Annotated in this window: 172 protein-coding genes, 2 pseudogenes and 1 riboswitch (1 of these 175 cut by a window edge); of the genes and pseudogenes, 99 read left to right on the top strand and 75 right to left on the bottom strand. The window is 72.3% G+C overall.

Annotated elements, in window-relative coordinates; genetic code table 11:
• From ACYQ0U_RS07020 to ACYQ0U_RS07005, 4 genes are all read left to right on the top strand, one after another.
• Positions 1-388: DUF6318 family protein (locus ACYQ0U_RS07020; RefSeq protein ID WP_459970947.1), on the top strand; the 388-nt coding region annotated here is incomplete at its 5' end.
• A 23-nt stretch (positions 389-411) separates the two neighbouring features.
• Positions 412-1,209 carry a hypothetical protein gene (locus ACYQ0U_RS07015; protein ID WP_459970944.1) on the top strand — a complete coding sequence of 266 codons (798 nt, stop codon included), beginning with the start codon at positions 412-414 and terminating at the stop codon, positions 1,207-1,209.
• Positions 1,210-1,251: 42 nt separating this feature from the next.
• Positions 1,252-3,018: a proline--tRNA ligase gene (locus tag ACYQ0U_RS07010; protein WP_459970941.1), complete on the top strand. Its 1,767-nt coding sequence runs from the start codon at positions 1,252-1,254 to the stop codon at positions 3,016-3,018.
• On the top strand, positions 3,015-3,713 hold the full coding sequence (locus ACYQ0U_RS07005; RefSeq protein WP_459970939.1) for an HAD family hydrolase: 699 nt from the start codon (positions 3,015-3,017) through the stop codon (positions 3,711-3,713). The genes ACYQ0U_RS07010 and ACYQ0U_RS07005 overlap by 4 nt, the downstream gene beginning before the upstream one ends.
• A 143-nt stretch (positions 3,714-3,856) precedes the next feature.
• On the opposite strand, the gene ACYQ0U_RS07000 is transcribed toward ACYQ0U_RS07005, so the two are convergent.
• Together ACYQ0U_RS07000 and ACYQ0U_RS06995 are read right to left on the bottom strand one after the other, a co-directional pair.
• Positions 3,857-4,291, bottom strand: coding sequence for a DUF4439 domain-containing protein (locus ACYQ0U_RS07000; protein WP_459970937.1), 435 nt, complete (start codon positions 4,289-4,291; stop codon positions 3,857-3,859).
• A complete protein-coding gene (locus ACYQ0U_RS06995) occupies positions 4,288-4,704 on the bottom strand; it encodes a hypothetical protein (protein WP_459970935.1) in 417 nt (138 codons plus the stop codon). Before ACYQ0U_RS06995 ends, ACYQ0U_RS07000 begins: the two co-directional genes overlap by 4 nt.
• An 87-nt stretch (positions 4,705-4,791) precedes the next feature.
• Between ACYQ0U_RS06995 and rimP the strand changes: the two genes are divergently transcribed.
• The 8 genes from rimP (at position 4,792) to ACYQ0U_RS06955 (ending at position 13,063) form a co-directional block, all read left to right on the top strand.
• Positions 4,792-5,280 carry a ribosome maturation factor RimP gene (gene rimP / locus ACYQ0U_RS06990; RefSeq protein ID WP_459970933.1) on the top strand — a complete coding sequence of 163 codons (489 nt, stop codon included), beginning with the start codon at positions 4,792-4,794 and terminating at the stop codon, positions 5,278-5,280.
• Complete coding sequence (nusA, locus tag ACYQ0U_RS06985; protein WP_459970931.1) at positions 5,280-6,257, top strand: transcription termination factor NusA; 978 nt, start codon at positions 5,280-5,282, stop codon at positions 6,255-6,257. The genes rimP and nusA overlap by 1 nt, the downstream gene beginning before the upstream one ends.
• Positions 6,258-6,436: 179 nt before the next feature.
• Positions 6,437-6,730 carry a YlxR family protein gene (locus ACYQ0U_RS06980; protein ID WP_459970928.1) on the top strand — a complete coding sequence of 98 codons (294 nt, stop codon included), beginning with the start codon at positions 6,437-6,439 and terminating at the stop codon, positions 6,728-6,730.
• 132 nt (positions 6,731-6,862) lie between these two features.
• On the top strand, positions 6,863-9,700 hold the full coding sequence (gene infB, locus ACYQ0U_RS06975) for a translation initiation factor IF-2 (RefSeq protein ID WP_459970926.1): 2,838 nt from the start codon (positions 6,863-6,865) through the stop codon (positions 9,698-9,700).
• 111 nt (positions 9,701-9,811) lie between these two features.
• Positions 9,812-10,294, top strand: coding sequence for a 30S ribosome-binding factor RbfA (gene rbfA, locus ACYQ0U_RS06970; RefSeq protein ID WP_459970924.1), 483 nt, complete (start codon positions 9,812-9,814; stop codon positions 10,292-10,294).
• A gap of 35 nt (positions 10,295-10,329) precedes the next feature.
• Positions 10,330-11,151 carry a tRNA pseudouridine(55) synthase TruB gene (gene truB, locus ACYQ0U_RS06965; protein ID WP_459970963.1) on the top strand — a complete coding sequence of 274 codons (822 nt, stop codon included), beginning with the start codon at positions 10,330-10,332 and terminating at the stop codon, positions 11,149-11,151.
• Between the two features lie 20 nt (positions 11,152-11,171).
• Positions 11,172-12,104, top strand: a complete 933-nt coding sequence (locus tag ACYQ0U_RS06960) for a bifunctional riboflavin kinase/FAD synthetase (RefSeq protein WP_459970923.1) — start codon at positions 11,172-11,174, stop codon at positions 12,102-12,104.
• Positions 12,101-13,063 (top strand): hypothetical protein, encoded by a 963-nt coding sequence (locus tag ACYQ0U_RS06955; protein WP_459970921.1) that lies wholly within the window; start codon positions 12,101-12,103, stop codon positions 13,061-13,063. Before ACYQ0U_RS06960 ends, ACYQ0U_RS06955 begins: the two co-directional genes overlap by 4 nt.
• Here the strand turns inward: ACYQ0U_RS06955 and ACYQ0U_RS06950 are convergent.
• On the bottom strand, positions 13,036-13,950 hold the full coding sequence (locus ACYQ0U_RS06950; RefSeq protein ID WP_459970919.1) for a LysR family transcriptional regulator: 915 nt from the start codon (positions 13,948-13,950) through the stop codon (positions 13,036-13,038). The genes ACYQ0U_RS06955 and ACYQ0U_RS06950 overlap by 28 nt on opposite strands.
• Before the next feature lie 80 nt (positions 13,951-14,030).
• Between ACYQ0U_RS06950 and ACYQ0U_RS06945 the strand changes: the two genes are divergently transcribed.
• Positions 14,031-14,762 carry an aspartate/glutamate racemase family protein gene (locus ACYQ0U_RS06945; protein ID WP_459970917.1) on the top strand — a complete coding sequence of 244 codons (732 nt, stop codon included), beginning with the start codon at positions 14,031-14,033 and terminating at the stop codon, positions 14,760-14,762.
• Here ACYQ0U_RS06945 and ACYQ0U_RS06940 read toward each other — a convergent pair.
• From ACYQ0U_RS06940 to ACYQ0U_RS06925, 4 genes are read right to left on the bottom strand one after another with little or no spacing between them, the layout of a single operon-like run.
• A complete protein-coding gene (locus tag ACYQ0U_RS06940) occupies positions 14,697-14,954 on the bottom strand; it encodes an HPr family phosphocarrier protein (RefSeq protein ID WP_459970915.1) in 258 nt (85 codons plus the stop codon). The genes ACYQ0U_RS06945 and ACYQ0U_RS06940 overlap by 66 nt on opposite strands.
• A 9-nt stretch (positions 14,955-14,963) precedes the next feature.
• Complete coding sequence (locus ACYQ0U_RS06935) at positions 14,964-17,018, bottom strand: PTS fructose transporter subunit IIABC (RefSeq protein ID WP_459970912.1); 2,055 nt, start codon at positions 17,016-17,018, stop codon at positions 14,964-14,966.
• 2 nt (positions 17,019-17,020) lie between these two features.
• On the bottom strand, positions 17,021-17,980 hold the full coding sequence (locus tag ACYQ0U_RS06930) for a 1-phosphofructokinase family hexose kinase (protein WP_459970910.1): 960 nt from the start codon (positions 17,978-17,980) through the stop codon (positions 17,021-17,023).
• Positions 17,977-18,750, bottom strand: coding sequence for a DeoR/GlpR family DNA-binding transcription regulator (locus ACYQ0U_RS06925; protein WP_459970907.1), 774 nt, complete (start codon positions 18,748-18,750; stop codon positions 17,977-17,979). Before ACYQ0U_RS06925 ends, ACYQ0U_RS06930 begins: the two co-directional genes overlap by 4 nt.
• An 85-nt stretch (positions 18,751-18,835) precedes the next feature.
• Between ACYQ0U_RS06925 and ptsP the strand changes: the two genes are divergently transcribed.
• A complete protein-coding gene (gene ptsP / locus ACYQ0U_RS06920; protein WP_459970904.1) occupies positions 18,836-20,503 on the top strand; it encodes a phosphoenolpyruvate--protein phosphotransferase in 1,668 nt (555 codons plus the stop codon).
• A 210-nt stretch (positions 20,504-20,713) separates the two neighbouring features.
• Here ptsP and ACYQ0U_RS06915 read toward each other — a convergent pair whose 3' ends face one another.
• From ACYQ0U_RS06915 to ACYQ0U_RS06870, 10 genes are all read right to left on the bottom strand, one after another.
• The gene (locus tag ACYQ0U_RS06915) at positions 20,714-22,315 is read right to left on the bottom strand and encodes an IS1182 family transposase (RefSeq protein ID WP_459970012.1); all 1,602 of its coding nucleotides are present in this window, start codon (positions 22,313-22,315) and stop codon (positions 20,714-20,716) included.
• A gap of 61 nt (positions 22,316-22,376) precedes the next feature.
• Positions 22,377-22,796 (bottom strand): LuxR C-terminal-related transcriptional regulator, encoded by a 420-nt coding sequence (locus ACYQ0U_RS06910; protein ID WP_459970902.1) that lies wholly within the window; start codon positions 22,794-22,796, stop codon positions 22,377-22,379.
• Positions 22,793-24,178 (bottom strand): M20/M25/M40 family metallo-hydrolase, encoded by a 1,386-nt coding sequence (locus ACYQ0U_RS06905; protein WP_459970900.1) that lies wholly within the window; start codon positions 24,176-24,178, stop codon positions 22,793-22,795. The genes ACYQ0U_RS06910 and ACYQ0U_RS06905 overlap by 4 nt, the downstream gene beginning before the upstream one ends.
• Positions 24,179-24,181: 3 nt before the next feature.
• Positions 24,182-25,429, bottom strand: a complete 1,248-nt coding sequence (locus ACYQ0U_RS06900) for a hypothetical protein (RefSeq protein WP_459970898.1) — start codon at positions 25,427-25,429, stop codon at positions 24,182-24,184.
• A gap of 1 nt (position 25,430) precedes the next feature.
• Positions 25,431-27,467: a hypothetical protein gene (locus tag ACYQ0U_RS06895; RefSeq protein ID WP_459970896.1), complete on the bottom strand. Its 2,037-nt coding sequence runs from the start codon at positions 27,465-27,467 to the stop codon at positions 25,431-25,433.
• The gene (locus ACYQ0U_RS06890; RefSeq protein WP_459970894.1) at positions 27,464-28,009 is read right to left on the bottom strand and encodes a hypothetical protein; all 546 of its coding nucleotides are present in this window, start codon (positions 28,007-28,009) and stop codon (positions 27,464-27,466) included. The genes ACYQ0U_RS06895 and ACYQ0U_RS06890 overlap by 4 nt, the downstream gene beginning before the upstream one ends.
• A gap of 2 nt (positions 28,010-28,011) precedes the next feature.
• A complete protein-coding gene (locus tag ACYQ0U_RS06885; RefSeq protein WP_459970891.1) occupies positions 28,012-29,367 on the bottom strand; it encodes a hypothetical protein in 1,356 nt (451 codons plus the stop codon).
• Positions 29,351-30,241 (bottom strand): hypothetical protein, encoded by an 891-nt coding sequence (locus ACYQ0U_RS06880; protein WP_459970889.1) that lies wholly within the window; start codon positions 30,239-30,241, stop codon positions 29,351-29,353. Before ACYQ0U_RS06880 ends, ACYQ0U_RS06885 begins: the two co-directional genes overlap by 17 nt.
• 54 nt (positions 30,242-30,295) lie before the next feature.
• Positions 30,296-31,606, bottom strand: a complete 1,311-nt coding sequence (locus ACYQ0U_RS06875; RefSeq protein ID WP_459970887.1) for a hypothetical protein — start codon at positions 31,604-31,606, stop codon at positions 30,296-30,298.
• 114 nt (positions 31,607-31,720) lie between these two features.
• Complete coding sequence (locus ACYQ0U_RS06870) at positions 31,721-32,464, bottom strand: GAF and ANTAR domain-containing protein (protein WP_459970885.1); 744 nt, start codon at positions 32,462-32,464, stop codon at positions 31,721-31,723.
• A 112-nt stretch (positions 32,465-32,576) separates the two neighbouring features.
• Between ACYQ0U_RS06870 and ACYQ0U_RS06865 the strand changes: the two genes are divergently transcribed.
• Positions 32,577-32,786: a DUF6458 family protein gene (locus tag ACYQ0U_RS06865; protein ID WP_459970883.1), complete on the top strand. Its 210-nt coding sequence runs from the start codon at positions 32,577-32,579 to the stop codon at positions 32,784-32,786.
• Positions 32,787-32,789: 3 nt separating this feature from the next.
• On the opposite strand, the gene ACYQ0U_RS06860 is transcribed toward ACYQ0U_RS06865, so the two are convergent.
• Positions 32,790-33,269, bottom strand: coding sequence for a CinA family protein (locus ACYQ0U_RS06860; protein ID WP_459970961.1), 480 nt, complete (start codon positions 33,267-33,269; stop codon positions 32,790-32,792).
• Between the two features lie 19 nt (positions 33,270-33,288).
• On the bottom strand, positions 33,289-33,978 hold the full coding sequence (locus ACYQ0U_RS06855; RefSeq protein WP_459970881.1) for a L,D-transpeptidase family protein: 690 nt from the start codon (positions 33,976-33,978) through the stop codon (positions 33,289-33,291).
• A 199-nt stretch (positions 33,979-34,177) separates the two neighbouring features.
• Between ACYQ0U_RS06855 and rpsO the strand changes: the two genes are divergently transcribed.
• The 3 genes from rpsO to ACYQ0U_RS06840 all read left to right on the top strand — a co-directional run bounded on the left by rpsO (position 34,178) and on the right by ACYQ0U_RS06840 (position 38,273).
• The gene (rpsO, locus tag ACYQ0U_RS06850; RefSeq protein WP_459970879.1) at positions 34,178-34,453 is read left to right on the top strand and encodes a 30S ribosomal protein S15; all 276 of its coding nucleotides are present in this window, start codon (positions 34,178-34,180) and stop codon (positions 34,451-34,453) included.
• 227 nt (positions 34,454-34,680) lie between these two features.
• Complete coding sequence (locus ACYQ0U_RS06845) at positions 34,681-36,924, top strand: polyribonucleotide nucleotidyltransferase (RefSeq protein ID WP_459970877.1); 2,244 nt, start codon at positions 34,681-34,683, stop codon at positions 36,922-36,924.
• A gap of 194 nt (positions 36,925-37,118) precedes the next feature.
• Positions 37,119-38,273, top strand: coding sequence for a M16 family metallopeptidase (locus ACYQ0U_RS06840; RefSeq protein ID WP_459970875.1), 1,155 nt, complete (start codon positions 37,119-37,121; stop codon positions 38,271-38,273).
• A gap of 6 nt (positions 38,274-38,279) precedes the next feature.
• Here ACYQ0U_RS06840 and ACYQ0U_RS06835 read toward each other — a convergent pair whose 3' ends face one another.
• A complete protein-coding gene (locus ACYQ0U_RS06835) occupies positions 38,280-39,080 on the bottom strand; it encodes a transglutaminase-like domain-containing protein (protein WP_459970873.1) in 801 nt (266 codons plus the stop codon).
• A gap of 176 nt (positions 39,081-39,256) precedes the next feature.
• On the opposite strand from ACYQ0U_RS06835, the gene ACYQ0U_RS06830 reads away from it, so the two are divergent.
• Positions 39,257-39,808, top strand: coding sequence for a hypothetical protein (locus ACYQ0U_RS06830; RefSeq protein ID WP_459970871.1), 552 nt, complete (start codon positions 39,257-39,259; stop codon positions 39,806-39,808).
• Between the two features lie 28 nt (positions 39,809-39,836).
• Here ACYQ0U_RS06830 and ACYQ0U_RS06825 read toward each other — a convergent pair whose 3' ends face one another.
• Complete coding sequence (locus ACYQ0U_RS06825) at positions 39,837-40,931, bottom strand: WD40/YVTN/BNR-like repeat-containing protein (RefSeq protein ID WP_459970868.1); 1,095 nt, start codon at positions 40,929-40,931, stop codon at positions 39,837-39,839.
• A 175-nt stretch (positions 40,932-41,106) separates the two neighbouring features.
• On the opposite strand from ACYQ0U_RS06825, the pseudogene ACYQ0U_RS06820 reads away from it, so the two are divergent.
• The 6 genes and pseudogenes from ACYQ0U_RS06820 to ACYQ0U_RS06795 all read left to right on the top strand — a co-directional run.
• Positions 41,107-42,180, top strand: a pseudogene (locus ACYQ0U_RS06820) (integrase core domain-containing protein); the annotation flags it as partial.
• Positions 42,181-42,467: 287 nt separating this feature from the next.
• Positions 42,468-43,730: an HNH endonuclease gene (locus tag ACYQ0U_RS06815; RefSeq protein WP_459970866.1), complete on the top strand. Its 1,263-nt coding sequence runs from the start codon at positions 42,468-42,470 to the stop codon at positions 43,728-43,730.
• Between the two features lie 127 nt (positions 43,731-43,857).
• Positions 43,858-44,610 (top strand): hypothetical protein, encoded by a 753-nt coding sequence (locus ACYQ0U_RS06810; RefSeq protein WP_459970863.1) that lies wholly within the window; start codon positions 43,858-43,860, stop codon positions 44,608-44,610.
• Positions 44,611-44,792: 182 nt separating this feature from the next.
• Positions 44,793-45,770 (top strand): hypothetical protein, encoded by a 978-nt coding sequence (locus ACYQ0U_RS06805; protein WP_459970860.1) that lies wholly within the window; start codon positions 44,793-44,795, stop codon positions 45,768-45,770.
• 103 nt (positions 45,771-45,873) lie between these two features.
• The gene (locus ACYQ0U_RS06800) at positions 45,874-46,452 is read left to right on the top strand and encodes an RNA polymerase sigma factor (protein ID WP_459970858.1); all 579 of its coding nucleotides are present in this window, start codon (positions 45,874-45,876) and stop codon (positions 46,450-46,452) included.
• Positions 46,452-47,306: a hypothetical protein gene (locus ACYQ0U_RS06795; RefSeq protein WP_459970856.1), complete on the top strand. Its 855-nt coding sequence runs from the start codon at positions 46,452-46,454 to the stop codon at positions 47,304-47,306. Before ACYQ0U_RS06800 ends, ACYQ0U_RS06795 begins: the two co-directional genes overlap by 1 nt.
• Before the next feature lie 50 nt (positions 47,307-47,356).
• On the opposite strand, the gene ACYQ0U_RS06790 is transcribed toward ACYQ0U_RS06795, so the two are convergent.
• Genes ACYQ0U_RS06790 through ACYQ0U_RS06780 form a run of 3 tightly spaced genes read right to left on the bottom strand, consistent with a single transcriptional unit; the run spans position 47,357 to position 49,076 of the window.
• Entirely contained in the window at positions 47,357-47,911 is a 555-nt protein-coding gene (locus ACYQ0U_RS06790) for a hypothetical protein (RefSeq protein ID WP_459970854.1), read from the bottom strand.
• The gene (locus ACYQ0U_RS06785; protein ID WP_459970851.1) at positions 47,908-48,504 is read right to left on the bottom strand and encodes a transposase; all 597 of its coding nucleotides are present in this window, start codon (positions 48,502-48,504) and stop codon (positions 47,908-47,910) included. Before ACYQ0U_RS06785 ends, ACYQ0U_RS06790 begins: the two co-directional genes overlap by 4 nt.
• A gap of 56 nt (positions 48,505-48,560) precedes the next feature.
• Positions 48,561-49,076, bottom strand: coding sequence for a class I SAM-dependent methyltransferase (locus ACYQ0U_RS06780; protein WP_459970847.1), 516 nt, complete (start codon positions 49,074-49,076; stop codon positions 48,561-48,563).
• A gap of 39 nt (positions 49,077-49,115) precedes the next feature.
• Between ACYQ0U_RS06780 and dapB the strand changes: the two genes are divergently transcribed.
• A complete protein-coding gene (gene dapB / locus ACYQ0U_RS06775; RefSeq protein ID WP_459970959.1) occupies positions 49,116-49,859 on the top strand; it encodes a 4-hydroxy-tetrahydrodipicolinate reductase in 744 nt (247 codons plus the stop codon).
• Positions 49,860-49,945: 86 nt separating this feature from the next.
• The gene (locus ACYQ0U_RS06770) at positions 49,946-50,365 is read left to right on the top strand and encodes a M4 family metallopeptidase (protein ID WP_459970845.1); all 420 of its coding nucleotides are present in this window, start codon (positions 49,946-49,948) and stop codon (positions 50,363-50,365) included.
• 70 nt (positions 50,366-50,435) lie between these two features.
• Here ACYQ0U_RS06770 and ACYQ0U_RS06765 read toward each other — a convergent pair whose 3' ends face one another.
• From ACYQ0U_RS06765 to ACYQ0U_RS06750, 4 genes are read right to left on the bottom strand one after another with little or no spacing between them, the layout of a single operon-like run.
• Positions 50,436-50,738, bottom strand: a complete 303-nt coding sequence (locus tag ACYQ0U_RS06765) for an AzlD domain-containing protein (RefSeq protein ID WP_459970843.1) — start codon at positions 50,736-50,738, stop codon at positions 50,436-50,438.
• Between the two features lie 7 nt (positions 50,739-50,745).
• Entirely contained in the window at positions 50,746-51,435 is a 690-nt protein-coding gene (locus ACYQ0U_RS06760) for an AzlC family ABC transporter permease (RefSeq protein ID WP_459970841.1), read from the bottom strand.
• Between the two features lie 10 nt (positions 51,436-51,445).
• On the bottom strand, positions 51,446-51,664 hold the full coding sequence (locus tag ACYQ0U_RS06755; RefSeq protein WP_459970838.1) for a hypothetical protein: 219 nt from the start codon (positions 51,662-51,664) through the stop codon (positions 51,446-51,448).
• A gap of 45 nt (positions 51,665-51,709) precedes the next feature.
• Positions 51,710-52,243, bottom strand: coding sequence for a GNAT family N-acetyltransferase (locus tag ACYQ0U_RS06750; protein ID WP_459970836.1), 534 nt, complete (start codon positions 52,241-52,243; stop codon positions 51,710-51,712).
• Between the two features lie 30 nt (positions 52,244-52,273).
• Between ACYQ0U_RS06750 and ACYQ0U_RS06745 the strand changes: the two genes are divergently transcribed.
• Positions 52,274-53,287: an aldo/keto reductase family protein gene (locus tag ACYQ0U_RS06745; RefSeq protein WP_459970834.1), complete on the top strand. Its 1,014-nt coding sequence runs from the start codon at positions 52,274-52,276 to the stop codon at positions 53,285-53,287.
• On the opposite strand, the gene ACYQ0U_RS06740 is transcribed toward ACYQ0U_RS06745, so the two are convergent.
• Entirely contained in the window at positions 53,284-53,880 is a 597-nt protein-coding gene (locus ACYQ0U_RS06740) for a DUF3043 domain-containing protein (RefSeq protein WP_459970832.1), read from the bottom strand. The genes ACYQ0U_RS06745 and ACYQ0U_RS06740 overlap by 4 nt on opposite strands.
• Before the next feature lie 74 nt (positions 53,881-53,954).
• Here ACYQ0U_RS06740 and ACYQ0U_RS06735 point away from each other — a divergent pair, with 74 nt between their 5' ends.
• Genes ACYQ0U_RS06735 through pspAB form a run of 3 tightly spaced genes read left to right on the top strand, consistent with a single transcriptional unit; the run spans position 53,955 to position 56,288 of the window.
• A complete protein-coding gene (locus tag ACYQ0U_RS06735) occupies positions 53,955-54,758 on the top strand; it encodes a PspA/IM30 family protein (RefSeq protein WP_459970830.1) in 804 nt (267 codons plus the stop codon).
• A 24-nt stretch (positions 54,759-54,782) separates the two neighbouring features.
• Positions 54,783-55,694, top strand: coding sequence for a zinc metalloprotease HtpX (gene htpX / locus ACYQ0U_RS06730; RefSeq protein WP_459970828.1), 912 nt, complete (start codon positions 54,783-54,785; stop codon positions 55,692-55,694).
• A gap of 18 nt (positions 55,695-55,712) precedes the next feature.
• Complete coding sequence (gene pspAB, locus ACYQ0U_RS06725; RefSeq protein ID WP_459970826.1) at positions 55,713-56,288, top strand: PspA-associated protein PspAB; 576 nt, start codon at positions 55,713-55,715, stop codon at positions 56,286-56,288.
• Between the two features lie 23 nt (positions 56,289-56,311).
• Here pspAB and nadA read toward each other — a convergent pair whose 3' ends face one another.
• Together nadA and ACYQ0U_RS06715 are read right to left on the bottom strand one after the other, a co-directional pair.
• Complete coding sequence (gene nadA, locus ACYQ0U_RS06720; RefSeq protein WP_459970824.1) at positions 56,312-57,484, bottom strand: quinolinate synthase NadA; 1,173 nt, start codon at positions 57,482-57,484, stop codon at positions 56,312-56,314.
• Positions 57,485-57,514: 30 nt separating this feature from the next.
• On the bottom strand, positions 57,515-58,387 hold the full coding sequence (locus tag ACYQ0U_RS06715; protein ID WP_459970822.1) for a GNAT family N-acetyltransferase: 873 nt from the start codon (positions 58,385-58,387) through the stop codon (positions 57,515-57,517).
• An 18-nt stretch (positions 58,388-58,405) separates the two neighbouring features.
• Here ACYQ0U_RS06715 and ACYQ0U_RS06710 point away from each other — a divergent pair, with 18 nt between their 5' ends.
• Both ACYQ0U_RS06710 and erpA read left to right on the top strand, forming a co-directional pair.
• A complete protein-coding gene (locus tag ACYQ0U_RS06710; protein WP_459970820.1) occupies positions 58,406-59,479 on the top strand; it encodes a glycerate kinase family protein in 1,074 nt (357 codons plus the stop codon).
• A gap of 61 nt (positions 59,480-59,540) precedes the next feature.
• A complete protein-coding gene (gene erpA, locus ACYQ0U_RS06705; RefSeq protein ID WP_459970818.1) occupies positions 59,541-59,900 on the top strand; it encodes an iron-sulfur cluster insertion protein ErpA in 360 nt (119 codons plus the stop codon).
• Between the two features lie 93 nt (positions 59,901-59,993).
• Here the strand turns inward: erpA and ACYQ0U_RS06700 are convergent, their stop codons facing one another.
• Positions 59,994-60,188 carry a hypothetical protein gene (locus ACYQ0U_RS06700; protein ID WP_459970816.1) on the bottom strand — a complete coding sequence of 65 codons (195 nt, stop codon included), beginning with the start codon at positions 60,186-60,188 and terminating at the stop codon, positions 59,994-59,996.
• A gap of 64 nt (positions 60,189-60,252) precedes the next feature.
• On the opposite strand from ACYQ0U_RS06700, the gene ACYQ0U_RS06695 reads away from it, so the two are divergent.
• A complete protein-coding gene (locus ACYQ0U_RS06695) occupies positions 60,253-61,236 on the top strand; it encodes a carbohydrate kinase family protein (RefSeq protein WP_459970814.1) in 984 nt (327 codons plus the stop codon).
• A 3-nt stretch (positions 61,237-61,239) separates the two neighbouring features.
• Here ACYQ0U_RS06695 and ACYQ0U_RS06690 read toward each other — a convergent pair whose 3' ends face one another.
• Together ACYQ0U_RS06690 and ACYQ0U_RS06685 are read right to left on the bottom strand one after the other, a co-directional pair.
• Positions 61,240-61,476 carry a sulfurtransferase TusA family protein gene (locus ACYQ0U_RS06690; protein WP_459970811.1) on the bottom strand — a complete coding sequence of 79 codons (237 nt, stop codon included), beginning with the start codon at positions 61,474-61,476 and terminating at the stop codon, positions 61,240-61,242.
• The gene (locus tag ACYQ0U_RS06685) at positions 61,473-62,549 is read right to left on the bottom strand and encodes a cysteine desulfurase family protein (protein WP_459970809.1); all 1,077 of its coding nucleotides are present in this window, start codon (positions 62,547-62,549) and stop codon (positions 61,473-61,475) included. The genes ACYQ0U_RS06690 and ACYQ0U_RS06685 overlap by 4 nt, the downstream gene beginning before the upstream one ends.
• A 95-nt stretch (positions 62,550-62,644) precedes the next feature.
• Here ACYQ0U_RS06685 and ctaC point away from each other — a divergent pair, with 95 nt between their 5' ends.
• The 4 genes from ctaC to ACYQ0U_RS06665 all read left to right on the top strand — a co-directional run bounded on the left by ctaC (position 62,645) and on the right by ACYQ0U_RS06665 (position 66,992).
• Entirely contained in the window at positions 62,645-63,547 is a 903-nt protein-coding gene (gene ctaC / locus ACYQ0U_RS06680) for an aa3-type cytochrome oxidase subunit II (protein ID WP_459970807.1), read from the top strand.
• Positions 63,544-65,295, top strand: coding sequence for an aa3-type cytochrome oxidase subunit I (gene ctaD, locus ACYQ0U_RS06675; protein ID WP_459970805.1), 1,752 nt, complete (start codon positions 63,544-63,546; stop codon positions 65,293-65,295). The genes ctaC and ctaD overlap by 4 nt, the downstream gene beginning before the upstream one ends.
• Entirely contained in the window at positions 65,295-65,693 is a 399-nt protein-coding gene (locus ACYQ0U_RS06670; protein WP_459970803.1) for a cytochrome c oxidase subunit 4, read from the top strand. The genes ctaD and ACYQ0U_RS06670 overlap by 1 nt, the downstream gene beginning before the upstream one ends.
• A 105-nt stretch (positions 65,694-65,798) precedes the next feature.
• Positions 65,799-66,992, top strand: coding sequence for a L,D-transpeptidase (locus ACYQ0U_RS06665; RefSeq protein WP_459970800.1), 1,194 nt, complete (start codon positions 65,799-65,801; stop codon positions 66,990-66,992).
• Positions 66,993-67,072: 80 nt separating this feature from the next.
• Here the strand turns inward: ACYQ0U_RS06665 and qcrB are convergent, their stop codons facing one another.
• Genes qcrB through ctaE form a run of 4 tightly spaced genes read right to left on the bottom strand, consistent with a single transcriptional unit; the run spans position 67,073 to position 71,459 of the window.
• Entirely contained in the window at positions 67,073-68,827 is a 1,755-nt protein-coding gene (qcrB, locus tag ACYQ0U_RS06660; RefSeq protein WP_459970799.1) for a cytochrome bc1 complex cytochrome b subunit, read from the bottom strand.
• A gap of 1 nt (position 68,828) precedes the next feature.
• The gene (gene qcrA / locus ACYQ0U_RS06655) at positions 68,829-69,908 is read right to left on the bottom strand and encodes a cytochrome bc1 complex Rieske iron-sulfur subunit (RefSeq protein WP_459970797.1); all 1,080 of its coding nucleotides are present in this window, start codon (positions 69,906-69,908) and stop codon (positions 68,829-68,831) included.
• Positions 69,905-70,774 (bottom strand): cytochrome bc1 complex diheme cytochrome c subunit, encoded by an 870-nt coding sequence (qcrC, locus tag ACYQ0U_RS06650; protein ID WP_459970795.1) that lies wholly within the window; start codon positions 70,772-70,774, stop codon positions 69,905-69,907. Before qcrC ends, qcrA begins: the two co-directional genes overlap by 4 nt.
• A gap of 37 nt (positions 70,775-70,811) precedes the next feature.
• Positions 70,812-71,459, bottom strand: coding sequence for an aa3-type cytochrome oxidase subunit III (gene ctaE, locus ACYQ0U_RS06645; protein WP_459970793.1), 648 nt, complete (start codon positions 71,457-71,459; stop codon positions 70,812-70,814).
• A 65-nt stretch (positions 71,460-71,524) separates the two neighbouring features.
• Here ctaE and ACYQ0U_RS06640 point away from each other — a divergent pair, with 65 nt between their 5' ends.
• Genes ACYQ0U_RS06640 through trpD form a run of 3 tightly spaced genes read left to right on the top strand, consistent with a single transcriptional unit; the run spans position 71,525 to position 73,910 of the window.
• Complete coding sequence (locus ACYQ0U_RS06640; RefSeq protein WP_459970791.1) at positions 71,525-72,439, top strand: cytochrome c oxidase assembly protein; 915 nt, start codon at positions 71,525-71,527, stop codon at positions 72,437-72,439.
• Positions 72,440-72,465: 26 nt separating this feature from the next.
• The gene (locus ACYQ0U_RS06635) at positions 72,466-72,873 is read left to right on the top strand and encodes an Rv3143 family two-component system response regulator (RefSeq protein ID WP_459970789.1); all 408 of its coding nucleotides are present in this window, start codon (positions 72,466-72,468) and stop codon (positions 72,871-72,873) included.
• Positions 72,870-73,910: an anthranilate phosphoribosyltransferase gene (gene trpD / locus ACYQ0U_RS06630; protein ID WP_459970787.1), complete on the top strand. Its 1,041-nt coding sequence runs from the start codon at positions 72,870-72,872 to the stop codon at positions 73,908-73,910. The genes ACYQ0U_RS06635 and trpD overlap by 4 nt, the downstream gene beginning before the upstream one ends.
• Before the next feature lie 6 nt (positions 73,911-73,916).
• Here the strand turns inward: trpD and ACYQ0U_RS06625 are convergent, their stop codons facing one another.
• From ACYQ0U_RS06625 to ACYQ0U_RS06615, 3 genes are all read right to left on the bottom strand, one after another.
• Positions 73,917-74,177, bottom strand: coding sequence for a hypothetical protein (locus tag ACYQ0U_RS06625; RefSeq protein WP_459970785.1), 261 nt, complete (start codon positions 74,175-74,177; stop codon positions 73,917-73,919).
• Positions 74,178-74,459: 282 nt separating this feature from the next.
• The gene (locus ACYQ0U_RS06620; RefSeq protein ID WP_459970783.1) at positions 74,460-74,738 is read right to left on the bottom strand and encodes an Lrp/AsnC family transcriptional regulator; all 279 of its coding nucleotides are present in this window, start codon (positions 74,736-74,738) and stop codon (positions 74,460-74,462) included.
• 23 nt (positions 74,739-74,761) lie between these two features.
• Positions 74,762-76,555, bottom strand: coding sequence for a DEDD exonuclease domain-containing protein (locus ACYQ0U_RS06615; protein WP_459970780.1), 1,794 nt, complete (start codon positions 76,553-76,555; stop codon positions 74,762-74,764).
• A gap of 107 nt (positions 76,556-76,662) precedes the next feature.
• Between ACYQ0U_RS06615 and ACYQ0U_RS06610 the strand changes: the two genes are divergently transcribed.
• The 5 genes from ACYQ0U_RS06610 (at position 76,663) to ACYQ0U_RS06590 (ending at position 81,941) form a co-directional block, all read left to right on the top strand.
• On the top strand, positions 76,663-77,895 hold the full coding sequence (locus tag ACYQ0U_RS06610) for an NYN domain-containing protein (RefSeq protein ID WP_459970778.1): 1,233 nt from the start codon (positions 76,663-76,665) through the stop codon (positions 77,893-77,895).
• A 51-nt stretch (positions 77,896-77,946) separates the two neighbouring features.
• Entirely contained in the window at positions 77,947-78,153 is a 207-nt protein-coding gene (locus tag ACYQ0U_RS06605; protein ID WP_459970776.1) for a hypothetical protein, read from the top strand.
• 177 nt (positions 78,154-78,330) lie between these two features.
• Positions 78,331-78,482, top strand: a riboswitch (cyclic di-AMP (ydaO/yuaA leader).
• An 11-nt stretch (positions 78,483-78,493) separates the two neighbouring features.
• On the top strand, positions 78,494-79,474 hold the full coding sequence (locus tag ACYQ0U_RS06600) for a C40 family peptidase (RefSeq protein ID WP_459970774.1): 981 nt from the start codon (positions 78,494-78,496) through the stop codon (positions 79,472-79,474).
• Positions 79,475-79,476: 2 nt separating this feature from the next.
• Positions 79,477-80,712 carry a gluzincin family metallopeptidase gene (locus tag ACYQ0U_RS06595; protein ID WP_459970772.1) on the top strand — a complete coding sequence of 412 codons (1,236 nt, stop codon included), beginning with the start codon at positions 79,477-79,479 and terminating at the stop codon, positions 80,710-80,712.
• Positions 80,709-81,941 (top strand): M48 family metalloprotease, encoded by a 1,233-nt coding sequence (locus tag ACYQ0U_RS06590; RefSeq protein ID WP_459970770.1) that lies wholly within the window; start codon positions 80,709-80,711, stop codon positions 81,939-81,941. Before ACYQ0U_RS06595 ends, ACYQ0U_RS06590 begins: the two co-directional genes overlap by 4 nt.
• A 60-nt stretch (positions 81,942-82,001) precedes the next feature.
• Here ACYQ0U_RS06590 and ACYQ0U_RS06585 read toward each other — a convergent pair whose 3' ends face one another.
• The 9 genes from ACYQ0U_RS06585 to ACYQ0U_RS06545 all read right to left on the bottom strand — a co-directional run bounded on the left by ACYQ0U_RS06585 (position 82,002) and on the right by ACYQ0U_RS06545 (position 91,717).
• A complete protein-coding gene (locus tag ACYQ0U_RS06585) occupies positions 82,002-82,217 on the bottom strand; it encodes a Flp family type IVb pilin (RefSeq protein ID WP_459970768.1) in 216 nt (71 codons plus the stop codon).
• 194 nt (positions 82,218-82,411) lie between these two features.
• Entirely contained in the window at positions 82,412-83,053 is a 642-nt protein-coding gene (locus tag ACYQ0U_RS06580; RefSeq protein ID WP_459970766.1) for a response regulator transcription factor, read from the bottom strand.
• A complete protein-coding gene (locus tag ACYQ0U_RS06575) occupies positions 83,050-84,606 on the bottom strand; it encodes a sensor histidine kinase (protein ID WP_459970764.1) in 1,557 nt (518 codons plus the stop codon). The genes ACYQ0U_RS06580 and ACYQ0U_RS06575 overlap by 4 nt, the downstream gene beginning before the upstream one ends.
• Positions 84,606-85,520, bottom strand: coding sequence for a type II secretion system F family protein (locus ACYQ0U_RS06570; RefSeq protein ID WP_459970762.1), 915 nt, complete (start codon positions 85,518-85,520; stop codon positions 84,606-84,608). The genes ACYQ0U_RS06575 and ACYQ0U_RS06570 overlap by 1 nt, the downstream gene beginning before the upstream one ends.
• A complete protein-coding gene (locus ACYQ0U_RS06565; protein ID WP_459970759.1) occupies positions 85,520-86,491 on the bottom strand; it encodes a type II secretion system F family protein in 972 nt (323 codons plus the stop codon). Before ACYQ0U_RS06565 ends, ACYQ0U_RS06570 begins: the two co-directional genes overlap by 1 nt.
• The gene (locus tag ACYQ0U_RS06560) at positions 86,488-87,837 is read right to left on the bottom strand and encodes a TadA family conjugal transfer-associated ATPase (protein WP_459970757.1); all 1,350 of its coding nucleotides are present in this window, start codon (positions 87,835-87,837) and stop codon (positions 86,488-86,490) included. Before ACYQ0U_RS06560 ends, ACYQ0U_RS06565 begins: the two co-directional genes overlap by 4 nt.
• Before the next feature lie 4 nt (positions 87,838-87,841).
• Positions 87,842-89,005: a CpaE/TadZ family protein gene (locus tag ACYQ0U_RS06555; protein WP_459970755.1), complete on the bottom strand. Its 1,164-nt coding sequence runs from the start codon at positions 89,003-89,005 to the stop codon at positions 87,842-87,844.
• A 6-nt stretch (positions 89,006-89,011) separates the two neighbouring features.
• Positions 89,012-89,743 (bottom strand): Flp pilus assembly protein CpaB, encoded by a 732-nt coding sequence (gene cpaB, locus ACYQ0U_RS06550; protein WP_459970753.1) that lies wholly within the window; start codon positions 89,741-89,743, stop codon positions 89,012-89,014.
• Between the two features lie 186 nt (positions 89,744-89,929).
• Entirely contained in the window at positions 89,930-91,717 is a 1,788-nt protein-coding gene (locus ACYQ0U_RS06545) for an AMP-dependent synthetase/ligase (protein ID WP_459970751.1), read from the bottom strand.
• A 106-nt stretch (positions 91,718-91,823) separates the two neighbouring features.
• Here ACYQ0U_RS06545 and ACYQ0U_RS06540 point away from each other — a divergent pair, with 106 nt between their 5' ends.
• From ACYQ0U_RS06540 to ACYQ0U_RS06525, 4 genes are read left to right on the top strand one after another with little or no spacing between them, the layout of a single operon-like run.
• Positions 91,824-92,261 (top strand): SRPBCC family protein, encoded by a 438-nt coding sequence (locus ACYQ0U_RS06540; protein WP_459970749.1) that lies wholly within the window; start codon positions 91,824-91,826, stop codon positions 92,259-92,261.
• Positions 92,258-93,451, top strand: a complete 1,194-nt coding sequence (locus ACYQ0U_RS06535) for an ArsA family ATPase (protein ID WP_459970957.1) — start codon at positions 92,258-92,260, stop codon at positions 93,449-93,451. Before ACYQ0U_RS06540 ends, ACYQ0U_RS06535 begins: the two co-directional genes overlap by 4 nt.
• 1 nt (position 93,452) lies before the next feature.
• Positions 93,453-93,812 (top strand): hypothetical protein, encoded by a 360-nt coding sequence (locus ACYQ0U_RS06530; RefSeq protein ID WP_459970747.1) that lies wholly within the window; start codon positions 93,453-93,455, stop codon positions 93,810-93,812.
• Positions 93,809-94,750 carry an ROK family glucokinase gene (locus ACYQ0U_RS06525; RefSeq protein ID WP_459970745.1) on the top strand — a complete coding sequence of 314 codons (942 nt, stop codon included), beginning with the start codon at positions 93,809-93,811 and terminating at the stop codon, positions 94,748-94,750. The genes ACYQ0U_RS06530 and ACYQ0U_RS06525 overlap by 4 nt, the downstream gene beginning before the upstream one ends.
• Before the next feature lie 9 nt (positions 94,751-94,759).
• Here the strand turns inward: ACYQ0U_RS06525 and ACYQ0U_RS06520 are convergent, their stop codons facing one another.
• Both ACYQ0U_RS06520 and ACYQ0U_RS06515 read right to left on the bottom strand, forming a co-directional pair.
• Positions 94,760-95,746, bottom strand: coding sequence for a calcium-binding protein (locus tag ACYQ0U_RS06520; RefSeq protein WP_459970743.1), 987 nt, complete (start codon positions 95,744-95,746; stop codon positions 94,760-94,762).
• Between the two features lie 104 nt (positions 95,747-95,850).
• Positions 95,851-97,095: an HNH endonuclease signature motif containing protein gene (locus ACYQ0U_RS06515; protein WP_459970741.1), complete on the bottom strand. Its 1,245-nt coding sequence runs from the start codon at positions 97,093-97,095 to the stop codon at positions 95,851-95,853.
• 301 nt (positions 97,096-97,396) lie between these two features.
• Here ACYQ0U_RS06515 and ACYQ0U_RS06510 point away from each other — a divergent pair, with 301 nt between their 5' ends.
• Positions 97,397-98,365: an ROK family protein gene (locus ACYQ0U_RS06510; RefSeq protein WP_459970739.1), complete on the top strand. Its 969-nt coding sequence runs from the start codon at positions 97,397-97,399 to the stop codon at positions 98,363-98,365.
• On the opposite strand, the gene ACYQ0U_RS06505 is transcribed toward ACYQ0U_RS06510, so the two are convergent.
• Genes ACYQ0U_RS06505 through ACYQ0U_RS06495 form a run of 3 tightly spaced genes read right to left on the bottom strand, consistent with a single transcriptional unit; the run spans position 98,298 to position 100,819 of the window.
• A complete protein-coding gene (locus ACYQ0U_RS06505) occupies positions 98,298-99,542 on the bottom strand; it encodes an ornithine cyclodeaminase, nickel-pincer nucleotide-dependent (protein ID WP_459970737.1) in 1,245 nt (414 codons plus the stop codon). The two genes, ACYQ0U_RS06510 and ACYQ0U_RS06505, sit on opposite strands and share 68 nt — an antisense overlap.
• Before the next feature lie 31 nt (positions 99,543-99,573).
• Positions 99,574-100,020: an NADH dehydrogenase subunit 6 gene (locus tag ACYQ0U_RS06500; RefSeq protein WP_459970735.1), complete on the bottom strand. Its 447-nt coding sequence runs from the start codon at positions 100,018-100,020 to the stop codon at positions 99,574-99,576.
• A 25-nt stretch (positions 100,021-100,045) separates the two neighbouring features.
• Complete coding sequence (locus tag ACYQ0U_RS06495) at positions 100,046-100,819, bottom strand: alpha/beta hydrolase (RefSeq protein ID WP_459970733.1); 774 nt, start codon at positions 100,817-100,819, stop codon at positions 100,046-100,048.
• A 35-nt stretch (positions 100,820-100,854) separates the two neighbouring features.
• Between ACYQ0U_RS06495 and ACYQ0U_RS06490 the strand changes: the two genes are divergently transcribed.
• Genes ACYQ0U_RS06490 through ACYQ0U_RS06475 form a run of 4 tightly spaced genes read left to right on the top strand, consistent with a single transcriptional unit; the run spans position 100,855 to position 103,743 of the window.
• Complete coding sequence (locus ACYQ0U_RS06490; protein ID WP_459970731.1) at positions 100,855-101,574, top strand: lysophospholipid acyltransferase family protein; 720 nt, start codon at positions 100,855-100,857, stop codon at positions 101,572-101,574.
• Entirely contained in the window at positions 101,571-102,068 is a 498-nt protein-coding gene (locus tag ACYQ0U_RS06485) for a flavin reductase family protein (RefSeq protein WP_459970729.1), read from the top strand. The genes ACYQ0U_RS06490 and ACYQ0U_RS06485 overlap by 4 nt, the downstream gene beginning before the upstream one ends.
• Positions 102,065-102,856 (top strand): arylamine N-acetyltransferase family protein, encoded by a 792-nt coding sequence (locus tag ACYQ0U_RS06480; RefSeq protein WP_459970727.1) that lies wholly within the window; start codon positions 102,065-102,067, stop codon positions 102,854-102,856. The genes ACYQ0U_RS06485 and ACYQ0U_RS06480 overlap by 4 nt, the downstream gene beginning before the upstream one ends.
• Positions 102,853-103,743 (top strand): hypothetical protein, encoded by an 891-nt coding sequence (locus ACYQ0U_RS06475; RefSeq protein WP_459970725.1) that lies wholly within the window; start codon positions 102,853-102,855, stop codon positions 103,741-103,743. The genes ACYQ0U_RS06480 and ACYQ0U_RS06475 overlap by 4 nt, the downstream gene beginning before the upstream one ends.
• A gap of 8 nt (positions 103,744-103,751) precedes the next feature.
• Here the strand turns inward: ACYQ0U_RS06475 and glpK are convergent, their stop codons facing one another.
• Positions 103,752-105,218 (bottom strand): glycerol kinase GlpK, encoded by a 1,467-nt coding sequence (glpK, locus tag ACYQ0U_RS06470; protein WP_459970723.1) that lies wholly within the window; start codon positions 105,216-105,218, stop codon positions 103,752-103,754.
• Positions 105,215-106,057, bottom strand: coding sequence for a DUF1028 domain-containing protein (locus tag ACYQ0U_RS06465; protein ID WP_459970721.1), 843 nt, complete (start codon positions 106,055-106,057; stop codon positions 105,215-105,217). Before ACYQ0U_RS06465 ends, glpK begins: the two co-directional genes overlap by 4 nt.
• Positions 106,058-106,127: 70 nt before the next feature.
• Between ACYQ0U_RS06465 and ACYQ0U_RS06460 the strand changes: the two genes are divergently transcribed.
• From ACYQ0U_RS06460 to ACYQ0U_RS06440, 5 genes are all read left to right on the top strand, one after another.
• Positions 106,128-107,333 carry a pyrophosphate--fructose-6-phosphate 1-phosphotransferase gene (locus ACYQ0U_RS06460; protein ID WP_459970717.1) on the top strand — a complete coding sequence of 402 codons (1,206 nt, stop codon included), beginning with the start codon at positions 106,128-106,130 and terminating at the stop codon, positions 107,331-107,333.
• 33 nt (positions 107,334-107,366) lie between these two features.
• Complete coding sequence (locus ACYQ0U_RS06455; protein ID WP_459970713.1) at positions 107,367-108,395, top strand: 6-phosphofructokinase; 1,029 nt, start codon at positions 107,367-107,369, stop codon at positions 108,393-108,395.
• Between the two features lie 53 nt (positions 108,396-108,448).
• A complete protein-coding gene (locus tag ACYQ0U_RS06450; RefSeq protein WP_459970709.1) occupies positions 108,449-109,897 on the top strand; it encodes an APC family permease in 1,449 nt (482 codons plus the stop codon).
• Between the two features lie 66 nt (positions 109,898-109,963).
• Positions 109,964-111,304, top strand: coding sequence for a class II 3-deoxy-7-phosphoheptulonate synthase (locus tag ACYQ0U_RS06445; protein ID WP_459970705.1), 1,341 nt, complete (start codon positions 109,964-109,966; stop codon positions 111,302-111,304).
• A 31-nt stretch (positions 111,305-111,335) separates the two neighbouring features.
• Entirely contained in the window at positions 111,336-111,896 is a 561-nt protein-coding gene (locus tag ACYQ0U_RS06440; RefSeq protein ID WP_459970702.1) for a plastocyanin/azurin family copper-binding protein, read from the top strand.
• Positions 111,897-111,900: 4 nt separating this feature from the next.
• Here ACYQ0U_RS06440 and ACYQ0U_RS06435 read toward each other — a convergent pair whose 3' ends face one another.
• Positions 111,901-112,185, bottom strand: a complete 285-nt coding sequence (locus ACYQ0U_RS06435; RefSeq protein WP_459970698.1) for a hypothetical protein — start codon at positions 112,183-112,185, stop codon at positions 111,901-111,903.
• 85 nt (positions 112,186-112,270) lie between these two features.
• Positions 112,271-113,374: an HNH endonuclease signature motif containing protein gene (locus ACYQ0U_RS06430; protein ID WP_459970696.1), complete on the bottom strand. Its 1,104-nt coding sequence runs from the start codon at positions 113,372-113,374 to the stop codon at positions 112,271-112,273.
• Between the two features lie 282 nt (positions 113,375-113,656).
• Between ACYQ0U_RS06430 and ACYQ0U_RS06425 the strand changes: the two genes are divergently transcribed.
• A complete protein-coding gene (locus ACYQ0U_RS06425) occupies positions 113,657-114,661 on the top strand; it encodes a threonine aldolase family protein (protein WP_459970693.1) in 1,005 nt (334 codons plus the stop codon).
• Here the strand turns inward: ACYQ0U_RS06425 and ACYQ0U_RS06420 are convergent, their stop codons facing one another.
• The 5 genes from ACYQ0U_RS06420 to pknB all read right to left on the bottom strand — a co-directional run bounded on the left by ACYQ0U_RS06420 (position 114,662) and on the right by pknB (position 121,887).
• Positions 114,662-116,746: an acyltransferase family protein gene (locus ACYQ0U_RS06420; protein WP_459970690.1), complete on the bottom strand. Its 2,085-nt coding sequence runs from the start codon at positions 116,744-116,746 to the stop codon at positions 114,662-114,664.
• Between the two features lie 32 nt (positions 116,747-116,778).
• A complete protein-coding gene (aroF, locus tag ACYQ0U_RS06415) occupies positions 116,779-117,819 on the bottom strand; it encodes a 3-deoxy-7-phosphoheptulonate synthase (RefSeq protein WP_459970686.1) in 1,041 nt (346 codons plus the stop codon).
• A 290-nt stretch (positions 117,820-118,109) separates the two neighbouring features.
• Complete coding sequence (locus ACYQ0U_RS06410; RefSeq protein WP_459970684.1) at positions 118,110-118,988, bottom strand: DMT family transporter; 879 nt, start codon at positions 118,986-118,988, stop codon at positions 118,110-118,112.
• Positions 118,985-119,839 (bottom strand): deoxyribonuclease IV, encoded by an 855-nt coding sequence (locus tag ACYQ0U_RS06405; RefSeq protein ID WP_459970681.1) that lies wholly within the window; start codon positions 119,837-119,839, stop codon positions 118,985-118,987. The genes ACYQ0U_RS06410 and ACYQ0U_RS06405 overlap by 4 nt, the downstream gene beginning before the upstream one ends.
• 26 nt (positions 119,840-119,865) lie before the next feature.
• Positions 119,866-121,887 (bottom strand): Stk1 family PASTA domain-containing Ser/Thr kinase, encoded by a 2,022-nt coding sequence (pknB, locus tag ACYQ0U_RS06400; protein WP_459970679.1) that lies wholly within the window; start codon positions 121,885-121,887, stop codon positions 119,866-119,868.
• Positions 121,888-122,008: 121 nt separating this feature from the next.
• Here pknB and ACYQ0U_RS06395 point away from each other — a divergent pair, with 121 nt between their 5' ends.
• The gene (locus ACYQ0U_RS06395; RefSeq protein ID WP_459970675.1) at positions 122,009-122,380 is read left to right on the top strand and encodes an Rv2175c family DNA-binding protein; all 372 of its coding nucleotides are present in this window, start codon (positions 122,009-122,011) and stop codon (positions 122,378-122,380) included.
• Between the two features lie 10 nt (positions 122,381-122,390).
• On the opposite strand, the gene ACYQ0U_RS06390 is transcribed toward ACYQ0U_RS06395, so the two are convergent.
• A complete protein-coding gene (locus ACYQ0U_RS06390; protein ID WP_459970673.1) occupies positions 122,391-123,476 on the bottom strand; it encodes a polyprenyl synthetase family protein in 1,086 nt (361 codons plus the stop codon).
• 64 nt (positions 123,477-123,540) lie between these two features.
• Here ACYQ0U_RS06390 and metF point away from each other — a divergent pair, with 64 nt between their 5' ends.
• The gene (gene metF / locus ACYQ0U_RS06385; RefSeq protein WP_459970670.1) at positions 123,541-124,431 is read left to right on the top strand and encodes a methylenetetrahydrofolate reductase [NAD(P)H]; all 891 of its coding nucleotides are present in this window, start codon (positions 123,541-123,543) and stop codon (positions 124,429-124,431) included.
• Between the two features lie 13 nt (positions 124,432-124,444).
• Here the strand turns inward: metF and ACYQ0U_RS06380 are convergent, their stop codons facing one another.
• From ACYQ0U_RS06380 to ACYQ0U_RS06365, 4 genes are read right to left on the bottom strand one after another with little or no spacing between them, the layout of a single operon-like run.
• Positions 124,445-125,710 (bottom strand): phytoene desaturase family protein, encoded by a 1,266-nt coding sequence (locus tag ACYQ0U_RS06380; RefSeq protein ID WP_459970667.1) that lies wholly within the window; start codon positions 125,708-125,710, stop codon positions 124,445-124,447.
• Between the two features lie 18 nt (positions 125,711-125,728).
• Positions 125,729-126,874, bottom strand: coding sequence for an ATP-grasp domain-containing protein (locus tag ACYQ0U_RS06375; RefSeq protein WP_459970663.1), 1,146 nt, complete (start codon positions 126,872-126,874; stop codon positions 125,729-125,731).
• On the bottom strand, positions 126,861-127,217 hold the full coding sequence (locus ACYQ0U_RS06370; protein ID WP_459970661.1) for an ArsC/Spx/MgsR family protein: 357 nt from the start codon (positions 127,215-127,217) through the stop codon (positions 126,861-126,863). Before ACYQ0U_RS06370 ends, ACYQ0U_RS06375 begins: the two co-directional genes overlap by 14 nt.
• Positions 127,217-127,690 (bottom strand): YbaK/EbsC family protein, encoded by a 474-nt coding sequence (locus ACYQ0U_RS06365; protein WP_459970658.1) that lies wholly within the window; start codon positions 127,688-127,690, stop codon positions 127,217-127,219. Before ACYQ0U_RS06365 ends, ACYQ0U_RS06370 begins: the two co-directional genes overlap by 1 nt.
• Before the next feature lie 53 nt (positions 127,691-127,743).
• Here ACYQ0U_RS06365 and ACYQ0U_RS06360 point away from each other — a divergent pair, with 53 nt between their 5' ends.
• The 4 genes from ACYQ0U_RS06360 to ACYQ0U_RS06345 all read left to right on the top strand — a co-directional run bounded on the left by ACYQ0U_RS06360 (position 127,744) and on the right by ACYQ0U_RS06345 (position 130,127).
• Complete coding sequence (locus ACYQ0U_RS06360; RefSeq protein WP_459970655.1) at positions 127,744-128,190, top strand: hypothetical protein; 447 nt, start codon at positions 127,744-127,746, stop codon at positions 128,188-128,190.
• A 183-nt stretch (positions 128,191-128,373) separates the two neighbouring features.
• A complete protein-coding gene (locus tag ACYQ0U_RS06355) occupies positions 128,374-128,805 on the top strand; it encodes an SAV_6107 family HEPN domain-containing protein (RefSeq protein ID WP_459970653.1) in 432 nt (143 codons plus the stop codon).
• Between the two features lie 25 nt (positions 128,806-128,830).
• Positions 128,831-129,547: a class I SAM-dependent methyltransferase gene (locus tag ACYQ0U_RS06350; protein WP_459970649.1), complete on the top strand. Its 717-nt coding sequence runs from the start codon at positions 128,831-128,833 to the stop codon at positions 129,545-129,547.
• Positions 129,548-129,692: 145 nt separating this feature from the next.
• A complete protein-coding gene (locus ACYQ0U_RS06345; protein WP_459970645.1) occupies positions 129,693-130,127 on the top strand; it encodes a DUF3040 domain-containing protein in 435 nt (144 codons plus the stop codon).
• 17 nt (positions 130,128-130,144) lie between these two features.
• Here the strand turns inward: ACYQ0U_RS06345 and ACYQ0U_RS06340 are convergent, their stop codons facing one another.
• From ACYQ0U_RS06340 to ACYQ0U_RS06330, 3 genes are read right to left on the bottom strand one after another with little or no spacing between them, the layout of a single operon-like run.
• Complete coding sequence (locus tag ACYQ0U_RS06340; RefSeq protein ID WP_459970642.1) at positions 130,145-132,553, bottom strand: transglutaminase TgpA family protein; 2,409 nt, start codon at positions 132,551-132,553, stop codon at positions 130,145-130,147.
• Positions 132,550-133,821: a DUF58 domain-containing protein gene (locus tag ACYQ0U_RS06335; RefSeq protein ID WP_459970640.1), complete on the bottom strand. Its 1,272-nt coding sequence runs from the start codon at positions 133,819-133,821 to the stop codon at positions 132,550-132,552. Before ACYQ0U_RS06335 ends, ACYQ0U_RS06340 begins: the two co-directional genes overlap by 4 nt.
• A 9-nt stretch (positions 133,822-133,830) precedes the next feature.
• A complete protein-coding gene (locus ACYQ0U_RS06330) occupies positions 133,831-134,832 on the bottom strand; it encodes an AAA family ATPase (RefSeq protein WP_459970953.1) in 1,002 nt (333 codons plus the stop codon).
• Positions 134,833-135,121: 289 nt separating this feature from the next.
• Between ACYQ0U_RS06330 and mraZ the strand changes: the two genes are divergently transcribed.
• From mraZ to ACYQ0U_RS06265, 13 genes are all read left to right on the top strand, one after another.
• Positions 135,122-135,559, top strand: a complete 438-nt coding sequence (mraZ, locus tag ACYQ0U_RS06325; RefSeq protein WP_459970638.1) for a division/cell wall cluster transcriptional repressor MraZ — start codon at positions 135,122-135,124, stop codon at positions 135,557-135,559.
• Between the two features lie 223 nt (positions 135,560-135,782).
• A complete protein-coding gene (locus tag ACYQ0U_RS06320; RefSeq protein WP_459970636.1) occupies positions 135,783-135,941 on the top strand; it encodes a hypothetical protein in 159 nt (52 codons plus the stop codon).
• 1 nt (position 135,942) lies between these two features.
• On the top strand, positions 135,943-136,911 hold the full coding sequence (gene rsmH / locus ACYQ0U_RS06315; protein ID WP_459970634.1) for a 16S rRNA (cytosine(1402)-N(4))-methyltransferase RsmH: 969 nt from the start codon (positions 135,943-135,945) through the stop codon (positions 136,909-136,911).
• The gene (gene ftsL / locus ACYQ0U_RS06310; RefSeq protein ID WP_459970632.1) at positions 136,908-137,492 is read left to right on the top strand and encodes a cell division protein FtsL; all 585 of its coding nucleotides are present in this window, start codon (positions 136,908-136,910) and stop codon (positions 137,490-137,492) included. The genes rsmH and ftsL overlap by 4 nt, the downstream gene beginning before the upstream one ends.
• Positions 137,493-137,534: 42 nt before the next feature.
• Positions 137,535-139,295, top strand: coding sequence for a peptidoglycan D,D-transpeptidase FtsI family protein (locus ACYQ0U_RS06305; RefSeq protein WP_459970630.1), 1,761 nt, complete (start codon positions 137,535-137,537; stop codon positions 139,293-139,295).
• 26 nt (positions 139,296-139,321) lie between these two features.
• The gene (locus tag ACYQ0U_RS06300) at positions 139,322-140,830 is read left to right on the top strand and encodes a UDP-N-acetylmuramoyl-L-alanyl-D-glutamate--2,6-diaminopimelate ligase (protein WP_459970627.1); all 1,509 of its coding nucleotides are present in this window, start codon (positions 139,322-139,324) and stop codon (positions 140,828-140,830) included.
• 5 nt (positions 140,831-140,835) lie between these two features.
• Positions 140,836-142,221 carry a UDP-N-acetylmuramoyl-tripeptide--D-alanyl-D-alanine ligase gene (locus ACYQ0U_RS06295; RefSeq protein WP_459970949.1) on the top strand — a complete coding sequence of 462 codons (1,386 nt, stop codon included), beginning with the start codon at positions 140,836-140,838 and terminating at the stop codon, positions 142,219-142,221.
• Positions 142,218-143,312, top strand: coding sequence for a phospho-N-acetylmuramoyl-pentapeptide-transferase (gene mraY, locus ACYQ0U_RS06290; protein ID WP_459970624.1), 1,095 nt, complete (start codon positions 142,218-142,220; stop codon positions 143,310-143,312). The genes ACYQ0U_RS06295 and mraY overlap by 4 nt, the downstream gene beginning before the upstream one ends.
• A complete protein-coding gene (gene murD, locus ACYQ0U_RS06285; protein WP_459970622.1) occupies positions 143,312-144,775 on the top strand; it encodes a UDP-N-acetylmuramoyl-L-alanine--D-glutamate ligase in 1,464 nt (487 codons plus the stop codon). The genes mraY and murD overlap by 1 nt, the downstream gene beginning before the upstream one ends.
• A 21-nt stretch (positions 144,776-144,796) precedes the next feature.
• A complete protein-coding gene (gene ftsW, locus ACYQ0U_RS06280; RefSeq protein ID WP_459970620.1) occupies positions 144,797-146,053 on the top strand; it encodes a putative lipid II flippase FtsW in 1,257 nt (418 codons plus the stop codon).
• A gap of 11 nt (positions 146,054-146,064) precedes the next feature.
• Positions 146,065-147,138, top strand: coding sequence for an undecaprenyldiphospho-muramoylpentapeptide beta-N-acetylglucosaminyltransferase (murG, locus tag ACYQ0U_RS06275; protein WP_459970618.1), 1,074 nt, complete (start codon positions 146,065-146,067; stop codon positions 147,136-147,138).
• Positions 147,135-148,475: a UDP-N-acetylmuramate--L-alanine ligase gene (gene murC / locus ACYQ0U_RS06270; protein WP_459970616.1), complete on the top strand. Its 1,341-nt coding sequence runs from the start codon at positions 147,135-147,137 to the stop codon at positions 148,473-148,475. Before murG ends, murC begins: the two co-directional genes overlap by 4 nt.
• Entirely contained in the window at positions 148,468-149,202 is a 735-nt protein-coding gene (locus tag ACYQ0U_RS06265; protein WP_459970614.1) for a cell division protein FtsQ/DivIB, read from the top strand. The genes murC and ACYQ0U_RS06265 overlap by 8 nt, the downstream gene beginning before the upstream one ends.
• 199 nt (positions 149,203-149,401) lie before the next feature.
• On the opposite strand, the gene ACYQ0U_RS06260 is transcribed toward ACYQ0U_RS06265, so the two are convergent.
• Positions 149,402-150,343 carry a type IV toxin-antitoxin system AbiEi family antitoxin domain-containing protein gene (locus tag ACYQ0U_RS06260; RefSeq protein ID WP_459970612.1) on the bottom strand — a complete coding sequence of 314 codons (942 nt, stop codon included), beginning with the start codon at positions 150,341-150,343 and terminating at the stop codon, positions 149,402-149,404.
• Between the two features lie 392 nt (positions 150,344-150,735).
• On the opposite strand from ACYQ0U_RS06260, the pseudogene ftsZ reads away from it, so the two are divergent.
• The 12 genes and pseudogenes from ftsZ to ACYQ0U_RS06200 all read left to right on the top strand — a co-directional run.
• A pseudogene (gene ftsZ / locus ACYQ0U_RS06255) lies at positions 150,736-151,683 on the top strand (cell division protein FtsZ); the annotation flags it as partial.
• A 251-nt stretch (positions 151,684-151,934) separates the two neighbouring features.
• Positions 151,935-152,615: a purine nucleoside phosphorylase YfiH/LACC1 family protein gene (locus tag ACYQ0U_RS06250; RefSeq protein WP_459970610.1), complete on the top strand. Its 681-nt coding sequence runs from the start codon at positions 151,935-151,937 to the stop codon at positions 152,613-152,615.
• A complete protein-coding gene (locus ACYQ0U_RS06245) occupies positions 152,612-153,310 on the top strand; it encodes a YggS family pyridoxal phosphate-dependent enzyme (RefSeq protein ID WP_459970608.1) in 699 nt (232 codons plus the stop codon). Before ACYQ0U_RS06250 ends, ACYQ0U_RS06245 begins: the two co-directional genes overlap by 4 nt.
• Before the next feature lie 37 nt (positions 153,311-153,347).
• Positions 153,348-153,836 carry a cell division protein SepF gene (locus ACYQ0U_RS06240; RefSeq protein ID WP_459970606.1) on the top strand — a complete coding sequence of 163 codons (489 nt, stop codon included), beginning with the start codon at positions 153,348-153,350 and terminating at the stop codon, positions 153,834-153,836.
• 8 nt (positions 153,837-153,844) lie between these two features.
• The gene (locus ACYQ0U_RS06235) at positions 153,845-154,141 is read left to right on the top strand and encodes a YggT family protein (RefSeq protein WP_459970604.1); all 297 of its coding nucleotides are present in this window, start codon (positions 153,845-153,847) and stop codon (positions 154,139-154,141) included.
• 84 nt (positions 154,142-154,225) lie between these two features.
• A complete protein-coding gene (locus tag ACYQ0U_RS06230) occupies positions 154,226-154,972 on the top strand; it encodes a DivIVA domain-containing protein (protein ID WP_459970602.1) in 747 nt (248 codons plus the stop codon).
• Positions 154,973-155,150: 178 nt separating this feature from the next.
• On the top strand, positions 155,151-156,119 hold the full coding sequence (locus tag ACYQ0U_RS06225) for a TraR/DksA family transcriptional regulator (protein WP_459970600.1): 969 nt from the start codon (positions 155,151-155,153) through the stop codon (positions 156,117-156,119).
• Positions 156,092-156,691: a signal peptidase II gene (gene lspA, locus ACYQ0U_RS06220; RefSeq protein WP_459970598.1), complete on the top strand. Its 600-nt coding sequence runs from the start codon at positions 156,092-156,094 to the stop codon at positions 156,689-156,691. The genes ACYQ0U_RS06225 and lspA overlap by 28 nt, the downstream gene beginning before the upstream one ends.
• On the top strand, positions 156,688-157,629 hold the full coding sequence (locus ACYQ0U_RS06215) for an RluA family pseudouridine synthase (protein ID WP_459970596.1): 942 nt from the start codon (positions 156,688-156,690) through the stop codon (positions 157,627-157,629). The genes lspA and ACYQ0U_RS06215 overlap by 4 nt, the downstream gene beginning before the upstream one ends.
• Positions 157,619-158,302 (top strand): GNAT family N-acetyltransferase, encoded by a 684-nt coding sequence (locus ACYQ0U_RS06210; protein WP_459970594.1) that lies wholly within the window; start codon positions 157,619-157,621, stop codon positions 158,300-158,302. Before ACYQ0U_RS06215 ends, ACYQ0U_RS06210 begins: the two co-directional genes overlap by 11 nt.
• Before the next feature lie 246 nt (positions 158,303-158,548).
• Complete coding sequence (gene dnaE / locus ACYQ0U_RS06205) at positions 158,549-162,094, top strand: DNA polymerase III subunit alpha (RefSeq protein WP_459970592.1); 3,546 nt, start codon at positions 158,549-158,551, stop codon at positions 162,092-162,094.
• Complete coding sequence (locus ACYQ0U_RS06200) at positions 162,091-162,573, top strand: hypothetical protein (protein ID WP_459970590.1); 483 nt, start codon at positions 162,091-162,093, stop codon at positions 162,571-162,573. Before dnaE ends, ACYQ0U_RS06200 begins: the two co-directional genes overlap by 4 nt.
• Here ACYQ0U_RS06200 and ybaK read toward each other — a convergent pair.
• Positions 162,560-163,072, bottom strand: coding sequence for a Cys-tRNA(Pro) deacylase (gene ybaK / locus ACYQ0U_RS06195; RefSeq protein ID WP_459970588.1), 513 nt, complete (start codon positions 163,070-163,072; stop codon positions 162,560-162,562). The genes ACYQ0U_RS06200 and ybaK overlap by 14 nt on opposite strands.
• Positions 163,057-163,722 carry an LON peptidase substrate-binding domain-containing protein gene (locus ACYQ0U_RS06190; RefSeq protein ID WP_459970586.1) on the bottom strand — a complete coding sequence of 222 codons (666 nt, stop codon included), beginning with the start codon at positions 163,720-163,722 and terminating at the stop codon, positions 163,057-163,059. The genes ybaK and ACYQ0U_RS06190 overlap by 16 nt, the downstream gene beginning before the upstream one ends.
• 68 nt (positions 163,723-163,790) lie before the next feature.
• On the opposite strand from ACYQ0U_RS06190, the gene hisD reads away from it, so the two are divergent.
• The 7 genes in view from hisD to hisF are tightly spaced (at most 22 nt apart) and all read left to right on the top strand, a layout consistent with a single transcriptional unit that may run on beyond the window.
• Entirely contained in the window at positions 163,791-165,092 is a 1,302-nt protein-coding gene (gene hisD, locus ACYQ0U_RS06185; protein WP_459970584.1) for a histidinol dehydrogenase, read from the top strand.
• Entirely contained in the window at positions 165,089-166,189 is a 1,101-nt protein-coding gene (locus ACYQ0U_RS06180; RefSeq protein ID WP_459970582.1) for a histidinol-phosphate transaminase, read from the top strand. The genes hisD and ACYQ0U_RS06180 overlap by 4 nt, the downstream gene beginning before the upstream one ends.
• Positions 166,186-166,785 carry an imidazoleglycerol-phosphate dehydratase HisB gene (gene hisB / locus ACYQ0U_RS06175; protein ID WP_459970581.1) on the top strand — a complete coding sequence of 200 codons (600 nt, stop codon included), beginning with the start codon at positions 166,186-166,188 and terminating at the stop codon, positions 166,783-166,785. Before ACYQ0U_RS06180 ends, hisB begins: the two co-directional genes overlap by 4 nt.
• On the top strand, positions 166,782-167,417 hold the full coding sequence (hisH, locus tag ACYQ0U_RS06170; RefSeq protein ID WP_459970579.1) for an imidazole glycerol phosphate synthase subunit HisH: 636 nt from the start codon (positions 166,782-166,784) through the stop codon (positions 167,415-167,417). The genes hisB and hisH overlap by 4 nt, the downstream gene beginning before the upstream one ends.
• 7 nt (positions 167,418-167,424) lie before the next feature.
• Positions 167,425-167,751: a hypothetical protein gene (locus tag ACYQ0U_RS06165; protein ID WP_459970577.1), complete on the top strand. Its 327-nt coding sequence runs from the start codon at positions 167,425-167,427 to the stop codon at positions 167,749-167,751.
• A 22-nt stretch (positions 167,752-167,773) separates the two neighbouring features.
• Positions 167,774-168,523, top strand: coding sequence for a bifunctional 1-(5-phosphoribosyl)-5-((5-phosphoribosylamino)methylideneamino)imidazole-4-carboxamide isomerase/phosphoribosylanthranilate isomerase PriA (gene priA / locus ACYQ0U_RS06160; protein ID WP_459970574.1), 750 nt, complete (start codon positions 167,774-167,776; stop codon positions 168,521-168,523).
• Positions 168,520-169,269, top strand: the 5' portion of a protein-coding gene (gene hisF, locus ACYQ0U_RS06155; RefSeq protein ID WP_459970572.1) for an imidazole glycerol phosphate synthase subunit HisF. The gene runs 12 nt beyond the window's last position; 750 of the gene's 762 nt are visible here — the first part of the coding sequence; it begins with the start codon at positions 168,520-168,522; the stop codon falls past the right edge of the window. Before priA ends, hisF begins: the two co-directional genes overlap by 4 nt.

Genomic DNA, 169,269 nt, shown 5'->3' with positions numbered 1-169,269 from the left:
CTCGGATGCCGCCGCTGCTGAGGCGTTCGTGAAGTTCTACTGGGAATTGGTCGACTACGCGCAGCAGAGCGGGAACGTCGCTTCTCTGCGGTCTCTCGGGCAGAACTGTGTGACGTGCGAGGCGGGAATCAAGTCGATCACTGAGATCTACAGCGCGGGTGGAGAGATCCGTGGCGGGGAGGGGGCGATCTCGGATCTGCAGGCTCGGTTCTTGGCTGATTCGAGCCAGCGGGTGCTCGTGATCTTCACCCTGACCAACAGCTCCCAGGTCGTTGACTACCCGGGCGAGTCCCGCGACATCCACTACGAGGCCGGGGATCTCGCCTATCAGACCATCCTCAAGCACACGTCATCTGGTTGGCGTGTCCTCTTGGTGGGGGAGCAGTGAGACCGCCGCCGGTTGGGCTGTGTGTGGCGGTCTTGCTCCTATCGCTGCTCTTCGTCGACCGGGCCGCCGCAGTTCCCGGGCCGGGCAAACCGGAACCGCAGGTAGCGGCAGGGAACGAAGCCTTCACGGCGGCAGCTGGATCCGCCTTGTCGGGAAGCGACTCAAGTGTGCAGACGTTGACGTCGACCGACCCCATTGTCGACAGCTTCACAGTGCCTGTCTGCGCCCTGGGCGGCGCTCAGACATGTGGCGTCGTCGACACGTGCGACAGCGGCGACATCATGACGCTGACGACGTACGTGACGGCGAGTGGCGCTCTGACCAACGCCGTTAGGAATTGCCCTGTGGCTGGCGAGCCGCCGCAGCAAGCTGAGGTCAGCCCCGGCATGGTGGCGGCCGCGTTCCGCCGTATCCCGCTGCCGGCGTCGGAGCTGGTGGTGCAGCCGCCGGGTGGGCGGACGTTGGTGAACTTCGAGACGAACTTCTACACCGAGCCCGGCGAGTTCATGCGGACGGTCAGGCTGTTGGGTCGGCGGGTGGAGTTGCGGATCTGGCCGGTGTCGTTCGGGTGGCGGTTCGGGGACGGGGAGACCCGGCGGACGACGGAGCCGGGGGCGAGGTATCCGGACCTGGAGGTCACCCATCGTTATCTGAGCAGGGGGCGGGTGAGTCCGAGTGTGGACACGACGTACGCGGCGGAGTTCCGGGTGGGCGGCGGGCCGTGGCGTGCGGTGAACGGCACGGTGACGATCCCGGGGACACCGGAGGGACTGCGGGTGGTGACGGCGCGGCCGGTGCTGGTCGGGTCAGGTTCTCATTGACCGGTTGGTAAGACCGGCGGGGCACCGCCTAGCCTTCTCCGCATGATCATGCGGATGTCGAGCCTGTTCGTGCGCACCCTCCGGGACGACCCGGCGGACGCCGAGGTGCCGTCGCACAAGCTCCTCGTCCGCGCCGGATACATCCGCCGTGCCGCGCCGGGCATCTACACCTGGCTGCCGCTCGGCCTCAAGGTCCTGCGCCGCATCGAGAACGTCATCCGCGAGGAGATGAACGGCATCGGCGCGCAGGAGCTGAGCTTCCCCGCGCTGCTGCCCCGCGAGCCCTACGAGGCCACCAACCGGTGGACCGAGTACGGCGACAACATCTTCCGGCTCCAGGACCGCAAGGGCGCCGACTACCTGCTCGGCCCCACGCACGAGGAGATGTTCACCCTGGTGGTGAAGGACCTCTACTCGTCGTACAAGGACCTGCCGCTCTCGATCTACCAGATCCAGACGAAGTATCGCGACGAGTCGCGCCCCCGGGCCGGCCTCCTGCGTGGCCGCGAGTTCGTCATGAAGGACTCCTACTCCTTCGACGCCGACGACGCCGGCCTCGAGACCAGCTACCAGAAGCACCGCGACGCCTACATCCGGATCTTCGACCGGCTCGGCTTCGAGTACGTCATCGTGTCGGCGATGTCGGGCGCCATGGGCGGCTCCATGTCGGAGGAGTTCCTCGCCCGCGCCGACAACGGCGAGGACACCTACGTCCGCTGCTCGACCTGCGACTTCGCTGCCAACGTCGAGGCCGTGAGGGTCCCGGCTCCGAGCCCGGTGCCGTACGACGACGCGCCCGCCGCGCACGCCGAGCAGACGCCGGACACGCCCACGATCGAGACGCTGGTCAACCACCTCAACGACGCGTTCCCCCGCGACGACCGCCCGTGGGTGGCCGCCGACACGCTCAAGAACGTCCTGGTGATGCTGCACCACCCCGACGGCACTCGCGAGCCTCTCGCGATCGGCGTGCCCGGGGACCGCGACGTCGACCTCAAGCGCCTCGACGCGCAGGTCTACCCGGCCGAGATCGAGGCCTTCGACGAGGCCGAGTTCAAGAAGCACCCGACCCTGGCCAAGGGCTACATCGGACCCGGGGTGCTGGGGGAGAAGAACGAGTCCGGCATCCGCTACCTGGTCGACCCCCGCGTGGTCGAGGGCACCCGGTGGGTCACCGGGGCCGACACCCCGGGCAGCCACGTGCTCGACCTCGTCGCCGGCCGCGACTTCACCCCCGACGGCATCATCGAGGCCGCGGACGTGCGCGCCGGCGACCCGTGCCCTCACGGGGATGGGGTCCTCGAGACCGCGCGCGGGATCGAGATGGGCCACATCTTCGCGTTGGGGCGCAAGTTCGCCGACGCCCTCGGTCTCCAGGTGCTCGACGAGAACGGCAAGCTGGTCACCGTCACCATGGGCTCCTACGGGATCGGGGCCTCCCGCGCCGTCGCGGCCATCGCGGAGGGCACGCACGACGAGCTCGGCCTTGCCTGGCCGCGCGAGGTCGCGCCCGCCGACGTCCACCTGGTCGCCGCCGGCAAGGACGAGCACGTGTTCGCGGCCGCCGAGCGGATCGCCCACGAGCTCGACAAGGCCGGCATCGAGGTTCTCTACGACGACCGCGCCGGCAAGGTCAGCCCCGGCGTGAAGTTCAAGGACGCCGAGCTGATCGGCGTCCCGACCATCGTCGTCGTGGGCAAGGGCCTGGTCGACGGCACGGTCGAGGTGAAGGACCGCGCCACCGGCACCCGGGAGGACGTGCACGCCGACCACGTGGTCGACCACGTCGTACGCCTCGTGCGCGCATGATCCAGGCGGTCGTCTTCGACTGGGGCGGCACGCTCACGGCCTGGCACGACATCGACTTCCACGCGGAGTCGCTGGCGCTCGCCCAGGCGGTCGTCAACGCCGACCACGACGTCGAGGTCTCCCGCGAGCGGCTGCACGCGGCCGGCAGCACGATCTGGGGCCGCTCCCGCGACCAGCAGCGCAGCGCCACGATCGCCGACCTCTTCACCGAGGCCGGCCTCGAGCACGACCCGGAGCTCCTGCAGGCCTACTACGAGTTCTGGGAGCCGCACACGCTCACCGATCCCGACGTCGCGCCGCTCTTCACGGCGCTGCGCGAGCAGGGCATCAAGGTCGGAGTCCTCTCCAACACGATCTGGCCGCGTGCGTGGCACGAGAGCTTCTTCCGTCGCGACGGCGTGCTCGACCTGATCGACGGCGACGTCTACACGAGCGAGGTCCCGTGGACCAAGCCGTCGCCGCACGCCTTCCACGCCGCCCTGGACGCGGTGGGCGCCACGGACCCGGCTCGCTGCGTCTACGTGGGAGACCGGCTCTTCGACGACGTGTACGGCGCGCAGAACGCCGGGCTGCGGGCGATCCACGTGCCGCACAGCCGGATCCCGGCCGAGCAGGTGGGTCACACCGAAGGCGAGCCGGACGCCGTCGTGGACCGGCTGGCGGACATCGCCGCCGTCGTCCGACAGTGGTCCTGAGCTCTGCACCTTTGTGCAATGCAGAAAGGTGAGGTGTCGTTCCCCTCGCACCCTCTCCCGGTCTGTTGCATGCTTTTGCAAGAGCAGTCACCCCGCCAGTCCCCCCACATCCCGGCGGGGTGCGGCTCACCGGCCTCCAGGCCTCAGCGGTCCGCGTACTCGTTTGCCCCGGGGAACATCTCGGGAGTTCCCCGGAAGACGAGTTCGCGGACCGCTGCTTCATTCAGGGCCGCGATCGCCCGACTCCGGTTCTGCCCGGCGGTGTTCGCCACCAGCCAGGAGTACGTCGCCGCGCAGCTGCGCTCGACCTCCAGGGCAGCCGCGGTGACCTGGTCGGGGGTGTCCAGCGGCCGCGGCGTCTCGTAGGCCGCGTCGGCGGCGACCGGCGTCCCGCCGAGATCGGTGATCTCGCGCGCCAGCTGGTCGCGCCGGGCCCGGTGCGCGGCGTACGCCGCCGACACCGCGCCGAAGAGCGCCGGCGTCACCGAGCGTGAGGTGCGGCCCCCGAGGACGCCGAGGACGAAGACCGCGGCGTGCTCGGCGGCCAAGGTGGTCTGGAGCGGTTCGACCTCGCTCACAGCACCACCAGCCGCTGGGAGACGGCCGCCGACATCGAGGCGAGCAGCCGGGCCAGCTCGCCGCTCTCCGCGGCGAGCGCGGCGGACACCAGCGCGGCCCGGAGCTGCTTCTCGCGCTGCCGCAGGACGGCGGCGTCCACCCGGCGGCGTACGACCGCGGGATCGATCTCGCCTTCCAGCGCTGAGATGTGAGCCTCGTGGACGGCCGCGAGCTCGGGCCGGGACGCCGTCAGGCGCCACACCGCGGTGATCTCCGCGAGCACCTCGTCGACCAGCGTCTCGTCCGCGTCGGGCGTCGGCGAGGGCGGCGGGACGGGTGGTTCGGAGCCGTCGTCACAGCCCGCCACGGCGACCAGCCCGGCCGCGCCGAGGGCCAGCGCGGCGCGGCGGGGAAGGCGAGGACCGGCGGACACGGCGCCGACCCTATCCGCACTTCTGGCGACTCGCCCCGCAGCCGCTAAGGTGGACGATCAACAACAGCACAAGGAGGTCGCGCACCCGTGAGCAGTGCCAACCAGGACACCACCCGGGACCGGATCGAGGCAGAGCTCGACGACCCCCTCCGTGCCCTGGGCCTCGACCTCGAGGCTGTCGAGATCACCCCGGCCGGCAAGCGCCGGATCCTGCGGGTCGCCGTCGACAAGGACGGTGGCGTCACCCTGGACGAGGTCGCCGAGGCGACCCGTGAGGTGAACCGCGTCCTCGACGGCGACGTGATGGGCGAGCAGCCCTACACCCTCGAGGTCACTTCGCGCGGCGTCGACCGCCCGCTGACGCTGCCGCGCCACTGGCGCCGCAACGCGAGCCGGCTGGTGAAGGTCACCTTCGCCGACGGCTCGTCGGCCACGGGCCGGATCCTGGAGTCCGACGACGACGCGGCGACGATCGAGGTCAGCGGTAGGACGCGCACGGTGGCGTACGCCGAGGTGAAGAAGGCCCTGGTGCAGGTGGAGTTCAACCGCCGCACCGAGGAAGAGGAGGAAGCCTGATGGACATCGACATGAGCATCCTGCGGATGCTGGAGCGCGAGAAGGAGATCTCCTTCGACGTGCTCGTCGAGGCGATCGAGCAGGCGCTCCTCACGGCGTACCACAAGACGGCGGGCGCCCAGGACAAGGCGCGGGTCGAGCTGGACCGCAAGTCCGGCCACGTGACCGTGCTGGCCGCGGAGCTGGACGACGAGGGCAACACCGTCGGCGAGTACGACGACACTCCCGAGGGCTTCGGCCGGATCGCGGCGACCACCGCGAAGCAGATCATGCTCCAGCGGCTGCGCGACGCCGAGGACGACATCCGGTTCGGCGAGTTCTCCGGCAAGGAGGGCGACATCATCTCCGGGATCATCCAGCAGGGCCGGAACCCCGACGACGTGATGGTCGACCTCGGCAAGCTCGAGGCGCTGCTGCCGGTCGGCGAGCGGGTGCCGGGGGAGCGCTACGAGCACGGCACGCGCATCAAGTGCCTGGTCGTGTCGGTCCGCAAGGGCATGCGCGGCCCGCAGGTCGCGCTGTCGCGCTCGCACCCCAACCTCGTGAAGAAGCTCTTCGCGCTCGAGGTCCCCGAGATCGCCGACGGCACCGTCGAGATCGCCGCGATCGCCCGTGAGGCCGGCCACCGCACCAAGATCGCGGTGAAGTCGACCGCTCCGGGCGTCAACGCCAAGGGCGCCTGCATCGGCCCGATGGGCCAGCGGGTCCGCAACGTGATGTCGGAGCTGCACGGCGAGAAGATCGACATCGTCGACTGGTCCGAGGACCCCGGTGAGCTGGTCGCGCACGCGCTCTCGCCGGCCCGGGTCACCTCGGTGGAGATCGTCGACGCCGACGCCAAGTCGGCCCGCGTGGTCGTGCCCGACTTCCAGCTGTCGCTGGCGATCGGCAAGGAGGGGCAGAACGCCCGCCTCGCCGCCCGCCTGACCGGCTGGCGGATCGACATCCGCTCCGACGAGGCGCCCTCCGAGGAGTGATGCACCTCGTCGGCGCCGGCCCGACCGGCCGCCGCGAGCGGCTGATCGACCGCTGATCGGCCGCTCATCGGCCGACGGCCAGCTCCGGCGGAATGCGCAGCACCGGCCGGTCGTTGACGAGGTAGGTCGGCACGCCCCGGTTCGAAATAGGTGGCCGGTGCGCGGTAGGGTGATCGCCAGTGGCGAGTGAACACATCTCTTCTGCATGCCCGGGACCCGTCCGGACCTGCGTCGGGTGCCGGACACGAGCCGCCAAGGCTGAGTTGTTGCGGGTGACCGTCGGCTCGGATGCGCACGGCCACCCGGCCGTCGTACCGGACCCGAAGGGCACCACACCCGGCCGCGGGGCGCACCTGCACCCCACGACCGAGTGCTACGACCTCGCGGTGCGCCGGAAGGCGTTCGGGCGGGCCCTCCGGGTCACGACCGGGCTCTCCAGCGCACCGGTGGGGGACTACCTCGCAGCCGACTGACCACACCGTTGACCGACAGAAACTGGAGCAGCAGCTCATGAGCACTCGATGAGTACTTCGCGATGAGCGTGCACACCCACTAACGGTCTCGATCTACCCCCGGAACCCGGGTTCGAGGCCAGAAGGAGAAGCGTGGCTAAGACCCGAGTTCACGAACTCGCCAAGGAGTTCGGCGTCGAGAGCAAGTTCGTTCTCGAGAAGTTCAAGGAGATGGGGGAGTTCGTCAAGTCGGCGAGCTCGACCGTCGAGCTGCCTGCGGAGATGCGTTTCCGCAAGGAGTACGGCGACAAGCTGAAGGCCCAGACGGCCTCCTCCGGTGGCGCCGCCACCGAGGAGAGGCCGGTCGAGGCGGCCCCGGCGAAGAAGGCTCCGGCCAAGAAGGCCGCTGTCCCCGCTCCGGAGGCCGAGGTGCCCGCCGCGGCGCCGGCTGCGCCGGTGGAGGAGGCCGCCGAGGCCCCCGCACCGGCCAGGAAGGCCGCGCCCAAGCCGGGCCCGAAGCCGTCCCCCAAGGCCGACCAGTCCCCGGCCGAGCCCGAGGCGCCCGCCGCTGACGCGGCCCCCGCCGCCCCGGCGTCCCCGGCCGCACCTGCCGCCCCTGCGGCCCCGGGTCCCAAGGCGCCCGCCCCGCGGCCCGTGGGCCGTCCCGGCGCTCCGCGCCCCGGCAACAACCCGTTCGCGTCCAGCCAGGGCATGGGCAGCCGTCCGTCCCAGGGCGAGCGTCCCGCTCCGGCGACCGGTGGCGGCGACAACCGCCCGCCGCGTCCGCCGGCGGCCGGCGCCCGTCCCGGCATGCCGCGCCCGAACCCGGCGATGATGCCGAAGTCCCCGGCCGCGTTCGGCGGTGGCCCCGGTGGCCGCGCCGCCGGTGGCCCCGGTCGTCCGGGTGCTCCCGGCCGGGGCGGTGCCCCGGGCCGCGGTGGCGCTCCGGGTCGTCCCGGCGGCGGTGCCGGCGCCGGTGCCGGCGCTCCGGGTCGTCCCGGTGGCTTCGGCCCCAGCGGCGGTGGCCGTCCCGGCGGTGGCCGTCCCGGCCAGCGCGGCCAGACCCAGGGTGCCTTCGGTCGCCCGGGTGGCCCGTCGCGCCGTGGCCGCAAGTCGAAGCGGGCGCGTCGCCAGGAGTTCGAGGCCATGGAGGCCCCGACGATCGGCGGCGTGCGCGTCCGGAAGGGCAACGGTGAGACCGTCCGGCTGCCCCGCGGCGCGTCCCTGACCGACTTCGCCGAGAAGATCAACGTCGACGCCGCCTCGCTGGTGCAGATGCTGTTCAGCCTCGGCGAGATGGTGACCGCGACCGAGTCCGTCAACGACGAGACCCTCGAGCTGCTCGGCGAGGAGCTCAACTACGTCGTCCAGATCGTGTCCCCGGAGGACGAGGACCGCGAGCTGCTCGAGTCCTTCGACATCGAGTTCGGCGACGACGAGGACACCGACGAGAGCGACCTCGAGATCCGTCCGCCGGTCGTCACCGTCATGGGTCACGTCGACCACGGCAAGACCAAGCTCCTCGACGCGCTCCGCAGCGCGAACGTCGTCGCGGGCGAGGCCGGTGGCATCACCCAGCACATCGGTGCCTACCAGGTGCACACCGACGTCGACGGCGAGGACCGCCGCATCACGTTCATCGACACCCCGGGTCACGAGGCGTTCACCGCCATGCGTGCCCGTGGTTCGCAGTCCTCGGACATCGCGGTCCTCGTGGTCGCGGCGGACGACGGCGTGATGCCGCAGACCGTCGAGGCGCTCAACCACGCCAAGGCGGCCGGCGTACCGATCGTGGTCGCGGTCAACAAGATCGACAAGCCGGAAGCGGACCCGACCAAGGTCCGTGGCCAGCTGACCGAGTACGGCCTGGTGCCCGAGGAGTACGGCGGCGACACGATGTTCGTCGACGTCTCGGCCAAGTCCGAGCTCAACCTCGACAAGCTGCTCGAGGCGATCGTGCTCACCGCCGACGCGTCGCTCGACCTCCGGGCGCACGCGGACCGCGAGGCGCAGGGTCTGGTCATCGAGGCGCACCTGGACCGCGGTCGCGGCCCGGTCGCCACGATCCTGGTCCAGCGCGGCACGCTCCGCGTGGGCGACTCGATCGTCGCCGGCCCGGCCCACGGCCGTGTCCGCGCGATGCTCGACGAGTTCGGCAACGAGCTGAGCGAGGCCGGTCCGTCGCGTCCGGCGATGGTGCTCGGCCTGTCCGCCGTCCCCGGCGCCGGCCAGAACTTCATCGTGGTCGACGACGACCGGATGGCGCGCCAGATCGCCGAGAAGCGGGAGGCCCGCGAGCGGGCCGCCATGCAGGCGAAGCGCCGCGTGCGCCGTACCCTCGAGGACTTCATGGCCTCCATGGAGAAGGGCGAGAGCCAGGAGCTCAACCTCATCCTCAAGGGCGACGTGTCCGGTTCGGTCGAGGCGCTCGAGGACGCGCTGGCCAAGATCGACGTCGGCGACGAGGTCGGCATCCGGGTCATCGACCGTGGTGTCGGAGCGATCACCGAGACCAACGTCGACCTGGCCGCCGCCTCCGATGCGATCATCATCGGCTTCAACGTCCGCCCGCAGGGCAAGGCGACGGAGCTGGCGGACCGTGAGGGCGTGGAGATCCGGTACTACACCGTCATCTACCAGGCCATCGAGGAGATCGAGGCCGCGCTCAAGGGCATGCTCAAGCCGGAGTACGAGGAGTCGACCCTCGGCCAGGCGGAGATCCGCGCGATCTTCCGCTCGTCCAAGGTCGGCAACATCGCGGGCTGCATGGTCACCAGCGGCGTCATCCGCCGCAACGCCAAGGTCCGGGTCATCCGCGACGGCTCCGTCGTGGCGGACAACCTCGACCTCGCGTCGCTCAAGCGCGAGAAGGACGACGCGTCCGAGGTCCGCGAGGGCTTCGAGTGCGGTCTGGTGCTGCGCAACTTCCAGGACATCAAGGAAGGCGACGTCGTCGAGGCGTTCGAGATGCGGGAGATCCCCCGCGGCTGATTCACCGCCGAGTCGGCGCAGTCTCATCCCCCCGGGGCTGAGACTGCGCCGACTCGGCACTTCTACAGGCTGAGACAGCGCCGACTCGGCGTGGAGGAGTAAGAAGGAACCATGAGCAACCCTCGCGTCCGCAAGATCGCCGACCGGATCCAGGTCATCGTCGCGGAGATGCTGGAGCGCCGGATCAAGGACCCGCGGCTGGGCTTCGTCACCATCACCGACGTGCGGGTGACTGGCGACAGCCAGCAGGCCACGATCTTCTACACCGTCCTCGACGCGAGCGCCGACGACGACGACGCGCGGGCGGCGTCGGCGGCCGCGCTCGAGTCGGCCAAGGGGTTGCTGCGCTCCGAGGTCGCCAAGCAGCTCGGGATGCGGCACGCGCCGACGCTGACCTTCATCCACGACGCGCTGCCGGAGAACGCCCGGCACCTCGACGAGGTGCTCGCGCGGGCCAAGGCGCAGGACGAGGCGCTCGCGGCCGGGCGCGGCGCGACGTACGCCGGCGAGGCCGACCCGTACAAGAAGCCGCGCGAGGTCGGGGACGACGCCGACCTCGACACCGACCACGACGACGACCTCGACGACGAGTGACCGACGGTCTGATCGTCGTCGACAAGCCCGGCGGGATGACGTCGCACGACGTCGTCTCCCGGGTCCGCCGGCTGGCCGGCACCCGCAAGGTCGGCCACGCCGGCACGCTGGACCCGATGGCGACTGGCGTGCTGGTGCTGGGCGTCAACCGGGCCACCCGGCTGCTCGGCCACCTGATGCTCACCGAGAAGGCCTACGACGCGACGATCAGGCTGGGTGTCGCGACGACGACCGACGACGCGGAGGGCGAGGTGACGGCCGCGCTCGCCACCGACGGCCTCGACGAGGCCACGATCCGCTCGGCCGCGGCCGAGTTCGTCGGTGACCTCCTCCAGGTGCCCACCGCGGTGTCCGCGATCAAGGTCGACGGCAAGCGGGCCTACCAGCGCGTGCGCGACGGCGAGGAGGTCGAGCTGCAGGCCCGGCCGGTCACCGTGCACGAGCTGACGGTGACCGACGTGCGCGTGTCCGCGCACACCGAGCTCGACGTGTCGGTGCGCTGCTCCAGCGGCACCTACATCCGCGCGATCGCGCGCGACCTCGGCGCCCGGCTCGGGGTCGGGGGCCACCTCACCGCGCTGCGGCGTACGGCGGTCGGGCCCTACGCCCTCGCGGACGCCCACACGCTCGACGCGCTCGCCGACGAGTTCACGCTGCTGCCGATCGCCGAGGCCGCCCGCGCGGCGTTCCCCGCGGTCGACCTCGACGAGCGCCAGGCGGGCGACGTGCGGGTCGGGCGGCCGCTCGACCTCGACCTGGCCGGACTCACCGCGGTCTTCGCCCCGGACGGCTCGTTCCTCGCCCTGTACGAGCCGAGGGACGGACGGGCCCGCCCCGTCGCCGTGTTCACCGGGTGACCCCCGATAGTGTTCTCGCCGTGCAGATCTGGCGATCCCTCGACGAGGTGCCGGACGACCTCGGGTCGACGGTCGTCGTCATCGGCAACTTCGACGGGGTGCACCTCGGCCACCGGCACGTCGTGTCCCGCGCCCGCGAGATCGCCGACGACCGCGGGCTGACCGTCGTGGCGGTCACCTTCGACCCGCACCCGATGGCGGTGCTGCGCCCCGAGCACGCCCCGACCACGCTCACCTCGCTGGAGGTGCGCGCCGAGCTGCTCGGCCAGGCGGGGGCGGACGCGGTGCTCGCGGTGCCGTTCGACCGCGACGTCGCGTCCTGGACCCCCGAGGAGTTCGCCGTCCGCGTGCTCGTCGACGGGCTGCGCGCGAGCGCGGTCGTCGTGGGCGCGAACTTCCGCTTCGGCCACCGCGCGGCCGGCGACGTCGCGTCGCTGCGCGAGGTGGGGGAGCGCCACGGCTTCACCGCCGAGGGCATCCCGCTCGACGGTGGCCCGCAGGTGTGGTCGTCGACCTACGTGCGCATGAGCCTGGCCGCCGGCGACGTCGCCGGCGCCGCGGAGGCCCTCGGCCGGCCCTACTCGGTGCGGGGGACCGTGGTCGAGGGCGACAAGCGTGGTCGCGAGCTCGGCTACCCGACCGCGAACGTCCCGACCGACGCGCTCACCGCCGTACCCCCGGACGGCGTGTACGCCGGGTGGCTGCGCCGGATGGACACCGGCGAGGCGTTCCCGGCCGCGATCAGCGTCGGCACCAACCCGACCTTCGACGGCGTGCGCGACCGCCGCGTGGAGAGCTACGTGCTCGACCGCAGCGACCTCGAGCTGTACGGCGTCGAGGTCGAGGTGAGCTTCGTCGACCGGCTGCGCGGCATGGTCGCGTTCGCCTCGGTCGAGGCGCTCGTCGAGCAGATGAAGGACGACGTCGCCCGCGCCCGCGAGCTGCTCACGTGACCGAGGGCGACCTGCGCGAGGCGGAGGCCTGGTTCCTGAAGCACGGTCTCCCGTACTTCGTGCCGTCCGAGCGGGCGGCCGTCCGCACGGCCCTCCGGCCCGGCCGGACCCTGCCGCTGCTCATCGGCGTCCTCGTGGTCGCGGTGGCGGCCGGCGTGGCGCTGGCGTGGTTCGCCGACGAGATCTCCGCCGGACCGGCGGTGCTGCTGGCGATCGTGCTCGCCGCGGCGCTCTGGTACGCCCTGACGGCGCTGCGGGCCCGGTCGATCGTGGGCTGGGGCCTGAGCCGGACGTTCGGCTCGCTGCGGCGACTGCTCCCGAGCATCACGCGGGCGCTGCCGCTGCTGCTGCTCGCGATCACGTTCCTGTTCATCAACACCGAGATGTGGCAGGTGGGCTCCAACCTCACCGTCGGCGCGCTGTGGCTGGTCGTGCTGCTGTTCTCGGCCCTGGGCGCCGGCTTCCTGCTGGTCCGGCTGCCCGAGGAGGTCGACCGCGCCGACGACGACGTCGACGATGCCCTGCTGCTCCGCGCCTGCGCCGGTACGCCGCTGGAGGGCCCCGCCCGCGCGATGGTGGAGGACCCGGAGGCCGACCCCGCGGCACACGCCGAGGTCACCGGCTTCGAGCGCTGGAACCTGATCCTGGTGCTGGTGGTCGTGCAGTTCGTCCAGGTGCTGCTGCTGGCGGTCGGGGTGTTCGCGTTCCTCATGCTGTTCGGCTCGCTGATCATGACCGACCCGGTGGTGTCGGCGTGGCAGACCGACCCGGAGTTCACCACCTCGCGGGGGCTGGTCCAGGTCTCGGTGTTCCTCGCAGCGTTCTCCGGCCTCTACCTGACCGTGTCGACGGTGACCGACGAGACCTACCGCACCCAGTTCTTCTCCGGAGTCACCCGCGAGCTCGAGCGGGCCGTCGGCATGCGCGCGGTCTACCTCGAGCTGCGCGAGCGCGGGTAGTCGAGGACGCTCGCCGCGCCGGCCTGGAAGCGCTCCATGAGCGCGCGGATCGCCGGCACGTTCTCCGCGCCCGGCCGGTGCACCATGCCGACGTGGCGCTCGCCGAAGCCCGGCGCCGGGCGCACCTCGACCGCGGGGTGCCGGAACGCGGTCAGCGCCAGCCCCGGGAGCACCGTGACCCCGAGACCGTGGGCCACGAGGTTCTGCACGACGACGTAGTCGTCGCTCTCGTGCAGCAGCCGCGGCTCGAAGCCGGCCTCGCGGCAGCTCGCGACGAGGTGCTGGCGGCAGCGCTCGCAGCCGGCGACCCAGCCCTGCTCGGCCAGCCAGCGCGACGTCATCCGCTTCGGCGCGCCCGCGTCCGGCGGCAGCACGAGGTGGGTGGCCTCCACGCCGAGCGGCACCCAGGCCAGCGCGCCGTCCTCGGCGGGCGGTCCGTCGTACCCGAAGACGAGGGCGACGTCGACGTCGCCGGCGAGCACGGCGCTCCACGCCTCCGGGGGCTCGGTCTCGACGAGGGTCACCTCGACGCCGGCATGGTCGTCGTGGAGGCTGCGGACGGCGGGCGGCACGAGGGTCGCGGCCCCGGACGGGAAGGCGGCCAGCCGGACGGTTCCGGCGCGGAGCTCGGAGTACGCCGCGAGCTCCTCGCTCGCGAGGTGGAGCGCGCTGTGCACGGCGTCGGCGCGGGCGAGCAGCGCGGTGCCCGCCTCGGTGAGCGTGGTGCCGCGGGCGGTGCGCACCAGCAGGGGTCCGCCGGCCTCGCGCTCGAGCTGGCTGAGCTGCTGGCTCACCGCGGACTGGGTCGTCCCGAGCTCGCGGGCGGCGGCGCTCAGCGAGCCCGAGCGGGCGACCGCCCGGAAGAGCAGCACACGCCGCGGGTCCATGCAGGTATTAGAAGGGCTGGGGTCGGCTCTCGGCAACATCGGGCTACCTGAGAGATCCGCCGGCCCGCACGATGGTCGGCATGAACACGGTGGGCCTGATCGGCGGCATGAGCTGGCACTCGACCATGACGTACTACCGGATCATCAACGAGATGGTGGCCGCGGCGCGTGGCGGCCACGCGTCCGCGCGGATCGCCCTCCAGTCCCTGGATTTCGCGGAGATCCGCCAGTGCCAGGTCGACGGCGACTGGGACCGCGCTGCCGCGCTGCTCGCGGAGGCCGGCCGCCGGTGCGAGCAGGGCGGGGCGACCACGGTGGCCATCTGCACCAACCTGATGCACAAGGTGGCGCCGCAGGTCGAGGACGCCCTCGGCGTACCGCTCCTGCACATCGCCGACGCCGTCGGCGCCGAGGCCGCGCGCCGCGGCTGGCGGACGCTCGGCATCCTCGGCACCTCGTGGGTCATGGAGGAGTCGTTCTACACCGACCGGCTGGCCCACCACGGCGTCGCCGCGGTCGTGCCGGGCGTCGCTGAGCGGGAGGTCGTCGACCAGATCATCTTCGATGAGCTCACCCAGGGCGTCGTGCGGGCAGCGTCACGCGAGGTCTACCTCGGCGTGATCCGCGGGCTGGCCGACCTCGGTGCGGACGCCGTCGTGCTGGCGTGCACCGAGATCGGCCTGCTGGTCCGCGCCGACGACAGCCCGTTGCCGGTCATCGACAGCGCCGAGGTCCATGCCCGGGCGCTAGGCGTCCAGGTCCTTCTCGACGAGGGCCACGATCGCGTCGAGCGCGGCCTGGTCGTCGGATGAGACCTCGACCTGGTCGCCGGGACCGGCGCCCAGGGTCATGATCAGCAGCGACGAGCTGGCGTCGACCGGCTCGTCACCGGGGAGGCCGATGAGGACCTCCACGTCGAGCTCCTCGACGGCCTCGCTGATGATCTGGGCGGGGCGGGCGTGCAGGCCGACGGAGGAGCCGACGGCGACGGTCTTGCTGGGCATGCGTTCTCCTTAGGCGGTGACGAGCTCGCGCTCGGCGGGCTCGGGGTCCTTGCTGCCGATGGACTTGAGGACGATCACGGCGATCGCGCCGACGACGACGCCGGCGATCAGCGCGATGAAGTAGCCGAGGATGTTGTCGACGGCGAAGAGCACGAAGATGCCACCGTGCGGGGCACGGACTCCCACCTCCATGGCCATCGACAGGCCGCCGGTCACGGCCGAGCCGAGCATGATCGCGGGGATCACGCGCAACGGGTCGGCCGCGGCGAACGGGATCGCGCCCTCGGTGATGAAGGAGGCTCCGAACAGCCAGCCGGCCTTGCCGTTCTCGCGTTCGGGGGCGTTGAACAGGCTCGGGCGTACGACGGTGGCGAGGGCCAGCGCGATCGGGGGCACCATGCCCGCGAGCATGACCGCGGCCATGACCTGCAGCTCGGCCGGGTTGCCCGGGACGCTCGCCACGGCCGTGAGTCCGGTGGTGGCGAAGAGGTAGGCGACCTTGTTCAGCGGCCCGCCCATGTCGAAGGCCATCATCAGACCGAGGATGACGCCGAGCAGGGCAGCCGATCCTCCGGTCATGCTGTTGAGGCCCTCGGTGAGCTGGCCCATGAGCCAGCCGAGCGGCTTCGCCAGCACGGCGACCATGACGAAGCCCCCGATCAGCGTGGCGATCAGCGGGATGACCATGACGGGCATCAGGCCACGCGCGGCGCTGGGGACCCGCCAGCGCCCGATCCACAGGGCCAGCAGGCCCGCCATCACGCCGCCGATGATGCCGCCGAGGAATCCGCTCTGCGCGATGCCGAAGCCGCCGAGGTCCACGGCGAGCGCGCCCATCACGAAGCCCGGCGTGATGCCGGGCCGGTCCGCGATGGCATAGGCGATGTAGCCGGCCAGCGCCGGCACCAGGAACTTGAACGCCGTCGCGCCGAGCACGAGGAGTACGGCGCCGATGTAGGCGAAGAAGCTGCTGTCGAGCAGGGCGTGGGTGAGGCCGAACTCCTGGAGGTCCGGCAGGTTCCAGATCGTGTTGGACGTGACGATCTGGCCGGCCGGGCCGGTGATGTCGTAGCCGCCGAAGAGGAACGAGAGCGCGATCAGGAGGCCGCCCGCGGCGACGAACGGGATCATGTAGGACACACCGGTCATCAGCACGCGGCGGATGCGGCCGCCCCAGCTCTCGCCGGCGCCGGACGCCGCATGGTCGGCCGGGGCGCCGCCGGAGCCCTCGACGCGCGGGGCGCTCGGGTCGTCGGCGTACCGCAGGGCCTCGGCGATCATCTGGTCGGCCTGGTCGAAGGGGCGCTTCACGCCGGAGGAGACCACCGGCTTGCCTGCGAAGCGGTGGCGGTCGCGCACGCCGACGTCGACGGCGAAGATCACCGCGTCGGCCGCGGCGATGGTCTCGGAGCTGAGCGGCTTCGCGCCGGCCGAGCCCTGCGTCTCGACCTGGAGGTCGACACCGGCCCGCTCGGCGGCGGCCTCGAGGGCCTCGGCGGCCATGTAGGTGTGGGCGATGCCGGTCGGGCAGGCGGTGACCGCGACCAGGCGGCGGGCCTGCCTCGGCGCCTCGGCCTGCGCCGGTGCCGCCGGAGCCGGAGCCGGAGCCGGCGCGGCGCCGACGACCTCGGTCACCAGCGCGGCGACCTCGTCGGCGGAGCCGGCGCTGCGGAGCGCGTCGGTGAAGTCCTTGCGCACCAGTGCCCGGGCCAGCTTCGTGAGCAGCTGGAGGTGGGTGTTGTCGCCACCCGCCGGAGCCGCGATGAGGAAGACCAGGTCGGCCGGGCCGTCCTTGGCGCCGAAGTCGACCCTCGGCGCCAGGCGCGCGAACGCGAGGACGGGCTCGGCGACGCCCTCGGTGCGGCAGTGGGGGATGGCGATGCCGCCGGGGAGGCCGGTCGCGGACGTCGCCTCGCGGGCGAACGCGTCCTCGACCAGACGGTCCTTGTCGGTCGCGCGGCCGGCGTCGTCGACGACCTCTGCGAGCGCACGGATCACGTCGTGCTTGTCGGAGCCGAGGTCTGCGTCGAGACGCACCAGCCCTGCGTGGATGAGTTCGGACATCGTCACCCTCCCTGGGTGAGGTCCAGGGCGCGCACCGTGACGAGCTCGGAGCGGACCTGGTGGGGTTGTGGAATCGTCGTGCCGGGCAGGCCGGCTGCCGCGCTGCCGTAGGCGACGGCGAGCGCGAGTCGGTGGGCGGGGTCCTGCTCGCGCAGGTCCCCGAGGAGGTAGCCGAAGAGGCTGGAGTCGCCGGCGCCGACCGTGCTCACCACGGTCGTCGGCGGGGGTGTGGCGTGCCAGGCGCCGTCGCCGTTCACGAGTACGGCGCCGTGCGGCCCCAGCGTCGCCAGCACGGTCTCGACGCCGCGGTCGACGAGCGTGCGGGCGGCGCGCGCGGCGGCCAGCGGGTCGGACTCGAGCAGGTCGGCGTCGCCGCCGGTGAACGACGCGAGCTCCTCGCCGTTGGGCTTCACCAGGTGGGGCGCGGCTGTGTCGAGGCCGTCGACCAGCGCGCGGAGCGGGGCGTCGCTGGTGTCGACCGCGATCCGCCCACCGGCCGCGCGGAGGACGCCGACGACCTCGGCGTACCACCCGGCGGAGGCGCCGGGCGGCAGGGAGCCGGCGAGCACGACCCAGTCGGCGGCGGCCGCGCGCAGGCGCAGCGACGTGGCGAGCGCGTCGAGCACCTCGCGGGTGACCGTGGGGCCGGGGGAGTTGAGCTTGGTGGTGGTGCCGTCGGGCTCGCTGATCGTGATGTTCACCCGCAGCGACCCCGCGGTCTCGACCGGACGGCAGTCGATGCCGGCGGCGAGCAGCTCGTGCACGTAGGGGTCGTCCGGCGGCGCGGGCAGCACCGCGATCGACGGGATGCCGGCGGCGACCGCCGCGCGCGAGATGTTGACGCCCTTGCCGCCCGCCTGGGAGATCACCGACTCGGCGCGGATCACGGCGCCGCGCTCGAGCGTGCCCCCCAGCGCGACCGTGCGGTCGTGGCTGGGGTTGGGGGTGAGGGTGAGGATCACGCGACCACGACCTCGACGCCGGCCTGCTCGAGCGACGCGCGGTCGACGTCGGCGATGCCGGCGTCGGTGACCAGAACGTCGACCTCGGTGATCTCGGCGAAGCGCACCAGGGACTCGGCGCCGATCTTGGCCGAGTCGGCGAGGCAGACCACGAGCCGCGCGGCGGCCACCATGGCCCGCTTGGCCGAGGCCTCCTCGCGGTCGGGGGTGGAGAGGCCGTGGCCGAGGCTGATGCCGTTGGTACCGACGAAGGCGACGTCGACGCGCAGCCGGCTCAGGGCGGTGACGGTGTCGGCGCCGACCGCGGCCTGCGTCGTGGCGCGCACGCGGCCGGGGAGCATGTGGAGATCGATCGTGGCACTGCCGGCCAGCCGGGCGGCCACCGGGACCGCGTGCGTGACGACGCTCAGGCGGAGGTCGCGGGGGAGCGCCCCGGCGAGCCGGTTCGTGGTCGAGCCGGCGTCGATGAGGACGGTGCCGTCCGCCGCCGGCAGGAGGTCGGTCGCCGCGCGGGCGATCGCGTCCTTGGCGTCGGTGTTGGCCAGGTCGCGCTCGCCGAGGCCGGCCTCGATCGCCGCGAGGGCGGTGGCCGGGACGGCGCCGCCGTGGACCCGGCGGACCAGGCCCATCCGCTCCAAGGCGGACAGGTCGCGCCGGACGGTCTCGGTCGTGACGTCGAACTGCTCCGCGATCGCGGCCACCGACACCCGCCCCTCGGCCGTGACGAGCTGCGCCATCGCCTGCTGGCGCTCCTCGGCGTACAAGCTCATCCCATCCTCCCGCCAATCTGTGTATGTGTTGTTTTACGCCCGTATATGTTGACTGTCAAGGGTCTGAGAGGCTTCACTTGTGAGCATGGTCACCAGCGCAGTCCTCAGCGGCACCCCGGTCGTCCCGGGTGTCGCGCACGCTCCCGCACTCGTGGTGCGCAACGAGGTGTCCGCCGAGGCGATCGCCCGCTTCGACAGCGGCCAGTTCGCCGACGCGGACGCCGCCCTCGAGGCGTACGACGCCGCCGCGCAGGCCGTCGCGGACACCTTCCTCCGCACCGCCGGGGCCGCCACCGGCGACGCCGCGAAGGTGCTGACCGCGAGCGCCGGGCTGGCGCGCGACAAGGGGCTGCGCGGCGCCGTCCGCAAGCACCTCCGCTCCGGTGACGACCTGCTGTCGGCCGTGCACGCGGGGGTCGAGCAGTTCGTCACCGTCTTCACCGGCATGGGTGGCCTGATGGCCGAGCGGGTGACCGACCTGCGCGACATCGAGCGACGCGTGACCGCGCACCTGGTCGGCGAGCCGGAGCCGGGCGTCGGACGGCCGGAGGCGCCGTGCGTGCTCGTCGCCGAGGATCTCGCGCCCTCCGACACGGCCGGGCTCGACCCCGCGCTGGTGCTGGCGCTCGTCACCGAGCGGGGCGGCCCGACCAGCCACACCGCGATCATCGCCCGCCAGCTCGCGATCCCGTGCGTGGTCGGCGTCGCCGGCGCGATGGCGCTCGCCGACGGCACGCTGCTGCTCGTCGACGGCGTCGCCGGGACGGTCGAGACCGGCGCCGCCGACGCCGCGGCCCGGGTCGCGGCCGACGTCGAGCGGCGGGCCGCTCTCGCGTCCTGGACCGGTCCGGGTCGGACCGCCGACGGCGTCGCGGTGAAGATCCTCGCCAATGTCGCCGACGGTGCGTCCGCCCGCGCGGCCGCCGAGGCGCCGGTGCAGGGCGTCGGGCTGTTCCGCACCGAGCTCAGCTTCCTCAACCGCAAGGAAGAGCCGTCCGTGGAGGAGCAGGCCGCGATCTACGGGGAGGTGCTGTCCGCCTTCGGCGGTGACGACTACGTCGTGGTCCGCACCCTCGACGCCGGCTCGGACAAGCCGGTCGCCTTCGCCACCCTCGAGGGCGAGGAGAACCCCGCGCTCGGCGTCCGCGGGCTGCGGCTGTCCTTCGACAACCCGGGCCTGATGGACCGCCAGCTCGACGCGGTCGCCCGGGCGGCGCAGGACACCGGCACCGAGGCGTGGGTGATGGCGCCGATGGTCGCGACCGTCGCGGAGGCCGAGGAGTTCGCCGACAAGGTCCATGCTCGCGGGCTCAGGGCCGGCGTGATGGTGGAGGTGCCGAGCGCGGCGCTGCTGGCGCACCGGATCCTGCGGTCCGTCGACTTCCTCTCGATCGGCACCAACGACCTGACGCAGTACACGATGGCCGCCGACCGGATGGCCACCGACCTCGCGCACCTCACCGACCCCTGGCAGCCGGCCGTCCTCCAGCTGGTCGCGATCACCGCCGAGGCCGGCCGCAACGCCCACAAGCCCGTGGGCATCTGCGGCGAGGCCGCGGCCGACCCGCTGCTCGCGTGCGTGCTGGTCGGCATGGGCGTCACCTCGTTGTCGATGGCCGCGACCTCCGTCCGCGCCGTCGGCGCCCGGCTGGCCACCACGCCGTACCAGCTCTGCGAGGAGGCCGCCGAGGCCGCGCTCGCCGCCGACGACCCGACCGCGGCCCGCGAGGCGGTCCGCTCCCTCTTGGGCTGAGCGAGATCCGCATCCGCACCGCCTAGGAGGCTGCTGAACAAGGTGCGTTCAGGAGCGGCAGTGGTGGGCGGCGGGTGGAGCGCCTCAAGGTGGGCCGTCGAGCGGCATTTCTGGTCAGCACTCTGGGTGCGACAACGAGGGTCGTTCCACCCGCCTGCAGCCATGCTGAGCGACTGGCGGTGGACGGCGCAAGGGTCCGCGGGCTCGCGCTCAGGCGAGGACCCAGGTCCCGTTCTGGACGGTGAGGCCCATGGCGAGGAGGCGGCGCAGGTTGAGGGCGGCGACGCGGTGGTGGAGCCAGTTGTTGTTCTTCTCGATCCCGCGGTAGGGCACGCGGCGCGCGCCTCGGGTGAGCCAGGCGATCGAGCGTTCGACCATCGGTCGATGCTGGCGGTAGACGGCTTGGAAGCCGTCGTCGGCGGCTCGCTGCCGGTGTTCGCGTTGCAGGTGGTGGTGCTCGCCGATCACCACGCTGCGGCCAGATGCTGAGGTGGTGCACTGCTCGCGTAGCGGGCAACCTCGGCAGGCGGCGCCGAAGGTGACGGTGCCCTTCGGCGACGGGCTGCGGGTGAGGGCACCGGGACAGGTCAGCGTGTTGGCGATCGCGTCGTAGACGAAGTCGTCGATGGTGAAGCCACCCTCGACGGCCGGCTTGATCGGCCACGGCTTGACCAGAGGCGTCCAGTTCCTCTGGTTGAGTTGATGGAGCATGTCGCCGCTGGCGTAGGCCGAGTCGCCGAGCACCTCGACGGCCTCGCCTGCGCCGATGGTGGTGTCGGCGGTGACCAGGTCCGCGCCGACGTTCGCGTCGGAATTCTCAGCGCCGTTCGTCTTGGTCAACCTCACCGCCGTGGTCAATCCGGTGTCGGGCTCGACCACCACATGCGCCTTGTAGCCGTCCTGGCGCCGTTCCCGGGTCTTGTGCGCGTGCCGGGCGTCGGGATCCACGGTCGAGATCACCCGATCCGGAGCCGTCCGGCGGGCGATGCGCCAGCGGCCGTCGGTGCCATCAGAGTCCTCAGCCGGCTCCACGTCCTGCCCGGCGACCAGCGCCAGCAACGCGACCGCCTCAGCCGGCCGCCCGCCCGCCCTGGTGATCTGCTCGAGTCCGACCTCATCATCGAGGGCCGCGAGCAGCGCCAGCGCGTCGCCCACCAGCGCGGACACCAGCTCGTCGCGGGCAGCCCGGTCGTCCCACGCGATCGGCGGCTTCCCCGTCGAGCTGTAATCCTGCCCGGTCAACGCAACCAGTCGGGTGCAGTGCGCCCCGATGAGGTTCTTGGCGTCGGGGACCTCGCGGCCGACCCGGCGGATCTGGGCGATCAGCTGGGTCACGGTGTCCTGTCGCGCGACCGCGTCATCGAGGACCGTGGAGTCCAGCGCCCGCCGCGTCTTGCCCGCCACCGCCCCGGTCTGGTCGATCACGTCGCGGACCACCTCGAAGATCCGCTGCGGCCGCTCGCTGGCCGCCAGCCGGCGCCGCCAGTAGGTCAACGTCGAGGCATCGAAGCCCTTCGCGTCGATCGCATACCCACACGCCGCCTTCCACCGCAGATCGAAGGTCAACGCGTCGACCGCCTCACGGTCCGAATGGCCGTACAACGCCTGCAACACGATCACCGAGGCGACCACCTCGCCCGGGATCGAGGGCCGCCCACGCCCCGACGGGAACAGATCGGCGAACAACTCGACCGGGAACAACCGGTCACGATGCTCAGCCAGCAACGCGAACACGCCGCCCGGCTCGAGCAGATGCCCCGCCACCGACTCCACGTCCAGCAGTTCACGCTGCCGATCCGACTCACCCTGCATACCCACAGGATTTCACCACCACCGGGCGACCGTGGGAGGCGCGCCTTTGTTCAGCAGTCTCCTAGAGCTCCGGCGCCACCAACGGTGAGTAGTCGTGGTCGGCGAGCAGCCGCGCGACCATCTCCGCGCGGGAGGAGACGGCGAGCTTGGCGAAGATCCGCCGGAGGTGGGTCGAGACCGTCCAGACGCTGATGTCGAGCGAGGTCGCGATCGCCTGGTTGGTGCGCCCGTGCGCCACCATCAGCGCGATCTGCCGCTCGCGCGGCGACAGCGTGACGCGCAGCGCCGGCTCCTGGTGGATGATGAGACAGCGGACGGGCCCGACGGTGACGTCGAGCAGCACGCCCTCGCGCTCGTCGGCCTGGTAGTCGCCGGCCCGGAGCAGCGCGGCGACCTCGTCGAGCAGGGCGTCGAGGCGCTGCGGGTCCGTGGTGCGGGGTGGCGGTGGTGCGATGTCGCCGAGCCTGGTGGGCATGGTCATCTGGGCTCCCGAGTGTCCATGTGCCCGCTTCCCGTGCCCCCGCCCTTGGCGGGCAAGCCGACCGTAGCACCGGCGAACGTCGGCTTTCCGTGGCCCATCTGAGTGGTTCCCGCGGCGGCAAGCCGGTCCAGCAGGACCACGTGGGCGTCGACCTGGACGGGCCATTCGCGGACGTCGAGGTACTCGTCCGGGCCATGCGCGCCGTCGTCCTCCGGACCCAGCCCGAGCAGCACCGGCGTCGTGCCGAACTCGCGGCGGAGCACGCCGACGGCGCGGATCGAGCCGCCCGAGGCCGTCGTCGTCGCGGGCCGCCCGTACGCCGCTCGGCAGGCCGCGTCGACCGCGGCCCGGGCCCGGGGCGAGGGGGCGAGCACCGACCCGGCGGCGCCCGGGCCGGTCCGGACGGTCAGCCGTACGCCGCCCGGCAGCTCGCGCCGCAGCGCCCGCTCGAGACGGGCCAGCGCGACGGCGGGGGAGCAGCCGGGCGGTACCCGCACGTCCACGAGCGCCGTCGCGCGGGTGGGCACGGCGCCGGGGGCGGCGGAGGCGTGCATCCGGTTGACGGTCAGCACGCCGCGTCGGGTGGCGAGCCCGACGACGTCGGACGCGTGGACGGCCCGCCCGCCGGCGGCGGCCCGGACCGCCGCGGCGGAGGGCTGGGCCGGCCAGGGCGGGGGAGGGAGCGGCAGGTCGTCGAGGACCCGGGCGGCGCGGACCAGCAGACCCGCCAGGAGGAGGGTCGGGTCCACGACCGCGCCGCCCAGCCGTCCCGCGTGCACGGGCCGGCCCCCGACATCGACGACCAGGCGCACCGGCACGGCGCCGCGCTGCGACAGCGTCACGGTGGGACGGCGGCGGCCGGCGGACCGGGTGTCGACGACGACCACGCCCGCGACCGGTTCCCCGAGGCCGGCCAGCGCCCGGGAGAGCCCCGGGCTGCCGACCTCCTCGGCCCCGTCGATGATCGTGACGACGTCACCCGGCGGTCCGCCGGCCGCCGCCCACGCCGCCAGCGCCACGAGGTGGGACATCAGCTGCCCCTTGTCGTCGCTGGCGCCCCGCGCCTGCAGCCGGTGCCCGAGCCGGACCGGACGGAACGGCGGTGTCGTCCAGCCCGGCCCGGGCGGCTTCACGTCCAGGTGGCCGTAGACCACGCTGGTGGCGCCGCCGCGCCCGCGGGTGCGGGCGACGACGACGGGGCCCGGCAGCCGCCGTACCTCTGCCCCGTGGTGGCGCAGCCGGGTGGTCACCCAGTCCGCGGCCCGGCCGACCGCGGGCGACCGGCTCACGGACGGGATCCGCAGCCACGCCTCGAGGTCCCCGAGGGCGGCCGGCGCGGACCGCGCAGCGGCGCTGCGGACCGCACCGAGCCGGGCGTCCATGGGTCAGCGGCGGACCCGCTGGCGCGGGACGCCGCCCCGGCTGCCCCGGTAGGTGCCGCGCCCCCCGCGTCTCGGGTACACCGGCGGCGCGACCCGCCGCGGCTGCACGATCGGCGGGACCGTGACCGGGCTCCGCTCGGCGACCGGGACAGCGACGCCGGACTGGCCGAGCTGCTCCCAGGGGAGCACCCGGTCGGAGCCGGTACGCCGGGCGAGCATCATCGCCTGAGCGGAGGTCAACCACTCCTCGGCGGGTTCGGCGATGTCCATGAGCAGCGTCTCGAACTCGCCGCGCGAGGTCTCCAGGATGTGCGGGCCGGCGAGCCAGCGCAGCACCTCCCGGCCGGTGACGGCCATCCGCTGCCGCGGCGAGCTCTGGAGCCGCTCGTCGAAGTAGCGGATCAGGACCTCGTCCACGACGTCCCACGCGTTGTCGGCGCCGAACAGGTCCTTGACGTCCTCGGAGCCCAGGATGCGGAAGCACTCCTCGAGCACCTGCATGACCTCGATGCGCAGCACGTTGAGGTGACCGAACGAGGTGAACTTCAGGTTGTTGCGCAGGTCGAGCCCGGAGCGCCGGACGACCGCGATCGAGCCGAAGCTCGGGTCGAGCGCCCGCTCGCGGATCACGTCCGAGATCCGCTTGTCGCGCCAGAACAGCGTGACCTGGTTGACGAAGTGCCCGAACAGCAGGTGGAAGTCGGTGTTGGGGCGGCTCTGCGCGGACCCGAGGCCCTTGCCGTAGCCGAGCACCCGCCGGTAGGCGTCCCGCCGGTCCCTGCGTGTGTAGCGCAGCACGTCACGACGGTCGAACTGGTAGAGCCGGTACGCGCCGGGTCCGCTCGACAGCCGGACGGCGCCGGACTCGAACAGCTCCTTGAGCTTCTGCACGACCTTGAACACGCCGATCGCCTCGTGCTGGTACAGGTAGTACAGGTCGCCGACGGCGACGATGCGCTCGGAGTTGACGTTGTCGTCGTACGGCACGACGCCGTGCGTCGTCAGCGTCTGGCCGAAGTGCGTGGCCGCCTCCGGGCCGATGCCGACCAGCGACGCGAGCCCGAGGTCCGGTGGCGGGTCGCCCGCCTCGTCGGCGCGGACCGCCGCGTCGACGAGGTGGTCGATCTGGCCGTTGATCTCCTCGGCCAGCGCGGGGTTCGACACCAGGCTCCCCGAGAGCCGGTCGGCCACCTGCTCGCGGAGCGCGTGGATCCGGTCGATCCGCTCCTGGTACTCCTTCTCGGTCAACATGTCACTGGCCTCCCTGCTTGGTGGCCGTGGCCTTCGTGGCGGGGGCCTTCTTGGCGGCGGTCTTGGCGGTCTTGGCGGTCTTCGCGGTGGTCCTGGCGGTCTTGGCGGTCTTCGCGGTGGTCCTGGCGGCGGCCTTCTTGGCCGTGGTCTCCTTCGCCTCCGCGCCGGACGGCATCGTCACCGGCACGAACGGCGACTGGGTCACCCGCGCCCGGCTGCCCCCCGTCTTGCCGTCGAACCGCTCGGCGACCCGCTCCACGAGGTCCGAGACGTCCGAGAGGAGGTCGTCGGAGCCGTCGGGGTCGGCGATCGAGTCGATGACCCGCCCGACCGGGTCGCGGAAGCGGTAGTCGTGGACCTCCGGCGCCCGCCGGTCGTCGACCATCGGGAGCCGGTAGCCGTCGGCGTTCGGCGGGTTGGGGTGGTCGGCGCGGACCAGGCGTGGCCAGGCCTTCGGCCACGGCGCGTGCACGACGCGCGCGGTCTCGGAGTCGATGAGCGCGATCGGCACGTCGGTGGCCGGCAGCACGAGACCGGCCTCGGGAACGTCGTAGATGCCGGCCTCGTCGAAGATCGAGGAGACCTCGGCGTAGTCGAAGACGGCCGACACGCTCTCGCCGTCCCCGGTCGCCGAGAGCTCCAGCGGCCGGATGAGGTCCTCCGTGCCGAGGTTCTCCGCGCGGCACTGCTCCTCGCCCCGCTGGCGGGCCGCCAGCGTGACGAACGCCGGGATGAAGTGGGGCCGGAGGTTGAGCCCGCGGAACTCCACGTTGAGCGCGCCGCGCGGTGGGCGGTTGCTCGCGTCGATGTTGTGCCGCATCCGCGAGACCGCCACGTCGATCACGATCACGCCGGCCCAGCGGCCGATGCTCTGGGCGCGTCCCGCCAGCTCCATGAGCAGCCGGCACAGGCTGGACACCGCGATCGTGACCCGAGCCGAGCGCATCCCCGGCGGCCAGCTGCGGCAGCAGCCGGCCCGCAGGTAGCGGATCGGCACGAGTCCCTCGACCGCGTTGCCCGGCACGATCGGGTCGGCCAGCGCGTGCTTGAAGGTCTCGGCGAGCGCGACCGCGGTCGGCGCCAGCGCGGACACGATGCCGTCGCGGCCCGCGTCCTGGGCCAGGTGCCGGCCCTCCTCGGCGAGGAAGACGTGCAACCAGGTCAGCAGGCCGTCGAGGGTCAGGTTCGACTGCTCGTGCAGCAGGATCGTCTGCCGCTCCGACTGCGGGATCAGCACCGAGTCGAGGACGGCCTCGAGCTCGTCGACCTGGTCCGCGGCGGCCTCCATCAGCCGGCTGATGAGGATCAGCTGGGTGCCGAGGAAGCCGGCACCGGAGCCGCCGGTGAAGTGGTCGCGCTGGCTGTCCCACGCCCGGTTGAGGTCGCGCGTCATGTCGACGAGCGTCCAGTACGCCGTGCGCAGCCCCTCCTCCTCGATCGTGTTGACGTTGTCGTCGATCAGGCCGAACCGGTCGCGCAGCGCGCCGAGCTGGCCGCCGATCCGGTCCGGGTCGCGGTGGGGGTCGGTCCCCAGCAGGCCGGTCAGGTAGGCGTCGACCATCGCGACCCGGGGGCCGCCCGGTGCGCCGAGCTCGTCGACGAGGTTCTGCACGGCGTTCCGCACGATCGTCCGGTAGGCGTCCATGTCCTGCTGGTCCCCGTCGACCCGGAGCGGCACGAGCCCGTCGAGGATCCGGAGGATCTCGGTGCGGGAGAGGGTCGCCCGCCGGTAGAGCGACGCCTGGCCTCCGGTGACGGCGCCGAGGTCGGCCTGGACGGCGTAGCCCCGCGGCACGAACTCCGACGCGGTGTGCCCCTCGACGTGGAAGAGCCGGAAGGCGGCGGTGAGCGCGTCGGTGAACGCCTTGGGGTCCTCCACGCGGCTGCGCACGCCGAGCACGTCCCGGATCGCGGCCCGGACCTGCGGGCCCTGGTCGGCGAGGGCGGTCGACCCCGACCCGGTCGGCGAGCCGACCAGCGTCGGGAAGGCCTGGTCGACGCCGACGACGGGGATGTGGCCGGATGACTTCGAGCTCATGTGCTCCTCCTGGTGTTCTCGGCTGCCGGCAGACCGGCGTCGTGCGTGGGTTCGTGTGCGGGTTCGTGCGTGAGCGGGTGGGCGAGCCAGATCGACACCAGCTCGGCGATCTCCTGCCACACGGCGCGGGTGCCCGTGATCGCCTCCTCGAGCGGCTGCTCGCAGCGCTCCTGGGACTGCTCGATGCTGACCTGCCAGGCCCGCCAGTCCGGCCCGCCGCGGCGGGCCGCCTGGCGCATGGCCGCGGTGGCGTCGTACGAGCGCAGGTCGCGCCAGTAGCGCCGCGCCGCGGCCGCGATCGCGCCGTCGACGAAGGCCATCCGGTCGGCGATCTGGACGGGACCGTCGATCCGCGCCAGCTCGTGGACCGCGAGCACCACCGACGCCTGGAGCTCGGAGACCTGCTCGCCGAACACGTCGACGGCGGCGACCTCGCTGCCCGCGGGCCGGTCCTCGTGAGCGATCATGACCAGCTCGGTGACGGCCTCGGACAGGCGGGAGGTCGACGTGCGCAGGTCCTGGAGCGCGGCGGACATCGTCATGGTCAGCTCCCCGTCAGCGCCTGGTAGAAGTTGCGCATCGCGGTGTCGGGCGCGGTCAGCCCGCGGTCGACGGCGATCCGGACGGCACCGATGAGGAAGCGCTCCGGCACCACGCCGGGGTCGATGCCCTTGGCGAGGCGGCCGGCCGCCTCCTCGATCATGGCCTGCTGCCGCGGCTCGAAGGTGATCACCTGGCGCAGCGACCGGTCGCCGAGCGAGGGGAACCTCGTGTAGCAGATCGAGTCGACGACGATCTGGGTCGCCTCGCGCTGGGTGGCGAGCATCGGGCGGGGGATCGTGGTCCCGGCGGTCGTCGGGTAGAGCCGCTTCCAGATCCGGTCGTACTCGGCGCCGATCTCGGCGAAGCCCATCCGGCGCAGCAGGTGGGTGGAGATGCCCGTGCGCAGGTACGGCGTGGGGTGCACGCCGTGCGGCGAGAACGCCAGCACCTGCTCGGGGCTGCGGCCGATGACGTCCATGAGCGACGCGACGAACGCCTCGCCCCCGAGCATGCAGCCCATCAGGTCGGCGAAGATCTCGCGGTTCCACCGGGCCCACGTCCGGGCGACCGGCCGCGGCATCCCGTCGGCGATCAGCGCGCGGTACATCGTGCGCGGGATCGCGTTCTCCAGCTCGAGCTCGTTCTGGAGGTTGTGGCAGACCTCGTGGAGGATCGCCCCCATCGTCCAGGGGTTGACCATCCGGTGATAGGGGAGCTGCACCAGCGGGAACGGGTTGAGCTGGCGGCCGAGCTTCCGGAGCGGGATGTTGCGCCGGTAGGTCGCCGGGCTGAACCCCGTGCGCATGTAGGCGAACGGCGCCGGGCTCGGGATCGAGCGGGCCTTCCCCAGGTGCATGTGCACGTGCTGATAGCAGTCGAGGGCGATCTTGTCGCAGGCGTAGAGCCAGTCCCCGAAGGCGCCCTGCCGCTGTCCGAACAGCTCGAAGTAGAAGTCCCAGACCCGCTCGGTGGCCCGCACCCAGTCGTGCGCCTTGGACTTGCGCCGCAGCAGCTCGGCCAGGTCCACCGAGCCCGGGTTGCGAGCCGCGGCCCGGCCGGTCCGCTCGACGTCGGCGACCGCCCTCTCCAGCGGCCGGCGCAGCCGGGCCAGCAGCTCGTTGACCGCCTGGATGTGCGCCTCGGACGGCCGCGCGGGCGAGGTCCCGAACTCGGTCCGGCGGAAGTCGCGCAGCGCGTCGAGGTGTCGGCGGACGTTGACGCCCTGGCCGGTGGCGAACGACACCAGTGGGGTCTGCCGGGCGGGGACCGCGGCACGCCCGGGTGCGGGGTCGGCCCTCCGCACCCGAGCGACAGGCACGGGCTGGCGGGAGCCGACCCGCTCAGCGACGGCGGACACGGCGGGCCGCCTGCGGCCGCCGGGTCACCGGGCGACGCACCGGACGCCCGTACGGGCGTCGTACGCCGCGACCGTGGATGCGCTGGTACCGGCCGTGCCTGCGGTTCCAGCGGGCCCGACGCTGCCAGCGGCGGTCCCAGTGGTTGACCGCGCGGATGGCGCGGCGCCGGCGCCGCGGAGCCAGCACGCGCCCGGTCATCCGGCCGAGCGTGCTGACCACGGTCGTGGCGTCGATGTCGCGTCCGTTCGCGGCCTGGTCGGCGAGGCTCTGCGCGGTGCGCTGGAGCACGACCGGCAGGGCGCGCACCATCCGGCGGGTCTGCGGGTTGCGCCGCAGTTGCCGCACGATCCTGCTCGCGCCCTTGACGAGGGTCGGGGCGTTGCGGGCGATCAGCTTCGCGGCCCGCGGGATGATCCTCGAGGCCAGCGGCACCAGCGCCCCGATGAAGGCCTCGGCCTCGGCCTCGCTCTGCGCCCGCTCGGCGCGGACGGCCAGGTGGGCCATCGACTCGGCGTCGCGGTAGATGCGGCGGACCGGGTTCACGAACCCCTCCGCCTCCTCCTCGGCCTCGTCCTCGAACTCGTCCTCCAGCTCGAGCTCGGACTCCATCTCGGCTTCCGCCTCCGCCTCGAACTCGAACTCCAGCTCGCCCTCGCCCTCGTCCTCGAACTCGTCCTCGAACTCGTCCTCCGACTCCAGCTCGTACTCGTCCTCGTACTCCTCCTCGCCGAGGAGGGAGCCGGCGATCTTCCCGATCGCTCCGAGGAACGCCTCGTCCTCGTACTCCTCCTCGAGCTCGTCCTCGTACTCGTCCTCGAACTCGTCCTCGAACTCGCCCTGGATGGCGGGGTAGCGGTGGTTCAGCGTGGTCATGTCGACTCCTGCTCCTCGGTCGTTCTGGGGGTGTCGTTCTGGGGGTGGGGGCGCTCAGCGCCGCTTCTTGGCGGTCACCGGGACGGGGCGCCCGCTGGGCACGGCGCCGCGAGGGACCTTGACGTCGCTGACGACCTTGATCGTGCGAGCGGGGCGGCCGTTCCTGGCCGGGACCCGCACCGGAGTGACGACCCGGACCACGCCGGGACGCGGACGCCCGACCCGGGTGCCGGCACGGACCGTGCGGACGTTCGTGGGACGGCGGCGCACCGTCACCGGGCGGCCGCGACGGGCGACGGCGACCCGGGCGCCGGGGCGTCGGGCGTAGCCGCGGTAGCTCCGGTAGCCGCCCGGGCGCCGGTGGCCGTGGCGGCGGCGACGGTGGACGTGCGCCAGGCCGCGTGCGTGTCGGCGGGCGACCGAGCGCTGCCAGCGCGGGTCGGTCATCACCCGGTTGGCGCTCGCGCCGAGCACGGTGCCGACGTCGGCCGGCGTGAGCCGGCGGCCGGATGACTGGAGCCGGGCCAGGGTGCTGGCCGTCGAGCCGACGATGCCGGGCACCAGGCGCAGTCCCTGCCGGGAGCTGCGGTTGCGGTGCAGGACCTGGGTCAGGACCGAGGCGCCGCGGAGCAGGCTCGGGAGCAGCTGCTCGAGCTCCTGCCGCTCGCGGGGGCTGATCGACAGCGACACCGCCGAGCCGATGAAGCTCTCCGCCTCCGACTCGGACTCGGTCGCGGAGGCGCGAGCGGCGAGGTACTCGGCCTCGGCCTGCGCCGACGACACCGGCGCCGTGGCCATCTCCTCCAGCTCGCCCTCGAGTTCGTCCTCGAACTCGCCCTCGAGCTGCGAGGTCACGGCCTTCGCGAGCATGCCGGCCGCGGGCCCGCCGAAGACGGTCGCGAGCTTCGGCGCCGCGAACTTGATGATCTTGCGGAAGGGCACCTTGCGCAGCGCCCGGCCGATCTTCTTGAAGAAGTACTCCTCCTCGGACTCCGCCTCGAACTCGTACTCCTCCTCGCCGAGCAGTGAGCCGGCGATCTTCGCCAGGCCGCCGAGGAACGCCTCGTCCTCGTACTCCTCCTCGAGCTCGTCCTCGAACTCCGACTCGAGCTCGTACTCGTCCTCGGCCTCGAGCTCCCACTCGTCCTCGGCCTCGTACTCGCCCTCCAGCTCGTCCTCGAACTCCGACTCGAGCTCCATCTCGAACTCGTCCTCGAACTCGCCCTCCAGCTCGTCCTCGAACTCGTACTCCTCCTCGCCGAGCAGCGAGCCGGCGATCTTGGCGATCCCGCCGAGGAACGCCTCGTCCTCGTACTCCTCCTCGAGCTCGTACTCGTCCTCGAACTCGGTCGACGCCTGGGTCATCGCACTGTCCTCTCTGCCCGGAAGCCGTGTGGTGGCGACCAGTGAAGGGCGCGGGGCAGGGGACCCGGCAGTCCCACGAGGAGGTGTCACCGGGGTGAGGTCACCGAACCCGGGTCACCGGCCCCGGGTCGGTCGAACGTGCGACTGGACCCCGACGGTCCTCTCGATGGCGGCGATGTGGCCGGTCTCGACGAGCTCGCGCGCCAGGTCGCGGACCTTGGTGTTGGTGTTGGAGCTGGCCCGCGAGAGCAGCGCGAAGGCGGTGGTCTGGTCGAGGCGGTAGCGCTCCATGAGCATGCCGGTCGCCTGGCCGATGACGGTCCTGCTGTCGATGGCCGCGTTCAGGTCCGCGCGGTTGAGGGACGCCGCCATCGCGATCGCCACGTGCGCGGCGAGCGCCAGGCCGTCGTCGAGGTCGTCGCGGGCGTAGGCGTCCGGCGTGGTCGAGTAGAGGTTGAGCGCGCCGAGGGAGTCGGAGTGGGTGAAGAGCTGGAGGCAGAGGATGCTGTGAACGCCGTGGTCCCGGACCACGCGCGGCGCCCAGGTCGGCCAGCGTCGGTCGCTGCTCAGGTCGCCCGAGTGCACCAGCCGCTCCTCCCACGCGGCGTCGACGCAGGGGCCCTCGCCGAGCTCGTACTGGAGCAGGTCGCCCGCCAGCGCGGTCTCGCTGGTGTACGCCGGGGTCTCCAGCCTCCGGCCCCGCCGCACGATCGAGAACGCGGCGAAGTCGCAGCCGCGCACGTTCTCGACGGCCAGCCGGACGGCCACCTCCATCGTCGTCTGGGTGGTGGCCTCGTCCTGGAGCTGACGCGCGGCTTCCGCCATTCGCTCGGCCAGCGCGCGCCGATCGGCTGGCATGGTTCGAACGTACCCCCTTCCGGGTGAGGGAATGTTGTCGCGACTCAGGAGGGCGACGGCGGCCGTCGCCGCCCGGGCGTTTCGCCCCGCCGACACGGGGGATAACCCGGGCATGGGATACGGAGTGGGAATCTTCATGCTGGCGCTGGGCCTGATCCTCGCGCTGGCCGTGACCGACAACATCGCTGACGTCGACCTCACCATGGTCGGCTGGATCCTGGCCGCCGTGGGCGCGCTGGCGATCGTCCTCACCGCCGCGACGGCCTCGCGCCGCAACAGCTCGACCACCGTGGTCGAGCGGCACGACCCGCCGGCCGTCTGACGTTCAGGAGCCGTCGACGACCTCGGCCAGGAGCGCGAGCGCCACCCCGGTGGCGTCGTCGAGCACCTGGTCGGGGTCGTCGCCACCCTCGAGCACGTGGTGCTCCTCGCGGATGCCGTCCTCCGACGACACCGCGACGTAGATCGTCCCGGGCGGCTGGCCCTCCTCGGGGTCCGGGCCGCCGCACCCGGTGATGCCGACCGCGACGTCGGCGCCGAGCAGGCCGGCCACGCCCATGGCGAGCTGCCGGGCGCACTTCGCGGTGATCACGGGCCCGCGGTCGACCTCGAGCAGCTCGAACTTCACCTCTTCGTCGTAGGCCACGACGCCGCCGGCGAACCACTCGGACGCGCCCGAGCCGGCTCCCAGGCGGGACATCAGACGTCCGCTCGTGAGCGACTCCGCCGCGGCGATCCGCAGCCCACGCTCCTGCACGGCCTCGGCGATGCGGTCGACGACCTCGTACTGCTTGTCCGGGTCCACGGGCGGCAAGTACCCACTCTCAGCGGTTGTGCACGACCCGCGGATGGGCGCCCGGGCGCAGCCACTTCAGGAGCCAGCGCATCTTCTGCGGGTTGCCGACCTGGGTGCAGCCGGCGGTCGGCGCCCACGGGGACCCGGGCTTCGACGTGTGGTAGAAGATCCCGCTGCCCTTGCCCTGCACCGGTGCGGGCCCGGCCCCGGGTCGTAGGCGGACGAAGTTGTAGTCGACGACCCACCCCGAGCGCATCGACGGGCGGTCGCCGCTGGTGACGCCGCGGACCTCCAGCCAGGTGTTGTAGTTCGGCCCGGCCGCGCTGGTGACGACCGACGTGGGCTTGCGCTGCTTCCACGGCATCCGTCCCGGGTTGGCCCGCCCGGTCGTGAAGGTCACCTTGATCTCGTAGACGCCGTTGGGGGAGCGGCCGTCGCCCTCGCGCTGCTTGCCCCACCCGTTGCGGCCGATCGTGGAGCGGAACTCCCGAACCTTCCACCACCGGCCCTCGGCGTCCTTCTCCCACGCCTGGGTGACCGTGCACCAGCGCTGGCGGCAGTGCTGCCGGCTCGACACGGTCCGCACGACCTGCGTGGTCGCGTCCGGCACCAGCCGGGCCCACGACGGGTCGTGGGGGGCTGACTGTGCGGGGGCGGGCAGCGCGGCCAGCACGCTGGTGGCCAGCGCCAGCGCGAGGATGACTCCGAGACGTCGCATCACCCGAGCATGATCACACGGGGCCTTCCCTGGATTGGGTGGGTGGCCCACGCGCGCGCTAGAGTTCTCAGGTTGCCTCCACCCAGGTGGGGGAGGCAGCACGCCGTCAGAACGGCCGCGGACAGAGAGCGCCCCGGGCATCCGGCCCGGAGCACCGCGCAACGGACACTGTGCTCGCAAGAGCCGGGAAGGAGCCCGCATGTCGATCGGTACCGACGCGGAGACCAAGAAGAAGATCATCGCCGAGTACGCCACGACCGAGGGCGACACCGGCTCGCCGGAGGTGCAGATCGCGCTGCTCAGCCACCGCATCAGCCACCTCACCGACCACCTCAAGCAGCACAAGCACGACCACCACAGCCGTCGTGGCCTGCTCCTGCTGGTCGGCCAGCGCCGCCGGCTGCTGAACTACCTGCAGAAGACGGAGATCGACCGCTACCGCTCGATCGTCGAGCGTCTCGGCCTCCGCCGCTGATTGCTCGTGAAGGGCCCGCCTCCGGTGGGCCCTTCACGCTTTATCGCCCGAACACGAGGGCGATAGATTCACCGATGAAGTACATCTGAACACCAGGAGCGACCCGCCGTCCTCGGCTCGGTCCTCGGTAGTGGCTCTCAGAGCGCAGCTCTGCGGGCCTCGATCGAAGACCGGCACTCTGCGCGGGACGCCGCGGATCGCTCCGCGAGCAGAACAGGGACAAACCCTTGACTGAACCCGTCATCCACGCCGTCGAGACCACCCTCGACAACGGCAAGTTCGGCACCCGCACGATCAAGTTCGAGAGTGGCCTCCTGGCCCGGCAGGCCGCCGGCGCCGTGACCGCCTACCTCGACGACGACACGATGCTGCTGTCGGCCACGACCGCCGGCAAGCACCCCAAGGACCACTTCGACTTCTTCCCCCTGACGATCGACGTCGAGGAGCGGATGTACGCCGCGGGCAAGATCCCCGGCTCGTTCTTCCGGTCCGAGGGTCGCCCGGGCGAGGACGCGATCCTCACCTGCCGCCTCATCGACCGCCCGCTGCGCCCGACCTTCAAGAAGGGCCTGCGCAACGAGGTCCAGGTCGTCATCACCGTCATGGCGCTCGACCCCGACCAGCCCTACGACGTCCTCGCGATCAACGCCGCGTCGATGTCCACCCAGCTCTCCGGCCTGCCGTTCTCCGGCCCGGTCGGCGGCGTCCGCGTCGCGCTGATCGACGGCCAGTGGGTCGCGTTCCCGACCCACAGCCAGCTCGAGGACGCCGTCTTCGACATGGTCGTGGCCGGCCGCGTCACCGAGTCCGGCGACGTCGCGATCATGATGGTCGAGGCCGAGGCGACCGAGCGCACGATCGAGCTGGTCCACGGTGGCGCCACCGCGCCGACCGAGGAGGTCGTGGCCGGTGGCCTCGACGCCGCCAAGCCCTTCATCAAGCAACTCGTCGAGGCGCAGCAGGAGCTCGCCAACGTGGCCGCCAAGCCGGTCCAGGAGTTCCCGATCTTCCTCGACTACGAGGACGACGTCTTCGAGGCCGTCGAGGCCGCGGCGAAGTCCGACCTCGCCGCGGCGATGAAGATCGCGGACAAGCAGGAGCGTCAGGACCGCACCGACGAGCTCAAGGACGAGGTCCTCGCGAAGCTCGCCGAGCAGTTCGAGGGCCGCGAGAAGGAGATCGGCGCGGCGTTCCGCTCGCTGAACAAGCAGCTCGTTCGCGAGAGCATCCTGCGCGACAAGGTCCGCATCGACGGCCGCGGCCTGGAGGACATCCGCCCGCTGCACGCCGAGGTCGGCGTGATCCCGCGCGTCCACGGCTCGGCGCTGTTCGAGCGCGGCGAGACCCAGATCCTGGGTGTCACCACGCTGGACATGCTCAAGATGGAGCAGCAGCTCGACACGCTCTCCCCGGAGACGCACCGCCGCTACATGCACAAGTACGTCTTCCCGCCGTTCTCCACCGGTGAGACCGGCCGCGTCGGCTCGCCGAAGCGCCGCGAGGTCGGCCACGGGGCGCTCGCGCGCCGTGCGCTGCTGCCGGTGCTCCCGACGCGCGAGGAGTTCCCGTACGCCATCCGCCAGCTCTCCGAGGCCATGGGCTCCAACGGCTCGACCTCGATGGGCTCGGTCTGCGCCTCGACGCTGTCGCTGCTCCAGGCCGGTGTGCCGCTGAAGGCGCCGGTCGCGGGGATCGCGATGGGCCTCGTGTCCGGCGAGATCGACGGCTCGACCCAGTACGTCGCGCTGACCGACATCCTCGGCGCCGAGGACGCGTTCGGCGACATGGACTTCAAGGTCGCCGGCACCCGCCAGTTCGTGACCGCGCTCCAGCTCGACACCAAGCTCGACGGCATCCCCGCCGAGGTGCTCGCGCAGGCGCTGCAGCAGGCGCGCGACGCCCGCATGACGATCCTCGACGTGATGGCCGAGGCCATCGACGAGCCCGAGGAGATGTCGGTCCACGCCCCGCGGATCATCACGATCAACATCCCGGTCGACAAGATCGGCGAGGTCATCGGCCCCAAGGGCAAGGTCATCAACCAGATCCAGGACGACACCGGCGCCTCGATCTCGATCGAGGACGACGGCACCATCTACATCGGTGCCACCAACGGTGAGGCCGCCGAGGCCGCCCGGTCCGCGATCAACGCCATCGCCAACCCGACGATGCCCGAGGTCGGCGAGCGCTACCTCGGCACCGTCGTGAAGACGACGAACTTCGGTGCGTTCGTCTCGCTGCTCCCGGGCAAGGACGGGCTGCTGCACATCAGCAAGCTCCGCTCGCTCGCCGGTGGCAAGCGCGTCGAGGCCGTCGAGGACGTCCTGTCGGTCGGTCAGAAGGTCCAGGTCCAGATCGCCGAGATCGACGACCGCGGCAAGCTGTCGCTGGTCCCGGTCGTCGACGAGGAGGCGTCCTCCGAGGAGGCCGTCGCCGACTCCGACGACACCGAGGCCACCGAGGAGTCCTGATCCCTCTGGCATCACGACGCAACACGGCGACCGGCCAGCAGGCTCCTGCTGGCCGGTCGGCCGTTTCCCGGACGCTCTTCACCGAGCGGGACACGGACGGGCAGGTCACGGCCCGCGTCCGGCGTACCACCCTGCCCTCGGGGCTGCGCATCATCAGCGAGCAGCAGTCGGGCGTCCGGTCCGCGGCCATCGGCGTGTGGGTCGGCGTCGGCTCGCGCGACGAGTCGCCGGCCCTGCACGGCTGCTCGCACTTCCTCGAGCACCTGCTGTTCAAGGGCACGGGGGAGCGGTCCGCGCTGGACATCTCGATCGCGCTCGACGCGGTCGGCGGTGAGTTCAACGCGTTCACCGCGAAGGAGTACACCTGCTTCCACGCGCGGGTGCTCGACCAGGACCTGCCGCTCGCGGTCGACGTCCTCGGCGACATGATCACCGCGTCGACGCTGGACGCCGAGGACGTCGAGGCCGAGCGCGACGTGATCCTCGACGAGATCGCGATGCACGACGACGACCCCGACGACGTCGTGCACAACCTGTTCGCCGAGCAGGCCTGGGGCGACTCGCCGCTGGGCCGCCCGATCGCCGGCACCCATCGATCCATCCAGGCCCTGTCGCGCGCGCAGATCAAGCGCTTCTACCGGCGCCACTACACGCCCTCGAACGTCGTCATCGCGGCCGCCGGCAACGTCGACCACGCCGCGCTCGTGCGCCAGGTGAAGAAGGCGTTCGGCCGCCACGACTGGCTGGCCGGCACCGCCGCACCGGTCGCCCCGCGGCACGGCGCGCGCAAGAGGGTCACGCCCGGCGTCCTGGCGACCACCCGGCCGTTCGAGCAGGTCAACGTCGTCCTCGGCATGGAGGGCCTGGTCCGCGACGACCCCCGCCGCTTCGCGCTCGGCGTGCTCAACACCGCGCTCGGCGGCGGCACCTCCTCGCGGCTCTTCCAGGAGGTCCGCGAGCACCGCGGCCTGGCGTACTCCGTCTTCTCCTTCGCCTCCCACCACGCCGACTCCGGACTGGTCGGCGTCTCCGTCGGCTGCCTGCCGTCGAAGCTCGACGAGGTGCTGTCCGTCGTTCGCGACGAGCTCGCGAAGGTCGCCGCCTCCGGCCTCACCGCCGAGGAGCTCGCCCGCGGCAAGGGCCAGCTGCGCGGCGGACTCGTCCTCGGGCTCGAGGACTCCGCCTCCCGCATGTCGCGGCTCGGCAAGGCCGAGCTCGTCCACGACGAGCTGCTCAGCATCGACGAGGTCATGGACCGCATCGACGCCGTCACGCTCGAGGACGTCCGCGCGGTCGCCGCGCACGTGTTCACCAAGCCCGAGATCCTCGCGGTGGTGGGACCGGGCTGACCTCGGTCAGCGCAGGCTGACCAGCTTGTCCAGGTCGTCGTCGGGCAGCCCCGCGTCGGCGACGGCGGTGACCCGGGTCGAGTCGAGGTCGGTGCGGCCGGAGTTCGTGGTCATGAACGCCGTGTCGGCGGCGTCGCGCCCGGTCGCGATCCGCACGAGCGAGGAGCGCGGGGCGAGGGCGGTCGCGTCGACGACGTACCAGCCGCCGGAGACGTACGCCTCGACGACCGCGTGGAAGTCCATCGGGTCGCAGCCCGGCGCGTAGACGGCGGTGAGCCGCGCCGGGACGTCGAGCGCCCGGAGCAGCGCGATCACGAGGTGGGCGTAGTCGCGGCACACGCCGGCGCCGGCCAGCAGCGTCTCGGTCGCGCCGTCGGTCGGCCCGCTGCTGCCGGGGACGTACGACAGGCGTGTGCCGACCCACGACGAGACCGCCGTGAGCAGCTCGGCGTCGCGCAGGCCGGCGAACTCGGCCGCCGCGAAGTTGCCCAGCGTGTCCGACTGCACGTAGCGGCTGGGCCGGCGATAGAGCGAGATCTCGGCCAGCGACGGGTCCGGCACCTCGGCGACCCCGCGCACCCGCGCCTCGTAGGACACCTGCGTGGCGCCCTCCGGCAGCGTGACCAGGTGCAGGCGGCCGTCGTGCGGGGTGGCCACCTCGACGGTGGGCAGCTCACGCCCCTCGTGGAGCAGCGTCAGCCGCTCGGTGACCTCCAGGCCCGGCGTACGCGCCACGGCGACCTGGAGCTCCACCTCGGCCTCGCTGTGAGCGGTGACGACGAGCTCGCACCCCACGGTCCTGTCCATGGAGGCATCCTCACAGGCGGCGGCCGCAACTTTCCTGCCCGGGCGCGCATCTCCGCCGACTCCGACTCGAGGGTCGACTACGAACAGGCCTAGTCCACCCGGGCGATGCAACCGCCCTCGCTCCTCGTGCGTATGACCCGCGACGAACCCCTTCACACGAGAGAACGAGACGCACCATGCGCACCCCCATCGCCGCCGCAACCCTGGCGGCCGCCGCCCTCCCCATCGTGCTCGCCGGACCGGCGAACGCCGAGCGGTACGGCATCGACGACCCCGAGGACACCCACCACGGGTCCGACGTGCTGTCGCTGTCGGTCCGCAACGCGGGGGAGAGCATCGACATCACCACCCACCACCACAACCTGCGGCGGGACCCGGACACCGGCTCGGCCGGCGTCGTCTACCTCGACACCGACCGCACCGACCGGGGCCCGGAGTACGTCTTCGTCGGCGGCTTCTACGCCGGCACCGACTACACGCTGATGGACACCGAGGGCTTCGGCCGCCGGCAGTGGGGCCAGCCTCTCCGCCACGCGGACTACCTGATGCGGGTCGACTACCGCCACGACAACGTCCGCATCCGCCTCCACCGCCCCGGCGTCGGCGACCCGGACGCCGTCCGCGTCGCGGTGCGCGTGTCCGGCACCCGTACCGACGGCAGCTCCCGCGGGCTGGTCGACTGGGTGGGCAAGAAGAACGGCTTCACGCCCTGGATCGACCACGACTGATCGGTCCGTGCGCCGGGTGGGGCGCGTGTCAGCGGCTGACCCGCCCCACCCGGCCATCGCCGCCCGCCGCCCAGCAGGACCCGTCCTCGGTGCACTCGAGCGCGTGGTAGCCGGTCTCGCTGATCTGCTTCCAGCTGCGGCCGCCGTCGAGGCTGACGCTCGTGCCCATGACCTCGCCCGACTCCCCGGTCACGACCAGCCGGTGGCGGCGGCCGGGCAGGTAGGCGACGTCCTCGCCGAGGTGCGTCAGGTCACCGGCGTTGCGCCACGTGTTGCCCTGGTGCGTGGTCGCGACGGCGTCCGCTCCGTCTGCCGGGTCCGCGAAGTCGCCGCCGACGGCGACGCCCCTCTCCGGCGTACGGAAGGCGAGGGCGAAGACCCCGGCCGCGTCGCCAGGGGGGATCGTGGAGTCCGCCGCGGTCCAGGTGCGGCCGAAGTCGTCGGACCGGAAGATGCGCGCGGCGCCGCCGCCCGACCCGAAGTACGCCGAGCGGCCGGTCGTCACGAGGCAGTCACCGCTGGCGGCGAATCCGTACTCCGTCGGCGCGTCCGGCATCGCCCCGACCGGGAGCACGGTCCAGGAGCGCCCGAAGTCCTCGGTCGCGAGAATGCGGAACCTGCCGTCGACCGGATCGCTCACGACCAGTCCGCGCCGGCCGCCGGGGTAGAACGCCATGCAGTCGTAGAACGCCGCGGGATCGTCGTTGACGAAGACCGCGTCCCAGGTCGCCCCACCGTCGGTCGTCTTGTAGATCCGCGACGCATCGCCCGGGCCGACGGCCAGGACCACCGCCCTCCGCGCGCTGTTCGCTTCGATGTCGCGGAACAGCAGCCCCTCGGTGCCCTCGGGGCTGACGTCCTCCCAGGTCCGCCCGCCGTCGGTCGTGCGGAACACCTTCCCGGGGCGACCCTCGGTCGCGCTGCCACCCGCCACCCACGCCTTACGCCGGCCGACGGCGTCGAGACCGCGGAAGCTCTGGTCGGCATCGACGACGGTCTCGTGCCAGGAGAGCTTCCCGGCGTGGTGGTCGCCGTGAGGGCCGGAGCCGGCGTGCGCCGGGACGGCGGCGAGAGTGCTCGCGGCGAGCGCGGTGGACAGGAGGAGGGTTCCGAGACGGGTCATTCCAGCACCCTGCTCCCGCGGTCGCGAGGCTGTCCATACCCTGCTTCGGGGTCATACCCCACCCCTTGACCGGTCTTTTGTCATGTCGCAGGACATCGGTGACGAATCTCCATCAGGACATCGGTGACACTTTAAATCGTCTTGGTGGTGACACTTCTGCCCCGAGGCTTCGGCGGTGGCAGCCAGTGAACCCATCGATCCCCGTGTCCGTCTCGCGATCTCCCAGTGGCCCGATGACGCACCGCGCGGGGCGGTCTCGACGTTCTGTGCCGAGCACGGCATCTCCCGCAAGTCGTTCTACGAGCTGCGCAAGCGCGCCAAGACCGAGGGACCGGCCGCGGTGCTCGAGCCCCGCACCCGCCGACCGAAGACGAGCCCCTCGAAGCTGACCGAGGCGGTCAAGGCCCAAGCGGTTCAGGTGCGCGCGGCGCTCGAGGCGTCCGGGCTGGACCACGGGCCGATCAGCGTGCACGACAAGATGCACGCGATGGGCCTGGACGTGGTGCCCTCGGTCGCGTCGCTGGCTCGGATCTTCCGCGAGGCTGGCGTTGCCCGACTCGAGCCGAAGAAACGACCTCGCTCGGCCTGGCGGCGGTTCGTCTACCCGGCCCCGAACGCGTGCTGGCAACTGGATGCCACCGAGTACGTCCTGACCGGTGGCCGCAAGTGTGTGATCTTCCAGCTCATCGACGACCACTCCCGCTACGCCGTGGCGTCCCACGTCGCCTGGGGCGAGACCGTCATGGACGCGATCAAGGTGGTCGACAAGGCCATCGCCGCCCACGGTGTCCCGCAACGGCTGCTGTCCGACAACGGACTCGCGCTCAACCCCTCGCGGCGCGGGTACCTGGGCCAACTCGTCGACCACGTGTCGCGGCTTGGGGTCGAGCCGATCACCGGGAAGCCGTACAAGCCGACCACCCAGGGCAAGAACGAACGCTTCCACCAGACTCTGTTCCGCTACCTCGACAAGCAGCCGCTTGCCGAGTCGCTGGCCGAGCTGCAGGCTCAGGTCGACGCCTTCGACCACATCTACAACACCGAACGTCCGCACCAAGGGCTACCGGGCCGCGTCACACCGTTGGCGGCATGGGAAGCAACACCGAAGGCCAACCCGCCCCGCCCCAGCACTGATCAGAAGCCATGGTTCGAGCGGCCCGTGCCGCAGCGGTACATGCACCCGCAACCACCCCCGCCGGCCGAGCTGCCAGCCGACACCCGCATCCGGAAGGTCAGCACCGGCGGCACCGTTCACGTGGACAAGGTCTTCTACAAGATCGACGTCGACCACGCCTTCAAACAGGTCCTCGTCATCACCGAGGGCACTCAGCCCGGAGACAAGATCACCATCACCGACCTGCAAGGCGAGATCCTCGCCGAACACGTCCGACCCGCCGTCGGGATCAGCTACGTCGGCAACGGCCGACCACCCGGAACACGTCCGAAGAACCCCCAAGTGTCACCGAAGTCCTGACACATCAGGTGTCACCGAAGTCCTGATGCAGAACTGTCACCCATGTCCTGAGACATCACACGATGCTCCGCCAGGTGGGGGCCACCACGGCCCACCTGGCGGGGCTGGACGCCGCCGGGATGTCGGACTCCGAGCGGATCGACCTGCTCCGCGCCCTCGAGGAGCTGAAGTGCGCGGCCGAGGCTGCCCAGGCAGAGGTCACGGCCGGCCTCGACGAGACGGCCCCGTCCGACCACGGCCTCACCGCCCAGGTCGCGCTCGCCCGGCGGGAGTCGCCGCACCGCGGCCGGCAGCACCTGAGCCTCGCCCGCGTGCTGCGCGAGCTGCCGCACACCCGTGCCGCCTTCCGCGCCGGCCGCATCCCGGAGTGGCGGGCGACGCTCATCGCCCGCGAGACGGCCTGCCTGACCCGCGAGGACCGCGCCACCGTCGACCGCGCGATCGCCGGCGACCCCGAGGCGCTGGAGGGCTACTCCGACCGCGTCCTGCTCGGTGAGCTGCGCAAGCTCGCCGCCCGTCTCGACCCTGCTTCCGTGGCCGAGCGCCGCCGCCGGGCCGAGGCCGAGCGCCGCGTGACCGTCCGGCCCGCGCCCGACACGATGGCCTACCTGACCGTGCTGCTCCCCGTGGCGCAGGCCGTGGCGGCGTACGCCGCCCTCGCCGCCGAGGCCGACTCGGCGATCGCGGCGGGGGACCGGCGTGGCCGAGGACAGGTCATGGCCGACGCCTTCGTCTCGCGCGTCACCGGCGCTCCGACCGTCGGCGGCCGACCCGTCGTCCCGGTCGCCCTCGGCCTGGTCATGACCGACCAGGCCCTGTTCGCCGGTGCCCACGACACCGCCCACCTCGCCGGCCACGGACCGGTTCCCGCCGAACTCGCCCGCGAGCTGCTCGCCGACTCCCTCGACGCCGGCTCCCGCGTCTGGCTGCGCCGCCTCTACACCCACCCGGCGACCGGTGAGCTCGTCGCGATGGACTCCCGCCAGCGGCTCTTCCGCGGCCAGCTCCGCGCGTTCCTCGACCTCCGCGACCAGTTCTGCCGCAACCCCTGGTGCAACGCCCCGATCCGTCACCGCGACCACGTCACCGGCATCGCCGCCGGCGGCGCGACCTCGGCCGACGAGGGCCAGGGCCTCTGCCAGGCCTGCAACCACGCCAAGCAGGCCACCGGCTGGCGCGCCCGACCTCGCCCCTCGCCCGGCCACCTCGTCGAGACCACCACCCCCACCGGGCACATCTACCGGTCCGGCGCGCCGCCGCTGCTCGGGTTGCGGGTCGGTGCCTATCAGCAGGTCGACGAAGGTCGATGGGTGCTGGTGGCCTGAGCGCGCACGCATAGAGCGGCGGAATGATGCCGCCCTTCGGCGTGGCCGAGTTCTTCCGGTGATGGCGGCATGCGCTGGCTTAGGGTTGAGCGTCCAGCCACCCGGCGTTAGACCAATTGGAGCTCACGTGTCCCGTCCGATGTACCGATTTCTCGCTGCCTGCGGTGTGTTCGCTGTTCTCGCCGGTGCAGTGGCCGGGTGCGGAGAGGACCGGCCCGACCGGGCGGTGACTGTCGACCCGAAGGGATCCGCCTCGAGCGGCACGGACGCCTCAGGAGAAGAAGAAGCCGCGGTTCCTCAGAGCTCGGCGGGTGACCAGCTGACCGAGGCTCAGATCGATGCCGCGCTCCTGACAGTTGGCGATCTGCCCAGCGGGTGGACAAAGTCGCCGGAAGAAGCGGACGACGACAGCGAGGACACGATCGAGCCGGCCCGGTGCCAAGAGGTCATTGACGCACTCGACGACAGCTCGAGCGATGCGGCCACTGAGGGGGAGGCGAACTTCAACAGGGGAGGGGCGTTCGGCACCATCATGTCGGAGACCATCTCGAGCTACGCGGACGAGGTGGATGCGGACGTCGTCCAGCACATCGCCGACGCCTTCTCTGACTGCCCAACCTTCACCAGCACCGATGCTGACGGTGAGGTGAGCAAGGTGACGGTGTCGCCGATGTCCTTCGCAAACCTCGGTGATCAGACACTCGCGGTCGCGATGTCATTCGAATCCTCGATGTTCACCGTGCAGGTGAATGTGGCCTACGTGGTCATCGGCCACAACGTGCTGGCGCTGATCAACGGCGGCGTCGGTGGTGCGGACGGCGCCGAGTTGGAGAAGTTCGCGAAACTGGCGGTCTCCAAGCTCGAGGACACCACCGCCTGACGCTCAGAATTGATTCGGCGGAGCCCGTACCCCTGCGGGCGCCCGTGGCGATGTAGTGGCTGAGTGAGCGTGGGGCCTCGCTCCTGCATGGGGCGAACCCCGTGCAGACGGCGGAACATCCCTGGGAGGGAAGAATGAACAGTGTTGTGCGCGTGGTCGGGGGGGTGGTCACCCTGTGTCTGATGGTTCTGGGCATGCCGGCGGCCGCAGCCGGGACCCAGCTCGACCGCGTCGGTGACTTCGACGCCGACAAGATGTCGGTTCGCATCGACAAAGCAGGAGGTGCCCGCTGGGTCGAGGTGAACGGCCGCACCCGGGTCGTCCTCGTCGACAAGGCGGGCAAGCGCGTCCGGGGCGACGTCAACGACCTCGTGCGCGGGGCTCGGGTGCTCGGCTCGAAGATCGCGGGCGGCAAGGCGCGTGCCGTCTCGCTCAAGGTGCTGGGCGCCACTGGCGGCACCGACTGCTCCTTCGACTCCTCGGAGAACGACGGTGACGAGGTCGGGGAGGACGACTCGTTCGACTGCTCGCACGACTACGACGACGGTGAGGTCGCGACCGAGAGCGACTGCACCTATGACTCCTCGTTGGACGGCCCGGCGAACGACTGGTCGACGGACACGTCCTGGGACTGTTCCTACTCCGAGTCCGCGGACGACGACCGCGACAGCCTCGAGTGGAGCTGCGGCTACGAGGCGTCTGCGGGTGGCGAGGAGGAGTCTGGTGCGGGCGAGGTTGAGGCCGAGCTGGAGTTCGAGTGCGAGTGGAGCGGCGCCAGCACCGACTCGGTCCTGTGGAACTGCAAGTTCCAGCGTGGTGTCTTGGGCTTCGCGTGCGTCTCGGCGCAGCTGGGCCAGGAGTTCGGCTACACCATCGATCTCGCTGACGCTCGGTTCGACGGCGGCATGGACTTCGCCGAAGACGTCGTGACCGACGAGGGCCCAGCTCCTGGTGGCGTCGGCTGCGAGGGCAGTGCCGCCGCCGGCTACGAGTGCGAGGTCGAGGGCGAGATCGGTGCGGGTGACTGCGAGGTCGAGTGGTCCTTCGACCGCGCCAGGGCCAGCGAGGAGGGCGAGGTCAGCGGCGAGCTGTCGTACTCCTGCTCCTGGGAATCCGATTCTGACTCTGAGTCCGACGGCGAAGACGCTGAGTCCGACTGACCCTCACCCCGAACCGGGTGACCCCGTCGCGCTTCCCCCGGTCGGGCGGGGTCACCCCTGAGAAAGTGTCAAGAGTGCCGGGTGGAAGGCCGATAGAGCAGCCGTGGACCACGTGGACTTCGGTGACGTGCTGGCTGCCGCGCGGTCGGGCGCACCGTGGGCGTGCACCGAGATCTGGAGCCGCTACGCCCCTGGGGTCGCCGCGTTCCTCCGCGCTCGTGGGTCCGCCGAGGCCGACGATCTGACGAGCGAGGTGTTCATCGCCGTGTTCACGACCTTGGAGGGCTTCTCCGGCGACGAGGCGGCCTTCCGCGGGTACGTGTACACGCTTGCCTACCGCCGCTGGGTCGACGAGGTGCGTCGACGGTCCCGACGGCCGGCCGAGACCGAGTGGTCCCCGGGACACGACGGCCGGCAGACCGACAGCGCCGAGCAGGACGCGGCGGAACGAGAAGGCACGGCGTGGGCGCGTCGGATGATCGAGACCCTGTCGCCCGAGCAGCGCGATGTACTGCTGCTCCGGATCTTCGCCGACCTCACTATCGAGCAGGTGGCGCACCTGATGGGGAAGCGGGTCGGAGCGGTGAAGGCGCTCCAACGTCGTGGACTGGCGACGCTCCGCAGGAGAATGGCGGCATCCGAGCCGCTGGGCCTCGATGCGCTGATCGAGGAGACGTCGTGATGAGCCGTCGGAGCAGCACCGACCTCACGACTCGTATGCGAGAGCAGGCAGCCGGTCTAGGAGAGGTCCACGACCCTGCACTGGCGGCGCTCACGCGGATCCGGGATTCCTACTTGGCGGTCCCGGGCCCGCCTCCCTCCGCCGAGGTCGAAGGCTTCCTGGCGGGGGAGCGGCCTCTGGCGGTCGGCCAGCCGGCTGGCCGACCTTTGCGCACGTCGAGATGGCGTCGGGCGGTCGCCTGGCTCGTAGGGGCGGGGCTGGCTTGGCAGGTCGGGTTGGGCTCGACCGCCGCGTTCGCTGTGGTCACGAGCGTGGGCATCGCCGGGTCGCTGCCCGCACCGGCGCAAGAGGTCTTCGACAAGGTGCTCACCACGTTGTCGCCGTTCGACCGCGCACCCAAGCACGACCGCCAGACCCACGAGCCGGACGGGGACGACCCCCGTCGCAAGGCACCGCAGCCGACGGATCTGGAGACACGCGGCCCCGTCGAGGGAGTGGGTTACGCGGGAGAGACCGACGAGGAGCTCCGGCAGCCCGGGTCTAGCCCGGACTCGACCGAGCCCGCCCCGGGCGCCGACGCGCCGGACGACACCGACGTCCGAGTCCCGCACGGCGGGGGACAGCCAGCCACGCCGCCGAGCCCGGGGGGCGGTCCGCACCCTGTCCAGCCGCCGGGCTCCGGCGACGAGGAGGGGCCGGACGAAGGCGAGGACGCCGAGGCGCCGGAGGAGCCCGACGAGGAGGACGAGTCTGAAGACGACGAGTCCGAAGATGACGAGCCTGAGGACGACGGCGAACTCGAGGAGGACGACGAGCCCGAAGAAGACGACGAGCTCGAGGAAGACGACCGGTAGCGGCGACCTTCCGTGTCGAGAGGATCGTCGGGGCGGACAGACCGCCCAGCCTAGCCCACCGGCACCACAACCCCCGCACATCCACACGCCCACAGGACCGACGCGAACGTCCCGATGATGAACCGCTCGGCGGCGCCGGTGTGCACGCCGGCCTCGGCGGCGCGGAGCTCGGGGTAGCGGCCGAGGCCCTTGAGGGCGAGGACGACGGCCAGGCCCTCGGGCCAGCCGGCGACGAGGGTGGCGTAGACGGCGAGGCGCTCGAGGGCGCCGATCCAGGCGCCGCCGCGCAGGACGTGGCCGGCCTGCTGCATGGAGTCGGCGGGGAGCTCGCGGCGGTCCACGAGGTCGAAGACGAGCGAGGTGACCGGTCCGCCGCCGGCGACGGCGAGCAGCCCGCCCAGGGCGAGGATGAGGATCATCTGCCCGTCGCCGATGGCGACCTCCTCGCCGACCGTGGCGGCCATGGCGACTGCGGCGAGGAGCAGGCCCAGGGAGGCGGGGGCCCAGATCCGCCGGGCGAGGGGCGAGGTCCAGGCGACACCGGCGGCGACGACGCCGAACGTCATCAGCGCCATGGCGAGGAACGTGCGGTCCGACGGGCTCATGAGGGGTCCTTCCCGAGCAGGCAGGCGGTGAGGTCGGTGGCGAGCTCACGGGCGCGGCGGGCCTCGATGATCCCGGCGGCCGCGGCCCGCTGGCTGACGGCGGAGGGGGAGATGCCCAGGCGGCGGGCGATCTCGTCGTACTGGAGGCCCTCGGCCGCCAGGTCGGCGACCTCCCACCCCCGAGAGGTACGCCGGGCGAGGACTGCCGCCCAGAGCCAGAGCGTCGTCTCGAGCCGGCGGGCCCACGGGGAGTCGCCGACCACGCGCAGGTGCCAGGGCGAGCTCTTCGCGGCGGTGACCGCCTCGCGGGCGTTCAGGTAGGCCGGACCTCGGCCCGACCGGGCGGAGGCGGGGAGCGGAGTCTCGACGTCGCCGACGCCGATGCCGATGTGCCAGGCGTCCTCGCGCAGCAGCAGCTCGACCGCCGTCGGCAGGGCGAGGGGGGAGTCGAGCACGCCCTGGATCTCGTCGCCCACGGTCTGCTCGAAGGGCCGCAGCACCGGCACGGGCGCGAGCAGCGAGACGACCGACGGCACCCGGTCCGCCGACGTGCGGCTGCCGCGCTGGTCCACGGTGAGCACGAGCACGGCCATGGATCGAGGCTAGTTCAGGGAATAACCTAATTCAAGGTCACTTCAGGAAATCATCTTCAGCGGCGGCCGATGATGCCCACGACCGGCGGGGCCTTCTGGTCCACGACCGAGACCCGGAAGCCGGCCTCCTGGAGCGCGGCCGACGCCTTCTTCACCATGGTCGGCACCAGCTCGGGCCGGGCGGCCTCGTAGAAGAGGTAGACCGCGCCGCCGGGCACCACGCGCTCGTGCAGCAGCGCCATCTCGTCGTGGCAATCGCGGACCCAGAAGAGGTTCACGTTGAACGCGAACACCTTGTTCAGCCGCTTCACCGGCACCCGCAGCGTGGCCAGGTCGATCTGGCGCACGGTCAGCCGCCCGGACTCCACGAACCGCGCGCAGCGGCGCTTGGTCCGGTCGACCCCGGACTCGGAGCGGTCGATCGCGAACAGCTTGCCCGTCTCGAGCCGCTCGCAGATCAGCTCCGCCGCGGCTCCCGGACCACAACCGATCTCGAGCACGTGGTCGTTCGGCTGGACGTCCATGACGTCCACTGCCCAGCGGATCCGCGGCGGGATGGTCTGCAGCGCCATGGCCCTAGCCTGCCAGATAGGTTGATCACCGTGAGTCAGCTGCTGGTGGGTGTGCTCGGTGCACGCGGCAAGGTCGGGTCCGAGGTGTGCCGTGCGGTCGAGGCCGCCGAGGACATGGAGCTGGTCGCCGAGATCGACGCCGGCGACGACATCGAGGCACTGGTCAGCGCGGGCGCCCAGGCGGTCGTCGACTTCACCCACCCCGACGTGGTCATGGACAACCTGGAGTTCTGCATCGACCACGGCATCCACGCCGTCGTCGGTACGACGGGCTTCGACGAGTCCCGCCTGGCGACCCTGCGCGGCTGGCTGGAGGACGCGACCGGCACCGGCGTCCTCATCGCCCCGAACTTCTCCATCGGCGCGATCCTGATGATGCGCTTCGCGGCCGTCGCCGCGCCGTACTACGAGTCCGTGGAGATCATCGAGCTCCACCACCCCACCAAGGCCGACGCCCCCTCCGGCACCGCCCGGCGTACGGCGGAGATCGTGGCCGCGGCCCGGCGCGAGGCCGGCCTCGGCCCGGTGCCGGACGCGACGTCGACCGGCCTGGACGGCGCGCGCGGCGCCGACGTGGACGGCATCCACGTGCACGGTCTGCGGATCCGCGGGATGGTCGCCCACCAGGAGGTCATCCTGGGCGGCGTGGGGGAGACGCTCACGATCCGGCACGACTCGATGGACCGCGCGTCGTTCACGCCGGGCGTCCTGACCGGGCTGCGCGGGATCGCCGAGCACCCCGGCCTCACGGTGGGGCTGGAACACTTCCTCGATCTCGGCTGATCGGCCGCAAGATCTGCAGGTTCGTGCAGTGCACGGATTCGCAGGTGACGGGTGCGTGACGCCGTCGTTGGGCCGGGCGAGGCTCTATGCCTCACCCTCCACACGAAGGATCAGCACATGCGCAGAATCCCGGGCGCCGCATCCCTCGCCGTCCTCGCCCTGGCAGCTCGCCGAACTGCTGGAGCTCGAACACCAAGAACCTCGACGTCCACTACTCCTCGGGCGTGGGCAACCACTTCTTCTACCTGCTCGCCGAGGGCTCGGGCGCCAAGACGATCGGCGGGGTCGCGCACAACAGCACCACGTGCAACGGCTCCACGATCACCGGCATCGGCCGGACCGCCGCCGCGGCGATCTGGTACCGCGCGCTGACGGTCTACATGACGTCGAGCACGAACTACGCAGGTGCCCGCACCGCCACGCTCAACGCGGCGCGCGACCTGTACGGAGCCAGCAGCACGCAGTACTCCACCACTGCCGCTGCCTGGAGCGCGGTCAGCGTCTGACCGCGACGGGGGGCCACAGGGGTCCGCGGCCACGGAAACCCGCGGGCCCCTGTGCACGCCCTCGATGTACCTAGAACAGCAGGCGCGTGACCGCCGCGACGATCGCAGCGCCGAAGACCACCACGAGGAACGGCGCCCGTAGCAGGAGCAGCACCACGGCCACGCCGAGCCCGAGGGCCCGGGCGTCGAGCACGATGGAGTGGCCGTGGGAGAACACCTGCACCGCGACCAGCGCGGACAGCAGCGCGACCGGGATCAGGTCGGCGACCCGCTCGACCAGCGGCCTCTCGAGGAGGTGCGGCGGCACCGACAGCCCGCCCAGCTTGAGCAGGTAGCAGCCGAGCGCGGCGAGCAGCACCGCCGTCCACATCATCGGGGGATCACCGGCCCGGCCCCTTCATCAGCACTCCCGCGATGAGGGCCACGCCGGCCGCCGCGAGCACGGGTACGCCGGCCGGCACGATCGGCACGATGCCCAGCGCGACCGCGGCCGCGGCGAGCGCCACGAGGCGGTTGCTCCGGCGGTGCAGCCGGGGCCAGAGCAGCGCGAGGAACGCGGCACCGACGGCGGCGTCCAGGCCGTAGCGGCGCGGGTCGCCGAGCGCGTTGCCGGCGACCGCGCCGGCGAGCGTGGCGACGTTCCAGAGCACGAAGATCGAGACGCCGGTGGTCAGGAAGCCCAGCCGGGCCGCGGCCCGGGACCGGCGGGTCACCGACATCGCGGTGGACTCGTCGATGAGCACGTGCGCGGCCAGCACCCGCTCGATGCCGCGGAAGGCGAGCAGCGGCGCGAGGCGCAGGCCGTAGAGGGTGTTGCGGGTGCCGAGCAGCAGCGCGGTCGCCGCGCCCGACAGGGGAGCGCCGCCGGCCGCGACCACCCCGACGAGCGCGAACTGGCTCGCGCCGGTGAACATCAGCAGCGACAGCGCGCAGGTCTGCCAGACGGTCAGCCCGGAGGCGACCGAGACCGCCCCGAAGGAGACGCCGTACGCACCGGTGGCGATGCCGACGCCGAGGCTGTCGCGGATGATCGTCCGCCGCTCGGTCTCGGGGAGCAGCGCTTCGGTCACCGGCAGAACACTAGTGGCGACGTACTCTGACCGGCCGCGCGCGGTGGTGGAAGTCGTGCAGCAGCACGTAGTCGAGGACCAGGCCGGCGAGGAGACCCCAGCCGACGCCGGCGGCGATGCCGGCGGTCGTGCTGGTGACGGTCACCAGCCACATCCCGGAGAGCATCCCGACGGCGAGCGCGATGGCGATGACGAGGAGCCGGTGGAGCTTCGGCAGAGGACCGAACACGAGATCCATCCTGAACCTCATCCCGTGGAAATCAATAGCCGCGAGCTAGGAGATCGCTGTGTGCAGCCGGACCTGCTTGACCAGGGTGGTCCCGGTACCGTCGAGGTCGAGCTCGCGGTGGGCCTGGTCGGGGGCCCAGCCGGCGGCGGTGAGGAACCCGCGCAGGGCGTCGTCGGAGGCGATCGCCCACAACACCGCCCGGTTGAAATGGTCGGCCTGGAGGGTGTCGACGGCCGCCTGGAGCAGCCGCGAGCCGTGCCCGAGCCCGCGCTTGTCCGGATCGACGTTGAGCTCGAACAGCTCGCCGTCGGAGACCGGGTCGCAGTCGGGGTCGGACGCGGGGGAGGTGATCGCGAAGCCGACGACGGTGTTGCGCTCGAGCGCGACGAGCACGCGGTTGCGGGCGTCGCGGGGTCGGGAGAGCGACGCGTGCCAGGCCGCGGCGGCCGCCGCCACGTCGTCGGGCAAGGTCTCGGGCGGTACGACGCCGGCGTACGTCTCCCGCCAGGCGCGCAGCTGCACCTCGGCGATGGCGGGCGCGTCGTCGGCCCAGGCGATGCGCACCGACACGTCAGTCATGCCGAACATCCTGTCAGTAGGCTCGCGGGCATGGAGATTCGCAACCTCGGCAGGAGCGGCCTCAAGATCTCGGCGATCGCCTACGGCAACTGGCTCACGCACGGCTCGCAGGTGGAGGAGGAGTCCGCGATGGCCTGCGTGCGGCAGGCGCTCGAGGAGGGCATCACCACCTTCGACACCGCCGACGTCTACGCGAACACCCGCGCCGAGTCCGTGCTCGGCCGCGCGCTGAACGGCGAGCGCCGCGAGGGCCTCGAGATCTTCACCAAGGTCTACTGGCCGACCGGTCCCGGCGCGCACAACGACCACGGCCTGTCGCGCAAGCACATCATGGAGTCGATCAACGGCTCGCTGAAGCGGCTCGGCACCGACTACGTCGACCTCTACCAGGCGCACCGGTACGACGACGAGACGCCGCTCGAGGAGACCATGGAGGCCTTCGCCGACGTGGTCCGGCAGGGCAAGGCGCTCTACATCGGCGTCTCGGAGTGGCGCGCCGATCAGATCCGCGAGGCGCACCGGCTGGCGCGCGAGCTCCGCATCCCGCTGGTGTCGAACCAGCCGCAGTACAACATGCTCTGGCGAGTGATCGAGACCGAGGTCGTCCCGACCTGCGAGGAGCTCGGCATCGGTCAGGTCGTGTTCTCCCCGATCGCGCAGGGAGTCCTCACCGGCAAGTACGTCGCCGGGCAGGCGCCGCCCGAGGGCTCGCGCGCCACCGACGAGAAGGGCGGCGCGACGATGATCGGCCGCTGGATGCGCGACGAGGTCCTCGAGCGGGTCCAGCAGCTCAAGCCGATCGCCGACGAGGCCGGGCTGACCATGGCGCAGCTGGCCGTCGCGTGGACGCTCCAGAACCCGAACGTCTCGGCTGCGATCGTCGGCGCCAGCCGGCCCGAGCAGGTCACGGACAACGCCCGCGCCGCCGGCGTACGCCTCGACGCGGCGACGCTGAAGGCGATAGACGAGGTCGTCGAGCCGCTGGTCGAGCGTGACCCGGACAAGACCCAGACCGCGCGCCGCGCGGACCTGATGAAGCGTTAGCGGTACTGCTCCGGCAGCTGCTGGCCGATCTTGACCTGCGCCTTGGGCAACCGCATGAACTTCATCTGGAGCGCGCGGGTGAGGGCGTAGTAGGTGACGCCCTTGGTGCTGGCCTCGGGGAAGCGGCGCGCGTACTCGCGCCGGACCCGCCAGCGCAGGAGGATCATGTCCATGATCACCAGCAGCACGGTGACCATGAGGATGGTGTTGCCGATCCGGGCCAGGCTCTCGTTGCCGGAGTAGCCCAGGATCATCGTGACCAGCAGCAGCGGGATCACCAGCTCGATGAGCGAGAAGCGGGAGTCCACGAAGTCGCGGAGGAACCGGCGCTCCGGGCCACGGTCGCGCGCGGGGTAGTAGCGCTCGTCGCCCGTCTTCATGGCCTGGCGCACCGTGCGGCTCGACTCCGCGCGGGAGGCGCGCTGCGCGGCCGCCTGCTCCTTGCGGGTCCGCGGCGTCCTCGCGCGCGCCTTGGCGGCTGCCTCCGCCTCCTTGCGGGTCGGCGTGGGCCGGCCCTTGCCGCCGACCTTGGTCGGGGTGGGCTCTGCAGACGACTGGGGGGCGGGGGCTGCTGACTTGCTGCGACCGAACAACGTAGGGGCCTCACGGACGTACGACGGGAACGACTCCAGACTACCGGTGGGGGCGTTCGTCTAGTCTGTGCGGCATGGGACTCTGGCAGCGCTTCACGTTGATCTTCAAGTCGAAGGCGAGCAGGGCGCTCGACCGCGCGGAGGACCCGCGCGAGACGCTCGACTACAGCTACCAGAAGCAGCAGGAGCTGCTCGCGAAGGTGCGCCGCGGCGTCGCTGACGTCGCCACCAGCCGCAAGCGCGTCGAGCTCCAGATCAACCAGCTCGAGCAGCAGGGCGCCAAGCTCCAGGACCAGGCCCAGAGAGCCATCACGATGGAGCGCGAGGACCTGGCCCGCGAGGCGCTGACCCGCAAGTCCGGTCTCAGCACCCAGATCAACGACCTCAAGGCGCAGCACGCCCAGCTCCAGGCCGAGGAGGAGAAGCTCACGCTCGCGCAGCAGCGGCTCCAGGCCAAGGTGGAGGCGTTCCGCACGCGCAAGGAGACGATCAAGGCGACCTACACCGCCGCCGAGGCGCAGACGCGCATCAACGAGGCCATGTCCGGCATCGGCGACGAGCTCGGCGACGTCGGCCAGGCCGTCCAGCGCGCCGAGGACAAGACCGCGCAGATGCAGGCCCGCGCGGGCGCCATCGACGAGCTGATCGCCTCCGGCGCGCTCGACGACGTGACCGCCGCCCCGGGAGACGACATCTCCCGCGAGCTCGACGCGCTCAGCTCCCAGGCCGACGTCGAGGCCGAGCTGGCCGCGCTCAAGGCCGGCAAGCAGCCGCCGCCCCCGCAGGCGATCGAGCCCGCCGAGGACGGCGGCGACATCCTCCGGGCCGAGCCCGACGCCGTCGAGCAGCCGCGCTCCGAGGGCAACCAGGCGCCGTAACCAGGACTCGGCAAGAATCGGATCATGGCTCGATCCCGTTTCGTCGGCGACAGGGGGCTCACCGCGCGGATGACCTCGGTCATCTTCCTGCTCGGTGCGCTCTTCGTCGGCATCATCGCGCTGCTGATCGCGATCCTCCCGGTGGGCTGGGCGCCGTTCATCGCGATCATCGGCCTCGGCGTGGTGTGGTTCCAGTGGTACAACTCCGACACCGTCGCCATGAAGGCGATGCGCGCCCGTGAGGTCAGCCCGGAGCAGGCCCCCGAGCTGCACGAGATGATCAACCGCCTCTGCGCGCTCGCGGACATGCCCAAGCCGCGCGTCGGGATCGCCGACACCGACCTGCCCAACGCCTTCGCCACCGGCCGCTCACCGAACCGCTCGGTCGTGGTCGTGACCACGGGCATCCTGCGCCGGCTCGACGCCGAGGAGCTCGAGGGCGTGCTCGCCCACGAGCTCTCCCACGTCGCCCACCGCGACGTGCTCGTGATGACCGTGGCGTCGTCGGCCGGCATCGTCGCGGCCATGCTCAGCCGCGGCGCGCAGTACGGCGCGATCTTCGGCGGCGGCCGCCGCGACAACAACAACGGCCTGCCGGTCTGGCTGATCGTGCTCGTGGTCAGCCTGATCACCTACGCCGTCAGCTTCCTGCTGCTCAAGCTGCTCTCGCGCTACCGGGAGCTCTCGGCCGACCGGGCCGCGGCCTACCTGACGATGAAGCCGCACGCGCTGGCCTCCGCGCTCCAGAAGATCACCGGCGACATCAACCAGATCCCCGACCGCGACCTGCGCCAGTCGCAGGCGATGAACGCGTTCTTCATCGCCCCGGCCGTCCGCGGAGTCTCGCTGCGTACGCTGACCTCGACCCACCCGACCCTCGAGCAGCGGCTCGAGCAGCTCGCGCGGATCCAGGCCGAGCTCAACCGGCCGGTCTGACGCCGGTCACGAGGACACATGGGTCTCTGGGACGTCATCACCGGCCGGTCGCGCCCGAAGCCGGCCAACCTGGACGCGCTGTTCCAGGTGCCGAGCGCGGCCATCACGCTGCAGACCGAGCTCGGCCTCCAGCCCACCGGCGACGGCTCGGTCTGCTACCGCGCGGCCGCCGGCGGCGCCTTCCAGCAGACCCAGGACGACGTGGTCGCGCTGCTCGACGCCGACCCGGGCGCGCCGCCGGTCGAGGTCAGCCGTGACGAGTTCGGGTTCACCTGGCTGCTGAACCGGCACGACCCGGCCGACATCTCCGGGCTCGTGACCGACCTGCACGCGGTGAACACCTCGCTCGAGGCACAGGGCTTCGGGCCGGGACTGCTGTGCTCGCTGATCCCCTTCGCCGACCCGTCGGGGCGCAAGGTCGGGCTCGTCTACCTCTACAAGCAGGCGTCGTTCTACCCCTTCGCGCCGAAGCCCGACCAGCGGCTGCGCGACAACCTCCTGGAGATCCAGGTCCGCGACGCCCTCCAGGGCGAGCTCCCCGTCGAGCAGGACCTCAGCCGCTGGCTCGCGGTCTGGGGCGCTCCCGGGCTCTGACGCACCGGGACCGGCCTGCCGGACTAGTCCTTGGCGGTCTTGCCGGGCAGGGCCAGCATCCGCTCGAGGGCGACCAGCGCCCATCGCTCGGTCTCGGGGTCGACCTCGATCCGGTTGACGACCGTGCCCTCGACCAGCGCCTCCATCGCCCACACGAAGTGGGGGAGGTCGATGCGGTTCATCGTCGAGCAGTAGCACACGGTCTTGTCGAGGAACGAGATGTGCTTGTCCGGGTGGGCCGCGGCGAGCCGCTTCACGAGGTTCAGCTCGGTGCCGATCGCCCAGCTCGAGCCGGCCGGGGCCGCCTCGATGGTCTTGATGATGAACTCCGTCGACCCGACCAGGTCGGCCTTGAGCACGACCTCGTGCTTGCACTCGGGGTGCACCAGGATGTTGACGCCGGGGATGCTCGCGCGGAGCTCGTCGACGACCTGCTCGGAGAAGCGGCCGTGCACCGAGCAGTGGCCCTTCCAGAGGATCATCTTCGCGTCGCGCAGCTGCTCGGCGGTGAGGCCGCCGTTCGGGCGGTGCGGGTCCCAGACGACGCAGTCCTCGAGGCCGAGGCCCATCTGGAGCACGGCGGTGTTGCGGCCGAGGTGCTGGTCGGGGAGGAAGAGGACCTTCGCATCCGGCTTCTGTGCGAAGGCCCAGCCCAGGGCGACCTCGGCGTTGCTGGACGTGCACACGACGCCGCCGTTGCGGCCGCAGAAGGCCTTGATGTCCGCCGAGGAGTTCATGTAGGTGACGGGGACGACGCTGTCCGCGACGCCCGCGTCGACCATCGCCTGCCAGGCCAGCTCGACCTGCGTCAGCCGCGCCATGTCGGCCATCGAGCAGCCGGCGGCCAGGTCGGGCAGGATCACCTGCTGCTGCGGGCTGGTGAGGATGTCGGCGGACTCGGCCATGAAGTGCACGCCGCAGAAGACGATGTACTCCGCCTCGGGGCGGGCGGCCGCGTCGCGGGCGAGCTTGAAGGAGTCGCCGGTGACGTCGGCGAACTGGATGACCTCATCGCGCTGGTAGTGGTGCCCCAGCACGAAGACCTTCTCGCCGAGCGCCTCCTTGGCGGCCCGTGCCCGCGCCACCAGGTCGGGGTCGGACGCCGCGGGCAGGTCGCCCGGGCACTCGACGCCCCGCTCGCTGTTCAGGTCGACGCCACGGCCGAGCGGCAGCAGCGGGAGGTCCACGGTGGTCATGGCGCCCATCCTATTTGTCGGGTGCTCCGTTCAGAGCAGTGCACCATGGTGAACGTACGGCGCGGGCTGCTTCATCCCGCGCAGCCCGAGATATCCCTCCTGGCGCAGGACCAGCCGAGCGGCGAACCCCACGTCGAGCGCCCACTGGTTCGCCCCCGTCAGGTGGTGGACGTTCGCCTCCTGGGCGCCCTCGGCGAGCGCGGCCCAGAGCAGCCGGGTCGCCGTGCGCCGGTTCGAGGCCGCCAGCAGGGCGAGCCGGCCGCGCTCGTCGAGGTAGGCGTAGCCCGACCCGGTCGTCGCGTCGGAGACCAGCAGCCGCGACGAGCGCAGCATGAGCTCGTGGTCGGCACCGTGCCCGGCGCCCCGCGCCGCCCGGTCCAGGGAGTCCATCAGGTCCACGTCGCCCGCGCTGCCCTCGCGGACCTTCTCCACCACCGGGATCGCGGACCGGTCGACGGTTCCGGTCAGGTACATCTGCGGGTGCAGGTCGAAGCCCGCCTGGCGATAGATCCGGACGGCCCTCGGGTCGCCGGACGCCGAGAGCATCGACCGCGTGCAGCCGCGCCCGTGGCTCATCGCCGCCGCCATCAGCGGCTTGCCGATGCCCTGACCCTGGCGGCCGGGCAGCACGGCGTACGTCGCGAGGCACCAGAGCACCTCGCGACGCAACGACGTGGCGATGCCGACGATCCCGGTCTCGTCCTCGGCCACCCAGCACCCGCCGGGGTCGGTGCGCACCAGGTGCCGGGTGCGCTCGATCCAGACCGCGCGGTGCGGGGGAGTGCGGTGCGCGGGCTCCGGCTCGCCCGGGCGGCGGGAGGCCGAGTCGAGGGTGAAGAAGCTCTCGTCGCTGACCCGCTCGGCGGCCGGCACGTCGTCGGCGGTCATCGGCCGGATCTGCACGTCGGAGAGACTAGGCGCATGCGGATCCTCGTCGCACCCGACAAGTTCGCCGGCACCCTGACCGCGGTGGAGGCGGCCGAGGCGATCGCCGTCGGCTGGAAGCGGCGCTCGCCCGGCGACGAGGTGGACCTCGCGCCGATGGCCGACGGCGGGCCCGGCTTCGTCGACGTGCTGCACACAGCGCTCGGCGGCGACCTGCTCGCGGTGACCGTGCGCGGCCCCCACGGCGAGCCGACGCCGGCCACCGTGCTGCGGGTCGGCGACACGGCGTACGTCGAGGCGGCCCAGGCCTGCGGTCTGCACCTGACCCGGGGGGAGCGGCCCGAGTCCGCGACGACGTACGGCGTGGGCGAGCTGCTGCGCGCGGCCGTCGACTCCGGCGCGACGACGGTGGTCGTCGGCCTGGGCGGCAGCGGTACCAACGACGGTGGCGCCGGGCTGCTCGCGGCGCTCGGCGCGACCGCGGACCGGCCGCTGGACGAGGGCGCCGCCGGGCTGGCCGGCATCACGAGCGTCGAGCTCCCGGCGTTCGACGTCGAGCTGGTCGCCGCCAGCGACGTCGACAACCCGCTGACCGGGCTCTTCGGCGCCGCCAAGGTCTTCGGCCCGCAGAAGGGCGTCACCGAGGAGCGGCTCCCCGTGCTCGACGGCTGGCTCGAGGAGCTCGCCGCGGCCACCGACAAACGCGTCTCGCTGGAGAAGGGCGCCGGTGCCGCGGGCGGCCTCGGGTTCGCCCTGCTCCTGCTCGGCGCCACCCGCGAGCCGGGGATCGACCTGGTCGCCCGCGCGCTGCGGCTCGCCGAGCGGGCCGCGCAGGTGGACCTGGTCATCACCGGCGAGGGCGCGTTCGACTACTCCAGCCGCGGCGGGAAGGTGCCGTACGGCGTCGCGGAGATCGCCAACGCGGCGCTGCGGCCCTGCGTCGTGCTCGCGGGCCAGGTCGACGTCGGCTCGCGGGAGATGCGGGCGCTGGGCGTCGAGTCGGCCTACTCCCTGGTCGACCTGGTGGGGAAGGAGCGGGCGTTCGCCGAGCCGGCCGCCGCGCTGAGCGACCTGGCCGAGCGGATCGCACGCACCTGGTCCCGGGAATAACCGTCCGTGTGCGACCATTGAGGCGTACGAAACCCTTCCTTCTACTTCGGGAGAACCGCCCATGACCGAGCAGGTCGAGACCACCGAGCGCCGTACCGACTCCATCAACCTGAGCCCGGTCGCCGCCGCCAAGGTGAAGAGCCTCCTCGAGCAGGAGGGCCGCGACGACCTGTCGCTGCGCATCTCGGTGCAGCCGGGTGGCTGCTCCGGCCTTCGCTACCAGCTGTTCTTCGACGAGCGCAGCCTCGACGGTGACGTCGTCACCGACTTCGACGGGGTCGCGGTCGTCGTCGACCGGATGAGCGTGCCCTACCTCAACGGCGCGATGATCGACTTCGTGGACTCGATCGAGAAGCAGGGCTTCACGATCGACAACCCCAACGCCACGGGCTCCTGCGCCTGCGGCGACAGCTTCCACTGAGTTGAGTCGATTGAGCTGAGACATGCGAAAGGCCCCGCCTGACGGCGGGGCCTTTCGCATGTCTGGACGTTCCCTGGGCGTTCCTGGGCGTTCCTAGGCGTCGTCGCCGTAGATCGCCCGCGCCAGCCGGGAGGCGGCCTCGGGGATCTCGATCTCGCCGCGCTTGGTGGCCTCGCGCGGGGTGTAGGTGGACGGGACCCAGCCGAGCGCGGTCAGCGTCGCGATGGCGTCGGTGCCCATCTCCGCGGGCGTCGAGAGGTCGTCGTAGGCGAGTCGCGAGGAGGTCATGTCACCGACGGTAGGGGCTACCGATAAGTACCCCCACCGGTACCCGCAGGTAGTCTTCCGTGTCGTGCCTCTGCTGATCGCAGGATCCATCGCCACTGACCACCTCATGGGCTTCGGCGGCAAGTTCGCCGACTCGCTCGTGGTCGAGCAGCTCGACAAGCTCTCGGTGTCGTTCCTCGTCGACGACCTGGAGATCCGCCGGGGCGGCGTGGCCGCCAACATGTGCTTCGGCCTCGGTCAGCTGGGCGTGCGCCCGGTGCTGGTCGGCGCGGCCGGCGAGGACTTCGCCGACTACCGCTCCTGGCTGGAGCGGCATGGCGTCGACTGCTCGCACGTGCGCATCTCCGAGACCCGGCACACCGCGCGGTTCGTCTGCACCACGGACCCGACCGGCGCCCAGATCGCGTCGTTCTACCCCGGCGCGATGAGCGAGGCCCGGCTGATCGAGCTGGCCCCGATCGTCGCGCGCGTCGGCGCCCCGGACTACGTCCTCATCGGCGCGGACGACCCCGACGGGATGTTGCGCCACACCGACGAGTGCCGCCAGCGCGGCTACCCGTTCATCGCCGACCCGAGCCAGCAGCTCGCGTTCAGCGACGGCGAGCTGATCCGGAAGCTGATCGACGGCGCGGCGATCCTGTTCTCCAACGAGTACGAGTCGGCGATGATCGCCCAGAAGACCGGCTGGTCGGCCGAGGAGGTGCTCGACCGGGTCGGCATCCAGGTCACCACGCTCGGCAAGGACGGCGTCCGCATCCTGGCCCGGGGTGAGGACCCCATCGAGCTGCACGCCGCCAAGAACGTCACCGCGGTCGAGCCGACCGGTGTCGGCGACGCGTTCCGCGCGGGCTTCCTCGGCGCGCTGGCCTGGGGGGTCGGCCTCGAGCGGGCCGCGCAGGTCGGCTGCGTGCTGGCGGCGTACGTCGTGGAGACGGTCGGCACGCAGGAGTACTCCTTCACGCCGTCCCAGTTCCTCGCCCGCCTCGAGGAGTCCTACGGCGCGGCCGCGGCGGACGAGGTGGCCGACCACCTCAAGCGGCTCAGCTGACCCCTAGCTGACCCGGCGGACGAGGTAGCGGCCGGCGCCCTCCTCGCCGAGGAACTCCTGCCCGCGCATCCGGCACCACGCCGGGATGTCGGTGCGGGCGGCGACGTCGTCGGCCAGCACCGCGACCACCCCGCCGACCGGGACCTCGGCGTACCGCTTGCCGAGCTCGATCACCGGCAGCGGGCAGAGCATCCCGCGGCAGTCCAGCTCGAGGTCGGCCCTCGTCGGCCGGGCGGTCACAGACCCACCCGCGCGCGCAGGTCACGGACGACCCCCGGCAGCACCGCGACGAAGCCCTCGACGTCCTCCGCGGTGGTGTCGCGGGTCAGCGAGACGCGGACGTTGCCGTGCGTGAGCACGCCCATGGCCTCGAGCACGTGGCTGGGCGCGAGCGTCGATGCGGTGCAGGCCGAGCCGCTCGCCACGCCGTACCCCAGTCGGTCCAGCTCGGTCACGATCGCCTCGCCGTCGACGTAGAGGCAGGAGAACGTGACGAGGTGGGGGAGCCGCTCGTCCGGGTCACCGACGACCTCGACGTCCGGGATCTCCGCCGCCGCGGCGCGGATCCGGTCGACCAGCGCGTGCTGGCGGGGGTTGGTGTCGGGGCGGTCGGCGACGACGGCCTGGAGCGCGGCGGCCGCGGCGAGCGCGGCCGGGACGTTCTCGAAGCCGCTCGCGCGCTCGTCGACCCGGTCGTCGCCGGGGAACGGGTTCACCCAGAGCGTGCCCTTGCGCACGACGAGCACGCCGACGCCCGCCGGGCCGCCCCACTTGTGGGCCGAGCCCGCGAGCGCGTCCCAGCGGACGGGCAGGGGGAGCCGGCCCATCGAGGCGCACGCGTCCACGAAGAGGGGTACGCCGACGTCGAGCCCGTCCAGCGGCTGCACGGTGCCGACCTCGTGGTTGGCGTGCTGCACGGCGGCGACGGCGCCGTCGAAGCCGCTCGCCGCCACGCGGCCCAGGCGGTCCACCGGCACGACGACCGGGTCGACCCCGGTCCAGCGAGCGGCGTGGACCACCGACGAATGCTCGACCGCGGAGAGGGCTACCGGGCCGGAGCGCCGCGGCCCGAGCAGCCCCAGGAGACCGCGGTGGACCGCGTCCGTACCCGAGGAGGTGAAGGTGACCTCGTCGGCCCGAACGCCCAGACACTCTGCGACCACCGCGCGTGCGTTGTCGAGCAGCAGCCGCGCGTCGCGCCCGGGGCCGTGCAGGCGCCGCGGGTCGGCGTACCCCCGCTCCAGCGCGGCCAGCAGGGTGTCCCGGGCGGCCGGGTGCAACGGCTCCGACGACGCGGAGTCGAGATATCTCACACCCGCAACGTACCGGCACCCCCGCGGCGTCTCGGGGCGGGCGATTCGATAGTGTTCGGTGTATCCGTGATCGTGCTGAGAGAGAGGCTCAAACGTTGAGTCTGCAACTCCCCAAGCGTGTGGCCGCACTGGCTGCCGTGGGCGGCAGTCTGCTCGTGCTGGGCGGCTGTTCGTCCGAGACCCGGGGCGAGTGGGAGCGCGCCGCCATGCCGGAGCCCGCGTCCGTCCAGGGCGAGAAGATCCTGGTCCTGTGGCAGGGCGCGTGGATCGCCGCCATGGTGACCGGCATCGTCGTCTGGGCCCTCATCTTCTGGGCGATCTGGCGGTTCCGCCGGCGCAGCGAGGACGAGATCCCGATCCAGACGCGCTACAACCTGCCGCTCGAGATCTTCTACACGGTCGCGCCGATCATCATGGTGATCGTGTTCTTCGCGCACACCGTGGAGACCCAGAACTTCGTCCTCGACGAGGACTCGCAGGGCGGCGTCGACAACACGATCGAGGTCGTGGGCCAGCAGTGGTCGTGGACGTTCAACTACGGCGTCGGTGAGCAGGACCGCTCGGCGGACGAGGAGCTCGACGACGCCGAGTACCCCTACGACTCCTACGTCTACGAGGTCGGCACCGGCTCGCACATCCCGGAGATCTACCTCCCGGTGAACGAGACCACGCGGTTCAACCTGCACTCGCCGGACGTCATCCACAACTTCGGCATCCCCGGCTTCATCATGCGCATGGACGTGATCCCCGGCCGGGTGAACCACTACGCGATCACACCGACCCGCACCGGCACGTTCGCCGGCAAGTGCTACGAGCTCTGCGGCGTCTACCACCAGCGGATGCTCTTCACCGTGCAGGTGGTGACCCGCGAGGAGTACGACGCGTACCTCCAGCGGCTCGCCGACGCCGGTGCGACCGCCGACAAGCCGCTGCTCGGCGGCGAGAACGCCCGCACGCAGCACGGTCTCGATGAGGAACCCGAGGGAGAAGGCAAGTGACTGCGACCGCAGCAACTCCGACCACCACCGCCGCCCCGCGCCGGCCGCTGGGGCAGGAGGTCGCCCGGATCCTCACCACGACCGACCACAAGCTGATCGGCAAGCTGTACCTCGGCACGTCCTTCGCGTGGTTCCTGATCGGCGGCGTCATGGCGATGCTGATCCGGTCCGAGCTGGCCTACCCGGGCATGCAGGTCGTGAACGAGGAGCTGTACAACCAGCTCTTCACCATGCACGGCACGATCATGCTGCTGCTGTTCGCGACCCCGCTGTTCTTCGGCTTCGGCAACGTGATCATGCCCCTGCAGATCGGCTCGCCCGACGTCGCGTTCCCGCGCCTGAACATGTTCAGCTACTGGCTGTTCCTGTTCGGCGGCCTGATCGCCGCGTCCGGCTTCCTCACCCCGCAGGGTGCGGCCGACTTCGGCTGGTTCGCCTACACACCGCTCTCCGACGCCGTCCGCTCGCCGGGCGTCGGTGGTGACCTGTGGATCATGGGCCTGTGGATGGCCGGTCTGGGCACCATCCTCGGTGCGGTCAACTTCATCACCACGATCATCTGCATGCGCGCACCCGGCATGACGATGTTCCGGATGCCGATCTTCGTCTGGAACACGCTCGTCACCAGCCTCCTGGTGCTGATCGCGTTCCCGATCCTCGCCGGCGCGCTGCTCTCGCTCGAGGCCGACCGCCAGCTCGGCGCCCACGTGTTCGACACCGCCCACGGCGGCGCGATCCTGTGGCAGCACCTGTTCTGGTTCTTCGGGCACCCCGAGGTGTACATCATCGCGCTGCCGTTCTTCGGCATCGTCACCGAGATCCTGCCGGTCTTCAGCCGCAAGCCGATCTTCGGCTACGTCGGCCTGGTCGGCGCGACGCTCGGCATCGCGATCCTGTCGGTGGCCGTGTGGGCGCACCACATGTTCGTCACCGGCGCCGTCGACCTGCCGTTCTTCTCCGGCATGACGTTCCTGATCGCCGTACCGACCGGCGTGAAGTTCTTCAACTGGATCGGGACGATGTGGGGCGGGTCCATCTCGTTCGACACCCCGATGCTGTGGTCGATCGGCTTCCTCACGACGTTCCTGTTCGGTGGCCTGACCGGCATCATCCTGGCCAGCCCGCCGCTGGACTTCCACGTGTCCGACTCCTACTTCGTGGTCGCGCACTTCCACTACGTCGTGTTCGGCACCGTCGTGTTCGCGATGTTCGCGGGCTTCTACTTCTGGTGGCCGAAGATGACCGGCCGGATGCTCGACGAGCGGCTGGGCAAGCTGCACTTCTGGCTGCTGTTCATCGGCTTCCACCTGACGTTCCTCGTCCAGCACTGGGTGGGCGTCGAGGGCATGCCGCGCCGCTACGCCGACTATCTGCCCGACGACGGCTTCACCACGCTGAACCAGGTGTCGACGGTCGGTGCGTTCCTGCTGGGTGCCTCGACGCTGCCGTTCCTCTACAACGTGTACGTGTCGCGCAAGGCGCCGCTGGTCAACACCGACGACCCGTGGGGCTGGGGCCGCTCGCTGGAGTGGGCGACCAGCTGCCCGCCGCCGCGCCACAACTTCGTCTCGATCCCGCGCATCCGCTCGGAGTCGCCCGCGTTCGACCTGCACCACCCGGAGGTGGCCGCGATCGAGCTCGAGGAGAACGAAGCCGCACGCGAGGGCGGCCCGGCCGACGCGCCGGACATGGAGGGTCGCGAGCAGCTGCTGCGCGACCGCGGTGAGAACCCGGAGGACAAGGCCTGATGAAGTCCGAGACTTGGATCTTCGCGATCTGCACGATCTTCTTCGTGCTGGTCAGCCCGGCGTACTGGCTCATCACCTATGACTGGACGGGCACGTCCGCCCTGGTGATGACCACGCTCCTCGCCGCCATGGTCACGCTGTACCTGGGCTTCCACGCGAAGAGGATGGATCCCCGGCCCGAGGACCGCAAGGACGGCGAGATCGCCGACGGCGCGGGCGAGCTGGGCTTCTTCCCGCCGTACTCCTGGTGGCCGCTGTGGTGCGCGCTGACCCTCTCGGTCTGCGTGTACGGCGTGGCGATCGGCGCCTGGTGGCTCTTCATCATCGGCGTCGCGCTGGGCACGATGGCGCTGATCGGCTGGATCTTCGAGTACTACCGCGGCGAGCACGCCCACTGATCCACTGCTGACCCGCAGCTGACCCGCTGCTGATTCGGGAGCGCTGAGGCTCCCCGGTTAGTCTGGACGAGACACGTCCAGTCGCTTTCACGGGGAGCCCTCAGCATGTCCGACCGTCGTTCCTGCCTGCGCGCCACCGCCCTGCTGGCTGCCGGTGCGCTCGCCCTGACGGCCTGCCAGTCCAACGATCTCCCGGGTGTCAGCGCGGGCGAGCCGGACGAGTCCGCGTCGTCCACCGTGCCGGCCTTCGAGCTCGCCTCGAGCGTGCACCGCGGCGCACACGGCGTCCCTGTCGACCAGGAGCTCGAGCTGACCGCGCAGGGCGGCACCATCGACTCCGTCGAGGTCTCCTCCGAGGCCGGCCCCGTGCGCGGCGAGCTCGCCGACGACGGCTCCGGCTGGACGGCGGCCGGAGGGTTCGAGCCGGGTACGGCGTACACCGTCACCACGACCGCCTCGCGGGAGGACGGCTCGCAGGTCAGGCGCACGCTCCGCTTCACCACCCAGGACCTCACGCTCGACGAGCAGACCTACCCGTCCGTCGCGCCGCTGGACGACGAGACCGTCGGCGTGGGCATGCCCGTCATCGTCACCTTCGACCTGCCGGTGGAGGACAAGGCGGCGTTCGAGAAGCGCATGACCGTGACCTCGAAGCCGGCGCAGCGCGGGACCTGGCACTGGCTGAGCGACACCGAGGCGCACTGGCGCCCGAAGACCTACTGGAAGCCCGGCACGGACGTCCACGTGGACGTCGACGTCAACAGCGTCGACGCCGGCAACGGCATCTACGGCCAGGAGAGCCGCGAGCTCGACTTCCACGTCGGCGACGCGCACGTCTACCAGGTCAGCGCCGTCACGCACCAGATGAAGGTGTTCAGCAACGGCGAGCTGTTGCGGACGATCCCGATCACGACCGGCGAGCAGCCGGCGTACACCACCCGCTCCGGCGTGAAGGTGATCATCGAGAAGTTCGAGTCCAAGACGATGAACTCCGAGACCGTCGGCATCACCGGCCCGGACGCCTACAACATCGACGACGTCCAGTGGGCGATGCGGCTGACCTACTCCGGCGAGTTCATCCACGCCGCCCCGTGGTCGGTCGGCTCCCAGGGCTACGCCAACGTCTCCCACGGCTGCACCGGCATGAGCACCGAGAACGCCGGCTGGCTCTACGCCATGACCCGCCGCGGCGACGTCGTCGAGTACACCGGCACCGACAAGCCGATGACCCTCGACAACGGCTACGGCGACTGGAACGCCTCCTACGCCGAGTACGCCAAGGGCTCCGCCCTCTCCTGATCCCCGCCGACTCGGCATACACGAAGGCCGCCCGACTCCCGGGGGAGTGGGCGGCCTTCGTGGTGCTGTGCCGGTGCGGCTCAGTGCTTCCCGCGGAGGCTCTCGTCCTCGACCAGGTGGTGGCCGTCGAACTGGTGGCCGTCGGCCGCGTGGCCGTCCATGCCGGACTGGAGCTCGTGCTCGTGGTCGGCGTGGTGGTGGCCCGCCTCGAGCTCCGCGACGGTCGGCTTCTGCACGTTGTCCGCGTAGTAGAGCGTGCGGAGGCGGTTGCGGACGCCGGCCAGGCGGCCGGTGTGCGGAGCGGGTACGCCGTTGGCGTCGACCGGCGGGCGCACCTCGCCGTCCTCGACCGGGTCACGGTCGCGGGCGGCGAGCGTGTAGGCCCGGGCCTGGGGGAGCGGCAGGTGCTTCTCGGAGTAGCCGCCCTCCGGGGACCGCATGATGATGCCGGTCTCGTAGCCGTGCAGGAGCGTCTCGTTGTCCTTGCGCTGGAGGGAGATGCACCAGCGCCGGGTGATGAAGAACGCGATCACCGGACCGATGATCACCGCGGCCCGCAGGAAGTACGTGATCTGGTTGATCGACGCGTGCAGCTTGATCGCGATGATGTCGTTGCCGCCGGCCGCCCAGAAGAGGCCGTACATCGTCATCAGCGCCACCATCAGGGCGGTGCGGGTCGGCGCGTTGCGCGGGCGCTCCAGCAGGTGGTGCTCGCGCTTGTCCCCGGTGATCCAGCTGTCGATGAACGGCAGCAGCATCAGGATCAGGAACATCACGATCGGGAGCACCAGGATCGGCAGCATCACGTTCCAGGAGATCGTGACGCCCCAGATGTGGGTCTCGAGTCCGGGCATGATGCGCAGCGCGCCGTCGGGCCAGCCCATGTACCAGTCGGGCTGGGAGCCCGCGGTCACCTTGGACGGGTCGTAGGGTCCGTACTTCCACACCGGGTTCAGCGTGAACAGGGCGCCGAGCACCGCGATGATGCCGAAGACGATGAAGAAGAAGCCACCGGCCTTGGCGGCGTACACCGGGAGCATCGGGTAGCCCACGACGTTCTTCTCGGTCCGGCCGGGACCAGGCCACTGGGTGTGCTTGTGGTACACGAGCAGCAGCATGTGGGCCGCGATCAGCGCGAGCAGCAGGCCCGGGATCAGCAGGACGTGGATGGTGTAGAGGCGCGGGATGATCGACTCCCCCGGGAACTCGCCGCCGAACAGCAAGAACGACATGTAGGTGCCGATGACCGGGGAGGCCTTGATGAAGCCGTCCGCGGCCCGGACGCCCGTGCCGGAGAGCAGGTCGTCGGGGAGGGAGTAGCCGGTGAAGCCCTCGAGCGTGCCGAGGAGCAGCAGCAGGCAGCCGATGACCCAGTTGAGCTCGCGGGGCTTGCGGAACGCGCCGGTGAAGAACACGCGGAGCAGGTGGACCATCATCGACGCGACGAACAGCATCGCGGCCCAGTGGTGCATCTGCCGCATGAGCAGGCCGCCGCGCACGTCGAAGGAGATGTTCAGCGTCGTGGCCATCGCCTCGGACATGTGGATGCCGCGCAGCTGCTCGTAGCTGCCGTCGTACTGGACCTCGCCCATGCTCGGCGTGAACCAGAGCGTCAGGAACACGCCGGTCAGCAGCAGGACGACGAAGCTCCACAGGGCGATCTCGCCCAGCATGAAGGACCAGTGGTCCGGGAAGACCTTGCGGAGGTTCTTCTTCGCCATGGTGGCGATGCCCAGGCGCTCGTCGGCCCAGGTCGCGACCGCCCCGGCCCGGCTCGGCTTCGAGGGGGTCGCCGGCGTGGTGCCGTTGGTGTTGGCGACCTTGGTGGTGTCCATGTCAGCCACGCTCCCAGTAGCTCGGTCCGACCGGTTCCGTGAAGTCGCTCTGCGCGACGAGGTAGCCCTCGTCGTCGACCATCAGCGGCAGCTGGGGCAGCGGCCGCGCGGCCGGGCCGAAGACGACGCGCGCGGAGTCCGCGAGGTCGAACGTCGACTGGTGGCAGGGGCAGAGGACGTGGTGGGTGGTGCGCTCGTACAGCGAGATCGGGCAGCCGACGTGGGTGCAGATCTTCGAGTAGCAGAGGATGCCGTCGACCGACCAGTTCTCCCGGCCCTCGCCGGGGGTGATGTTCTCCGGCTCCATCTTGACCAGGATGACCGCGCCCTTGGACTTGCCGACCTGGAGGGCCAGGCCCTCGAGCGGCTCGCCGTCCCACGGGCTCTTGAACAGGCCCTCGGGCTCGGCGTTCACGAGGTCGCCGATCTCGAGGTCACCGGGGCGGATCGGGGTGCCGACGACGTCGCGGACGACGCGCATGCCCTCCTCCCAGATGGTGTGCTCGAGGCCCGCGCCCGGGTAGGGCTGGTCCTTGATGACCTTGGCGTTGGTCGGGCCGAGGTCCCACAGCGGCACGATCGCGGTCGCGCCGACGAGGCCGACGGCGCCGAGCAGCGAGTTGCGCACCAGCGGCCGGCGGCCGATGCCGGACTCCTCGAGGCCGGCGCCGAGCGCGGCCAGCGTGGCGGCGCGGTCCTCCTCGGAGGAGGCCGCCGGGTGGCGGTACTCGACGAGCTCGACGTCCGCCATCAGCTTGCGGGCCCACTGGACGATGCCGATGCCGATGAACAGCAGCGCACCGGCCAGGGACAGGCCGAGGGCGAGGTTCTGGGCGCCGTAGCCGCCGACCGAGTCGTCCTTCTCGACGGTGAAGTACGAGACGACGAACAGCACGGTGCAGATCGCGGAGAGGCCGAACAGCGTGGCGACCTGGCGCTCGGCGCGCTTCTCCGCCTTCGGGTCGACGTCGGTCGGCCGCCAGTGGTGCTCGGGGAGCCCCGGGTTGGCGTAGAGATCGTCCCGCTCGGGGAGGTTCTCGTCGTACGGCTCGTCGTGGCCGTCACCGATGGGCGTACTCACGCGTCCACCTTCTTCTTGCTGGAACGGGTCGTGTGGGCGGCGATCCAGACCGCCGCGCCGACGCAGAGGCCGATGCCGCCGAGCCAGGCGACCATGCCCTCGGGCACGGGACCGAGGCCACCGAGACCGAAGCCGCCGTAGCTGGGCATCTCCTCGAGGGAGCCGAGGTAGGCGATCACGTCGCGCTTCTCCTCGGGGGAGAGGTTGCCGTTGCTGAAGTTCGGCATGTTCTGCGGGCCGGTCAGCAGCGCCTCGTAGATGTACTTGGGCTCGACACCGGTGATCTCCGGGGCGTAGCCGCCGCGCGGCATGGCGCCGCCGGAGCCCTCGAAGTTGTGGCAGGCGGTGCAGTTGGTCAGGAAGATCTGGCCACCGCGCACGATCGCCGCCTCGCGCTCCTCGTCGGAGAGGCCCTCGATGCTGTAGTCGCTCTCGTCGGGGACGGCGGGACCGGGGCCGAGCGAGGCGACGTACGCCGCCAGCGCGGCGATCTCCTCGTCGTCATAGGTCTCCGGCTTGCTGGGCACCTGGGCGCCCGGCTGGGCCATCGGCATCCGGCCGGTGCCGACCTGGAAGTCCACCGCCGCGGCGCCGACGCCCACGAGCGACGGGCCGAGCTGGTGGTTCTCACCGGTGCGGACGCCCTCGCCGTTCTGGCCGTGGCAGAAGGCGCAGCCGACGAGGAAGAGCTCGCGGCCCTTGGCGACCTGCTCGGTGTCGCTGGTCGTCTCGCCGGCCTGGGCGGGAGCGAAGGCGGTGTAGAGGCCGCCGGTGAGCAGCAGCCCCAGCAGGAGGACGACGAGGCCCGCGAGGGGGCCGCGGCGGTGCCGGGAGAGGCGACCTGCGGAGCGGTTCAGGAGACGCACATCGGGTCCTTGCGTTCAGTCGTGCGGGTGGTCAGGGCTACTTGACGAGGTAGATGGTCGCGAACAGGCCGATCCACACCACGTCGACGAAGTGCCAGTAGTAGGAGACGACGATCGCGCTCACGGCCTGCTCGTGGGTGAACTTGCGCGCCACGTAGGTGCGGCCGAGGACGAACAGGAAGGCGATCAGACCGCCGGTCACGTGAAGTCCGTGGAAGCCGGTGGTGAGGTAGAACATCGTGCCGTAGGCCGAGTCCTGGATCGTGACGCCGTGCTTGACGAGCTCGGCGTACTCGATCGCCTGACCGGCGATGAAGATCGCGCCCATGACGTACGTGAGGATGAACCACTCGCGCAGGCCCCAGCCCTTGACGTTGAGCACGCCACCGGTGCGGCCGACCTGACCGCGCTCCGCGGCGAACACGCCGAGCTGGCAGGTGAGCGAGGAGAGCACGAGGATCGTGGTGTTCACGGTCGCGAAGGGGACGTTGAGCAGCTCGGTGTTCTGGGACCAGAGCTCCGGGCTGACCGCACGGATCGTGAAGTACGACGCGAACAGCGCCGCGAAGAACATCAGCTCACTGGAGAGCCAGATGATCGTCCCGACGCTGACCATGCTCGGTCGGTCGTGGTGCCCGTGCAGTCGGGAGGCCGGAATCGCGGTTGCAGTCGCCACGTGCGTCATTATGTCGTGGCCCCTGGGAGAGGGCACCCCGACCCCCTGTGTTTGGCCGTCATAAAGTTCACAGCGTGCTCGACCTTCCCCGTTTCACGCTTGGCACCGTCTTCACCGGCTGGTCCTTCGAACCGACCTCCGTCATCGTCACCGTCTGGGCGGCGGGGCTCTACCTGCTCGGAGTGTGGACGCTCCACCGCCGCGGCGACCACTGGCCGGTCGGCCGGACGATCGCGTTCGTCGGGGTCGGGATGGGCGCCTTCTTCTTCGCGACATCCTCGGGGCTGGCGACCTACGACCTGACCCTGCTCAGCGTCCACATGGTCCAGCACATGTTCCTCTCGATGCTGGTGCCGATGGCGCTGGCGCTGGGCGCGCCCGTCACGCTCGCGCTCCGCACGCTCCCGCCCGCGCCGCGGCGCTGGCTCCTCGCCGTGCTGCACTCCTGGCCGGCGAAGGTGCTGTCCTTCCCGCCACTGACCTTCCTGCTCTACGTCGTCTCGCCGTGGGCCCTCTACTTCTCGGGCTGGTACCCGGCGACGCTCGACTCGACGTACCTCCACGAGGTCATGCACCTCCACCTGGTCCTGGTCGGCTCGCTGTTCTTCTGGCCGATCGTGGGCGTGGACCCGGTACCCGGAAAGGTGAGCTACCCCTTCCGGATGCTGCTGGTCGTGCTGACGCTGCCCTTCCACGCCTTCCTGGGCGTCACGATCATGGGCCAGGAGGAGCTGCTGGGCGGCGGCCACTACGAGTCGCTGCACGACGGCCCGATGGGCGCGTGGCTGCCCGCGCCGGCCGACGACCAGCACCTCGCCGGCGGCATCCTCTGGGGCTCGGGCGACATCATCGCGCTGATCCTCTTCGGGGTGCTGTTCGTGCAGTGGGTGCGGCAGTCGATGAAGGAGGCCGAGCGCGAGGACCGACGGCTCGACCTGCTCGAGGCGCGCGACGCCGCGGCATCCCGCACGGCCGAGAACGACGACTAGGGCCGGCGACTAGTAGCATCGCGAGCGTGAGCGACTCGACCACCCTGAAGGTGCTCGTCTACAGCGACGACGTCAACACCCGGCAGCAGGTCATCCTGGCGCTCGGCCGACGGCCGCACCCGGACCTGCCCGAGCTGGAGTACGTCGAGGTGGCGACCGAGCCCGTGGTGATCCAGAACATGGACGCCGGCGGCATCGACCTGGCCATCCTCGACGGCGAGGCGGTCCCGGCCGGCGGCCTGGGCATCGCCAAGCAGCTCAAGGACGAGATCTACGACTGCCCGCCGGTGCTCGTGCTCACGGGCCGGCCGCAGGACGCCTGGCTGGCGACCTGGTCGCGCGCCGAGGCCGCCGTCCCGCACCCGCTGGACCCGATCCGGCTCGCCGAGTCGGTCGTCTCGCTGCTCAAGTCCCGCGTCCCTGCCAGCACGTGACCGGCTCTCCGGGGACTGGCTGGTCCGAGGTCCTGTCCGCGCTGGTCGCGGGCACCGACCTCAGCGCGGAGCAGACCGCGTGGGCGATGGGCGAGATCCTCTCGGGTGAGGCGACTGCGTCGCAGATCGCCGGCTTCGCGGTCGCCCTGCGCGCCAAGGGCGAGACCATCGACGAGGTCAGCGGCCTGGTCGAGTCCATGTACGCCGTGGCGACGCCGCTGTCGGTCCCGGGCCGGCTGCTCGACGTCGTCGGCACCGGCGGTGACCGGTCGATGTCGGTCAACATCTCCACGATGTCGGCGATCGTCGCGGCCGGTGCCGGCGCGCGCGTGGTCAAGCACGGCAACCGGTCGGCGTCCTCGAAGTCCGGCTCCGCCGACGTGCTCGAGAAGCTCGGCATCCGGCTCGACCTGCCACCCGACCGGGTCGCGCAGGTCGCCGAGGAGGCCGGCATCACGTTCTGCTTCGCGGCCGCGTTCCACCCGGCGATGCGGCACGCCGCCGTACCCCGCCGCGAGCTGGGCGTCGGCACCACGTTCAACGTCCTGGGCCCGCTCACCAACCCCGCCCACGCCGCCGCGCAGGCGATCGGCTGCGCGGACGCCCGGATGGCGCCGGTGATGGCCGGCGTGTTCGCCCGCCGGGGCGTCGACGCGTGGGTCTTCCGCGGCGACGACGGCCTCGACGAGCTCACCACCACGACCACCTCGCGGCTGTGGCGGGTCCACGGCGGTGAGGTCACCGAGGCCACGATCGACCCGGCCGCCCACGACATCCCGCGCGGCACCACCGAGGCGCTCCGCGGCGGCGACGCGGCCCACAACGCCGACGTCGTACGCCGCCTCCTGGACGGCGAGCAGGGCGCGGTGCGCGACGCGGTGCTGCTGAACGCGGCCGCCGCGCTGGCCGTGCACGAGTCGCCGGCCGCCGACCCGGACGAGGCGCTGGCCGCCGGACTGGTGCGGGCGCGCGCGGCGATCGACTCCGGCGCGGCGAGGGCGACGCTGGACCGCTGGGTCGCGGCGAGCTCCGGGTAGGACCGGCTAGACCTCGAGCACGTAGCCGGTGTCGCCGGAGCCGCCGCGCCGGAAGCCCACCTTGTCGTAGTAGGCGCTGACCATGTTCGGAGGCGTCAGCACGCGGCGGAAGCCGAGGTCTTCGAGCAGGCCGCTGCGGCGCCAGACGAACTCGCCCGGGGTGAGGTCGCGGTACTTCGGCGTCACGTAGTCCAGCAGGATGCGGGCGGTGTCCCCGTCCTCGCGGACCAGCACGACCACGCCGACGGTCTCGTCGCCCTTGATCACGATGAACGCGCCCTCGTCGGGGCGCGGTTCGGTGAAGTCCGAAGGCGTCGACGTCGTGCCGCTCGCGCAGCAGCCGGACGATGAAGAACACGTTGATGGCCGCCAGCACGATGTTCATCGCGACCATCGGCCACACGCCGATCATCGCGTTGAAGAACACCAGCACCGTGCACGCGATGGTGTTGAGCACCCGGAACCGCAGCACCCGGGCCTGGAGCAGCGAGAAGACCAGCAGCGCGCTGCCGGCCCAGCCGACCGCGTCGAGCCAGGACATCGGGGATATCAGTCGAGGCCGAGGGAGAACGCCGACTCGAGGTCGTGGCGGGAGTAGGTGCGGAACGCGATGTGGGTCTCGGTCGCGTGCACGCCGGGCACCTTGTTGAGCCGGTCGGCCACCACCGCGGCGACGTCGTCGTGGTCGCGGACGCGGACCAGCGCGATCAGGTCGATCTGGCCGGTCACGGAGTAGACCTCGCTCACCCCGTCGAGCGCCGCGATCTGCTCGGCGACCTCGGGGATCTGCGCGACGTCGGCCTTGACGAAGACGATGGCGGTGATCATGCCCGCCAACCTAATGGAAGCGGCTACCGCGTGGGCTGGTGGACCGTGGAGAGCCCGCGACGGTCGGCGAACGGCACCAGCGAGAGCCGGGACTGGTTGACCGCGTCGTGGACGGCGAGGTGGCGGGTCGCGCCGGCGACCGGGCAGGTCCACTCGCCGTCGACGTCGACCAGGCGGATGCCGGGGGACTCCAGCCAGCGCAGCACCTTCTCGGTCTCCTCCGCGGTGGCCGCGGGGGTCGGGCCGGGCGCGGGGGAGACGGTCTCGGCCGAGAGCCGCAGCGTGGCAACGTAGGAGTGCGCGTCGGCGCCCGGCGGGATCACGCCGGCGGCGGCGAGCCGGCCGTAGCGGACCACGTGGACGGCCCACCGGCCGTCGTCCTCCCGTCGCGCCGCGACCACCTCGGGACAGCGGGTCAGCGCGGACAGCCGCTGCGTGCGGGCGGCCGCCCGCACGAACGCCGAGAGCCGGTCGCGGTGGAGACCGGCCTCCTCGAACCGCTCGTCGGCGGCCAGCGCGGCCATCCGCTCGTTGATCGCCTCGACCACCTCGTCGGGGCGGCGCAGCAGCGAGTCGCGCAGCTGGCGCACCACGGCGGCGTACGTCGTGTCGTCGACGCTGCCGTCGCACGGCGAGAGGCACCGGCCCATCTCGGCCAGGACGCAGGGCGTGCGGGACGGCCCCTTCGGCAGCTTGCCGGAGCACTGGCGCACGGGGAACGTGTCGTGGAGGGCGGCCAGGCACTTCTCGGCCGTCTTCTTCGAGGAGAACGGCCCGAGGTAGTCGGCGTCGTCGGCGAGCACCCGGCGCACCAGCGAGAGCCGCGGCCACGGCTCGCGGGTGAGCTTGAGGAAGTGGACCTTCGAGGGGTTGCGGGAGCGGCGGTTGTAGCGCGGCTTGTGCTCGGCGATCAGCCGCAGCTCGCGCACCTCGGCCTCCAGGGCGGTCGCGCACTCGATGCCGTCGACCCGGCTGGCGATGCCGACCATCTCGCCCATCCGGGAGCGGGTCTCGGAGGCGGTGAAGTAGGAGCGGACGCGGGTGCGCAGGTCGCGCGAGGTGCCGATGTAGAGGACGCGGGCGCGCTCGTCGCGGAACAGGTAGACGCCCGGTGCGTGGGGAAGCCCCTCGGCGAGGTGCCGCTTCTTGCGCTGAGCGGTCGAGACCCGCGAGGAGAAGGTCTGGAGCTCCTCGAGGGTCTGCACCCCGAGCCCGCCGAGCCGCTCCATCATCCCGTGGAGCACGTGCACGGTGGCGCGGGCGTCCTCGAGCGCGCGGTGGTTGGGCGTGACGGGGGAGCCGAAGGCCTTGGCCAGCGAGGAGAGCTTGCAGTTGGGCGCGTCGTCGCGGGTGATGACGCGGCGGGCGAGCCTCGCGGTGTCGAGCACCTCGAACCGCGGCCACGGCCGGCCCTGCCGCTCGGCGAAGTGCTTGAGGAAGCCGACGTCGAACGGCGCGTTGTGGGCGACGAGCACGGTGCCGGTCGCGAACTCCAGGAACGCCGGGAGCGCGGACTCGATCGACGGCGCCGTGGAGACCATCGAGTTGGTGATGCCCGTGAGCACGGCGATGAACGCGGGGATCTCGGTGTGCGGGTTGACCAGCGTCTGGAACTCGCCGAGCACCTCGCCGCCGCGGACCTTCACCGCGCCGATCTCGGTGATCATCGCGCCGCCCTCGGCCGATCCGCCGGTGGTCTCGAGGTCGACGACGCAGAAGGTGATGTCGCGCAGGGGCCGGCCCAGCTCGTCGAAAGTGCGTTGCGACTCCCACCGGGAGGTCGCACGCTGGATCGATCGCTGGGTACTGCTGCTCACGTGCTGGACGCTAGATCGAGCCGCCGACATTCCCCGGGACGACGCGCGGGCTACGCTCGGCGCACCCCGGGCAGCGCGCCTCGACCGAGCGGCAGAGAGGAGGCGGCATGGCTCCCTTCATCCCCGGCCTGGCCGAGCTCCCCGAGCCGGTCCGCTCCCGCATCGTCGGCCTCGCGGCCGACGTGCTGCCCGACGTACCCCGGCTGCCGCCCGCCGTACGCCGAGTGGCCGGGTTCGCCCCCTCACGGCGGGCCCGCCTCGGCGCGACCGCCATCGCCGAGGCGCTGTCCGACGAGGAGCTGCGCGAGCGCGTCGGCATCCAGGTCGCGGCCCGTCCCGCGCCCGACACGACCGACCCCGCCGTCGCGGCCGCGTTCGGCTGGCTGACCCGGCCCGAGGACTGGGAGGCGGGCTTCGCCGACGCCGTGCGCCGCGTCGGCGAGCGGGCCGAGCCGGCCGTGGACCGGTCGGACCGCGAGCTGGAGCGGCTGCGGGCGCGCCTGGCCGACGCCGAGCAGTCGGTGCGGGAGCTGCGGGCCGCGCACAAGGCGCAGCTGGACGAGGTCAAGGCCGAGAACGCCCAGTTGCGGCGCAAGCTCGGCGAGACCCGGACCGCCGAGAAGGAGGCCCGGGCCGCCGTCGAGGAGGCCGCGGCCGCCGAGCGCACGGCCGGCGAGCGCACCGCCGCGCTGGAGCGGGAGAACAAGCGCCTGCGCGGCCAGGTCGAGCAGCTCGAGGGTCAGGTCCGCGAGGGCCGCCGCGAGGCCCGCAGCGAGCGCGACGAGGCGACGCTGCGCGCCCGGATCCTGCTGGAGACCGTCATCGACGCCGCCAGCGGCCTGCGCCGCGAGCTCGCGCTGCCGCAGGTGACCGGCGCGCCCGGCGACCGCGTCGAGGCCGACGTGGCCGCGGCCGGGCAGCGGGTGCCGAGCCAGGCGGCGCTGGAGCAGTACCTCGCGATGCCGCGTGCCCGGCTGCTCGTCGACGGCTACAACGTCAGCAAGGCCGCGTGGCCCACCTCGCCGCTGGAGGCCCAGCGCATCCGGCTGATGGGCTCGCTGGCGCCGCTGGTCGCCCGGACCGGCGCCGAGACCACCGTCGTCTTCGACGCCGCCGACACCGACCATCGTCCGCCGGTCAACGCGCCCCGCGGCGTCCGGGTGCTGTTCAGTCCCCGCGGCGTGATCGCCGACGACGTGATCCGCGACCTCGTGGCCGTCGAGCCCGAGGGCCGGGTGGTCGTGGTCGTCACCGCCGACCAGGCGGTCGCCCGCGACGTGACCCGCGACGGGGCCCGCGTGGTGCCGCCCGAGGCCCTCCTGGACCTGCTGACCCGCTGAGCGCGTGGGCCGACCGGCCCAGTGTCGGTGGTCGCTGGCACCGTGGTCGCCATGACGACGAGAATCGACTGTGACACCTGCACGGTGCGGGGTCTCCACTGCCACGACTGCGTGGTGACGGTGCTGCTGGGCCCACCTCCCGAGCTCAGCCTCGACGACGACGGCGCCCGCGCGCTCGACGTCCTCGCCCAGGGCGGGCTGGTGCCGCCGCTGCGGCTGGTCCAGCCCGTCGACGGCCCGCACGTGGAGTCCGCCTGAGGCTGGTTCTCCTGTGACTCATGTGACTCGTGTGACAGCGAACGCACAACCTGCGGAGAAACTCGCCACGACATCGGTTGAAAGTTTGGCGAGGCCCTCCGGCCCCCGTTAACGTGTGGCACTCAGGTGGCCGTGACCGTGGATCACTCGGGTCCACACGGCCACCGCGCTGAGTCCAGGGCCGGCCCGCCGGTCCCGGAGCCGGGGAACCAACCGGTGGCCGCCACGACGGGGTCACCACCGGGGTGAATCCTCCGCAGGTCGGAGGTAGGGCAAATGTCGTGCCCGAACCCGTCAGCTCACCCGGTAGGCGTACGACGTAACGAGGAGAGCGCCACCCGTGCTGAACGGCCGCAAGCGACTCATCACCCTGCTGTCCGTGGGGGCCATGATCGCCACCGTGGGCTTCCTGCCCTCGACCGCCAACGCCGAGCCGGACATCGATGACGTCCAGGCCCGCGTGGACAAGCTCTACCACGAGGCCGAGCAGGCCCAGGAGCGCTACAACGACGCCAAGCTGGAGCTGGTCTCGCTGCAGCGCGACCTCAACCTCCTCGAGGCCGACCAGGGTCGCCAGGGCGAGCGTCTCGACGCCGTCCGCGAGCAGGTCCAGGACGCGGTGGTGCGCCAGTACGAGGGCCAGACCATGGACGCGGTCGGCCAGGTCGTCATCTCCGACGACCCCCAGAGGTTCCTGTCGACGCTGTCGACGATGTCGGCCTTCCACGACATGCAGGACCAGCTCTTCGAGGACTACGCCACCGAGCTGAAGTCCCTCGACATCCGCAGCGACGCCACCGCGAAGCGCGCGGCCCAGGTCGCCGAGATCGAGGAGAAGCTCGCCGCCGAGAAGAAGGTCGTCGACGACAACCTCGCCGAGGCCGAGGCGCTCCTCGACCGGCTCAAGGAGGAGGAGCGCGAGGAGATGCTCTCGCGCGGCACCGTCCGCCTCCCGTCCGACGTCCCGGTCTCCGGGCGGGCCGCCGCTGCGGTCCAGTACGCGCTGGCGCAGGTCGGCGACGCCTACGTCTACGGGGCCGCCGGCCCGGACGCGTTCGACTGCTCCGGCCTCACGATGATGGCCTGGGCCCAGGCCGGCGTCGGCCTCCCGCACTCCTCCAGCGCCCAGTACGGCTCCGGTCCGCACATCGCGATGGGCGACCTCCAGCCGGGCGACCTGGTCTTCTACTACAGCCCGATCAGCCACGTCGGCATCTACATCGGCAACGGCATGATCGTCCACGCCGCGAACCCCGGCACCGGCGTCGCCGTCTCGAGCGTGTCCTCGATGCCGTACTCCGGAGCGGTCCGCCCAGGCTGACCTTGACCGAGACCAGCCGCGCGAAGACCGGTCGCCCCCTCTGGTGGGTGGCCGGTCTTTCGCTGTGCCTGCTCGTGGCGGTCGGGCTGGTCGCGTGGGCGGTCGTCGACGACGACCCGTACGTCGCGCCGGCCCCGCCCGCTCCCACCAGCACCGAGATCCCGCCGTCGCTCGCGGCGGCGGCGCTCCAGGATCTCGAGGAGGCCGTCGCCGACGGCGACGAGGAGGCGGCCCGGGCCCTCGCGCCCGCCGGTGACGACGATGCGGCCGACCGGCTCGCGGGCGTCGTCGCGAACGCCGAGGCCGCCGGGGTCGAGGACTTCACGCTGCGCTTCGTCGACGCCGAGGGCACCGACGGCTTCGCCGACGCCACCTGGCGGTTCGGCGGCTTCGATCCCGCCCCGGCGTACGCCGAGGTGACCGTGGGCCTCGCGGACGAGGACGACCGCGTCGCGATCACGGGCTTCGGCGGGGGCGACCGGGTGTCCCCGCTCTGGCTCTCCGGCCCGCTGGAGGTGCGCCGGTCGGCGGACAGCCTGGTGCTGGTCGACGGCAGCGACGCCGAGGCCGACGCGTACGCCGACCGAGCGGACGCCGCGGTCCCCGTCGTGCGCGCGGTGCTGCCCGCGTGGAAGGACGGCCTGGTCGTGGAGGTGCCGGCCTCGGTCGAGGACCTCGACCGGGTGCTCGACGCGGACGCGGGCACCTACGACCAGATCGCCGCCGTGACGACCTCGGTCGACGGGCAGCTCGGGCCCGACTCGCCCGTGCACGTCTTCGTGAACCCCGACGTGTACCGCGGGCTCGCGGACACCGGGGCGCAGGTCGTGATGAGCCACGAGGCGACCCACGTCGCCACGGACGCCTTCACCAGCAGCGTGCCCCTGTGGCTGCTCGAGGGGTTCGCCGACTACGTCGCCCTGCGGGACGTGGGGCTCCCCCTCGAGCGCTCCGCGTCCCAGATCATCGCCGAGGTGCGCCGCGACGGCCCGCCGGGGGCGCTGCCGGGGGAGGCCGAGTTCGGCACCCGCACGGCCGACCTCGGCGCGACGTACGAGAGCGCCTGGCTCGCGGCCCGGCTGCTCGCAGAGGACGGCGGCGAGGACCGGCTGGTGCGGTTCTACGACGCCGTGAGCGACGGCACCCCGGTGGCCCGGGCGCTGGCGTCGGAGTTCGGGCTGTCGGTCCGGGACCTCACCGAGCAGTGGCGGGACCTCCTGCGAGACTTGGCCGGGTGAGCGCCCCACCTGTCGACCGCCGGGTCGCACTCACGACGATGGCGGTCGGGGGAGTCGCGTTCGTCGTGCTTGCCCTGTGGCTGGTGCCCTGGAGCCCCGTGCCGGGCGGCACGCCGGACCCCGCGCGCGCGTCTTCGGTCTTCACGCCCGCGGAGATCGCCCGGGGCGAGGACTACGCCCGCTTCGCCCGGCTGTGGAGCTGGAGCGCCCTTGCGGTGTCGCTGGTGGTCGCGTGCGTGCTGGGCTTCAGCCGCTGGGGCCGGCGGCTGGTCGGGCGGCTGCCCGGCCGGTGGTGGGTGCGGGCGGTGCTCGCGGTCGCCGCCGTCGAGCTGGTCGGCCGGCTCGCGACGCTGCCGTTCTCGGTGATGCTGCGCCGGCACGCGCTCGAGAACGGGCTGAGCACGCAGGCCTGGGCCGCGTTCGCCGCCGACGTCGCGACGAGCTACGGCGTCACGCTGGTGGCCACCTCGCTGCTGCTCGTCGTCCTCGTCGGCTGCGCGCGGCGCTGGCCCCGGGCCTGGCCCGCGGTCGCGGGCGGCGTGCTCGGCGTGCTCGTGCTGGCCGGGTCGTTCGTCTACCCGGTCGTCGTCGAGCCGCTGTTCAACGACTTCCACTCCCTGCCCGACGGGGAGCTGCGCTCGGCGGTGCTCGAGCTCGCCGACCGGGAGGGCGTCCCGGTCGACGACGTGCTCGTCGCCGACGCGTCGCGCCGCACGACCACGCTGAACGCCTACGTCTCCGGCTTCGGCGGCACCCGGCGGGTCGTGCTCTACGACAACCTCGTCGACGACGTGCCGCAGGACCAGACGCTGTCGGTGGTCGCCCACGAGCTCGCCCACGCCCGGCACGACGACGTGCTGACCGGCTCGCTGCTCGGCGCTGCGGGGGCGGTCTTCGGGGTCGGGCTGCTGGCGCTGCTGGTCGGGCTCTCGCGGAGCACCCGGATGCGCGATCCGGAGGTCGTGCCGCTCGTCCTCGCGCTGGTGGCGATCGGTTCGCTGCTGGCGGCGCCGGTCCAGAACGGCATCAGCCGCCAGATCGAGACCCGCGCCGACGTCGACGCCCTGGAGGTCACGGCCGACCCGGGAGCGTTCGAGGCCGTGCAGCGCCAGCTCGTCATCCGCTCGCTCGCCGACCCCACGCCGCCCGCGCCGTCGCAGCTCTGGTTCGGATCACACCCGAGCAGCCTGACGCGGATCGCGATCGCCCGTCAGCTGGCGAAGGAATGACCCGGAAATGACCAGTGGCCACGGACCCCGGGGGATTCGGGTCCGTGGCCACTGGTGGCCTCAGCAGGTCGAGTTCGCGGTGTCCGTCGCGCTGCCGGCGCTGATCTTCGTGCACGTGTCCTCGAACAGGTTGGTGATGTTGCTTCCCAGCGCGAACACGAGGACCACGATCAGGGCAGCGATGCCGCCGATCAGCAGGCCGTACTCCACGGCCGAGGCACCGGCCTCGTTGCGGTCCCGACGCATCGCGACCAGGTTCTTGAAGAAATCGAGCATGGGGTTCTTCTCTCCCTCCCACCTACATGGGGCCCTCACCCCACGAGGAGATAGTGCCGCCCAGGCGGCCTGACCAAACCGGCCGTACATACCCGTCTCGCTAGTCAGTTATGACTAGGGAGCGATGCTCGATCGGGCACGATGACCGGCACGGCGGTACCACGGGTCCGGGGGGACCCGCGGACGGGGCGGGATCAGGCCTGCGGGCGGACCGAGCTGAGCAGCCCGGTGCGCATCGCGGTGACCAGTGCCTGGGCGCGGTTGGCCGCGCCGAGCTTCTGGTAGATGTGCCCGATGTGGGACTTCGCGGTCGACTCGCTCATGAACAGCTTGTCCGCGATCGCGGCCGTCCCGAGGCCGTCGGCCAGCAGGAGGAGGACGTCGTGCTCGCGGTCGGAGAGCCGCCCCTGGCCGGCACGTGCGCGGCGGACGACGGCCTGGGCTAGCCCGCTGCCGACGAACGACCGTGGGGACACCGCGGCGTGGCGTGCGGTGCGCACGACCTCCTGGGCGGGGGCGTCCTTGCCGACGAAGCCGGAGGCGCCGGCCTCCATCGCGGCCAGGATCTGCTCGTCACCGGAGTGCATCGTCAGCACGACCAGCCCGATCCGGTCGTCGGTGCGTCGGATGCTGCGGACGATGTCGAGACCGGTCCCGTCGGGCAGCTGGAGGTCGGCGATCACGACGTCGGGGCGGAGCTCGTCGACCGCCGCGAGGGCGGTGCCGACGCCGTCGGCGGTGCCGACGACGTCGAGGTCGGGCTCGAGGTCGAGCACGGCCGCGAGGCCGTTGCGGATCAGCTCGTGGTCGTCCACGAGCAGCACGGTGGTGGTCATGCGGTGGCGGTCTCCGGACTGGGCGGTGCCTGGGCGGCAGGGAGCGGATCGAGCCCGACCGTCACGGTGGTGCCGTGCGGCCGCCGCGGCTCGATGTCGAGGCGAGCGCCGATCAGGGCGGCCCGCTCGCGCATGATGTCGAGGCCCTGGCTGTCGGGTCGAGCGGGCCGCAGCCCGCAGCCGTCGTCGCTCACGGTGATCACCGCGTGCGGGGGACGGACCCGGCAGTGGACGTCGATGGTTCCTGCGTCGGCGTGGCACGCGGCGTTGGTCATCGCCTGCTGCGCGATCCGGAACAGCTCCGACTCGACCTCGGGCCGCAGCCGGGTCTCGCGCTCCTCGAGGGCCACGTTGACGAGGACGCCCGAGGTCTCGGTCAACGATCGCGCGACGTCGGCGAGTGCGGCACCGAGGCTCGGGGCCTCGCCGACGCCGGTCCGCAGCGTGACGACCGAGCGGCGTACCTCCGCCACGACCGTGCTGATCCGCCGGCGCACCGCCTCGACCTTCGCCGCCTGGGCGGGGGTGGTCGGGGTGGCGGCGAGCGCGTCGACGAGGTAGCCGATCGAGGCGATGTCCTGGGCCAGCCCGTCGTGCATCTCGCGGGCCAGCCGGCGCCGCTCGACCGTGCTGGCCCGGTGGCGCAGGGTGGCGAAGAGCAGCGCGGTGTCGAGGCGGACGATCTCGGGCCTGAGGCGCTCGGTCAGCTCGCGGACCCGGCGGTGCAGGTCGATGCTGCCTGCGTCGATGCGATCGGAGAGACGGCCGGACACGACCCCGACCACCATGTCGCCCCACAGCAGCGGGAACGCGAACCGGGAGTCCGACACCACCGGCTCGCGGGTCAGCCAGCTCGCGTGGGCCTGCTCGTAGGACGGTCCCGGCCCGACCAGCGGCGTGATGTCGCGTCCGCCCGGGACGTAGAGCGTCAGCGCGGTCACCGGCAGCTCGTCGCGCACGGCGTCGAGCAGGCCGACGCCGAGCGCCGCCGGGTCCAGGCCCGAGGTCAGGTCGTCGGACACGTCGATCAGCTGGCGGATCAGCGCCTGTGCGTCGTGGTAGGGCGCCAGCGGGTCGGGCGTGCGGCGCAGCGCCGAGCGGAGGAAGGTGGCGATGCACCCGAGCCCGAGCCCGGCGACCGAGATGCTCACGATCACGCGCGCCTCGGCGCCGCTGAGGAAGCCGCCGGTCAGCCAGGCCGTCACCAGGGTCGCGCCGAGGCCGACCGAGAACGCTCTCACCGCACCGGGGAGCGCGCGCCGGAGGCCGGCGGTGAACGGACCGACGAGAAGCGCCCCGAGGACCGCGGTCGACGTGTGCAGGGTCACGCCGCACACGACGCCGACCGCGAGCGGCTCGACGACGGTGACGGTCCAGGACGGGAGTCCTTGGAGGTCGGCTCCCTCGCCGAGTGCCCAGACGGCCCCGATCAGCAGCAGAGCGGCCGTGGCGGCACGATCCTGGGTCCAGAGGGCGAGCGGAAGCAGGGCCAGCAGCGCCAGGATCCGGGTGGCGGCCGCGAGCCGGATCGAGTGCCAGTGCCGGCGGGCCATCAGAAGGTGTCCATGATCGTGAGGGCGGCCGGGCCGAGAACCACGACGAACAGGCAGGGCAGGATGCAGAAGATCAGCGGCACGGTCATCTTCACCGGCACCTTCTGGGCCTGCTCCTCGGCCCGCTGCCGGCGCTTGACCCGGATCTCCGAGGACTGGACCCGCAGCACCTGGGCGATCGGGATGCCGAGCTGGTCGGCCTGCACCATGGCGCCGACGAACGCGCGGAGCTCGGGCACGTTCGACCGGTCGGCCAGGCCGCGCAGGGCGCTGCTGCGGCCGGCCCCGAGCTGCATCTCGCGGATCACCCGGCCGAGCTCGTCGGCGAGCGGGCCCTCGGTGTGCTGGGCGACCTGCTGGACGGCGGCGTCGAAGCCCAGCCCGGCCTCGACGCTGATCGTGAGCAGGTCGATGGCGTCGGGGAGGTCGCGGCCGACCTGCTCGGCGCGGTCGTAGGCGCGCTGGTAGAGGACCAGGCCGGGCGCGTAGTAGCCGAGCGCGGTTCCACCGACGGCCAGGAGCAGCAGGACGGGCAGTGACGCACCGAGGAGCAGGCCGACGAGCGCGCCGGCCCCCACCCCCGCGAGGGCGCCCAGGACGGTCCAGGCGAGGACGCGGTCCACCGTCCACCCGGCGGGGTTGCCGGCGAGGTCGAGCCGGTGCCGGATCCGGTCGGGGGCGTCGTGTCCGGCCAGCCGCCGACCGAGCCCGCGACACCACTCCAGGGCGGGATCGAGCACGCGCTCGCGGAACGGCGGTTGCGCCTGCTCCAGGAGCTGCTCGGGCGCCGACGACGAGGCCTCGACGAGCGCGAGCGAACGGGCGACACCGCGCGTGTCCGGCTCCTCGCGCAGCGCGAGCGCCAGCAGGCCGACCGCGACGGCGACGAGGACCGCACCCAGCAGGAGGGCCATCAGACCTCCACCTTGACCAGGCGGCTCATCCAGAACGCGCCGACGGCGAGCCAGAGCGCGCCGCCGACGAGCAGGACGAGCCCGCGCGGCTCCGCGAACAGCGGCATGACGTAGTCGCGGTTCGCGGTGAGCAGGTAGACGAGGAACAGCGGCGGCAGGGCGCCGAGCACCCAGGCGGAGAGCCGTCCCTCGGCCGACAGTGCCGACACCTGGCGGCGGACGTACTCACGCTCGCGCATGGTCGCGGCGACGGTGTCGAGCAGCTCGGAGAGGTTGCCGCCCACCTCGCGCTGGATCCGGATCGCCATCACGGTCCAGTGCAGGTCCTCGCTCTCGAAGCGCTCGGCCACGCCCTCCAGCGCGTCCTCCAGGGGTGCGCCGAGCCGCGTCTCGACCAGCGCTCGCCGGAACTCGCCGGCGACCGGCTCCGAGCCCTCCCGGGTCACCGCCTCCGCCGCCTGGGCGAGCGAGAGGCCCGCGGACAGTGAGCCGGACATCAGCTGGAGCGTGTCGGGGATCGTGGCGGTGAACGCCGTGCGTCGGCGCCCGGCACGGACGCCGAGCCAGGCCCACGGCGCGACCGCTCCGAGGACCGCCGCCACGAGGACGAGCGCGATGCTGCCCCCTCCGAGGAGGAGCCCGACCAGCGCGGCGACCACGAAGATCCCGACGTGCACGAGCAGCCACTCGGCCGGGGTGAAGCGGCTGCCGGCGCCGTCCAGCCGGTGCTGGATCCGGCGCTCGAGCCCCCGGTTGCTGCCGAGCACCTGCTCGGCCGCTCCGGTCGCCTGCGTGACCGCGCCGGGCCGGTGGGTGGCTGTCGCGGCGATGGCGGCCGCGGGGCCGGTGTAGGTCGTGACCCGCTCCGCGGGCGAGAGGTCGCGCGGGCCGGACGCGGTGGCGAGCAGCACCAGCACGGCGAGGACACCGAGGCCGACGGCCGCGGCGCCCACGACGAGGAGCGGGCTCACCAGCGGCTCCCCGTGGCGAACGTCGCCGGGTCGACCTCGACGTCGGCGTACGCGAGCTTCTCCAGCAGCTTCGGGCGGAGCCCCGACGGCACGAGCGTGCCGCCACGCTGGTCGAGCACGAAGACGTCCTGGAGCGTGACGACGTCACCCTCCATCCGCTCGACCTCGGTGATGTGGGTGATCCGGCGCGATCCGTCCTTGAAGCGGGTCTGGTGCACGACCAGGTCGATCGCGGACGCCATCTGCTCGCGGATCGCCCGCACCGGCAGGTCCATCCCGGCCATCAGCACCATCGTCTCGATCCGGGAGAGCGTGTCGCGCGGCCCGTTGGAGTGGACGGTGCAGATCGAGCCGTCGTGGCCGGTGCTCATCGCCTGGAGCATGTCGAGCGCGGAGGCGTCGCGGACCTCCCCGACGACGATCCGGTCGGGGCGCATGCGGAGCGCGTTGCGGACCAGGTCGCGGATCGAGATCTCGCCGCGGCCCTCGATGTTCGGCGGCCGGGACTCCAGCCGCACCACGTGCTCCTGCTTGAGCTGGAGCTCGGCCGCGTCCTCGATGGTCACGATCCGCTCGTCCTCGGGGATGAACGACGAGAGCACGTTGAGCGTCGTGGTCTTCCCGGCGCCGGTGCTGCCCGAGACGATGATGTTCAGCCGGCCGCGGACGCAGGCGTCGAGGAACTCGCGGGCGCCGGGGGAGAGCGTGCCGTTCCTGACCAGGTCGTCGGGCCCGAGGGCGTCCAGCGCGAACTTGCGCACGGTCAGCGCCGAGCCGTCGACGGCCAGGGGAGGCACGACGGCGTTGACCCGGCTGCCGTCCGGCAGCCGGGCGTCGACCATCGGGCTCGACTCGTCGATGCGCCGTCCCACCCGGGACACGATCTTGTCGATGGTGCGGCGCAGGTGTGACTCGTCGATGAACCTCGCGGCCGTCGGCTCCAACCGGCCGTTGCGCTCGAGCCAGATGTGGTGCGAGCCGTTCACCATGACCTCGGAGACGGTGGGGTCGCGCAGGAACGGCTCGATCGGCCCGTAGCCGAGGATGTCGTCGGTGATCTCCTGGGTCACCTGGGCCCGGTCACTGTGGCTGAGCGGCCTCTCCTGGGCCTCGAGGACCTGGGCGAGCACCGCGTGCACGCGCTCGGCGAGCTCATCGTGGTCCATGTCGGCGTCGTAGAGCTTCGGCCCGAGCTCCTGGAGCAGCTCGGCGTGCACCGAGCCCTTGACCTCCTCGATGCGGTCCTGCTTGCCCAGGGTCGACATCCGCTGGGTCAGCGGCGTCGCCTCCACGGACTCCTGTCCGGCGTCCGCCCGCGCGGCCGCCAGCCGGTCGGCGAGGCTCATCGCGTCACCGCCTGATCCGGAAGCGTCGGGCCGGTGCGGCAGCCTGCTCGGACGGGTTCTCCGCCCGCTCACCCGCCAGCTGCGCGGCCAGCGCTCGGATCACCACGCTCGAGGGGTGGTCGGGCCTGCTCGCCACGATGGGCGTACCGGAGTTGGTGGCGGCGGCGATGTCCATCGACGAGGCGACCTGGGCGGCGACCGAGAGGCCGAGGATCGACTCGACCTCCTCCGGTCCGATCCCGACGGCGTCGTCGGCGCGGTTCAGCAGCAGGTGGCGGTGGCCCTCGGCGATGCCGAGCATCGCCAGCGTCTCGAGCGCGACCCGCACGTTCTTCAGCGTGGGTACGTCGAGGGTCGCGACCACCACGCACTCGTCGGTCTCGTCCAGCGCAGCCAGGGTCGGCTCGTCGAAGGCGGGAGCGGTGTCGATGACCACGTGGTCGAAGCTCTCCCGGAGCGTGGTCAGCAGCCGCCCGACCAGCGCCGGCGTGATGCGCTCGCGCACGTCGGGCTGGCTCGGCGCCGCCAGGACCATCAGCGAGTCCTGATGGCGCGTCAGCAGCGTGTCGAGCATGGCGGGGTCGAGCGCGTCCTCCGACCCCACGGCGTACTCGATCGTGTGCGACGGGAACAGCTGGAGCGTGATCGCGACGTCGCCGAAGGCCAGGTCGAGGTCGACCAGGCACACGCGGCGCGCGCCCCGGTCGGCCAGCGCCAGCGCGAGGTTCACGGCCATCGTGGTCTTGCCGACGCCGCCCTTGGGGGAGAAGACCGTGATCACCGTGCCGCGCTGCGCGGAGACCGTCGGGCCCCGGAGCGCGACGTGCAGCTGGTGGGCCCGGTTGGCCGCCGCCGCGACGGCGTCGAGGTCGTAGTGGGGCACCACGTCGCGAGCGCCGGCCTTCATCGCCCGGGCGAGCAGCCCGGCGTCGATGACGCCCCGGGCGAGGACGACGCTGACGGTCGGCCGGCCGGTGCGCAGGCCCTCGCTGACGGCCAGTGCCCTCTCGAGGTCGAGGTTCGGTCCGAGCAGCACGAGGTACTCCTCGGTGTGCTCGCCCAGCCAGGCCGCGAGCCGCTCGGTCGAGTCGACGCCGTGGGCGCCGTCGGGCATGGCGGACAGGAGCTCCGCGACTGCGGTCGGATCGGGATCGACGACGACAGGCATGTCAGCTCACTCGAAGAGGTTGTCGGAGGTCACGCCGGGTTCGGGCGCGATCTCGCTGTTGCCGTTCAGGAGGGCGAAGGCGAGCTCGCCGTTCGAGGACGCGTAGAGCACCTTCTGCGCGTCGCCCTGATCGACCGCGATCGTCAGCAGCGTCGGCGCGAGCTCCTCGGGAGCTGCCTCGCCCTCCTCGCCCTCGGCCTGCGACACCGGCGCCGTCGAGCCGACGCCCAGGACGGTCACGCGGGGGAGCAGCAGCCGGGTGAACGGCTGCTGGGTGTCCTGCGCGGTGCCGTTGAGGAACACCGCGACCTCGCTGCCCGGCTGGAGGAAGCCGGAGACCCGCGCGGCGTCGGTGAGGTTCACCGAGACCGCCATCTTCCCCGGCGGGATCGGGAGCGTCGCCTGCGCGTCACCCGCGGCGCCGAACTTCCGGGCCATGAGCTGCTCGCCCGGGTAGATCGGCACGAGGACCACCTGCTTGCCCAGGTCGTCCACCGTGGTGACCGCGCCGTTGAGCACGCTGTCGCGCGCGACCGTCGCCGTCCTGATCTTGCCGGCCGCCTCGGCCGCCGCCGCGGTCTCGCCGGGAGACAGCCGCTCGGCCGCGACCAGGACCTCCACACCGCCGAACCGCGCGTCCGCGCGCTCGTCGGCGCCGCGTGCGTACACAACAACCAACGCCACCCCGAGCGCAGCGACCAGCGCTGCTCCCAGGATGAGCACCCTCCGTCGCCCCATCCCCGGACACCCTTTCCCGATTTCCGGACCCTCACCCCCGTGTATCCGGAGCATCCTGACTGTAGGGCCGCGCACTTCTCCACGGAACAGTCGAGACGTCATCTGCATCGACCGGAGCAGACCACTACTTGAGAGTTGGAATAAAAACCGGTTCAGCAGGGTAGACGCCCCGGTTTCAGGGCGTCGTCAGACGTAGAGTGCGTCGACCTCGTCCCGCAGCTCCCGCATCACGACGTTGCGCTTGAGCTTCAGGCTCGGGGTGAGCTGGCCGCCCTCCTCGGTCCACTCGCCGGGAAGCACGGTGAACCTCCGGATCGACTCGGCCTTCGAGACGGCCTTGTTGGCCTCGTCGACGGCCTCCTGCACGGTGGCCAGGAGGTCGGGGTCCTCGACGAGGTCGGCGACCGTGCCGGTCTTGCCGTGCTGCTCGGCCCACAGCGGGAACGACTCGCGGTCGATCGTGACCAGCGCGCCGATGAACGGCCGCCCGTCGCCGACGACCATGCACTGGTCGACCAGGAGCGAGGCGCGGACGCGGTCCTCGAGGACCGCCGGAGCGACGTTCTTGCCGCCGGCCGTCACGATGATCTCCTTCTTGCGGCCGGTGATCCGGACGAAGCCCTCGTTGTCGACCTCGCCGAGGTCGCCGGTGTGGAACCAGCCGTCGCGCTCGAGCGCCTCGGCGGTCGCCTCCTCGTTGCGCCAGTAGCCGGCGAAGACCTGGCCGCCGCGGAAGAGCAGCTCCCCGTCGTCGGCGACCCGGACCGCCGTGCCGGGCAGCGGCTGCCCCACCGTGCCGACCTTGATCGCGTCGGGACGGTTCGCGGTGAGGGCGGCCGTCGTCTCGGTGAGGCCGTAGCCCTCGAGCACGACCAGGCCGATGCCGCGGTAGAAGTGGCCGAGGCGCTCGCCCAGCGGAGCGCCGCCGGAGACTGCGTAGACGCAGTTGCCGCCGAGCGCGCTGCGCAGTTTGCCGTAGACGAGCCGGTCGAACACCGCGTGCTTGGCGCGCACCGGCAGCGGCACCTTGCCGCGCTCCAACCCGCGCGAGTGGGCGATCGCGGTCTCGGCCGCGGCGTCGAAGATCTTGCCGCGGCCGTCGGCGGTCGCCCGCTGCGACGCGGTGTTGAAGACCTTCTCGAACACCCGGGGCACCGCGAGGATGAACGTCGGCCGGAACTCGGCCAGGTCGGGCAGCAGCTGCTTGATGTCGGCGGTGTGGCCCATCCGGGTGCGTGACTTCACGCAGCCGATCTGGATGATCCGGGCGAAGACGTGGGCCAGCGGCAGGAAGAGCAGCGTCGAGCCGTCCTCCTCCTGGAAGAGCCGTTCGAGCTCGTCGACCGCGACCCCCAGCTCGAACATGAAGTTGCCGTGGGTCAGCATGCAGCCCTTGGGGCGCCCCGTGGTGCCGGAGGTGTAGATCAGCGTCGCGAGGTCGAGCGGCGTCGCCGACGTACGCCGCTTCTCGAGCTCCTCGTCGGAGATGTCGGCGCCCAGGCTGGTGAGCGTGCCGACGGCGTTGCCGCCGATCGACCAGACGTGGTTGAGGTCCTCGAGGCCGGACCGGACCTCGGAGATGCGCGCGAGGTGGTCGGGGCCCTCGGCGACGACGGCGCGGGCGCCGGAGTCCTCGAGGATCCAGGCGATCTGCTCGGCCGAGGAGGTCTCGTAGATCGGCACGGTCACCGCGCCGGCGAACCAGATCGCGTAGTCGATCAGCGTCCACTCGTAGCGGGTCTTGGAGATCAGGCCGACCCGGTCGCCCACCTCGACGCCGGCCGCGATCAGACCCTTGGCGACCGCGCTCACCTCGGCGAGGAAGTCGGCGTTGCTGACGTCCTCCCAGCCCTCGTCTCCCCGGCGGCTGAACGCGATGGCGTCGGCCGCCTCGCGGGCGTTGGCCACGACGTCGTCGGTGAGGTTCCCGGTGGACGGGATGTCGGTCGTCAACGGGGTCGAGAACTCACGCACGGGCCGACGGTACCGCGTGACTCACCGCGTGCGGACGACCCCGGGCGATCCGGTACGCTCGCAGCCCCGAGCCGACCCGCCACCCGACTCACCGTGAGGGGACCCGATGGCCGAGCAGACCGAGTCGTCGATCGTCATCGACGCAGTTCCCGAGGACATCATGGGCGTCATCGGCGACTTCCCGGCCTACCCGGAGTGGGCCAAGGGCGTCCAGGTGGCGGAGGTCGTCAAGGGCGAGCCCGGCGGCTGGGCCGAGCAGGTGTTCTTCTCGCTCGACGTGAGCCCGATCAAGGACGAGTACACGCTCGCCTACGAGTGGGACGGGTACGACGAGGTGACCTGGACCCTGGTCGAGGGCAAGATGCTGCGCGCGCTCGACGGCGCCTACGTGCTGCGTGACCTCGGCAACGGCTCGACCGAGGTGACCTACCGGCTCTCCCTCGACGTGTCGATCCCGCTGATCGGCATGCTGAAGCGCAAGGGGGAGAAGATCCTGATCGACACCGCGCTCAAGGGCCTGAAGAAGCGGGTCGAGTCGCTCTGAGGATCCTGCTCTTCACCGGCAAGGGCGGGGTCGGCAAGTCGACCGTCGCGGCCGGGACCGCCGCGTTGGCCGCAGCCGAGGGACGCCGCACGCTCGTGCTGTCGACCGACGCCGCGCACTCGCTGGCCGACGCGTTCGGCTGCGACGCCGGCGAGATCGGCGCCGAGCCGACCGAGGTGGCGCCGAAGCTGTACGTGCAGCAGGTGGACGCCCAGCTGCGGTTCGAGCAGTCGTGGGCCGACATCCAGCGCTACCTGCTCTCCGTGCTCGACGTCGCCGGTGTGGACCCGGTCGCGGCCGAGGAGCTGACGGTGATCCCCGGCGCCGAGGAGGTGCTGGCGCTGCTCGAGCTGCGGCTGCACGCGCTCTCGGGCCAGTGGGACGTCATCGTCGTCGACTGCGCACCGACCGCCGAGACGCTGCGGCTGCTCGCGCTGCCCGAGGCGCTGGGGTGGTACATGCACCGCGTCCTCCCGGTCGAGCGTCGCGTGGTCAAGGCGCTGCGGCCGGTGCTCAGCCGGGCCGCCGGCGTCCCGATGCCCGGCGACACCGTCTTCGACGCGGTCGAGCGGCTGCACGCCGAGCTGATGGAGGTCCGGGAGCTGCTCAGCGGTGACGACGCCAGCGTCCGGCTGGTGCTGACGCCCGAGAACGTCGTGCTCGCCGAGGCCCGCCGCTCGTACACGACGCTCTCGCTGTTCGGCTACCGCGTCGACGGCGTGGTCGCCAACCGGGTCTTCCCGACCGAGGGTGCCGACGACTGGCGCGCCGGCTGGGTCGTCGCGCAGGACGAGGTGCTGGAGCGGGTCGGGGAGTCCTTCGCCGGGCTGCCGGTCTGGCGCTCGAAGTACCGCCCCCGCGAGCCGGTCGGGGTCGAGGCCGTCACCGAGCTGGCGCGCGAGGTGTACGCCGGCACCGACCCGCTCGCCACGACCAGGGGCCGCGGCCCGTTCCGCGTGCGGCGTACCTCCGACGGGGCGGTGCTGCGGCTCGCGCTGCCGCTGGTGTCGCGCACCGACGTCGATCTGGCGCGCAATGGCGACGATCTGGTCGTGACCGTGGGAGCGTATCGTCGGCTGCTCACGCTGCCGTCCGGGCTGTCGCGCTTCCGCGTGGCCGGTGCCCGGGTGGATCAGGGGGAACTGCAGGTGCGGTTCGTCGAGGACCCCGTGGACGAGGCTGGAAGGTGACATGAGCGGGGACCGAGAGGAACCGGACGTCGGGACGGTCGCGGAGGAGGCGGTCAAGCTCCTCGGTGCGCTGTCGGACTGGGCCAAGGACGCGGCCGGAGAGATCGACGAACACCTGGCGACCGGCGCGGCGGAGTGCACGTTCTGCCCGGTCTGCCGCACCGTGCACGCGGTGCGCGAGCTGAGCCCGGAGGTCAAGACCCAGCTGGCGACCGCCGCGACGACGTTCCTCAACGCCGCGGCCCGGCTGATGTACGGCGCGGCTGCCGGGCAGACTGGGCGTCCGGAGCGCGTCCAGCACATCGACCTGGACGACGGTGACTGGCCCGGGGACGACTGGCCTGAGGAGGGAGACTCATGAGCCTGGCCTGCGGCATCGACGTCGGCGGGACCAAGATCGCCGGCGGCGTGGTGGACGAGGACGGTCAGATCCTCGAGGAGCTGCGCGTCGAGTCGCCCGCGACCGACGCCGAGGCGATCGAGGGGGCCATCGCCGGCCTGGTCACCGAGCTGCGCTCGCGGCACGACATCGCGACGGTCGGAGTGGGGGCGGCGGGCTACGTCGACAAGGCGCGCGCCGTCGTGCTGTTCGCGCCGAACGTCGCGTGGCGCAACGAGGACCTCAAGGGCGAGCTCGAGAAGCGCGTCGACCTGCCGGTCGTGATCGAGAACGACGCGAACGCCGCCGCGTGGGGCGAGTTCCGGTACGGCGCGGCGTACGACGCCGAGGACCTGCTGCTCGTCACCGTCGGCACGGGCGTCGGCGGCGGGCTGGTGCTCGACGGCGAGGTCTACCGAGGTGCGAACGGCGTCGGCGCCGAGATCGGCCACATGCGCGTCGTACCGAACGGCATCCTCTGCGGCTGCGGCAAGCACGGCTGCTTCGAGCAGTACGCCTCCGGCTCGGCGCTCGTGCGGGAGGCCCGGGCCCTCGCGCTCAGCGGCGCGCAGATCGCGCAGGGCATGCTGCGGCGCGCCGACGGCGACCTGACGAAGATCACGGGCCCGCTGATCACCGAGGCGGCCCGCGACGGCGACGCCGGCGCGACCCAGCAGCTGGCCGAGCTCGGCCGCTGGCTCGGCGAGGGCGTCGCGTCGCTCACCGAGATCCTCGACCCCGAGGTCGTCGTGGTCGGGGGTGGCGTCAGCGAGGCCGAGGGCCTGCTCCTCGAGCCGATGCGCACGGCCTTCGCCGGTCAGCTCGTCGGGCGCGGGTTCCGCCCGATCCCGGAGATCCGCAAGGCCACCCTGGGCAACCGCGCCGGGCTGATCGGCGCGGCGGACCTGTCGCGGCGCTGACGGTGCGTCTCAACGCCTGATGACCACGTCCTCGCGCCGGAGCTCGGTGCCGGTGCACTCGGTCGTGTCCGGGGCGACGAGGGTGCAGGTGATCACGGTCCACTCCGCGACGGCGGCGCCGGTCCGGAACAGTCGTCCGGCGTAGGCCTCCCCGGGCCGGATGTTGAACGTGTACGAGCGACGGGTGTCGTCACACACGATGGGGGACGGCGGAGCCAGGATGCCGCCCGATCCCTCGACGTGGTCCGCGGCATCGGGCGCCCCCTGGGACAGCGTCAGGGAGAAGTAGGTCGCGGTGTCCGGCCCCTGCGGCGGGCACCTCAGCGAGAAGGTCACCAGCACCGACGCTCCGGCCTCCTCGAGCCGGAACCCGACGAGTGCTGCCGGACCCTCGCAGTGGCGCACCAGGTCCTCGGTCCCGGCAACGCAGTCGTCGACGCCTGGTCCACCCGAGAACAGGTCGACGAGCGGTGCATCGACCTCGCCCTCCCGGAGGCTGTCGTCACCGTCGTTCCCGAAGAGCCGGTCGCGCCCGACCCCCGCGTGCAGGTCGTCGTCCCCGTCGCCGCCCGCCACGAAGTCGTTGCCGTCCTCCTCGTCCCCGAAGTTCAGGACGTCGCGGCCCCGGCCACCGCGGATCTCGTCGTCGCCGTCGACCCCGGTGGCGAAGTCGTCTCCGGCGGCACCGAGGAGCTCGTCGTCGCCGTCGCCGCCGTCGAGGACGTCGTCCCCCCGGTTCCCGCAGACGACGTCGTCGCCGCCCTTGCCGAAGACGATGTCGCGGCCGCCGCCCGCCACGATCACGTCGTCCTCGGGCGTGCCCTCGATCCGGTCCGCCCCGGTCGTCCCCACGATGGTCGCGGTCCGGCCGGCGCAGGTCGGGGCCCCGCCGGCGGTCGTCGCCGCGAGCGAGTGCGTCGCCTGCGCCGCCGACGGCACCACGGCGAGAAGCGCGGTCAGGAGGAGGGTCGCAAGGACGGTCCGAGGTCGAGGCATGGCCTTGCCCATCTGCGCGGGCTCTCACCGTAGGCACCACGGCCGTCGCCGAGTCAGCCCCAACTTGGGGAAATCGGGCACTGCAACGATGCCGGGGTCTGGCCTCACGTCCGCCGGTGGAAGCTGACGTTCCCGTTGGGGTGGTAGGTGGTCTGGTAGTTGGTGTCGTGGGCGCGGTTGTGGTGCCAGTGGCACAGGGAGATGGCGTTGTCGAGGTCGGTGGTGCCGCCGTCGGTCCAGCGGGTCTTGTGGTGGGCGTGGAGGCCGGTGGTGTGGTCGCAGCCCTCGGCGGCACAGCCGCGGTCGCGGGTCAACATCGCGACCCGCTGGGCCTCGGTGAACAGGCGGCGTCTGCGGCCGACGTCGAGGGGTTGGGAGGCGCCGCCGAGGACGACGGGGATGACCCCGGCCTCGCAGGCCAGCCGGCGGGCCAGCGCGGGTGAGATGCGCTCGCCGGTGTCCAGGACCCCGGCCTTCTCCAGCCGCCCGGTGAGCGTGTCCAGCTCCATGGTGACCACGACGGTGGCGTTGGTCCCGCCGGTCTTGGGGAGCCGGTCGACCGGGTAGCGCTCGATGAGCTCGCGGAACGCCTGCCCCAGTGCTTCGGGGGTGGGGCGCCGTTCCGGGCCGGGGCCTTCGGTGGCCGCGCGGTGCTTGGGCGCCGCGAGCGCGGTCAGCGCCTTGCGCAGCGCCGCCCCGGCCAGAGTGGGGATGGTGAAGGTGCCGTGGGTGCGGCCCTCCCCGTCGTCCCACATCGACAGCCGGGTCGCCTTCGCCGCGGCGGCCTCCTCCCTGGCCAACACGGCGGCCTCACGCGCGTCGGCCTCCTCGGGCGCGACCACCTCGTACAGGTGCTTGCCGAGCCGGTTCAGCGCCTTGGCGTCGTGGTGCCGCGCCTGCTCCACCAGGTGCGCCTCCGCCCGCTCACGGGTCTCGGGGTCCACCTCGTCGGGGAGCCGATCGACCCACCGCAGGATCACCCGGGCCTGCTCGGCCAGCACCTCCCCCGCGGCCAGCGCGGACCGGGTCAGCCGGTGCTGCTCCAAGGCGTGGCCGAGCCGGACCGTGGCGTGGGCCTCGGCCCGGGTGGCCTGGGACTGGTGCGCCAGCCAGTTCGCGGCGCTGGAGGCGCCGACCTCGCAGCCCACGTGGAGGTCGTCGGCGTGCGCCGCGACGCGGGCCTTGAGCTCCACGATCCGGGCCTCGGCGCGCTCGAGGGCGACCAGGGTGGCGGCGGTCTCGGCGGCGTCCATCGACCACACCGAGGCGTCGGCGACGGTGTCGAGCTCGGCGTGGACGTGCGCGGTCGCGACACTGACCCGGTGGCGGGGTGTGGCGATCGCTGTCATGGGTTCAGCCAAGCACTGACCGCCGACACTGATGATGCTCAGAACCCCTCATTCCACAGGGATCTGGGTCACGAAAAGGTCACGGTTGCTCCACAAGCCGGGGTGGTGTCGAGGCGCGCTCCCGCAAGCCGGGAGTGCTCCCGCAAGCCGGGAGTCAACGCCGGCTCGAGCCCGCCGTTCCCGCTTTGCTGCCCGTCGGCGGCCAATCCGGGCGGCCCCGCAGCCCGCGCCCCGGGGCGCGGGCGGCGTCGTGTCGGGCGCTTGCCTGATCCATCGGTGCGCATCTGGTCGAATACTCCCCGTGGCTCTCTTCATCGGCGTCGACATCGGCGGTACCAAGGTGCTCGCCGCGGCCGTGTCGTCCACCGGCCGCGTGCTGCGCACGGCTCGCCGGGAGACGCCCGGGCGCCGGGTGGAGCCCCGGCTGGTCGAGGACGCGCTGACCGAGGCGGTCCAGGAGATCGCCGGCGTCCGTCGACCCTCGGCGATCGGCATCGCGGCGGCGGGGTTCGTGGACGCGCAGGGGGAGCGGGTGCGGTTCGCGCCGCACCTGCCCTGGCGCGACGAGGGCGTCCGGGCGCGCCTGGCCGAGCGGTGGAGCGCGCCGGTCGTGCTCGACAACGACGCGAACTGCGCGGCGCGCGCCGAGGTCGTGTACGGCGCCGTGGGCGACGCCGAGGACGCGCTGGTCATCACGCTCGGGACCGGCATCGGCGGCGCGGTCGTGCTCGACGGCGCCGTGCACCGCGGCTACAACGGCATGGCGGGGGAGTTCGGCCACATGCAGGTCGTGCCCGGCGGCCGCGACTGCGAGTGCGGAGGGACCGGCTGCTGGGAGCAGTACTGCTCCGGCAACGCGCTGACCCGCTACGTCCGCGAGCACGGCGGCCGCGCGCACCTGAGCGGTCCGGCGGTCACCGAGGCGGCCGAGGCGGGCGACGAGGTGGCGCGCGCCGCCTTCCACGAGGTGGGCACCTGGCTGGGGGTCGGCACGGCCAACCTGGTCGCGGCCTTCGACCCCGAGATCGTCGTCGTCGGGGGCGGTCCCTCGATCGCCGGCGACCTGCTCCTCGAGCCCGCGCGGGCGGCCCTGCGCCAGTCGCTGGTGGGCGCCGCCCACCGCACGGTGCCGCCGCTGGTGCGTGCGGCGCTCGGCCCCGAGGCCGGAGCCGTCGGGGCGGCGTACCTGGCCCGGCAGACCTTCAGGAACGCCGGTACTCGGGCACGAGCTCGACTGCAAGCTGCTCGAGGAACAGCCCTACGTCGGTGACGATGCCGCGGGCCTGGGACGAGCCGCGGTCCGCGAGCTTGGTGACCGTCGCCGGGTTGATGTCGACGCACACGAGCGGGATCGACGCCGGCAGGATGTTGCCGGTCGCCACCGAGTGCAGCATGGTCGCGACCATCAGGCAGAAGCCGACGTCCTTGAGCCCGGCGCGCATCGCGCGCTGACCCTCGATGACGTCGGTGTAGACGTCCGGCAGCGGGCCGTCGTCGCGCACCGAGCCGACCAGGACGAACTCCTTGCCCTGGGTGACCAGCGCGTGCATGATCCCGCCGGTGAGCACGCCGCTGTCGACCGCGGCCTTGATCGAGCCCTCCTTGCGGATGGTGTTCAACGCGCGGATGTGGTGCTCGTGGCCGTGCTCGACGCCGCGGCCCATGGCCAGGTCGATGCCCAGACTGGTGCCGTAGAGCGAGGCCTCGATGTCGTGGGTCGCCAGTGCGTTGCCGGCGAAGAGGACGTCGACGAAGCCGGCGTTCACCATCGCGACGAGCGCCGGCGCGGCGCCGGTGTGGACCACGCCCGGTCCGCCGACCCAGAGGACCTTCTTGCCCGCGGCCTTGGCCTCCCGCATGCCGTCCGCGACCTGGCGCACCAGCACCGCCTGCGGCTTCTCCGAGGACACCTCGGACTCCATGAAGCCGAACGCCTCGGCGCTGCGGTCCGGCGCGGGCACGGTCACCCGGATGCCGGACGCGCCGGTGACGACGAGCATCCCGGTGCGGACGTCGGACATCGGCAGCGTGTACACCCGGCTCGGCCTCCCGTCGGCGCTGCGCTCGAGGACCAGGCCGCAGTCCATCTCCGGGTTCTCGACCGTGAGCCAGGTCCCGTCGACGCGGACCCGGGTGTCGAGGTTCGTCGTGGAGTAGAAGCTGTCGGGGAACACGCCGTCGCGGTCGGCCTCGGCGACCGACGCCTCGCCCGGGTCGACCTGGTTCACGCCACGGGTCTGCAGGCGCATGAGCATGCGCTGCAGCGACTCGTCGTCCTCGGCGATCACCGTGATGACCGCGTGCGACGGGTCGTCGGTCTCCCGGCCCACGTCGAAGCGGTCGATGGCGTAGTCCCCGCCGTACTCCCGGATGTCGTCCAGGACCCGCGAGAGGATCCCGTGGTCCATGAGGTGGCCGGTGATCTCGACGGTCTCGTTGGCGCTCACGCTCGCACCTTAGCCAAGCCGGGCGGTGGACCTAGACCTGCGCGCCGTCGTCCCAGGGGTCGCGTGGCTCGCGGGGCATCTTGAGCACCAGATAGAGGAACCCGCCGACGAAGCCCATGACGAGCAGGTAGCCCAGCCAGGTGGGGATCGCGATGCCGAAGATCAGCGCCGCGAGCAGCACCAGAGGGGAGCCCAGCACGCCGAGCCAGGCCAGGCCGCGGTCGGGAGCGACGACGGGCAGCGGGGGAGGCTCGGGCGGGACGAAGCCCTCCTCCTCGGGCTCGACGGAGCGGGCGGCCGGCTCGTCGGCGTGGAAGGCGCGCGGATCGCCGAACCGGCCTCCGAACGGGGCGTCCGAGCCCGACGCCGACGGGGGAGGCGGCGGAGACGGGGGCGGGTCGTCGAGCTCGGCGCGGTCGCCGTAGTTCTCGACGATCGAGCGCCAGGCGCGGTCGTCCGCGTCGTCGTCCGGCTTCACGACAACGAGCGTATCTCCGGAACGGTCAGCCCACCGACGTCACGCGGGCGATGAACGCCGCCGACTCCTCCACGATCTTCTCCGCGTCGTGGTCGAGCGTGGCCACGTGGTAGCTGTTCTCGAGGGGTACGACGGTGACGTCGGTCGACGACACCCCGCCGGTGATGATCGGCTGGGAGGCCTCGTCGACGACGTGGTCCTCGGTCGAGCGCAGGTAGAGCAGCGGCGCGGTCACCTTGGTCAGGTCGGCGATCAGCAGCGGCCAGGCCTGCATCATCGAGTGGGCGGCCTTCAGGGGCGTCTTGGTGTAGCCGTGCTCCTCCCCGCCCTCCTTCTTGATGTCGTTGGCGATGCCGGGGAACGCCTTGACGAGGTGCTTGAGCACCGGCAGCAGCTTCACGTCGAGCCGCTTGGTGGCGACGGCGGGGTTCACGACCACCACGCCGGCGACCTCGTCCGCCCGGTCGGCCGCCAGCCGCAGCACGAGCGCGCCGCCCATCGACAGCCCGCAGACCACGACCGCGTCGTTCTCGGCGACCAGCTTGTCGAAGGACGCCGTGACCTCGGCGTACCAGTCCTTCCACGTCGTCCCGTTCATCTCCTGCCACGTCGTGCCGTGGCCGGGCAGGCGGGGCACCTCGACGGCGTACCCCCTCGCCGCCAGCGCCTCGCCCCACGGCTTCATCGAGGCGGGCTGGCCGGTGAACCCGTGGCTGAGCAGCACGCCCACCTGGCGGCCTCCGGTGAGCTCCGGCCGGGCGGCGACCGAGAGCGGCGAGGCGAGGTGGTGGATCGTCATGCGCGGATTCTGCACCACCGGACTAGAGTGCGTCCGTGTTCTATTGGTTCCTGAAGTGGATCGCGCTCGGGCCGTGGTTGAAGCTCGTCTTCCGTCCGCGGGTCTCGGGCGCCGAGCACGTCCCCCTGGAGGGACCGGCCATCCTCGCCAGCAACCACCTGTCGTACGCCGACTGGCTGTTCATGCCGCTCACGCTGCCCCGCCGCGTGACGTTCGTGGCCAAGGCCGAGTACTTCACCGGCACCGGCCTCAAGGGTTGGCTCCAGAAGACCTTCTTCAAGGGCTCGGGCCAGGTGCCGATCGACCGCTCCGGCGGCGACGCGTCCGAGGGCGCGATCATCTCCGCGAAGCGGCTGCTCGCCGAGGGCGAGCTCTTCGGCATCTACCCCGAGGGCACCCGCTCGCACGACGGCAAGCTGTACCGCGGCAAGGTCGGCGTCGCCCGGCTCGCGCTGGAGTCGAAGGTCCCGGTCATCCCGGTCGCGGTCGTCGGCACCGACGTCGTGGCGCCCCCGGGCAAGACCTTCGGCCGCTTCACCCGGCCGGTCGTCCGCTTCGGCAAGCCGCTGGACTTCAGCCGCTACGAGGGTCTCGAGAACGACCGCTACATCCTGCGGTCGATCACCGACGAGATCATGTACGAGATCATGCGGCTCTCCGGCCAGGAGTACGTCGACATGTACGCCACCCGGGCCAAGGAGCTCTCGAAGGCCGAGAAGAACGACGGTCCCGAGACCGACAAGCTCGCCTCTTGACGATCCACTCGAGCCACCCGTTCGCCGACCCCGACCCCGATCCCGTACGCCGGCTCCGCGGTCGCCTCACCGGCACGGTGGCGCTGCTGACGAGCGAGGGCGCCGGCCTCACGGTCAGCTCGCTGATGGTCGCCAACGGGCAGCCCGCCCGCGTGCTCGCGCTCGTCGACCCGGACAGCGACCTGGCCGAGGCGGTTGCCCGGACCGGCCGCGCGGTCGTGCAGCTGCTGTCCTGGTCCCACCGCGACCTGGCCGACGCGTTCGCGGGCACGGCCCCGGCGCCGGGCGGCCCCTTCCGCACGGGCGCGTTCGAGGACACCGCGTGGGGGCCGCGGCTGAGCGACGCCACGACGTGGGCGGGGACGGTGCTGGAGAGCGCCGTCGAGGTCGGCTGGTCGTCGCTGCTCACGCTGCGGATCGAGGAGGTCTCGGTCGGGGACGACGACGAGCCGCTCGTGCACCGGCGCGGCCGCTACGTGCGGCCGGGTGCGTGAGCGCCACCTCGGCGTACCTCCGCCGTCTGGGGATCGAGGACACGCCCCCGCCGACGCTCGACGTGCTGTTCCAGGTCCACCGGAGGCACCTGGACCGGGTGCCGTACGAGAACCTCGGCATCGTGCTCGGCACGCCGCCGTCGGTCGACGGCACCGCCTCCCTGGAGCGCGTGGGCGAGCTGGGCCGGGCGGGCTCCTGCTTCCACCAGAACGGCGCCCTGGAGCTGGTGCTGCGCGAGCTCGGCTTCGTCGTGACCCGGCGCCACGGGCACGTGTGGACGGCCGAGGACGACCGTGACGGGACGTTCTTCAACCACCTCGTCCTGCACGTCGCCGGCCTGCCGTCGCCGGAGAACCCCGGCGGCGAGTGGTGGGCCGACGTCGGGCTCGGCGACGGCTTCCGCGACCCGCTGCCGCTGGTCCCGGGGAAGCACGTGCAGGGCGGGTTCACCTACGTGATCGACGAGGTGCGCCCCGACGGCTGGTCGTTCCGTCACGACCCAGTCGCGGTCCTGGCGTCGCACGCCGAGGTCTCCGCGCCCGGCAGCGGGGCCTTCGCGCGGATCCTCGTCGTGCAGCGCCGGCACGCCGGCGGCACCACCACGATCCGCGGCTGCCTGCGCACCGAGGTGGGCGCGGGCGGGTCCGTCGAGACCGAGCTGGCGGCGTACGACGCCTGGCGGGACGCGATCGCCGACGCCGGCGTCGCGCTCGAGGACGTCGACGAGAGCGGGCTGCGGGCGCTGCACGAGAGGATGTGGGCAGCACACGAGGAGTGGCGCCGATGACCGATCTCCTGAGCATCGCCGACGAGCTCTACGGCCTGTCCCTGGCCGAGTTCACCCCGGCGCGCGACGCGAAGGCCAAGGAGCTCAAGGGCACCGACCTCGCGAAGCCGGTCAAGGCGCTGAAGAAGCCGTCGCTCGCGGCCTGGGTCGTCAACCTGCTCGTGCGCCGCGACACCGAGCAGGTCGAGCAGGTCCTCGCCGTCGGGGAGGCGCTGCGCGCGGCGCAGGAGAGCATGTCCGGCGAGGAGCTGCGGGCACTCACCAGGCAGCGCCGGCAGCTGACGGCGGCCGTGACCACGCAGGCCCGGCGTACCGCCCGCGAGGAGGGCACCAAGGTCACCGACGCGGTCGCCGACCAGGTCGAGGCGACGCTGACCGCCGCGATGGTCGACCCCGCCTGCGCCCGGGCGGTGCGCAGCGGGCTGCTGGTCGCCCCGCTCGCCACGACCGGACTGGAGCCCGCCGACCCCGACGACCTGGCGGCGGCGGTGGCGCTGCCCGAGGCGCTCGGCTTCGCCGCCACCCCGCGCGAGGCCGCGAAGCCCGGCCGCCCCGAGCTGCACGTCGTGCCCGACCCCGACGCCGACGAGAAGGCGGTCCGGGCGGCGGAGGAGCTGCTGGCGGCGGCCGAGTCCGACCTCGCCGAGGCCACCGCGGCGCACGACGAGGCGAAGGCGGCGTACGACGAGCTCGAGGCGCGCGGTCTGCAGCTCCAGGCGGAGATCGACGAGCTCCGCTCGAGGATCGCGGAGCTCGAGTCCGCGGCCGAGGAGGTCGACGACGACCTGTCCGAGGCCGAGGACGCCCGCGACGAGGCGGCCGACGCGCTCGCGGAGGCGCAGCGGGCCCGCGACGCCGCGGCGGCCGGGCTGGAGAAGCTCCGATAGGAGCCGGGCTAGGCCCAGCTCTTGGCGCGCTCGACCGCGTCGCGCCACTTCGCGTGGGCGGCGTCGGCCGCGCTCCGGTCGCCGGACGGCTCGAACCGGCGGTCCAGGTTCCACGTGTCGCGGAGGTCGTCGGTCGAGGACCACACGCCCGCACCGAGCCCGGCCAGGAACGCCGCGCCGAGAGCGGTGGTCTCCACGACCTCCGGCCGCTCGACGGGTACGCCGAGCTGGTCGGCCTGGAGCTGGCAGAGCAGGTCGTTGGCCGACGCGCCGCCGTCCACGCGGAGGGACGACAGCGACGGCATCGTCTCCAGCACGTCACGCACCTCGAAGGCGATGGCCTCGAGCGTCGCCCGCACGAGGTGGGCCCGGGTCGTGCCGCGGGTGATGCCGATGATCAGGCCCCGCGCGTGCGGGTCCCAGTGCGGAGCGCCCATGCCGGCCAGTGCCGGGACGAACACGACGCCCTGGGTGTCGCTCACCGTGCTCGCGATCGCCTGTGTCTCCGCCGCCGAGCCGACGATCTGGAGGCCGTCGCGCAGCCACTGCACCGCGGCGCCGGTCACGAAGATCGCGCCCTCGCTGGCGTAGGTGAGCGCGCCGTCGGGGGAGCGCCAGGCCGCGGTGGCGAGCAGGCCGGCGTCCGAGCGCTGGATCTCCGTCCCGGTGTTGGTGAGCACGAACGACCCGGTGCCGTAGGTGCACTTGGAGTCGCCCTCGTCGAAGCAGGTCTGCCCGAACAGCGCGGACTGCTGGTCGCCCGCGACGCCGGCGATCGGCAGCGACAGGTCCAGGAAGGTCTTCGGGTCGGTGGTCGCGATCTGGCCCCAGTTCGGCCCGATCTCCGGGAGCGCGTCCTGCGGCACCCCGAACAGCCCGCACAGCTCGTCGGACCAGGCGCCGGTCGAGAGGTCCATGAGCAGCGTGCGGCTCGCGTTGGAGACGTCGGTGACGTGGTAGGTGCCGCGGGTCATCCGGGCGATCAGGTAGGAGTCGACGGTGCCGACGGCGTAGCGGCCGGACTCGACCAGGGCCCACGTGTGCGGCTCCTGCTCGCGCAGCCACATCAGCTTGGTGGCGGAGAAGTACGGGTCGAGCCGGAGCCCGGTCAGCTCGCTGACCCGCTCCTCGTGGCCGTCCTCGCGCAGCCGCGTGCACAGGTCGGCGGTGCGCCGGTCCTGCCACACGATCGCGCGCCGCGGGGCACCGAGGGTCTCGCGGTCCCAGAGCAGGACGGTCTCGCGCTGGTTGGTGATCCCGACGGCCTCGAGCTCGGCGGCGTCGTACGTCCTCAGGACCTCGCGGGTCGCCTCGAGCGTCGCCTGCCAGATCTCCTCCGGCGCGTGCTCGACCCAGCCGGGCTGGGGGAAGTGCTGGGCGAACTCCTGGTAGCCCTTGGCCGCGATCGAGCCGTCCTGCTCGACGACGACCGCGGTGATGCCCGTCGTCCCGGCGTCGATCGCGAGCACACTCATGCCGACCGGCCTCGCGTGCCCCGGATGATCTCCAGCACCCTCTCGTCGATCCACGAGCCGTCGGGTGCGACCCGCATCTCGTAGTTCTCGGTCCCGACCCAGGCCTGGAAGTCGCGGGCGCCGGCGGCCTGCGCGAGGTCCTCGAGCTCGGCCGCGAGCTCCGGGGTGACCGGCAGCCTCTCGTCCTCGGTGGAGGCGGTCAGGTAGAGCTCGCTGAGCTCGAGCAGGCGGGTCAGCTCGCCGATCGGCGAGCCCCCCGACGACGCGGCGTCGTCGACGCGCAGGTCGACGGCGATGTCGTCCAGCCCGCCGTACCCCGCGCCCTCCTCGACCACGAGCAGCGCCGCGGACTGGCGGCCGCGGGAGTCGCCGCCGGCCGCGTCGCCGGCGGCCAGCGCCGCCAGCAGTCGGCGGGCCAGCGAGGCGTCCTCGGGAGCGGCCAGCCAGGCGGCCTCCATCGCCTCGACCACCTCGGGGCCGGTCAGGATGTTGCCCTGGATCGCGTAGCCGTCGCCGGTCACGCTGCCCGCCCAGTCCAGGCACGCGTGCCCGGTGTGGCTGGCCGCGCCGCCCTCGACGTCGACGATGCCGACCTGCCGGTGGGCGCGGCCCTCGTCCTCCTCCAGCAGCCGCTGGAGGGCGACCGACGCGGTGGCGCCGTCGTCGAGGTGGGCGAGCGCCTGGCCCTTGTAGGCGACGTTGGCGTCGGCCTGGGTGGCGATCGCGCCGACCTCGGCGACGGCGGCCGGGACCGCCGACCCCACTGCGAGGAACTTGGAGGCGACGGCCACGCCCCAGGACTGCCCGTCCGCCGAGCGGGCCACGATCGAGAAGGTCATGCGGCAGACCCTAGCGATTCGGGTACTTTAGCCTTGGAGAGACGAAACCCCTGCCCAGAAGGACCGATCGATGACCGTCCGTCGCGTTGCCCTCCTCACCGCCGGAGGCCTGGCCCCGTGCCTCTCCTCGGCCGTCGGCGCTCTCATCGAGCGCTACACCGCGCTCGACCCGTCGATCGAGATCATCGGCTACCGCAACGGGTACGCCGGGCTGCTCGGTGGCGACTTCGTGACGGTCACGCCCGAGGACCGGGAGCGGGCGCACCTGCTGCACCGCTTCGGCGGGAGCCCGATCGGCAACAGCCGGGTCAAGCTCACCAACGTCAAGGACTGCGTCAAGCGCGGACTGGTCGCGGAGGGGCAGGACCCGCTCCACGTGGCGGCCGAGCAGCTGACCCGCGACGGCGTCGACGTGCTGCACACCATCGGCGGCGACGACACGAACACCACGGCGGCCGACCTGGCGGCGTACCTCCACGAGAACGGCTACGAGCTCACGGTCGTCGGCCTGCCCAAGACCATCGACAACGACATCGTGCCGATCCGGCAGTCGCTGGGCGCGTGGACCGCCGCCGAGCAGGGCGCGCTGTTCGCGGGCAACGTCGTCGCCGAGCACTCCTCGAACCCGCGGATGCTCATCGTGCACGAGGTGATGGGGCGCCACTGCGGCTGGCTGACCGCGGCGACCGCGCTGAAGTACCGCGAGTGGCTCGACACCCAGGAGTTCTCCGGCTTCGCCGACAACGACCGCCGCTCGTGGGAGATCCACGGCGTCTACGTCCCCGAGCTCGACCTCGACATCGCGGCCGAGGCCGAGCGGCTGAGGGCGATCATGGACGAGACCGGCTGCGTCAACCTCTTCCTCTCCGAGGGCGCCGGCGTGTCGACGATCGTCGAGGAGATGATCTCGCGCGGCGACGAGCCCAAGCGGGACGCCTTCGGCCACGTCAAGCTCGACACGATCAACGTCGGCTCGTGGTTCGCCAAGCAGTTCGCCGGCATGGTCGGCGCCGAGAAGACCATGGTGCAGAAGAGCGGCTACTTCTCCCGCTCCGCGGCCGCCAACGACGAGGACCTCGCCCTGATCCGCGCGTGCGCCGACCTCGCGGCCGACGCCGCCCTGCGCGGCGAGAGCGGCGTCGTCGGACACGACGAGGAGGCCGGCGACGAGCTCCGCGTATGCGAGTTCCCGCGGATCAAGGGCGGCAAGGCCTTCGACCCGTCCGAGCCGTGGTTCCGCACGCTGCTCGGCGAGATCGGTCAGCTCCAGGGCTAGAAGTCCGCGGCGTGACCAGACCAGACTGGTCGCATGCGCGTCGGAGTACTCACCGGAGGCGGGGACTGCCCCGGCCTGAATGCCGTCATCCGTGCCGTGGTCCGCAAGGGCACGAAGGAGCACGGCTTCGAGTTCGTCGGCTACCGCGACGGGTGGCGAGGCCCGCTGGAGGGCGCGACGATGGAGCTCGGCGTCCAGCAGTGCCGCGGCATCCTGCCCCGCGGCGGCACGATCCTCGGGTCCTCGCGCACCAACCCGTTCAAGCTCGACAACGGGGTCGAGCGGATCAAGGAGAACCTGGCGCGCGACGGCGTCGACGCCCTCGTCGCGATCGGCGGGGAGGACACGCTCGGCGTCGCCACGAAGCTCGCCGACCTCGGGGTGAACGTCGTCGGGGTGCCGAAGACCATCGACAACGACCTCTCCGGCACCGACTTCACCTTCGGCTTCGACACCGCGGTGAACATCGCCACCGAGGCGATCGACCGGCTGCACACCACCGCCGAGTCCCACCACCGCGTGCTCGTCGTCGAGGTGATGGGCCGGCACGCCGGCTGGATCGCGCTGCACGCGGGGCTGGCCGGCGGCGCCAACATCGTGCTGATCCCCGAGCAGCCCTTCGACATCGCGGAGGTCTGTGCGCTCATCGAGAGCCGCTTCGAGTCGCGCTACGCGCCGATCCTGGTGGTCTCCGAGGGCGCGGTCCCGCGCGAGGGTGGCGACATGACCCTCGTCTCCGGCGAGCTCGACGAGTTCGGCCACGTGCGCCTGGGCGGCATCGGCGACCGGATCGCCCGCGAGATCGAGACCCGCACCGGCAAGGAGGCCCGCGCGGTCGTCCTCGGCCACATCCAGCGCGGCGGCACGCCGACCGCGTTCGACCGCTGGCTCGCCACCCGCTTCGGCCTCCAGGCCATCGACGCGGTCGCCGACGGCGACTTCGGCACGATGATGGCGCTGCGCGGCACCGACATCGTGCGGGTGCCGCTCATCGAGGGCACCGGCGAGCTGAAGCTGGTCAGCAAGGCGGAGTACGCCGAGGCACAGGTCTTCTTCGGCTAGTCCTCGCCCCTGCCTCTGGTTAAGGAGGCCGGTCGCGGGGCAGGGTGGGGGCCATGACGACCCAGAGCAGCGACACCGTCGACGTCAACGGTCCGACTCCGAACCTGAAGCGGGTGATGGGGCCCAAGCTCCTCCTGCTGTTCATCGTCGGCGACATCCTCGGCGCCGGCGTCTACGCGGTCACCGGCCAGATGGCCGGCGTCGTGGGCGGCATCGTCTGGCTGCCGTTCCTCCTGGCCTTCGTGGTCGCGACGCTGACCGCGCTGTCCTACCTGGAGCTGGTCACCAGGTACCCCCAGGCCGCAGGCGCCGCGCTCTACACGCACAAGGCCTTCGGCATCCACTTCGTCACGTTCCTCGTCGCCTTCGCGGTGATCTGCTCCGGCATCACCAGCGCCTCGACGTCCGCGAACGTGCTCGCGCAGAACCTCACCGGAGGCCTGCTCGCCAACGGCTGGATCGACGCCGAGCCCGGCACCGGGACCATCACGCTCATCGCGCTGGCCTTCATGGTGCTGCTCGCGTTGATCAACCTGCGCGGCGTGGGCGAGTCGGTGAAGTTCAACGTGGTCCTCACGCTCATCGAGATCACCGCGCTCACGATCGTGATCTTCGTCGGCTTCTACGCGATGGCGCAGGGTGACGCCGACCTGGGCCGGGTCACCACCTTCGAGAACCCCGAGGACAAGGGGATGTTCCTGGCGGTCACCGCGGCCACCTCGATCGCGTTCTTCGCGATGGTCGGCTTCGAGGACTCGGTGAACATGGTCGAGGAGACCAAGGACCCCGAGCGGATCTTCCCGCGCACGATGATCACCGGCCTCGGCATCGCGGTCGTCATCTACATGCTGGTCGCGATCACCGTGGTCGCGGTCCTGACGCCGGACCAGATCGCCGGCGCCGCCGACGGCCGCGCGCTGCTCGAGGTGGTCCGGGTCGGCGCGCCGGACTTCCCGATCGACAAGCTGTTCCCGTTCCTGGCGGTCTTCGCGGTCGCCAACACCTCGCTGATCAACATGCTGATGGCCAGCCGCCTGCTCTACGGCCTCGCCCACCAGGACGTGCTGCCGCGCACCCTCGGCAAGGTGTCGCCGAACCGCCGCTCGCCGTACGTCGGCGTGATCTTCTCGACGGTCCTGGCGCTGGGCCTCATCTTGTACGTCGCCAACCGGGCCGAGGACGACATCGTCGTCAACCTGGCCAGCGTGACCGCGCTGCTGCTGCTCGGCGTCTTCACGATCGTGAACGTCGCTTGCCTGGTCCTGCGCCGGCGGGACCCCGACGGTGGCTCGTTCCGGTCCCCGGGCGTGACGCCGGCGGTGGCGGCCGTGCTCTGCGCGTTCCTGCTCGGCCCGTGGGTCGACCGCGACGGGATCGTCTACGAGATCGCGGCCGGCCTGCTCGTGATCGGCGTGGTGCTGTGGGCGTTCACCTGGCTCACCAACCGGGCCGTCCGCGCGAAGAAGACCGGCTTCCGCGACATCGAGCACATGAAGGACTGAGCCCGGCCGAGTCTCAGTCCGGCCGCCGAATCGGGGAAGGGCCGCCGCCCGCCGTACTCTTGTCGGGTGAGCAGCACGATCCCCGACCTCTCGACCCTGCACGCCATCGGAGCCGCGCAGCAGCCGACGTACCCCGACGCCGACGCCGTCGCGGCCAACGTCGAGCGCCTGCGCCGCATGCCTCCCCTGGTGTTTGCCGGTGAGTGCGACGAGCTCAAGGCCAAGATGGCCGCGGTCTCGCGGGGCGAGGCGTTCCTGCTCCAGGGCGGGGACTGCGCGGAGACCTTCGCGGAGGTCACGGCCGACAACGTGCGCAACAAGCTCCGCGTGCTGCTCCAGATGTCGGTGGTGCTGACCTACGCCGGCTCCGTGCCGGTGGTGAAGCTCGGCCGACTCGCCGGCCAGTACGCCAAGCCCCGCTCCTCGGACATGGAGACCCGCGACGGCGTCACGCTGCCGGCGTACCGCGGCGACGCGGTCAACGGCTTCGACTTCACGCCCGAGTCGCGCATCCCCGACCCGACCCGGCTGCTGGACGTCTACAACGCGTCCGCCGCGACGCTCAACCTGGTCCGCGCGTTCGTGACCGGTGGCTACGCCGACCTGCGCCAGGTGCACACCTGGAACACCGACTTCGTCCGGACCTCGGCGGCCGGCCAGCGCTACGAGGCGCTGGCGGCGGAGATCGACAAGGCGCTGGGCTTCATGGCGGCGATCGGCGTCGACGCCGACGAGCTCAAGCGCGTCGACTTCCACTCCAGCCACGAGGCGCTGCTGCTCGAGTACGAGCACGCGATGACCCGCATCGACTCGCGCACCGAGAAGCCGTACAACGTGTCGGGTCACTTCGTCTGGATCGGCGAGCGCACGCGGCAGCTCACGGGGGCGCACGTGGAGTACTTCCGCCACATCGCCAACCCGATCGGCTGCAAGCTCGGCCCCACGGCCAGCGCGGACGACGCCATCGCGCTGGCCGAGCGGCTCAACCCCGAGAACGAGGAGGGGCGGCTCACCTTCATCACCCGGTTCGGCGCCGGCAAGATCCGCGACGGCCTGCCGCACCTGGTCGAGAAGGTCACCGCCGCCGGCATCAAGGTCGCCTGGGTGTGCGACCCGATGCACGGCAACACCTTCGAGTCCAGCACGGGCTACAAGACCCGCCGGTTCGATGACGTCATCGACGAGGTGCAGGGCTTCTTCGACGTGCACCGCACGCTCGGCACCTGGCCCGGCGGCGTCCTGGTCGAGATGACCGGCGACGACGTCACCGAGTGCATCGGCGGCGGCGAGGAGATCGACGAGGAGGGCCTGGCCCACCGGTACGAGTCGGTCGTCGACCCGCGCCTGAACCGGGTCCAGTCGCTCGAGCTCGCGTTCCTGGTCGCGGAGATGCTCCGCCAGGCCTGATCTCTCATGTTGCGGGTCTAGCGTCCGCACCATGATCACGCGACTCGTGGCCGGCGTGCTGATCGCGACCGGCCTCACCGTCGTACCCCTCCCGTCGGCGACGGCGGGCGGGCCGACGGTGTCGGTGGCGGACATGCGGTTCACGCCCGCCACGCTCCGGGTCGGACTCGGCACCACGGTGACGTGGCGCTTCCCCGACGAGATGGCGCACACCACGACCTCCACCCAGGGCTTCTGGGACAGCGGCTCGAAGTCCGGCGGGCAGACCTTCCGGCGGACCTTCGGGTCGGCCGGGTCGTACCCCTACCGGTGCACGATCCACCCGACGATGCGCGGCACCGTGCGGGTCCCCGTGGCCCGCAGCGGCTCGTCCGCCGCGGGCTGGACCCTGCGCTGGGCGGCCTCCGGTGGCGACACCTACGACGTCCAGGTCCGGAAGGGCTCCCGCCGGTGGCGCACCCTCCGCCACGACACGTCCGCTACGACCGCCGCCTTCCACCGCCCCGGCACCTGGTCGGTCCGCGCCCGCACCCAGGCCGGCACGAGGACGTCGGCCTGGTCCCCGGCGGTGAAGGTCAGGACCGCGCGCTGACGAACTACGGGTGGTCGTCCCGGTGCAGCAGCCCATCCAGCCGGTCGGCGACCTCGGGCAGGACCTCCTCGATGGGCCGGCCGACGAGGTCGTCGGCCACAGTCAAGAGTTCGATGTCGACCCGGGTCAGACGGCCGTCCCCGTCGACCTCGATGATCAGGTCGGTGCAGCCGTCCGGGTTTAGCGCGTCGAGTGCGTGCGGAATGCCGGGGTGCCGGGCGCGGAACTTCGGAGACCCGACGCACCAGATGAGGTATGCGCTGCGCCCAGGTGCCGACCTGGTGTTCATGTCCTGATGGTGCGCCGACGCGCGTCCGGGCGCGACGGACTTTGCCGTTGCAAGGGCTCGTCGGAGAGTGTGGGTCGGTGACTCCTCACGTCCGCCGGTGGTACCTCGCATGGTGGCGGGGGCAGAGGAGGCGTCCGTTGTCGAGGTCGGTCTTGCCGCCGTGGGCCCATGGGTGGTCGTGGTGGACGTGGCACATCGAGGGTGGCCAGTCGCAGCCGGGTTCGGTGCAGTGCCGGTCGCGGATGCCGATGGCGATGCGCTGGGCCTTGGAGTGCAGGCGGCGGGAGCGGCCGAGGTCGAGGACCTCGGACCTGCCGCCGAGGACGGCGGGCCGGATCTTCGCCTCGCACGCCAGCCGGCGGGCCATCGCGGGGCTGATCTTGTCCCCGGTCTCCAGCAGGCCGGCCTGCTCGAGGTCCCCGATCAGGGACTCATACGTCATGGTGACCACCAGCGTGGTCTCGACCTTGCCCTCGATCAGTTCACAGAACGCCCGACCCAACCGGGAGGGGCCGTGCTGCTGGCGGTTGGCGGTGTCACCGAGCAGCAGCTTGAGCAGCGCGGCGCCGTGGAAGGTGGGGATGTCGAAGGTCCCGACGTAGCGGCCCTTCCCGTTGTCGCGCAGGGTCAGCCTCGTGCCGGTCATCGCGTCGCGCTCCTCGCGGGCGAGGAGCTTCGCCTCGTGGGCGTCGGCTACCTCGGGGGCCACGACCTCCAGGAGCCGGCGGCCCAGGACGCGGAGGGTCCTGGCGTCGTGCTCCCGGGCGGCGGAGACGAGGTGCTGCTCGGCCTTGACGACGGTGTCGGGGTCGAGGTCGGCCGGCAGCGTGTCGAGGGCCTGCACGATCACGCGGGCCTGGTCGGTGAGCAGGTCGCCGGCGGCCAGGGCCGCGCGGACGTGGTGACGCTCGGTGAGCGCGAACGCGAGCTTCTCCGCGCCGCGCACCGCGGCGCGGGTCTGCTTGGTGGCGTGGGTCCAGGTGTCGATGGCGACGTCGTCGGCGTGCTCGACCACCCGCAGCTCGAGCTCCGACAGCTGCGACTTCAGCCGGGTGATCTCGACCAGCGTCGCGGTGGTCTCCTCCCGCTCCATCGACCACACCGAGGAGTCCTGCACGGCCTCGATCTCCGCCTGGGCGTGGGCGACCGCCACCGACACTCGGTGCCTGGGGTTCGCCATCGCCGTCATGCGTCCACTCAAGCACTGGCCACCGACATCGAAGGGCTCAGAACCCTTGTTTTGACCGGCATGTGGACACTTTCGAGAAGTTTCTCCGAGGAAGATTTCGCCGCCCAGGAAGGCGACCCGAGAGTCGGGCGACGGCGTCGGCCCGAAGCCGGCCTCACCCGTCTTTGCTGCCTTGCGGCGGCCACCCCGTGCGGGCCCGCGGGATGCGGACATTTCGCACGGTGGTTTCGAGACGAGCGCCGAACGCCCTCGTCCATCGGCGACACGACCCGCCCTGAGACAATGAGCGACGTGATCGACCTGCGCTCCGACACCCTGACCAAGCCGACCGAGGCGATGCGGGTCGCGATGGCGGCCGCGGAGGTCGGGGACGACGTGTACGGCGAGGACCCGACCGTGACCCGGCTGGAGGAGCGGGTGGCGGAGATGTTCGGGCACGAGGCGGCGCTGTTCATGCCGACCGGGTCGATGGCCAACGTGCTCGCCGTGCGATCGGTCGTCCAGGTCGGGCAGGAGGTGCTCTGCGAGGCGAGCGCGCACATCGCGCGGGCCGAGCTCGGGGCGCACGGGGCGTACACGGGCCTGACCATGCGGACGTGGATCCACCCGCGTGGGCAGGTCGACCTGGACACGATCCAGCGGATCTTCGCGCCCGACATGGGGCCGTTCTTCGTGCCGACCGCGGCCATCTCCGTCGAGAACACCCACAACTTCGCCGGGGGAGCGGTGCTGCCGCTCCAGGACCTGCGGGACCTGCGGGAGTACGCCACCGGCGTCGGCGCCAAGGTGCACCTCGACGGCGCCCGGATCTGGAACGCGCACGTCGTGACCGGCACGCCGCTCAGCGAGTACGGCGCCGTCGCCGACGTGCTGGCCGTCTGCCTGTCCAAGGGCCTGGGCGCGCCGATCGGGTCGCTCATGGTCGGCGGCGCCGACGCGATCGCCGAGGCCCGGGTGTGGCGCAAGCGGATGGGCGGCGGCATGCGCCAGGTCGGCATCCTCGCCGCGGCCGGCCTGCACGCGCTCGACCACCACGTGGAGCGGCTCGCCGAGGATCACGCCCACGCGCGACTCCTCGCCGAGGCCTGCGGCGTGGACCCGGAGACCGTCGACACCAACATCGTGGTCGTGCACCGCACCGACGCGGCCGAGTTCGTGGCCCGCGCGAAGGAGCAGGGCGTCGTGGTCGGCACGGTCGGCCCCACCGCCGTACGCCTCGTCACCCACCTCGACGTCAGCACCGAGGCCGCCGAGAAGGCGGCGACCGTTCTCCGCGGGCTCGCCTGATCAGTCCCGGGGCAGCAGCCCGAGCGCTCGTCCGAGCGGGCCAGCGAGCGCGCGGGCGTAGGACGTGGTGACGTGTCCGGCATCGCGCATGGGGACGTACTCGCCGATCACTGCCGGGCACTGGCCGTCGAGACAGAACCACTGTCGGGTCGGCACCACCCGCACGCCCGCCTCACGCGCGGCCTGCGCGCCCTCGGCGTTGACCGCGATCGCGCGGGCCTCGACGCCGCTGAGGCACGACCGGAGCGTTGCGTCGGAGCGGCTGAGGCACTGGTGCGGCACGTTGTCCCGGCGCGGGACGTCGGCGAGCAGGACCAGCCGGTCGGTGAGCGGCGCGAGGTCGTCGAACAGCCGCCGGAAGCCGTGGCCCATCTCGGTCGCGACCCGGTCGGCGTCGCGGTACACCTCACCGTCGACGCGTACGCCGGGCGCTGCCGACGTCGACACGACCACGAGGTCGGGCTCGAGCCGCCGGATCTGATCCTCGGCCCAGGCGTTGAACTCCTGGCACTCGGCCCACGGTGCATCGTCCCCGGGGAGGAGGAGGTCCACGCGGGCCGCGGTGCATTGCGACTTCACCAGGTAGTACGCCCGCCAGCCGGCCGCCTCGGCGATCTCGTCGAACGCCGGTATCCAGTGCCGCCCGTGCGAGTTGCCGACGACCACGAGCGTCCTGTCGCCATCGGGGTCGCCCGCGACACAGAGCCGCGTGGGCGTGTCGTCGTACTCGCAGTCCCCGAGGTCGGCGCGGTCCGCCTTGAGGTCCACGAGTGCGGGCCGCAGCCTCCGCGGCACGTCGCGGCCCTCGAGCGCGGCGCGCGTGGAGGCCTCGACCAGCGCGACCGCCGGGTCGTCCGACAGCGTGCGGCCGTCCGGCCGCCGTTCGTAGTCGGACACCGAGATGCCCGGGTCGTCGCCGATCAGCTGCCGGTCGATCACCGTGACCGCGGCCAGGCAGGTCACGACCGCGACCGACACCGCCGCCGGGTAGAGCACCATCCCGCGCGGCCGTGGGGCGACCCGGCGCCGCCGGAACGGCGTCTCCACGAAGCGGTACGACGCCCAGGTCATCAGCGCCGTCACCGCGAGGACCACGCCGAGCTCGGCGGGCCGGAGGTCGCGGCCGACGCGCTGCTCGGCAACGACGAGCACCGGCCAGTGCCAGAGATAGAGGGAGTACGACGCGTCGCCGATCACCCGCAGCGGCGCGACGCCGAGAGCCCGCTGCATGGCGGTCGGCGCACCACCGGTGCCGCCGAGGATCACCGCGCACGTGCCGAGGACGGGCGCGAGCGCGAGCCAGCCGGGGTAGGGGTCGGCCGAGCTGATCGTGAACAGCGCGACCACGACGAGGCCCAGACCGCCGGCGATGACGGCGTTGCGGGCGGCCGGGCCCAGCCCGCGCGCCAGCCGGGGCGCGGCCACCGCGAGGAGCGCGCCCGCCCCGAACTCCCACGTGCGCGTGAACGTCGAGAAGTAGGCGCTCTCCGGCGACGCGGCCGAGGCGTGGACCGACCACCCGAAGCTCACCGCGGTCACGATGCCCAGCGCCAGCACGATGCCGGCGGTGGGGCCGCCCCAGCGCCGCAGCGACCGCCGGGCGAGCACCACCGCGACCAGCAGCAGCGCGGGCATCACCAGGTAGAACTGCTCCTCGACCGACAGCGACCAGAAGTGCTGGAGCGGCGAGGCCGGGTCGGACTGGGTGAAGTAGTCGGTCTCCTCGATCGCGAACCGCACGTTCGCGCCGAAGAGCGCGGCCCACACGCCGTCGACGGCCGTGTCGCGCGCGTCGATCGGCGGCAGCCACAGCCAGGCGGCCAGTACGGTGCCGGCGATGGCGACGGTGGCCGCGGGCAGGATCCGCCGCGCGCGGCGCACGTAGAAGGCGACCAGGTCGATCGTCCCGTCGCGCGCGACCTCGCGCAGCAGCAGCGTCGTGATGAGGAAGCCTGACAGGACGAAGAAGACGTCGAGGGTGACGAAGCCCCCCGAGTACGGCGCGAGCCCGGCATGGAAGACCAGGATCCCCAGCACCGCCAGAGCACGCAGGCCTTGAATGTCGTCACGGAACCCGGCTGGCATCACCCCCACCGTAACGAACGGGTGGAGAAGGACTAGGCCCCCGGTGCGGCGGGGCGCCGTCCGACGAGGTCCGGCAGCCGGCGCACGGCCTGGGCCAGGTCGCGCAGCTCGGCGCCGAGGAGGGCCTGCGGGCCGTCGCAGAGCGCGGTCTCGGGGTCGGGGTGGACGTCCACGATGACGCCGTCGGCGCCGACCGCGATCGCGGCCCGCGACAGCGGCACCACCAGGTCCTTGCGGCCGGCGGCGTGCGACGGGTCGACGATCACCGGCAGGTGGCTGCTCGACTGCACGACCGGCACGGCCGAGATGTCGAGGGTGTTGCGGGTCGCCGGCTCGAACGTGCGGATGCCGCGCTCACACAGCACGATGTCGAGGTTGCCGCGCTGGGCGACGTACTCCGCCGCCATCAGCCACTCCTCGATGGTCGCGGTCATGCCGCGCTTGAGGAGCACCGGCTTGCCGGCCTCGCCGACGGCCTGGAGCAGCCCGAAGTTGGCCATGTTGCGGGTGCCGACCTGGAGCATGTCGGCGTGCTCGGCGACCACGGGGACGTCGCGCGCGTCGACGACCTCGGTGACGATCGGGAGCCCGGTCGCGGCGCGGACGTCGGCGAGGATCTCCAGGCCGGGGACGCCGAGGCCCTGGAAGGCGTACGGCGAGGTGCGGGGCTTGTAGGCGCCGCCACGCAGCAGCGTGGCGCCGGCCGAGCGCGCCATGTGCGCGGCCTCGAGCGTCTGCTCCGCCGACTCGACCGCGCACGGCCCGGCGATGAACGTGAACGTCTCCGGGCCGATCGGCACGCGCCGGTCGCCGCTGCCGACCCACACCGTCGAGCGGTCGGGGTGGTGCTGGCGGCTGACCAGCTTGTACGGGTCGGAGATGCGGTGGACGTCGGCGACCCCGCGCAGCGTGCGCAGGTTGAGGTGGTGGAAGGAGTCGATGTCGCCGACCAGCCCGATGATGGTGCGGACCACGCCCTTGGAGACGAAGGCCGCCCCGCCCACGCTCTCCACCCGGGCGACGACGTGCGCGACGTCCTCGTCCGTGGCATCCGGGGACATGACGACGACCATGGCCAGACCGTAGGTGACGGACGCCACTGCCGCCGTCGGCCGCCAGCATCCGGACGCCCGCGAGGGTGCCCGTGGCATCGTCCGCCGCTGCGCTGCGGACGAGGACGACGAGCACCCTCGGGGAAATCGCGCGGGGCTCCGGACGACGTGGGGACCCATCTCCGGCGCTCCAGCCGAGGCAACCGTAGGACGCTCGGCCCGTCCGCACCGGCGTTTGGCAGGTACTAGGACCAAAGGGCACCGGCACCTGCCCCGACCCCGGAGGCCGCCTCAGGCCGCCTCAGGCCGCCTCAGACAGCGATGTGCGGGACCTCGCCCTCGACCTTGCGGCGCGGTCCGACCTCCACGAGGAGCATCGCGGCGAGGACGAGGGCGCCGCCCAGGAGCATCCGCGTGCTGAGCGACTCGCCGCCCAGCAGCACCGCGAAGAACGCGGCGAACACGGGCTCCATGCTCATCACGATCGCCGTGCGGGTCGCGGACAGGTGCGCCTGCGCCCAGGTCTGGCCGAGCAGCGCGAGCGCGGCGGGGAAGATCGCCATGTAGAGCACCGAGAGCCAGTCGCGCCCGTTGTCGGGCAGCACGATGCCGCCGGGGGCGCTGACGAGGAGGCAGATCACCGCGACCAGCACGACCTGGAGGATGGACATGCCGAGCGCGTCCTGGACGTTCGACCACGCGCCGAGCCCGACGATGTGGAGCGCGTAGAGCATCGCGGCGACGAAGGTCAGCGCCTCGCCGTACCCGATCGAGAGGCTGTCGAGCGTCAGCACCGCGAGTCCGCCGAAGGCCAGCAGCACCGCGCCCCAGGTCATCCGGGTGATCCTGTTGCGCAGCAGCACGGCGGCGAAGAGCGGGGTCGCGACGACGTACATGCCGGTGATGAAGCCGGACACGCTGGCCGGCGTGTGGGCGAGGCCGACCGTCTGCAGGATCTGGGCGACACCGTAGAGCCCGCCGAGGACGGCTGCCTGCTTGCGCGCCCGCGGCGAGAGCCGCAGGACCGCCTTCGGCGCGACGACCAGCAGGAGGATCCCCGCGATCGAGAAGCGCACGGCGAGGAAGTCGACCGCCGGCACCCGGTCCAGCAGGTCGTGGATCAGGAAGAACGTGCTGCCCCAGCAGGCGGTGATGCCGAGCAGCACGAGGGTGGCGAGCTTGGCCTTCACGAGTCCCGCAGCCTCTTGAGCAGGGGGATGTCGCGGGTGTCGGCCGTGCGGGAGTCCGGGGTCTCGAGGATGAACGGCACGCCTTCGGTCGCCGGGTGCCGGAACAGCTCGACGAACGCCGCCTCGCCGATATGGCCCTCGCCGATGCGCTGGTGGCGGTCCTTGAACGCGCCCCGGACGTCCATCGAGTCGTTGGCGTGGATCAGCCGGAGCCGGCCCGGCCCGCCGATCTCGACGACCCGGTCGACGGTGGTGGTGGCACCGCCGGGCTCGTCGAGCGGGGCGCCGGCCGCGAACACGTGGCAGGTGTCGAGGCAGATCCCGGCCTTGGGGTGGAGGTCGAGCGCGGCGAGGTACGGCTCGAGGTCGTCGACGCCCGCGCACAGCGACCGGCCCTGGCCGGCGGTCGGCTCGAGCAGCAGCCACGGCGCGGCGTCGTCCTCGAGCGTCTCGAGGATCGGGAGCAGCGCCTCGCGGACCTGCCGCATCGCCTTCGAGCCGTCCGCGTCGCCGACGTACGAGCCCGTGTGGACGACGACGCCCTCGGCGCCGATCTGCGCGGCCCGCTTGAGGTTGTGCGCGACCGAGGCGACCGAGCGCTCGTAGGTGGCCGGGGTCGGGCTGCCCAGGTTCACCAGGTACGGCGCGTGGATGAACGTCCGGGTGCCGCGCTCGGCCATGAGGTCGCGGAACGCCGCGTCGTCGGCGGGCTTGCCCTCGGTCAGCGCCCAGCCGCGCGGGTTGCCGGTGAAGACCTGGAACGTCTCGCACCCGACCAGGTCGGCGTTCGCGACCGCACCGGCGACCAGGCCCTTGCCGACCAGCACGTGGGTTCCGATCGGGTTGCGCATCCGGTGAACCTACCGGGGGCAGCGGCTCAGATGATGGTGAGGGTGATCGTCGAGCCCTTGGGCGCCATCGAGCCGCCGGAGGGGTCCTGCGACCAGACGTAGCCGAGGCCGAGGGAGCCGGATGCGTCCTCGGTCTCGACGACGAAGCCGAGCCCCTCGAGGGTCGCGCGGGCGGCGTCGATGCCCTGGCCGCGCACCGACGGGACCTCGATCAGCTCGGGGCCCTTCGAGACCACGAACGAGACCTCGTCGCCGCGGTGCACGGTCGTTCCCCCGGGCGGGTCCATCGAGATCACGTCGCCCTCGCCGAGGCTGTCGGAGAACTGCTCGTCGGCCACCTTGCCGGTGAGGCCGCGGGCCTCGAGCCAGGCCATCGCGTCGTCGACCGGCTTGCCGACCCAGTCCTTGAGGTCGACCGGCTTCGGGCCCTTGCTCACGACCAGGTCGACGGGCGCGTCCGGGCGCAGCGTCGTACCGGCCTTGGGGGAGGAGGCGATGACCTGGCCCGCGGGCACGGTGTCGGACCACTGCTCGGTGGTCGTCCCGTAGCCGAGGTTGGTGTCGGCGAGCGCGTCCTGCGCCTCGTCCTCGGTCATCCCCTTGAGCTTCGGTACGTCGTACCGCTCCTTGCCGAGCGAGAGCGTGACCGACACCGTGCCGCCGTCGAGCACCTTGCCGCCGGGACCGGGGTCGGTCGCGACCACGTGGCCGGCCGGCACGGTCTCGGAGTAGGCCTTGTCGCCCCACTCGACCTCGAGGCCGGCGTCCTCGATCTCGGCCTGCGCGTCGGCCCTGGTCAGGCCGAGCACGCTCGGCGTCGAGGTGTAGCGGCCGTCGAGGAACCACCAGGCGCCGGCACCGAGGCCGGCGACCAGCAGCACCGCGAGGATCGTGAGGACCAGCCCGCGGCGGCGGCGCCGGCCGCGCGGGGGCGGCGGGGTCTTCGGGGTCTTCGGGGCGGGCCGGGCCGGAGGGGCCGGCGGGCCCGGCGGGGTCACGGTCCGGAGCACGGTGGTGCGCTCGGCGACCTCGCTCGGCTCCATCAGCGCGGCGAACTCGCGCGAGTCGAAGGGGTCCGGCGTCGTCTCGGCGCGCACCTGCGTCACCAGCGGTGTCAGGTCGGTCGTGAGGTCGGGGTCGTCGACGACACCCTCGGCGAGCGCGTGGCTGACCCGGTGCACCTGGTGGAGCAGCACCGCGGCGTCGGCGGGCCGCGCGCTGCGGTCGCGGGCGGTCGCGCGGGCGACCAGCGCGTCGACGTAGGCCGGGATGCCGGGCACGAGCGCCGACGGGGCGGGCACGTCCTCGTGGACGTGCTTGTAGGCGACCTGGATCGGCGACTCGCCCTCGTGCGGCTTCACGCCGGTCAGCAGCTCGAAGAGCACGACGCCGGCGGCGTACACGTCGGCGCGCGCGTCGGCGCGGCCGTCGACGACCAGCTCGGGAGCGAGGTAGCTGACGGTGCCGATGAGGACGCCGCCGGTCGCGGTGTGCTGGGTGTCGGCGCTGACCGCGCGGGCCAGTCCGAAGTCGGCCACCTTGACCCGGCCGTCGTCGGCGATGAGGACGTTCTCGGGCTTGACGTCGCGGTGGATCAGACCGGCGCGGTGCGCCGCGGCGAGCGCGGAGAGCACCGGCTCGAGCAGCGCGAGCGCCCGGGCGGGAGGCATCGGCGACTCCTTGCGGATCACGTCGCGCAACGTGATGCCGTCGATGAGCTCCATCGAGAGGAACACCGCGCCGTCGTCGTCGCCCTGGTCGTAGACCGCGACCACGTTGGGGTGGGAGAGCCGGGCGGCCGAGCGCGCCTCGCGCACGAACCGGGCCGCGAACTCGTCGTCGTCGCCGAGTCCCGGGTGCATGATCTTGACCGCGACGGTCCGGTCGAGCCGGATGTCGGTGGCCTCGTAGACACTGGCCATGCCGCCGCGGGCGATGCGCGGCCCGATGCGGTAGCGGTTGTCCAGCACCCGCCCGGTCATGGGGTCGCCGGAGCCGTCGGCACCACCCTGCGGGGCGTGCCGCTCCGAGCGCCGGTCAGGCGTCACAGCGACCCTCCTGTGGCCGGATGGGGAAGGATCCGGTGGCCCAATCGTACGGACGCGGGGCGGCCGGAGCGTGCTCAGGCACCCCCGGCGTGGCGCGAGGGGTGGGTGGGACACTGGTGGCATGAGTCAGCAGCCCCTCTCCGAAGCCGACCTCGCCACCCTCGTCCCCACGTGGCTGGACTGGGCGGCCGTCGCGGAGGTCCTCGGCGTCACCGTCGCCAAGGTGCGCACGATGATCCGCGACCACGAGCTGGCCGCCGCCGTCCCCACGCCGGGCGCGGGGCAGCAGGTCCCGGCCGACTTCCTCCAGGACGGCCTGGTGGTCAAGGGCCTGCCGGGCCTGCTCACCGTGCTCCACGACGCGGGGTACGACGACCGCGAGTGCATCGCCTGGCTGTTCCAGGACGACGACTACCCCGGTCGCGCGATCGACGCCCTGCGCGAGAACCGCGGCTCCGAGGTCAAGCGCCGCGCCCAGGCCATGGGCTTCTAGGCCGAGCAGGTCAGACGGCGCGCTGGGTGGCGGAGGCGGCCAGGCCCCGGAGTACGCCGCGGGCGTGGTCGTCGATCGCGGCCTCGTCGAGCGCGGCGACCGCGTGGGCCGCGAGCTGCTCGATGACCTGCTCGACCTGCGCATGGGCGCCGGAGGCGTCGATGATCGCGCGGAGGTCCTCGACCTGGTCGGGGGCGAGCGGCGTGCCGAGCGCGGCGTCGAGGCGGGCGGCGTCGGCGGGCGCGGCCGCGTCGAGGGCGAGCGCGACCAGCACGGTGCGCTTGCCCTCGATCAGGTCGTCGCCGGCCGGCTTGCCCGTGGTGTCCGGGTCGCCGAACACGCCGAGCAGGTCGTCGCGCAGCTGGAACGCCTCCCCGAGCGGCAGCCCGAAGCGGGAGAGCTCCTCCAGGGTCGCGGTCGAGGCGCCGGCGAGAGCGGCGCCGATGTGGAGGGGCCGCTCGATGGAGTACTTGGCCGACTTGTAGCGCAGCACGGTCATCGCGGCGTCGACGTCGGCGCGGCCGCGGGCCTGCACGGACACGTCGAGGAACTGCCCCGCGATGACCTCCGAGCGGCACTTGTCGAAGAGCTCGAGCGCGGGCGCGACCTGGGTGATCGGCAGCCCGCAGCGCCGCAGCAGCTCGTCGGACCAGCTCAGCAGCAGGTCGCCGAGGAGGATGGCCGCCGCGGCGCCGTACTGCTCCGGGTCACCGCGCCAGCCCGCGCCGCGGTGCTCGCCCTCGAACTGCCGGTGGGTCGCCGGGCGGCCGCGCCGGGTGTCGGAGGCGTCCATGAAGTCGTCGTGCACGAGCGCGCTCGCGTGCAGCAGCTCCAGCGAGGCGCAGGCCCGCACGAGCGCGTCCTCGTCGGCCGGCTCGGGCGCGACCGCGCGGTGCCCCCAGTAGCAGAACGCCGCCCGGAACCGCTTGCCGCCGGAGACCGCGGCGTGCGCCGCGCGCACCAGCCGGGCGGCGTCGTCGCCGAGCGCCGCGAGACCGGCCGCCTGCTCGTCGACGAACCCGTCGAGCGAGGCCTGGACGCGGGCGCGGAAGGACGCGCTGTCCCAGTCCACCTCGTTCGACACAGGGCTCGCCACGCGGTCGAGACTAGTCAGTGGACACCGCCCGGCCGGCGTCGGCCCCCGACCTAGACTGTTGCGCATGGTGCACGAGCAGACCCGGCGGATCGGCGACCTGATCCGCCACGGCGAGCGCTCGTTCTCCTTCGAGTTCTTCCCACCCAAGGACGAGGCCGGCGAGGCCCAGCTCTGGCAGGCGATCCGCGAGCTGGAGCCCTACCGGCCGACGTTCGTGTCCGTGACGTACGGCGCCGGCGGCACCACCCGCGACACCACGGTCGCGATCACCGGCCGGATCGCGGCCGAGACGTCGTTGACCCCGATGGGCCACCTCACCTGCGTCGGGCACACCCGCGAGGAGCTCCAGGGCGTCCTCGCGGCGTACGCCGCCGCCGGGGTCCACAACGTCCTCGCGCTGCGCGGGGACCCCCCGGGTGGGCCGGGCACCCCGTGGACCGCCACCGAGGGCGGCTTCACCTACGCCGACGAGCTCGTCGCCCTGGCCCGCGAGACCGGGGAGTTCAGCGTGGGGGTCGCGGCGTTCCCGGAAGGCCACCGCGAGTGCGCGACGCTCGACGACGACGTGCGGGTCCTGCTGGGCAAGCAGCGGGCCGGCGCCGAGTTCGCGATCACGGACATGTTCTTCCGTGCGAGCGACTACTTCGCGCTCGTCGAGCGGGCGCGCGCCGCGGGCGTCGAGATCCCGGTCCTGCCGGGCATCATGCCGATCCTCAACCTGCGCCAGGTCTCCCGGATGGCCGAGCTGTCCGGCCGCGAGATCCCGGCCGAGGTCGTCGAGCGGGTCCGCGTCCACGAGGACGACCCGGTCGCGCTGCGCGCCGAGGGCATCCGGATCGCCGCCGAGCTCTGCGACGAGCTGCTGGCCGGGGGAGCGCCCGGCCTGCACTTCTACACGCTGAACCGCTCCAAGGCGACGCGCGAGATCTTCGCCGCGCTCAACATGGCCGTCTGAGGCTGTCCCAGGTCTAGGGAGACCCGATCTCGGCCGCGACCAGCGCGGCCGACAGCCCCACGAACGGCAGCCCCGCTCCCGGCGTCGCGTGCGCGCCGGCGGCGTACACCCCGGAGACGGGCGTGCGCGGCCCGAGCCGCTGCCGGACGGTCGCGCGGCCCTGCCACAGCACTCCCATCGGCGACCCGCCCCACTGCTCGACCTGCTCCCGCGGGCCGGCGTCCACGCGCGCGACGACCTGCTCGCGGACGTCGATCCGGTGCCGGGCGAGCGCGCGCAGCAGGTCCTCGGACAGCTTGCCGCGGCCGTGCACGGTGAGGGTCTGGCCGTGCTTGCGCACGACCAGCATCGGGTCGCCGTGCAGCACCAGCTCGTGCGGCAGGTCCGGCGGCTCGCCCTCCAGGCCGACGTGCACGACGACCGGCGGGATCGCCGGCATCGTGCGCTCGACGTACGCCGCCAGGGCGGGCAGCCGCCGCGGGTCGATCGCGCACACGACGGCGTCGGCGTCGACGTCCCCGGTCGTCGTGCGGACCGCCGCCACCCGGCCCTCGCGCACGACCAGGTCGCGCGCCTCGGTGCCGGTCAGCACGGTGACGCCGCGGGTGGTCAGCCGGGCCGCGAGCACCTCGCCCAGACGGGCCATCCCGCCCGCGACGGTCCACGCGCCGAACCGCTGCTCGACGTAGGACGTCGTGCCCATCCACGCCGGCACGTTGCGCAGGTCGTGGCCCTGGGCGACGTGCGGGTGGCCGGCGACGAGCCGCAGCCGCTCGTCCTTGAAGGCCTTCCTCAGCCGCTTGTGCAGCATCTCGCGGCCGTCGAGCAGCGGCGACGGTGCGGCCGGGTCCCACGGGTTCTCGAGGTAGGTCCGGCGCAGCACGTCCCAGGTGTCGGCGTACGACGCGACGTGGTCGACCCACCGCTGGCCCAGGCCCGGGCCGAGCTCGTCGAACGCCGCGAGCTGCGCGGCCCGCCCGACGGGGATCCGCACCGACGAGCCGTCCTCGAACCGGTGCTCCCGGACGATGTCGAGCGGCACCAGCTCCAGCTCGCGCTCGAGCGGGCGACCGGACTTGCGGAACAGGTCCCGCACCACGGCGGGCAGCAGCGTGTGGCTCGGGCCGGCGTCCCACGTGAAGCCGTCCCGGCTGACCGAGGAGAGCGCGCCGCCCAGCGTCGTCCCGCGCTCGACGAGGGTCACCTCGTGGCCGAGCTTGGCCAGCCGGGCGGCGGACGCGAGCCCGCCGAAGCCACCTCCGACCACCACGATGCGCACGGGGGAACCCTAGTGACCCTAGCGACGCAGCTCGGGCGCCGCCTCGAGGTGCGGCTCGCGCGCGGCGAGGTACGCCGCCAGGCGGCTGCCCGGCGGCAGGTGGACGGGCTTGGCGCCCACCACCTCGGCCCGGCGGGCCGCGTCCATGGCGGGCACGAGCTCCTCGACGTCCGCGACGGTGGCGCCGGTGTCGACCCCGGCGAGCAGGTTGGCCTGGAGCAGCTGGAAGAAGTCCGCGGCGACGCGGGTCAGCAGGGTCGCTCCGGCCGACAGGCGGGAGTTGAGCTCGGTGGGCAGGAACCCGTCGGCGGTCAGCACGCCGTCGACGCCGAACGCGCCGCGGTAGCCGTGCGCGGCACGGAGGTGCTCGCCGACCCGGCGCGCCACGTCGCGCAGGTGCTCCCGGTCGGCCGCGGGCGGGTCCCAGGTGCTGGCCAGGCCGCCGTAGACGAACGTCCGCGCGGTCCGGTCGCGCAGCACCGCGATCTCGACCGGGCGCAGCACCGCGGTCCCGTCGGCGAGCGCGAACCCGTGGATCGAGCAGGGCACGCCGTCGAGGAACGGCATCACCCGGACGCGCTCGCTGCGTGGCGCGAAGAACGCCCGGGCGCGGGTCTCGTCGTCGCGGTCGTGGACCCACCGGACGTAGTCGCCGCCGCCGGTGAGGCCGCCGCCGGCCCACACCGCGCCCAGCGGGCCGCGGACCTCCTCGGTCGCCTCGGCGAGGGCCCGCGGGGAGACGGGCACGACCCGGCTCGGCGCCGCCGGCACCCCGGCGGCCGCCCACACGGCGTCGGCGAGCACCTTGTCCTCCAGCGCCAGGAACGCGCTCGGCCGGCCGCCGGTGACCGGCCGGCCCAGCACGGGCTCGTCACTGGTCACGAACGGTGTGGTCCGGAAGATCCCGCGGCCCCCGGGGTCATGCGCCTCGACGGCGGCGACCGCCTCCGGGGACAGGGCCCGCAGCAGCCGGTCGTGGGTGCGCAGCACGTCGGTGGCGAGCACCGTCGGCGGTGCCGGGAGGTCGAGGACCAGGGTCCGGCAGCCGAGCCGGTCCAGCCGCTCGACCCAGGACGTCCAGGCCCCGACCGGTCCCGGTCCGAGCACGACCGGGCGACCGGCGTACAGCTCGGTCAGGAGGGCGAGGAGCTCAGGCCTCGGCATCCAGCACGCGCCGCAGCGAGTCCCCGTCGCGGCCCACGACGGTGGTGCCGTCGGCGGCGGTGATGATCGGGCGCTGGAGGGCCCGCGGGTGCGCGGCGAGCGCGGCCAGCCAGTCCTCGCGGTGGGCGGCGTCCCTCGGCAGGTCGATGCCCGCCTCCTTGGCCTCCTTGGCCCGCGCGACGTCCCAGGGCTCCAGCCCGAGGCGGGCGACGACCTCGCCCAGCTCGGCCGCCGTCGGCGGGTCGTCGAGGTAGCGGCGGACGGTGTACTCCACGCCCGCGGCGTCGAGCTCCGACACCGCCGTGCGGCACTTGGAGCAGGCGGGGTTGAGCCAGATCTCCATCACTCGACGTCCAGCTCGGTCGCGCCCGTCATGGCCGCCAGCTCGTCGTACGTCGTCGAGTACACCGCGGAAGGGTGCCCCGCCGCGGCCCACACCACGCCGTGCCTCCGCAACCACGGGTCGAGGTACGTCGGCACCGGTGCCGGGTGGGCGATCGGCGAGACGCCGCCGATGACCTGGCCGGTGTGCTCGCGCACGAACTCCGGTGTGGCCCGCTTCAGCTTCGCGACGCCGAGCTCCGCGGCCACCTTGGCGGTGTCGACCCGGTGGGCGCCGGAGGTCAGGATCAGGACGGGGGAGCCGTCGGCGTCGAAGAGCAGGCTGTTGGCGATCGCCCCGACCTCGCAGCCCAGCGCCTCCGCGGCGAGGGCGGCGGTGTGCACGGAGTCGGGAAGCACCACGATCTCGCCGGTGCCACCCCGACTGTCGTGCTCGTCACGGAACCGTTTGATCGACGGATGCTCGGTGGTCATGCGTCGCACCCTAGGGTGTGACGGGCACGCAGTCGGGGAGAGGAGCAGCGCGGATGGGCCAGCAGCGGTCGGTGGTGGTGACCGGAGCGATCTGGCTGAGCGCCGCCGCGATCGGGCTGGCCGGCCTGGCCACGCTGTTCACGATCGTCTTCAAGGGCGAGCTCGTCGACGACTGGGCCGCGGACCGCGTGGACGTCGGCTCGGTGACGCCGCCCGCGTTCGTTCCCGTCGCGGTGACGATGTTCTTCGTCGTCGCGATGCTGACCTTCGTCGTGCTCGCGTTCTTCCGGCAGGGCTACGAGTGGGCCCGGATCCTGCTCAGCCTGAACGCGGTCGTGCTCGCCCTCGCGACGCTCGCCGTGCTCCAGACCTCCCCGCCCACGCTCTTCCTCGTCGTCGCGGCGGTCTCCGTCGTCGTGGACGTCGCCGCCCTGGCCGCGCTCTGGCACCGGGACACCCGCGCCTTCTGCAGCGAGCCGGCCGACCTCACGCACCGCTGACGTCACCCCTCCGCGCGGCCCTTGACGGACTGTCCGGGGCCGGGTGTACCGTGATCCCGCGTTCGAACACCTGTTCGAACAACGCGCCTGGCGGGGACGACCTCGACCCCCGTCCCCGCCGGGTCCCTCTCGGGAGGGGCGCAGGCAGGGGTCTCCGGTCCGGGGTCGAGGGAGAGGTCATCGATGAACCCGTACGCCCTGCCCGCCACCACCCACGCCTACCTCGCCCGCGCGGCCGAGTCGCTGAGCGAGGCGATCGCGGCCCGCGAGGTGCCGGCCCGCTACGCCTGCGCCCACGTCGCCGCCCTGCGCGCCGCGGCCGCCCTGCTCGCCGCCCGGGCGACGCCCACGCCGGCCCGACGCCGGCCGCAGAAGAACGCCTGGGTGCTGCTCGCCGAGGTCGCTCCCGAGCTCACCGAGTGGGCGCAGTTCTTCGCGGGCGGCGCGTCCAAGCGAGCCGCGGCCGAGGCCGGGTCGACCCGGGCCGTCAGCGAGCGCGAGGCCGACGACCTGGTCCGGGACGCCGACCGGTTCCTGGCGGTCGTGGAGCGCTCGCTCGGCCTGGTGCCGCACGAGGCCGTCGCCGACCGGGCGCTGGCGGTGCGCGCCGGCTGACCCGGTGGGGCCTAGGGTGGTCGCCATGACGAGCGACCGCCCCAGCGAGCGCCGCAGCGCGGCCCGAACCTCCGTGGTCTGGGACGCCCTGCTGCCGGCCCTCGACGGCGCCGCGGACGTGCTCGACATCGGCGGCGGCACCGGCGGGTTCGCCGTCCGCGTCGCCGAGCAGGGCCACCGCGTCACGGTCGTCGACCCCAGCCCCGACGCGCTCGCGGCGCTCGACCGCCGCGCCCGCGAGGTCGGCGTGGCGGTCACCGGCCAGCAGGGCGACCTGTCCACGCTGCGCGAGGTCGCCGGCGCGGACGGCGTCGACGCGGTGCTGTGCCACGGCGTGCTCGAGGTCGTCGACGACCCCGCCGCCGGACTGGCCGCGATCCGCGAGGTGCTCCGTCCCGGCGGCACGCTGAGCCTGCTCGTCGCCCAGCGGCACGCGGCCGTCGTCGCCCGCGCGATGGCCGGCCACTTCGCCCAGGCGCGGGCGATGCTCGACGACCCGGCCGCCGGCGCCGGCCGCGCGGGCCACCGGTTCACCGAGGACGAGGTACGCCGGCTGCTCGTCGAGGCCGGCTTCGAGGTCGCCGCCGTGCACGGCGTCCGGGTCTTCGCCGACCTGGTGCCCGGGTCGCTGCTGGACCTCGAGCCCGGCGCCACCGCGGCCCTGGTGGAGCTGGAGCGCGCGGTCGCCGAGCGGCCCGAGTTCCGGCCGCTCGCGACCCAGCTGCACCTGCTCGCGCGCTGAAGGGCGCCGCCCCCGTTTCGGCGCGGCGCGGAACGGGCACGGTTCAGACACGAATTCCCGATCCCGCCTACCGTCACGACCGCCCCCCTGCCTAGACTGGCTGTAACCCGGTTGACACGATCGGCGGACGCCCAGGGGAGGTGCGGTGCCACTCTCGGAAGAAGAGCTCCGGCTGCTCGAGCAGATGGAGCGCGCCCTGGTCGAGGAGGACCCCAAGCTCGCCTCGACGCTGCGCGGCACGGCCTTCCGCCGCTCCGCCCGTCGCCGGGCGATCATCGCGGGCGCCTGCTTCGCCGTCGGCATCGTGGTCCTGATGACCGGTGCCGTCGCCCAGCTTCCGATCGTCGGCGTGGTGGGCTTCGTGATCATGCTGGGCTCCGCGACCGTCGCGGTCACCGCGCTCCGCGGCCAGCAGGCCGCCGCGGCCGACCCGCGCGCCGCCCACCCCAGCCACGGCTTCACCGTCATCGAGGGGGGCCGCAGCGGCAAGACCCGCCGCTCGCGCCGTACCTCCGGCCACTCCTTCATGGAGCGCATGGACGAGCGCTGGCGCCGGCGCCGCGAGGGCGGCGGCTTCTGATCCCCTGACGGGGTCGATCAGCTCGCGTGGTCCACGATCCCGCCGTACGGCGTCTCCACCGTGGTGGGTGCGGTACGCCGGGTGCGGCGACGGAGCGTGAGCACCGACCGCGGCCACCACGAGGCGCGCCGGCGGGCCGAGCCGGCGGCGCCGCCGGCGAGCGCGGCCAGCACGGCGCGGGTGTGGGCGCGGGTGTCGGAGCGTGCCGCGTCGTGGTCGGCCGTCGAGGCCGAGCCGGGGCGCGCGTAGCGCTGGAGCTCGAGCTCGTGCACGATCCGGTCGAGCGACTCGACGGCCTCCGGGGCGATCGCGGCGCCGTGCGCGGGGCGCTCGTCGGTCTGTGGCCCGACCGACGTGCCGAGGTGCTGGACGAGCCGGTGACGGGTCGCTCGCGGGGATCGGCCCTCGGGCCAGGGGATGCCGAGGTCGACCGCGGTGTCGCGCAGCTCGGCCCAGGCCAGCTCGGGGTCCCCGCTGCCGAGCCGGTGCGCGCGGCGCCGGCGGCGCAGCGTGCGGGGGAGCAGGGCACCCACGACGAGCAGCACCGCGAGCACGGCACCGCCGGCGACGTACCACCGGCCGTTGCTGCCGCCGCTGCCGGCGAAGTCGCCCGTGCCGGCGTCGGTCGGCTCGACCAGGGGGCGGTTGTTCGGGAGCAGGCTGGACTCGCCGGCGCTCGGCTCCGTGGACTCGGTGGGGTCGTCGTCCGGGCCCTGGCCGATCCTGGTGTAGGACGGCGCGTCGCCCGAGCGCCCGGCCGGCGTCGGCTCGAACCGCACCCAGCCGGCACCGTCGAAGTAGAGCTCGGGCCAGGCGTGCAGGTCGCGCGCGGTGTAGACGTAGGAGCTCGGCCCGGTCTGGGTCGGGGAGAGGAAGCCGATCGCGACCCGCGCCGGGATACCGAGCACCCGGGCCATGATCGCCATCGCCGAGGCGAACTGCTCGCAGTAGCCGGTCCTGCCGTTCTCGCCGTTCTCGTCCTCGCCGAGGAACTGCTCGAGCGCGTCGTACCCGCTGCCCTCGACCTGGTCGAGGGAGTAGTCGAACTCCTCGCGGAACCAGTTCTGGAGCGCGACGGCCTTCTCGAACTCGGTCTGCTCGCTGCCGGTGACCTCCACGGCCAGCTCGCGCACCACCGGCGGCAGGTCGTCGGGGATGTCGGTGAAGATCTCGCTGACCCGCCCGGACGGCGTGACCGACGTGCGCAGCCGGTCGGCGCTCAGCTCGAGGTCGACCTCGGTCATCGAGTAGCGCATCCCCGACGTCGTGAGGTCGTCGGGCACCGCGAGGAAGTCCATGGTGTCGTCGTCGTAGCGCCAGTCGCCGTCCGCGACCACCCGTGACGCGACGGTCGCGGTCGGCAGCCAGGTGGACCGGAAGGCGGGCAGCACCGTGATGTCGTACGCCGTCTCGCTGCGCGGCGTGTCCGGGTCGACGCCCTGCGGCGGCGGGAGCGTGCCGACGGCGCCCTGGTCGGCGGGCACGTCGCGGTCGCCGGGGCTCCACTCGACGTCGGTGAAGCGCGTGAGCGCGACGATGCGCAGGTACGACGGATCGGGGTCGTTGGTCGTCACGCGGACCAGCGGGCTGTCGTCGCCGGCCTTGAAGTCGCGGACCAGGTCGGCGGTCGGGTTGTCGATCGTGATGTCGTCGCTGCCGCCCGAGCCGGGGCCGAAGTCGAACACGTGCAGCCCCGCGGTCGGGATGAGCGCCGGCAGGAAGATCGCCAGGGCGGTCGCCACGCCGCCGACCGTGCCGGCGGTGCTGCGCACGGCGTGAGCGCCCGCGCCGTACGCGATCGGGTCGCCGGTCTCGCGGTCGAGGCCGATCGGCCGGCCCCAGCGCCGGACGGCGTCGGACTCCGAGAGGAACAGCATCGTGAGGTAGCCGGCCGCGGTCGCGGCGAACACCCACCACGAGAGCTGGCTCCCGACCAGGCTCACCGGGATGCTGTAGATCGTCAGCAGCGGCAGCCCCGCGAGCGGGACCTTGCGCCACGTGCAGGCGAGGAGGTCGACGAGCAGCAGGCAGGCCAGGCCGCACAGGATCATCAGCGCGTCGAGCGGCGGCGCCCGCGTCGGCACCGGGGCTGCGAACTGCTGCGCACTCTCCAACGCCTGGGTGAGCGCGCGGTGCAGCTCGATCCACCCGTCGTCGACGGGCAGCGGCGAGCCGGTGATGAGCAGCATCGCGACCACGCCCGAGGCGAGCACCTGGACGAGGACGACGAGCGGGCCCGGGACGCGCCACCACCGCAGCGCGATGCCGGTGCCGCCGACCACCACCGCGAGCAGCAGCAGGGGATTGAGGTAGCCGCCGGGCTCCTCGGCGAAGCCGTGCCAGGCGTAGAACGCGACCCACGTCGTCGCGGCCGCGACGACCGGGAGGAGGAAGGCGCCGGCGACGGTGCCCCGGCTGCGGTTCACCGGACCACCTCCTGGGCCGGCGAGCGGACGCGGGCACGCTGCGCGCTGGTGTGGCCGAGCTCCTGCCAGACGGCGTCGAACCGGTCGCGGGGACCCAGCGCGACCGAGCGCCAGCCCTGCCCGCCGAGCACCTGGGTGGCGGCGACGCCGGTCGGGGCCCCCGCCCACGCCTGGACGTCGAGCGCGACCGCGAGCGCCGAGTCGGCCTGGTGCTGCATCCGGCGCAGGATCGGCAGGTCCGCCGGGTCGACGTGCCCGAAGACCGCGACGGTGAGGCCGCCGTGCGCGCCCTCGGTCAGCCAGCCGGTGTCGAGACGGTTCTGGCCGACGTGCGAGACGACCGCGAGAGCCTCGAGCAGGGGAGCGGTGTTGAGGTCGGTGTCGCGCAGGTGCCAGGCGCTGCTGGGGTCCTCGCCGGTGGCGGTCACCAGCCGGACCGCGAACCCGCGGTGGCTCAGGTGCACGGCGATCGACGCGGCCGCCGAGACCGCGGCCTCCAGCGAGGACGCGATGCCGTGGCCCCGGTGCGCGACCGTGCGGTTGTCGAGGAAGAGCGTCGCGCGCGACTGCCAGGGCTGCTCCTCGCGACGCACCATCAGCTCGCCGACGCGGGCCGAGCTGCGCCAATGGACGCGGCGCAGGTCGTCCCCGCGGCGGTACTCGCGGACGGTGACGTCCTCGGCGCTACCGGAGGCGAAGGCGCGCGGCCGGTTGTCGCCGGAGCCGGTCCAGGCGCCGCCGAGCGGGATCTGGGGCAGGACCACGGTGCGCGGGGTGACGGTGAGCGGCACGGTCGTGCGGAAGGTCCGGCCCAGCTCGACCAGGCCGAACGGGTCGGTGACGCGGACCGACATGGGACCGATCTCGAACTTGCCGCGCACGTCGGAGCGGACCTGGTAGGTCACGGTCTGCTTCCAGCCCTTCGCGATGCCCTCGACCACGAACCGCGGGCGGGTGCCGAGCACGTAGGGCACGTGGTCCTCGAGCAGCAGCACGCCGTTCGGCGTGCGCCCGTCGTTGCTCAGCGTCAGCGTCACCCGCGCCGGCTGGCCGGCCGCGACCAGCTGCGGGGTGACCGTGCGGACCAGCGCGAGCCGGTAGCGGTTGCGGCCGACCACCCACGCCGTGAGCAACGGCAGCACCAGCACCAGGATCCCCACGCGGGTCAGCGCGGACTGGTCCAGCACGACCGCGCAGGCGATCGCGGTGACGCCGGCGGCCAGGAACGCCCGTCCGCGGACGGTGAGGCCGGCGAGAGCCTCCCTCATGCCACGACCTCAGCGCGCGCCGTCGGGGACGGGTACGCCGGCCAGGACCCCGTCGAGGATCGCGGAGGTCGACCGCCCGCTCATGGCGGCCTCGACGCTCGGCAGCAGCCGGTGCGCGAGCACGGGGCGGGCCAGGCGGTGCACGTCGTCGGGGAGCACGTAGTCGCGGCCGTCCATCGCCGCGACCGCCTTCGCGGCCCGGACCAGGTGGAGCGTCGCGCGGGGCGAGGCGCCCAGCGTGAGCTCGTCGGTGCGGCGGGTGGCGGAGGTGATGGCGACGGCGTACCGCTGCACGGCGTCGGAGACGTGCACCTGCGCGACGATCCCGATCAGCTTGCGCACCTCGGCGGCATCGGTGACCGGCTCGAGGTCGTCGAGCGGGTTGGCCCGCGTGTGCGAGCTCAGCATCGCCAGCTCCGCGGCCTCGACCGGGTAGCCGATCGACACGCGTGCCATGAAGCGGTCGCGCTGGGCCTCGGGCAGCGCGTAGGTGCCCTCCATCTCGATCGGGTTCTGGGTCGCGATGACCATGAACGGCGTCTCGAGCTGGTAGGTCGTGTTGTCGACGGTGACCTGGCGCTCCTCCATGCACTCCAGCAGCGCGGACTGGGTCTTGGGGGAGGCGCGGTTGATCTCGTCGCCGACGACGATGTTGGCGAAGACCCCGCCGGGCCGGAACTCGAACTCCCGGGTGTTCTGGTTGAACACCGACACGCCGGTCACGTCGGACGGCAGCAGGTCGGGCGTGAACTGGATGCGGCGCACGGTGCTGTCGATGCTGCGCGCCAGGGACTTGCTCAGCATGGTCTTGCCGACGCCCGGCACGTCCTCGATCAACAGGTGCCCCTCGGCCAGCAGCACCACGAGGGACGCGTTGACCACGTCGGGCTTGCCCTCGATCACCTGCTCGATGTTCGCGCGCACCCGCCCGACCACCCGCGCCAGCGTCTGGAGGTCCGCCCCGTTCTCCGCCACCTGTGCCGTCCCTTCCCCGAGCTCCCCCGACGTGATCCGTGCCACGTTCCCACCGTAGTCGAGCCGCAGAAACACACGTGTCCGACCGTCGTTGCGTTCGACTCGCCCGGCCGCCGATCGGTTGCGTGCCCCACCACGCCCCACCTCCGCTCCCCACGGCCCACCACCGGCGCCTGACCTGCACGAACGCGTGGCCGCGGCGCGGCTCCGCTCGCCGGAGATCCGCGAGATCGGGCGCCCCGACACGCTCCACATGGTTGACGGTGGGGGAAAGTGGCGTAGAGTGGGGCGAAGTGGAGGAAGGTGAGGGACTGGAGGTGGCCCGATGTTCTTCATGGGCACCTACACCCCGAAGCTCGACGACAAGGGGCGGCTCTTCCTCCCGGCGAAGTTCAGGGACCGACTCGCGGAGGGGCTCGTGGTGACCCAAGGTCAGGAGAACTGCCTGGTCGTGTGGCCCACGGACGTCTTCATGGAGGAGGCCCGCAGGGCCCAGAGCACGCCGCTGACGGTGCGGGGTGCGCGTGACTACGCGCGCATCCTCTTCGCCGGCGCCGACGAGGGCTCGCTGGACAAGCAGGGCCGGATCGGCATCCAGGCCTCGCTGCGGGAGTACGCCGACCTGGACCGCGACGTGGTCGTGATCGGCGTGATGGACCGCATCGAGATCTGGAACCCGGCCCGCTGGGAGGAGTACTCGACCGGAGCTCAGGCGAAGTTCGCCGAGCTGGACGAGCAGCCCAACCCGGCGCAGCAGAACTAGCGGCAACCAGCAGCAACCAGCAGCACAACAGCAGCACAACAGCACAGCGATCCGCAGGACGAGGTCTCGAGCCCGCTCCCGCGTCACCTGGGGCACCTTCCCCGGTTCCAGGTGTCACTTCCCCTTGGCAGCGGCCATGGGAGCGGGCCGGGACCTGGTCGGGCGGATCGCCACATTTCGGGCACGCAACCGCAGAGCACGCAGAGCAGGGGTCGAGGGTCGCATGAGCATCGCGCAGCTTCCGGTCGAGGAGGAGGTCCCGGTACGCCGGGTCCGCCACCAGGCTCGCGACGCCGCGACGCTGATGGCCTTCTCGGCGGCCACCTCCCTCGGGGTCGCGGGCTGCTTCCTGCTCCTGGCCGTCCTGGCGCGTCAGGCCTGACATGAGCAGCCCGTCCCACGTCCCGGTCATGCTCGACCGGGTCGTCTCCCTCCTGGCGCCCGCGCTCGAGCGGGAGGGCCTCGATCAGCCGGTGCTCGTCGACGGCACCCTCGGGCTGGGCGGCCACAGCGAGGCCGTGCTCCAGCGCTTCGACAAGGTCCGTGTGGTCGGCATCGACCGCGACCCGCAGGCGCTGGCGCTGGCCGGCGAGAGACTGGCGCCGTACGGCGACCGGTTCACCGGCGTGCACGCGGTCTACGACGAGATCCCCGAGGTCCTGGACGACCTGGGCCTGCCGTCGGTGGCCGGGGTCCTCTTCGACCTCGGCGTCTCCTCGATGCAGCTCGACGTCCGCGAGCGCGGCTTCGCCTACGCCGAGGACGCGCCGCTCGACATGCGGATGGGCAGCGAGGGCATGACCGCCGCCGACGTCCTCAACACCTACGAGGCGGCCGACCTGGCGCGCGTCCTGCGGGAGTACGGCGAGGAGAAGTTCGCCCGCAAGATCGCCGCCGCGGTCGTGCGCGAGCGGGCCAAGGAGCCGTTCACGCGCTCGGCCCGCCTGGTCGAGCTGCTGTACGCCGAGATCCCGGCGCCGGCGCGCCGCACCGGCGGCCACCCGGCCAAGCGCACGTTCCAGGCGCTGCGCATGGAGGTCAACGACGAGCTCGCGGTGCTGCGCCGGGCCATCCCGGCCGCGATCGACGCGATCTCGGTCGGGGGCCGGGTCGTGGTCGAGTCCTACCACTCGCTGGAGGACCGGCTGGTCAAGCAGGCGTTCGCCGCGGCCACGCGGTCGGACGTCCCGGAGGACCTGCCGTTCGTGCCGGAGGGGCACGAGCCGGCCCTCCGCCTGGTCACCCGGGGCGCCGAGAAGGCGACCCCGGAGGAGATCGACGAGAACCCGCGCGCCGCCTCGGTCCGGCTGCGTGCGATCGAGCGTGTCACCCAGGGAGGGGTAGCCGCATGAGTACCGCCGCACAGCTGCGCACCAGGACGAGCCGGATCGCCGAGGTAGCGGTCGAGAGGGCCCGGCTCACCGTCGTCCCGCGCCGCCGCGCCCGCGCGTCGCGGATGCCGTTCGTCGCCCTCGTCTCGATGGTGCTGCTCGGGGGCGTGGTGGGCCTGCTGCTCTTCAACACCTCGATGCAGCAGGCGTCGTTCGCGGCGACCGCGCTCGAGACCCAGGCGACCACGCTCTCGGCGCGCCAGCAGGCGCTGGAGATGGACCTCGACCGGCTGCGCGACCCGCAGCGCATCGCGGGAGCCGCGGTGAAGCTCGGCATGGTGCAGGCGTGCAACCCGGCGTTCCTCCCGCTCGGCAGCGGCGAGGTGTCCGGCGAGCCCGTGGCGGCCGGTGCCTGCAACTCGCTGCGGATCAACCCGCTCCCGCCGACCAAGCCGCCGGTCCTCGACCCGAAGCCGAACGTCGTCACGGTCCAGGGGACCGCCTCGACCCAGGCCTCGACCCAGGCCTCGACCGAATCAACCAGCGACACGGGCCGCCAGAACCGCGGAAACGACCGCGAGCGCGGCGAGAATCGCCGGTAGTCACACCCGTCCCACGAGTCCCGAGACCAGAATCGAGCAGACGTGCCCTCGTCCCGCCCGCCGCGTGGCTCCCGTCGCGGCTCGCCGCAGCTGCGCCTGCGGGTGGGGTTCGTGGTGATCGCGATCGTGCTCTCGATCTTCGGTGCCCGCCTCGTCCAGCTCCAGGGCCTCGACCCCAACTCGTACGCCGCGATGGCGGCCGCCGAGGGCCTGGTCGAGGTCGACCTGCCGGCCACGCGGGGCGACATCCTCGACCGCAACGGCACCCCGCTGGCCGGGTCGATCAGCGGCCTGATGGTGATCGCCGACCCGGCGCTGACCAGCGAGCACGCCCCCGAGCTGGCGCGCTTCCTCTACAAGCGGCTCGACGTCGACTACGCCGCGACGCTGGAGAAGCTGCGCGAGGAGGGCAGCCGCTACGAGTACATCGCGCGCCGCGTCCCCGCGACGCACGCGACCGAGGTCGTCGAGGCGGCCGAGCGGGCCGGCTACGACGGCCTGTTCACCCAGCGCGACCCGCTGCGCGACTACCCGGCCGGTGACGTCGCCTCGAACCTGATCGGCTTCCTGGGCACCGACGAGGCGCTGGCCGGCTTCGAGCGCACCTTCGACGACCTGCTGTCCGGCACCGACGGGTCGGCCCGCTACGAGGTCGGCGGCGGCAACCGGATCCCGCTCGGGGAGAACACCGTCACCAAGCCCGTCGACGGCCAGGACCTGCGGACCACGATCGACCTCGAGCTCCAGTGGTACGCCCAGCGCGTGATCCGCCAGACCGTCGAGGACGCCGGCGGCGAGTCGGGCTTCATCGTCGTCATGGACTCCCGGACCGGTGAGCTGCTGGCGCTGGCCGACGACCCGACGTACGACGCGAACGACCCGGTCGATGCCCCGAAGGACGACCTCGGCTCCCGCGCGATGCAGGACGTCTACGAGCCCGGCTCGGTCGAGAAGGTGCTCACCGCCAGCTCGCTGATCAACGAGGGCCTGGTCACGCCGCGCACGAAGATCACGGTCCCACCGCAGCTGCAGCGCGAGGACAAGCCGATCAACGACTGGTTCTCCCACCCCACGATCCACCTGACGCTCACCGGCGTGATCGCGAAGTCGTCGAACATCGGCACCGTGCTCGCCGCCGACAAGTTCAAGCCCGGGCAGCTCTACGACTACCTGTGGAAGTTCGGCCTCGGCCAGCGCACGGACATCGGCGTGCGCGGCGAGTCCCCGGGCCTGCTGCCCGCGCGCGGCACCTGGACCCACCAGAACCAGGACCGCATCGCCTTCGGCCAGTCGCTCTCGGTCAACGGCGTGCAGATGGCCGCGGCGATCAACACGATCGCCAACGGCGGCGTGCGGGTCTCGCCCAGCCTCATCCAGGGCTCGGCCACCACCGAGGACGGCACGGTCGTCGGCACCGACACCACCACCGAGCGCCGGGTGCTCACCGAGCAGGCCGCGCACCAGACGATGCTGATGATGGAGAAGGTCCTCGACCCCGAGGAGGGCGTCGCCCCCGGTGCCGCCGTCCCGGGCTACCGGGTCGCCGGCAAGACCGGCACCGCCCAGGCCGTCGGCGAGGAGTGCGGCTGCTACGACGGCACCTTCGACGTCTCCTTCGCGGGCTTCGCGCCGGCGGACGACCCCCGCTTCACCGTCTACGTCGTCGTGAAGGACCCCACCAACGGCGGCGGTGGTGGCTCGGTCGCCGGCCCCGCCTTCGCCAAGGTGATGAGCTACGCGCTCAAGCGCTACGCCGTCCCGCCCACCGGCACCCAGCCCTCGCGACTCCCCGTGGAGTGGTGAGGGAGTCCCAGCGATAGGTTCACGTGGTGAGCGACTCCACCCGGCCCGCGAGCCCCCCGCGGACGCCGCTCGCGACCCTCGCGGAGTCGCTCGGCGCCTCCGTGCGCGGTGACGCGGCCGGCGCCACCGTCACCGGGCTGTCGCTGTCCTCGCAGCGCATCCGCCCGGGGGACCTGTACGCCGCCCTGCCGGGCGCTCGCGCGCACGGCATCGACTTCGCGGACGACGCCGTCGACGCCGGCGCCGTCGCGATCCTCACCGACCCCGCCGGCGCCGGGCGCGCGACCACGGACGTGCCGCTGCTGGTCGTCGAGGCGCCACGGGCGGTCCTCGGCGGGCTCTCCGCGCGGATCTACGGCGACCCGGCCGCCGCGATGCGGATGATCGGCGTCACCGGCACCCAGGGCAAGACCACGACCACCCGGCTGCTGGAGGCCGGCCTCTCGCGCGCCGGCGTGACCGCGGCCGTGATCGGCACCGTCGGCACCCGCGTGGCCGGGGAGGACGTGAAGACCGCGCTCACCACGCCCGAGGCGCCCGACCTGCACGGGCTGTTCGCGATGATGCGCGAGCGCGGGGTCGAGGCCTGCGCGATGGAGGTCTCCAGCCACGCGCTGGTGATGGGCCGCGTCGACGGCGTCGTCTTCGACGTCGCCGTCTTCCTCAACCTGGGCCGCGACCACCTCGACTTCCACGCCGACGTGGAGGACTACTACCGCGCCAAGGCCTCGCTGTTCACGCCCGAGCGCGCCCGGCTCGCGCTGGTCAACGTCGACGACGACCACGGCCTGCGCCTCGCGGGGGAGACGACCCTCCCGGTGCGCACGCTGTCCACGACCGGCGCGGCCGACTGGCGGGTCGAGGACGTCGAGCTGCGTGCCGACGGGTCCACGTTCACGGTCGTGACGCCGGACGGCCGCCGCCTGCCGGCCGGCTGCCCGCTGCCCGGCGACTTCAACGTCGCGAACACGCTCGCGGCGGTCGCCGCCGCGGGCGAGGCCGGCCTGGACGCCGCAGCCGTGGCGGCGGGCATCGCCGGCAGCGGCGGCGTACCCGGGCGGCTGGAGCGGGTCGACGCGGGCCAGGACTTCGTGGTCGTCGTCGACTACGCGCACAAGCCGGACGCGGTCGAGGCCGCGATCCGCACGCTGCGGCCGCTCACCGACGGACGGGTCATCGTCGTGCTCGGGGCCGGCGGGGACCGCGACCCCGGCAAGCGCCCGATCATGGCGGCGATCGCGGCCCGGCTCGCCGACCTGCTCGTCGTCACCGACGACAACCCCCGGACCGAGGACCCGGCCGCGATCCGCGCGGCCATGCTCGCCGGCGTCGAGACCGGTGAGGCCCTCGAGATCGGCGACCGCCGGCTCGCGATCCGCGAGGCCCTCCGCCGCGCGGCGCCCGGCGACATTGTCCTCGTCGCGGGGAAGGGCCACGAGACCGGACAGGAGATCGACGGCGTGGTCCACCCGTTCGACGACCGCGACGTCGTCCGCGAGGTCGTGCGCGAGGTCGTGCGAGGGGAGCTCGCGTGATCGCGATGACGCTGGCCGAGATCGCCGAGCTGGTCGGCGGCTCGGTGCACGGCGACGGCGAGATCGTGGTCTCCGGGCCTGCCTACGTCGACAGCCGCAAGCCCGAGGCCGACGGCCTGTTCGTCGCGGTGGTCGGGGAGCACGTCGACGGCCACGCGTACGCCGCCGGCGCCCACGCCGTCCTCGGCAGCCGGCCCACCGAGGCCCCGACCGTCGTCGTCGAGGACCCGGTCGTCGCGCTCGGCCGCCTGGCCGGCCACGTGGCGCGGCGCCTGCCCGCGACCCTGCTGGCCATGACCGGGTCGCAGGGCAAGACCGGCACCAAGGACTATCTCGCGCACGTGCTCGCCGCCGAGGGCCCGACGGTCGCGACCGTCGGCAGCTTGAACAACGAGCTCGGCCTGCCGCTGACGGTGCTCCGCGCCGACGCCGACACCCGGTTCCTCGTGCTGGAGATGGGCGCGCGCGGCATCGGCCACATCGCCTATCTCTGCGAGATCGCCCCGCCGCGCATCGCCGCGGTCCTCAACGTGGGCACCGCCCACGTGGGGGAGTTCGGCTCCCGCGAGGCGATCGCGCTGGCCAAGGGCGAGATCGTCGAGGTGCTGCCCGAGGACGGCGTGGCCGTGCTGAACGCCGGCGACGACCTGGTGACGGGGATGTCGGCCCGCACGCGCGCCCGGGTGCTGCGGTTCGGCACCACCCACGGGGACGTCCTCGCCCGTGGCGTCGAGGTCGACGACCTCTCCCGGCCCTCCTTCGAGCTCGGCGTCGAGGGCTCCTGGCACCCGGTGCGGCTGCGCCAGTCGGGGGTCTACCAGGTCCAGAACGCGCTCGCCGCCGCGACGATGGCCGTCGCCGCCGGCGTACCGCTCGACCGCGTCGCCGCGGCGCTGTCCACGGCGGAGGAGTCCTCGCCGATGCGCATGGAGCTGCACGAGCGGGCCGACGGGCTGCTGGTCATCAACGACGCCTACAACGCCAACCCCGCCTCGATGACCGCCGCCCTCGAGGCGCTCATGGTGATCGGCAAACGCCGCGGGCGGCGCACGATCGCGGTGCTGGGCGAGATGCGCGAGCTCGGGGACCAGTCGCGGGCCGGCCACCAGGAGGTCGGCCACACCGCCCGGCTGCTCGGGATCGACACGCTCGTGGTCGTCGGCGAGGCGGCCGCGGCCCTCGCCGAGGGGTACGCCAGTGAAGGTTCGGAGAGTGAGGCGATCCTCACGGCGGGGCGTGCCGAGGCACTGGCCTGGGTGCGGGAGAATGCTGCGGGCTCCGACGTCGTGCTGGTCAAGGCGTCGCGTGGGGCCGCGCTGGAACTCATCGCGGACGGACTGCTGTCGGCGGACCCGGACATCGACTCGGAGGGAGGGAGCACCACGCCATGAGGGCGATTCTCCTGGGCGGCGGCGTCGCCCTTCTCATCTCCCTGCTCGGCACCCGCGTCGCGATCAAGATGTTCACCCAGTGGGGCTACGGGCAGGAGATCCGCGACGACGGACCCACCAGCCACCACACCAAGCGCGGCACGCCCACCATGGGCGGCGTGGTGATCATCCTGGCCACGGTCGTCGGCTACTTCGCCGCGAAGCTGATCACCCAGGACATGCCGACTGCGTCGGCGCTGCTGCTGCTGTTCCTGTTCGTCGGCACCGGCCTGGTCGGCTTCCTCGACGACTTCATCAAGATCTCCAAGCAGCGCAGCCTCGGCCTGCGCAGCAAGGCCAAGATGATCGGCCTGACCGTGGTGGCGCTGGTCTTCGGCGGCCTCGCGCTGTCGCCGTGGCTCGAGGACGAACGTGGGCAGACCCCGGCGTCGCACCACCTGTCGTTCATCCGCGACATCAGCTGGATCACGCTGCCCACGGTCGTGGTGCTGCTGCTGATCTGGCTGATCATCGCCGCGACGTCGAACGGCGTGAACCTCACCGACGGGCTCGACGGCCTGGCCTCGGGCGCCAGCGTGATGGTGTTCGGCGCCTACATGCTGGTGAACATCTGGCAGAACAACCAATGGTGCGGCCAGGCCGGGCTCGACCAGCCCAACCTCTGCTACGAGGTGCGCGATCCGCTCGACCTCGCGGTGGTCGCCGCCGCGGTCACCGGCGCCTGCTTCGGCTTCCTGTGGTGGAACGCCTCGCCGGCCGCGATCTTCATGGGCGACACCGGCTCGCTCGCGCTCGGCGGCGCGCTGGCCGGCCTGGCGATCCTCACCCGCACCGAGCTGCTGCTGATCATCCTCGGCGGCCTGTTCGTCCTCGAGACGGTCTCGGTGATGCTCCAGGTGACGACGTTCAAGGTGACCAAGCGGCTCACCGGGACCGGGCGCCGGGTGTTCCGGATCGCGCCGATCCACCACCACTTCGAGATGCTCGGCTGGGAGCAGGTGACCGTGACGATCCGGTTCTGGATCATCACCGGCATCTGCGTCGCCGCGGGTCTGGGCATCTTCTACGCGGAATGGGTCGCCGGCATCTGATGAACCCTGAGCACCTCGGCCGCCACGACTCCTGGGAGGGGGTCCGCGCGGTCGTCGCCGGCTTCGGTGTGTCCGGCTTCGCCGCCGCCGACAACCTCAACCACCTCGGCGCGAGCGTGATCGCGCTCGACGAGTCCGACGCCGGCGACCGGATCGAGAAGGCCGAGCTCCTGCGCGTGCTGGGCGCCGACGTACGCCTCGGCCCCGGCACGACCGCGACCCTGCCCGACGACGTCGACCTGGTGGTGACCTCGCCCGGCTGGCGGCCGGACGCGCCCCTGCTGGCGCAGGCCCGCGAGCGCGGTGTCCCCGTGTGGGGCGAGGTCGAGCTGGCGTGGCGGCTGCGCGACCCCGCCCACCACACGCCCTGGCTGTGCGTCACCGGCACCAACGGCAAGACCACGACCGTGCAGATGCTCGACTCGATCCTGCGCGCCGCCGGGCTGCGCTCGATCGCGGTCGGCAACGTCGGGCTGCCCATCGTCGAGGCGGTGATGGACCCCGAGCCCTACGACGTGTTCGCCGTCGAGCTCTCGAGCTTCCAGCTGCACTACACCTACTCGATGAGCGCCGAGTCCGCCGCGGTCCTCAACATCGCCGAGGACCACCTCGACTGGTACGACTCGATGGCCGAGTACGCCGCCGACAAGGGGCGCATCTACGAGCGGGTCCAGCGCGCCTGCGTCTACAACGTGGCGGACCCGGAGACCGAGCGGCTGGTGCGCGAGGCGGACGTCGAGGAGGGCGCCCGCGCCATCGGCTTCACGCTCGGCATGCCGGGCGTCGGCAACGTCGGCCTGGTCGAGGACATCCTCGCCGACCGCGCGTTCATCGAGCAGCGTGAGTCGAGCGCCGCCGAGCTGTGCACGCTCGACGACCTCGCGTCGACCGCGCCGCACTTCGTGCAGAACGCCCTGGCGGCGGCCGCGCTCGCCCGCGCGCACGGGGTCCCCCAGGCCGCGGTCCGCGACGGGCTCCGGGCGTTCCGTCCCGACGGCCACCGGATCGCGGTGGTGGGGGAGCGCGACGGCGTCACCTGGGTCGACGACTCCAAGGCCACCAACCCGCACGCGGCGCAGTCCTCGCTCCAGGCCTACGGCGCGGTGGTGTGGATCGCGGGCGGGCTCGCCAAGGGGGCCCGCTTCGACGAACTGGTGCTCGCCGTGGGCGACCGGCTGCGCGGTGTCGTGCTGCTCGGCCGGGACCGCGACGTGATCGCGGGGGCGCTTTCGCGACACGCCCCGGATGTGCCCGTGATCGTGCTCGACGCCGACGAGACTGGCCCCGTAGACGGTGGACTGGCCGGTGGACTGGTCATGGAGCGAGCCGTCGGGGCCGCGGCCGAGCTGGCGCGACCCGGCGACACGGTCCTGCTCGCCCCCGGGTGTGCCTCGATGGACATGTTCGCCAACTACGCCGAGCGCGGCGACGCGTTCGCGGACGCGGTACGACGCAGGCTCTAGCACTCAGGGGAGGGGGACGCGATGACCACCGCCGATCCCCTCCAGGCCACCCGGGGCCAGGCGCGGCGCCGGCCCTCGGTCCTGGGGTGGTACGCCGCCGTACGCACCGCGCTCGACCGGCCGCTGACGGCGTACTACCTGCTGCTCGGCGCGTCCGCACTGCTGCTCACCATCGGCCTGATCATGGTGCTGAGCGCGTCCAGCGTCTACTCCTACGAGCAGAACGACGGCGACTCCTACGCCGTGGTCAAGCGCCAGCTGATCTGGGTGCTGGTCGGCATCCCGTGCGCGTTCGTCGCCTCGCGGCTGCCGCACCCGCTCTTGCGCCGGCTCGCCTGGCTCGGCCTGCTCGTCTCGATCGTGCTGCTCGCGCTCACCCAGACCGCCCTCGGGGTCACGGTGAACGGCAACAGGAACTGGCTCGGCGTCGGCCCGTTCCAGGTCCAGCCGGCCGAGATCGCCAAGCTGGCCATCGTGCTGTGGGCGGCGCACATCTACGCGCTCAAGGACAAGCGCCTCGGCAGCCTGCACGAGGTGATCGTCCCGGTGGTCCCCGGCATGGTCGCGGTGATCGGTCTCGTGGTCTTCGGCCGCGACCTCGGCACGGCGCTCGTGCTGTTCGCGATCATGCTCGCGATGCTCTGGGTGGTCGGGGCGCCGGGCCGACTGTTCGCCTCGACGCTCACCGCGGTGGGCGTGGTCGCCATCGGGCTGGCGTCGACCAGCGCCGAGCGTCTCGAGCGCATCACGAACTTCGCCGACCCGTTCAAGGACTTCCACAACGCCGGCTGGCAGCCGGCGCACGGCCTCTACGCGCTGTCGACCGGCGGCGTCTTCGGCCAGGGCATCGGCGCCAGCCAGCAGAAATGGGGCGACCTCCCCGAGGCGCACACCGACTTCATCTTCGCCGTGCTCGGCGAGGAGCTCGGCCTGGTCGGCACCCTGCTGGTCGTCGCGCTGTTCCTCACGGTCGCCTTCGCCGCGATCCGCGTCGCCACCCACACCCAGGACCCGTTCGTGCGCTACATGACCTTCGGCATCGTGGTGTGGCTGCTCGGCCAGATGATCATCAACGTCGGCATGGTGCTCGCGCTGCTGCCGGTCATCGGCATCCCGCTGCCGCTGGTGTCGTACGGCGGCAGTGCGCTGGTCCCGTCCCTGGTCGCCCTCGGCCTGCTCATCGGCTTCGCGCGCCGCGAGCCCGAAGCCGCGCGGGCGCTCGCGCAGCGCAAGAAGGACCGCTCGGCCGGGATCTCGGCGGGCCGGCTCCCCAACTAGGGTTGTCCGCGATGCGCGTTCTCCTCGCCGGCGGTGGCACCGCCGGCCACACCTCGCCCCTGCTCGCCACGGCCGACGCCCTGCGGCGGCTCCGCCCGGACGTCGAGATCACCTGCCTCGGCACGCCCCGCGGCCTCGAGAACCGGGTGGTGCCCGAGGCGGGCTACCCACTCGAGCTGATCCCGCCGGTGCCGCTGCCGCGCAAGCCCAACGCCGACCTCGTCAAGGTCCCGGCCCGGCTCCGCGCCGCGGTCCGGGAGACCCGCGCGGTGCTCGACCGGGTGCGCCCCGACGTGGTGGTCGGCTACGGCGGCTACGTCTCGATGCCGCTCTACCTCGCGGTCCGCAAGGGCGAGGTCCCGCTGGTGATCCACGAGCAGAACACCGTGCCCGGCCTGGCCAACAAGGCCGGTGCGAGGTTCGCCCAGCGGGTGCTGGTGAGCTTCCCGGACACGCCGCTGCGCAAGGCCGAGTACGTCGGCCTGCCGATCCGCCCGATGATCTCCGGCCTCGACCGGGCGGCCCTCCGGGCCGAGGCGCGCGCGTTCTTCGGTCTCGACCCGGACCGCCCGACGCTGCTGGTCACCGGCGGCTCCCAGGGCGCGCGCCGGCTCAACCAGGCCGTGTCGGGGGCGGCCGGTGCGCTCGCCGCCGCCGGGGTGCAGGTGCTGCACGCCGAGGGCAAGCACGGCGGCGCCGCGCCCGTCCCGACCGACGTGCCGTACGTCGTCGTCGAGTACATCGACCGGATGGACCTCGCCTTCGCCGCCGCCGACCTCGCGATGTGCCGGGCCGGCGCCAACAGCGTCACCGAGGCCGCGGCCGTCGGCCTCCCGGCGGTCTACGTGCCGCTGCCGATCGGGAACGGCGAGCAGCGCAAGAACGCCGAGTCCGTCGTCGCCGCGGGCGGCGGCATCCTCGTCGACGACGCCGACCTCACCACCGAGTGGGTCGTCGGCACCGTGCCCCACCTCGCCGCCGACACCGCGAAGCTGGCCGCGATGGGAGCGGCCGCGTCCGCGGTGATCCCGCGCGACGCCGACGAGAAGGTCGCCCGGATCGTGCTCGAAGTGGCCGGCGCGTGAAGGTTCCCGTCCCGGACGAGATCCTCCCGGCCGACCGCCTGGGCCGCGTCCACTTCGTCGGCATCGGCGGCGCCGGCCTCTCCGGGATCGCCCGGATCATGCTGGCCCGGGGCATCGAGGTCAGCGGCAGCGACGGCACCGACTCGCCCACGCTGGACGCGCTGCGCGCGCTCGGCGCGCGCGTGCACGTCGGCCACGAGGCCGCCCAGGTGGGGGACGCCGACACCCTCGTGGTCTCGACCGCGGTCCGCGAGGACAACCCGGAGTACGTCGAGGCCGTCCGGCGTGGGCTGCGCGTCCTGCCCCGCTCCGCGGCCCTGGCCGCGGTCATGGCCGGGCGGCGCGTGGTCGCCGTCGCCGGGACGCACGGCAAGACCACGACCACCTCGCTGCTGACCGTCGCGCTCCAGGTCGCGGGGGCGGACCCGACGTACGCCATCGGGGGCGAGCTGTCGGCGACCGGCGTCAACGCGGCGGAGGGCACCGGCGAGGTGTTCGTCGCCGAGGCCGACGAGAGCGACGGCGCCTTCCTGCACTACGCGCCGTACGCCGCGATCGTCACCAACATCGAGGCCGACCACCTCGACAACTGGGGGACCGAGGAGGCCTACCGCGCGGCGTTCGACGAGTTCGCCGACACGGTCTCGCCCGACGGCTTCCTCGTCTGCGTCGTCGACGACCCGGGTGCCGCGGCGCTGGCCGACCGCCACGAGGCGTCCGGCCGCCGGGTCGTGCGCGTCTCCGCCCGGTCGCCCGAGGCACTGGCCGGTGTCGAGCTCTGGTCACCGGGGGAGCACTACCTCGCCGACGCGCTCGCGGCCCACGCCGCCGGCGTCGAGCTGGGGTACGACGCCGCGGAGCTCGCCCGCGGCGTCGCGTCGTACTCCGGGACCAAGCGGCGGATGGAGCGGAAGGGCGAGGCCGGGGGCGTGCGCGTCTACGACAGCTACGCCCACCACCCGACCGAGATCGCCGGCGACCTGGTCGCCGCCCGGGCCCTGGCGGGGTCGGGCCGGGTCGTCGTGGCGTTCCAGCCGCACCTGGTCTCGCGCACCCGGATCTTCGGCGTCGCGATGGGAGAGGCGCTCGGCGCCGCCGACGAGGTCGTCGTGCTCGACGTCTACCTCGCCCGCGAGGACCACGACCCGGACGTCACCGGGGCGCTGGTCGCCGGCGCCGTCCCGCTGCCGGCGGACCGGGTGGCGTTCGTGCCGTCCTTCGACGACGTGGCCGCGGAGCTGGTGTCCCGGGCTCGGCCCGGGGACCTCGTGGTCACCCTCGGCGCCGGCACGGTGACCGAGATCGGCCCGCGGGTCCTGGAGCTGCTCCGTGGCTGACACGAGCACGCAGGAGCGGACCCGCAAGCGGTTCGCACGGCGCCAGTGGGCGCGGCGCTGGCTGGCCTGGAAGCCGGTCCTGGTCGTCGTGCTCGTGCTGCTCCTCGCCGTCCTGCTCGGCTGGCTCGTGTACTTCTCGTCGGTCCTCTCGGTGAAGGGCGTGGACGTCCAGGGCGTGCAGCAGCTCAGTGCCCAGCAGATCCGCGCCGTCGCCGCCGTGCCCGAGGGCGAAGCCCTCGCGACGGTCGACCTCGACCGGATCCGGGCCCGCGTCCAGGCGCTGGCCCCCGTGAAGTCCGCCGACGTCACCCGCGAGTGGCCCGACCAGGTGCTCATCACCGTCGTCGAGCGCGAGCCGGTGGCGGTCGTCGAGATCGCCGGCTCGCTCCAGGGGATGGACGAGGACGGCGTGGTCTTCCGCAGCTACGCCCAGGCCCCGCCCGACCTCCCGCGCGTCGAGACCGGGTCGAGCACCGGCAGCGACGCCCTCCGCGAGGCGGCCCTCGTCGTCGCCGCCCTGCCGGCCGACCTCGCCGCCACCGTCGACCACGTCGAGGTCGCCACCGTCGACGAGATCACCCTCTCGCTGCGCGACGAGCGTCTCGTGCGCTGGGGGAGCGCGGAGGACTCCGACCTCAAGGCCGCGGTCCTCGCCGACCTCCTCGCCGCCCGCCCGGACGCGTCGACCTACGACGTCTCCGTCCCCGGCACGCCGTCCACGAAGTAGCACTCCACGGCTCCACGGCTCCACGGCTCCATGCTGGCGGGCTGTAGGGCCCGTGCTCGTGCTGTCGCTCGTGCTGTCGCTCGTGCTGTCGCTCGTGCTGTCGAAACATCACGGTAGGCACCTGAGTTGGCACCTCCCGTGCCGTACCCGGCGAGGGGAGTGGCGACTGACCTGCCTCCCCTGATGAATCGTCGGTCGCTCAGCCGGTCCGGCGCATCAGCCGCCGGATGCGCTCCGCGGTCCTGCCGGAATGGTGGTAGTCGTCCCAGACCAAGCGGAACATCCGCCGCCCGCTGGCCTCCCGAATCACGTCCTCGCGCCGCTTCTCCTCGAACACCACGTCGCCGGGCTCCTGGCCGGGACGCAGGAGGCGCCCGTACTTCACGCGCCCGTCGAACTCGCCGTAGAGACCGTACTCGTGCCAACCCCAGTCACAGATGCCGAGAAGCGCTCCGCGGTCATCACGCACTTCGACCTGGAGATCAGGTGCCGGGATCCCGTGCTTCCAGAACAGCCATCGTCCACGGCTCTCGCCGATGCTCGCGGATCTGGGATCGGCCATGCGGACCGGCACGTGAAGATGCCTCATCCAGGGCCACTCGCCAAGGTCACGATGACCGGCGGCGAGCTGGTCGATCGAGAAGCGCCCGAGGTGGGCGCCGCTGTCGAAGAGGCACAGGGCCACCTCGCTGTTGCTTCGCGACCCGGCTTCGAGCACGCTGCGAACCGGGCTCGTCACCAGCAGACCGTCGACGACCTGGAGGTCGGTGTCGAGACACCGACCCTGGTGGTGCACGACGTCACCCTCGATGCGTCCGACGGCTCCGTCGAGCCGGGTGACGTGCACGCGGTCCAGGGGTACTCCCCAGACATCGATTCCGTGCGCGACGACTGCCGACACGTGACTGAGGACCACCGCGTCACCGAGTGAGCGCACGACGGCTCGCGACCGGACGCGGTGGCGACCGACCTCATCGAGCGAGGACCACTCGTCGGCGAAGGCGTAGAAGCCACGTCGGAACCGAGTCAGCACGCGTGCCCGGACCATCCGACTGAGGTCGCGATCGGCAAGGCCGGCGTCCAGCGCCTCGAGACGGGTGAAGAAGCCGGCGGACTGGGTGAGCAAGCGCAGCGGGTCCATCGGTCCACGGTGCGCGGCCTGGCCGGTCTTCCGCCGCTGCGGGCCGTCCCCCTGTGGAGACTGCTGCCGATGGATCCTCCTGTGGAGGGGAGTGGGGCCGCTGCCGATTCATCACGGTAGGTGGGTCAGTCGTCACTCCCCGTGCCGTGCACGCCGAGGGGAGTGACGAGTCGCCTGCCTACCGTGATGAATCGACCGACACGCCCCGACACCCGGCGTGTCGCCCCGCATCCGAGGACGGCTCTGCCTACTGTCTTCACCACGGCGAGGTTGACATAACTATAACCCTCAGGCTGAGGGTCAGAGTTGGGAGACACGCCGCCGAACTTCCCCCGTCGATCCAGCACCGCGACGTACCGACATCCGCACCCGAGCAGCGAAGGGCGAAAGCCGTGGCAGCAGCACAGAACTACCTGGCCATCATCAAGGTCGTGGGCATCGGTGGTGGTGGTGTCAACGCCGTGAACCGGATGATCGAGGTCGGGCTCAAGGGCGTCGAGTTCATCGCCATCAACACCGACGCGCAGGCCCTCCTCATGAGCGACGCGGACGTGAAGCTCGACATCGGTCGCGAGCTCACCCGCGGCCTCGGCGCCGGCGCCAACCCCGACGTCGGCACCCAGGCCGCCGAGGACCACGCCGACGAGATCGAGGAGGTCATCAAGGGCGCCGACATGGTGTTCGTGACGGCCGGCGAGGGCGGCGGCACCGGCACCGGCGGCGCCCCGGTCGTGGCGCGGATCGCCCGCAGCCTCGGCGCGCTGACCATCGGCGTCGTGACCCGGCCGTTCGCCTTCGAGGGACGCCGCCGCGCGAACTCCGCGGAGGAGGGCATCGCCCGGCTCCGCGAGGAGGTCGACACCCTCATCGTGATCCCGAACGACCGGCTGCTGTCGATCAGCGACCGCAACGTGTCGGTGCTCGACGCGTTCAAGCAGGCCGACCAGGTGCTCCTCCAGGGCGTCTCGGGCATCACCGACCTGATCACCACGCCGGGCCTGATCAACCTCGACTTCGCGGACGTGAAGTCCGTGATGTCGAACGCCGGCTCCGCCCTCATGGGCATCGGCTCGGCCCGCGGCGAGGACCGCTCGGTCGCCGCCGCGGAGATGGCGGTCTCCAGCCCGCTGCTCGAGGCGAGCATCGACGGCGCCCACGGCGTCCTGCTCTCGATCGCCGGTGGCTCCGACCTCGGCCTGTTCGAGATCAACGAGGCCGCCGCGCTCGTCGCCCAGGCGGTGCACCCCGAGGCCAACATCATCTTCGGCGCCACCATCGACGACGCCCTCGGCGACGAGGTCCGCGTGACCGTCATCGCGGCGGGCTTCGACGGCGGCCAGCCCAAGCGGCAGAGCGAGGGCACCGTGCTGCGCCGCGACCCGCGCCCGCAGCAGACCCAGGCCGAGACCAAGGCGGCCGCCCAGGCCGTCGCCGCCGCCAAGGACGCCGCCTCGGACCAGGCGCCGGCGGAGCACAAGGAGAGGGAGAAGGTCACCAGCGCCCCGCAGGCGGGCGCCCCGACCACTCCGCGTCCGGCTCCGCGCCAGGTGCAGTTCGACGACGACGACCTGGACGTGCCCGACTTCCTCAAGTGACCTTCCTCTTCCGCGACACCGTGCCGGTCGACACCGGCACGGTGTCGGTCGCGTTCACCGACCGCACCCTCGACCTCGGCGACCTCGCGCCCGACGACGTGCGGGCGGCCGGGCTGGCCGAGATCGCCGAGCGGACCGGCGCGACGCCGTACCTCATGCACCAGGTCCACGGCACGACGGTCGCCGAGGTGCCCGGGCCCGAGTTCCCGGACGCCGACGGCCTGGTCACCGGCGAGCCCGGGGTCGCGCTGCTCACCCGCGCGGCCGACTGCGTCCCGGTGCTGCTCGTGGCCGAGGGCGGCGAGATCGGCGCGGTGCACGCCGGCCGCGAGGGGGTACGCCGCGGCGTCGTGACCGTGGCCGTCGAACGGCTCCGCGACCGCGGCGCCACGGGCCTGCGAGCGTGGGTCGGGCCGCACATCTGCGGCGGCTGCTACGAGGTCCCCGACGAGATGCGCGCCGAGATCGCCGCGGCCGTGCCCGCCACCCACGCCACCACCACGTGGGGCACGCCCTCCCTCGACCTCGGGGCCGGCGTCCGCGCCGAGCTCGCGGCCGCCGGGGTCCCGGTCACCGAGGTCGGCGGCTGCACCCGCGAGGACGACGCCCTCCACTCCTACCGCCGCGACGGCGCGGCCGCCGGCCGCCTGGCCGGCGTCGTCTGGAGGAGCGCATGAGCCGCCGGGACGAGATCGCCGCCGGCCTGGCGCGGGTGCGCGAGCGGATCGCCGCCGCCTGCGCCGACGCCGGCCGCGGCCCCGAGGAGGTGTGCCTGGTCGTCGTCACCAAGTTCTTCCCGGCCTCCGACGTGCGGATCCTCGCCGAGCTCGGCGTCACCGACGTGGGGGAGAACCGCCACCAGGAGGCCGAGGCGAAGGCCGCCGAGTGCGCCGACCTCGGCGTGTCCTGGCACTTCATCGGCGGACTCCAGAGCAACAAGGCGGCCGCGGTGGCGGCGTACGCCGACGTCGTGGAGTCCGTCGACCGGGGCAAGCTCGTCGGCGGGCTCGACCGGGGCGCGCACCAGCGCGACCGGGTGCTCGACGTGCTGCTCCAGGTCAGCCTCGACCCGCCCGGGAGGGAGGGCCGCGCCGGCGTCGACCCGGACGGACTGGCCGCGCTGGCGCTCGCCGTCGGCGAGGCCGGGATGCTCCGCCTGCGCGGGCTGATGGCCGTGGCGCCCCTGGGCGCGGACCCCGCGCGGGCGTTCGAGCGGCTCGCCGGGATCCGGCACGACTTCCTCGCCGACCACCCCGATGCCACCTGGCTCTCGGCCGGCATGAGCGGCGACCTCGAGCACGCCGTCCGGGCGGGCGCGACACACGTGCGTGTCGGCTCGGCGGTCCTCGGTTCGAGGCCACAGGTCAAGTAATGTCCCAACCACCACACCATCACCGGAGGACACAGTCATGAGCGGCGGAATGCGCAGGATCGGCGAGTACCTCGGCCTGCTCGAGGACACCGGCCGGTACGACGACGAGTACGACGTCCACGACGAGTACGAGACCCAGGAGACCGCCCCGGTGCGCCCCTCCAGGCGCGAGAGCCGCCCGGCCCCCGTCGCTGACCTGTCCGAGCGCCGTCGTCCGGCGACGGGCCCGACCGGAGTGGTGGCCGAGCTGTCCCGCATCACGACCCTGCACCCGCGCACCTACAACGAGGCGCGCACCGTCGGCGAGAACTTCCGCGACGGCACCCCGGTGATCATGAACCTCTCCGAGATGGACGACGCCGACGCCAAGCGTCTCGTCGACTTCGCGGCTGGGCTGGTGTTTGCCACTCGTGGCACGATCGAGCGCATCACCAACAAGGTGTTCCTGCTCTCGCCGCCGAACGTGTCGGTGGCCGCTGAGGACAAGCAGCGGATGGCCGAGAACGGGTTCTTCAACCAAAGCTAGGACGTCTCTTGGTAGCGGTCGGCCTCGTCATCCATGTCGTCCTGTGGGTGTTCATCGCGTTCCTCTGGATCCGGTTCGTCGTGGACTGGGTCCAGGTCTTCGCGCGGCAGTGGGTGCCCCGGGGCGCGCTGCTCGTCGGTCTCGAGGGCGTCTACTCCACGACCGACCCGCCGATCAAGGCGCTGCGGCGCGTGATCCCGCCGCTGCGGATCGGGAGCATCTCGCTCGACCTGAGCTTCCTGATCGTGCTGGTCGCGGCGTACGTGCTGCTCCGCGTCAACTCGGCGATCTTCCTTGCCGGGTGATGCCGTTGGTGCGGGTGAGGCTTTCACCTGCGCAGGCGCTATTGTTCGACCGACAGCAACGATCGAGATGGAATGGGTGAGGTCATGCCGCTGACGCCTGAGGACGTGAGCAACAAGCGCTTTACTCCTGTCCGGCTCCGCGAGGGCTACGACATGGGTGAGGTCGACCAGTTCCTCGACGAGGTGGAGGCCGAGCTCGCTCGTCTCACGAAGGAGAACGAGGAGCTCCGGTCCAAGCTCGCCGCGGCCCAGTCCGGCGCCAGCGCGCCGGCCGAGACGGCCCCGCAGCCCCGCGTCGAGGAGAAGGCCCCGGAGCCGCAGCAGGTCGCGACGCCGGCCCCCGTGGTCGCCGCGGCCAGCCCGGTGGAGACGATCCGCGTCGAGACCGTCCCCGAGGCGTCGAACGCCGCCGCGCGGCTGCTCGAGATCGCGACCCGCAACGCCGACGAGCTGGTCGAGGACGCGAAGAACGAGGCCGACAAGATCATCGGCGAGGCCCGCACCAAGGCCGAGCGCCTGGAGTCGGAGTCCAAGACCAAGGCCGACCGCCTCGAGTCCGACGCCCGCACCCGCGCCCAGATGCTCGACTCGGAGACCGCCGAGCGCCGCCGTCAGATGTTCGGCGACCTCGAGAAGGACCGCGACAAGCTCAACGCCGAGGTGGAGAATCTCCGCTCCTTCGAGCGCGAGTACCGCTCCCGCCTGAAGAGCTACTTCTCCCAGCAGCTCGAGGCGCTCAACACCGGCGGTTCGGACGGTCCGCTGTCGTCGTCCGACGACGCGCCGGCGCCCAAGCGCCTCCGCTCGATCCTCGGCGAGGACGACGCCTGATCCCAGGCTGATCCCACTCCGCGCACCGGCGGCCGGTCCCCGCCTCGGGGCCGGCCGCTTTCGCGTCCCGTGCCGTCCTCCTCGGTGCGCCTGTTTGAGGGGTTGGGGGTCACCCGCTACCCTCCCGGCACACCCTGTGGCTCATCCCACAGCCGCCGAGGCCCGAGGAGGCCCGACCATGGCTAGCAGCACGAGGAAGTCGCTCGCCGGGCAGGCGGCCTCCGCCGCCCGCAAGGTCATCACGCGCAAGCCCGCCTCGAAGAAGGCCGCTCCCGCGACGAAGGCCGCGACCACGAAGACTGCGGCCAAGAAGACCGCGGCGAAGACCACCCCGACCAAGAAGACGGTCGCGGCGAAGGCGGCTCCGGCCAAGAAGGCGGCCCCGGCGAAGAAGGCGGCCCCGGCCAAGAAGGCGGCCCCGGCGAAGAAGGCGGCCCCGGCCAGGAAGGCGGCCCCGGCCAGGAAGGCGGCTCCCGCGAAGAAGGCCGCTCCCGCGAAGAAGGCGGCTCCGGCGAAGAAGGCGGCTCCGGCCAGGAAGGCGGCTCCGGCCAAGAAGGCCGCCCCGGCCAAGGTCGCCGCCAGGAAGGCGGCTCCGGCCAAGAAGGCGGCCCCGGCCAAGAAGGCGGCCCCGGCCAAGAAGGCGGCCCCGGCCAAGAAGGCGGCCCCGGCCAAGAAGGCGGCCCCGGCGAAGAAGGCCGCTCCGGCGAAGAAGGCCGCCCCGGCCAAGAAGCCCGCCGTCCGCAAGGCGCCGGCGAGCGCGCTGGTGGTCAAGGAGGGCGAGGCCGCCTGGACCAAGGCCGAGCTCAAGGAGGTCCTCGTCGAGCTCCGTGAGCAGCGCGACCACAGCCTGGCGATCATCGAGGGCCAGGAGGCCGAGCTCAGCGGCCTGATGCGCGACTCCGGCGACGGGGCCGGCCAGGACCAGGCCGACCTCGGCGCGACCAGCTTCGAGCGCGACCATGAGCTCACCGTGCTCAACAGCGAGCGCGACAAGCTGGCCCAGATCGAGCGCGCCCTGGCCCGCATCGACGACGGGACGTACGGCGTGTGCGAGTCGTGCGGCAACCCCATCGGCAAGATGCGGCTGATGGCCTTCCCGCGTGCCACACTGTGCATGACATGCAAGCAGCGCGAGGAGCGTCGCTGACCGGCGACGACAACGGCACCAACCGTTCCCCAGACCGTCCCGCGGGACCCCGAGCCCGCTTCGTCCTGATCTTCGCGGCGATCGCCCTCACGGCGTACGCCGTCGACGTGGGCTCCAAGATCGTCGCGGTCGAGAAGCTCACCGACCGCCCCGACGTGGAGCTCATCGGCGAGTTCTTCGTGCTCCATCTCGTGCGCAACCCGGGCGCGGCGTTCAGCACGGGCACCGAGTACACCGAGATCCTCAGCGTCCTGGCGATGGTCGCCGTCGTCGTCGTCCTGTGGCTGGCCCGCAAGGTCGGGACCGTGGGGTGGGCGGTCGCGCTCGGCCTCCTGTTCGCGGGCGTCGCGGGCAACCTCACCGATCGGCTGCTGCGGGAGCCCGGCCCGCTGCGCGGGCACGTCATCGACATGTTCATGCTGCCGAACTGGCCGGTCTTCAACGTCGCCGACATGTGCATCAACATCGCGGCCGCGCTGATCCTGGTGCAGGTCTACCGAGGCATCCGGGTCGACGGCACCCGCGTGGAGCGCGAGACGGAGGGCGAGCCCGCCCCGGAGCCCGGAGAGTGAGCGCCGGGGCCGACCACCGGTCCCTGCCGGTGCCGGAGAGCCTGGCCGGGGAGCGTGTGGACGCCGCGATGGCGCGGCTGTTCGGGCTGTCCCGGACCCGGGCCGCGGACCTGATCGCCGCCGGCCACGTCGCGCTCGACGGGCACGCCGTGGGCGGCAAGAGCGAGCGGGTGCTCCCCGGCGCGGTCCTCGACGTCACGATCCCGGTCGAGGCCGACCCGCTCGAGGTCGTCCCCGAGGTCGTCGAGGGGATCAAGATCATCCACGACGACGACGCGATCGTCGTGATCGACAAGCCGGTGGGCGTCGCCGTCCACCCCTCGCCCGGCTGGTCGGGCCCGACCGTGGTCGGCCACCTCGCCGGCGCCGGCTTCCGGATCTCCACCAGCGGCGCCTCGGAGCGTCAGGGCATCGTGCAGCGCCTGGACGTCGGCACCTCCGGCGTGATGGTGATCTGCAAGTCCGAGCACGCCTACTCCGTGCTGAAGAACGCCTTCCGCCACCGGACGGTCGACAAGGTCTACCACGCACTCGTCCAGGGCCATCCGGACCCGCTCGAGGGCACCGTCGACGCCCCGATCGGCCGCCACCCCAAGGCCGACTACAAGTTCGCCGTGATGGCCGACGGCCGGCACAGCGTCACCCACTACGAGACACTCGAGGCACACCGGTTCGCCAGCCTGCTGGAGGTCCACCTCGAGACCGGCCGCACCCACCAGATCCGGGTGCACATGGCCGCGCTCAAGCACCCCTGCGTCGGCGACCTCACCTACGGCGCCGACCCCACGCTCGCGAAGCGGGTCGGCCTCGAGCGGCAGTGGCTGCACGCCGTACGCCTCGGCTTCGAGCACCCCGACACCGGCACGTACGTCGAGTACGAGTCGCCGTACCCCGACGACCTCGCGCGGGCGCTCGAGGTGATCCGGGATGCTCATTAGGCCGGCCGAGGCGTCGGACGCCGACGCCGTGGCGAGCGTGCACCTCGCCGCCCGCCGGTCGGGGGCGATGCCCCCGGGCATCCACTCCGACGGCGGCGTGCGCCGGTGGCTCGGCGGCCGGCTCGGACAGGACGACGTCTGGGTCGCCGAGGTCGACGGCGAGGTCGTCGGCTACGCGCGGCTGACCCCGGCCTGGCTGGACGACCTGTACGTCGTGCCCGAGCACGCGGGCCAGGGCGTGGGCTCGGCCCTGCTGGACATCGCCAAGGTGCGTCAGCCCGGCGGCTTCTGCCTCTGGGTCTTCGAGGTCAACGAGCCCGCCCGCGCGTTCTACGCGCGCCACGGGCTGGTCGAGCTCGAGCGCACCGACGGGTCGGCGAACGAGGAGAAGCTGCCCGACATCCGGATGGCCTGGCCCGGGGCCGAGCCGCTCGCGTTCCTCCGCGGCCTGATCGACAAGGTCGACGAGCAGCTCGGCGACCTGCTGGCCCGCCGGGCGGCGCTGACCCGCGCCGTCCAGGCCCACAAGGACGATCCCGCGCGCGACCCCGCCCGGGAGCGGGAGATCGCCGCCGCCATGGCCGAGCGCGCCCCGGCGCTGGGCGAGGAGCGGCTCGCCCGGATCGTGCACTCCATCATCACCGAGAGCCTCGACGCCGCCACCGAACGCTGACCTGTCACTTCTTGCTGCTCGAGAGCCCCTGACCCGTCACCTCTGGTCGCCATTCCTGACAGGTCGGCCTGCTTCCAGAGACCAGAACTGACAGGTCGGCGGGAGCGCCAGGGGAGTGTCGGCGGCGGGTGCCACCATCTGGGTCGACGGTCGCGTAGGCTGACGTCCTTCCCCCTGGACAACGCCCGGTCGCGCCGTGGCTCTGTCTGGCATGCCCGCACGACCCCCGAGGAGTGGCCCGCAGCGATGGCGAACGGCTCCCAGGACTCCTTCGTCCACCTCCACGTCCACACCGAGTACTCCATGCTCGACGGGGCCTCGCTGCTCGACGGGCTCTTCACGCGGGTGGCGGACCAGGAGATGCCGGCCATCGCGATGACCGACCACGGCAACCTCCACGGCGCCTACGACTTCTACTCCAAGGCCCGCAAGTACGGCGTGAAGCCGATCATCGGCATCGAGGCCTACCTCACCCCGGGCACGCCGCGCGGGGAGCGCAAGCGGGTCCGCTGGGGCAAGGGCGACGCGGCCGAGGAGGGCGGCAAGGACGTCGCGGGCGGCGGCGCCTACACCCACATGACGATGTGGGCCGAGAACACCGAGGGCATGCACAACCTGTTCCGGCTGGCCAGCCTGGCCAGCCTCGAGGGCTACTACTACAAGCCCCGCATGGACCGGGAGCTGCTCCAGCGGTACGCCAAGGGCATCATCGCCAGCACCGGCTGCCTCTCCGGCGAGATCCAGACCCGGCTGACGCTGGGGCAGTACGACGAGGCGCTCCGGGCGGCCGGCGAGTTCCAGGACATCTTCGGCAAGGAGAACTTCTACCTCGAGCTGATGGACCACGGGATCGCCGCCGAGCGCGCGACCCGGGAGGACCTGCTCAGGATCGCCAAGACGCTGGACCTGCCGGCGATCGTCACCAACGACACGCACTACACCCACCCCGAGGACGCCGCCGGCCAGGACGCCCTCATCTGCGTGGCCTCGGGCAAGCGGCTGGCCGACACCAACCGGCTCAAGTTCGACGGTGGCGGCTACTACATCAAGTCCGCCGCCGAGATGCGCGAGCTGTGGGCCGACTTCCCCGACGCGTGCGACAACACCCTCGCGATCGCCGAGCGCTGCGACGTCGAGTTCGTCGAGTCCACCGGCGGCTACATGGCGCGCGCCGACGTGCCGGCCGGCGAGACCGAGGAGAGCTGGTTCCGCAAGGAGGTCTGGCGCGGCATCGAGGCGCGCTATCCCGGCGAGAGGCTGACCCAGGAGGTCAAGGACCGCGTCGAGATGGAGCTCGGCGTCATCTCGCAGAAGGGCTACTGCGGCTACTACCTCGTGGTCGCCGACTTCATCCAGTGGTCCAAGCGCAACGGCATCCGCGTCGGCCCCGGCCGCGGCTCGGGTGCGGGCTCGATCGCGGCGTACGCCCTGAGCATCACCGACCTCTGCCCGCTCGAGCACGGGCTGTTCTTCGAGCGGTTCCTCAACCCCGAGCGCCCGTCGATGCCCGACTTCGACATCGACTTCGACGACCACCGCCGCGGCGAGGTCATCAAGTACGTCACCGAGAAGTACGGCGCCGACCGGGTCGCCCAGATCGCGACGTTCGGCCGCCTCAAGGCCAAGGCCGCGATCAAGGACGCCGCCCGCGTGCTCGACCACGGCTTCGCGATCTCCGACCGGATCACCAAGGCGCTCCCGCCCGACGTCATGGGCAAGGGCGTGCCGCTGAAGGAGATCTTCAACCCCGAGCACAAGCGGTACGGCGAGGGCGGCGAGTTCCGCGCGCTGCACGACCAGGACCCCGACGTCCGCACGATCTACAACACCGCGGTCAGCCTCGAGGGCCAGATCCGCAACTGGGGCGTGCACGCCGCCGGCGTGATCATGTCGAGCGAGCCGCTGCTCGACATCGTGCCGATCATGGCCCGCCCGCAGGACGGCGCGATCATCACCCAGTTCGACTACCCGATGTGCGAGTCGCTCGGGCTGGTCAAGATGGACTTCCTCGGCCTGAGCAACCTCCACATCCTCGAGAACGCGGTCGCGAACATCGAGGCCAACCGCGGCGAGAAGGTCGTGCTCGAGGAGCTGCCCTTCGACGACCGGCCCACCTACGAGCTGATGGGCCGCGGCGACACGCTCGGCGTCTTCCAGCTCGATGGTGGCGGCATGCGCGCGCTGCTGCGCTCGATGCAGCCCGACCAGTTCGCCGACATCACCGCGGTCAGCGCGCTCTACCGCCCCGGCCCGATGGGTGCGGACTCGCACAACAAGTACGCCCGCCGCAAGAACGGCCGCGAGCCGATCGAGCCGATCCACCCCGCGCTCGCCGAGGCGCTCGAGCCGGTCCTGGGGGAGACCTACGGCCTGATCGTCTACCAGGAGCAGGTGATGGCGATCGCCCAGGTCCTGGCGGGCTTCACGCTGGGAGCGGCCGACAACCTGCGCCGCGCGATGGGCAAGAAGAAGAAGGAGGAGCTCGACAAGCAGTACGCCGGCTTCCAGGCCGGCATGCTGGAGCGCGGGTTCCCCCAGGCCGCGATCGACAAGCTCTGGGAGATCCTGCTCCCGTTCTCCGACTACGCGTTCAACAAGTCGCACTCCGCGGCGTACGGCGTCATCACCTACTGGACGGCCTACCTCAAGGCCAACTACCCGGCCGAGTACATGGCCGCCTTGCTCACGTCCGCCCGGGACGACAAGGACAAGATGGCGATCTACCTCAACGAGTGCCGCCGGATGAAGATCCAGGTGCTCCCGCCGGACGTCAACGAGTCCGCCCACGACTTCACCCCGGTCGGCCGCGACATCCGCTTCGGCCTCACCGCGATCCGCAACGTCGGATCCAACGTCGTCGACGGCATCGTGGAGGGGCGCACCGAGAAGGGCCGTTTCGAGAGCTTCGAGGACTTCCTCAAGAAGGTGCCGGCCCAGGTCTGCAACAAGCGGGTCATCGAGTCGCTGATCAAGGCCGGCGCGTTCGACGACATGAAGCACCGGCGCCGGGCGCTGGTCGCGATCCACGAGGCCGCGGTCGACCAGTTCGTCGACATCAAGCGCAACGAGGCGATCGGCCAGGACTCGCTGTTCGGCGGCGTCGACGACGACTCGGGGTTCGGCGTCTCGGTGACGATCCCCGACATCGACGACTGGGACAAGATGACCCTGCTCGGCCACGAGCGCGAGATGCTCGGCCTCTACGTCTCCGACCACCCGCTGCTGGGCCTCGAGCACGTGCTCTCCAACGGCACCGACTGCACCATCGGCCAGCTGATGATGGACGAGGACCGGCAGGACGGCAGCACGATCACCGTCGCCGGCCTGGTGACCTCCGTGCAGCGCAAGATCACCAAGCGCGGCGACGCCTGGGCGCTGGTCACGGTCGAGGACCTCGACGGCGCCATCGACGTGCTGCTGTTCCCGAGCTCGTGGCAGCTGTGCGGCCACCTGATCTCCGAGGACGCCATCATCACGGTCAAGGGCCGGCTCAACCGGAGCAAGGAGCAGCCCGAGATCATGGGCCAGGAGGTCACCCTCCCGGACCTGTCCGACGGGCCCTCCGGGCCGGTCGTCATCTCGCTCCCGTCGACGCGGTGCACGCCGCCGGTCGTGCAGCAGCTCAAGGACGTGCTCGGCACCCATCCCGGCGTGACCGAGGTGCGCCTGCGACTCTTGACCCGTGAGCAGACGATGGTCATGCGGCTCGACGACAACCTCCGGGTGTCGCCCAGCCCGGCACTCTTCGCGGACCTCAAGCAGCTGCTGGGCCCCGGATGCCTGACGGGGTGAGGTCGGCCCTCGTCCAGCTCGCCCTCGCCGTGCTCGTCCTGACGGTCCTCGGCGTCGTGGCCGGCGTCGTGTGGGAGTGGGTCTGGACCGCCCCCGACGGTGCCGTCGTGGACGGCGCCTGGGTCGCCCAGGACGAGGCGAACCTGCGCGGCGTCTTCTCCGGCACCGGCTGGTACGTCGTCGTCGGCAGCGTGGCCGGTCTCCTCGGGGGCGCTGCCGTGGCGCTGTTCCTCGACCGCTACCCGCTGGTCTCGCTGCTCGGCGTCGTCCTGGGCTCGCTGCTCGGCGCGTTCCTGATGCTGCGCGTCGGCGTCGCGCTCGGCCCGGGCGACCCGCTCGACGCGGCGGGTGCCGTGGTGCCGGGCGCGCTCGACGTCTCCGGCGGGAGCCCGTTCATCGCGCTGCCCGCCGGCGCGTTGGTCGCCCTCTCGATGGCGTTCATCGGGCTGCTCGCCCGCGACCGGGTCAGGTCCGACTGATCGGAGCGACGGTCGCGCCGGTGGCGCGCACCAGGTCGGCCGGCGCGAGCCCGAGGTCGAGGCCGCGGCGTCCGCCCGAGACGTAGACGACGCCGTGCGCCAGCGCGCTCTCGTCGACGACGGTGGGGTGCGCGCGCTTCTGGCCGACCGGCGAGATCCCGCCGGCGACGTACCCGGTCGCGCGCTCGGCGGCGGCCACGTCGGCCATCGCCGCCCTGCTGCCCCCGGCGGCGCGGGCCAGCGCCTTGAGGTCGAGCTGGCCCGAGACCGGGACGATCCCGACGGTGAGCCTGCCGTCGACCGTCGCCATCAGCGTCTTGAAGACCTGCACCGGATCGAGGCCGAGCGCCTCGGCCGCCTCGAGCCCGAAGGACGCCGCGCGGGGGTCGTGCTCGTACTCGTGCAGGCTGAACTCGATGCCGGCGCGGGTGAGGGCGACGGTCGCCGGGGTTCCGCCGTGCCCGGTCCTGCTCCTCTTGGCCACTAGTTGGGGGACCATCTCGTCCGGGCGACCTCGGTCGCGGGCAGGGACGGGATGACGTTCATCGCGCGCAGCTCCGCGCGCAGCAGGTCGGTCACCATGACCAGCCGGACGGCGGCGTCCTCGGCCTCGAGCAGCGCCTGCCGCTCGGGCATCGGCAGCGGCGCGACCGCGGCCAGCGTCCAGGAGAGGTACGTCGCGTCGCGGGGGAGCGCCCCGGAGTAGGGGTCGCTGCGGATGTCGGCCAGCGCCGCGCGGTACGCCGTGAAGGCGATCCGCGCCTGCTCCAGGATCCCCTCGCCGACCGGGGCGTCGGGGTCCGGGTGGTCGGTGACGTGGCCGACCGGGAACGGGCCGCTGGTCTCGAGCCGGTCGAGCTGGATCCGCTCCTGCCCGACCGCGACGACCTCGAAGGTGCCGTCGGGGTGGGATTCGACCTCGGTCAGCTGCATCCGCACGCCCACCCGGTAGAGCGACTGCGCCCCGTGGTCGCCGACCTCGTACCCCTCGCGGATGCCGACCGAGGCGAACAGCCGCTGGGCCGGGTCCTCGACGCGGAGCAGGTGGTGCACCATCGCGCGGTAGCGGTCCTCGAACACGGCCAGCGGCACGGACACCCCGGGGAACAGCACCGTGTTCAGCGGGAACATCGGCAGCGTGTCGGGCACATCACTCAACCTAGTCCAGCCACTGTCGCGGTTCGGGAGCGACAGGCGTCGGCTCGTAGAATCGAGCCATGATCTCGCGCATTGACCTGCGAGGAGTCGACCGCCGAGGCGTCGACTACCGCGCAGCCGTGCCCCGAGCCGACTTCGACGTCGAAGCGGCGGTGCCGGCGGTGCATGCGATCTGCGAGGCGGTGCGCACCCGCGGCGTCGACGCGATCCGGGAGTACTCCGAGCGCTTCGACGGCGTCGCCGTCGACGATCTGCGGATCGCCCCCGAGGCGATCTCGCGCGCCCTCGACGAGCTCGACCCGGACATCCGGGCCGGCCTCGAGGAGTCGATCCGCCGCCTGCGCGCGACCTGCGCCAACGAGCTCGAGCAGGACGCGGTCACCGACCTGGCGCCCGGCGCCCGGGTCACGCACCGCAAGGTGCCGATCGACCGGGTCGGGCTCTACGTCCCCGGCGGCCTGGCGCCCCTGGTCTCCAGCGTGCTGATGAACGTGGTCCCGGCGCAGACCGCTGGCGTCGGCTCGATCGCGCTGTCCAGCCCGCCGCAGAAGGAGTTCGGCGGCTCGGTGCACCCGACGATCCTGGCCGCGTGCGCGCTGCTCGGCGTCGACGAGGTCTACGCCGTCGGCGGCGCCCAGGCGATCGCGATGTTCGCCTACGGCACCGGCCCCTGCGCCAAGGTCGACCTGGTCACCGGCCCCGGCAACATCTACACGGTCACGGCCAAGCGGCTGCTCAAGGGCCAGATCGGCATCGACTCCGAGGCCGGGCCGACCGAGATCGCCATCCTCGCCGACGACACCGCCGACGCGGCGTACGTCGCGGCCGACCTGATCAGCCAGGCCGAGCACGACCCGCTGGCCGCGTCGGTCCTCGTCACGCCGTCCGAGCGGCTCGCCGCCGACGTCGAGGCCGAGCTCGACAAGCAGGTCTCGGTCACCAAGCACGTCGACCGGATCCGCACCAGCCTCTCCGGTCCGCAGTCGGGCATCGTGCTCGTCGAGGACCTCGAGCAGGGCCTCGCCGTCGTCGACGCGTACGCCGCCGAGCACCTCGAGATCCACACCGAGGACGCCGCCGCGTGGGCCGCGCGGGTCCGCAACGCGGGCGCGATCTTCGTCGGCCCCTGGGCCCCGGTCAGCCTCGGCGACTACTGCGCGGGCTCCAACCACGTCCTGCCCACCGGCGGCTGCGCCTGCCACAGCAGCGGGCTGTCGGTGCGCGCGTTCACCAAGTCGGTGCACGTCGTGGAGTACTCCCGCGAGGCGCTCGACGAGGTCGCCGGCCACGTCGTCACGCTCGCCAACGCCGAGGACCTGCCCGGTCACGGCGCCGCGGTCTCGGTCCGGTTCGAGCGATGAGCTGGCCCCCGATCCGGGAGGAGCTGCGGGGCCTCCGGCCGTACGGCGCGCCGCAGCTGGACGTCCCCGTGCAGCTCAACACGAACGAGAACCCCTACGGCCCCAGCGACGCCTGCGCCGACGACATCGCCGCGGCCGTCCGCGCGGCGGCGACGACGCTCAACCGCTACCCCGACCGCGAGCACGTCGAGCTGCGCGCCGCGCTGGCGGCGTACCTCTCCAAGGACACGCCGCACGGGATCACCATCGAGCAGGTGTGGGCGGCGAACGGCTCCAACGAGGTCATGCTCCAGCTGCTCCAGGCCTTCGGCGGCCCGGGGCGGTCGGCGATGAGCTTCGCCCCGACGTACTCGATGTACCCCGAGTACGCCCGCGACACCTCGACGGCGTGGGTGCAGGGCCGGCGGGCCGAGGACTTCAGCCTCGACGTCGACGCGGCCCGGGAGGCGATCGAGCGCGAGCAGCCGAGCGTGGTGCTGCTGCCGAGCCCCAACAACCCCACCGGCACCGCGCTGCCGCCCGACGCCGTCGGGCTGCTGTGCAAGGCCGCGGGGGAGCGGGGCCTGGTCGTGGTCGACGAGGCGTACGGCGAGTTCCGGCGGGCCGGCGTCCCCAGCGCGCTCGAGCTGCTGCCCGAGCACCGCAACCTGGTCGTCACCCGCACGATGAGCAAGGCCTTCGCGGCCGCCGGGCTGCGGCTGGGCTACCTCGCGGCGGACCCGGCCATCTGCGACGCGATCCGCGTCGTGCGGCTGCCGTACCACCTCTCCGCGGTCACCCAGGCGACCGCGCTGGCGGCGCTCCGGCACGCCCCGGAGCTGCTCGGCAAGGTCGACGAGCTGCGCGCCGAGCGCGACGCGACCGTGGCCTGGCTCCGCGAGCAGGGCCTCACGGTCGCCGACAGCGACGCCAACTTCGCGCTGTTCGGCGCGTTCGAGGACCGTCATGCTGTGTGGCAGGGACTGCTCGACCGGGGCGTGCTGATCCGCGAGGTCGGGCCGGACGGGTGGTTGCGTGTGTCGATCGGCACCGCGGACGAGATGATGGCGTTCAAGCAGGCGATGACAGAGGTCCTGCAGATGGAGGTTGGGTCATGAGTCGCACCGCACGCATCGAGCGGCAGACCAAGGAGTCGAAGGTGCTCGTCGAGGTCGACCTCGACGGCAGCGGCCGCACCGACATCTCCACCGGTGTCGGCTTCTACGACCACATGCTCGACGCCTTCGGACGCCACGCGCTGCTCGACCTCACCGTGCAGACCGAGGGCGACACCCACATCGACGCCCACCACACGGTCGAGGACACCGCGATCGTGCTCGGTCAGGCGCTGCGCGAGGCGCTCGGCGACAAGGTCGGCATCCGGCGCTTCGGCGACGCCACCGTGCCGCTCGACGAGGCGCTCGTGCAGGCCGTCGTCGACGTGTCCGGCCGTCCCTACTGCGTGCACACCGGCGAGCCCGAGGGCCAGCAGTACGTCGTGCTCGGCGGCGACTACCTCGGCTCGCTGACCCGCCACGTCTTCGAGACGATCGCCTTCCACGCCCACGTCGCGCTGCACGTGCGGGTGCTGGCCGGCCGCGAGCCGCACCACATCGTCGAGACCCAGTTCAAGGCGTTCGCCCGGGCGTTCCGCGACGCGGTCGCGCTCGACCCGCGCGAGACCGGCGTGCCGTCCACCAAGGGCACTCTGTGACGCTGAAGAACGTCGTGGTCCTCGACTACGGGTCGGGGAACCTCCGCTCCGCCGTGCGCGCGGTCGAGCGCGCCGGTGCCGACGTCACCCTCACCGGTGACTTCGACACGGCGCTGGACGCCGACGGCCTCGTCGTACCCGGGGTCGGGGCGTTCGCGGCCTGCATGGAGGGGCTGCGCGCGATCAAGGGCGAGCGCATCATCGGCCGCCGGCTGTCCGGCGGCCGACCCGTGCTCGGCATCTGCGTGGGCATGCAGATCCTCTTCGGGCGCGGGGTGGAGCACGGCGTGGAGACCGAGGGCTGCGACGAGTGGCCCGGGGTGGTCGAGCGGCTCCAGGCGCCGGTCGTGCCGCACATGGGCTGGAACACCGTCGAGGTCGCCGAGGGGAGCACGCTGTTCCGCGGCATCGAGGACGAGCGGTTCTACTTCGTGCACTCGTACGGCGTGCGCGACTGGGAGCTCGTCACCAACGACCGCACCCGGGCGCCCCTGGTCCACTGGTCGAGGCACGGCGGCGACCGGTTCGTCGCCGCGGTCGAGAACGGTCCGCTGACCGCCACCCAGTTCCACCCGGAGAAGTCCGGCGACGCCGGCGCGGCGCTGCTCCGCAACTGGGTGGAGGCCCTGTGAGGCCGGCATGAGCAAGGAGCGCGCCCGGCGTCGTGCCGAGCGCGAGCGCGAGGCGGCGATCGTCGCCGCGGCGAAGGCCGCCGAGGCCGAGCGCAAGGAGCGCCGCGACGCCCGCGTGCGGGCGGTGACCGGCCTGGTGCCGAAGCAGCGCAAGCAGCCGACCGGCATCCTCGCCGAGCGCCGGCGCACCCAGACCCGGATGCTCGTGGTCGTCGTGGTCGTGCTCAACGTGCTGATCTGGCTGGCGACCGGCGACTGGGCCGTCCGCGCGTTCGCGCTGCTCCTGACGGTGCTCGTCGCACCGCTCGTCCACATCCTCATGACGAAGAACTGACCGAGAACTGAAGGCAATGACCATGACCTCCGCCTACCTGGAACTCCTCCCCGCCGTCGACATCACCGAGGGCCGCGCCGTCCAGCTCGCCCAGGGCGTCGCCGGGTCCGAGCGCGTGTACGGCGACCCGGTGGCCGCCGCGATGCGCTGGCAGGACGCCGGGGCGGAGTGGATCCACCTGGTCGACCTCGACGCGGCGTTCGGCCGGGGCTCCAACCGCGAGCTCCAGGCGGAGATCGTCGGCGCGCTCGACATCCAGGTCGAGATGAGCGGCGGCATCCGCGACGACGAGTCGCTCGCCGCCGCGCTCGCCACCGGCTGCCGCCGGGTGAACATCGGCACCGCCGCCCTCGAGCAGCCGGAGTGGTGCGCCCGGATCATCGCCGAGCACGGCGACCGGGTCGCGATCGGCCTCGACGTGCGCGGGCGCACGCTCGCCGCCCGCGGCTGGACCAAGGACGGCGGCGACCTCTACGAGACGCTGACCCGCCTCGACAGCGAGGGCTGCGCCCGGTACGTCGTCACCGACGTCAACAAGGACGGCATGCTCCAGGGCCCGAACCTCGAGCTCCTGCGCGACGTCTGCGCGGCCACGTCCGCGCCGGTCGTGGCGTCCGGCGGCGTGACCACGCTCGACGACATCCGCGCGCTGATGTCGCTGGTGCCCGACGGCGTCGAGGGCGCGATCGCCGGCACGGCGCTCTACGAGGGCCGGTTCTCGCTCGAGGACGCCCTGGCCCTCACCAAGGGGACGCGGGAGAGCCGGGCGTGAGCCTCGCGGTCCGGGTCATCCCGTGCCTCGACGTCGACGGCGGACGCGTGGTCAAGGGCGTGAACTTCCAGGAGCTCCGCGACGCCGGCGACCCCGTCGAGCTGGCCCGGCTCTACGACGCCGAGGGCGCCGACGAACTGACCTTCCTCGACATCTCCGCCTCCCACGAGGGCCGCGCGACCACGATGGAGGTGGTCTCGCGCTGTGCCGAGGAGGTCTTCATCCCGCTGACGGTCGGCGGGGGAGTCTCCTCGGTCGAGGACGTCGACCGGCTGCTGCGCGCCGGCGCCGACAAGGTCGCGGTCAACACGGCCGCCATCCACCGGCCCGAGCTGGTCCGCGAGATCGCGGAGCGGTTCGGCAACCAGGTGCTCGTGCTCTCCGTCGACGCCCGCCGCGCCACCGGCACCGACTCCGGGTTCGAGGTCACCACCCACGGCGGGCGGAAGTCCGCGGGCCTCGACGCGATCGCCTGGGCGGCCCGCGCGGCCGAGCTCGGCGCGGGCGAGATCCTGCTCAACGCCATGGACGCCGACGGCACCCGCGAGGGGTTCGACGTCGACCTGATCCGCGCCGTACGACGCGAGGTCAGCATCCCGGTCATCGCCTCGGGTGGGGCGGGGGCGACCGAGCACTTCCCGCCGGCGGTCGAGGCCGGTGCGGACGCGGTGCTCGCGGCCTCCGTGTTCCACTTCGGCACGCTGCGGGTCAGCGACGTGAAGCGGACGCTGGCTGCCGCCGGTCAC

It is taken from the genome of Nocardioides pyridinolyticus (assembly GCF_054653575.1).
The sequence above is the reverse complement of the archived record's forward strand: the minus strand, read 5'-3'. Positions and strand labels throughout refer to the sequence as shown.

What these genes read in the sequence shown, in the direction of transcription:
- ACYQ0U_RS06245 (WP_459970608.1), top strand. Translation starts at nt 152,612, where the DNA reads ATGAGCCGCCGGGACGAGATCGCCGCCGGCCTGGCGCGGGTGCGCGAG.
- aroF (WP_459970686.1), bottom strand. Translation starts at nt 117,819, where the DNA reads ATGGTCGTCGTCATGTCCCCGGATGCCACGGACGAGGACGTCGCGCAC.
- rbfA (WP_459970924.1), top strand. Translation starts at nt 9,812, where the DNA reads ATGAGCAACCCTCGCGTCCGCAAGATCGCCGACCGGATCCAGGTCATC.
- ACYQ0U_RS06355 (WP_459970653.1), top strand. Translation starts at nt 128,374, where the DNA reads ATGAACCCGTACGCCCTGCCCGCCACCACCCACGCCTACCTCGCCCGC.
- ACYQ0U_RS06855 (WP_459970881.1), bottom strand. Translation starts at nt 33,978, where the DNA reads ATGCGACGTCTCGGAGTCATCCTCGCGCTGGCGCTGGCCACCAGCGTG.
- ACYQ0U_RS06465 (WP_459970721.1), bottom strand. Translation starts at nt 106,057, where the DNA reads ATGACCTTCTCGATCGTGGCCCGCTCGGCGGACGGGCAGTCCTGGGGC.
- ACYQ0U_RS06240 (WP_459970606.1), top strand. Translation starts at nt 153,348, where the DNA reads ATGAGCGGCGGAATGCGCAGGATCGGCGAGTACCTCGGCCTGCTCGAG.
- ACYQ0U_RS06700 (WP_459970816.1), bottom strand. Translation starts at nt 60,188, where the DNA reads ATGACCTCCTCGCGACTCGCCTACGACGACCTCTCGACGCCCGCGGAG.
- priA (WP_459970574.1), top strand. Translation starts at nt 167,774, where the DNA reads ATGACCTCCGCCTACCTGGAACTCCTCCCCGCCGTCGACATCACCGAG.
- mraY (WP_459970624.1), top strand. Translation starts at nt 142,218, where the DNA reads ATGAGGGCGATTCTCCTGGGCGGCGGCGTCGCCCTTCTCATCTCCCTG.
- ACYQ0U_RS06915 (WP_459970012.1), bottom strand. Translation starts at nt 22,315, where the DNA reads ATGCAGGGTGAGTCGGATCGGCAGCGTGAACTGCTGGACGTGGAGTCG.
- ACYQ0U_RS06455 (WP_459970713.1), top strand. Translation starts at nt 107,367, where the DNA reads ATGCGCGTCGGAGTACTCACCGGAGGCGGGGACTGCCCCGGCCTGAAT.
- ACYQ0U_RS06610 (WP_459970778.1), top strand. Translation starts at nt 76,663, where the DNA reads ATGGCTCCCTTCATCCCCGGCCTGGCCGAGCTCCCCGAGCCGGTCCGC.
- qcrB (WP_459970799.1), bottom strand. Translation starts at nt 68,827, where the DNA reads ATGGACACCACCAAGGTCGCCAACACCAACGGCACCACGCCGGCGACC.
- ACYQ0U_RS06895 (WP_459970896.1), bottom strand. Translation starts at nt 27,467, where the DNA reads ATGAGCTCGAAGTCATCCGGCCACATCCCCGTCGTCGGCGTCGACCAG.
- ACYQ0U_RS06575 (WP_459970764.1), bottom strand. Translation starts at nt 84,606, where the DNA reads ATGGCCCGCCGGCACTGGCACTCGATCCGGCTCGCGGCCGCCACCCGG.
- ACYQ0U_RS07010 (WP_459970941.1), top strand. Translation starts at nt 1,252, where the DNA reads ATGATCATGCGGATGTCGAGCCTGTTCGTGCGCACCCTCCGGGACGAC.
- ACYQ0U_RS06875 (WP_459970887.1), bottom strand. Translation starts at nt 31,606, where the DNA reads ATGACCCAGGCGTCGACCGAGTTCGAGGACGAGTACGAGCTCGAGGAG.
- ACYQ0U_RS06925 (WP_459970907.1), bottom strand. Translation starts at nt 18,750, where the DNA reads ATGAGCTTGTACGCCGAGGAGCGCCAGCAGGCGATGGCGCAGCTCGTC.
- ptsP (WP_459970904.1), top strand. Translation starts at nt 18,836, where the DNA reads ATGGTCACCAGCGCAGTCCTCAGCGGCACCCCGGTCGTCCCGGGTGTC.
- ftsL (WP_459970632.1), top strand. Translation starts at nt 136,908, where the DNA reads ATGAGTACCGCCGCACAGCTGCGCACCAGGACGAGCCGGATCGCCGAG.
- murG (WP_459970618.1), top strand. Translation starts at nt 146,065, where the DNA reads ATGCGCGTTCTCCTCGCCGGCGGTGGCACCGCCGGCCACACCTCGCCC.
- ACYQ0U_RS06605 (WP_459970776.1), top strand. Translation starts at nt 77,947, where the DNA reads ATGACGACGAGAATCGACTGTGACACCTGCACGGTGCGGGGTCTCCAC.
- nadA (WP_459970824.1), bottom strand. Translation starts at nt 57,484, where the DNA reads ATGACCACCGTGGACCTCCCGCTGCTGCCGCTCGGCCGTGGCGTCGAC.
- ACYQ0U_RS06165 (WP_459970577.1), top strand. Translation starts at nt 167,425, where the DNA reads ATGAGCAAGGAGCGCGCCCGGCGTCGTGCCGAGCGCGAGCGCGAGGCG.
- ACYQ0U_RS06890 (WP_459970894.1), bottom strand. Translation starts at nt 28,009, where the DNA reads ATGACGATGTCCGCCGCGCTCCAGGACCTGCGCACGTCGACCTCCCGC.
- ACYQ0U_RS06940 (WP_459970915.1), bottom strand. Translation starts at nt 14,954, where the DNA reads ATGCCCAGCAAGACCGTCGCCGTCGGCTCCTCCGTCGGCCTGCACGCC.
- ACYQ0U_RS06430 (WP_459970696.1), bottom strand. Translation starts at nt 113,374, where the DNA reads ATGACGGCGATGGCGAACCCCAGGCACCGAGTGTCGGTGGCGGTCGCC.
- ACYQ0U_RS06405 (WP_459970681.1), bottom strand. Translation starts at nt 119,839, where the DNA reads ATGCGCAACCCGATCGGAACCCACGTGCTGGTCGGCAAGGGCCTGGTC.
- erpA (WP_459970818.1), top strand. Translation starts at nt 59,541, where the DNA reads ATGACCGAGCAGGTCGAGACCACCGAGCGCCGTACCGACTCCATCAAC.
- ACYQ0U_RS06335 (WP_459970640.1), bottom strand. Translation starts at nt 133,821, where the DNA reads ATGAGGGAGGCTCTCGCCGGCCTCACCGTCCGCGGACGGGCGTTCCTG.
- ACYQ0U_RS06770 (WP_459970845.1), top strand. Translation starts at nt 49,946, where the DNA reads ATGCCTCACCCTCCACACGAAGGATCAGCACATGCGCAGAATCCCGGG.
- ACYQ0U_RS06710 (WP_459970820.1), top strand. Translation starts at nt 58,406, where the DNA reads ATGCGGATCCTCGTCGCACCCGACAAGTTCGCCGGCACCCTGACCGCG.
- htpX (WP_459970828.1), top strand. Translation starts at nt 54,783, where the DNA reads ATGGCTCGATCCCGTTTCGTCGGCGACAGGGGGCTCACCGCGCGGATG.
- nusA (WP_459970931.1), top strand. Translation starts at nt 5,280, where the DNA reads ATGGACATCGACATGAGCATCCTGCGGATGCTGGAGCGCGAGAAGGAG.
- ACYQ0U_RS06530 (WP_459970747.1), top strand. Translation starts at nt 93,453, where the DNA reads ATGAGCGGGGACCGAGAGGAACCGGACGTCGGGACGGTCGCGGAGGAG.
- ACYQ0U_RS06225 (WP_459970600.1), top strand. Translation starts at nt 155,151, where the DNA reads ATGGCTAGCAGCACGAGGAAGTCGCTCGCCGGGCAGGCGGCCTCCGCC.
- ACYQ0U_RS06520 (WP_459970743.1), bottom strand. Translation starts at nt 95,746, where the DNA reads ATGCCTCGACCTCGGACCGTCCTTGCGACCCTCCTCCTGACCGCGCTT.
- ACYQ0U_RS06835 (WP_459970873.1), bottom strand. Translation starts at nt 39,080, where the DNA reads ATGGACAGGACCGTGGGGTGCGAGCTCGTCGTCACCGCTCACAGCGAG.
- ACYQ0U_RS06395 (WP_459970675.1), top strand. Translation starts at nt 122,009, where the DNA reads ATGAGTCAGCAGCCCCTCTCCGAAGCCGACCTCGCCACCCTCGTCCCC.
- ACYQ0U_RS06580 (WP_459970766.1), bottom strand. Translation starts at nt 83,053, where the DNA reads ATGACCACCACCGTGCTGCTCGTGGACGACCACGAGCTGATCCGCAAC.
- truB (WP_459970963.1), top strand. Translation starts at nt 10,330, where the DNA reads ATGACGTCGCACGACGTCGTCTCCCGGGTCCGCCGGCTGGCCGGCACC.
- ACYQ0U_RS06795 (WP_459970856.1), top strand. Translation starts at nt 46,452, where the DNA reads ATGAGCCGTCGGAGCAGCACCGACCTCACGACTCGTATGCGAGAGCAG.
- ACYQ0U_RS06320 (WP_459970636.1), top strand. Translation starts at nt 135,783, where the DNA reads ATGAGCATCGCGCAGCTTCCGGTCGAGGAGGAGGTCCCGGTACGCCGG.
- ACYQ0U_RS06360 (WP_459970655.1), top strand. Translation starts at nt 127,744, where the DNA reads ATGGGCCAGCAGCGGTCGGTGGTGGTGACCGGAGCGATCTGGCTGAGC.
- ACYQ0U_RS06790 (WP_459970854.1), bottom strand. Translation starts at nt 47,911, where the DNA reads ATGAGCCCGTCGGACCGCACGTTCCTCGCCATGGCGCTGATGACGTTC.
- glpK (WP_459970723.1), bottom strand. Translation starts at nt 105,218, where the DNA reads ATGAGTGTGCTCGCGATCGACGCCGGGACGACGGGCATCACCGCGGTC.
- ACYQ0U_RS06910 (WP_459970902.1), bottom strand. Translation starts at nt 22,796, where the DNA reads ATGACCATGCCCACCAGGCTCGGCGACATCGCACCACCGCCACCCCGC.
- ACYQ0U_RS06570 (WP_459970762.1), bottom strand. Translation starts at nt 85,520, where the DNA reads ATGGCCCTCCTGCTGGGTGCGGTCCTCGTCGCCGTCGCGGTCGGCCTG.
- ACYQ0U_RS06420 (WP_459970690.1), bottom strand. Translation starts at nt 116,746, where the DNA reads ATGCCAGCCGGGTTCCGTGACGACATTCAAGGCCTGCGTGCTCTGGCG.
- ACYQ0U_RS06750 (WP_459970836.1), bottom strand. Translation starts at nt 52,243, where the DNA reads ATGACTGACGTGTCGGTGCGCATCGCCTGGGCCGACGACGCGCCCGCC.
- ACYQ0U_RS06745 (WP_459970834.1), top strand. Translation starts at nt 52,274, where the DNA reads ATGGAGATTCGCAACCTCGGCAGGAGCGGCCTCAAGATCTCGGCGATC.
- pspAB (WP_459970826.1), top strand. Translation starts at nt 55,713, where the DNA reads ATGGGTCTCTGGGACGTCATCACCGGCCGGTCGCGCCCGAAGCCGGCC.
- ACYQ0U_RS06495 (WP_459970733.1), bottom strand. Translation starts at nt 100,819, where the DNA reads ATGACGATCCACCACCTCGCCTCGCCGCTCTCGGTCGCCGCCCGGCCG.
- ACYQ0U_RS06620 (WP_459970783.1), bottom strand. Translation starts at nt 74,738, where the DNA reads ATGATCACCGCCATCGTCTTCGTCAAGGCCGACGTCGCGCAGATCCCC.
- ACYQ0U_RS06780 (WP_459970847.1), bottom strand. Translation starts at nt 49,076, where the DNA reads ATGGCGCTGCAGACCATCCCGCCGCGGATCCGCTGGGCAGTGGACGTC.
- ACYQ0U_RS06865 (WP_459970883.1), top strand. Translation starts at nt 32,577, where the DNA reads ATGGGATACGGAGTGGGAATCTTCATGCTGGCGCTGGGCCTGATCCTC.
- ACYQ0U_RS06210 (WP_459970594.1), top strand. Translation starts at nt 157,619, where the DNA reads ATGCTCATTAGGCCGGCCGAGGCGTCGGACGCCGACGCCGTGGCGAGC.
- ACYQ0U_RS06880 (WP_459970889.1), bottom strand. Translation starts at nt 30,241, where the DNA reads ATGACCACGCTGAACCACCGCTACCCCGCCATCCAGGGCGAGTTCGAG.
- ACYQ0U_RS06425 (WP_459970693.1), top strand. Translation starts at nt 113,657, where the DNA reads ATGAGCGACGTGATCGACCTGCGCTCCGACACCCTGACCAAGCCGACC.
- metF (WP_459970670.1), top strand. Translation starts at nt 123,541, where the DNA reads ATGGTGCACGAGCAGACCCGGCGGATCGGCGACCTGATCCGCCACGGC.
- ACYQ0U_RS06555 (WP_459970755.1), bottom strand. Translation starts at nt 89,005, where the DNA reads ATGCCTGTCGTCGTCGATCCCGATCCGACCGCAGTCGCGGAGCTCCTG.
- mraZ (WP_459970638.1), top strand. Translation starts at nt 135,122, where the DNA reads ATGTTCTTCATGGGCACCTACACCCCGAAGCTCGACGACAAGGGGCGG.
- ACYQ0U_RS06180 (WP_459970582.1), top strand. Translation starts at nt 165,089, where the DNA reads ATGAGCTGGCCCCCGATCCGGGAGGAGCTGCGGGGCCTCCGGCCGTAC.
- ACYQ0U_RS06950 (WP_459970919.1), bottom strand. Translation starts at nt 13,950, where the DNA reads ATGGACCCGCGGCGTGTGCTGCTCTTCCGGGCGGTCGCCCGCTCGGGC.
- ACYQ0U_RS06260 (WP_459970612.1), bottom strand. Translation starts at nt 150,343, where the DNA reads ATGGACCCGCTGCGCTTGCTCACCCAGTCCGCCGGCTTCTTCACCCGT.
- ACYQ0U_RS06765 (WP_459970843.1), bottom strand. Translation starts at nt 50,738, where the DNA reads ATGATGTGGACGGCGGTGCTGCTCGCCGCGCTCGGCTGCTACCTGCTC.
- ACYQ0U_RS06785 (WP_459970851.1), bottom strand. Translation starts at nt 48,504, where the DNA reads ATGGCCGTGCTCGTGCTCACCGTGGACCAGCGCGGCAGCCGCACGTCG.
- ACYQ0U_RS06515 (WP_459970741.1), bottom strand. Translation starts at nt 97,095, where the DNA reads ATGACAGCGATCGCCACACCCCGCCACCGGGTCAGTGTCGCGACCGCG.
- cpaB (WP_459970753.1), bottom strand. Translation starts at nt 89,743, where the DNA reads ATGGGGCGACGGAGGGTGCTCATCCTGGGAGCAGCGCTGGTCGCTGCG.
- ACYQ0U_RS06945 (WP_459970917.1), top strand. Translation starts at nt 14,031, where the DNA reads ATGAACACGGTGGGCCTGATCGGCGGCATGAGCTGGCACTCGACCATG.
- ybaK (WP_459970588.1), bottom strand. Translation starts at nt 163,072, where the DNA reads ATGGTCCCCCAACTAGTGGCCAAGAGGAGCAGGACCGGGCACGGCGGA.
- ACYQ0U_RS06435 (WP_459970698.1), bottom strand. Translation starts at nt 112,185, where the DNA reads ATGAACACCAGGTCGGCACCTGGGCGCAGCGCATACCTCATCTGGTGC.
- ctaE (WP_459970793.1), bottom strand. Translation starts at nt 71,459, where the DNA reads ATGACGCACGTGGCGACTGCAACCGCGATTCCGGCCTCCCGACTGCAC.
- ACYQ0U_RS06670 (WP_459970803.1), top strand. Translation starts at nt 65,295, where the DNA reads ATGAAGTCCGAGACTTGGATCTTCGCGATCTGCACGATCTTCTTCGTG.
- lspA (WP_459970598.1), top strand. Translation starts at nt 156,092, where the DNA reads ATGCAAGCAGCGCGAGGAGCGTCGCTGACCGGCGACGACAACGGCACC.
- ACYQ0U_RS06540 (WP_459970749.1), top strand. Translation starts at nt 91,824, where the DNA reads ATGGCCGAGCAGACCGAGTCGTCGATCGTCATCGACGCAGTTCCCGAG.
- ACYQ0U_RS06825 (WP_459970868.1), bottom strand. Translation starts at nt 40,931, where the DNA reads ATGACCCGTCTCGGAACCCTCCTCCTGTCCACCGCGCTCGCCGCGAGC.
- ACYQ0U_RS06450 (WP_459970709.1), top strand. Translation starts at nt 108,449, where the DNA reads ATGACGACCCAGAGCAGCGACACCGTCGACGTCAACGGTCCGACTCCG.
- hisB (WP_459970581.1), top strand. Translation starts at nt 166,186, where the DNA reads ATGAGTCGCACCGCACGCATCGAGCGGCAGACCAAGGAGTCGAAGGTG.
- rsmH (WP_459970634.1), top strand. Translation starts at nt 135,943, where the DNA reads ATGAGCAGCCCGTCCCACGTCCCGGTCATGCTCGACCGGGTCGTCTCC.
- ACYQ0U_RS06900 (WP_459970898.1), bottom strand. Translation starts at nt 25,429, where the DNA reads ATGTTGACCGAGAAGGAGTACCAGGAGCGGATCGACCGGATCCACGCG.
- ACYQ0U_RS06830 (WP_459970871.1), top strand. Translation starts at nt 39,257, where the DNA reads ATGCGCACCCCCATCGCCGCCGCAACCCTGGCGGCCGCCGCCCTCCCC.
- ACYQ0U_RS06295 (WP_459970949.1), top strand. Translation starts at nt 140,836, where the DNA reads ATGACGCTGGCCGAGATCGCCGAGCTGGTCGGCGGCTCGGTGCACGGC.
- ACYQ0U_RS06905 (WP_459970900.1), bottom strand. Translation starts at nt 24,178, where the DNA reads ATGGACGCCCGGCTCGGTGCGGTCCGCAGCGCCGCTGCGCGGTCCGCG.
- ACYQ0U_RS06440 (WP_459970702.1), top strand. Translation starts at nt 111,336, where the DNA reads ATGATCACGCGACTCGTGGCCGGCGTGCTGATCGCGACCGGCCTCACC.
- ACYQ0U_RS06815 (WP_459970866.1), top strand. Translation starts at nt 42,468, where the DNA reads ATGCTCCGCCAGGTGGGGGCCACCACGGCCCACCTGGCGGGGCTGGAC.
- ACYQ0U_RS06560 (WP_459970757.1), bottom strand. Translation starts at nt 87,837, where the DNA reads ATGAGCCTCGCCGACCGGCTGGCGGCCGCGCGGGCGGACGCCGGACAG.
- ACYQ0U_RS06870 (WP_459970885.1), bottom strand. Translation starts at nt 32,464, where the DNA reads ATGCCAGCCGATCGGCGCGCGCTGGCCGAGCGAATGGCGGAAGCCGCG.
- ACYQ0U_RS07005 (WP_459970939.1), top strand. Translation starts at nt 3,015, where the DNA reads ATGATCCAGGCGGTCGTCTTCGACTGGGGCGGCACGCTCACGGCCTGG.
- ACYQ0U_RS06370 (WP_459970661.1), bottom strand. Translation starts at nt 127,217, where the DNA reads ATGGAGATCTGGCTCAACCCCGCCTGCTCCAAGTGCCGCACGGCGGTG.
- ACYQ0U_RS06375 (WP_459970663.1), bottom strand. Translation starts at nt 126,874, where the DNA reads ATGCCGAGGCCTGAGCTCCTCGCCCTCCTGACCGAGCTGTACGCCGGT.
- ACYQ0U_RS06585 (WP_459970768.1), bottom strand. Translation starts at nt 82,217, where the DNA reads ATGCTCGATTTCTTCAAGAACCTGGTCGCGATGCGTCGGGACCGCAAC.
- ACYQ0U_RS06525 (WP_459970745.1), top strand. Translation starts at nt 93,809, where the DNA reads ATGAGCCTGGCCTGCGGCATCGACGTCGGCGGGACCAAGATCGCCGGC.
- ACYQ0U_RS06735 (WP_459970830.1), top strand. Translation starts at nt 53,955, where the DNA reads ATGGGACTCTGGCAGCGCTTCACGTTGATCTTCAAGTCGAAGGCGAGC.
- murD (WP_459970622.1), top strand. Translation starts at nt 143,312, where the DNA reads ATGAACCCTGAGCACCTCGGCCGCCACGACTCCTGGGAGGGGGTCCGC.
- hisD (WP_459970584.1), top strand. Translation starts at nt 163,791, where the DNA reads ATGATCTCGCGCATTGACCTGCGAGGAGTCGACCGCCGAGGCGTCGAC.
- ACYQ0U_RS06475 (WP_459970725.1), top strand. Translation starts at nt 102,853, where the DNA reads ATGACCGATCTCCTGAGCATCGCCGACGAGCTCTACGGCCTGTCCCTG.
- ACYQ0U_RS06365 (WP_459970658.1), bottom strand. Translation starts at nt 127,690, where the DNA reads ATGACCACCGAGCATCCGTCGATCAAACGGTTCCGTGACGAGCACGAC.
- ACYQ0U_RS06805 (WP_459970860.1), top strand. Translation starts at nt 44,793, where the DNA reads ATGGTTCTGGGCATGCCGGCGGCCGCAGCCGGGACCCAGCTCGACCGC.
- ACYQ0U_RS06230 (WP_459970602.1), top strand. Translation starts at nt 154,226, where the DNA reads ATGCCGCTGACGCCTGAGGACGTGAGCAACAAGCGCTTTACTCCTGTC.
- ACYQ0U_RS06350 (WP_459970649.1), top strand. Translation starts at nt 128,831, where the DNA reads ATGACGAGCGACCGCCCCAGCGAGCGCCGCAGCGCGGCCCGAACCTCC.
- rpsO (WP_459970879.1), top strand. Translation starts at nt 34,178, where the DNA reads ATGTCGATCGGTACCGACGCGGAGACCAAGAAGAAGATCATCGCCGAG.
- ACYQ0U_RS06665 (WP_459970800.1), top strand. Translation starts at nt 65,799, where the DNA reads ATGTCCGACCGTCGTTCCTGCCTGCGCGCCACCGCCCTGCTGGCTGCC.
- ACYQ0U_RS06935 (WP_459970912.1), bottom strand. Translation starts at nt 17,018, where the DNA reads ATGTCCGAACTCATCCACGCAGGGCTGGTGCGTCTCGACGCAGACCTC.
- ftsW (WP_459970620.1), top strand. Translation starts at nt 144,797, where the DNA reads ATGACCACCGCCGATCCCCTCCAGGCCACCCGGGGCCAGGCGCGGCGC.
- dnaE (WP_459970592.1), top strand. Translation starts at nt 158,549, where the DNA reads ATGGCGAACGGCTCCCAGGACTCCTTCGTCCACCTCCACGTCCACACC.
- ACYQ0U_RS06460 (WP_459970717.1), top strand. Translation starts at nt 106,128, where the DNA reads ATGACCGTCCGTCGCGTTGCCCTCCTCACCGCCGGAGGCCTGGCCCCG.